Origin of the sequence: Terracoccus sp. 273MFTsu3.1, from assembly GCF_000383675.1 — a bacterium.
Classification (GTDB): domain Bacteria; phylum Actinomycetota; class Actinomycetes; order Actinomycetales; family Dermatophilaceae; genus Terrabacter.
The window spans coordinates 342,707-573,392 of sequence record NZ_KB911821.1 but is presented as its reverse complement, the minus strand read 5'-3'; the positions used below and the strand labels follow the sequence as shown (position 1 = coordinate 573,392).

At 72.1% G+C, this 230,686-nt stretch carries 207 protein-coding genes and 2 tRNA genes (2 of these 209 cut by a window edge); 133 read left to right on the top strand and 76 right to left on the bottom strand.

Going from position 1 to position 230,686, the window contains the following annotated elements:
* Both H283_RS26560 and H283_RS28080 read right to left on the bottom strand, forming a co-directional pair.
* On the bottom strand, positions 1-411 hold the beginning of the coding sequence (locus tag H283_RS26560) for a hypothetical protein (protein ID WP_156023054.1). The gene continues 528 nt to the left of window position 1, outside the view; the window shows 411 of its 939 coding nt (coding positions 1-411); it begins with the start codon at positions 409-411; its stop codon lies off the left edge, out of view.
* Between the two features lie 303 nt (positions 412-714).
* Entirely contained in the window at positions 715-876 is a 162-nt protein-coding gene (locus H283_RS28080; protein WP_020143053.1) for a DUF5679 domain-containing protein, read from the bottom strand.
* 189 nt (positions 877-1,065) lie between these two features.
* On the opposite strand from H283_RS28080, the gene H283_RS24445 reads away from it, so the two are divergent.
* Complete coding sequence (locus H283_RS24445; RefSeq protein ID WP_156023053.1) at positions 1,066-1,617, top strand: M48 family metallopeptidase; 552 nt, start codon at positions 1,066-1,068, stop codon at positions 1,615-1,617.
* Between the two features lie 73 nt (positions 1,618-1,690).
* Here the strand turns inward: H283_RS24445 and H283_RS0108285 are convergent, their stop codons facing one another.
* Entirely contained in the window at positions 1,691-2,194 is a 504-nt protein-coding gene (locus H283_RS0108285; protein WP_231372247.1) for an NUDIX hydrolase, read from the bottom strand.
* 122 nt (positions 2,195-2,316) lie between these two features.
* Positions 2,317-4,140, bottom strand: a complete 1,824-nt coding sequence (locus H283_RS24440) for a zinc-dependent metalloprotease (protein ID WP_020143050.1) — start codon at positions 4,138-4,140, stop codon at positions 2,317-2,319.
* Between the two features lie 160 nt (positions 4,141-4,300).
* Between H283_RS24440 and H283_RS0108275 the strand changes: the two genes are divergently transcribed.
* The gene (locus H283_RS0108275; protein WP_020143049.1) at positions 4,301-4,750 is read left to right on the top strand and encodes a molybdenum cofactor biosynthesis protein MoaE; all 450 of its coding nucleotides are present in this window, start codon (positions 4,301-4,303) and stop codon (positions 4,748-4,750) included.
* 14 nt (positions 4,751-4,764) lie between these two features.
* Positions 4,765-5,883, top strand: a complete 1,119-nt coding sequence (locus tag H283_RS0108270; protein WP_231372246.1) for a PDZ domain-containing protein — start codon at positions 4,765-4,767, stop codon at positions 5,881-5,883.
* Between the two features lie 29 nt (positions 5,884-5,912).
* Here the strand turns inward: H283_RS0108270 and H283_RS0108265 are convergent, their stop codons facing one another.
* On the bottom strand, positions 5,913-6,443 hold the full coding sequence (locus tag H283_RS0108265) for a PPA1309 family protein (RefSeq protein ID WP_020143047.1): 531 nt from the start codon (positions 6,441-6,443) through the stop codon (positions 5,913-5,915).
* 239 nt (positions 6,444-6,682) lie between these two features.
* On the opposite strand from H283_RS0108265, the gene H283_RS0108260 reads away from it, so the two are divergent.
* The 3 genes from H283_RS0108260 to H283_RS0108250 all read left to right on the top strand — a co-directional run bounded on the left by H283_RS0108260 (position 6,683) and on the right by H283_RS0108250 (position 10,577).
* Entirely contained in the window at positions 6,683-9,706 is a 3,024-nt protein-coding gene (locus H283_RS0108260) for a UPF0182 family protein (RefSeq protein ID WP_020143046.1), read from the top strand.
* A gap of 144 nt (positions 9,707-9,850) precedes the next feature.
* Positions 9,851-9,924: transfer RNA gene (locus H283_RS0108255), tRNA-Met, on the top strand.
* A gap of 146 nt (positions 9,925-10,070) precedes the next feature.
* Complete coding sequence (locus tag H283_RS0108250) at positions 10,071-10,577, top strand: hypothetical protein (protein WP_156023052.1); 507 nt, start codon at positions 10,071-10,073, stop codon at positions 10,575-10,577.
* Positions 10,578-10,632: 55 nt separating this feature from the next.
* On the opposite strand, the gene H283_RS0108245 is transcribed toward H283_RS0108250, so the two are convergent.
* A complete protein-coding gene (locus tag H283_RS0108245) occupies positions 10,633-11,193 on the bottom strand; it encodes a DUF1990 family protein (RefSeq protein WP_020143044.1) in 561 nt (186 codons plus the stop codon).
* 105 nt (positions 11,194-11,298) lie between these two features.
* Between H283_RS0108245 and H283_RS0108240 the strand changes: the two genes are divergently transcribed.
* From H283_RS0108240 to H283_RS0108230, 3 genes are all read left to right on the top strand, one after another.
* Positions 11,299-12,759, top strand: a complete 1,461-nt coding sequence (locus H283_RS0108240; protein WP_020143043.1) for a 3' terminal RNA ribose 2'-O-methyltransferase Hen1 — start codon at positions 11,299-11,301, stop codon at positions 12,757-12,759.
* Positions 12,756-15,332, top strand: a complete 2,577-nt coding sequence (locus tag H283_RS0108235; protein ID WP_020143042.1) for a polynucleotide kinase-phosphatase — start codon at positions 12,756-12,758, stop codon at positions 15,330-15,332. The genes H283_RS0108240 and H283_RS0108235 overlap by 4 nt, the downstream gene beginning before the upstream one ends.
* A 216-nt stretch (positions 15,333-15,548) precedes the next feature.
* A complete protein-coding gene (locus H283_RS0108230) occupies positions 15,549-16,448 on the top strand; it encodes an NADP-dependent oxidoreductase (protein WP_020143041.1) in 900 nt (299 codons plus the stop codon).
* Between the two features lie 18 nt (positions 16,449-16,466).
* Here the strand turns inward: H283_RS0108230 and H283_RS0108225 are convergent, their stop codons facing one another.
* The gene (locus H283_RS0108225) at positions 16,467-18,167 is read right to left on the bottom strand and encodes an aminotransferase class V-fold PLP-dependent enzyme (protein WP_020143040.1); all 1,701 of its coding nucleotides are present in this window, start codon (positions 18,165-18,167) and stop codon (positions 16,467-16,469) included.
* 126 nt (positions 18,168-18,293) lie between these two features.
* The gene (locus H283_RS0108220) at positions 18,294-18,815 is read right to left on the bottom strand and encodes a hypothetical protein (protein WP_028785424.1); all 522 of its coding nucleotides are present in this window, start codon (positions 18,813-18,815) and stop codon (positions 18,294-18,296) included.
* Between the two features lie 132 nt (positions 18,816-18,947).
* Here H283_RS0108220 and H283_RS0108215 point away from each other — a divergent pair, with 132 nt between their 5' ends.
* Together H283_RS0108215 and H283_RS0108210 are read left to right on the top strand one after the other, a co-directional pair.
* Entirely contained in the window at positions 18,948-20,282 is a 1,335-nt protein-coding gene (locus tag H283_RS0108215; RefSeq protein WP_020143039.1) for a pitrilysin family protein, read from the top strand.
* On the top strand, positions 20,279-21,664 hold the full coding sequence (locus H283_RS0108210) for a pitrilysin family protein (protein ID WP_020143038.1): 1,386 nt from the start codon (positions 20,279-20,281) through the stop codon (positions 21,662-21,664). Before H283_RS0108215 ends, H283_RS0108210 begins: the two co-directional genes overlap by 4 nt.
* Before the next feature lie 93 nt (positions 21,665-21,757).
* Here the strand turns inward: H283_RS0108210 and H283_RS0108205 are convergent, their stop codons facing one another.
* The 5 genes from H283_RS0108205 to H283_RS0108185 all read right to left on the bottom strand — a co-directional run bounded on the left by H283_RS0108205 (position 21,758) and on the right by H283_RS0108185 (position 26,285).
* A complete protein-coding gene (locus H283_RS0108205) occupies positions 21,758-22,354 on the bottom strand; it encodes a GNAT family N-acetyltransferase (RefSeq protein WP_020143037.1) in 597 nt (198 codons plus the stop codon).
* A 75-nt stretch (positions 22,355-22,429) separates the two neighbouring features.
* Positions 22,430-23,221 carry a histidinol-phosphatase gene (gene hisN, locus H283_RS0108200; RefSeq protein ID WP_020143036.1) on the bottom strand — a complete coding sequence of 264 codons (792 nt, stop codon included), beginning with the start codon at positions 23,219-23,221 and terminating at the stop codon, positions 22,430-22,432.
* A 64-nt stretch (positions 23,222-23,285) separates the two neighbouring features.
* Positions 23,286-24,332 carry a ribosome small subunit-dependent GTPase A gene (gene rsgA, locus H283_RS0108195; protein ID WP_020143035.1) on the bottom strand — a complete coding sequence of 349 codons (1,047 nt, stop codon included), beginning with the start codon at positions 24,330-24,332 and terminating at the stop codon, positions 23,286-23,288.
* A complete protein-coding gene (aroA, locus tag H283_RS0108190; protein ID WP_020143034.1) occupies positions 24,329-25,717 on the bottom strand; it encodes a 3-phosphoshikimate 1-carboxyvinyltransferase in 1,389 nt (462 codons plus the stop codon). The genes rsgA and aroA overlap by 4 nt, the downstream gene beginning before the upstream one ends.
* Before the next feature lie 37 nt (positions 25,718-25,754).
* Positions 25,755-26,285: a DoxX family membrane protein gene (locus H283_RS0108185; RefSeq protein ID WP_020143033.1), complete on the bottom strand. Its 531-nt coding sequence runs from the start codon at positions 26,283-26,285 to the stop codon at positions 25,755-25,757.
* Between the two features lie 192 nt (positions 26,286-26,477).
* On the opposite strand from H283_RS0108185, the gene H283_RS0108180 reads away from it, so the two are divergent.
* Genes H283_RS0108180 through rsrA form a run of 4 tightly spaced genes read left to right on the top strand, consistent with a single transcriptional unit; the run spans position 26,478 to position 29,150 of the window.
* Positions 26,478-27,320, top strand: coding sequence for an SOS response-associated peptidase (locus H283_RS0108180; RefSeq protein WP_020143032.1), 843 nt, complete (start codon positions 26,478-26,480; stop codon positions 27,318-27,320).
* Positions 27,317-27,958, top strand: coding sequence for an alpha/beta family hydrolase (locus H283_RS0108175; protein WP_020143031.1), 642 nt, complete (start codon positions 27,317-27,319; stop codon positions 27,956-27,958). Before H283_RS0108180 ends, H283_RS0108175 begins: the two co-directional genes overlap by 4 nt.
* 17 nt (positions 27,959-27,975) lie before the next feature.
* The gene (locus H283_RS0108170; protein ID WP_020143030.1) at positions 27,976-28,854 is read left to right on the top strand and encodes a sigma-70 family RNA polymerase sigma factor; all 879 of its coding nucleotides are present in this window, start codon (positions 27,976-27,978) and stop codon (positions 28,852-28,854) included.
* Positions 28,851-29,150, top strand: a complete 300-nt coding sequence (rsrA, locus tag H283_RS0108165) for a mycothiol system anti-sigma-R factor (protein ID WP_020143029.1) — start codon at positions 28,851-28,853, stop codon at positions 29,148-29,150. The genes H283_RS0108170 and rsrA overlap by 4 nt, the downstream gene beginning before the upstream one ends.
* Positions 29,151-29,238: 88 nt before the next feature.
* On the opposite strand, the gene H283_RS28675 is transcribed toward rsrA, so the two are convergent.
* Positions 29,239-29,313: a 50S ribosomal protein bL37 gene (locus H283_RS28675; RefSeq protein ID WP_369791897.1), complete on the bottom strand. Its 75-nt coding sequence runs from the start codon at positions 29,311-29,313 to the stop codon at positions 29,239-29,241.
* Positions 29,314-29,763: 450 nt separating this feature from the next.
* On the opposite strand from H283_RS28675, the gene H283_RS0108155 reads away from it, so the two are divergent.
* From H283_RS0108155 to H283_RS0108145, 3 genes are all read left to right on the top strand, one after another.
* Positions 29,764-31,074: an HD-GYP domain-containing protein gene (locus tag H283_RS0108155; RefSeq protein ID WP_020143027.1), complete on the top strand. Its 1,311-nt coding sequence runs from the start codon at positions 29,764-29,766 to the stop codon at positions 31,072-31,074.
* Positions 31,071-32,363: an HD-GYP domain-containing protein gene (locus H283_RS0108150; protein WP_156023050.1), complete on the top strand. Its 1,293-nt coding sequence runs from the start codon at positions 31,071-31,073 to the stop codon at positions 32,361-32,363. Before H283_RS0108155 ends, H283_RS0108150 begins: the two co-directional genes overlap by 4 nt.
* 173 nt (positions 32,364-32,536) lie before the next feature.
* Positions 32,537-33,709 (top strand): NADP-dependent malic enzyme, encoded by a 1,173-nt coding sequence (locus H283_RS0108145; protein ID WP_020143025.1) that lies wholly within the window; start codon positions 32,537-32,539, stop codon positions 33,707-33,709.
* Here the strand turns inward: H283_RS0108145 and H283_RS24435 are convergent.
* Genes H283_RS24435 through H283_RS0108130 form a run of 3 tightly spaced genes read right to left on the bottom strand, consistent with a single transcriptional unit; the run spans position 33,706 to position 35,802 of the window.
* Complete coding sequence (locus H283_RS24435; protein WP_369791896.1) at positions 33,706-34,329, bottom strand: energy-coupling factor transporter transmembrane protein EcfT; 624 nt, start codon at positions 34,327-34,329, stop codon at positions 33,706-33,708. The two genes, H283_RS0108145 and H283_RS24435, sit on opposite strands and share 4 nt — an antisense overlap.
* Before the next feature lie 41 nt (positions 34,330-34,370).
* On the bottom strand, positions 34,371-35,081 hold the full coding sequence (locus H283_RS0108135; protein ID WP_020143023.1) for an energy-coupling factor ABC transporter ATP-binding protein: 711 nt from the start codon (positions 35,079-35,081) through the stop codon (positions 34,371-34,373).
* A 7-nt stretch (positions 35,082-35,088) separates the two neighbouring features.
* Positions 35,089-35,802 (bottom strand): biotin transporter BioY, encoded by a 714-nt coding sequence (locus H283_RS0108130; RefSeq protein ID WP_020143022.1) that lies wholly within the window; start codon positions 35,800-35,802, stop codon positions 35,089-35,091.
* Positions 35,803-35,854: 52 nt separating this feature from the next.
* Here H283_RS0108130 and H283_RS0108125 point away from each other — a divergent pair, with 52 nt between their 5' ends.
* Entirely contained in the window at positions 35,855-36,826 is a 972-nt protein-coding gene (locus tag H283_RS0108125; protein ID WP_020143021.1) for a zinc-binding dehydrogenase, read from the top strand.
* 35 nt (positions 36,827-36,861) lie between these two features.
* On the opposite strand, the gene H283_RS0108120 is transcribed toward H283_RS0108125, so the two are convergent.
* Together H283_RS0108120 and cofD are read right to left on the bottom strand one after the other, a co-directional pair.
* Complete coding sequence (locus H283_RS0108120) at positions 36,862-37,920, bottom strand: coenzyme F420-0:L-glutamate ligase (RefSeq protein WP_020143020.1); 1,059 nt, start codon at positions 37,918-37,920, stop codon at positions 36,862-36,864.
* Positions 37,917-38,921, bottom strand: coding sequence for a 2-phospho-L-lactate transferase (cofD, locus tag H283_RS0108115; protein WP_020143019.1), 1,005 nt, complete (start codon positions 38,919-38,921; stop codon positions 37,917-37,919). The genes H283_RS0108120 and cofD overlap by 4 nt, the downstream gene beginning before the upstream one ends.
* Positions 38,922-39,165: 244 nt before the next feature.
* On the opposite strand from cofD, the gene H283_RS0108110 reads away from it, so the two are divergent.
* From H283_RS0108110 to H283_RS0108100, 3 genes are read left to right on the top strand one after another with little or no spacing between them, the layout of a single operon-like run.
* Complete coding sequence (locus H283_RS0108110; protein ID WP_020143018.1) at positions 39,166-39,432, top strand: WhiB family transcriptional regulator; 267 nt, start codon at positions 39,166-39,168, stop codon at positions 39,430-39,432.
* 37 nt (positions 39,433-39,469) lie between these two features.
* Entirely contained in the window at positions 39,470-42,739 is a 3,270-nt protein-coding gene (locus H283_RS0108105) for a glycosyltransferase family 2 protein (RefSeq protein ID WP_369791895.1), read from the top strand.
* The gene (locus tag H283_RS0108100) at positions 42,736-44,202 is read left to right on the top strand and encodes a DUF5719 family protein (RefSeq protein ID WP_020143016.1); all 1,467 of its coding nucleotides are present in this window, start codon (positions 42,736-42,738) and stop codon (positions 44,200-44,202) included. The genes H283_RS0108105 and H283_RS0108100 overlap by 4 nt, the downstream gene beginning before the upstream one ends.
* 31 nt (positions 44,203-44,233) lie before the next feature.
* Here H283_RS0108100 and H283_RS0108095 read toward each other — a convergent pair whose 3' ends face one another.
* Positions 44,234-44,569: a metallopeptidase family protein gene (locus H283_RS0108095; RefSeq protein WP_020143015.1), complete on the bottom strand. Its 336-nt coding sequence runs from the start codon at positions 44,567-44,569 to the stop codon at positions 44,234-44,236.
* A gap of 227 nt (positions 44,570-44,796) precedes the next feature.
* Here H283_RS0108095 and H283_RS0108090 point away from each other — a divergent pair, with 227 nt between their 5' ends.
* The 7 genes from H283_RS0108090 to ahcY all read left to right on the top strand — a co-directional run bounded on the left by H283_RS0108090 (position 44,797) and on the right by ahcY (position 52,187).
* Positions 44,797-45,189: a DUF3499 domain-containing protein gene (locus H283_RS0108090; protein ID WP_020143014.1), complete on the top strand. Its 393-nt coding sequence runs from the start codon at positions 44,797-44,799 to the stop codon at positions 45,187-45,189.
* 8 nt (positions 45,190-45,197) lie between these two features.
* Positions 45,198-46,688 (top strand): phosphomannomutase/phosphoglucomutase, encoded by a 1,491-nt coding sequence (locus H283_RS0108085; protein ID WP_020143013.1) that lies wholly within the window; start codon positions 45,198-45,200, stop codon positions 46,686-46,688.
* On the top strand, positions 46,685-46,939 hold the full coding sequence (locus H283_RS0108080) for a Trm112 family protein (RefSeq protein ID WP_020143012.1): 255 nt from the start codon (positions 46,685-46,687) through the stop codon (positions 46,937-46,939). The genes H283_RS0108085 and H283_RS0108080 overlap by 4 nt, the downstream gene beginning before the upstream one ends.
* Before the next feature lie 5 nt (positions 46,940-46,944).
* On the top strand, positions 46,945-48,093 hold the full coding sequence (locus H283_RS0108075) for an SIS domain-containing protein (RefSeq protein ID WP_020143011.1): 1,149 nt from the start codon (positions 46,945-46,947) through the stop codon (positions 48,091-48,093).
* Positions 48,094-48,187: 94 nt separating this feature from the next.
* Positions 48,188-49,579 carry a mycothione reductase gene (locus H283_RS0108070; protein WP_020143010.1) on the top strand — a complete coding sequence of 464 codons (1,392 nt, stop codon included), beginning with the start codon at positions 48,188-48,190 and terminating at the stop codon, positions 49,577-49,579.
* A 42-nt stretch (positions 49,580-49,621) separates the two neighbouring features.
* A complete protein-coding gene (locus tag H283_RS0108065; protein WP_020143009.1) occupies positions 49,622-50,563 on the top strand; it encodes a DUF808 domain-containing protein in 942 nt (313 codons plus the stop codon).
* A gap of 187 nt (positions 50,564-50,750) precedes the next feature.
* Positions 50,751-52,187: an adenosylhomocysteinase gene (ahcY, locus tag H283_RS0108060; RefSeq protein WP_020143008.1), complete on the top strand. Its 1,437-nt coding sequence runs from the start codon at positions 50,751-50,753 to the stop codon at positions 52,185-52,187.
* A gap of 106 nt (positions 52,188-52,293) precedes the next feature.
* On the opposite strand, the gene H283_RS0108055 is transcribed toward ahcY, so the two are convergent.
* Positions 52,294-53,832, bottom strand: coding sequence for a hypothetical protein (locus H283_RS0108055; protein ID WP_020143007.1), 1,539 nt, complete (start codon positions 53,830-53,832; stop codon positions 52,294-52,296).
* Between the two features lie 168 nt (positions 53,833-54,000).
* Between H283_RS0108055 and H283_RS24430 the strand changes: the two genes are divergently transcribed.
* The 9 genes from H283_RS24430 (at position 54,001) to secA (ending at position 66,108) form a co-directional block, all read left to right on the top strand.
* Complete coding sequence (locus H283_RS24430) at positions 54,001-54,546, top strand: hypothetical protein (protein WP_043648584.1); 546 nt, start codon at positions 54,001-54,003, stop codon at positions 54,544-54,546.
* Positions 54,547-54,777: 231 nt separating this feature from the next.
* On the top strand, positions 54,778-55,455 hold the full coding sequence (mtrA, locus tag H283_RS0108040; protein WP_020143004.1) for an MtrAB system response regulator MtrA: 678 nt from the start codon (positions 54,778-54,780) through the stop codon (positions 55,453-55,455).
* Between the two features lies 1 nt (position 55,456).
* Positions 55,457-57,211 carry an MtrAB system histidine kinase MtrB gene (gene mtrB / locus H283_RS28370; protein WP_156023048.1) on the top strand — a complete coding sequence of 585 codons (1,755 nt, stop codon included), beginning with the start codon at positions 55,457-55,459 and terminating at the stop codon, positions 57,209-57,211.
* Positions 57,208-59,001, top strand: coding sequence for a GerMN domain-containing protein (locus H283_RS0108030; RefSeq protein WP_020143002.1), 1,794 nt, complete (start codon positions 57,208-57,210; stop codon positions 58,999-59,001). Before mtrB ends, H283_RS0108030 begins: the two co-directional genes overlap by 4 nt.
* 223 nt (positions 59,002-59,224) lie before the next feature.
* Positions 59,225-60,001 carry a ComF family protein gene (locus tag H283_RS24425; RefSeq protein ID WP_020143001.1) on the top strand — a complete coding sequence of 259 codons (777 nt, stop codon included), beginning with the start codon at positions 59,225-59,227 and terminating at the stop codon, positions 59,999-60,001.
* A gap of 268 nt (positions 60,002-60,269) precedes the next feature.
* Positions 60,270-60,923, top strand: coding sequence for a ribosome hibernation-promoting factor, HPF/YfiA family (gene hpf, locus H283_RS0108020; RefSeq protein ID WP_020143000.1), 654 nt, complete (start codon positions 60,270-60,272; stop codon positions 60,921-60,923).
* Between the two features lie 135 nt (positions 60,924-61,058).
* Positions 61,059-61,742 carry a response regulator transcription factor gene (locus H283_RS0108015; RefSeq protein ID WP_020142999.1) on the top strand — a complete coding sequence of 228 codons (684 nt, stop codon included), beginning with the start codon at positions 61,059-61,061 and terminating at the stop codon, positions 61,740-61,742.
* Positions 61,743-61,820: 78 nt separating this feature from the next.
* Entirely contained in the window at positions 61,821-63,059 is a 1,239-nt protein-coding gene (locus H283_RS0108010) for a winged helix-turn-helix domain-containing protein (RefSeq protein ID WP_051103563.1), read from the top strand.
* Between the two features lie 202 nt (positions 63,060-63,261).
* Positions 63,262-66,108 carry a preprotein translocase subunit SecA gene (gene secA / locus H283_RS0108005; RefSeq protein WP_020142997.1) on the top strand — a complete coding sequence of 949 codons (2,847 nt, stop codon included), beginning with the start codon at positions 63,262-63,264 and terminating at the stop codon, positions 66,106-66,108.
* A 100-nt stretch (positions 66,109-66,208) separates the two neighbouring features.
* Here secA and H283_RS24420 read toward each other — a convergent pair whose 3' ends face one another.
* Positions 66,209-66,748 carry an Rv3235 family protein gene (locus tag H283_RS24420; protein WP_051103562.1) on the bottom strand — a complete coding sequence of 180 codons (540 nt, stop codon included), beginning with the start codon at positions 66,746-66,748 and terminating at the stop codon, positions 66,209-66,211.
* Positions 66,748-67,815 (bottom strand): LysM peptidoglycan-binding domain-containing protein, encoded by a 1,068-nt coding sequence (locus tag H283_RS0107995; RefSeq protein WP_020142996.1) that lies wholly within the window; start codon positions 67,813-67,815, stop codon positions 66,748-66,750. The genes H283_RS24420 and H283_RS0107995 overlap by 1 nt, the downstream gene beginning before the upstream one ends.
* A 140-nt stretch (positions 67,816-67,955) precedes the next feature.
* Here H283_RS0107995 and H283_RS0107990 point away from each other — a divergent pair, with 140 nt between their 5' ends.
* A complete protein-coding gene (locus tag H283_RS0107990; RefSeq protein WP_028785421.1) occupies positions 67,956-68,501 on the top strand; it encodes a hypothetical protein in 546 nt (181 codons plus the stop codon).
* 21 nt (positions 68,502-68,522) lie between these two features.
* Here the strand turns inward: H283_RS0107990 and H283_RS0107985 are convergent, their stop codons facing one another.
* On the bottom strand, positions 68,523-68,750 hold the full coding sequence (locus tag H283_RS0107985; protein WP_020142994.1) for a helix-turn-helix domain-containing protein: 228 nt from the start codon (positions 68,748-68,750) through the stop codon (positions 68,523-68,525).
* A 285-nt stretch (positions 68,751-69,035) separates the two neighbouring features.
* On the opposite strand from H283_RS0107985, the gene H283_RS0107980 reads away from it, so the two are divergent.
* Positions 69,036-69,698, top strand: coding sequence for a hypothetical protein (locus H283_RS0107980; protein WP_020142993.1), 663 nt, complete (start codon positions 69,036-69,038; stop codon positions 69,696-69,698).
* Positions 69,695-71,149 (top strand): hypothetical protein, encoded by a 1,455-nt coding sequence (locus H283_RS0107975; protein ID WP_020142992.1) that lies wholly within the window; start codon positions 69,695-69,697, stop codon positions 71,147-71,149. The genes H283_RS0107980 and H283_RS0107975 overlap by 4 nt, the downstream gene beginning before the upstream one ends.
* Before the next feature lie 14 nt (positions 71,150-71,163).
* On the opposite strand, the gene H283_RS0107970 is transcribed toward H283_RS0107975, so the two are convergent.
* The gene (locus H283_RS0107970; RefSeq protein WP_196805937.1) at positions 71,164-72,543 is read right to left on the bottom strand and encodes a hypothetical protein; all 1,380 of its coding nucleotides are present in this window, start codon (positions 72,541-72,543) and stop codon (positions 71,164-71,166) included.
* Between the two features lie 2 nt (positions 72,544-72,545).
* On the bottom strand, positions 72,546-72,932 hold the full coding sequence (locus tag H283_RS0107965) for a hypothetical protein (RefSeq protein ID WP_043648576.1): 387 nt from the start codon (positions 72,930-72,932) through the stop codon (positions 72,546-72,548).
* Positions 72,933-72,972: 40 nt separating this feature from the next.
* On the opposite strand from H283_RS0107965, the gene H283_RS0107960 reads away from it, so the two are divergent.
* From H283_RS0107960 to pruA, 8 genes are all read left to right on the top strand, one after another.
* A complete protein-coding gene (locus H283_RS0107960; RefSeq protein ID WP_020142989.1) occupies positions 72,973-74,394 on the top strand; it encodes a wax ester/triacylglycerol synthase family O-acyltransferase in 1,422 nt (473 codons plus the stop codon).
* Positions 74,394-74,834, top strand: a complete 441-nt coding sequence (locus H283_RS0107955) for a hypothetical protein (RefSeq protein WP_020142988.1) — start codon at positions 74,394-74,396, stop codon at positions 74,832-74,834. The genes H283_RS0107960 and H283_RS0107955 overlap by 1 nt, the downstream gene beginning before the upstream one ends.
* A 7-nt stretch (positions 74,835-74,841) precedes the next feature.
* Positions 74,842-76,179, top strand: coding sequence for a phosphotransferase (locus H283_RS27140; protein ID WP_020142987.1), 1,338 nt, complete (start codon positions 74,842-74,844; stop codon positions 76,177-76,179).
* Positions 76,180-76,218: 39 nt separating this feature from the next.
* Positions 76,219-76,821, top strand: coding sequence for a TetR/AcrR family transcriptional regulator (locus H283_RS0107940; protein WP_020142986.1), 603 nt, complete (start codon positions 76,219-76,221; stop codon positions 76,819-76,821).
* A 234-nt stretch (positions 76,822-77,055) separates the two neighbouring features.
* Positions 77,056-77,901, top strand: a complete 846-nt coding sequence (locus tag H283_RS24405) for an alpha/beta hydrolase (protein ID WP_020142985.1) — start codon at positions 77,056-77,058, stop codon at positions 77,899-77,901.
* Between the two features lie 60 nt (positions 77,902-77,961).
* Positions 77,962-78,675: an SGNH/GDSL hydrolase family protein gene (locus H283_RS0107930; RefSeq protein ID WP_020142984.1), complete on the top strand. Its 714-nt coding sequence runs from the start codon at positions 77,962-77,964 to the stop codon at positions 78,673-78,675.
* Positions 78,676-78,833: 158 nt separating this feature from the next.
* Positions 78,834-79,232: a DUF4870 domain-containing protein gene (locus H283_RS0107925; RefSeq protein ID WP_020142983.1), complete on the top strand. Its 399-nt coding sequence runs from the start codon at positions 78,834-78,836 to the stop codon at positions 79,230-79,232.
* 125 nt (positions 79,233-79,357) lie between these two features.
* Complete coding sequence (gene pruA, locus H283_RS0107920) at positions 79,358-80,986, top strand: L-glutamate gamma-semialdehyde dehydrogenase (protein ID WP_020142982.1); 1,629 nt, start codon at positions 79,358-79,360, stop codon at positions 80,984-80,986.
* A 67-nt stretch (positions 80,987-81,053) separates the two neighbouring features.
* Here the strand turns inward: pruA and H283_RS0107915 are convergent, their stop codons facing one another.
* The 3 genes from H283_RS0107915 to H283_RS0107905 all read right to left on the bottom strand — a co-directional run bounded on the left by H283_RS0107915 (position 81,054) and on the right by H283_RS0107905 (position 82,434).
* Positions 81,054-81,551 (bottom strand): DUF2505 domain-containing protein, encoded by a 498-nt coding sequence (locus tag H283_RS0107915; RefSeq protein WP_020142981.1) that lies wholly within the window; start codon positions 81,549-81,551, stop codon positions 81,054-81,056.
* 83 nt (positions 81,552-81,634) lie between these two features.
* Positions 81,635-82,126: a hypothetical protein gene (locus H283_RS0107910; RefSeq protein WP_020142980.1), complete on the bottom strand. Its 492-nt coding sequence runs from the start codon at positions 82,124-82,126 to the stop codon at positions 81,635-81,637.
* Positions 82,123-82,434 carry a hypothetical protein gene (locus tag H283_RS0107905; RefSeq protein ID WP_020142979.1) on the bottom strand — a complete coding sequence of 104 codons (312 nt, stop codon included), beginning with the start codon at positions 82,432-82,434 and terminating at the stop codon, positions 82,123-82,125. Before H283_RS0107905 ends, H283_RS0107910 begins: the two co-directional genes overlap by 4 nt.
* A 237-nt stretch (positions 82,435-82,671) precedes the next feature.
* On the opposite strand from H283_RS0107905, the gene H283_RS0107900 reads away from it, so the two are divergent.
* Together H283_RS0107900 and H283_RS0107895 are read left to right on the top strand one after the other, a co-directional pair.
* Entirely contained in the window at positions 82,672-87,846 is a 5,175-nt protein-coding gene (locus tag H283_RS0107900; RefSeq protein ID WP_020142978.1) for an NAD-glutamate dehydrogenase, read from the top strand.
* Positions 87,847-88,037: 191 nt separating this feature from the next.
* On the top strand, positions 88,038-89,525 hold the full coding sequence (locus H283_RS0107895; protein ID WP_020142977.1) for a sensor histidine kinase: 1,488 nt from the start codon (positions 88,038-88,040) through the stop codon (positions 89,523-89,525).
* 121 nt (positions 89,526-89,646) lie between these two features.
* Here H283_RS0107895 and H283_RS0107890 read toward each other — a convergent pair whose 3' ends face one another.
* Positions 89,647-89,895, bottom strand: coding sequence for a WhiB family transcriptional regulator (locus H283_RS0107890; RefSeq protein ID WP_020142976.1), 249 nt, complete (start codon positions 89,893-89,895; stop codon positions 89,647-89,649).
* A gap of 343 nt (positions 89,896-90,238) precedes the next feature.
* On the opposite strand from H283_RS0107890, the gene H283_RS0107885 reads away from it, so the two are divergent.
* Positions 90,239-90,667: a hypothetical protein gene (locus H283_RS0107885; RefSeq protein ID WP_156023047.1), complete on the top strand. Its 429-nt coding sequence runs from the start codon at positions 90,239-90,241 to the stop codon at positions 90,665-90,667.
* On the opposite strand, the gene H283_RS0107880 is transcribed toward H283_RS0107885, so the two are convergent.
* The 5 genes from H283_RS0107880 to H283_RS0107855 form a co-directional block, all read right to left on the bottom strand.
* Entirely contained in the window at positions 90,660-91,520 is an 861-nt protein-coding gene (locus H283_RS0107880) for a GDSL-type esterase/lipase family protein (RefSeq protein WP_020142974.1), read from the bottom strand. The two genes, H283_RS0107885 and H283_RS0107880, sit on opposite strands and share 8 nt — an antisense overlap.
* A gap of 3 nt (positions 91,521-91,523) precedes the next feature.
* Positions 91,524-91,700, bottom strand: a complete 177-nt coding sequence (locus tag H283_RS27605) for a DUF6104 family protein (protein WP_020142973.1) — start codon at positions 91,698-91,700, stop codon at positions 91,524-91,526.
* 186 nt (positions 91,701-91,886) lie between these two features.
* The gene (locus H283_RS0107870; RefSeq protein ID WP_020142972.1) at positions 91,887-95,810 is read right to left on the bottom strand and encodes a multifunctional oxoglutarate decarboxylase/oxoglutarate dehydrogenase thiamine pyrophosphate-binding subunit/dihydrolipoyllysine-residue succinyltransferase subunit; all 3,924 of its coding nucleotides are present in this window, start codon (positions 95,808-95,810) and stop codon (positions 91,887-91,889) included.
* 192 nt (positions 95,811-96,002) lie between these two features.
* Positions 96,003-96,806 carry an ABC transporter permease subunit gene (locus H283_RS0107860; RefSeq protein ID WP_020142970.1) on the bottom strand — a complete coding sequence of 268 codons (804 nt, stop codon included), beginning with the start codon at positions 96,804-96,806 and terminating at the stop codon, positions 96,003-96,005.
* Entirely contained in the window at positions 96,803-97,855 is a 1,053-nt protein-coding gene (locus tag H283_RS0107855; protein WP_156023046.1) for an ABC transporter ATP-binding protein, read from the bottom strand. The genes H283_RS0107860 and H283_RS0107855 overlap by 4 nt, the downstream gene beginning before the upstream one ends.
* Positions 97,856-98,102: 247 nt before the next feature.
* On the opposite strand from H283_RS0107855, the gene H283_RS0107850 reads away from it, so the two are divergent.
* Together H283_RS0107850 and H283_RS0107845 are read left to right on the top strand one after the other, a co-directional pair.
* Positions 98,103-99,509 (top strand): hemolysin family protein, encoded by a 1,407-nt coding sequence (locus H283_RS0107850; RefSeq protein WP_020142968.1) that lies wholly within the window; start codon positions 98,103-98,105, stop codon positions 99,507-99,509.
* Complete coding sequence (locus tag H283_RS0107845; RefSeq protein ID WP_020142967.1) at positions 99,506-100,543, top strand: hemolysin family protein; 1,038 nt, start codon at positions 99,506-99,508, stop codon at positions 100,541-100,543. Before H283_RS0107850 ends, H283_RS0107845 begins: the two co-directional genes overlap by 4 nt.
* 28 nt (positions 100,544-100,571) lie before the next feature.
* On the opposite strand, the gene H283_RS0107840 is transcribed toward H283_RS0107845, so the two are convergent.
* The 3 genes from H283_RS0107840 to H283_RS0107830 form a co-directional block, all read right to left on the bottom strand.
* Entirely contained in the window at positions 100,572-101,189 is a 618-nt protein-coding gene (locus H283_RS0107840; protein WP_020142966.1) for a hypothetical protein, read from the bottom strand.
* A gap of 87 nt (positions 101,190-101,276) precedes the next feature.
* Positions 101,277-102,002 carry a class I SAM-dependent methyltransferase gene (locus H283_RS24400; RefSeq protein ID WP_020142965.1) on the bottom strand — a complete coding sequence of 242 codons (726 nt, stop codon included), beginning with the start codon at positions 102,000-102,002 and terminating at the stop codon, positions 101,277-101,279.
* Positions 102,003-102,039: 37 nt separating this feature from the next.
* Complete coding sequence (locus H283_RS0107830; protein WP_051103561.1) at positions 102,040-102,867, bottom strand: class I SAM-dependent methyltransferase; 828 nt, start codon at positions 102,865-102,867, stop codon at positions 102,040-102,042.
* A 107-nt stretch (positions 102,868-102,974) separates the two neighbouring features.
* Here H283_RS0107830 and H283_RS0107825 point away from each other — a divergent pair.
* From H283_RS0107825 to H283_RS26550, 11 genes are all read left to right on the top strand, one after another.
* Positions 102,975-103,046: transfer RNA gene (locus tag H283_RS0107825), tRNA-Arg, on the top strand.
* Positions 103,047-103,226: 180 nt separating this feature from the next.
* Positions 103,227-104,021 (top strand): DALR anticodon-binding domain-containing protein, encoded by a 795-nt coding sequence (locus H283_RS0107820; protein WP_020142964.1) that lies wholly within the window; start codon positions 103,227-103,229, stop codon positions 104,019-104,021.
* 2 nt (positions 104,022-104,023) lie between these two features.
* Positions 104,024-105,442, top strand: coding sequence for a diaminopimelate decarboxylase (lysA, locus tag H283_RS0107815; protein ID WP_020142963.1), 1,419 nt, complete (start codon positions 104,024-104,026; stop codon positions 105,440-105,442).
* Positions 105,443-105,538: 96 nt separating this feature from the next.
* Positions 105,539-106,843 (top strand): homoserine dehydrogenase, encoded by a 1,305-nt coding sequence (locus H283_RS0107810; RefSeq protein ID WP_043648849.1) that lies wholly within the window; start codon positions 105,539-105,541, stop codon positions 106,841-106,843.
* The gene (thrC, locus tag H283_RS0107805) at positions 106,843-107,937 is read left to right on the top strand and encodes a threonine synthase (RefSeq protein WP_020142961.1); all 1,095 of its coding nucleotides are present in this window, start codon (positions 106,843-106,845) and stop codon (positions 107,935-107,937) included. The genes H283_RS0107810 and thrC overlap by 1 nt, the downstream gene beginning before the upstream one ends.
* Before the next feature lie 4 nt (positions 107,938-107,941).
* Complete coding sequence (locus H283_RS0107800; RefSeq protein ID WP_020142960.1) at positions 107,942-108,919, top strand: homoserine kinase; 978 nt, start codon at positions 107,942-107,944, stop codon at positions 108,917-108,919.
* A 281-nt stretch (positions 108,920-109,200) separates the two neighbouring features.
* Entirely contained in the window at positions 109,201-111,315 is a 2,115-nt protein-coding gene (gene rho, locus H283_RS0107795; protein ID WP_020142959.1) for a transcription termination factor Rho, read from the top strand.
* A gap of 117 nt (positions 111,316-111,432) precedes the next feature.
* The gene (locus H283_RS0107790) at positions 111,433-111,834 is read left to right on the top strand and encodes a response regulator transcription factor (protein WP_020142958.1); all 402 of its coding nucleotides are present in this window, start codon (positions 111,433-111,435) and stop codon (positions 111,832-111,834) included.
* 13 nt (positions 111,835-111,847) lie between these two features.
* Positions 111,848-112,906, top strand: coding sequence for a HEAT repeat domain-containing protein (locus H283_RS24395; RefSeq protein ID WP_020142957.1), 1,059 nt, complete (start codon positions 111,848-111,850; stop codon positions 112,904-112,906).
* The gene (locus H283_RS0107780) at positions 112,903-114,351 is read left to right on the top strand and encodes a glycosyltransferase (protein ID WP_020142956.1); all 1,449 of its coding nucleotides are present in this window, start codon (positions 112,903-112,905) and stop codon (positions 114,349-114,351) included. The genes H283_RS24395 and H283_RS0107780 overlap by 4 nt, the downstream gene beginning before the upstream one ends.
* Positions 114,348-116,504, top strand: coding sequence for a cell wall metabolism sensor histidine kinase WalK (locus H283_RS26550; RefSeq protein ID WP_020142955.1), 2,157 nt, complete (start codon positions 114,348-114,350; stop codon positions 116,502-116,504). Before H283_RS0107780 ends, H283_RS26550 begins: the two co-directional genes overlap by 4 nt.
* Before the next feature lie 62 nt (positions 116,505-116,566).
* Here H283_RS26550 and H283_RS0107770 read toward each other — a convergent pair whose 3' ends face one another.
* The gene (locus tag H283_RS0107770) at positions 116,567-117,544 is read right to left on the bottom strand and encodes a hypothetical protein (RefSeq protein ID WP_156023045.1); all 978 of its coding nucleotides are present in this window, start codon (positions 117,542-117,544) and stop codon (positions 116,567-116,569) included.
* Positions 117,545-117,788: 244 nt separating this feature from the next.
* On the opposite strand from H283_RS0107770, the gene rpmE reads away from it, so the two are divergent.
* The 17 genes from rpmE to H283_RS24385 all read left to right on the top strand — a co-directional run bounded on the left by rpmE (position 117,789) and on the right by H283_RS24385 (position 134,827).
* Positions 117,789-118,004: a 50S ribosomal protein L31 gene (gene rpmE / locus H283_RS0107765; RefSeq protein ID WP_020142953.1), complete on the top strand. Its 216-nt coding sequence runs from the start codon at positions 117,789-117,791 to the stop codon at positions 118,002-118,004.
* Between the two features lie 89 nt (positions 118,005-118,093).
* Complete coding sequence (prfA, locus tag H283_RS0107760) at positions 118,094-119,185, top strand: peptide chain release factor 1 (protein WP_020142952.1); 1,092 nt, start codon at positions 118,094-118,096, stop codon at positions 119,183-119,185.
* The gene (gene prmC, locus H283_RS0107755; protein WP_020142951.1) at positions 119,182-120,048 is read left to right on the top strand and encodes a peptide chain release factor N(5)-glutamine methyltransferase; all 867 of its coding nucleotides are present in this window, start codon (positions 119,182-119,184) and stop codon (positions 120,046-120,048) included. The genes prfA and prmC overlap by 4 nt, the downstream gene beginning before the upstream one ends.
* A 55-nt stretch (positions 120,049-120,103) precedes the next feature.
* Positions 120,104-121,075 carry an L-threonylcarbamoyladenylate synthase gene (locus H283_RS0107750; RefSeq protein ID WP_020142950.1) on the top strand — a complete coding sequence of 324 codons (972 nt, stop codon included), beginning with the start codon at positions 120,104-120,106 and terminating at the stop codon, positions 121,073-121,075.
* A gap of 48 nt (positions 121,076-121,123) precedes the next feature.
* Entirely contained in the window at positions 121,124-122,401 is a 1,278-nt protein-coding gene (gene glyA / locus H283_RS0107745) for a serine hydroxymethyltransferase (RefSeq protein WP_020142949.1), read from the top strand.
* A 44-nt stretch (positions 122,402-122,445) separates the two neighbouring features.
* Positions 122,446-123,543: a glycosyltransferase family 4 protein gene (locus tag H283_RS0107740; protein WP_020142948.1), complete on the top strand. Its 1,098-nt coding sequence runs from the start codon at positions 122,446-122,448 to the stop codon at positions 123,541-123,543.
* 144 nt (positions 123,544-123,687) lie between these two features.
* Entirely contained in the window at positions 123,688-124,197 is a 510-nt protein-coding gene (locus H283_RS0107735; protein WP_020142947.1) for a hypothetical protein, read from the top strand.
* A 14-nt stretch (positions 124,198-124,211) separates the two neighbouring features.
* Positions 124,212-124,514 carry an AtpZ/AtpI family protein gene (locus H283_RS0107730; RefSeq protein ID WP_196805936.1) on the top strand — a complete coding sequence of 101 codons (303 nt, stop codon included), beginning with the start codon at positions 124,212-124,214 and terminating at the stop codon, positions 124,512-124,514.
* A gap of 148 nt (positions 124,515-124,662) precedes the next feature.
* A complete protein-coding gene (gene atpB, locus H283_RS0107725) occupies positions 124,663-125,445 on the top strand; it encodes a F0F1 ATP synthase subunit A (protein ID WP_020142945.1) in 783 nt (260 codons plus the stop codon).
* A gap of 126 nt (positions 125,446-125,571) precedes the next feature.
* A complete protein-coding gene (gene atpE, locus H283_RS0107720) occupies positions 125,572-125,781 on the top strand; it encodes an ATP synthase F0 subunit C (protein WP_020142944.1) in 210 nt (69 codons plus the stop codon).
* A 56-nt stretch (positions 125,782-125,837) separates the two neighbouring features.
* Positions 125,838-126,440 carry a F0F1 ATP synthase subunit B gene (locus H283_RS0107715; protein ID WP_028785414.1) on the top strand — a complete coding sequence of 201 codons (603 nt, stop codon included), beginning with the start codon at positions 125,838-125,840 and terminating at the stop codon, positions 126,438-126,440.
* Entirely contained in the window at positions 126,440-127,252 is an 813-nt protein-coding gene (locus H283_RS0107710; protein WP_020142942.1) for a F0F1 ATP synthase subunit delta, read from the top strand. The genes H283_RS0107715 and H283_RS0107710 overlap by 1 nt, the downstream gene beginning before the upstream one ends.
* A 69-nt stretch (positions 127,253-127,321) precedes the next feature.
* Positions 127,322-128,953, top strand: a complete 1,632-nt coding sequence (gene atpA, locus H283_RS0107705; protein WP_020142941.1) for a F0F1 ATP synthase subunit alpha — start codon at positions 127,322-127,324, stop codon at positions 128,951-128,953.
* Positions 128,954-129,058: 105 nt separating this feature from the next.
* Positions 129,059-129,997: a F0F1 ATP synthase subunit gamma gene (locus H283_RS0107700; protein WP_020142940.1), complete on the top strand. Its 939-nt coding sequence runs from the start codon at positions 129,059-129,061 to the stop codon at positions 129,995-129,997.
* 27 nt (positions 129,998-130,024) lie between these two features.
* Positions 130,025-131,485 (top strand): F0F1 ATP synthase subunit beta, encoded by a 1,461-nt coding sequence (gene atpD, locus H283_RS0107695; RefSeq protein ID WP_020142939.1) that lies wholly within the window; start codon positions 130,025-130,027, stop codon positions 131,483-131,485.
* A gap of 68 nt (positions 131,486-131,553) precedes the next feature.
* Positions 131,554-133,278, top strand: a complete 1,725-nt coding sequence (locus H283_RS0107690; RefSeq protein ID WP_156023044.1) for a hypothetical protein — start codon at positions 131,554-131,556, stop codon at positions 133,276-133,278.
* Positions 133,279-133,447: 169 nt separating this feature from the next.
* Positions 133,448-134,827, top strand: a complete 1,380-nt coding sequence (locus H283_RS24385; RefSeq protein WP_020142938.1) for an NAD(P)/FAD-dependent oxidoreductase — start codon at positions 133,448-133,450, stop codon at positions 134,825-134,827.
* A gap of 118 nt (positions 134,828-134,945) precedes the next feature.
* Here H283_RS24385 and H283_RS0107680 read toward each other — a convergent pair whose 3' ends face one another.
* Positions 134,946-135,383, bottom strand: coding sequence for a hypothetical protein (locus H283_RS0107680; protein WP_156023043.1), 438 nt, complete (start codon positions 135,381-135,383; stop codon positions 134,946-134,948).
* A gap of 118 nt (positions 135,384-135,501) precedes the next feature.
* Here H283_RS0107680 and H283_RS0107675 point away from each other — a divergent pair, with 118 nt between their 5' ends.
* Positions 135,502-135,777 (top strand): F0F1 ATP synthase subunit epsilon, encoded by a 276-nt coding sequence (locus H283_RS0107675; RefSeq protein WP_028785412.1) that lies wholly within the window; start codon positions 135,502-135,504, stop codon positions 135,775-135,777.
* A gap of 38 nt (positions 135,778-135,815) precedes the next feature.
* Complete coding sequence (locus tag H283_RS0107670; protein ID WP_231372244.1) at positions 135,816-136,223, top strand: DUF2550 domain-containing protein; 408 nt, start codon at positions 135,816-135,818, stop codon at positions 136,221-136,223.
* A 119-nt stretch (positions 136,224-136,342) separates the two neighbouring features.
* Here the strand turns inward: H283_RS0107670 and H283_RS0107665 are convergent, their stop codons facing one another.
* Entirely contained in the window at positions 136,343-137,365 is a 1,023-nt protein-coding gene (locus H283_RS0107665) for a hypothetical protein (RefSeq protein ID WP_020142934.1), read from the bottom strand.
* A gap of 207 nt (positions 137,366-137,572) precedes the next feature.
* Complete coding sequence (locus tag H283_RS0107655; RefSeq protein WP_020142932.1) at positions 137,573-138,217, bottom strand: cob(I)yrinic acid a,c-diamide adenosyltransferase; 645 nt, start codon at positions 138,215-138,217, stop codon at positions 137,573-137,575.
* Positions 138,218-138,283: 66 nt separating this feature from the next.
* Here H283_RS0107655 and murA point away from each other — a divergent pair, with 66 nt between their 5' ends.
* The 5 genes from murA to H283_RS0107630 all read left to right on the top strand — a co-directional run bounded on the left by murA (position 138,284) and on the right by H283_RS0107630 (position 143,321).
* Positions 138,284-139,570, top strand: coding sequence for a UDP-N-acetylglucosamine 1-carboxyvinyltransferase (gene murA / locus H283_RS0107650; RefSeq protein WP_028785411.1), 1,287 nt, complete (start codon positions 138,284-138,286; stop codon positions 139,568-139,570).
* A 206-nt stretch (positions 139,571-139,776) separates the two neighbouring features.
* Positions 139,777-140,145: an STAS domain-containing protein gene (locus H283_RS24380; RefSeq protein WP_051103560.1), complete on the top strand. Its 369-nt coding sequence runs from the start codon at positions 139,777-139,779 to the stop codon at positions 140,143-140,145.
* A 103-nt stretch (positions 140,146-140,248) separates the two neighbouring features.
* Positions 140,249-142,267 carry a protein meaA gene (locus H283_RS0107640; protein ID WP_043648832.1) on the top strand — a complete coding sequence of 673 codons (2,019 nt, stop codon included), beginning with the start codon at positions 140,249-140,251 and terminating at the stop codon, positions 142,265-142,267.
* 20 nt (positions 142,268-142,287) lie between these two features.
* Positions 142,288-142,635, top strand: coding sequence for a hypothetical protein (locus tag H283_RS0107635; RefSeq protein ID WP_020142928.1), 348 nt, complete (start codon positions 142,288-142,290; stop codon positions 142,633-142,635).
* Positions 142,635-143,321: a DNA alkylation repair protein gene (locus H283_RS0107630; RefSeq protein WP_020142927.1), complete on the top strand. Its 687-nt coding sequence runs from the start codon at positions 142,635-142,637 to the stop codon at positions 143,319-143,321. Before H283_RS0107635 ends, H283_RS0107630 begins: the two co-directional genes overlap by 1 nt.
* Positions 143,322-143,384: 63 nt before the next feature.
* Here H283_RS0107630 and nucS read toward each other — a convergent pair whose 3' ends face one another.
* Complete coding sequence (gene nucS, locus H283_RS0107625; protein ID WP_020142926.1) at positions 143,385-144,080, bottom strand: endonuclease NucS; 696 nt, start codon at positions 144,078-144,080, stop codon at positions 143,385-143,387.
* An 84-nt stretch (positions 144,081-144,164) separates the two neighbouring features.
* On the opposite strand from nucS, the gene H283_RS0107620 reads away from it, so the two are divergent.
* Together H283_RS0107620 and H283_RS0107615 are read left to right on the top strand one after the other, a co-directional pair.
* The gene (locus H283_RS0107620; protein ID WP_028785410.1) at positions 144,165-145,943 is read left to right on the top strand and encodes a 3-hydroxyacyl-CoA dehydrogenase family protein; all 1,779 of its coding nucleotides are present in this window, start codon (positions 144,165-144,167) and stop codon (positions 145,941-145,943) included.
* 16 nt (positions 145,944-145,959) lie between these two features.
* Positions 145,960-146,268, top strand: coding sequence for a hypothetical protein (locus tag H283_RS0107615; RefSeq protein ID WP_020142924.1), 309 nt, complete (start codon positions 145,960-145,962; stop codon positions 146,266-146,268).
* A gap of 6 nt (positions 146,269-146,274) precedes the next feature.
* Here the strand turns inward: H283_RS0107615 and H283_RS0107610 are convergent, their stop codons facing one another.
* Positions 146,275-146,853, bottom strand: coding sequence for a TetR/AcrR family transcriptional regulator (locus H283_RS0107610; protein WP_020142923.1), 579 nt, complete (start codon positions 146,851-146,853; stop codon positions 146,275-146,277).
* 103 nt (positions 146,854-146,956) lie between these two features.
* On the opposite strand from H283_RS0107610, the gene H283_RS0107605 reads away from it, so the two are divergent.
* On the top strand, positions 146,957-147,844 hold the full coding sequence (locus tag H283_RS0107605; RefSeq protein ID WP_020142922.1) for an NAD(P)-dependent oxidoreductase: 888 nt from the start codon (positions 146,957-146,959) through the stop codon (positions 147,842-147,844).
* Positions 147,845-147,900: 56 nt separating this feature from the next.
* On the opposite strand, the gene H283_RS24375 is transcribed toward H283_RS0107605, so the two are convergent.
* On the bottom strand, positions 147,901-149,292 hold the full coding sequence (locus H283_RS24375; protein ID WP_028785408.1) for an AI-2E family transporter: 1,392 nt from the start codon (positions 149,290-149,292) through the stop codon (positions 147,901-147,903).
* 258 nt (positions 149,293-149,550) lie between these two features.
* On the opposite strand from H283_RS24375, the gene H283_RS0107595 reads away from it, so the two are divergent.
* Positions 149,551-149,982: an SRPBCC family protein gene (locus H283_RS0107595; RefSeq protein ID WP_020142920.1), complete on the top strand. Its 432-nt coding sequence runs from the start codon at positions 149,551-149,553 to the stop codon at positions 149,980-149,982.
* Positions 149,983-150,047: 65 nt separating this feature from the next.
* On the opposite strand, the gene ccrA is transcribed toward H283_RS0107595, so the two are convergent.
* Complete coding sequence (ccrA, locus tag H283_RS0107590; RefSeq protein ID WP_020142919.1) at positions 150,048-151,388, bottom strand: crotonyl-CoA carboxylase/reductase; 1,341 nt, start codon at positions 151,386-151,388, stop codon at positions 150,048-150,050.
* A 288-nt stretch (positions 151,389-151,676) separates the two neighbouring features.
* On the opposite strand from ccrA, the gene H283_RS0107585 reads away from it, so the two are divergent.
* Positions 151,677-152,321 (top strand): DUF998 domain-containing protein, encoded by a 645-nt coding sequence (locus H283_RS0107585; RefSeq protein ID WP_231372257.1) that lies wholly within the window; start codon positions 151,677-151,679, stop codon positions 152,319-152,321.
* Here H283_RS0107585 and H283_RS0107580 read toward each other — a convergent pair.
* Positions 152,249-153,064, bottom strand: coding sequence for a polysaccharide deacetylase family protein (locus tag H283_RS0107580; RefSeq protein WP_020142917.1), 816 nt, complete (start codon positions 153,062-153,064; stop codon positions 152,249-152,251). The genes H283_RS0107585 and H283_RS0107580 overlap by 73 nt on opposite strands.
* Positions 153,065-153,176: 112 nt before the next feature.
* Between H283_RS0107580 and H283_RS0107575 the strand changes: the two genes are divergently transcribed.
* A complete protein-coding gene (locus H283_RS0107575; RefSeq protein ID WP_156023041.1) occupies positions 153,177-154,439 on the top strand; it encodes a glycoside hydrolase family 15 in 1,263 nt (420 codons plus the stop codon).
* On the opposite strand, the gene mce is transcribed toward H283_RS0107575, so the two are convergent.
* Positions 154,419-154,862, bottom strand: a complete 444-nt coding sequence (gene mce / locus H283_RS0107570; protein ID WP_020142915.1) for a methylmalonyl-CoA epimerase — start codon at positions 154,860-154,862, stop codon at positions 154,419-154,421. The genes H283_RS0107575 and mce overlap by 21 nt on opposite strands.
* A 137-nt stretch (positions 154,863-154,999) precedes the next feature.
* On the opposite strand from mce, the gene H283_RS0107565 reads away from it, so the two are divergent.
* Together H283_RS0107565 and meaB are read left to right on the top strand one after the other, a co-directional pair.
* Positions 155,000-156,205, top strand: coding sequence for an acetyl-CoA C-acetyltransferase (locus H283_RS0107565; RefSeq protein WP_043648568.1), 1,206 nt, complete (start codon positions 155,000-155,002; stop codon positions 156,203-156,205).
* A 20-nt stretch (positions 156,206-156,225) separates the two neighbouring features.
* Complete coding sequence (gene meaB / locus H283_RS0107560) at positions 156,226-157,191, top strand: methylmalonyl Co-A mutase-associated GTPase MeaB (RefSeq protein ID WP_020142913.1); 966 nt, start codon at positions 156,226-156,228, stop codon at positions 157,189-157,191.
* A gap of 65 nt (positions 157,192-157,256) precedes the next feature.
* On the opposite strand, the gene H283_RS0107555 is transcribed toward meaB, so the two are convergent.
* Entirely contained in the window at positions 157,257-158,153 is an 897-nt protein-coding gene (locus H283_RS0107555; RefSeq protein ID WP_156023040.1) for a type IV toxin-antitoxin system AbiEi family antitoxin domain-containing protein, read from the bottom strand.
* 246 nt (positions 158,154-158,399) lie between these two features.
* On the opposite strand from H283_RS0107555, the gene H283_RS0107550 reads away from it, so the two are divergent.
* From H283_RS0107550 to H283_RS0107530, 5 genes are all read left to right on the top strand, one after another.
* Positions 158,400-159,407 carry a GNAT family N-acetyltransferase gene (locus H283_RS0107550; protein WP_020142911.1) on the top strand — a complete coding sequence of 336 codons (1,008 nt, stop codon included), beginning with the start codon at positions 158,400-158,402 and terminating at the stop codon, positions 159,405-159,407.
* A gap of 59 nt (positions 159,408-159,466) precedes the next feature.
* Positions 159,467-159,781 carry a thiamine-binding protein gene (locus H283_RS0107545; protein WP_020142910.1) on the top strand — a complete coding sequence of 105 codons (315 nt, stop codon included), beginning with the start codon at positions 159,467-159,469 and terminating at the stop codon, positions 159,779-159,781.
* Positions 159,782-159,813: 32 nt separating this feature from the next.
* Positions 159,814-160,278: a GNAT family N-acetyltransferase gene (locus tag H283_RS24370; RefSeq protein WP_020142909.1), complete on the top strand. Its 465-nt coding sequence runs from the start codon at positions 159,814-159,816 to the stop codon at positions 160,276-160,278.
* 221 nt (positions 160,279-160,499) lie between these two features.
* Positions 160,500-161,492, top strand: a complete 993-nt coding sequence (locus H283_RS0107535) for a hypothetical protein (RefSeq protein ID WP_043648566.1) — start codon at positions 160,500-160,502, stop codon at positions 161,490-161,492.
* Positions 161,493-161,506: 14 nt separating this feature from the next.
* On the top strand, positions 161,507-162,454 hold the full coding sequence (locus H283_RS0107530) for a tetratricopeptide repeat protein (RefSeq protein ID WP_020142907.1): 948 nt from the start codon (positions 161,507-161,509) through the stop codon (positions 162,452-162,454).
* 82 nt (positions 162,455-162,536) lie between these two features.
* Here the strand turns inward: H283_RS0107530 and H283_RS0107525 are convergent, their stop codons facing one another.
* Genes H283_RS0107525 through H283_RS0107500 form a run of 6 tightly spaced genes read right to left on the bottom strand, consistent with a single transcriptional unit; the run spans position 162,537 to position 172,096 of the window.
* The gene (locus H283_RS0107525; RefSeq protein WP_020142906.1) at positions 162,537-163,022 is read right to left on the bottom strand and encodes a hypothetical protein; all 486 of its coding nucleotides are present in this window, start codon (positions 163,020-163,022) and stop codon (positions 162,537-162,539) included.
* A complete protein-coding gene (pgm, locus tag H283_RS0107520) occupies positions 163,019-164,665 on the bottom strand; it encodes a phosphoglucomutase (alpha-D-glucose-1,6-bisphosphate-dependent) (protein WP_020142905.1) in 1,647 nt (548 codons plus the stop codon). The genes H283_RS0107525 and pgm overlap by 4 nt, the downstream gene beginning before the upstream one ends.
* Positions 164,662-166,944 (bottom strand): 1,4-alpha-glucan branching protein GlgB, encoded by a 2,283-nt coding sequence (glgB, locus tag H283_RS24365; protein WP_051103559.1) that lies wholly within the window; start codon positions 166,942-166,944, stop codon positions 164,662-164,664. The genes pgm and glgB overlap by 4 nt, the downstream gene beginning before the upstream one ends.
* Positions 166,941-168,368, bottom strand: a complete 1,428-nt coding sequence (locus H283_RS0107510) for an aminoglycoside phosphotransferase (RefSeq protein ID WP_028785407.1) — start codon at positions 168,366-168,368, stop codon at positions 166,941-166,943. The genes glgB and H283_RS0107510 overlap by 4 nt, the downstream gene beginning before the upstream one ends.
* Positions 168,368-170,074: a maltose alpha-D-glucosyltransferase gene (treS, locus tag H283_RS0107505; RefSeq protein WP_020142904.1), complete on the bottom strand. Its 1,707-nt coding sequence runs from the start codon at positions 170,072-170,074 to the stop codon at positions 168,368-168,370. Before treS ends, H283_RS0107510 begins: the two co-directional genes overlap by 1 nt.
* A gap of 3 nt (positions 170,075-170,077) precedes the next feature.
* Complete coding sequence (locus H283_RS0107500; protein WP_156023090.1) at positions 170,078-172,096, bottom strand: alpha-1,4-glucan--maltose-1-phosphate maltosyltransferase; 2,019 nt, start codon at positions 172,094-172,096, stop codon at positions 170,078-170,080.
* A 308-nt stretch (positions 172,097-172,404) separates the two neighbouring features.
* On the opposite strand from H283_RS0107500, the gene glgP reads away from it, so the two are divergent.
* Entirely contained in the window at positions 172,405-174,993 is a 2,589-nt protein-coding gene (glgP, locus tag H283_RS0107495; RefSeq protein WP_020142902.1) for an alpha-glucan family phosphorylase, read from the top strand.
* An 85-nt stretch (positions 174,994-175,078) separates the two neighbouring features.
* Here the strand turns inward: glgP and glgX are convergent, their stop codons facing one another.
* On the bottom strand, positions 175,079-177,220 hold the full coding sequence (gene glgX, locus H283_RS0107490) for a glycogen debranching protein GlgX (protein ID WP_020142901.1): 2,142 nt from the start codon (positions 177,218-177,220) through the stop codon (positions 175,079-175,081).
* A gap of 78 nt (positions 177,221-177,298) precedes the next feature.
* On the opposite strand from glgX, the gene H283_RS0107485 reads away from it, so the two are divergent.
* The 3 genes from H283_RS0107485 to H283_RS0107475 all read left to right on the top strand — a co-directional run bounded on the left by H283_RS0107485 (position 177,299) and on the right by H283_RS0107475 (position 179,023).
* A complete protein-coding gene (locus H283_RS0107485) occupies positions 177,299-177,805 on the top strand; it encodes a hypothetical protein (protein ID WP_020142900.1) in 507 nt (168 codons plus the stop codon).
* Positions 177,805-178,584, top strand: coding sequence for an enoyl-CoA hydratase/isomerase family protein (locus H283_RS0107480; RefSeq protein ID WP_020142899.1), 780 nt, complete (start codon positions 177,805-177,807; stop codon positions 178,582-178,584). The genes H283_RS0107485 and H283_RS0107480 overlap by 1 nt, the downstream gene beginning before the upstream one ends.
* A 91-nt stretch (positions 178,585-178,675) precedes the next feature.
* Complete coding sequence (locus H283_RS0107475; RefSeq protein ID WP_020142898.1) at positions 178,676-179,023, top strand: hypothetical protein; 348 nt, start codon at positions 178,676-178,678, stop codon at positions 179,021-179,023.
* A 236-nt stretch (positions 179,024-179,259) separates the two neighbouring features.
* Here H283_RS0107475 and H283_RS0107470 read toward each other — a convergent pair whose 3' ends face one another.
* Positions 179,260-180,057 (bottom strand): SDR family oxidoreductase, encoded by a 798-nt coding sequence (locus tag H283_RS0107470; RefSeq protein ID WP_020142897.1) that lies wholly within the window; start codon positions 180,055-180,057, stop codon positions 179,260-179,262.
* A gap of 245 nt (positions 180,058-180,302) precedes the next feature.
* Here H283_RS0107470 and H283_RS0107465 point away from each other — a divergent pair, with 245 nt between their 5' ends.
* Positions 180,303-181,085 (top strand): electron transfer flavoprotein subunit beta/FixA family protein, encoded by a 783-nt coding sequence (locus H283_RS0107465; protein WP_020142896.1) that lies wholly within the window; start codon positions 180,303-180,305, stop codon positions 181,083-181,085.
* Positions 181,086-181,126: 41 nt separating this feature from the next.
* Positions 181,127-182,083 carry an electron transfer flavoprotein subunit alpha/FixB family protein gene (locus tag H283_RS0107460; RefSeq protein ID WP_028785406.1) on the top strand — a complete coding sequence of 319 codons (957 nt, stop codon included), beginning with the start codon at positions 181,127-181,129 and terminating at the stop codon, positions 182,081-182,083.
* 97 nt (positions 182,084-182,180) lie between these two features.
* Here the strand turns inward: H283_RS0107460 and H283_RS0107455 are convergent, their stop codons facing one another.
* Positions 182,181-182,654, bottom strand: coding sequence for a hypothetical protein (locus H283_RS0107455; protein ID WP_020142894.1), 474 nt, complete (start codon positions 182,652-182,654; stop codon positions 182,181-182,183).
* A 74-nt stretch (positions 182,655-182,728) separates the two neighbouring features.
* Complete coding sequence (locus tag H283_RS0107450; protein WP_028785405.1) at positions 182,729-184,246, bottom strand: S8 family serine peptidase; 1,518 nt, start codon at positions 184,244-184,246, stop codon at positions 182,729-182,731.
* Positions 184,247-184,435: 189 nt separating this feature from the next.
* Between H283_RS0107450 and H283_RS0107445 the strand changes: the two genes are divergently transcribed.
* Positions 184,436-185,626: a cysteine desulfurase family protein gene (locus tag H283_RS0107445; protein WP_020142892.1), complete on the top strand. Its 1,191-nt coding sequence runs from the start codon at positions 184,436-184,438 to the stop codon at positions 185,624-185,626.
* Entirely contained in the window at positions 185,623-186,768 is a 1,146-nt protein-coding gene (gene mnmA, locus H283_RS0107440; RefSeq protein WP_020142891.1) for a tRNA 2-thiouridine(34) synthase MnmA, read from the top strand. The genes H283_RS0107445 and mnmA overlap by 4 nt, the downstream gene beginning before the upstream one ends.
* Here mnmA and H283_RS0107435 read toward each other — a convergent pair.
* A complete protein-coding gene (locus tag H283_RS0107435) occupies positions 186,743-187,630 on the bottom strand; it encodes a GNAT family N-acetyltransferase (protein WP_231372243.1) in 888 nt (295 codons plus the stop codon). The two genes, mnmA and H283_RS0107435, sit on opposite strands and share 26 nt — an antisense overlap.
* Positions 187,631-187,745: 115 nt before the next feature.
* Between H283_RS0107435 and H283_RS0107430 the strand changes: the two genes are divergently transcribed.
* Positions 187,746-188,396 (top strand): hypothetical protein, encoded by a 651-nt coding sequence (locus H283_RS0107430; RefSeq protein WP_156023039.1) that lies wholly within the window; start codon positions 187,746-187,748, stop codon positions 188,394-188,396.
* A 47-nt stretch (positions 188,397-188,443) separates the two neighbouring features.
* The gene (locus H283_RS0107425) at positions 188,444-189,424 is read left to right on the top strand and encodes a hypothetical protein (RefSeq protein WP_020142888.1); all 981 of its coding nucleotides are present in this window, start codon (positions 188,444-188,446) and stop codon (positions 189,422-189,424) included.
* An 87-nt stretch (positions 189,425-189,511) separates the two neighbouring features.
* Here the strand turns inward: H283_RS0107425 and H283_RS0107420 are convergent, their stop codons facing one another.
* Together H283_RS0107420 and H283_RS0107415 are read right to left on the bottom strand one after the other, a co-directional pair.
* Positions 189,512-190,744 carry an Ig-like domain-containing protein gene (locus H283_RS0107420; protein WP_231372242.1) on the bottom strand — a complete coding sequence of 411 codons (1,233 nt, stop codon included), beginning with the start codon at positions 190,742-190,744 and terminating at the stop codon, positions 189,512-189,514.
* Between the two features lie 158 nt (positions 190,745-190,902).
* A complete protein-coding gene (locus tag H283_RS0107415) occupies positions 190,903-192,414 on the bottom strand; it encodes a long-chain fatty acid--CoA ligase (protein WP_020142886.1) in 1,512 nt (503 codons plus the stop codon).
* A 128-nt stretch (positions 192,415-192,542) separates the two neighbouring features.
* Between H283_RS0107415 and ligA the strand changes: the two genes are divergently transcribed.
* The 6 genes from ligA (at position 192,543) to H283_RS0107385 (ending at position 199,933) form a co-directional block, all read left to right on the top strand.
* Entirely contained in the window at positions 192,543-194,687 is a 2,145-nt protein-coding gene (gene ligA, locus H283_RS0107410; protein ID WP_043648823.1) for an NAD-dependent DNA ligase LigA, read from the top strand.
* 268 nt (positions 194,688-194,955) lie between these two features.
* Positions 194,956-195,720: an ABC transporter ATP-binding protein gene (locus tag H283_RS0107405; protein ID WP_231372241.1), complete on the top strand. Its 765-nt coding sequence runs from the start codon at positions 194,956-194,958 to the stop codon at positions 195,718-195,720.
* Positions 195,713-196,504: an ABC transporter ATP-binding protein gene (locus H283_RS0107400; RefSeq protein ID WP_020142883.1), complete on the top strand. Its 792-nt coding sequence runs from the start codon at positions 195,713-195,715 to the stop codon at positions 196,502-196,504. Before H283_RS0107405 ends, H283_RS0107400 begins: the two co-directional genes overlap by 8 nt.
* Before the next feature lie 159 nt (positions 196,505-196,663).
* Complete coding sequence (locus tag H283_RS0107395) at positions 196,664-197,908, top strand: ABC transporter substrate-binding protein (protein WP_020142882.1); 1,245 nt, start codon at positions 196,664-196,666, stop codon at positions 197,906-197,908.
* Positions 197,909-198,047: 139 nt separating this feature from the next.
* On the top strand, positions 198,048-198,917 hold the full coding sequence (locus H283_RS0107390; RefSeq protein ID WP_020142881.1) for a branched-chain amino acid ABC transporter permease: 870 nt from the start codon (positions 198,048-198,050) through the stop codon (positions 198,915-198,917).
* Positions 198,914-199,933 carry a branched-chain amino acid ABC transporter permease gene (locus H283_RS0107385; RefSeq protein WP_020142880.1) on the top strand — a complete coding sequence of 340 codons (1,020 nt, stop codon included), beginning with the start codon at positions 198,914-198,916 and terminating at the stop codon, positions 199,931-199,933. Before H283_RS0107390 ends, H283_RS0107385 begins: the two co-directional genes overlap by 4 nt.
* A gap of 86 nt (positions 199,934-200,019) precedes the next feature.
* Here the strand turns inward: H283_RS0107385 and H283_RS28075 are convergent, their stop codons facing one another.
* Entirely contained in the window at positions 200,020-200,634 is a 615-nt protein-coding gene (locus H283_RS28075; RefSeq protein ID WP_020142879.1) for a hypothetical protein, read from the bottom strand.
* Between the two features lie 179 nt (positions 200,635-200,813).
* Between H283_RS28075 and gatC the strand changes: the two genes are divergently transcribed.
* The 3 genes from gatC to gatB all read left to right on the top strand — a co-directional run bounded on the left by gatC (position 200,814) and on the right by gatB (position 204,305).
* Positions 200,814-201,110: an Asp-tRNA(Asn)/Glu-tRNA(Gln) amidotransferase subunit GatC gene (gene gatC / locus H283_RS0107375; RefSeq protein WP_020142878.1), complete on the top strand. Its 297-nt coding sequence runs from the start codon at positions 200,814-200,816 to the stop codon at positions 201,108-201,110.
* Between the two features lie 119 nt (positions 201,111-201,229).
* A complete protein-coding gene (gene gatA, locus H283_RS0107370; RefSeq protein WP_043648815.1) occupies positions 201,230-202,756 on the top strand; it encodes an Asp-tRNA(Asn)/Glu-tRNA(Gln) amidotransferase subunit GatA in 1,527 nt (508 codons plus the stop codon).
* A gap of 1 nt (position 202,757) precedes the next feature.
* Positions 202,758-204,305, top strand: a complete 1,548-nt coding sequence (gatB, locus tag H283_RS0107365; RefSeq protein ID WP_028785400.1) for an Asp-tRNA(Asn)/Glu-tRNA(Gln) amidotransferase subunit GatB — start codon at positions 202,758-202,760, stop codon at positions 204,303-204,305.
* 108 nt (positions 204,306-204,413) lie between these two features.
* Here the strand turns inward: gatB and H283_RS0107360 are convergent, their stop codons facing one another.
* From H283_RS0107360 to H283_RS0107350, 3 genes are all read right to left on the bottom strand, one after another.
* Positions 204,414-205,097, bottom strand: a complete 684-nt coding sequence (locus H283_RS0107360; protein WP_020142875.1) for a DUF937 domain-containing protein — start codon at positions 205,095-205,097, stop codon at positions 204,414-204,416.
* A gap of 111 nt (positions 205,098-205,208) precedes the next feature.
* Positions 205,209-206,387, bottom strand: coding sequence for a sorbosone dehydrogenase family protein (locus H283_RS0107355; RefSeq protein ID WP_020142874.1), 1,179 nt, complete (start codon positions 206,385-206,387; stop codon positions 205,209-205,211).
* 40 nt (positions 206,388-206,427) lie between these two features.
* On the bottom strand, positions 206,428-207,090 hold the full coding sequence (locus tag H283_RS0107350; protein WP_020142873.1) for an MOSC domain-containing protein: 663 nt from the start codon (positions 207,088-207,090) through the stop codon (positions 206,428-206,430).
* Between the two features lie 101 nt (positions 207,091-207,191).
* On the opposite strand from H283_RS0107350, the gene H283_RS0107345 reads away from it, so the two are divergent.
* The 3 genes from H283_RS0107345 to H283_RS0107335 are packed head-to-tail and all read left to right on the top strand — an operon-like array spanning position 207,192 to position 209,559.
* Complete coding sequence (locus H283_RS0107345) at positions 207,192-208,148, top strand: 2-hydroxyacid dehydrogenase (protein WP_043648813.1); 957 nt, start codon at positions 207,192-207,194, stop codon at positions 208,146-208,148.
* A 14-nt stretch (positions 208,149-208,162) separates the two neighbouring features.
* Positions 208,163-209,245 carry a sialidase family protein gene (locus H283_RS0107340; protein WP_043648811.1) on the top strand — a complete coding sequence of 361 codons (1,083 nt, stop codon included), beginning with the start codon at positions 208,163-208,165 and terminating at the stop codon, positions 209,243-209,245.
* A gap of 17 nt (positions 209,246-209,262) precedes the next feature.
* Positions 209,263-209,559, top strand: coding sequence for a MoaD/ThiS family protein (locus H283_RS0107335; RefSeq protein ID WP_020142870.1), 297 nt, complete (start codon positions 209,263-209,265; stop codon positions 209,557-209,559).
* Here H283_RS0107335 and H283_RS0107330 read toward each other — a convergent pair.
* Positions 209,548-210,855, bottom strand: coding sequence for a sensor histidine kinase (locus tag H283_RS0107330; RefSeq protein WP_231372240.1), 1,308 nt, complete (start codon positions 210,853-210,855; stop codon positions 209,548-209,550). The two genes, H283_RS0107335 and H283_RS0107330, sit on opposite strands and share 12 nt — an antisense overlap.
* 67 nt (positions 210,856-210,922) lie before the next feature.
* Entirely contained in the window at positions 210,923-211,576 is a 654-nt protein-coding gene (locus H283_RS0107325; RefSeq protein ID WP_020142868.1) for a response regulator transcription factor, read from the bottom strand.
* 187 nt (positions 211,577-211,763) lie between these two features.
* Here H283_RS0107325 and H283_RS27600 point away from each other — a divergent pair, with 187 nt between their 5' ends.
* On the top strand, positions 211,764-212,813 hold the full coding sequence (locus H283_RS27600) for a BTAD domain-containing putative transcriptional regulator (RefSeq protein ID WP_196805934.1): 1,050 nt from the start codon (positions 211,764-211,766) through the stop codon (positions 212,811-212,813).
* On the opposite strand, the gene lepB is transcribed toward H283_RS27600, so the two are convergent.
* From lepB to H283_RS0107305, 3 genes are all read right to left on the bottom strand, one after another.
* Positions 212,791-213,303: a signal peptidase I gene (lepB, locus tag H283_RS24350; RefSeq protein WP_020142866.1), complete on the bottom strand. Its 513-nt coding sequence runs from the start codon at positions 213,301-213,303 to the stop codon at positions 212,791-212,793. The genes H283_RS27600 and lepB overlap by 23 nt on opposite strands.
* A gap of 137 nt (positions 213,304-213,440) precedes the next feature.
* Positions 213,441-214,055, bottom strand: a complete 615-nt coding sequence (locus H283_RS26545) for a hypothetical protein (protein ID WP_020142865.1) — start codon at positions 214,053-214,055, stop codon at positions 213,441-213,443.
* Positions 214,052-215,623, bottom strand: coding sequence for a multicopper oxidase family protein (locus H283_RS0107305; protein WP_020142864.1), 1,572 nt, complete (start codon positions 215,621-215,623; stop codon positions 214,052-214,054). The genes H283_RS26545 and H283_RS0107305 overlap by 4 nt, the downstream gene beginning before the upstream one ends.
* Positions 215,624-215,794: 171 nt before the next feature.
* On the opposite strand from H283_RS0107305, the gene H283_RS24340 reads away from it, so the two are divergent.
* Positions 215,795-217,930, top strand: a complete 2,136-nt coding sequence (locus H283_RS24340) for a PKD domain-containing protein (protein WP_020142863.1) — start codon at positions 215,795-215,797, stop codon at positions 217,928-217,930.
* Between the two features lie 120 nt (positions 217,931-218,050).
* On the opposite strand, the gene H283_RS0107295 is transcribed toward H283_RS24340, so the two are convergent.
* Positions 218,051-218,671: a TetR/AcrR family transcriptional regulator gene (locus H283_RS0107295; protein ID WP_020142862.1), complete on the bottom strand. Its 621-nt coding sequence runs from the start codon at positions 218,669-218,671 to the stop codon at positions 218,051-218,053.
* Positions 218,672-218,728: 57 nt separating this feature from the next.
* Between H283_RS0107295 and H283_RS26540 the strand changes: the two genes are divergently transcribed.
* The 4 genes from H283_RS26540 to ilvD all read left to right on the top strand — a co-directional run bounded on the left by H283_RS26540 (position 218,729) and on the right by ilvD (position 224,096).
* Positions 218,729-219,673: a hypothetical protein gene (locus H283_RS26540; protein WP_020142861.1), complete on the top strand. Its 945-nt coding sequence runs from the start codon at positions 218,729-218,731 to the stop codon at positions 219,671-219,673.
* Entirely contained in the window at positions 219,670-221,733 is a 2,064-nt protein-coding gene (locus H283_RS0107285) for a YhgE/Pip domain-containing protein (protein ID WP_020142860.1), read from the top strand. Before H283_RS26540 ends, H283_RS0107285 begins: the two co-directional genes overlap by 4 nt.
* A gap of 46 nt (positions 221,734-221,779) precedes the next feature.
* Positions 221,780-222,313 carry a histidine phosphatase family protein gene (locus tag H283_RS0107280; RefSeq protein WP_043648790.1) on the top strand — a complete coding sequence of 178 codons (534 nt, stop codon included), beginning with the start codon at positions 221,780-221,782 and terminating at the stop codon, positions 222,311-222,313.
* Between the two features lie 82 nt (positions 222,314-222,395).
* Positions 222,396-224,096 carry a dihydroxy-acid dehydratase gene (gene ilvD, locus H283_RS0107275; protein WP_020142858.1) on the top strand — a complete coding sequence of 567 codons (1,701 nt, stop codon included), beginning with the start codon at positions 222,396-222,398 and terminating at the stop codon, positions 224,094-224,096.
* A 96-nt stretch (positions 224,097-224,192) separates the two neighbouring features.
* On the opposite strand, the gene H283_RS26535 is transcribed toward ilvD, so the two are convergent.
* Positions 224,193-225,029, bottom strand: a complete 837-nt coding sequence (locus H283_RS26535; RefSeq protein ID WP_020142857.1) for a helix-turn-helix domain-containing protein — start codon at positions 225,027-225,029, stop codon at positions 224,193-224,195.
* Positions 225,030-225,156: 127 nt separating this feature from the next.
* On the opposite strand from H283_RS26535, the gene H283_RS0107265 reads away from it, so the two are divergent.
* Positions 225,157-225,975: a phytanoyl-CoA dioxygenase family protein gene (locus H283_RS0107265; RefSeq protein ID WP_020142856.1), complete on the top strand. Its 819-nt coding sequence runs from the start codon at positions 225,157-225,159 to the stop codon at positions 225,973-225,975.
* Positions 225,976-226,072: 97 nt separating this feature from the next.
* Here the strand turns inward: H283_RS0107265 and H283_RS0107260 are convergent, their stop codons facing one another.
* From H283_RS0107260 to H283_RS0107250, 3 genes are read right to left on the bottom strand one after another with little or no spacing between them, the layout of a single operon-like run.
* Positions 226,073-226,510 (bottom strand): SRPBCC family protein, encoded by a 438-nt coding sequence (locus tag H283_RS0107260; protein ID WP_020142855.1) that lies wholly within the window; start codon positions 226,508-226,510, stop codon positions 226,073-226,075.
* Positions 226,511-226,519: 9 nt separating this feature from the next.
* Positions 226,520-227,512 carry a GNAT family N-acetyltransferase gene (locus tag H283_RS0107255; protein WP_020142854.1) on the bottom strand — a complete coding sequence of 331 codons (993 nt, stop codon included), beginning with the start codon at positions 227,510-227,512 and terminating at the stop codon, positions 226,520-226,522.
* Positions 227,509-228,222 (bottom strand): GNAT family N-acetyltransferase, encoded by a 714-nt coding sequence (locus tag H283_RS0107250; RefSeq protein ID WP_020142853.1) that lies wholly within the window; start codon positions 228,220-228,222, stop codon positions 227,509-227,511. Before H283_RS0107250 ends, H283_RS0107255 begins: the two co-directional genes overlap by 4 nt.
* Positions 228,223-228,545: 323 nt before the next feature.
* Between H283_RS0107250 and H283_RS0107245 the strand changes: the two genes are divergently transcribed.
* Both H283_RS0107245 and ilvN read left to right on the top strand, forming a co-directional pair.
* Entirely contained in the window at positions 228,546-230,405 is a 1,860-nt protein-coding gene (locus tag H283_RS0107245; RefSeq protein WP_020142852.1) for an acetolactate synthase large subunit, read from the top strand.
* 2 nt (positions 230,406-230,407) lie between these two features.
* Positions 230,408-230,686, top strand: partial view of an acetolactate synthase small subunit gene (gene ilvN / locus H283_RS0107240; RefSeq protein WP_020142851.1) — the 5' portion only. The gene runs 234 nt beyond the window's last position; 279 of the gene's 513 nt are visible here — the first part of the coding sequence; its start codon is at positions 230,408-230,410; its stop codon lies beyond the right edge, outside the window.

Genomic DNA, 230,686 nt, shown 5'->3' with positions numbered 1-230,686 from the left:
GTCTGGTCGTGGGCGGAGCGGGGCGGCGACCGCTCGGTCGACCGCGGTCCGGCCGTGCACGACGGTGGCGCCGGTGTGCGCCACGGCCTCGGCGATGTCGGTGGCGACGTGGCCACAGCCGTCGACGACGACCCGCCCGCGGGCGCTGACGCGTGCTGTGGTCGCGGCTCCGGACAGCGACGTCCCCGCCGGGAGCCGGTCGGTGAGCACGCCGAGCTCGGCGACGAGCTCGAGCAGGGCACGCCATCGTGCAGGAGGGATTCCCGCGTCGGCCGCCACGCGCTCGGTCGAGAGGAGGGGGAGGGCGCCGTCGAGGCGGCCGAGCAGGTCGGCCTCGGTGTCGCTGACCCCCGTGACGACAGGACCGCCCGGGAGCACGCCGAACTGGACCTCCCCGCGTCGTCTCGTCATCGGACGCAGCCACACGGGCACGCGGGGGTGGGGTGGGACCTCAGCAGCGGACATCGGACCTCCAGACCCGGTGGCGCCACCAGCGTGCGCCACCCTCGGTCGTCAGGCTCGCAGCCGCCCGGGTGCGGCCGTGGTCGTCGTCCACAGCCCCGTCAGGCCGGGACCGAGGACCCCAGACCTCCGGTCGAGCCTGGGGAGGCGTGAGTCTGCCGGGGGCGGTTCGCGGTGGGTACGCGCGAGGGGGCGGGACCGTGTGGTCCCGCCCCCTCGATCTGCGGCGTCAGCGACGCCGCCGCGACCTGGTCAGGCCTTGCCCAGAATGCGGTTCAGGTTCGTGCCACAGACGGGGCACTGTCCCTTGGCCATGCGGCGACCGTTGTCAGAAACGACAACCTTGCCCTCGGCCTCGCGCTTCTCCTTGCACTTCACGCAGTAGAACTCGCCCTTGTAGGTCTCGTCAGCCATTGATGTCTCCTTGTAGATGGCACCCATCCGACGGGTGCCTCGACTCGTTCAACCCTAGAGCACGCTGAGCACGAAATCATGCTCATCCCCGCTTGGCGCGCCCGTCCGCGATGAGGTATGACGCGCGAGCGCGGCCGTGTCGGGGCCGTGCTCCGGACCGTTGTCCCCGCGCTGGCCTACCCTGCCCTCATGGCGACGGTGCGACGTGAGGTGGTGCACACGGTGGTCGACGGGGTGACCGTCGAGGTCCGCCGCAGCGCCAAGCGTCGCCGCACCGTGTCGGCCTACCGCCAGGAGGGTCGCCTCGTCGTCCTCGTCCCGGCGCGGATGAGCCGCGCCGAGGAGGGGGAGTGGGTGCGCACCATGGTGGCGCGGGTGGCCGCGTCCGAGCAGCGCCGCCAGCGCAGCGACGGCGACCTCGAGCAGCGCGCGCTCGCCCTGTCGCGCGACCACCTGGGCGGACGGGCCGTTCCCGCGAGCGTGCGCTGGGTCTCCAACCAGAACTCCCGCTGGGGGTCGTGCACTCCGGCCGAGGGCTCGATTCGCTTGTCCGACAAGCTCCGTGGCATGCCGAGCTGGGTCGTCGACTACGTCCTGCTCCACGAGCTGGCCCACCTGCTGCAGCCGGGGCACGGCGCGGAGTTCTGGGCCCTGCTGCAGGGCTACCCGCGTCTCGAGCGCGCCCGCGGCTACCTCCAGGGCGTCTCCGCTGCCGCCGGCCTCGGCCTCAGTGACGAGTGAACGCCACCCCGCGCTCCGCCTGACGGCAGACGGCCGACGTATGCCGTGACGTCCCGCGCGGCGGCCCCGTCGGTCAGCGCCGGTGCAGTCTCAGGCCGGCGTCCACGAGGGGGCGCAGGTCCTCTCGCGTCCCCTCCGGAAGGGCGTCCACCGGCCACCACCGGACGTCGATCGACTCGGTGCTGACGGCCGACTCGGTCGACCTCGGAGTACGCGCCGCGAAACGGATGTCGAGGTGCTCACGGCACGTGCCGAAATTCCCGGAAAGAATGTGTCGATCGAGCTGCGCGATCTCCGGAAAGGCCGTGATGTCCGCAATGCCCGACTCCTCACGCGCCTCACGAGTGGCCGCGTGCCACACCGTCGCGTCGCCCGGCTCGAAGTGTCCGCCGAACTGGAACCAGGCCAGGGCCCGGCGGTGCAGGGTCAGCAGCGCGGCGTCGCCGTCGTCGTCGAGCACGATGACGCTTCCCGTCAGGTGTGCCGGCGGTCCGGCCTTGCTCATCGCGTCCGGATGAGCGCGGAGGTGGTCGAGGAACTCCGTGCGCAGGCGCTCCTGCTGCTCGTCGGGTGCCACCCATGACTCCAGCCGAGCGAGGGCGTCGTCGTGCAGTCGGCGCCAGGCGACCCCGTCCGGCCCGGCAAGGGGCCCGAGGGACCCGTGCGGGCCCGCCTGCGCTGAAGGGCGGTGCGCCCCCGTCACCGCTGAGGGCCGGCGCCGGTGTCGCCGTCGCCGCCGGTGTCGCCGTCGTCGTCCCCGGCGGCCGTGCCGGTGCCGGTCCCAGTGCCGGTGTCGGTGCCGCGCTCGCGGTCGGCCTCCTCGAGGATGCCCTGAAGCACGGAGTCGAGGTCGGCGCCCAGGTTGTCACCGCCCTCGGGCAGCGCGCCCGTCGAGGAGGTGCCCGTGGCCCGCTCGACGTAGCCGATCGGGTCGTCGAGGTCGGCCGAGGTGGGGGCGAGGTCCGGGTGGGCCCAGCGGCCGTCACGCAGGGTCGCGCCGCCGGCGCTCTCGAGCGCAGCCCAGAGGTTCGCGGCGTCGCGCAGCCGGCGCGGGCGCAGCTCGAGCCCGACGAGCCCGGCGAACGTCTTCTGAGCCGCTCCGCCCACGCGTCGTCGGCGGATCGTCTCGGCCAGGGCCGCCGACAGCGGCAGGTGCCGGGCCGTCGTGCGGTCGGTCACGTGGTCGACCCAGCCCTCGGCCAGGGCGAGGAGCGTCTCGAGCCGGTCGAGCGCCGCGCGCTGGGCAGGGGTGGGCTGCGGCCGGAAGAGGTTGCCCTGCAGGGCGGTGCGCAGCGCCTCGGGGTCCGAGGGGTCGATCGTCGACAGAGCCGACTCGATGGCGTCGGTGTCGATCGTGATGTTGCGGGCGTAGTCGGAGACGGCCGAGAGCAGCTGCGGCCCGAGCCACGGCACCTCGGAGAAGAGGCGGACGCGGGCCGCCTCGCGCACCGCGAGGTAGAGACGGACCTGCGCGATGTCGATCTCGAGCGACTCGGCGAGCTCGGCGACGTTGCCGGGAAGCAGGGCGACGACGCCCGGCTCGGTGAGGGGGAGGCCGACCTCGGTGCCGGTCACGACCTCGGTGGCGAGCGTGCCGACGGCCTGGCCGAGCTGGGCCGAGAACATCTGGCGGCTGAGGTTGCCGAGCATCGGCGCCCACTGCTCGACCATCTGCCGCGGGTCGAAGCCCTCCGGCAGCCCCTCGGGCAGGGACTCGCCGAAGGCCTCCGGGCCGAGCTCGCCGACCTGCTTGCGCATGGCGTCGGACGTCGCGGCCGTGACGCCGTCGGAGACGGGCTCGATGAGCTCGAACCAGCGCGGCATCGTCGCCTCGACCCACTCGGCGCGGCTCAGGCCGGTCGCACGCCAGGCGGGGGAGGCCAGTGTCGTCTGCTCGTCGAGCCACAGGGTCGCCACGGCGACCGCGTCGGCGACCGCCCGTGCGGCGGCCTCGTCGTGCACGTCGTTGCCCTGCGCGGCCATCACGTGACGGCGGGCGACCTCGGTCGCCAGGTCGCGTGAGCCGGTCGGGGAGTCCTGGGCAGCCATGAAGGTGCCGAGCTGGGCACGCATCGCGGCCTGCGTGGCCGGGTCGCGGGGGTCGACGCCCATGCTCTTCATGGCCTCGGCGAGCTCGGGGTTGTCGGCGGCCTCGCCGAGCACCTTCTCGAGCATGGCCCCGAGGTCGGACGGGTCCATCCCGCCCAGGTCCGGCAGGCCGGGGAAGCCCTCACCGAAGCCGCCCCCGAAGCCGCTGCCGAAGCCGACCGGTCCGGCTCCTGAGCCGGGGGAGCCGCCGCCGGGGCGGTTCAGCGGCAGGCCGAAGGGGGACTCGCCGGGCGCCCGACCTGCGTCCGGTGGGCCGACCTGGTCGCCGGCGTCACCGGGCTGGTCGCCAGGCTGACCGGCGGTGTCGCCAGGCTGGCCGGCGGCGTCCTGCTGGCCCGCCTCGCCCTGGTCCTCGCCGGACACGTCGTCCTTGTCGCTGTGGTTGTCGTCACCGCGTCCACGGTCGTCGGCCATGCCTGCTCATCCCCACTCGAACGGATCTCGTGCCGGCCGTCTGGCCGTACACCAAGACAACCACGGATCGACCTCGTTGGTTCCCCGCCCCGGGCACGTGCACGGGCGCGGCCGCGGGCGCGGGACGCGGGGGCCCGCGCGGCGGCATACGATTGCGGGCGTGACGGTCACCCTTGCCGAGATCCGTGAGACACCTCTGTCGGTCGACGAGGTGCTCACGAGCGTCTCCTCGCCCAGGGCCGGCGGCGTCTGCCTCTTCGTCGGCACGGTGCGCGACCACGACGGGCCGGCGGGCGAAGTCGCCGTGGAGACCGCGGACAAGACGGTGGCCGCCCTCGACTACTCGGCGCACCCGCAGGCGGCCGAGGCGGCCCGTGCGCTCGCCGAGCGTCTCGCGGCCGACGGACGCTCCGTGCGCCTGGCCGTCGTCCACCGGGTGGGCCACCTCGAGGTCGGCGACGTCGCGGTGGTCGTCGGTGTCAGCGCCGAGCACCGCGGCGAGGCGTTCGACGTCTGCCGCGAGCTCATCGACGAGTTCAAGGCGACGATCCCGATCTGGAAGCACCAACGCTTCGCCGACGGCGCCGACGAGTGGGTCGGGCTGCCGTGAGGACGATCAAGCGCGTGCCGGAGCAGCCCACCGGTACCGACCTGCCGACCCGTGCCGAGGTGCTCGAGGCCGAGGACACCGGCAGGCTCACCCGCGGCAACAAGGCGGTCCTGGCGGCGTTCTTCGTCTTCCTCGTCCTGATGGTCGTCGGCTCGGTCGTCCACCTGCCGTATGCCGTCATGAGCCCCGGGCCGACGCAGGACACCCTCGGCACGTCCGGCGCCCAGAACAAGCCGATCATCGCGATCTCGGGTTTGCCCACCTATCCGACCGACGGAGCCCTGCGCTTCACGACGGTGCGCGTCGAGGGCGGGCCGGGCTACCCCGTCGACGCGTGGGACATCCTGCAGGCATGGGTCGACCCCGCCCGCGACGTCTTCCCGGTCGACGACGTCTTCGACCCGCAGGTCACCCAGGAGCAGGTGGCCGAGGAGAACGCCGTCCAGATGGAGGGCTCCCAGGAGGAGGCCACGGCCGTCGCGCTGCGCGCGATCGGCAAGGACGTGCCGACCCACGTCGCCATCGCCGGCATCACCGACTCGTCGAAGGCCAAGGGCCTGCTCAAGGTCGGCGACCGTCTCGACAGCATCGACGGCGAGCCCGTGACGACGACGCAGGCCCTGCGCGACACCCTCCAGAAGACGAAGCCCGGAGACAGCGTCTCCCTCGCGGTCACGCGCGCCGGCAAGGAGGTGACGGTCGACGTCCCGACCGTCGAGGGCCAGGGTGGCCGCACGGCCCTCGGGGTCCTGCTCGGGCTCGACCACGACTTCCCTGCCACGGTGACCATCGACGCCGGCGCCATCGGCGGTCCGTCCGCGGGACTGATGTTCTCCCTCGGCATCTACGACAAGCTGACGCCGGGCCCGCTGGCCGGGGGTCGCCAGATCGCCGGCACCGGCACGATCGACGACGAGGGCAAGGTCGGCCCCATCGGCGGCATCCGCCAGAAGCTCGCCGGTGCCAGGTCGGACGGCGCCGCCTACTTCCTCGCCCCGGCCGACAACTGCACCGAGGTGGTCGGGCACGTGCCCGACGGGCTCGAGGTCTTCAAGGTGGGCACGTTCGACGAGGCCCGCACCGCGGTCGAGGCCATCGCCAAGGGCCAGACGGGCTCGCTGCCCCGCTGCTGACGACGCAGGAGCGGGCCGCGCTCCGGCGGTCAGTCCTCGAAGGTCGCCTTGAGGGCCTCGACGAGACCCGGGGCGATGTCCTTGCCGGTCGCGACGGCGTCGTCCGAGTCGTGGTCGCGCTGGCGCAGCAGGCAGATCGAGGTGCCGTCGCGCAGGACCGCCACGACGAGCCGCACGTCCTTGCGGTCCGGGTGGGCCGCGAGGTGGTCGACGGCGTCGTCGTCCCGGGAAGGCAGCTCGCGCTCGGCCTCCGGCGGAACGACCATGCGCTCGATGGCGAAGGCGCAGCCGTCGACCTCGTCGGGCCAGGCGAGCCGGCCGAGCAGCGTCTCGAGCGAGCTCGTCGTGGGCAGACCCTCCTGCTCGATGGCGGTCAGGGCGCCGTCGGCGAGGTCGGAGGGTCCCATCTGGTCGCGCAGCTGCGGCTCGCGCTCGAGCAGGTCGGCCGTGCGCACGAGCGCGAAGAGCCGCGCGGGCTGGTCCCAGCCGGAGGCCGCGACGTGCCGCTCGGTGTCGAGGGCGGCGATGGCGAGTGGGTCGATGACGGGCTGCGCGTTCACGCCCCCATGCTGCCGTATGCCGTGGGGTGGCCGGCGCGGACCCGGCGCGGACCGGGCGCCGGGCTCGGGACGAGCCTGACGCGTACGCCGTCGACGCTCGGGGTCTCGTGCCGGTCACGTTGCGGTATCGCGCCGCGGGTGCCGCACGAGCGCGGGTTATGGTTGCCGCAGGCGGCCTCAGGAGGCTGCCCACGGGTCCGCCCGACCACCTGCCCGCCCCAGCACCCAAGGCACTCCACGTGAGCGACAGCAACTTCGGCCCCCCGCCGGGCAACTTCAACGACGACGACTCGGGCCCGCCCCGACGCCCCGACGCGGCCACGCTGCCGCCCACCCGACGCCCGCTCGTCACCTCTCTGGTCGTGGCGGCCGCGCTGCTCGTGGTCATCGCCATCGCGGCGCAGTTCTGGACCGAGGTGCTGTGGTACCAGTCGGTCGGCTTCGCGGGCGTCTTCAGCACCCAGATCGTCACCAAGCTCCTGCTCGGTCTCGTCGGTGGCCTGCTCACGGCGGCGATGGTGTGGTCGAGCATCCACTTCGCGTTCCGCAACCGCCCGATCTACGCCCCGTCGCCCGACACGCAGGCCATGGAGCACTACCGCCAGCTCGTCGAGCCGATGCGTCGCACCGCGACGATCGCGGCACCGCTCGCGGTCGGTCTCTTCGCCGGTCTGTCGGCAGCGACGCAGTGGGACACCTTCCTGCTGTGGCGCAACGGCAGCCCGTTCGGCACCACCGACCCCGAGTTCGGCCTCGACATCGGTTTCTTCGTCTTCGACCTGCCGTGGATCAACTTCGTCGTCGCGTTCCTGACGATGATCCTCGTCATCGGCTTCATCACGGCTGCGTTCACGCACTACCTCTACGGCGGCATCGTCGCCGGCAACAAGATGCGCTCGACCCAGGCCGCCCGCGTGCACCTGTCGGTCATCGCGGCCGCCCTCGTGCTCGTGCGCGCCGTCGCCTTCTGGGTCGACCGCTACAACCTCGCGACCGCGCAGTCGACGAAGATCACCGGCATCCAGTACACCGAGTCGCACGCGATCATCCCGACGAAGGGCATCCTCGCGCTCGCCGCCGTCATGTGCGCGATCATGTTCCTCACGACGATCTGGACGCGCTCGTGGCGCCTTCCACTCGTCGGCGTCGCGGTGCTCGCGGTCATCGTGGTCGCGGTCGGCGGCATCTACCCGGCCCTCGTGCAGTCGCTCAAGGTGCGCCCCTCGGAGAAGTCCCTCGAGGTCCCGTACATCCAGCGCAACATCAACGCCACACGGGCGGCCTACGGCTTCAGTGACATCAAGGTGGACTCCTACGACACGAAGACCGTCGCGGCGCCCGGTCAGCTGCGTGGCGACGCGGCCACGGTGCCGGGCATCCGCCTCATCGACCCCAACGTCGTCGGCCCGACGTTCAAGCAGCTCGAGGCGAGCAAGGGCTACTACCAGTTCGCCGACGTGCTCGACGTCGACCGCTACCAGATCGACGGGAAGTCCCAGGACACCGTCATCGCGGCCCGCGAGCTCGACCTCAGCGGCGTTCCCGACGGCCAGCGCAACTGGCTCAACGACCACACCGTCTACACCCACGGCTACGGCGTCGTCGCGGCCAAGGGCAACACCCGTGAGGCCGACGGTCGACCGACCTTCATCGAGTCCCAGATCGGCACCGAGGGAGCCCTCGGGAAGTACGAGCCGCGCATCTACTTCGGTGAGAACTCGCCGGAGTACTCCGTCGTCGGCGGCAACAAGCAGGAGTTCGACTACCCGGACCCGCAGGGCACCGGGCAGATCAACTACACGTACGCCGGAGCCGGTGGCGTGCAGCTCGACGCCCTCAGGCGGCTCGCGTATGCCGTGAAGTACCGCGAGATCAACTTCCTCCTCTCCGACGCGGTGACCAACGACTCGCGCGTCCTCGACCACCGCACGCCGCGTGAGCGCGTGCAGCGGGTCGCGCCGTGGCTGACGCTCGACGGCAACGCCTACCCCGCGGTCGTCGACGGTCGGGTCCAGTGGATCCTCGACGGCTACACGACGTCGGCGAACTACCCGTACTCCCAGACGACGACGCTCGACACGGCGACCGAGGACGCCGTGACGAGCACCCGCAACTCGGTGCGTGCCGTGCAGGCCGGCCAGGTCAACTACGTCCGCAACTCCGTCAAGGCGACGGTGGACGCCTACGACGGCACGGTGACGCTGTACCAGTGGGACGAGCAGGACCCGGTGCTCAAGGCGTGGATGTCGATCTTCCCGGGCACGGTCAAGCCGCTCAGCGACATCAACGGCTCGCTCATGGCGCACCTGCGCTACCCGGAGGACCTCTTCAAGGTGCAGCGCACGCTGTTGGAGAAGTACCACGACCAGGACGCCGCGTCGTTCTACGGCGGCCAGAACTTCTGGCGCGTGCCCGACGACCCGACGCAGCCGGCCGACAACCTGCTCCAGCCGCCGTACTACCTCTCGCTCGCGATGCCCGACCAGTCGAGCCCGGCGTTCTCGCTGACGTCGACGTTCATGCCGACCGGTGACCGCAACGTGCTCTCCGGCTTCCTCGCGGTGGACGGCGACGCGGGCACCCAGGACGGCAAGAAGTCGCCGGCTTACGGCAAGATGCGCCTGCTCGAGACGACCGGTGGGTCGGTCAACGGTCCGGGTCAGGTCTACAACGACATGCGGACCTCGACCGTCACCTCCAACGACGCGTCGCTCGGTCGCCAGCTGACCCTCGCGCAGTTCATCTCGACGACGTCGTCGACCGGGGCCAGCGTCATCTTCGGCAACCAGCTGACCCTCCCGGTCGGTGGGGGACTGCTCTACGTCCAGCCGATCTACGTGCAGGCCAGGTCGAGCGGCTCGGGCACCTACCCGCGTCTCTCGGCCGTCGCGGTCGCCTTCGGCGACAAGATCGCCTGGGCCGGGTCGCTCGATGCGGCTCTCAACGACCTCTTCGGTGGGTCGTCGGGCGCGCAGGCGGGTGACACCGGCACGGGCACGACTCCGACCCCGACGCCGACGCCGACGCCGGGCAGCACGGCCACGCCCACGCCGACGCCGTCGTCGACCGCGACGCCCGGGAGCCCGGACGCGGCGGCGCTGTCGAAGGCGCTCAAGGACGCCCAGGCGGCCTACGTCGAGGGCGAGGCTGCCCTCAAGCGGGGTGACTTCGCCGCCTACGGCCAGGCGCAGGCCAAGCTCAAGGAGGCGCTGACGCGCGCGGTCGAGGCCTCACCGCGGTCGGCGCCGACAGCGACACCCTGAGCGACCGAACTCGATCACGACCTGTGGCAGCACGCGAATCGCGTGCTGCCACAGGTCGTTCCGGTGTCGACGGCGCTTGATCCGTGCACGACGGGGCCTCGATTTGGTCCTGCGCGAGGTTTCGCGTAACGTTGCTCTTGCCGACGCGGGGTGGAGCAGCTCGGTAGCTCGCCGGGCTCATAACCCGGAGGTCGCAGGTTCAAATCCTGCCCCCGCTACTGATCGCGTCAGCGACACGAAGGGCCCCAGAGAGATCTGGGGCCCTTCGTCGTTCTCCGGACGGAGCCACTGGCGCAACGACCTGCCGTCGCGGGAGGCTGGGCCCGAGGCGCCGCGTCCGGTGGCGCCCGCCGAGGGGGGCACCGTGGTGGAGGAGACAGCCCGGGAACGGGCCACGCGACTCATCGCCCGGGGCAACCCGGCTGGACTGCTCTACGGCGCCATCATCACCGGCGCCGTCATGAGCGCGACCGCGAACCACGCACCGTCGACGGGGCGCGTCGTCGTCGCGGCGGTCTTCGTCCTCGTCGTCTACTGGCTCGCCGACGTCTACGTGCGCGCCTTCTCCGACCAGTTCATCCACGCCGGGTCGCCGTTGCCCCGGCGGATGGTCGCCGCGGTGCGCCACGAGTCCCGGGTGCTCCTCGGGGGTGTGCCCGCCTTCGTGGTCGTGCTCGTGGCGACCCTGCTCGGCGCCGACACCGCGCTCGCGGTGAACCTCGCCCTGTGGCTCACCGTCGTCGAGCTCGGTGCGGTGGGCTACCTGGGGGCGCGCGCCGTCGGTTCGAGCCCGGGCACGGCCGCCCGGGAGTCGCTCGCTGCAGCGCTCCTGGGCGTCGTCATGGTCGCGGCCAAGACGTTCCTGCACTGAGGGTCCGCCACAGGCTGCCGGCGCCCCTCCGCGGGCGCGCGGCGCGACGCGTGGTTCAGGACGCCCGGACCAGCGCTTCCAGGGACCTCAGGTAGCGACCTGCGACGAGCCGCTGGGCCCGGCGGCCGACGGGGCCGCTGAGGCGCGTCAGGGCGCCGTCCGGGCGCGAGAAGGCGCGCACCGTGAACGTGACGGCGCCGTCCTCCCCGAGCGACACGACGAACGACTCCTCGCCGGCCTCCGGGTGACCCGGCAGCGTGCCGTAGGCGAAGCCGCGGCGCCGCGGTCCCTCGACGACGTCGACGACGCGTACGGGTGCCCGGAGGGACAGCGGCCCCGGGCCGAGGCGCAGATCGGCGACGACGGCGGGCAGCACGACTGGGCTCGATGCGACCACGCGTACGCCGGCGCCGCGCTGGACGGCCCAGCCGAGCAGCGCCTCCGACGCACGGTCGAAGGCATCCGTGCCCTGGCCCACGACGGCGCGCCGTCGCAGGTGCCCGTAGCCGGCCGGGAGGGGCCCCTTGCGCAGGCTCGCGCCCACCTCGGCATAGGTCAGCGGCGCCAGCGCCAGCTCGGCAAGGCGGTCGCCCGCGAGAAGGAGGGGCCCGTTCATGCGCCCAGCATGCCCGATCACCGCGGTCCTGCGACGAGGACGGCTCATCCTCTGCAGACGCGCGCGTCGCCCGACCTCCCCTCTCGTGGCGTGCACAATGAGCGCGTGCTGCTGACCATCACGACGACGGCGACCCGGACCACGGTCGCGAGCGACCTGGGCTACCTGCTGCACAAGCACCCGGACCGCGTGCAGTCCTTCGAGCTGCCGGTCGGCACGGCCCACGTCTTCTACCCCGAGTCGGACGAGCAGCGGTGCACGGCAGCGTTGCTGCTCGAGGTCGACCCCGTCGGCATCGTCCGGGGCAAGCGCTTCGGCGGCGACGGCTTCGCCCTCGCGCAGTACGTCAACGACCGGCCGTATGCCGCGTCGTCGATGCTCGCGGTGGCGCTCGGCAAGGTGTGGGGCACGGCGCTCAAGGGCCGCTGCCCGGCCCGGCCCGACCTGGAGGGCGTCGCCCTGCCGCTCACGGTCACCGTGCCCGCGCTGCCCTGCTCGGGGGGCGTCGAGCTCGTCGAGCGACTCTTCGCACCGATCGGCTGGCAGGTCCGGGCCGACGCCGTCGCCCTCGACCCCGAGGTGCCGCGGTGGGGCGACTCGCGCTACGCCGACGTGACGCTGACGGGCACGCTGCCGCTCGCCGACGCCCTGAGCCACCTCTACGTCCTCCTGCCGGTGCTCGACGGCGCGAAGCACTACTGGGTCAGCACCGACGAGGTCGACAAGCTCGTCCGGAACGCGGGCGCCTGGCTCGCCAGCCACCCGGAGCGCGACCTCGTCACCCGCCGCTACCTCAAGCACCAGGGCGTGTTCGTCGCGGAGGCCACCGAGCGCCTCGACGCGCTCGACGACGTCGCCGCCGAGTCGCAGCAGCCCGAGCCCACCGTCGTAGGTGACGAGGTCGAGTCGGCGACCCCGCTCGTCCGGCTCCGGTCCGCCGCCGTCCTCGCCGCCCTGCGCGACACGGCCTCGCACCGCGTCGTCGACCTCGGCTGCGGCGAGGGCGCGCTGTTGCGCGAGCTGCTGGCCGATCCCGCGTTCACCGAGGTCGTCGGCGTCGACGTCGCCGCCGGTGCCCTCGAGCGTGCCGAGCGGCGTCTGGCGCTGGAGCGGATGCCCGACAGCGTCCGTGCTCGCCTGACCCTGCGCCAGTCGTCGGCCACCTACCGCGACCGCGCGCTCGAGGGCTTCGACGCCATCGTCCTCATGGAGGTGGTCGAGCACCTCGACCCCGACCGGCTGCCGGCCCTCGAGCGCAGCGTCTTCGGCCACGCGCGCCCGGCGTCGGTCGTCGTGACCACTCCGAACGCCGAGTTCAACGTGCGCTACGAGCGTCTCGCGGCCGGCGCGATGCGCCACCTCGACCACCGGTTCGAGTGGACCCGCACCGAGTTCGGGCAGTGGGCCACGGCCGTCGCCGAGACCCACGGGTATGCCGTCGAGCTGCGTCCCGTGGGCGAGAACGACCCGGAGCTCGGGTCACCGACCCAGCTCGCGCTCTTCCGACGCGTGGACCTCCGCCGGGACGGTCCCGCCCACGCGACGGCGGAAGGTGGTGCGGCATGACGACGATCGCGATCCCCGAGCTCGCCCTCGTCGCCCTCGTCGGTGCGTCCGGGTCGGGCAAGTCGACGTTCGCGGCCCAGCACTTCGGCCGCTTCGAGGTCATCTCGAGCGACCTCTGCCGCGGGCTCGTGTCCGACGACGAGAACGACCAGGCGGCCTCGAAGGACGCCTTCGACGTGCTCGCCTACATCGCCGGCAAGCGACTCGCCGCCGGACGGCTCACGGTCGTCGACGCGACCAACGTCTCGAAGGACGCGCGGCGCCAGCTCGTCGAGCTCGCCAAGGCGCACGACGTGCTGCCCGTCGCCGTCGTCCTCGACGTGCCGGTGTCCGTCGCCGTCGAGCGCAACCGTGAACGGCCCGACCGCGACTTCGGTGCCCATGTCGTCAAACGGCACCACGACCAGCTCCGCCGGTCACTGAAAGGCCTTGGGAGAGAGGGCTTCCGCAAGGTCCACGTCCTGAACGGCGTCGACGAGATCGCCTCGGTCGAGGTGATCCGCGAGCGACTGCTCAACGACCGGCGCGACGAGCACGGCCCGTTCGACGTCATCGGTGACGTGCACGGTTGCCGGGTCGAGCTGGAGCAGCTGCTCGACCGGCTCGGCTACGCGCTGGTCCGCGACGACGAGGGGCGAGCCGTCGACGCCGAGCACCCCGAGGGCCGTCGCGCCGTGTTCGTCGGCGACCTCGTCGACCGGGGTCCCGACACCCCGGGGGTGCTGCGCCTCGCCATGGGCATGACGGCGTCGGGGCACGCGCTCGCGGTCCCGGGCAACCACGAGCACAAGCTCGTCCGGGCGCTGGACGGCGCCCGGGTCCAGGTGAGCCACGGGCTCGAGACGACGCTCGCGCAGCTCGAGCAGGAGCCCGCCGAGTTCCGCGCGGCCGTGCGCGACTGGTGCTACGGCCTCGTGTCGCACCTCGTGCTCGACGACGGCCGGCTCGTCGTCGCCCACGCGGGGCTCAAGGAGGCCTACCACGGGCGCGCCTCCGGGCGGGTCCGGTCCTTCGCCCTCTACGGCGACACGACGGGGGAGACCGACGAGTTCGGGCTGCCCGTCCGCTACCCGTGGGCGCGCGACTACCGAGGCCGGGCCATGGTGCTCTACGGCCACACGCCGACACCCGACCCCGAGTGGGTCAACAACACGATGTGCCTCGACACCGGATGTGCCTTCGGAGGTCATCTCACCGCCCTGCGTTACCCGGAGAAGGAGGTCGTGCAGGTCGCCGCCGAGCAGGTCTGGTACGCGCCGTCCAAGCCCTTCCCGGTCGCCGGCGGGAGCACGGACGCAGCGGGCGACACCCGCGCCGGGCAGGCCCGTGGCGACGACGACCTCGACCTCACGGACGTCCTCGGGCGCCGTGTCGTCGAGACGGCCCACCACGGGCGGATCTCGATCCGCGGCGAGAACGCCGCCGGCGCGCTCGAGGTGATGAGCCGTTTCGCCGTGCACCCGCGCTGGCTCGGTTACCTCCCGCCGACCATGGCGCCGGTCGCGACGTCGCGCCGCCCCGACGTGCTCGAGCACCCTGACGAGGCCTTCGGCGCCTACGCCCAGGCCGGCGTCGGAGAGGTCGTGTGCGAGGAGAAACACATGGGCTCGCGGGCCGTCGTGCTCGTGTGCCGCGACGCCGCCACGGCCGCGCGGCGCTTCGGGGCCCCGGCGGGCGAGACCGGGGTCGTGCACACGCGTACGGGTCGGTCCTTCCTCGACGGCCCGCTCACGGAGTCCCTGCTCGGGCGGGTGCGCACGGCCGTCGGGGAGGCCGGCCTGTGGGACGAGCTCGGCACCGACTGGCTGCTGCTCGACGCAGAGCTGCTGCCGTGGTCGCTCAAGGCCGACGTGCTGCTGCGCGAGCAGTACGCCTCCGTCGGCGCTGCGGCCCGCGCCGCGTTGCCCGCCGCCGTCGACGTGCTCGAGCGGGCCGCCGGCCGCGGTCTCGACGTCGCCGACCTGCTCGGTCGCACCACGGCGCGGCGGGCCAACGCCGAGGCGTTCACGGCGGCATACCGCCGGTACTGCTGGGATGTCGACGGTCTCGACGGCGTGCAGCTCGCACCCTTCCAGCTGCTCGCGGGCGAGGGCAGCACGTGGCACGACCGCGGGCACCGGTGGCACCTCGAGCGCATCGACCGCCTCGTCGAGGCCGACGCGCAGACCTTCCGCACGACGCGCCGTCTCGTCGTCGACACCGGCGACCCGGCGTCGGTCGCGGCCGGGGTGCGGTGGTGGGAGGAGCTCACCGCCTCGGGTGGCGAGGGCATGGTGGTCAAGCCGGCCGCCGGCCTGCTGCGCACCCGGTCGGGTCTCGTGCAACCGGGCCTCAAGGTGCGCGGTCGGGAGTACCTCCGCATCATCTACGGGCCCGACTACACGCTGCCGCAGCACCTCGAGCGGCTCCGGGAGCGCAACCTCGGGCACAAGCGGTCCCTCGCCCTGCGCGAGTACGCGCTCGGGCTCGAGTCCCTGGAGCGACTGGCCCGGGGTGAGCCGCTGTGGCGCGTCCACGAGCCCGTCTTCGCCGTGCTCGCCCTCGAGTCGGAGCCGGTCGACCCCCGTCTCTGACGCATTCCCCTGCCCCGCCGGGCATGCCGGGGGTTCCGACGGACCCCCGGCATCGCCGTCCACGACTCGACGGGGTACGCCACGATGGCGCCGTGACGGCGGTGGTCGCTGGGCGGTCGCTCTGCCCAGGGACCGGACGCGACGGCATACGCGAGCGGTCCACGTCGTTGTCGTGGTGACGTCGCCCGCCGGGCGGCCCGGGCAGCAGGAGGCACCATGAAGGCCATCGTCATCGACCGGTTCGGCGGACCCGAGGAGCTGCACGAGGCGCAGCGGCCCGACCCTCAGCCGGCCCCCGGCCAGGTCCGGGTCCGGGTCGAGGCCGTCGGGGTCAACCCCGCCGACGGCAAGGCCCGCGGCGGCCTCATGGCCTCACCGGACACGGTGTTCCCGCTCGTGCTCGGTCTCGAGGCGGCTGGAGTCGTCGACGCGCTGGGGGACGGGGTCGCCGACGTCGCCGTGGGCGACCGCGTCGTCGGCTTCGCGGAGGGCGGCGCCTACGCCGAGCTCGCCGTGCTGAGCACGTATGCCGTCCTGCCCGACGCGCTCGACGCCACCGTCGCCGTGTCGCTGCCCGTCGCGGGCGAGACGTCCAGACGCGTCCTGCGCCTGCTCGGCGTGCAGCCTGGCGAGACCCTGCTCGTGCACGGTGCCAGTGGGGTCGTCGGCGAGGTCGCGACCCAGCTCGCCGTCGCGGGCGGTGCCACCGTCATCGGCACGGCCTCGGCCGCCAACCAGGAGCGTGTCGCCGCGCTCGGCGCCACGCCGACGACGTACGGCGACGGCTGGCTCGAGCGCGTGCGGGCCCTGGCGCCGAACGGGGTGGACGCCGTGTTCGACGCGAGCGGCGCCGGCGTGCTCGACGAGTCGGTCGAGCTGCTCGGCGGCTCCGACCGGCTCGTCACGATCGCCGACCCGGCCGCCTTCACCACGGGCATCACCTTCAGCGGCACGTCGGAGCGTTCGGCGCAGGAGCTCGCCGACCTCGTGGCCCAGCGGGCGTCCGGTGCCGTGACGACGACCATCTCGCGCGTGCTGCCGCTCGCCGAGGCGTCCGCGGCGCAGGCCCTGAGCGACAGCGGCCGCGCCGGCGGCAAGCTCGTGCTCGTCCCCTGACCTCGGGCGGCCGCCCGCTCAGCGCGAGACGCTGCTGACGGGCAGCTCGAACCACCTGAGGTGGTCGAAGTCGACGTTGACGTGCGCCTCGTCGCATCGCTGGGGGGTGGCGGCGGCGAGGACCGCACGCGCGTCGGCGAGGTGTCCCGCGAGCGCGTCCTCCCCGGCCCGCTCGAGCTGCGCGGGGTAGGTCAGGCGACCCTGCTCGAAGCTCACCTGGTGCAGCCGGAGCGGGGGCTCGACCGGGCCTTCCCGGTGGCGCCAGATCCCCGTCGCGGGCTCGAAGTCGTAGTCGCCGAGCAGGCGCCAACCGTCACGGGACACGAGGCGGACGGCCTCGATGACGTAGTCGGCGACGACGTCGGAGATGAAGTAGTTGAAGTTGACGCGCACCCAGCCCGGCTTGATGCCCTCGCAGCCGCGCCCGATCTCGCGCTCGAACTCGTGCGAGCGCTCGAGGTCGATGCCGAGGAGGTGGTGGCCGTAGGGCCCTGCGCACGAGCAGCCGCCGCGGGCCTGGATGCCGAAGAGGTCGTTGAGCACGGCGACGACGAAGTTGTGGTGGAGGTAGCGCTCGCCCTGGGCGTGGACGACGAACGACACGATCGACAGACGCTCGGCGTCGAGGTTGCCGAGGATCTCGATCGCCGGTTCGTCGCGCCAGGCAGCGACCGCGCGCTGGAGGAAGCGGTCCTCGCGGGCGCGGATGGTCTCCACGCCGACGGCCTCCTTGAGCTTGAAGACGAGCCCGGCGCGGATGGCCTCGATGATGGCGGGCGTGCCGCCCTCCTCCCGGTGCGCGGGGTCGGTGAGGTAGTCGTGGGCGTCGGGGTTGACGAAGGCGACGGTCCCGCCGCCGGGCACGTCGGGCACCCGGTTGGTCATGAGGTCGCGGCGCACGACGAGGACGCCCGGCGTGCTCGGGCCGCCGATGAACTTGTGCGGGCTGAGGAAGACGGCGTCCTTGTAGGCCGTCGGGTCGGCGACGCCCCGCCCACCCCGGCCGTACATCTCGATGTCGACGTACGGCGCGGCTGCGGCGTAGTCCCAGAACGCGAGCGCGCCGTGCTCGTGCAGGAGCGAGGAGATCGCGTCGGTGTCGGTGACGATGCCGGTGACGTTGCTCGCGGCCGAGAAGGAGCCGATGAGCAGCGGGCGGTCGGCGTGCTCGACGAGGCGCTCGCGGAGCACCTCGATGTCGACGTGCCCGTCGAGGTCCTGCGGGATGACGACGACGTCGGCGACGCACTCGCGCCACATCACCTCGTTGGAGTGGTGCTCGTAGGGGCCGATGAAGATGACGGGCCGTTGGTCGGCGGGCACGAGATCGCTGGCGTGCCAACGGTCCTCGAAGTTCGACGGGACGCGCAGGCCGAGGATGCCGACGAGCTTGTCGATGGCTCCGGTGCAGCCCGAGCCGGCGAAGACGACGACCGTCTCGTCGTCGCCACCCACGGCGTCGCGGATGGTGCGCCGGGCGTCCTCGCGCAGACGCGTCGTCTGCAGGCCGGTGCCCGAGCTCTCGGTGTGGGTGTTGGCGTAGCGGGGGAGCACCTCGTCGCGGATGAAGTCCTCGATGAAGGTCAGGCCGCGGCCCGAGGCGGTGTAGTCCGCGTACGTGACGCGGCGCGGGCCGTAGGGGCCGTGCATTACCTGGTCGTCACCGATGACGCTGGCGCGGATCGTGGTCAGCAGGTCGTTCTCCGGGGCTCCAGCCATGACCCGATCATACCGTGTGGTGATGCTAGAGGAAAACAGCATAACCAAGAGTTACCTGACGGATGGCATGACAGAGGGGCGCCCCGCCATGGCCGGGCGCCCCTCGTCGACGTGCTCGTGCGTCGCCTACTTCGGGTCGGCGACGCAGATGATCGTGCCGGCCCCACCGTCCGAGGTGGCGCTCGTGAAGGCGTTGCCGGCGTCGTGCTTCGCGCAGAGGGCCAGCGCCGACGTCTCGTCGGTGGGGGCGTTCTTCTCGATGAAGGTGACCGAGCCGAGCGACGTCGAGTCCCCGCAGTCGACCTTCTTGAAGTCGTCGGTCCCGACCGAGGCGATGCACTCGCCGGTCTTGATGCCGTGGGTGCCGTCGTCGGCGGTCAGCGCCCGGAAGAGGAAGAAGGCGAGGATCGCGAAGAGGAAGCCGCCGAAGCGCTTGAGCCCCGACAGGCGACGCGACGTGCCGCCCGTCTGAGCGTGAGCCGGCGGGGCCGGAGTCGGCTCGTCGGGAGCCGGCTGCGCGGAAGTCGGCTGCGCGGAGTCCGGCTGCGCGGGAGTCGGCTGCGCGGGAGCCGACGGGACCCCCGTCGACGGCGCCGGCTGGGCCACGGGCTCTGGCGAGGTGGCCTCGGGAACGGGGTGGTCGGTCATGGGGTGAGGGTGCTCCTGACGGAAGAGGGCGGCGGTGTGCCGAGTTCGGCCCCCGCATTCTGCACCTACTCGACGCCCTCGTGTGCGTTCACGACTCGTCACCCCCCGCGCTCCGTCGCATAGGGTCGAGCCGTGACAGCGATCTCCTACCCGCTCGCGGAGCACACGCTCGCCAACGGCCTGCGCGTCATCGTCAGCGAGGACCACACGGTGCCCAACGTCGCGGTGAACCTGTGGGTCGGCGTCGGCTCCCGCCACGAGACCCCCGGACGCACCGGCTTCGCCCACCTCTTCGAGCACCTGATGTTCCAGGGCAGCCGCAACGTCGCGTCGGGCGAGCACTTCTCGGCCCTCATGGACGAGGGCGCCCGGCTCAACGCCACGACGTGGTTCGACCGGACGAACTACTTCGAGACGGTGCCGACCGGGGCGCTCGAGCTCGCGCTGTGGCTCGAGGCAGACCGGCACGGCTACCTCCTCGACGCCGTGACGCAGGAGAACCTCGACAACCAGCGCGACGTCGTCAAGGAGGAGAAGCGCCAGCGCTACGACAACGTGCCCTACGGCTCGGCGCTCATCGACATCTACGCCACCGCGTTCCCCGAGGACCACCCCTACCACCATCCGACGATCGGCTCGATGGAAGACCTCGACGCCGCAACGCTCGAGGACGTCCACGCCTTCTTCCGCGCCCACTACGGGCCGAACAACACCGTCCTCACCCTCGTCGGCGACCTGACCCCGGAGGAGGGCTTCGCCGCTGCCGAGAAGTACTTCGGCGGCCTCCCGGCCATCGAGCTGCACCCGCGGGAGCGGCACGCGCAGCTGCCACCGCTCTCGGAGCCCGTCCGGCTGGATCGCGTCGGTGACGTCCCCAACGACCGGATCTACGTCTCCTTCCGGCTCCCCGTCGACACGACGCCCGACTACCTCGCCTGCCAGGTGGCCGTCGACGTCCTCGGTGGCCTGGCGAGCTCCCGGCTCGTGCGCCGTCTGGTTCGCACGGACGAGACCGCCGTGGCCGTGGGCGGTTGGACGATGGGTCTCGTCGACGGCGTCGGCCTCGGCACCATCACCGTCGACGTGTCCGCCGGCGCCGACGTCGAGCAGGTCGAGGCCGCGGTGTGCGAGGAGGTCCGCCGCTTCATCGCCGAGGGGCCGGATGCCGCCGAGCTCGAGTCGGTCATCGCCGACACCGAACGCTCGTGGCTGAGCGCGCTCGCGAGCATCGAGGAGCGCGCCGACCACATCAGCCACCACGCCCTGCTGACGGGCGACCCGGCATACGTCAACTCCTTCGTCGAGCGGATCCGCGCGGTGACCGCCGAGCAGACCCGCGCCGCTGCGGCGGCGTGGCTCGACCCCGCGTCGCGGGCGGTCGTGCGCTACCTCGCCGACACGAGCAAGGACGCCGACCAGCCCGACGACACCGACCGCACCGACAAGGACTCGGAGGAGGCCGCATGACCGCCGTTGCCCGCCCCGTCGTCGCGCCGCCCGAGCCGTGGGACTTCCCCGCGGGCAGCGCCCACGACCTGCCCAACGGCCTGCGCCTGCTCACCTACGACGTCCCCGGCCAGTACGTCGTCTCGGTACGCCTCGGGCTGCCCGTGTCGCTCCGGGACGAGCCGCTCGAGCGCGAGGGCGTCGCCTCGATCATGTCCCGCACCCTCGACGAGGGCACCGCGCAGCACACGGCCGAGGAGTTCGCCCGGCTGCTCGAGCGCAAGGGCGTCAGCTTCGGCGCGGGGATGGCCGACGCCGGTCTGTCCCTCGACCTCGATGTCGTCAAGGGCAACCTTGAGCCCGCCCTCGACCTGCTCCGGCAGATCCTCACCGAGCCGGCCTTCCCGCAGACCGAGGTCGCCCGACAGGTGCGCACGCGTCTCGCCGAGATCGAGCAGGAGCGCTCCGTCGCTGCGCACCGCGCCGGCCTCGAGTTCGTCCGCACGTTCTACGCCCCCGACGACCGCTCGTCGCGGCCCACGGGCGGCACGCGCGAGACCGTCGCGTCGATCACGCGAGACGACGTCGTGGCCTTCCACGCGGAGCACGTCGTCGCCGCCGGCGGCACGGTGGTCGTCGCCGGCGACCTCGACGGGCTCGACGTGCCCGCTCTCGTCGAGGCCGCCCTCGGCGGGTGGGCCCGCGGTCCCCGGGACCGGGAGCGCTACCTCCAGCACGCCGCCGCCCTCGCGCCCGACCGCGGTCGCATCGTCCTCGTGTCCCGTCCGGGCTCGGTGCAGACCGAGTTCGTCATCGGCGCGCCGGGACCCGACCGCTCCGTCGAGGGCGGGTGGGCGCCCTACCCGGTGCTCGGCTTCGTCCTGGGAGGCTCTCCGAACGCCCGCATCGACGCCGTCCTGCGCGAGGAGAAGGGCTACACCTACGGCATCCGGTCGAGCTTCCGCCCGCGACGTCGTGGTGGCGTGTTCCTCACGTCCGGCTCCGTGCGCGCAGACTCGACGGCCGAGTCGCTGAGGCTGCTCGTCGAGATCCTCGAGAGCGGACGGGACGGGTTCAGCGACAAGGAGATCCGCTCCGGTGTCGACTTCATCTCCAAGACCGCGCCCGGTCGCTACGCCACCGCTGACTCCATCGCGGACGAGGCGGTGGGCATGGCTCTGGACGGTCGCACGACGGCGTTCACGACCGACAACCTCCGCGACCTCGCCACCGTCGACCGCGGTCGGGTCGAGGCGGCCTACGCCCGCTTCGTCGAGGGCGCCGGCGTCGGGACGGGTGGACCCGGAGCGGGGTGGACGATCGTCATGGTCGGTGACGCTGCCCACCTGCCTGCCATCGAGGCACTCGGCCTCGGCGACGTCACGGTCGTCACCGACGCCTGAACGTCCTCGGTCGCTCTCCACCCCACCGAACGCCGCGTTCGGTCGTGAACTCACGGTCAGAGCAGTGAGTCCCTGACCGAACGCGGCGTTCGGTCAGGGAAGCGGCGGCAGGGGGCGCTCCATGACGTAGTCGTCCTCGTAGACGCCGCCGACGAGGAAGCGCTTGGTGCCGACCCGGTCGAAGCCGCTCTTGCCGTAGAACCGTTGGGCGCGCTCGTTCTGCTGGTTGACGCCCAGCCACACACCGGCTGCGCCGGAGTCGCGTGCCCAGTCCAGGGCCCGGCTCATGAGCAGGGCCGCGGCGCCCGTCCCATGGGCCTGGGGCAGGACGTAGATCTTGGACAGCTCGACGGTCGGGCGGAGGCGGATCGCGGCCCTGACGTCCTCGTCCTGCGGGTCGCCGGCGACGAGCATCGCGTAGCCCAGTGCGGTCCCGTCGCGTTCGGCGAGGAGGACGTGGCGACGGGCGTCGGTGAGGTAGTCGGTGAAGCGAGCAGGGGAGAGGACCTCCTCGACGAACGCGTCGACGCGGTCCACGGTCATCGACGGCGGACACGCGAGCACGAACGTCGCCGCAGCGACCTCGGCCAGCGCCGGCACGTCAGCCTCGCGGGCAGGGCGGACCGACGCGACGGGGACCGCCGGGGCGGGGACATCGGGGTCGGCGGGGTCGGCAGAGTCGGTGCTCATGCCGAAAGGCTATGCCGGACAGCGCAGCCCGCCCAGTTCGGCCTCAGGACGGAGAGCCCTCAGGACGCCGTGGCCTCACGCGGACGCGGTGCCGATGCGCGAGAGCACCTCGTCATGCAGCAGGCCGTTGGTCGCGAGCGCGTTGCCGCTCCAGCAGCCGTCCTTGCCGTCGAGTCCGGTGAACCGACCACCGGCCTCCTGCACGATCGCGACGAGGGCCGCCATGTCGTGGACGGCGAGCTCGGGCTCGGCCGCGATGTCGGCGGCACCCTCGGCCACGAGCATGTAGGACCAGAAGTCGCCGTAGGCCCGGGTGCGCCAGCAGTCGTCCATGAGGTCGAGGAAGTCGTCACGCCGTCCGCGCACCCGCCAGCTCGCAAGTGACGAGTACGACAGGGAGGCGTCGCCGAGCCGTCCGACCTGGGACACCGAGATGCGCTTGGCCGACGACAGGGAGCGGCCGCTCCAGGCGCCGGAGCCGGTCGCGGCCCACCAGCGTCGCTGCAGCGCGGGCGCGGCGACGAGTCCGAGCACCGGCACGTTGTCGACGACGAGGCCGATGAGCGTGGCCCAGACGGGCACGCCGCGGACGAAGTTCTTCGTCCCGTCGATCGGGTCGATGATCCACCGCCGCGGACCGTGCCCGGTCGTGTCGAACTCCTCGCCCTCGACGGCGTCACGCGGTCGGGTGCGCTTCAGCTGGTGCCGGACGAGCTCTTCTGCGGCTCGGTCGGCGTCGGTGACGGGCGTGAGGTCCGGCTTGCTCTCGACGACGAGGTCGGCGGCGCGGAAGCGTGCCATCGTCACCCTCTCGACGGCATCCGCGAGGACATGGGCCAGACGAAGGTCGTCGTCGTAGGAGGTCACCGGCTCAACCTAGCGGCATCGGTCCGGGCAGTGGCGCCGAGCCGGCGACGAAGGCCGCTGCGGCTCAGTGCTCCTCGGTCGTGCTCCGGCTGCTGAGCAGGCGACGCAGCGACTCGAGACGGGACGCGCCGGCGGGTCCGGCGTGGCCGTCGGCCACCCAGGCGTCGAGTGCGCACTCCTCCTCGTCGTGCGTGCAGCCGCGGGGGCAGTTGTCGGTGCCCTCGGCGAGGTCGGGGAAGTGGTCGATGATGTGATCGACGTCGATGTGGGCGAGTCCGAACGACCGGATGCCCGGCGTGTCGATGACCCAGCCGTCGTCGGAGCCGTCGGCGCCGTGCAGCCGCAGTGCCACCGCGTTCGTCGAGGTGTGGCGCCCACGGCCGGTCGTGTCGTTGACGACGCCGGTGGCGCGCAGGGCGCCGGGGACGAGGCCGTTGACGAGCGTGCTCTTGCCCACGCCGGAGTGACCGACGAGGACGGAGACCTTGCCGGAGAGCCTGGCGCGAAGGTCCTCGAGGCCGGAGAAGTCGCCGTCCTTCCACGACGTCACGACGTGCTCGACCTCGAGCGGCGTGTAGTGCGCGAGGAAGTCGCTCGGGTCGACGAGATCGGCCTTCGTCAGCGCGAGCAGCGGCTCTAGGTCCGCGTCGTAGGCCGCGACGAGGCAGCGGTCGACCATGCGCGGCCGCGGCTCGGGGTCGGCCAGGGCCGTCACGATGACGAGCTGGTCGGCGTTGGCCACGATGATCCGCTCGTAGGGGTCGGTGTCGTCGGCGGTGCGCCGCAGCACCGACCGCCGCTCCTCGATGCGCACGATCCGGGCCAGTGCGTCCGGACCACCTGCCAGGTCGCCGACGAGGGCGACGTCGTCACCGACGACGACCCGGGTGCGGCCGATCTCCCGGGCCTTCATGGCCGTGACGACGCGCTCGGGCTCCTTCTTGCCGAGCGAACCCTTGGGGATGAGGCACGTGTAGCGGCCACGGTCGACGCCGATGACCATGGCGACGACGGCGTCCGCGTGGGCGGGGCGCTCCTTCGTGCGGGGCCGGGACCCCTTGCGGCTGGGGCGGACCCGGATGTCTCCCTCGTCGAGGTCCCGCCAGCTCATCGAGAGAGCACCACGGGGCGCGAGCCGTCGAGCATGCCCTGCCACAGCCCGACGAAGTCGGGCAGCGTCTTGCGCGTCGTGTCGACGTCCTCGACGTGCACGCCGGGCACGCGCAGTCCGATGATCGCGCCCGCGGTGGCCATACGGTGGTCGTGGTAGGTGCGGAAACGCCCACCGTGCAAGGCCGCCGGCGAGATGCGCAGCCCGTCGTCGGTCTCGGTGACATGCGACCCGACCCGTCCGAGCTCTGCCGTGAGCGCCGCGAGACGGTCCGTCTCGTGGCCGCGGATGTGGGCCACCCCGCGGATCCACGTGGGTGTCGACGCGAGCGCTGCGAGCGCGGCCACGGTGGGGGTCAGCTCGGCGGCGTCGTGCAGGTCGATGTCGATGCCGACGAGCTCACCGCTGCCGACCACCGTGAGCCCCGAGCGGTCGAGGCGCACGTCGGCGCCCATGGTGTCGAGGATCTCGCGGAGGAGGTCGCCGGCCTGGGTCGTGTGCTGGGGCCACCCGGGCACCCGCACTGTCCCGCCGACGACGAGGGCCGCCGCGACGAAGGGCCCGGCGTTGGACAGGTCCGGCTCGACGGACACGTCGAGGGCGTTGATCTCGGACGGCTCGACACGCCACGTGTTCGGCTCGCTGTCGTCGACGATCGCGCCTGCGTCGCGCAGGGTCTCGACCGTCATGAGGATGTGCGGCTCGCTCGGCACCGGCTTGCCGTCGTGGTGCACGGTGACGCCCTCGTCGTAGCGTGCCCCGGCGAGGAGCAGAGCCGAGATGAACTGCGACGAGGCCGAGGCGTCCATCGTCACCGACCCGCCCGGCACCCGTCCGCGCCCGTGGACCGTGACCGGCAGGTGCCCGTCGTGGTCGTCGACGGTGACCCCGAGCGCGCGCAGCGCGTCGGTGACCGGCCCCATCGGGCGCACCCGTGCCTGGGGGTCGCCGTCGAGCCGCACCGGCCCGTCGGCGAGCGCCGCCACGGCGGGCAGGAAGCGCATCACGGTGCCGGCCAGGCCGCAGTCGACCGTCACGCCACCGCTCAGCGTCTCAGGGGGCGTCACCACCCAGTCGAGCACTCCGCCGACCGCACCGGCCCCACCGCCGCCGGACTCACCTTCCGGCGCGACGTCGTCGATGCGTACCCCCAGGGCGCGCAGCGCGTCGGCCATGAGCAGCGTGTCACGCGAGCGCAGCGGCGCCCGCAGCCTCGAACGGTCGCTCGCCAGTGCTGCGAGCACGAGGTAGCGGTTGGTCAGGGACTTGCTCCCCGGCAGGACGACCGTGGCATCGAGCGGTCCGGGCGCGAGCGGCGCCGCCCAGTCGGGCTCCTCGGTCAGGGTGGCGCCGTCGCCGGCGCCGTCGGTGGCGCCGTCCGTCACGGACAGGGGGTGGGGCGATGGATCAGCGGGACTCAACTCAGCTCACGACGTCCTGGGCTCGATGGGCGAGCAGGCGCGCCTCACGCTTGGCGGCCCGCTGGGCGTGACGGGCCTCGCGGCGCGTCGTCTTCGTGGCGTGCTGGGCGCGCCAGGCCAGGCCCGGCTTGCCCTCGGTGTCGACAGCGGCGAGGAGCAGGCCGCCGAGCAGGCCGACGTTCTTGAGGAAGAGGCTGCGGCTCTGCGCCTTGCGGGTGGGGTCGGTTTCCTCCCAGAAGGCGTGTTCGATCGCCGTCGTCGGCACGATCGAGGCGGCGAGCACCGTCGAGGCGAGCCGCGGCATCCGGCCGGTGGCGAGCAGGAGCCCTCCGCCGAGCAGGGCGGCGCCGTTGACCCGGACGAAGAGGTCGGGGTCCTTCGCGGCCACCTCGGCTCCCGGGACCTGGTCCGGCACCTTCTGGAGCAGGTGGGCGGCCTGGTCGGTGCGCGCAGCCGGGTGGCGGAGGGCCTCCACGCCGGCGGCGACGAAGACGGATGCGAGCAGCGGGCGGGCGAGACGACGGACGATCATGCGTTTCCTCCTCTGGCCGCGACCCGTTCGAACGCGTCATGACCATCGTGGACCTGTGGACACCTACGGTATCGACATACCCGCGCCGCAGGACGCGCTGCCCACGCCGACCTCCGGGGCCGTCGCCGGCCCGACCCGTCACGTGTGCCGTCGCGATCCCTGTCGTCGGCCACCCGGCATACGCTGTGGCGCATGTGCGGGAGGTATGCCGCGAGCGCGCGGCCCGACGAGCTCATCGAGGCCTTCGACGTCGAGGAGGACCACACCGACGAGCCCGCGCGCAGCGTGCTCAAGAACCCCCAGAGCCCGCCGGCGGGCGAACCCGACTGGAACATGGCCCCGTCCAAGCAGGCGCCGGTCGTGCTCACCCGGAGGCCCCGCAGCGCCGACGCAGACGAGGAGACCGTCCCCGCCCGGCAGCTCCGGATGCTCACGTGGGGGCTCGTGCCGGCGTGGTCCAAGGACGTCTCGACGGGTCTGCGCATGACGAACGCCCGCGCGGAGTCGGTGCTCGGCAAGGGTGCCTTCGCCAAGGCCGCCCTCTCTCGCCGCTGCCTCGTGCCGGCCGACGGGTGGTACGAGTGGCAGGTCTCGCCGACCGCGGTCGACGCCAAGGGCAAGCCACGCAAGCAGCCCTTCTTCATCCACCGCGCCGACGGCGCGCCCGTCGCCTTCGCCGGGCTCTACGAGTTCTGGCGCGACCGCGAGCTGCCCGAGGGCGACCCGGCGGCGTGGCTGACGACCTTCACGATCATCACGACCGCCGCCGACCCCGGCATGGACCGCATCCACGACCGCCAGCCGCTCGTCCTCGAGCCTGCCCAGTGGGAGCAGTGGCTCGACCCCGACGAGAAGGACCCGGCCTACGTCCAGAGCGTCCTCGACTTCGCCGAGCCCGGGCGCTTCGAGGCGCACCCGGTCAGCCGCGCGGTGGGCGCGACGCGCAACAACGGTCCGGCTCTCGTCGAACCCGTTCCCGAGTCCGAGCTCGAGGGTGTCGTCGACCCGATGACCGGCGAGGTGGTCGGCGCGTGAGCGCACCGGCCCGTGAGACGGTCCGCGAGATCGAGACGCCCGGCGGTCCCGGACGCGCCCACATCCAGCGACCCGCGCGGCCACGCGGCACCGTCGTCCTCGGCCACGGCGCCGGGGGAGGGCTCGGAGCGATCGACCTCGCGATCGCCCGCGAGGTGCTCGTCGGCGCGGGATGGGCCGTCGTGCTCGTCGAGCAGCCGTGGCTCGTGGCGGGTCGCAAGGTGGCCGGCCGCCCGCCCACGCTCGATGTCGCCTGGGTGCCGATCGTCGAGGCCCTCGTGACCGGCAGGGGCCGGCTGCCGCGACCCCTGGTCGTCGGCGGCCGCAGTGCGGGCGCGCGCGTGGCGTGCCGCACGGCCGGACCGCTCGAGGCCGATGCCGGCCTCCTGCTCAGCTTCCCCCTCCACCTGCCGGGCCAGCCGGAGAAGCTGCGCGCCGGCGAACTCGCGCTCGCACCCGCGCCGTCATGGGTCGTGCAGGGCACCCACGACACGTTCGGCACGCCGGACGAGGTGCGCCAGCACCTGCCGGTGGGCACGACCCTCATCGAGGTCCCCGGAGCCCACAGCTTCCCGAAAGGCTCGCGCAGCGCCCTCACCGAGGCGCTCGGCACGATCGCGGGAATGCTGCCCGGCTAGGTGTCGTTGCACCCAGCATGGTCACCTGCCCCACCCGTGAGCCCGAGAGCGTCGCGACCGTGCCGACCGAGCACGGTCTGCTGTCGCAGCCCACCGGTCTAGGCTGGGAGGCGATGGCAAAGGACAAGAAGACCGATCCGAGCGCCGCCCTGCGGCTGACGGACCCGAGCACCGACACGAGCGCGACGACCCGGGGGTCGGCGCCTGCACCGTCTGCCGACCCCGACGACCTCGCCCGCGCCGACGCGACCGTCGACGTCGCGAGCGAGAGCGAGCACGATCGTCGGGCGCGCTTCGAGCGCGAGGCGATGCCCCTGCTCGACCAGCTCTACAGCGCTGCTCTGCGCACGACGCGCAACCCGAGCGACGCCGAGGACCTCGTGCAGGAGACGTTCGCCAAGGCGTACGCCGCGTTCCACCAGTACAAGCCGGGCACCAACCTCAAGGCGTGGATGTACCGCATCCTCACCAACACGTACATCAACAGCTACCGCAAGAAGCAGCGCCAGCCCCTCGAGTCCGACTCGGCCGAGATCGAGGACTACCAGCTGGCGCGGGCCGAGTCGCACACGTCGGTCGGGCTCCGGTCCGCCGAGGCCGAGGCGCTCGACCACCTCCCCGACAGCGACGTCAAGCGCGCGCTGCAGGCGATCCCCGAGGAGTTCCGCCTGGCGGTCTACTTCGCCGACGTCGAGGGCTACGCCTACAAGGAGATCGCCGAGATCATGGACACGCCCATCGGCACCGTCATGAGCAGGCTGCACCGCGGACGCCGACAGCTGCGCGAGCTCCTCTCGGAGTACGCCGCCGACCGCGGTTTCGCTGCGGCCGGCACCTCCGACGGTGCCGCGATGGGCGCGGGGATCGCTGCTGGCACGGAAGGAAGCCGGTCATGAAGGACCACACGACGGGTGGACAGGGTGCGTCGGACAGCGCGACGACGCGCACCGACTGCTCCGAGGCCTTGCTGCGGGTCTACGAGTACCTCGACGGCGAGCTGGGGCCCGACGAGTGCGCCAAGATCCAGGCGCACCTCGACGAGTGCGGGCCGTGCCTCAAGGAGTACGACCTCGACACGACGCTCAAGTCCCTCATCAAGCGTTCGTGCGAGTGCGAGCAGGCCCCGGAGGCGCTGCGCCTGACGATCATGTCGCGCATCTCGATGACCGTGATCCAGGTCGACCGCGGCTGATCACCGGCCCAGGACGTCACGTCGGGTCCCCGGACACGACGAAGGCCCGCCCCGAGCTGCTCGGGTGCGGGCCTCTGACGTCTGCGGCTCAGGCGTTGGGCTTGCGGCCGTGGTTGGCGGCGTTGCCCTTGCGGGAGCGGCGCTTGCGGGCGCGCTTGCTCATCGTCGGCTCCTAATGGGTCGTACAGTGGTCTCGGGCCCCGGTGCGGGACACGAAGACCTGATTCTTCCACATTGCGCGCGAGTGGCCCAATTGGTCGCGGGGTTGCCCCGCAAACCTTAAAATCTTCGTATAGATCCGGCATGGATACGCCGGATCTGCTTCCGTGCGCCCGCGCGCGCACGGCATCCTGAGCATCGAGGGAAACCTCTGTTGTTCTGTGCTGCCGCAGCAACGCCCCTCCATGGCGCACGCATCCGGAACATCCATCTATGAAGGAGCCCCCCAATGTTCGCTGCCCTCCTGTCGGCACTCACGTCCAACGACCTCGCCACCCGCGCCATCATCTCCCTCGCCGGCGTCTGGGGCTGGGGCGGCTGAGCCGCTCCAGAGCCGCTGGACGGCACCGGGGTTCCCTGAAGACTCCGGTGCCGTCGCGCTACCGTGACTGATGTGAGTCAGGCAGCCACCGCAACCGTCCGGTCCCGGTGGCTGCCGGCCTATCTCGCGCTCGTCGTCGCGACCTCGATCGCCACCGGTGTGGTGTCGTGGCTCGTGCTGCCCCGACCCGAGCTCGGACCCCTTCTGCTGCTGTGCCTCATGGGTATCGTCAGCTTCCAGATCCGCGAACCCGACGTCGGACTGCGGATCAGCTTCTCGTTCCTGTCGATCATCCTCGTCGCCTCGGCCGCCATCGTCGGCGTCTTCGGCGCGTGGGTGGTCGGCTCGGTGTCGATGCTCATCGACCGACGTCAGCCGCGATGGACGGCGACGATGTTCAACGCCGCCATGTGCGGTCTGCTCGGCGCTGCCGCGGCCCTGACCTACCGGCTGCTCGGCGGCGCCGAGGGATCCGGCATGACCAACATGAGCACCGCCGAGCTCGGGCTGCACGTCGGACTGCCCCTGCTCGCGGCCGACGTGGTGGGCTGCCTCGTCAACGCCAGCCTCATCTCCGGCGTCCTGCACCTCGACCAGGGGATCCCCTTCGGCGTCCAGCTCCGCCGCGTCCTCAGCGGATCCGGTGTCGCCTACGTCGGCTACGGCATCATCGGCCTGCTGTTCGTCATCCTCTGGTTCCCCGCGGGCCTGGACGCGTTCAGCGCCCTCCTCGTCCTCGCCCCGCTCCTCGCGGCCCGCTGGGCCTTCATCCAGTACGGCGAGGAGCTTCGCTCGCACGAACGGACGATCGACACCCTCGTCACCGCCCTCGGCACCAAGGAGCCCGCAGCCGTGGACCGGAGCCGGCGCGCCGCCGTGCTCGCCGAGTGGATCGCCGAGGAGCTCGGCCTGCCACCGGGCCAGATCGGCACGGTGCGATATGCCGCGACGCTCCACGAGATCGGCCACCTCGGGGTCGCCACCCGACTGCTGCGCCGGTCTCCGTCCTCGCTGAGCCCCACCGAGCGCCGGGTCATCGACGGCCACTGCGTCGTGGGCGCCCGGATGATCGAGGGCATCGACTTCCTCGAGGACGCGAGATCCGGGATCCGTCACCAGCACGAGCGCTTCGACGGGACGGGCCGGCCCGACGGACGGGCCGGACACGACATCCCCATCGCCGCGCGCATCGTCGCCGTGACCACCGCCATCGACGACCTCGTGCGCGACCCCGACGCCGCACCCGTCGTGTCGGTCGCCGACGTCGCGCGCCGGCTGCGTGCCGACCCGGGACGTTTCGACCCCGACGTCGTGGCCGCCGCCGTCGTCGCCCTGGACAAGCACGGGTGGCCCGCGTCTGCACCAGCGGAGGTGGCCTCGTGAACGGCGCCCTGAGACGTGAGCCCGTGGCCGGGGTCTTCGGGGTCCTGTGCCTGCTCGCGTCGGCCATCGCCGCGATCCAGACCGGGGACGTCCCCTCGCTGAACGACTCGACCACGGTCTGGGTCGTCGCGGCCTTCGGCGTCACGATCGTGCTCGGTGAGTGGTTCCACATCTCGGCACCCGGCTTCCGAGGGGCGGCCCCCATCGCGATGGCAGCCGCCTTCGGGTTGGCCCTGACCACCGAGCTCCCCGGCGAGGTCCCCGTTCCGTACGGCGCCCCCTTCGCACTCACGGTGACGGCGACGGCGATGGCGCTCGGGACGACCGTGCGGGTCGCGGCCCGCCGCGACACGAGCCTCGTCGACACGGCCGGCCGGTTCGTGGCCATCGTTGTGGCCACGATCGTCTACCGCGTCGTGGTGCTCGGGCAGCAACCGGGCGAGCCCGCCCGGGAGACGGCGGTCGCTCCGTGGCAGCAGGCGGCCCTGCTGCTCGGGATCTGCCTGCTCGCCCTCGTCACGGATGCTCTCTTCACCTCCCTGCTCCGTGGGCTGTCGGCCGGGGCGAACGTGCGCCGGACGTTCATCGAGGAGTTCCGCTCGTCGTTCGCGCTGTCGATCGCGGTCGCGGTCACGGGCGTCCTCATCGCGCTCGCCGCCCCACCCCTCGGTATCGCCGCCCTGCCGCTCTTCCTCATCCCGCTCGTCCTGACGCTCTTCGCGTTCCGCCGCTACGTCAGCATCCGCGCCACCTACCTCCAGAGCATCAGGACGCTCTCGCGCCTCACCGACGCGGCGGGCTACACCCCGTCAGGGCACTCCGAACGCGTGGCAGCCCTGTCGGTCCAGGTGGGCCGTGAGCTGGGCCTGTCGGAGCGCGAGCTGCTCGACCTCGAGTACGCCGCGCTGCTCCACGACATCGGACAGGTGGCCCTCGTCGAGCCGATCCCCGGTGGCGCCACGGTCCTCGCGGCGCCGGCCGACCAACGTCGCATCGAGGCCGACACCGTCGCGATCGTCCGGGAGACCGGCGTCTTCGAGGGGGTCGCGCGGATCCTCGAGCACCAGACGACGCCCTACCGCCAGGTGCGCGAGCTCGGCGAGGAGATCCCCCTGACGAGCCGCATCGTCAAGGTCGTCAACGCCTACGAGGACCTCACGGCCGGGGCCCGCAGCGCTCGGGCGCGCGAGGCGGCCGTCGAACGCATCTACCTCGGCCTCGGCTACGAGTACGACCCGCGGGTCGTCGACGCCCTCCTGAAGTCCCTCGGCTCCTCGGCCCACGCCTGAGACAGGCGTCACACCGCGCCGGCGGCCCTTGGGTCGGTCCGTGTCGTCGTGCCATGATGGCACCTTCGGGCAACCCCCGTCGCGAGAACGAAACCTGCAGGCCAGACCCCCGGCGCTGTCCACCAGTGAGGGCGCCTGCCCTCTTCGTCTCCATGCGAACGAGGTGTTCCAGCATGAGTGCGTTGCCCACCAGCCAGCTCTTCGACCCCAGCGACCCGGTCTTCCGGGCCCACGTGGGCGGGAAGCTCGGGGTACACGCCACGTCGGAGCTGCGCGATGCTGCCGACCTCTCCCTCCTCTACACGCCGGGGGTCGCTCAGGTCTCCCTCGCCATCGCCGCCGACCCGACGCTGGCCGCCGTCTACACGAGCCGCCGCAACACCGTCGCCGTCGTCAGCGACGGCACCGCCGTCCTCGGGCTCGGCGACGTCGGACCGCTGGCGGCCATGCCCGTGATGGAGGGCAAGGCGGTGCTCTTCAAGCACTTCGCCGACGTCGACGCCGTCCCCGTGTGCATGGAGACCGGCACCGTCGACGAGATCGTCGACGCGGTGGCGCGGATCGCACCGACGTACGGCGGCATCAACCTCGAGGACATCTCGGCGCCGCGGTGCTTCGAGATCGAGCGTCGGCTCCAGGACCGTCTCGACATCCCGGTCTTCCACGACGACCAGCACGGCACGGCGATCGTGGCCCTGGCCGCCCTGCTCAACGCGGTCCGGGTCGTCGACAAGGACCTCGCCGACCTCACCGTCGTCGTCTCGGGCGCCGGCGCCGCCGGAGTGGCCGTGAGCCGCATCCTCGTGTCGGCCGGCGTGGGCGACGTCGTGGTCGTCGACTCCCGTGGCGTGCTCGGTCCCGACCGCCACGACCTCGCCACCCACAAGCGCGAGCTCCTCGACGTGACCAACCGGCGCGGGGTCACCGGCACCATCGGCGACGCGCTCTCCGGGGCCGACGTCCTCATCGGCGTCTCCGGGGGCACGGTCGCCGAGCGCGACCTCCTGCGGATGGCGCCGCGCGCGATCATCTTCGCCCTCGCCAACCCCGACCCCGAGGTGCACCCGGTCGTCGCCGCCCGCTTCGCCGAGGTGGTCGCGACCGGCCGCTCCGACTTCCCGAACCAGATCAACAACGTCCTCGCCTTCCCCGGCATCTTCCGTGGCGCGCTCGACTCCGGGGCCCGGCGGATCACCGAGGAGATGAAGCTGGCGGCGGCGTATGCCATCGCCGGGCTCGTCGACGCGCCGACGGCCGACCGGATCGTGCCGAGCGTGTTCGACGAGCGCGTGGCGCCGGCCGTGGCCGAGGCCGTCTCGGGCCGGGTGCTCGGGCGAGCGCGCTAGCGGGACGACCGTGGCGACGCTTCCGGTCCGTCCCGGCCGGGAGCGTCGTCGTCGGCCGGGTCGGTGAGACCTCTGGCCGCGAGGGCCTCACCCGTCGACCGTGCGAAGGCGACGACGTGCACGACGGTCGGCACCACGACGGCCCGAGGGTCGCGGTCGAGGCCTCGCGCGCGGGCCGACTCGCGAACGCTGGAGAACGACCCGGCCACCCAGGGCACCGAGCGCACGACGACGCCGAGGGTGAGCGCCACGACCTCGGGGTCGACGACGCGACGCAGCGGACGGGCCGCCCGCACGACGCCGTCGAGCAGGTCGGTGACCGGTGTCGTCGCCGTGAGTACGCCCGCCGCGACGAACGCGTTGACGATCCCGAGGACGACACGGACGGCATACGCGAGGTCGCGCGACCACCACTGGAAGGCCAGCAGGACGGCGAGGACGGGGATCAGCCCACGCATCGACCGCAGCAGACGGCGCGCCGGAAGGCGTGCTGCCAGGACGACCCCGACCAGGACGACGGTCGTGACGGCGAGCGGCCAGACCGACTGCGTGAACCACGGCATCGCCCCGACGGCGAGAACGCCGATCAGCTTGAGCCACAGCGGCATTCGATGCACCACGGACGTACCGGGGACGTGCGCCGTGAACAGGCCGGGATCGTTCACGGGGCGTCGGACAACGTGAGGTAGCGCTCCACGGCCGTTGCCGGCTCACCGTCGAAGACGATGCGCCCGTCGTCCACGACAAGGGTCCGGTCGGCGTGGAGGGCGAGGTCGAGGTCGTGGGTCGCGACGACGACGGACTGGGGGAGCGAGTCGAGCAGGGAGCGCAGCCGGAGGGTGTTGCGTCGGTCGAGGAGCGTCGTCGGCTCGTCGAGGACGAGCAGGTCCGGTTCCGTGGCGAGGACGACGGCGAGGGCCATGAGCTGGCGCTCACCGCCGGACAGGTCGTAGACGCTCTGGTCGGCGAGGTGCGCCATCCCGAAGCGCTCGAGCACCCGCTCGGCGGCCGCCCGACGGTCGGCGCGCGACCGGTGCAGCCGGCGCAGCGAGAGCTCGACGTCCTCGCGCCCCGTGGGCATGACGAGCTGGGAGATCGGGTCGGTGAAGGCGAACGCGACGCGGCGGCGCACGCGGGCCCCGTGACGCACCGTGTCGAGGGCGTCGACGGTGACGGTGCCCGACGTCGGGGCGACGAGGCCGTTGAGGAGGCGGAGCAAGGTCGACTTGCCCGACCCGTTGGCGCCGATGACCGTCACCCGGGACTCGGTCAGGACGAGGTCGACGGGCCCGAGGATGGTGCGCGCCCTCTGCCCGGGTGAGCCGTCGACGGGCACCGTCACCGTCACGGCCTCGAGGCGGACCTCCGTCACGGACGGGTCACGCGCGGGGGCGCCTCAGGCGCACGAGGACGTCCGGGAAGGCGCGGTGCACGGCGACGGCGGCGACGACCGCGACGACGTCCTTGACGAGGTCGCCCGGGAGGAAGGGCAGGTCGGCGCTGATCGCGGCCGACAGCGGCAGCCGGAGGTTGACCATGAGCCCGAGGACCCCGAGCGCGTGGACGACCGCGACGGTCGTCGCGAAGGAGGCGACCAGCAGCAGCGGCACCCAGAGCGACCGGTTGCTGCGTCGGACGACCACCCGAGCGGCGACCCCCACGACGAGCGCCGCGACGAGGAACGACACGAGATAGCCGGCCGTCGGACCGCTCAGCACCTGCAGGCCGGACTGACCCCGGCTGAAGACCGGCAGCCCGACGAAGCCGAGCAGCAGGTAGAGCGCGACGGCGAGGCCCCCGCGGAGCGGCCCGAGGACGAGACCGGTGAGCACGACGGCGAGGGTCTGCAGCGTGATCGGCACCCCGAACCCGCCGACGGGGATGCCCGGCACGACCGCGGCCGCGACGAGGAGCGCCGTGAAGACGGCGACGAGGGCGACCGACTGCGCGTCGACGCCGCGGGCCTGCGGACCGGCGCCGCGTTCGACAGACGTGGGGGCCGCCACGTTCGTGGACGTGCCCGACTCGGTGCGGTCCCGGGTCGCCGTCGTCGTCTGCTGGGGCTCGTGGCGCACGGGGGTGTTGTCGGTCACGGGCAGGACCCTACCGGGGCGCCGTCCGGCCTCCGGTCACTATGGTGCTGGAATGCTCGCTGCCTACGCCGCCGGTCAGTCCGCCTCCGACCCGCTCTCCGGTCTCGTCGTCGGGGACCGTCCCGACCCGGAGGCCCGACCGGGCTGGACCGTCGTGGACCTGCGCGCCGCCGCGCTCAACCACCACGACGTGTGGTCGTTGCGTGGCGTCGGCCTCGCGCCGGACCGGCTCCCGATGGTCCTCGGCTGCGACGGCGCAGGCGTCGACGCCGACGGAAACGAGGTCATCGTGCACGCCGTCGTCCCCTCGGAGGGCTGGCGCGGCGACGAGACCCTCGACCCGCGACGCACCCTCCTGTCGGAGCTGCACGACGGCACCCTGGCCGAGAAGGTCCTCGTCCCCGAGGGCAACGTCGTGCCGAAGCCGGCGTCGATGTCGTGGGAGACGGCCGCCTGCCTCTCGACGGCGTGGCTCACGGCCTACCGCATGCTCTTCACCAACTCCGGCGTGCAGCCGGGGGGCACGGTGCTCGTCCAGGGCGCCGGTGGTGGTGTCGCCACGGCACTGATCCAGCTCGGCTCGGCGGCCGGCTACCGGATGTGGGCCACGTCCCGCGACGAGGCCCGGGGTCAGCGGGCCCTCGAGATCGGCGCCGACCGCGTCTTCGGCTCGGGCGAGCGGCTGCCCGACCGTGTGGATGCCGTCATGGAGACCGTCGGTGCCGCGACGTGGTCGCACTCCGTCAACTCGCTCCGCCCCGGCGGGACGATCGTCATCTCCGGGGCCACCTCGGGCGACGCGCCGGCGAAGGCGGAGCTGACGAAGATCTTCTTCAAGCAGCTGCGCGTGGTCGGCTCGACGATGGGCACGCGTGAGGAGCTCGGTCAGCTGGCCCGCCTCGTCGAGCAGGCACGCATCGATCCGGTCGTCGACTCGGTCATGCCGCTCGCCCAGGCCCGTGACGGCTTCGCGCGGATGGTCGACGGCGACGTCTTCGGCAAGGTCGTCTTCACCGTCGGGTGACGTCTGCGGGCTCGTCCCGTCCTGACCCCGGCGGGTCAGGACCCGTGCGCGCCCGAGACGTGCACGACCGCGGACAGGCCGTCCGCCGACGGCGGGCCCGCCTCCCCGGTCAGCCACTCGCACCACAGCGCGGACCGCAGCCGGGCGACGAGCTGGCCGAGCTCGTAGGGGCTGTCGGCGCCGAGGGTGACCGAGAGCCGGCCGACGTCGGCGGTGCCGGACTCGACGCCGTGCAGGGCCGCCCTGACCGCCCGCGACACCGCGTCGAGGCGGGTGTCGGTGCCGGCGGGGGCGATGCCCACCGCAACCGCCTCCGGGCTGCCCGGCTCGATGCCCAGGGCCGCCCGCACGGCCTCGACCCGGCCGTAGCCGAACCAGTCCCCGGGGCCGGTGCGCACGAGGTCGCGTCCGCGGGGGTGGGACTCGAGGGGCTCGTCGACGAGGATCCCCGGCACCCCTCGCACCACGGCGGCGGGCACGGCCGACACCTTGCCCTTGGCCAGGTCTGCCGCGGCGGCGATCTCGTCGGCGACCGCGCGGGTCGTCACCTCGAGCGGCTTGCCGTCGGCGTCGCTGCCGCCGCGCAGGTCGTCGAGGACGCGCAGCCCGTGCGCGCCGAGGGCGAAGTCGACCTGTCCGACGCGCCAGGCACGTCCTGCGGTGTCGCTCAGGACCACACCGACCCGGACGCCGTGCCGTGCGACGAGGGCGTCATGGATCTGCTCGCAGATGCCGTCGGGGTCGTGGGGGAGCAGCAGCCATCCACCACGGGCCCCCGTGTTGGAGCCGTCGACACCTGCCGCCGCCATGATGGGCCCGGCCTTGGCGCGGACGATCCGCGTGACGCGGTCGCCCGTGGACCGCTCGGCCACGACGTACTCGGTCTCGCCGTGCACGACGCGGTCCTTGTCCGGGTCGTGCGTCACGAGGCCGAGGGCCTTGCTCGCGATCTTGCTCGAGACGACGACGACGTCGCCGTCGGCGAGCCGGACACCCGCGTGGTCGAGACCGACCTCGAGCACGTCGGCGAGGTCGTCTCCCTCACGCACCTCGGGTATGCCGGTGAGCGGGGTGATCGTGATCGGCGCGGTCACGCCCGCGCTCGCTCCGTGCGCAGCCGCAGACCGAGGTCGAGGGCCGCCCCGGCCATGTCGGCGGCCGCCTCGATCGAGCTCATGAGGAGCGGGCGGCGCAGGACCTCGAGACCGCGGCGTGCCGGCATGGGGTCGTCCTCGTCGACGAGCCAGCCGTCGAGGAAGTCGGCGTAGAGCCCGGCGACGCCGGCGCTCGACTCCTCGACCCCGATCGTGCGCAGGCACACGTCGGCGTGACCCCGCACCGGGCGTCCACCGACGAGGGGCGAGACCCCGACGACGGGCGCGCGGGTGCCGCGCAGCGCGTCACGCACACCCGGGACGCCGAGGATGATGCCGATCGACACGACGGGGTTGCTCGGCGGCAGGATGACGACGTCGGCCTCGCGGATCGCGTCGAGCACGCCGGGAGCCGGCGTGGCTCGGTCGAGGCCGGCCACGACGAACCGGTCGGCCGCGAGCTCGGCGCGGTGGCGCACCCACCACTCCTGGAAGTGGATCGCGCGCTGCTCACCGTCCTGCTCGACGACGACGTGCGTCTCGACGGGGGTGTCGGTCATAGGCAGGAGGCGTACGCCGAGCTCACCGAGCCCCCAGCGGGCGGAGAGCCGCTCGACGACGCCGCTGAGCGGCATACCCTGACCGAGCAGCTGCGAGCGGTAGACGTGGGTGCCGAAGTCCTTGTCTCCCAAGGTGAACCACTGTGGCTCGGCGCCGAGCGCAGCGAGCTCCTCGGCGAGGTGGTGCGACTCGTCGGCGCGGCCCCAGCCCTGTCCCTCGTGGATGCCGCCGCCCAGGGTGTAGAGCAGCGTGTCGATGTCGGGGCACACCCGCAGGCCGAAGAGCGTGATGTCGTCGCCGGTGTTGCCGATGACGGTCAGCTCGAGCGGATCGGGACGGTCGGGATCGGCGACCAGTGGGTAGGTCTGTCGGGCGTGGTGGAGCAGGCCCCGGAGGAACCGGGCGCCGCCGACTCCTCCGGCCAGGGCGGTGATGCGCATGCGCCGATCCTCTCAGCAGTGTGCCCACGTCACGTCGTGCGGGGTCGGCCCGGACATTTCGAACCTGCGAATATCACCAACGGGCTTGACGTGGGGCGTATGACACGCATGTAATTTCATTGTTGTATTCGGTCGGGGTTGGATCGCTGGGACTCTTGGACGTATTTGTCCGGAACCTCCGGAGAACGGTGCCGCTCGGTGCGACAGTGCTGACACAAAGTGCAGTCAGGGTCGAGGAGGGGTCATGCACGAGTTGATGGTGGTTTGGTCGGACACGGGCGAGCAGGAGGGTGAGCTCTCCTGGCAGGAGCGTTCGCTCTGCGCCCAGACCGACCCGGAGGCGTTCTTCCCTGAGAAGGGCGGCTCCACCCGCGAGGCCAAGAAGGTCTGCGTGGGATGCGAGGTGCGATCCGAGTGCCTCGAGTACGCCCTGTCCAATGACGAGAGATTCGGCATCTGGGGCGGACTGTCCGAGCGAGAGCGCCGCAAGCTGAAGAAGCGCGCGGTCTGATCGTGAGGTTCCAGCCCGGCACCTCGCTGGTGTCCGGGTGCAGGTAGCCGCTGTGCCCGACGAGCTCACCGAAGACCTGAGCACCCCCGCTGGCGCGGGGCGTGCGTCGTCCGTGTCGTTGTCCGCCCCTCCCTCCACCGGGCAGCGACCGAACGGAACGGTCGACGCGATCGTCGTCGTGCACAACGGAGCTGCGTGGCTGGCGCAGTGTCTCGACGGCCTGGCCGCCCAGACACTGCCGCCAGCGCGGCTCGTCATCGTCGACGTCGCGAGCAGCGACACGTCGAACGCCATCGCGCGCGCCCACTCCGGCGTGCGCCGGGCGATCCCGTCCGTGGAGATCGTGCGTCTCGACGGCCGCGTGCCGATCGGTCGCGCCATCGCCGCCGGGGTCGCGGCGCTCCCCGTCGGCGCCGACGCGTCCACGAGCTGGGTGTGGGTGCTCCACGACGACACCGTGCCGCGCGCCAACGCGCTCGCCCAGCTGCTCCAGGCCGGGCTCCGCTCGAAGTCCGTCGGGGTGGCCGGCCCGAAGATCGTCGCCTGGGACGACCCGCGACGACTCGTCGAGATGGGCATCCAGATCACCCGCACGGGCCGCCGTCTGGCCTCGCCCGCCCGCGGGGAGGCCGACCAGGGCCAGTACGACCACCGCGCGGACGTCCTCGCGGTGAGCACGAGCGGCATGCTGGTGCGACGCTCCGCCTACGACGACATCGGTGGCTTCGACCCCGCGTTCGTCGAGCACGGAGCCGATCTCGACTTCGGCTGGCGGGCCCAGCTCGCCGGCCACCGCGTCGTCGTCGTCCCGGGTGCGGTCGTGCGCGACGCGTCCGCCGGCATCGACGGTGAGCGACCGGGTGTCCCCAGGCCTCGTGAGCTCGAACGCCGTGGACGCCGGGCCGCCCGACAGGTCACGCTGGCCCGCTGCTCGCCGCTGGCCGCCCCGTTCCTCGCCGTCTGGATGGCGCTGTCCGCCCTCGTGTCGTCCGTGACGCTGCTCGTGGCCAAGCGCCCGAGGCAGGCCTGGCGCGAGCTGACCGACGTCAGCGCGCTGCTCCACCCGTTCGCGACCTTCGGCGCCCGCTGGCGCGGTCGCCGGACCAAGCGGTTGCGACGCGACCACCTCGGCACGCTCTTCGTCGCACCTGCCGTGGCCGCCCGCACCACCATCGACCACATCCAGGACGCCATCACACCCGAGCGCAGTCGCGCCCGGCGCGAGGCGGCCCTCACCACCGAGACCGGCCCGGTCGCCGACGACTCCGAGTCGCTCGACCACCTGCCGGCGTCGCTGCCGCGTCGCATCGTCTCCCACCCCGGGTTCCTCGCCGTCCTCGCGGTGCTCGTCGCGACGACGGCCGCCTGGCGCGACACCATCCGGGCCGGCGCGCTGTCACCCACGAACGCCGGTGTGGCCGGAGGCGAGCTGCGCCCCGTGTCGACCGACGCCTCCGGCCTCTGGCACGCGTTCCGCGACGCCTGGCACGGCGCGGGACTCGGCACCGGAGCCGAGTCCGGCCCCCACCTCGCCGTGCTCTCCGCCCTGACCTGGCTCGCCGAGCGGGTCCCCGGCGTCGCCGAGAGCCGCTCGAGCGCCGGCGTGACCATCGCCTGGCTGCTCTTCCTCGCGCCGGTGCTCGCCACGTGGTCGGCCTACCTCGCCGGACGTGTCGTCACGTCCTCACGGGTCGCCCGGGCGCTGGGTGCCCTGGCCTGGGGCACGGCCGGCGTCGCCGCGGCCGGCATCTCGCAGGGTCGGGTCGGCGTGGCCGTCGTCCACGTCCTGCTGCCCTTCGTCCTGGCCGGCTTCTGCCTCGCGGCCCGCCGCGACGGCACCTTCACCGCCTCGTTCGCCACGGCGCTCGCGACGGCGGTGGTCGGAGCCTTCGCCCCGCCGCTGCTCGCGCTCTCGGTCGTCGCGGCCCTGCTGCTCCTCGTCCTCGGTCCCGGCCTGCGCCGGGCCCGCGCTCTCGTGCTGCTCGTCGTGCCCACCGCGCTGCTCGGACCGTGGGTGGCGCAGTTCGTCCAGGACGCACGGCTGCTCCTCTCGGGCCCGGGCCTCGTCACGACCGCCGACGACCGCGGCCCGTCGGGAGTGCTCGCGCTCGTCCTCGGCGAGCCGGGGGCGACGAGCTGGGTCGTGTGGCTCGGCGCGCCGCTCGTCGTGCTCGGGGTCCTCGGGTTCGCGACGCGGGGACGCAGCCGCGCCGAGTCCCTCGGTCTGCTCGTCGGCGGACTCCTCGCGCTGATCGGGCTCGCCGCCGCCCTCGGGTCCGGGGCGGTGGTCCTCGGCTCGGCCGAGACCGGGGTCGGACAGTCCGCCACGGCACACCTGTGGGCGGGCCTCGGCGTACAGCTCTGGCTGGCCGGCCTGCTCGTCGGGGTGCTGGCGGGCAGCCGGCCCGTGCTCGAGTCACTGAGCCGTCCGGGCCGTCGCTGGGGGTTCGCGGCAGCCGTCGCAGCCGCGACGCTCGCCGTCGTCCCGGTCCTGGCCGGGGCCGCCGCCTGGGGCGTCCAGGGCATCGGTCGCACGCTCTCGGTGGGGCAGGCGACCCTCCCCGCCGTCGCGATCGAGCAGGGCAGCGGCCCGCTCGGCAACCGCCTGCTGCTCCTGCGCCCGTCCGACGACGTCGTGGACTTCGTCCTCGCCGGTCAGGAGCCGGGCGAGCTGCTGCGTGACCTCGACCGCACACCCGACGCCGACGACGCGCCGCTCGTCGACGCCGTCGCCAACCTCGTGGGCGGCCGCGGGGCCGACTCGCTCGACTCCACCGCCCTCGCGCGCCTCGGCGTCGGTTTCGTGCAGGTGCGGGCGACGGCCGACTCCGCCCTCGCCCGCCGCCTCGACTCCTCGGAGGGTCTGAGCCGTCTCGGCACGAGCGAGCGCGGCATCCTCTGGAAGGTGCAGCCGCTGCCGGTCGCCGATGGTGGGGTCTCTGCGACCGCCCCGTCGCGGGCCCGCCTCGTCGATGCCGACGGAGCGCTGCTGCGTGTCGTGCCCACGTCGGGACCGCACGCCGCGGTCGGCACGACGCTTCCCGCCGGGACCGCTGCGCGCTTCGTCGTCCTGGCCGAGCCCGCCGAGTGGTCGCAGCAGGCGCTCGTGACCTTCGACGGGCGAGAGCTCCGGCCGGTGGCCGGGGCCGCGCAGCCCACGTATGCCGTGCCACCCACCGCCGGAGAGCTCGAGATCGATCTCGCTGCAGCACAGCCGTGGTGGCGCCTCGGCCAGGGTCTGCTCCTCGGCTTCGTGGTGTTCATGGCCGTGCCCTTCGGCAACCGACGCTCGAGGAGGCGCACATGACGAACGTGTCCGGAATGGTCCGGGCGGGCGCCGTGGCGCTCGTCGCCGCGGGACTCGCGGTCGGGGCGACCCGGGTGAGCGGCTCCGTGCAGCTCGCGACCCCGGGCGAGCAGGCCGGCCTGCCCGAGTCCTCCACGGTCCTGCTCGACGAGTCCTCCCTCGTGTGCCCGGGCCAGCAGCGCCTCGGAGCCACGGGACTGAGGGACGTCGAGGGCACCGTCACCGTCGCAGCGGCCACTCCCGACCAGGGTGTCGTCGCGGGTGCGCCGACAGGCGGCTCCGGCACCGTGGCGCTGCTCGGAGGCTCGTCGTCCACCGGCCTCGCCCAGAGCTCGGAGCGGGCCGCGGAGGTCAGGGCCGGCATCGCGGCCCCCGACGTCGTCATCGCGAGGGCGCGGGGCGCGTTCGCCCCCGGGCTCGTGGCCACGCAGGTGTGGCGCCACAGCGGTGACGACGACCGCGGCCTGGCCGTGACCCCCTGCCAGCTGCCGTCGTCCGACGTCTGGCTCGTCGGCGGCGGCGGGGGCCCGTCGCGGACCGAGCGCGTCATCGTCAGCAACCCCGGCGCGAACGCCGTGTCCGTCTCTCTCGAGCTGCTGGGCCGAGGCGGACCCGTCGACGCCGCCGGAGCGCGCAGCATCTCCATCCCTCCGCTCTCGCGCGAGGTCGTCTCGCTCGACGCCCTCGCGCCCGACGAGGCCGGTCCGGTCGTCCACGTCACCGCCACGGGCGGCGTCGTGTCGGCCGTCCTCGACGAGCAGTGGATCCTCGGCGCCACCGGCCGCGGCATCGACGACTCCACCCGCGCTGCCTCACCGAGCACCGACCTCGTCGTGCCCGGTGTCGAGACCGGCGGCGGGGTCTGGCTACGGCTGGCCAACCCGGGCAGCACCGAGGCCCTGGCCCAGGTGCGACTGCTCACCGCCCAGGGGGCGGTCCAGCCCGAGGACCTCCGGGCCGTACGCGTGCCGGCGGGCTCGACGGTCGACCTGGCCATCCCGTCCAACCCGGCAGCGCTGGGTCTGGGTGTCCGGTCCGACCAGCCCCTCGTGGCGGCAGCCTGGACCGAACGCCGCGCGACGACCGGCGACCAGATGGGCGACTTCGCCTGGGCTCCCGCGACCCCGCCCCTTCGGGGCATCGCCGGAGTCCTGCTCCCCGGACTCGACGGCACCACGAAACGCCTTCTCCTGACAGCAGGTTCGGCTCCCGCGACGGCGCAGGTGCGCCTCGGCTCCGGTGCCGACGCCCAGGTGTCGACGGTCGACGTGCCGGCCGACTCGACCGTGGCCGTCGACGCCAAGGACGCGAAGGGCGTCTGGGTGGTGCCGACGAAGGGGACGCTGCGAGGCGCCGTCTCCGTGGCCGGGGTCGACGGGGGAGTGCCGTTCTTCTCGGTGGCCTCGCTCAGCGACGCGCCCGTGCGGGCCCTGTCGGTGCCGGTGCGTCAGGTGCGCAACTAGCCACGGCACCGCCCGGCCCGGTGGCGGAGGGTCACTCCCCGAAGCCGGGGTCGAGCTCCTCGGGCGCGACCCCGAGCAGCCCGGCGACCTGCTCCGTCACGATGTCGGCCACGAGGGCGGCCACGTCTCGACGGTCGGTGACGCGCGTCTCGACCGGCCGGCGGTAGACGACGATCCTCGCCGGACGTGCGCTCGTCGCCGGGTAGAGCCGGCCGAGCGGCACCTCGCGGTGGTCCCAGGGGGCTGGTCCTCGAGGCACGTCCTCGACGGCGAACTCCACTGCGGGAAAAGCACGCCCGCACGTCGCCTCGAGCCGGGCCGCGGCGTCGAGGACGAAGTCGTCGAACTCGTCGCGGCGCGAGGTCATGGCGGGGACCGGCGGCCAGGCCAGAGGTCCCCGGCGGCCACGTCCGTGCCGGTCACGCCGACGACGGCGCCCGGGCGTGCGGGGTGAGGCGGTGTCCACGTCTCCACTCTAGATCGACCGCCACCACACGCACGGACGCCACCCGGCGGCATACGCCCTCGGTGATCTCGTGCTCGGTCGGCGTGGTGATTCGTCCTCTTCGGGAGGGCGGACTAGAGTCCCGGATCGTGGGTCTGACACGTGGTTGCTCGAAGACGGGATGCGCCCGTCCTGCCGTCGCGACCCTGACGTACGCCTACGCCGACCGTGCCGTCGTCGTGGGGCCGCTCGCGACCTACGCCGAGCCGCACACGTACGACCTGTGCCTCGAGCACGCCGAGCGCATGACGGCTCCCCGTGGGTGGGAGGTCGTGCGCGTGGGCGGCGACTTCCCCGAGCCGGCCCTGGCCGCCGACGACCTCCTGGCCCTGGCCGACGCCGTGCGCGAGGCCGGCCGGCCGCGCACGAGCCGCCCCGGAGAGAACCGCACGACGTCACGGGGCCAGGCCACCGCGGAGGCCGAGTCCGGCGCCGTCGAGTCCGGCCGCCGCGGACACCTGCGCATCCTCAAGGACTCCTGACCACTAGGGTGTTCGGCGTGCCCCACCTCGCAGACTTCGTCAAGGCCTACGACGTACGTGGAATCGTGCCCGACCAGCTCTCGCCCGACGTGGCCCACGCCATCGGTGCCGCGTTCGCCGAGGTCGTCGCCGTCCCGGACGGGGCCAGCGGTGTCGTCATCGGCCACGACATGCGGCCGAGCTCGCCGGAGCTCTCCGCGGCCTTCGCCGCCGGTGTGACCTCTCGCGGTGTCGACGTGACCGTCATCGGGCTCTGCTCGACCGACGGGCTCTACTACGCCAGCGGCGCGCTCGACCTCCCGGGCGCCATGTTCACCGCGAGCCACAACCCGGCCCAGTACAACGGCATCAAGCTGTGCCGGTCGGCGGCGCGCCCCGTCGGCCAGGACTCCGGTCTCGCCGAGATCCGCGACCTCGCCCAGTGGCTGCTCGACGGCGGCACCGGTCTCGCGCACCCGGCCGGGGGCCCCGGCTCGGTGACGACGCGCGACCTGCTGGGCGACTACGCCGCCTTCCTGCGCGGCCTCGTCGACCTGTCCGGCTCGCGCCCGCTCAAGGTCGTCGTCGACGCCGGCAACGGCATGGGCGGCCACACCGTGCCGGCGGTGCTCGGCACGGGCGCCGGCCTGCCCGAGCTGCCCCTCGAGATCGTCCCGCTCTACTTCGAGCTCGACGGCACCTTCCCGAACCACGAGGCCAACCCGCTCGACCCGGCCAACCTCGTCGACCTGCAGGCCGCCGTGCGCGAGCACGGCGCCGACATCGGCCTGGCCTTCGACGGCGACGCGGACCGCTGCTTCGTCGTCGACGCCGACGGCGAGCCGGTCTCGCCCAGCGCCGTCACGGGGCTCGTCGCGGTCCGCGAGATCCTCCGCGCCCGCGAGGGTGGCGACACCGAGGTGTCCATCGTGCACAACGTCATCTCGAGCGCCGCGGTGCGCGAGATCGTCGTCGAGCACGACGCGACGCCCGTGCGCACCAGGGTCGGCCACTCGTTCATCAAGGCCGAGATGGCCCGCGCCGGAGCCGTCTTCGGCGGCGAGCACTCGGCCCACTACTACTTCCGCGACTTCTGGTACGCCGACACCGGCATGCTCGCCGCCATGCACGTGCTCGCCGCGCTCGGGGAGCAGGACGGCCCGCTGTCCGACCTCTGCGACGAGTACGAGCGCTACGTCGCGTCCGGTGAGATCAACTCGACGGTGACCGACCAGGCCGCCGTCGTCGAGCAGGTGCGGGCCTGGGCCCAGGTGCGCGGCTCCGGCACCGACGAGCTCGACGGACTCACCGTCACGAGCCCCGAGGGCGACGGCCCGATGTGGTGGTTCAACGTGCGCGCCTCCAACACCGAGCCGCTCCTGAGGCTCAACGTCGAGGCCGCCGACCGTGAGACGATGCAGGACGTGCGCGACGAGCTGCTCGCCCTCATCCGGTCGGGTGCCACCGCGGGCGACGAGACCGGCACGACCCCCGCCCAGGACGCAGGAGACGCTTCGTGAGCCAGAGCCAGCAGACGATCGAGCCGTGGCTGCGCGGCATCCTCCGGTGCCCGCAGTGCAAGGGCGAGCTCGTCGACGCCGTGCACGCCGCGGGTGAGCACGCCGACCCGAGCGCAACGGCCGAGACCGCCGCGACCACCGCGACCACCGCGACCGCCGAGCTGCGCTGCGACGCGTGCCACCTCGCCTACCCCGTCGAGGGCGGCGTCCCCGTCCTGCTCGTCGACCTCGCCCGCCGCACCGACGGCTGAGACCCGTGGGCGCCGTGTTCGACGAAGCCCGCCTCGACGACGAGGGCGCCCTGGCCTCTCTCGACTCCAGCGACACACTGCGCGCGCTCGCCGGCGCGGGCGCCCAGGTGCGGCGCACGGTCGCGGCCTCGGCCGAGGCCGGTCTCGACCGGCTCCGTGACGTCGAGCCCCGTGGGGTCGTCGTCGCGGCCGCGGGCGGGTCCGTCGCCGTGGCCGACCTCTTCGAGGCCGTCTCCCGCGGCGCGGCTGCCCTGCCGGTCCAGAGCTGCTCGTCGGGGTCGCTGCCCGGCTGGGTGGGGGCCCTCGACGTCGTCATCGCCGTGTCCCAGTCCGGCCGGGCGGCCGGCACGCTCGCCCTGGCCGCCGAGGCGGCGCGGCGCGGCGCGTTCCTCGTCACCGTCGGGGCGGCCGACTCGCCGCTGGCCGACGTCTGTGCCCGGGCCCACGGCGTGCACGTCCCCATCGCGGTCAGCGGGGCGTCCTCGCGGACGTCGGTGTGGGCCCAGGCCACTCCCGCGTTGCTCGCCGCCGACGCCATGGGCATCGCGTCCGTCAGCCACGAGACGCTCGCCGAGCTCGCCGACGTGCTCGACCGCACGGCCACCGACGCACGACCGTCGTCCGAGTCCTTCGTCAACCCCGCCAAGGTGCTCGCGACCGAGCTGGCCGAGTCGACGCCCATCGTCCTCGGCGAGGGACCCTTCGGCGACGTCACGGCCCGCCGGGCCGCCGCGATGTTCGGCCGCACGGGCCGTGTGCCCGTCGCGCACGGCGCCCTGCCGGACGCCGCGAGCCAGATCGTCGCGTGCTTCGACGGCCCCCTCGCGCCGGGCCAGTCCGGTGGCGGTGGTAGCGACGACATCTTCGCCGACCCGTTCCTCGACGGCCCGACGCGGCCGCCGCTGCGGCTCATCATGCTTCGTGACACCTCCCCGGGTGAGCGGCACGGTCTGGCCGACACCGTCGTGTCCGTGGCGGAGGACGCCGGCGTGCGCGTCTCGCTCGTCGACGCCCCCGCAGCCGACCCCCTGCTGCGCCTCGCGCACCACGTCGCGCTGACCGACTTCGCCGCGACCTACCTCGCGCTCGGCTTCGGCTTCGACCCCGCGAACTCGCCCCACGTGCGCCTGCTCCGCGGCGCGCGCGACACCTGACCGCCCGCCACCAAAGGGGCCGTATGCCGTGTGCCGACCGCGCGCAGACGGATGCCGTCCGGGGTCGGTCGGGTCTCCCACGTAGGCTGCCACGGTGACGGAGCACTACGACCTGGCCATCATCGGCAGCGGCTCGGGCAACTCGCTCGTGACCCCCGACTTCGACGACAAGCGCGTCGCGATCATCGAGGGCGGGACGTTCGGCGGCACCTGCCTCAACGTCGGCTGCATCCCGACGAAGATGTTCGTCTACGCCGCGGACCTCGCGCGCGACGTGCGCGAGGCCGGCCGCTACGGCGTCGACGCCACGCTCGACGGTGTGCGCTGGGCCGACGTCCGCGACCGCGTCTTCGGGCGCATCGACCCCATCTCGGACGGTGGCCGGCGCTACCGCGTCGAGGGTCCCAACACGACGGCCTACCTCGGGCACGCGCGCTTCACCGGTGACCGGAGGCTCACGGTCGACCTCGGCGACGGCCGCGAGGAGACGCTGACGGCCGACCAGGTGGTCGTGGCCGCCGGCGCCCACCCGCTCGTGCCCGACGTCGTCATCGAGTCGGGCGTGCCGTTCCACACCTCCGACACGATCATGCGCATCGACGCGCTGCCCGAGCGGCTCGCGATCATCGGGGGCGGTTTCATCGCGGCCGAGATGGCCCACGTCTTCGCCTCGTTCGGCGTGCACGTGACGGTCGTGGCGCGGTCGTCGCTGCTGCTGCGCCATCTCGACACCGACGTCGCGCAGCGTTTCACCGACCTGGCCCGCGAGCAGTGGGACGTGCGCACCGAGACGACGGTCACGGCCGTCGAGACCGGCGCCGGGGGAGCGGGCGTGCGCCTGCGCCTCGACGACGACACCGCCGTCGACGCGGACCTGCTGCTCGTCGCGACCGGCCGCGTGCCCAACAGCGGGGGCCTCGGCGTCGAGGCGGGGGGCCTGCGGCTGCTCGACGACGGACGCGTCGAGGTCGACTCGTACGGTCGGACGAGCGCCCCGGGTGTCTGGGCCCTCGGCGACATCAGCGCGCCGCACCAGCTCAAGCACCTGGCGAACGCCGAGGCCCGGACCGTCGCGCACAACCTCGTGCACCCCGACGACCTGCGCGTCCTGCCGCACGAGAACGTGCCGTCCGGCGTCTTCAGCCACCCGCAGATCGCCACGGTCGGCCTGACCGAGCAGGAGTGCGTCGAGCAGGGCCGCGCGCACACGGCGTACGTCCAGGCCTACGGCGACACGGCATACGGCTGGGCCATGGAGGACACGACGGGCATCTGCAAGCTCGTGGCCGACCCCACGACGGGTCTCCTCCTCGGAGCCCACCTCATGGGTCCCCAGGCGACCTCCCTCATCCAGCCGCTCGTGCAGGGGATGGCGTTCGGCACGACCGTCCACGACCTCGCCCGCGGGCAGTACTGGATCCACCCGGCTCTCGCGGAGGTCGTCGAGAACGCGCTGCTCGGGCTGAAGCTCGACGACCCGGCCTGAGCGCGTTCCCAGCGGGCTCCCAGACCACCCTAGGATGACGCCATGGCAGGCGGACTCGTAGCGCTCCTCGACGACATCGCGGCACTCGTGAAGCTCGCGGCGGCCTCCGTCGACGACGTGGGCGCCGCGGCGGCGAAGGCCAGCGTCAAGGCCACCGGCGTCGTCGTCGACGACACGGCCGTGACCCCCCGCTACGTGCAGGGCCTGGCACCCGAGCGTGAGCTGCCGATCATCAAGCGGATCGCGCTCGGCTCGCTGCGCAACAAGCTCCTCGTCATCCTGCCGGTCATCATGGTGCTGAGCCAGTTCCTGCCCTGGCTGCTGACGCCGATCCTCATGGTCGGCGGCGCCTACCTCGCCTACGAGGGCGCCGAGAAGGTCTGGGAGATCGTCTCGGGCCACGAGGAGGAGGAGGCCGAGGTCGGCGAGGTCGACGAGAAGGCCGTGGTCTCCGGCGCGATCCGCACCGACTTCATCCTGTCGGCCGAGATCATGGTCATCGCCCTCAACGAGGTCGACACCGAGCCGTTCGTCTCGCGCCTCATCATCCTCGTCATCGTGGCGCTGCTCATCACGGCGCTCGTCTACGGCGTCGTCGGCCTCATCGTCAAGATGGACGACGTCGGCCTGCACCTCGCCGGGCGCGAGTCGGGTGCCTCGCAGCGCATCGGCCGCGGCCTCGTCAAGGGCATGCCCAAGCTGCTCTCGGTGCTCTCGACCGTCGGCATCGCGGCGATGCTCTGGGTCGGTGGCCACATCCTGCTCGTCGGCGTCGACGAGCTCGGCTGGCAAACGCTCTACGACCTCGTCCACCACCTCGAGGAGGGGGTGTCCGGGGTGGCCGGCATCGGCGGCTTCCTCGCCTGGGTCGTCAACACGCTCGCCTCGGCCCTCATCGGCCTCGTCGTCGGCGCCCTCGTCGTCGCCGTCCTGCACGTCATCCCACGCCGCCGCAAGCACGACGAGCCCGCGCCCTCGCACTGACACGTCCCCGCGACGCAGCTGCACCCGCCGAGGCGGACGGCTGGGTCGGGCACCCTCGACACGTGATTCGAGGCCGAGGGGGCGCGCGGCTAGACTGGGCGACTGCCGGCGTGGGTGATGACCCGCCAGATGAGCCCAGAGGGGCGCGCCGGGTCTGCAGACCGACGATCAAAGGAAACGATCACTCATGTCCTTCGACTACAAGGTTGCCGACCTGAGCCTCGCCGAGGCCGGCCGACACCAGCTCCGACTCGCCGAGCACGAGATGCCCGGCCTCATGGCGATCCGCGAGGAGTACGCCGAGGCCCAGCCCCTCAAGGGTGCCCGCATCGCCGGCTCGCTCCACATGACCGTCCAGACGGCCGTGCTCATCGAGACGCTCACCGCGCTCGGCGCGGAGGTCCGCTGGGCCTCCTGCAACATCTACTCGACGCAGGACGAGGCCGCCGCGGCCGTCGTCGTGGGCCCGCAGGGCAGCGCGGACGACCTCCAGGGCGTCCCCGTCTTCGCCTGGAAGGGCGAGACGCTCCCCGAGTACTGGTGGTGCACCGACCAGATCCTCACGTGGCCCGGCGGTGAGGGTCCGAACATGATCCTCGACGACGGCGGCGACGCGACGATGCTCGTGCACAAGGGCCGCGAGTGGGAGAAGGCCGGCCAGGTGCCGCCCACCACCGAGGAGGACTCCGAGGAGTTCGGCGTCTTCAAGGAGCTGGTGCGCCAGACCCTGGCCACCGACCCGCAGAAGTGGACGACGGTCGCCGCCGGCATCAAGGGCGTCACCGAGGAGACCACCACCGGTGTCCACCGCCTCTACCAGCTGGCCGAGGCCGGCGAGCTGCTCTTCCCGGCCATCAACGTCAACGACGCGGTGACCAAGAGCAAGTTCGACAACACCTACGGCTGCCGCCACTCGCTCATCGACGGCCTCAACCGCGCCACCGACGTCCTCATCGGTGGCAAGGTCGCCGTCGTCGCCGGCTTCGGCGACGTGGGCAAGGGCTGCGCCGAGTCGCTCCGTGGCCAGGGCGCTCGCGTCATCGTCACCGAGATCGACCCGATCTGCGCCCTGCAGGCCGCCATGGAGGGCTTCCAGGTCGCCCGCCTCGAGGACGTCGTCGAGTCCGCCGACATCTTCATCACGACGACCGGCTGCTACGACGTCATCACGGCCGACCACATGACGAAGATGAAGAACAAGGCGATCGTGGCCAACATCGGCCACTTCGACAACGAGATCGACATGGCCGGCCTCGCTCGCGTCCCCGGCATCCAGAAGACCGAGATCAAGCCGCAGGTCCACGAGTGGACCTTCACCTCGGGCAGCTCGATCATCGTGCTCTCCGAGGGCCGCCTGATGAACCTCGGCAACGCCACGGGCCACCCGAGCTTCGTCATGAGCAACAGCTTCTCCAACCAGACGATCGCCCAGATCGAGCTCTTCACGAAGACCGGCGACTACGCCAAGCAGGTCTACACCCTGCCGAAGCACCTCGACGAGAAGGTCGCGCGCCTGCACCTCGACGCCCTCGGCGTCCGGCTCACCGAGCTGACCAAGGGCCAGGCCGAGTACCTCGGCGTCGACGTGGCCGGCCCGTACAAGCCGGAGCACTACCGCTACTGAGCCCCCCGGACCGCCCCGCACCGGGGCGGTACGTGACGGCGTACGGATGCCGCCCACCTCACGAGGTGGGCGGCATCCGTGTGTCCGGGGTGGGGACTACGGCCGGTCAGCGCGGAGCGCGGAGCAGGACGTACTCCGAGCCGCGCTGCACGACGGTCCACCGCGCCTGCTCCGTCAGAGCCTCGACGACCGGCTGCCCCTTCGTGAGCAGGGCGTACCTGCAGCCCGTCCGGCGCACGTAGGCCTGCCAGCCCGGGGCTGCTCGCTCGAAGTCGATGTGCTCCTTGACGTGCCCGGTCGCGTAGACCTCGACGCGCCCGTCGATGGTGGGTCGCACGTTCGGGTGGCGCCAGATGAGCCAGCCGCCGACCCCGTAGTCGTTGCACACGACGGTGCCCCGGGGCAGCGCGGACAGGGGCGGGTCGAGGTCGTTGGCGCCCCACGTCGGGACAGCGGCCCGGGTCGGCAGGACCAGGGCCGCGACGAGCAGCCCGAGCGCCGCGAGGCCGAGGGTCAGGCCGACCTCGCGCCGCGTCACCGGCTCGCGGTCCGGCGGGAGCAGGCCCTGGATCGTCGCCGCGGCGACCGGGGCGATGACGGCGGCGCCGACGGCGACGGTCCGGCTGTAGAGCAGGGCCAGCCCGATCGCCAGTCCGACGAGGAGGATGTCGGTCCACCGGGCGCGGTGCCGGGCGCGGGCCCAGACGAGGACGACGGCCCCGGCCAGGGCGAGGAAGGCGAGGAAACCGGGCTGCCGGAGCGACGGCGGCATCCACTCCTCGATGAACTGGGTCGTCTCGTTGACGGCGAAGGGCGACAGGAGCAGCTCGGGGCCCGTCGGCGTGATGGCCGCGGCCGCGAGGGAGGCCAACGGCACGAGCGCGAGGCGCAGCCACTGTCGGCGGGTCACGGCACGGTCGAGCGCGATCCCGAGCAGCGCGACGACCCCGATGACGACGCCGAAGAACCACATCCCGTGGCTGCAGGCCCAGACCCACGTGACGGGCACGAGCCACCAGCGCGGACGGGCGTCCGCGGCGGAGCGCAGCCAGGCCGCCGTGAAGGCCACGGCGAAGGCGAAGGAGAGCAGGTGCGGTCGCAGCGACAGGCTCTGGCTCATCGCCACGAGCGCGACGGACGTGACGGCGGCCGAGGCGAGGAGCGAGGCCCGCGGCCGGGTCGCGCGCCACAGGGTGAGGCCGATGGCGGCCCCGCCGAGGGGGAGCAGCCACGCCACACCCGGGAGCCCGAGGAACTGCTGGACGACGCTCATGAGCAGCTCGGGCAGCCACTCGTGCAGTCGCCACGGCTGCGTCGACATGGTGCTCCACGGGTCGGGCCCGTTGAACGTCCACGTCTCGCGGAGCCGGTCGCCGGCCGCGAGGTGCCAGAAGGTGTCCGGGTCGCCGATCGGACGGGCGATCTGGACGACGGCGACGAGGATGACGAGGCCGGGCAGCGCCTGGCGCACGCCGAGCGGCAGCGGGCCGCGTCGGCCTCGCGGTGTCGGGTCCGGCCCCCGGTCGACAGGTCCATCGAGCCGTCCGTCGACCGGCCCCTGGACCGGCCGGTCGACCGGTCGAACCGGGCCGGTGTCCGGGGCCAGCTCGGCGGCCGGGGTGGTGCCCCTCGTGTCGCTCGTCACCGGGCGATCATCCCCGCTCACCGGACGGGACGGGGGCTTTTGGGCGGATTGGCGCGCGCCGCCGCTGGTCGCGCGCACCGCTCCTGCCGAGCTCCTCGACGCTCTCCGACGGCCCTCCCGTGGGAGGATCGGGGGACTCACCGACCACCCGTCTGGCAGGGACCCTCCATGAAGAAGCTCCTGACCGGTGCGCTCGCACTGGCTCTCTCCGTCTCGCTCGCCTCCTGCTCGAAGTCCGTCGACCCGGGAGCGACACCGACCGCTCCGGCCGCCTCGACCTCGAGCGCGACGACGCCGTCCGACACGATGTCGTCGGGCACGACCGACGACACCGGCGCCACCGGCACGGCCACGACGAGCGCGACGGCCGGTCCCGTCGACCAGGCGACGCCCGAGGCCGCGATGACCTCGTGGCTCGGCGCCATGGTCGCCGGCGACGGCAACACCGTGTGTGCGCTCATGGCCACGGGAGGCAAGGCCATCTCGAGCATCCCGGGTGCCGCTGCGGCCTGCGGCAAGACCATCACGCCGATGCTCGACCAGATCAAGGAGCTCGGGGCGGCCTTCCAGGGACTGAAGATCAGCGGCGCCACCGTCAACGGCAACAACGCCACCTTCGAGAGCGTGACGACCGAGCCGGCGCTGGCTGCCGACGTCGTCTCGAGCTTCAAGGCCGTCAAGATCGGCGGCAAGTGGTACGTCACCCAGAGCTGACGGCCTGACGCCGCACCGCTCCACGAGGGGTCCCGACGCCGTCGGGGCCCCTCGCCACGTCCCGGCCCGTATGCCGCGTGGCCCGCTCACGGCGCCGTGCCCGCGGAGGGTGCGCGGACGGCATACGGCCCCCGTCACGACTCGGATGGGTCAGCAGGTCGTCAGGCGTGTGTGATGATTTGGTCAGGACGTACGGGGCGCGTGGTCCGCGGTCCCGGGAAGGAGTGTGTCGTGAAGGGTCGGGTACTGGTCGTCGACGACGACCTCGCACTCGCCGAGATGCTCGGGATCGTGCTGCGCAACGAGGGGCTCGAGGTCACGCACGTGGCCGACGGTTCCGAGGCGGTCGGTGCGTTCCGTGAGTCGCGGCCCGACCTCGTGCTGCTCGACGTCATGCTCCCGGGGCTCGACGGCATGGAGGTGTGCCGCCGCATCCGTGCCGAGAGCGGGGTGCCCATCGTCATGCTCACCGCGCGCACCGACACCGTCGACGTCGTCGTGGGCCTCGAGTCCGGTGCCGACGACTATGTCGTCAAGCCCTTCAAGCCGCAGGAGCTCATCGCCCGCGTCCGCGCCCGGCTGCGCCGCGGCGACGAGCCCGCGCCAGAGAAGCTGTCGATCGGCGATCTCGAGATCGACGTGGCCGGACACTCCGTCAAGCGCGACGGCGAGTCGCTGTCCCTGACCCCGCTCGAGTTCGACCTGCTCGTCGCACTGGCGCGCAAGCCCTGGCAGGTCTTCACCCGCGAGGTGCTCCTCGAGCAGGTGTGGGGCTACCGCCACGCGGGCGACACCCGCCTCGTCAACGTCCACGTCCAGCGACTGCGCTCCAAGATCGAGCACGACCCCGAGCGACCCGAGATCGTCGTGACCGTCCGTGGCGTCGGTTACAAGGCCGGCCCGTCCTGACATGACGGAGCGCGCGGCCCGGAGTGGACCCGCGGGGCTGGCCTCGCGGGCCGTTGCGGCGTTGCGCGGGGCCTGGCGCCGGCTGCTCCACCTCTGGCGGGCCTCCCTCGGCTTCCGCGTCGTCGTCGTGACGATGCTCCTCGGCATCCTCGTGCTCACCGCGGTGGGCACCTACCTCTACGGCTCGATCGCCCAGGGGCTCGTCGACAGCCGCCAGCGCATCGCGTCGGAGGACAGCCTGCGTGACGCCACCGACGCCCAGGGACAGTTCGACTCGACCGACCAGACTGACACGCAGGAGAAGCTGACCCAGTTCGCGACGACGCTCATCAACACCTACCGGCGCGACGCGGGCAACGAGACGCGCTACGTCGTGCTGACGCGCTTCGACGACAACACGTCACCGTTCATCGTCAGGACGGTCGAGAGCGGCAGCGTCGGCGTCCGGTTCATCCCGGACGAGCTGCGCCAGCAGGTCGCGGCCCAGCCAGACCGCCAGCACCTCCAGGTCGCGACCATCGAGGAGGGCAACGACAGCATCTCCGCCGTCATCGTCGGCCAGAAGGTCGTGCTCCCGGTGGCGGGCAACTACGGCCTCTACTTCATCTACCCGATGGACCGTGAGCGCGAGATCATCAGCTTCATCGGGCAGACCTTCCTCTTCGGCGGTGCCGCCCTCATCCTGCTCATCGGTGCCATCGCCTTCGTCGTGACGCGTCTCGTCGCCGACCCGGTGCGTCGCGCCGCCTCCGTCGCCGAGCGCTTCGCCGAGGGCAACCTCAACGAGCGCATGCAGGCCAAGGGCGAGGACGACCTCGCCCGACTCGGCACGTCCTTCAACGGGATGGCCGCCTCGATCCAGCAGCAGATCGCCCAGCTCGAGAACCTCTCGCGCGTGCAGCAGCGCTTCGTCTCGGACGTCTCGCACGAGCTGCGGACGCCGCTCACGACGATCCGCATGGCCGGTGACCTCATCCACGACTCCAGGCACGACTTCGAGCCCACGGTCGCCCGCTCGGCAGAGCTGCTCCGCGGCGAGCTCGACCGCTTCGAGTCGCTGCTCAGCGACCTGCTCGAGATCTCGCGGTTCGACGCCGGCGCAGCCGTGCTCGAGGTCGAGGCGAGCGACCTGCGTGCCTGCGTCGAGCGGGCCGTCGACGCGCACCGCACCCTCGCCGCCCGCAAGGGGACCCAGCTCGTCGTCAACGCGCCCTCGAGCGCCGTCGTCGCCGACATGGACTCGCGCCGGATCGAGCGCATCCTGCGCAACCTCGTGTCCAACGCCATCGAGCACGGGGAGGGCAAGCCCGTCGAGGTGACGATCGGGTCCAACGACTCCGCCGTCGCCGTGACGGTGCGCGACCACGGCGTCGGGCTCCGGCCTGGCGAGGCAGCGCTCGTCTTCACCCGTTTCTGGCGTGCGGACCCCGCCCGGGCCCGCACGACGGGTGGCACCGGCCTCGGCCTCGCCATCGCGCTCGAGGACGCCCGGCTGCACGCCGGCCGTCTCGAGGCCTGGGGAGCACGAGGAGAGGGGTCGTGCTTCCGACTCACCCTGCCGCGCCAGGCCGACGCGACCATCACGAGCTCGCCCCTGCCGCTCAGCCCGCTCGCGGCGGAGGCCGCCAGGGCCCGCGCGGCCGGAGGAGACGACTCGACGGAACCCGGGAGCGGCGACGGGTCCTCGGACGCCGGCGGCCCCGCCGATGACGACACGCTGCGTCTGCGACGCATCGTCGTGGAGCGCGCACCGTGAGAGCCCGCGGTCTCGCGGCGCTGCTGCTCGCAGCCTCCACCGCCCTCGCGGCGTGCGGCGGCCTCCCCAGCACCGGTCCGGTCGTCGAGGGGCGCGCGCTGGGCGAGGTGCTCAACGAGCCGGTCCGCGTCGTGGCCGTCGGTCCGTTCGACGGTGCGAGCCAGGAGGCCGTCGTCCGGGGGTTCCTCCGGGCGGGCGAGGACACCGACGAGACCCATGCCACGGGTCAGGCGTTCCTCACGCCGCAGTCGGTCGACCTCTGGCGGTGGTCGAGCGAGGACGTCGTCGTCTACGACGGTGACCTGACGGTGCGCCGTCTCGGCGACGACACCGTCGAGGTGAGCGCCGACGCCCTGGCCCGGCTCACGCCGGACGGACGATACGTGGAGCAGCCGCCGGGCACCCGCGAGAAGGTCACCTTCGGGCTGACCAAGGTCGGCGGCGAGTGGCGCGTCGAGCTGCCCAAGTCCGGCTTCGGCCTGTGGCTCGACAACGACCAGTTCAACCGCGTCTACGTCAACCGGGTCGTCCACTACGTGACGCGCACCGGGCGCGACCTCGTGCCCGACTCCAGGTGGTTCCCGATCGGGTCCCGACTGGCCACGACCCTGGCGCGCGCCCAGCTGAGCGCCGTGCCCAGCCACCTCGCGGGTGCGGTCTCCACAGGGGTCCCCGCGGGCACCCGTCTGGCCGTCAACGCCGTCCCGGTGACGAACGGCAGGGCCCAGGTCAACCTCAGCAGCGAGGCGCTGTCGGCCGACCCGGCCGGTCGCGCCGCGATGTGGGCCCAGCTGAGCAAGACGCTGAGCCAGATCGCGTCGGTGAGCTCGGTGTCGCTCGCCGTCGACAGCACCCAGCTCGAGCTGCCCGGCGGTGTGACCACGGTGTCGTCCGCGGCCGAGCTCGGCTACGACGTCGTCCCCAAGACCTTCCTCGACACGGCGCAGCTGCGCACGGGCGATGCCCTGAGGCGCTTCGACCCGCGCTACGTTCCCGACACCCAGGACGCGAAGCGGCCCGACCTCAAGCCCAAGGACGGCGACATCGCGCGCATCCCCGACACGTGGCGCAGCCTGGCGCTCTCCGTCGACAGCAAGCAGGTGGCGGCGGTGTCGGCCAACGGGCGCGACCTGTCGATCTGGCGTGCGACCGAGCAGCCGAGGACGGTGGCCTCCTTCGCGACGTCGCTCATCCGACCGGTCTACGACGCCGACGGCTACCTGTGGATCGCCGGCAGCGACGAGCAGGGCGACGACCGCGTGTTCGTGCTCGACTCCGTCTCGAGCGACCCCGACTCAGCCCCGAAGCCGATCAGCACGCCGTGGCTGGGGGACCGCCGCGTCAAGGCCATCGCCGTCGCCGCGGACGCGACCCGCGTGCTCATCGTCACCACCGACCGGTCGGGAGGCGACGAGCAGCTCGGTCTCAGCGGCATCGTCCGCGCGACGAACGGTGAGCCGCAGGCGCTCGCGCAACCGCTGCGCCAGGCCCAGTCGCTGACCCGGATCCAGGACGTCACCTGGCTCGACCCGGTCGGCTACGCCGTCCTCGGGCAGGAGCGCAAGGGTGATCCGATGCGCGCGTGGCTCGCGACGATCGGCGCCGGTGTCGACGGCACGCGGACGGGCGCAGCGCGGCTCGGCGCCGTCCCCGGAGCCGTGACCATCACGACCGTCGGCGGTCCGCGCGGCATCATCATCGTCACGAGCGACAACCGGGTGCTCGCCAGGGCCGGCTCCAACTGGCCCCTCATCGAGCGCGGCAGCGACGTCCTCGTCCCCGGCGGCTGAGCGCCGCGCGGGCCGTCCACACCCCGGCACGCCCGACGGCACTCGTCCCCAGTGACGGCCGCGGGTCTGGACCCTCGCACCCGCCGTGAGGTGGGCTGGATGCGTGCGAAGACGTCGCGGGTCAGGGCTGGCGGGCCCTCCGCACCGCGACGGGGGCGCGGGGCGAAGGATCGGGGACCTCGGGCGAGCGATCGGTGCCGTCCTCTCGGACGGCGTGGCCAGGGTGCGCGACAGCGACCTCGTCGACCTCGTCCTGCCGCGGGAGTGCGGCGGGTGCCTCCGTCCGGGTGCCGTCTGGTGTGCTCGGTGCAGACGTGCCCTCGAGGGCCTGGCCTTCGGGGCACCCCCCGCGCGTGACGCCGGTGGTCACCCGGCGCGTCCGCGCGGGGCGCAGGGCGACGCGCGCGTGCACGGCGGCGGACCCTGGGTCGTGCCGCATCCCGTCCCGGACGGCATGCCGCCCGTGCACGCCTGGGGCGTCTACGCCGACCCGCTCCGCGCGGCCGTGTCCGCGTGGAAGGACGCCGGCCGGCGCGACCTCGAGGCCGTCCTCGTGCCCCTCCTCGCCGGGTCGCTCGACGCAGCGCTGGCCGGCGTCGGTTGGGACGCCGGGGTCGTGCTCGTCGTCCCGGCTCCCTCCTCGCGACGCGCCGTCCGTGAGCGGGGCGACACGCCGATGACGGGCCTGTGCGAGGCAGCGGTCGCACAGCTCGTCGGGCGACCCGGGCCGGCGCTCCGGGTGGCCCCTGCCCTGCGTCATGTGCGGCGGGTGGAGGACCAGTCCGGACTGGGGACGGTCGAACGCCGCGGCAACCTCGCTGGGGCCCTCTCAGTGATCCCCTTGTGGCACAACGTGATCCGGGGCCGACGATGCCTGCTCGTCGATGACGTGGTGACCACGGGGGCCACCTTCGCCGAGGCCGCCCGGGCGCTGCGGGCTGCCGGTGCCGAGTCCGTCGTGGGGGCCTCGCTGGCAGCCACCCAGCGGACCCGCGGTTGACGCGTGGCGGCCGGCGAGGCGCCGGCGGGCGCCGTGCGTGTGATGGTGCAGGGGGATGTCCGGCACGCCTTCCAGTGGGCGCGCGGCCCCAGTAGTGTCGAGTCATGGACCCCCGTCCCACGGGGAACGGCCTGCCGGCCGACCTCGGGGACGTGATCGACAGGAAGGGGTGGTGCCGCGTCGACCGCGGGCCCGTCCTAGGTGACCAGAGGCCCGGAAACACTCTCACTGCCCGCACGAAGAAGACGTGCGCGATCAAGGAGGAACCGTGGAGATCGTCGTCACTGGACGCCACGTCCAGATCCCCGACCGATTCCGTGAGCAGCTCGACGAGCGACTGGCCAAGGTGCCCGCGCTCGCGCCCAAGGTGCACCGCATCGACGTCGTCGTCACCCACGAGCGGGTCGCCCGTGGGTCCGAGAAGGTCGAGATCACGTGCCACGCCAAGGGTCCCGTGATCCGGGCGGAGGCTTGTCTCGACGACAAGTACGCCGCTCTCGACGCGGCCGTGGACAAGCTCATGGACCGCCTGAGGCGGGTGCACGACAAGCGCAAGGTCAGTCGCGGACGACGCATCCCCGAATCGGTCGCGCAGGCGACCGCCCGTATCGACGCCTCGGCGAACGGCGCGGCCCCCGACGACTCCGCAGCCGGCGACGCCGGTGACGGTCGCGTCGACGACCTCGAGCGTTTCGGTGCGCTCGGCAACTCACCCATCGAGGTCCGCGAGAAGATCCACACGGCCGCGCCCATGTCGCTCGAGGACGCCGTCAACCAGATGGAGCTCGTCGGACACGACTTCTTCCTCTTCCACGACGCAGACACCGACCGTCCGAGCGTGGTCTACCGGCGCCGCGGCTGGAGCTACGGGGTGCTGCACCTCGAGACCGACGCGGACGCCGCCGTCGCCGCCACGGGCTGATCCCCTGCTCCCCGGACGTCGACGGCGTCGGGGCGTCCCCGTGCCGGGGGCGCCCCGACGGGCGTCCGGGCCCCGCCGCGCCGACGCGGGCGCTCCATCGGGCGTCGTGTCCGTGGTCTGGGCCAAGATGGAGCGGTGAACCCACCCCCCGACGTCATCCGTGTCCTCATCGTCGACGACCACGCCCTCTACCGTCGGGGTCTGCAGACCGTCCTGTCGACGGAGGACGGCATCGAGGTCGTCGGTGAGGCGGCCGACGGGATCGAGGCGGTCGACCAGGCCGAGGAGATCCTCCCCGACGTCATCGTCATGGACGTCGGCATGCCCAAGCGTGGGGGCATCGACGCGTGCCGGGTCATCAAGCAGCGGGTGCCCTCGGCGCGCATCCTCATGCTGACGAGCTCCGACGACGAGGCCAACCTCTTCGAGGCCGTCCGAGCCGGAGCCAACGGCTACCTCCTCAAGGACGTGCCTCCCGAGGAGGTGGCAGCCGGCATCCGCAGCGTCTTCCAAGGCCAGTCGCTCCTCTCGCCCCTCATGGCGTCCAAGCTGCTCGAGGAGTTCAAGGCGATCAGCCAGAAGGACGTGCCGCCCGCCCCGACGCCGGGGCTGGAGCTGCCGCGGCTGACGCACCGCGAGCTCGAGATCCTCCGCAGCGTCGCCAAGGGCAAGCTCAACCGTGAGATCGGCGCCGAGCTGTTCATCTCCGAGAACACCGTGCGCAACCACATCCGCAACATCCTCGACAAGCTGCAGATGCACTCGCGCATGGAGGCGGCGATGTATGCCGTCCGCCAGCGGCTCATCGACCCCGACTGACGCCGACCGGCCGCGAGCACACGACCACCACGACCGACCACCACGCCGACCGGGCCGAGTCGCCCAGGAGCACCGTCCATGACCGTTGCCACGCGCCGGATGACGCGGGCGCAGGCGCGCCGCACCGCCATCGCCGCCCAGGGCTTCCTCGATCCCCGCCCCGAGCCCTTCAGCGCGACGATGCGCCACGTCCAGCGCGTCGTCGACCGGGTCGGGGTCGTCCAGATCGACAGCGTCAACGTGCTCGCCCGGAGCCAGTACCTCCCGTTCTTCTCCCGGCTGGGGCCCTACGACCCGGGGCTGCTCGACCGGGCCCGCGACCGCGCCCCGAGACGTCTCGTCGAGTACTGGGCCCACGAGGCGAGCCTCGTCCCGCCCTCGACGTGGCCGCTGCTCGACTTCCGCATGCGCGCGGCCGCCGAGAAGGCCTGGGGCGGCATGCGGCGCATCCTCGAGGAGCGCCCTGACTACGTCGACCTCGTGCGGGCCGAGGTCGAGGCCCGCGGCCCGATGACGGCGCGGGAGGTCGAGGTGGCCCTCGCGCACGACCAGCCCCGGCGCACCGACCACTGGGGCTGGAACTGGTCCGACGTCAAGCAGGCCCTCGAGTACCTCTTCTGGGCCGGACAGATCAGCTCGGCGGGGCGCACCTCCCAGTTCGAGCGACGCTACGCCGCGCTCGCGACCACCGGGCCGCCGCCGCTGCGTGAGAGCTGGATCGACCGTCCCGGCCCGGATGCCGACCCCGACCGCTACCTCGATCTCGTCCGCATCGCCGCCCGGGCCCACGGTGTCGGCACCGAGCTGTGCCTGGCCGACTACTTCCGGATCAGGCGCGAGGACGCCCGCCCGGCCATCGCCCGCCTCGTCGCCGACGGCGAGCTCGTCCCGGTCACCGTGCCGGGCTGGAAGCCGGCCTGGCTGCACGCCGAGGCCCGGCTGCCCCGACGCGTCCACGCCGAAGCCCTCCTCAGCCCCTTCGACTCGCTCGTCTGGCAGCGTGAGCGCATCCACGCCCTCTGGGACTTCCACTACCGCATCGAGATCTACACACCCGCCGAGAAGCGCGTCCACGGCTACTACGTCCTGCCCTTCCTCCACGGAGACGCCCTCGTGGCGCGGTGCGACCTCAAGGCCGACCGCGTCGCCGGCGTGCTGCGCTGCCACCGCGTCACCTGGGAGCCCGGGGCGCCCGCCGAGGCGCGCCCGGCCCTGCTCGCCAACCTCGAGTCGATGGCCGCCTGGCTCGGGCTCGGTCGCGTCGACCTGCCGACCGACCGGTCCGTCGACCCGACGGGCGCGGCCGCGGGCGGTTGAGCGCGTCCCGGCCACCCGGCATACGCCCTCGGGCAGCGGCGCGGACGGGGCCGCCCACGGCGCCGGAACCGGGCCGCGCGCCGATGCGTTGGTCGTTGTGTCCGGAAGGCGGCTAGCCTAGGCGGGTCCCGTGACCCATCACGGGCGATGGAGCCCGCCCACCGGGCGAGTCCACACGTTCAGTCGGGAGTGAGATCACCAGATGGCCGTCATCGAGAAGCTGCTTCGCGCCGGCGAAGGCCGGACCCTGAAGAAGCTCCAGGGCATCGCCAAGCAGGTCAACGCCCTCGAGGCCGACTTCGAGAAGCTCACCGACGAGGAGCTGCGCGACGAGACCAAGGGTTTCCGTGAGCGCCTCGACAAGGGCGAGACCCTCGACATGCTGCTGCCGGAGGCGTTCGCGGCCGTCCGCGAGGCGAGCAAGCGCACCCTCGGCAAGCGGCACTTCGACGTCCAGGTCATGGGCGGCGCCGCGCTGCACATGGGCAACGTCGCCGAGATGAAGACCGGTGAGGGCAAGACCCTCGTCGCGACGCTCCCCAGCTACCTCAACGCCCTGTCGGGCAAGGGCGTCCACGTCATCACCGTCAACGACTTCCTCGCCGAGTACCAGTCCGAGCTCATGGGTCGCGTCCACCGCGCCCTCGGCATGGAGACCGGCTGCATCCTTAGCCAGATGACGCCCGAGCAGCGGCGCGCCGAGTACGCCAAGGACATCACGTACGGCACGAACAACGAGTTCGGCTTCGACTACCTCCGCGACAACATGGCGTGGGACCCCGCCGAGCTCGTCCAGCGCGGCCACAACTTCTGCATCGTCGACGAGGTCGACTCGATCCTCATCGACGAGGCCCGCACGCCGCTCATCATCTCCGGCCCGGCCGACCTCGCGACGAAGTGGTACGTCGAGTTCGCCCGCATCGCGGCCCGCCTCAACCGTGGCGAGGACGGACGCGGCGACTACGAGGTCGACGAGAAGAAGCGCACCGTCGGCGTGCTCGAGTCCGGCATCGCGCGCGTCGAGGACCTCCTCGGCATCGACAACCTCTACGACACGGTCAACACGCCGCTCATCGGCTACCTCAACAACTCCATCAAGGCCAAGGAGCTGTTCAAGAAGGACAAGGACTACGTCGTCATGAACGGCGAGATCCTCATCGTCGACGAGCACACGGGACGCATGCTCCCGGGCCGCCGCTACAACGAGGGCATGCACCAGGCCATCGAGGCGAAGGAGGGCGTCGAGATCAAGAACGAGAACCAGACGCTCGCCACGATCACCCTGCAGAACTACTTCCGCATGTACGGCAAGCTCTCGGGCATGACGGGTACGGCCCAGACCGAGGCCGCCGAGCTCAACTCGATCTACAAGCTCGGCGTCATCCCGATCCCGACGAACCGCCCGATGATCCGCAAGGACCAGGCCGACCTCGTCTACCGCACGGAGGTCGCCAAGTACGACGCCGTCGTCGACGACATCGCCGAGAAGTACGCCGTCGGTCAGCCCGTGCTCGTCGGCACCGTGTCGGTCGAGAAGAGCGAGTACCTCTCGCAGCAGCTGAAGAAGCGCGGCATCAAGCACGAGGTCCTCAACGCCAAGCAGCACGAGCGAGAGGCCGCCATCGTCGCCGAAGCCGGCCGCAAGGGCGCTGTCACCGTCGCGACGAACATGGCCGGTCGAGGCACCGACATCATGCTCGGCGGCAACTCCGAGTTCCGGGCCGTCGCCGAGCTGAAGCGCCGCGGGCTCGACCCGCACGAGACGCCGGAGGAGTACGAAGCCGCCTGGGACGAGGCGCTCGCCACCGCCGAGCGCGAGGTCGCGGCCGAGCACGAGGAGGTCACCGAGCTCGGCGGCCTCTACGTCCTCGGCACCGAGCGCCACGAGTCGCGCCGCATCGACAACCAGCTGCGTGGCCGTTCCGGTCGCCAGGGCGACCCGGGCGAGTCGCGCTTCTACCTCTCGCTCAACGACGACCTCATGCGCCTGTTCAACGCGGGTCTCGTCGACCGCTTCATGCAGACCGCCGGCATGGAGGACAACGTGCCGATCGAGTCCAAGATGGTGACGAACTCGATCCAGAAGGCCCAGGGCTCGGTCGAGGCGCAGAACTACGAGATCCGCAAGAACGTCCTCAAGTACGACGACGTCATGAACCGCCAGCGCCAGGTCATCTACGACGAGCGCCGCGCGGTGCTGGAGGGTGAGGACCTCCACGAGCAGCTGCGCCTCTTCGTCAACGACGTCGTCGGCTCGTACGTCGACGCCGCCACCGCCGAGGGCTTCGCGGCCGACTGGGACCTCGAGAAGCTCTGGGACGCGATGCGTCAGGTCTACCCCGTCTCGGTCACCATCGAGGCGGTCGAGGACATGGCGGGCGGTCGCCAGGCCATCACCGCCGACCTGCTCCGCGAGCAGCTGATGTCCGACGCCCACCACGCGTACGACCAGCGGGAGGAGACGCTCGGCTCGGAGACGATGCGCGAGGTCGAGCGCCGGGTCGTCCTGTCGGTCCTGGACCGCAAGTGGCGCGAGCACCTCTACGAGATGGACTACCTCCAGGAGGGCATCGGCCTGCGGGCCATGGCCCAGCGCGACCCGCTCATCGAGTACCAGCGCGAGGGTTTCCAGCTCTTCGAGGCGATGATGGAGGCCATCAAGGAGGAGTCGGTGAGCCACCTCTTCTCCGTCGAGGTGCAGCTGCCCGAGGCGGCCGCCGCTCCCGTCGGCGCAGCGCCGATGTCGGTCGGGGACCTCGTCGGCGGCCTCGCCGCCGCCGCCGCCCACGTGGCCGACGACGCGACCGGTGCCGCCGCCCGCAACGGCGAGACGGACGAGGAGGCTGAGGCCGCCGCCGCGGGACGTCGCCCGTTCGGCTCCGGCGTGCGGGTCTCCGGCGTCGACCTCGACCCCGAGTCGCAGCGCCCGGCTGCCCTGCACTACACCGCCCCCGGTGAGGACGGCCGCGCCGTCGAGACCGGCGGCCAGCAGACGGTCGAGCGCAAGGCCGACCGTCGCGGCAAGAAGGTCAAGCGCAAGCGCCGCTGACGCAGCGTGGACGACGGCCCGGGCCCCTGAGGGAGCCCGGGCCGTCTGCACGCCCACCCGGGTCGTGTGACGCGTGCGCGGCCGCCGACGTCGCGGGCGGTCAGCCGATGGTGAGCGCCGTGACGAGCCACCGTCCGTCGAGGCCCTCGAGCCGCAGGGCCAGGGCCCGGACCCGCCCATGGGACACGACGACCGCGCAGGCCTCGACGATGCCGTCGGCGGGCTCGCACACGCGCACCCGACGCACGACCGCCGAGCGGCGCGGGCCGGGAGTGCGACGCCGGCCGGCGACCATGGCCTGCCGGGCGATGACCGAGTAGATCGTCGGCGCGGTGTGCCGGATGAGCTGCGGAGCGGGGCGCTGGCCAGAGACGACCTCGACGATGGCCTGCGCGAGGCGCGCCACGAGCGGTCCCGGCTCCGGGAGCAGGCTCGTGCGGGTCGGCTGCCGGCCGAAGTCCTCGTCGTCGCGCGCGCCGAAGAAGTCGAGGGCGAGGGCGTCCTGGGCGTAGGGCGGCTCCCCGTGCCAGGCCTCGTCGGCGCTGATGATGCGAGGCGCCGTCTGGGGGATGCGCCGGACGGTGAAGCCGTCCCGGGCGGACCTGCCGGCCGGGCCGCGTGCGGTGCTCGCTCGCGTCATCACCGCGCTCCCTGCTCTGCGGGGGCGCCGTCGCCGGTGCGGACGTCGGTGCCGGACAGTCGCGGCACGGCTGCGCGGGCCTCGCTGGTGTCCGGCGCTGACGAGGCGCTCGAGGGTGGACGCAGCTGCACTCCCGGGATGATCAGGTCGGGGTCGTCACCCACGACCTCGCGGTTGGCGGCATACCACCTCGGCCACTCGCGGGAGATCTGTGCGTCGGAGGCGTCCGGACCGAGATGTCGGGCGGCGATCGTCCACAGCGAGTCGCCACGGCGCACGGTGACGAGGTCGTGCGCCGAAGCGGCGGGACGCGGGGTCGGCGCCATGAGCTGTGACCGGTCCGCCTGGAGCACCGGGACGGGCTGGGTCGGGAGGTAGCCGGGTCCGTCGGGCGGCCTCGGGGGCGCAGGTGCGTCGCTGCCCTGCCGGGTGCGTGGGGTGGGGGAATAGCCCGGATCGTTGGACAGCCGGGGGAGGTCGGGGACGCCGGCGAGCAGCGAGTCGGACGACCGTGACGGGACGGTGGACGCGGTGGACCCGGCGCTCGGCGTGTAGCCGGGCGTCAGGTCCGGTGCGGCGATCGGGTCGGTGAGCGACGTCTGAGCTCCGGGGCCGTGTGCCGTCGGAGCGGCACCGGCGCCCGAGACGGGCGGCGGGGGCAGGGCGATCGAGCCGACCGAGGCGCCGAGCACGAGGGTCAGCACCTTGCGCACCGTGGTCGGGGTGACCCGGTCGGCGACCTCTCGGGCCACCCGTCCTGCTGCGCCCGGGAGCAGGGAGGCAACGGCGAACAGGCACCCGAGAGCCAGCCACGCCGCGAGCACGACGCCCGTCCAGGCGAGAGCGAGCAGGAGGACGTCGTCCGGCCGGCCCGGGTCGACCGTGCGACTGCCGCGCTGTGCCACGGTCACGAGGGTCAGGAGGGTCATGACGGCGACGGCCAGCCCGACGGCGCCGGCCCCGACCTCACGCAGGAGCGGGGCGTTCGGGCCGGGCCGGCGCCGCTGGGCGGGGTGGGGCCCGCCCGCGTGGTCGAGCTCCTGGCCTTGTCGAGCCTCGGTGCGCACTTCCGGTCCGTGACGTGTTGCCGACCGCATTCCCCTGTTCATGTCTTCATTGAATGCAGTTTGCTTGCGTTTGGTCAAGTATGATGTTGGTCAAGAATCGTCGGGTGGCTCGCGCCGCCGGGGCAGGGGAGGGTGTGCGCATGCGCTGGGACCGGCTCTTCGACGACCTCGAGGCGCAGCTCGCGCTGGGCGACGTGCGCGAGCTCGAGGCCGAGGTCGCCGACCGCACGCGGCGCGAGCGCGCGCTGCTCGACGCGCACACCCGGCTGCTCGCGAACGTCGGTGCGACGCACGTCGGGCTGCGGGTGCGCCACGGCGTGCTCACGGGTCGGCTCGTCGACGTGGGGCCCGACTGGGCACTCCTCGAGATCGCACCGGGACGTCCCGTCCTCGTGGCTCTCCCGGCGGTCCGCGGGGTGGCGGGGCTGTTGCCGGGGGCTCGGACGCCCTCGGTCGTGGCCCGGCGGTTCGGCCTGGGGGCGGCCCTCCGGGCGGTGAGCCGCGACCGCGCGGTCGTCGAGGTCGTGGACGTCGACGGGCACGCCTCCACGGGGACCATCGACGTCGTGGGATCCGATCACCTCGAGATCGCCGAGCACGCGGCCGACGAGGCCCGTCGATCGGCCAACGTCACCGGGCGGTCGCTCGTGCCCTTCTGGTCGCTCGGCTCGGTCCGCCGGCTCTGAGGAGCCGGGACCGGGCTGGCGTCACTCCTCGGCGGAGCCCCCGAACGGGTGCGCCTGCACGAACGACTTCGTCTCGGCGTACATCCGCTGGATGTAGCCCTCGAGCTCGGTGGCCTCGACGCGCCACTGGCCCCGTCCGCCGATCTTGATGGCCGGCAGCTCTCCGGAGCGCACGAGGGCGTACGCCTGGGCGGAGGAGATGTTGAGGATCTCCGACACCTCGGCGAGCTGCAGGAACCGCTGGGCCACGTTGACTCCTCCTCTGGGCACCGTCTGTCGACGGCCTCGACCACACCCGTACCCCCCGCGGCGCGTCCGGACACGGCCGGTGCCTCCCGACTGCGGCACGGGCTCGCGGGTCGAGGGCAGGGAACGACCCCATCCTAGGGATCCGGGCCGTCGTCATTCGCCGGTCGTCCCCAGCCGTGCATCCTGACGGGCGGTCTGCGCCCGCCTGATGCAAGATGTTGCCGCGTCCGCCCGGTGTCGTGCGGCGGGCCGCAGCCATCGCCGAGCGGACCACAGGGGGCCCACATGACCGAGCTGGCCAGTCCCAGCGCCAAGCGCCTGCAACGACCGTCCTGGCGCGACAGCCGACTCGTCGTCGGTGTGCTGCTCGTCGTCGTCGCCGCGACGCTGGGGGCCAAGGCCGTCGCCAGCGCCGACGACCGCGTGCCGGTGTGGGTCGCGGCGAGCAACCTCGTGACCGGCGACGAGGTCGAGGAGGCCTCCTTCGTGCGCGCCGACGTGCGACTCGCGGATGGGATGAACGCCTACCTCACCGCCGACGCCCCGCCGCCGACCGGCTCGTTCATGGTGCGTGACGTGCGCGCTGGTGAGCTGGTGCCCGTGTCCGCCGTCGGCGACGCTGATGCCGTCGCCGTCCAGCGGGTCACGGTCCGCGCCGACGCGATGTCGACGACGGGACTGGCCCGGGGGAGCCGCGTCGACGTCTTCGTCACGCCCAAGGCCGCGTCCACGAGCGACGCGGCCACCACCCCGACGAAGAAGGTGCTCGAGTCCGCGGCCGTGGCCGCGGTGATGACGAGCAGCGGAGGCTTCGGCTCGGGCTCGATGACGTCGGTGCAGATCTACGTGCCGGCCGACAAGGTCCAGCCGCTCGTCGAAGCCGTGGACGGCGAGGCGAAGCTGACCCTCGTCCCCTCCGTCGGGGCGGTCTCCGGCGGCGGCGCATGACCGAGGTCCTGACCGCCCTCAGCCACCAGTGGGAGTCGTCGGTCGCGACGACGCTCGAGGGTCTGCGCGACGTGACCGTGACGCGGCGGTGTGCCGACGTGTCCGAGCTGCTGTCGGTCGCCGACGCGGGTCTCGGCGACACCGCCGTCGTCTCCTCCGACCTGCGGGGCCTCGACCTCATGGTGGTGAATCGCCTGCGCGCCAACCGGATCCGCGTGATCGGGGTGCACCCAGCCGACGACGAGACCGCCGAGCGACGTCTGCGCCAGCTGACGGTCACGGTGACTCTCCCGGTCGACGCGGGGACCGACCGGTGGGAGCTTTCGCTGCAGGAGGGCGCGGGCGCGGCCGACGACCTCGAGGCGGCTCTGAGTGGCGAGGACGGCGTCGGCGCCGGCCAGCACGCCGCACCCGACCACCCGCAGGGCCCGACCGACGGCGCGGGGTGGCGTCCTGCAGGCTCCGACGGCGTCACCGCGGGCCGTGAGCGCGTCGGCTCGCTCGATGCCGGCGACCCGTCCGGGGACGACACGGCCGTGGGGCGAGGGACCGGTTCGCGGCGTGGCCCCGAGCGTGCGCCCGTCATCGCGGTCTGGGGGCCGACCGGCGCGCCCGGTCGCACGACCGTCGCGACGACCTTGGCCGCAGAGGTCGCCGGCCGTGGCGTCGAGGTGCTGCTCGTCGACGCCGACACCTACGGGGGCTGCGTTGCCCAGACCCTGGGGCTGCTCGACGAGGCGCCGGGCGTCGCGGCGGCCTGTCGTGCTGCCGACCAGGGCCTGCTCGACCTGCCCGCGCTCTCGCGCATCGCCCCAATGGTCGTCCCTGGACTCCGCGTGCTGACCGGCCTGCCCAAGGCGGAGCGGTGGCCCGAGGTGCGCGCCGCGGCGCTCGAGCGGGTCCTCGAGCTGAGCCGGTCGCTCGTGCAGGTCGTCGTCGTCGACTGCGGCTTCTGCCTCGAGGACGACGAGGAGCTCAGCTACGACACGGTGGCCCCGCGACGCAACGAGGCCACGCTGACCTCCTTGGCCGCCTCCGACCTCGTCGTCGCGGTGGGCGGCGCCGACCCGGTCGCGCTCCAGCGTTTCGTCCGGGGCCTCCAGGAGCTCGGCACGGTGCCGTCCGGCGAGCCCGTGCCCGTCGTCAACCGGGTGCGCAGCGGCGCGGTCGGCTCCCGTCCCCAGTCCCGCATCGCCGACTCGCTCCTGCGGTTCGCCGGGCTCGCGTCCGTGCGGTTCGTGCCCGACGACACCGCGGCCGTCGACTCGGCCCTGCTCGCCGGGCGTTCGGTCGTCGAGCACGTGCCGGACTCGCCCGTCCGTCATGCCGTGGCCGACCTCGCGACCGGGCTGCTGCCGTGGACGGTGACGCCGACCGAGCGTGGCGAGCGGAGCGAGCGGGCCCGCCGCCGGGGTCGTGGGCGCCGGTCGTCGAGTGCCGTCCGAGCCTGAGGCAACGCGCCGGGTCAGGGTGCGAAGAGGATCGTCAGGCCTCCGAGCGTGTAGAAGACCATGACCACCATGAGCGGGACCTGACCGAGGACGGCCGAGCGACGGTCGAGGACCGTGATCGCCCGCTCGTGGGCGGCGAGGACGCCGAGCAGGTGCCCGACGACGATGCTCACGGCCTGGATCGTCGCTACGAGCGTCGGCTGGATGAGCAGGTCGTTCGGGGTGAGGTCCGCGGTCCCGAGCAGGTCGGCGCCCGTGCCCAGCGGGTCGGTGAGCAGACGCCACGCGTACTGCCCCTGATAGACCCAGAGCGACCAGTAGTGCGCGATGACGTAGCCGCCGGCGATGGGGATCAGCGACGGGGCGATGTCGCTGACGAAGGAGAACGAGCGGGAGAAGGGCTCGCGGGCGAGCCTCATCGACACGACCGAGGCCAGCCAGATCGTCACGGCCACGAAGCCGAAGAAGGCGAGGAGGGTGGCCGTCCTGAGCAGTGCCGACGGCACGGGGGAGGACTGCACGAAGGTCGCCCACGAGAGGTTGGCCGAGAAGCCGTCGTATGCCGTCCCGCCGAGCATGACGGCGACCGTGGGCACGAGGCCCCGCTGGCCGCGCAGGCCGTTGACGCCGTGCAGGGGGGTGCGCAGCACCCAGCGACCGTCGCGGCGCCGACCGAGCGGCGAGAGCAGGCCGAGCAGCCGTGACCACGCCTCGAAGGGGTCCGCGTGGTCGAACCACGTGCGACCGAAGACCGCCGCGCCGAGCAGCGACACGGCGACGAAGCCGGCGACGAGCACGCGCAGGAAGCCCAGCGACGTGTTGTCCTCGGCGACGAGCTCGACCCACGTGAAGGTCCCGAGCCCGAGGGCCGCGGGCCACAGTCCCCAGCGGTAGGGCAGGGCCGCCAGGTCGGGTGAGACACGGGCGAGGCGGAGCAGCCCGGCGTGCAGCGCGCGGAGTGGGTTGATGACGCGCCACACCGGGCCGAGGAGCATCGAGGAGAAGGCGAGCCCCACCCACAGCCACACGTAGACGACGTGGGGCACGGGGTTGCGGGCCGAGTCGGGCCCGAGCACGAGCGCCGCGAGGGTCCACACCGTGACGATCCACGTGAGGACCCGGGCCACGACACGCAGCCAGCGCGAGTCGAGGAGGGCGGTGACCGGCGCGGGCAGCAGCACCCCGTCGGTGTCGCGCAGCCGCGGCTCGCGCCACAGCGTGCCGATGGCCACGAACGAGATGACGAGCGCCGCCACCGCCGCGATGACGAGGGCCGTGAACGGCAGGGGAAGGTCTCCCCGGCTACCGACGCCGTGGGCGGGGACGACAGCCGGGGCGACCTGATGAAGGGCTGGTGGGAGGGCGGAGGCGAGTGCGGCCGAGGGGGACGCCACGGTCAGCGGACGGCGACCGTGAGCAGGGTCAGGGCCGGCTCGTGGGTCTCGACCTCGTAGAGGCCGGCCTCGGTGCCGGTGAGACGCAGGGTCGTCGGGGTGCCGGCCTTGAGCGTCGCCTCGACGTCGAAGCCGTGGGCGTGCAGCTCGTCGTCGTGGTCGCTCGTCACGACGAGCTCGAGCGTCGAGCCGATCGGCAGGTCGACCTGCGCCGGGGCAGGCGTCACGGTCGTCCCGGTCACGGTCACCTCGAGGCGCTTGACGCTGCCCGTCGAGACGACGCCGGTGCCTCCGCTCGGCCCGGGATCGGGGGTGCCGGACGAGCAGGCGGCGGCGCCGACGAGCGCGAGGGCGCACACGGCATACGGGAGGGCGCGAAACGTACGCATGGCCACGATCCTAGGCAAGAGCGTCTGGCAGAGTGTGAGCATGTCTGACCGCCTGACCTCGCTCGACGCGTCGTTCCTCTACCTCGAGGAGTCCACCACGTCGATGCACGTCGGGTCGGTCATGGTCTTCCAGCCTCCTCGCGACGGCTTCGACTACGACCAGCTCGTCCGCATCATCGAGAGCCGGATCGGGGCGATCCCGCGCTTCCGGCAGAAGGTCCGCGACGTCCCGGGCCGGATCGGCAACCCCGTCTGGGTCGACGACGAGGCCTTCGACATGGGCTACCACGTGCGCCGCGCGGGCCTGCCGCGGCCGGGAAGCGACCGGCAGCTGCAGGACTTCGTGGCCCGGGTCCAGCCGCGCAAGCTCGACCGCACCCGCCCGTTGTGGGAGGTCTACCTCGTGGAGGGCCTGCACGACGGACGGTTCGCGATCGTCACGAAGACCCACCACGCGCTCATCGACGGCGTCAATGCCCTCGACATCGCCCACGTCATCGTCGACGCCGTCAAGGGCGAGGGCCAGGACGACGTCGTCGCGCCGTGGGAGCCGAGCCGGTCGCCGTCGTCGGTCGAGCTCGTCACGGGCGCTGTCATCGACGCGGTACGCCGTCCGACGCAGGTCGTCGACCTCGTCCGCGGCGGCCTCAACGACGCCCTCAACGTCGGCCTGCGTGCGGTCGAGTCGGCCGGCCAGGTCCTCTCGACGGTCGCGCGCACCGCCGCGCGCCCCGCGCCCGACTCGCCCCTCAACGCCGAGATCGGCTCGGCCCGCCGGTGGGTCATGATCGCGACCGATCTCGAGGACTACCGCCTCGTGCGCAAGCGGCTGGCCCGCGGCGCGTACGCCGAGGACGTGACGATCAACGACGTCGTGCTCGCGACGATCGCGGGCGGCTTCCGGGCGTGGCTGCTCGGACGCGGCGAGGCCGTCAGCCCCCACACGTCGGTGCGTGCCATGGTGCCGGTCAGCATCTACGGCGACGACCCGGCGGGGATGTACGCCAACCAGGTCATGGCGTGCGTCGTCAACCTCCCGGTCGGCGAGCCCGGGGCCTCGATGCGCCTGCACCAGATCGCGTTCGCGATGCGTCAGCAGATGGAGGGTGGCCAGGCGGTCGGGGCGACGTCGCTCGCCAACCTCGCCGGTTTCGCCCCGCCGACCCTGCACGCCCTCGGGGCGCGCCTCGGCTCCGCGATGTCGCGCCGCCTCTACAACGTCATGATCACCAACGTGCCCGGGCCACAGACGCCGCTCTACGCCGGAGAGGCCGAGATGCTCTCGACCTACCCGGTGACGCCCCTCGCCAAGGGCCAGGCCCTCTCGATCGGCATCACGTCCTACAACGGAGGGGTCTACTTCGGTCTCAACGCCGACCGCGATGCGATGCCCGACGTCGACGTGCTCGGCCAGTCCATCGTCGAGTCGCTCGCCGAGCTGACGAGCGGGAGGGAGTCCTGATGCCGGTCGTGCGCGTCTACGTGCCGCTCGGACGGGCGGCCCTCGAGGAGCTCGCCACCGCAGGCTCGCTCGCTGCCGGGCCGGGCACCCCACGGACGGCGTATGCCGTGACGTCGGGTCTCGAGCAGGCCGCGCCGGGTCTCGACGTCGAGGACCTCGAGTACGCCGCCTTCAGCGACGCCGTGGAAGCGGCGGCCGGTCTGCGGTCCGTGCGCTCCGACCGTCGAGTCGTCGCCTCCGCGGACGCGGATGCCGCGTGGGTCTCACCGCGTGACGGTGCGCCCGTGTCGAAGGTCGTGCTCACGGCACCGGTGCCGCTCTCGCGGGTCGCGTCCTTCCACGTCGACGACGAGGTGACCGGCGACGTCGACGAGGAGGCCGACGAGCTGCTCTGGTACGACGTCACCGAGCTCGACGACGTGCGTTCCTTCTTCGGCTGAGCCCCACATGGCCGACGACGAGGTGGTCGCGCTCTACGACGAGGCCGGTCGGGTGTCGGGATCGTCCCCGCGCTCGGTCATGCGCGCCCGCAACCTGCGACACGCGGCGTCGTCGATCGTCGTGCGCGACCCGCTCGGCCGCGTCTACCTCCACCGCCGCACGACGACGAAGGACGTCTACCCGGGTCTGCTCGACCTCGCGGCCGGAGGGGTCGTCCTGGCGGGTGAGGATCCCGCGGTCGGCGCGGTGCGGGAGGTCGAGGAGGAGCTCGGTGTCTCCGGGGTCCCGCTCGAGCCCCTGGGCGTGGCGGACTACGCCGACGAGCACACGCGCTACCGGGCCTTCCGCTTCGTCGTGACGTGGGACGGCCCGATCCGGTGGCAGCCCGAGGAGGTGTCGTGGGGCGAGTGGGTCACGGTCGAGGAGCTCGTGCGCCGGTTCGACGACGAGTCCGACAGCATCGTGCCGGACAGCGTGGCCGTCTGGTCGTCCCTCGTGCGCGGATGGCATGCCGACCGGGTCCCGCTCCCACAGGGGTGGGACAGCGTGGCGACGCTCGTGGAGCAGCGCTGGGTCGACCGCAGCGCGCGCCGGCCCGAGGTCGAGACGGCCCTGCTCGCCGAGGCGGTCCTGCTTCCGGCGATCGCGGACGGGCTCCCGGTGGAGGTGCCCCGCCCGGTCGTGCTCGACCGTGCGCCGCTGCGGCTGCGGCACGTCCTCGTGGCGGGCGGGCCCGTCCACCCGGCGCGCCTGACCTCGGCGGACGGCGAGGTCTTCGCCGCCTTCCTCGACGCCCTGCACGCCACGCCGCTTCCCCTCGCGGCCGATGCGGGCTGCCCGTCGGCAGCCGACGACCACGTGGAGCGAGCCGCCCGGGTGGAGCGGTTCCGGCACGTCGTGCTGCCCCTCCTGCCGCCCGAGCACCGCTCGACCGCGGAGGCGCTGCTCGAGCGGGTGGCGACGGTGGGTGAGCAGGCCCTGTGCCACGGGGACCTCGTGAGCGAGCACGTCCTCGCGCGAGACGGGCGGCTGTCCGGGGTCATCGACTGGGGCGACGCACGGGTCACCGACCCGGCTCTCGACCTCGCGTGGGCGCTCAACGCGACATCGGCCGCCTTCGCGGACGCCGTGGCCGGGGCCGCCGACGTCGACGACGCCGCCCGGGCGCGTGCCCGGGACTGGTGGGCGCTCGCACCGTGGTTCGCGGCGCTCCGACGCGCCGCGCACCCGGCGACGGAGGGTCACGACGACCCCTCCCGGGCGCTCCGGCGCGACCTCGACCTCGTGGTGACGCGACTGGAGTGGGGGCGCGACGCCCGGGGCCCGGCTGCGCCAATGCCCTGACCCCTTGTCCTGACCGAACGGTCGTGCTTTTATTAGGCCATGGGCAAGGGTGAGAGCACGAGGACGGCGATTCTCGACGAGGCGACCGAGCTCGCGTCGCTCGTCGGGCTCGGTGGGCTGACCATCGGCACGCTGGCCGCGGCGACGAAGCTGAGCAAGAGCGGGCTCTACGCCCACTTCGCCTCCAAGGAGGCGCTGCAGGTGCAGGTTCTGCAGCACGCCCGTGACATGTTCACCGACGTCGTCATGCGCCCGACCGTGGCCGCCCCTCGGGGCGAGCCTCGCGTGCGCGAGTTCTTCGACCGCTGGATCGCGTGGCAGTCCACGGGGTTCGACGGCGGCTGCATCTTCGTCGACGCGGCGAGCGAGTTCGACGACCAGGAGGGGCCCGTCCGTGACGAGCTCGTGCGCGCCGAGCGCGACAAGCTCGAGTCGGTGAGCCTCATCGTCGGCACGGCCGTGGCCGAGGGGCACTTCCGTGACGACGTCGACCCCGAGCAGTTCGCCTACGAGCTCGAGGGCATCGTGCTCGCGCACCACCATGCGCGTCGGCTGATGCGCGACGGTCGGGCCGAGGAGCGCGCGCGCCGGGCCTTCGACCGTCTCGTCGACGACTGCCGGGCCGTCGCCCGCTCGGCCTGACCCTCAGTCTCACACCCGGTCCGGTGCGGACCACACGTCCCGACCCACCACCCCGAAGGAACAGTCATGGCACTCTCATCTCCGCAGAAAAGCACGAACGATCGGTCGATTCATCGTCTCGCCACTCACGTCGCCTTCCGGATCTCGGAGGCACTGGCACCTCACGTCGGAGCGCGGGTCGCCGAACGGCTCTGGTTCCGCCTGCCCCCGGCCCGACCCTCGGTCGCCACGCCCGTGAGGGCGACGCCGATCCGGGAGCTGCTCGGCTCGGCCTTCGAGGTCGCGCTGCGCGGCCGATCCGTGCGGGGCTGGGTCTGGGGCGAGGGCCCGGTCGTCTACCTCGTGCACGGCTGGGGCGGGTCGCTCGAGCAGCTGACCCCGCTCGTGGCGCCCCTGCTGGACCGTGGCCTGCAGGTCGTCGCCTTCGACGGGCTCGGTCACGGCCGTTCGGACCCGGGCGTCCACGGCTCCGGCTCGTCCGACGCGGTCGAGCTCGGTCGTTCGCTCGACGCCGTCGCCGCGCGCTTCGGCCCGGCCCGGGCCGTCGTCGCACACTCGATGGGCGCCCTGTCCGCGCTGCTGGCGATCCGTGACGGCTGGGTGGCAGCCGAGCGGCTCGTCCTCATCGCCCCGCCGAGCGGCATACCCGACCTGCTCGTCCGCGTTCGGGGCGAGCTGGGGCTGGGCGCGCGGACGACGCGCCGGCTCGTCGAGCGCGTCCGCCTGCGCACCGGCTACGCGCCCGACGATCTCGACCTCGTGACGATCGCGACCTCGCTCGAGCGGCGCGATCGACCCGAGCTGCTCGTCGTCCACGACCTGCTCGACCGCGAGGTGCCGCACGAGCCCTCGGCGCGCCTCGTGCATTCCTGGCCGGGGGCCGAGCTGCTCTCGACCGCCGGGCTCGGGCATCGCCGGGTGCTCGCGGACGCCGCGGTCGGGGGCGCCGTCGCCCGCTTCGTCGACCGCCTCCCGCTCGAGGCCAGCCTGCACGGCGACGACCGTCCCCAGCCGTGGCCGGACCTCGTCGCCGCCGACCGTTCGGCAACGGGCGCGGGGGCCCGCGCCGGGGCCGCCTGACCGTCCCACGTGCTGGTCCGGGGGAGTCGCGGGCGCGTCATCCCTTGTTACGTTGCGCGGATGGACTTCACCGCTGACGAGTACGCCCGCCGCGATGCCGACCGCCTCCGCGAGATCCTGGCCGGACCACCCGTGACGTGGGTCTTCCTCGGCGACAGCATCACGCAGGGTGTCGTGCACACGCACGGCCACCGCAGCTACGTCGAGCACTTCGCCGAGCGCGTCCGCGGTGAGCTCGGCCGCCGTGGGGACGCCGTCATCAACTCCGGCGTGTCGGGGGCCACGACCGAAGACCTTCTGCCCGAGTTCCACTGGCGGGCAGGGCGATTCGCGCCCGACGTGGTCTTCGTGATGTTCGGCACCAACGACATCCTGGCGGGGGAGGACGGCGTGCGCGGCTTCCGCTACCGCCTGGACCAGATCGTCCAGCGCTCGCGCGACGTCGGAGCGACGGTCGTGCTCCAGACGCCCCCGCCGGTGCTCGAGGACGGCGGCCGCGGGCCTCGCCTCATCGCGCTCTACGCCGAGGCGGTGCGTGAGGTCGCGCGCGACCTCGGGGTGCTCGTCGTCGACCATGCCGCCGCTTGGGAGGCGGCCGCTGCCGAGGCCGGACGGGACGTCGCGCCCGACGGATGGCTCGACGACACCTTCCACCCCGGCGCTCGCGGCCACCACGAGCTCACCCTCACCCTCCTGTCGGCCATCGGCGTCGCCGACCCCACGAGCGAGGTCTGCTCCCTCGTCGTCGACGACGCCGTGGGCGCGACCGCCTGACGGCGCCGCCTGAGGCGGCCGACGCCCGCACCGCGTCGGACCCCGGCGCGACCGCTGCACCACCCCGACGCCGGCCGCCGGCGGTCAGGGGCGGCTCAGGGTCGGGTCAGGGCGCTCCCCGGCAGCGCCGAGGCCCCGGGTCGCGCGACGATGGGGTCATGACACAACCGATCCCGAACCCGTCCGGCCAGTCCCTGACCCCGAGCAGCGACGAGCGCACGTGGGCCGTCCTCGGCCACCTCGCCGCCATCGTCGCCGCCGTCATCTCCGTCGGCTGGCTCAGCTTCGTCGGCCCGCTGCTCATCTGGGCCGTCTACAAGGACCGCAGCGCCTTCGTCCGCAAGGCTGCCGCCGACTCCTTCAACTTCAACCTCGCCGTCTGGGCCGCGATCATCGCCGGCTGGATCATGCTCTTCACCGTGATCCTCATCCCGGTCGCGATCATCGTGTGGATCGTCGCCGTCGTGGCCGCGCTGTGGTTCCACATCAGGGCGGCGATGGCGGCCGGCCGCGGAGAGAGCTTCCGCTACCCGTGGAGCATCCCCGTCCTGCACTGAGCCCTCCGGCAGGGCTGACGGGCACGGTGGCCGGCATGGAACGATGGGGTGGCTCCGCCCACGAGGCGGACCACCCCACTCGCCTGCAACCGGGCGAGACCCCGTGCCAACCGCAGGAGAACTTGATGGACGCCGTGACCCACGTGCCCGCACCGGCCAACGAGCCGGTGCTCGACTACGCGCCGGGCTCGCCCGAGCGAGCCGCGCTCGAGGTCGCTCTCGCCGAGCTGGGGTCGACCCAGACCGAGCTGCCCCACACGATCAACGGCGAGCGCGTCACCGGCACCGGTCGCAAGATCGCCGTCCGCCAGCCGCACGCCCACCGCAAGGTCCTAGGCGCGCTGCGCAACGCCACCGTCAAGGAGGGCCAGGCCGCCGTCGACGCCGCCAAGGCCGCCGCCCCGATGTGGCGCGAGCTGTCCTTCGACGACCGTGCCGCCATCCTGCTCAAGGCCGCCGAGCTGCTCTCCGGCCCGTGGCGCGCCCGGCTCAACGCGGCGACGATGCTCGGCCAGAGCAAGACCGCCTACCAGGCCGAGATCGACGCCGCGTGCGAGCTCATCGACTTCTGGCGCATCAACGTCCACTTCGCCCGCCAGATCCTCGAGCAGCAGCCGCCGCTCAACGCCAAGGGCATCTGGAACCGCTCCGACTACCGGTCGCTCGAGGGCTTCGTCTACGCCGTCACGCCGTTCAACTTCACCGCGATCGCCGGCAACCTGCCGACCGCCCCGGCCCTCATGGGCAACACCGTCGTGTGGAAGCCGAGCCCGACCCAGCAGCTCGCGGCGCAGCTGACGATGGAGCTGCTCGAGGAGGCCGGCATGCCCCCGGGCGTCATCAACATGGTGACGGGCGACGGCATCAACGTCAGCAAGGCGGCCCTGCGCGACGAGGACCTCGCGGGCATCCACTTCACCGGCTCCACGCCGACGTTCAAGCACCTGTGGCACGAGGTCGGCACGAACCTCAACCGCTATCGCACCTACCCGCGCCTCGTCGGCGAGACCGGCGGCAAGGACTTCATCCTCGCCCACCCGAGTGCCGACCCGGCCGTCCTGCGCACCGCGATGATCCGTGGCGCCTTCGAGTTCCAGGGCCAGAAGTGCTCGGCCGCCTCGCGCGCCTACGTCCCCGCCTCGGTGTGGAGGCAGATCAAGGGCGATCTCGTCGACATCACCAACGGCCTGACCCAGGGTGACGTCACCGACCTGTCCAACTTCATGGGTGCCGTCATCGACGACCGCGCGTTCGCCAAGCACAAGGACGCCATCGACCGGGCCCACGCGACCCGGGGCATCGACGTCGTGGCCGGCGGCACCTACGACGACTCCGTCGGCTACTTCGTGCGCCCGACGGTGCTCGAGATCAAGGACGCCACCGACGAGTCCTTCCGCACCGAGTACTTCGGCCCGATCCTGTCGGTCCACGTCTTCCCCGACGCGCAGTACGACGCGGTGCTCGACCAGATGGAGCGCTTCGCGCCCTTCGGGCTGACCGGCTCGATCATCGCCCAGGACCGCCGCGCCATCGCCGACGCCACGAAGCGCCTGCGCTTCGCCGCCGGCAACTTCTACGTCAACGACAAGCCCACCGGCGCCGTCGTCGGCCAGCAGCCGTTCGGCGGGGGCCGCGCGTCCGGCACCAACGACAAGGCAGGCGCCGCGCAGAACCTGCTGCGCTGGACGAGCGTCCGCTCGATCAAGGAGACGTTCGTCCCCCCGACGAACCACACCTACCCGCACATGGGCTGACCCGCCCGAGGACGTATACCGCTGGGCCCGTCTCCGTCAGGAGGCGGGCCCAGCGTCGTGCAGGCGGTCAGGCGCGCTCGGACAGCCAGGCGTTGCCGGTGCGCTGCTCGCTGCGGATCGCGTCGATGACGGCAGGCGCGGCGGCCTTCTCGACCTTGCCACCGAAGAGCGGGATCGAGGCCTTGAGGTCGCCGTCGATGCTGATCTGGGTGCCGCCGCCGGCCGGGGCCAGCCGCACGCTCGACCGCATCGCGACGGGAGCCCCGGCCACCTCGACCGTGAGGGTGCCGGTGCGCGTGCCGTCACCGGCGGCCCCACCCCACTCGTAGGTCTCCGTCACCGAGAGGGTCGGGCCGACGATCGACTTCGCGAAGTCGGGGAGGTCGTCGGCGGGCAGGTCGCGCTTCGTCACGACGCGGGCGCCGTCGCCCGCCGGGCTGACCGCGGCCTCGTGCCGCTGGGCGTGGGCCTCGACGCACTTGCGCTCCTGGAAGGCCGCGTCGGTGACCATGGCGTAGACGGTCTCGGGCGGGGCGGCATACGTGATCGTCTCGGAGATCTTCATGGCCGACACGCTATTGCACCGTCCACCACACCCCGAGGACGTATGCCGTGAGGCCGGGTCGCGGGCCCGGCACCGGGTGGCGCTCAGGTGCCCGAACGGGCGCGGTCGGACAAGGTCGCGAGTGTCGTGCCGGAGGTCTCGAGCTCGCGGCGGAGCCGGGCCAGCTCGCGCGAACGCGCCGCCGTCACGCGGTTGAGCAGCTCCTGGAGCCGCTCGCGCTCGGCGAGGCGCTCGCCCGGCTCGACGCGGCTCGGGCCCGAGCACTCGACGACAATCCGACCGTCGATCGTCAGGTCGCAGCGCGTCAGGGCCGGCTCGAGGGCGCGGACGCGGGCCGCCGACTCGACGGCGGTCGTGGTCCAGGACTGGAGCAGACCGCCGACCCGGTCGAGCTCGGTCGCGACGCGGGTCACGAGGTCGCGCTCGTGGCCTGTCGGGTCGGGCGCCCCGGTGCGCCCCGCCCGCCGCGCGGCCGTGTCGAGGTCGACGACGAGGTCGGCGAGCCGGTGGGCCTGGGTGCGCAGGGCACCGCCGAGCGCCGACGTCGAGCCGGGGTCACCGGGGGAGAGGCTCATCGGGTGTCACCCGCCTGCGGGGCAGGGCGGGCGTCGCGCGGCAGGTGCTCGTCGACGCCGGCGGGTGCCCGCCCGGGGCCGGCGCCGAGGTCGAGCAGCCGCTCCTCGAGCGCCTCCGACAGGGCCCGGAGGGTGTCGGCCGCCTGCTCGACCCACGTGTCGAGCGCGCGCTGCGTGGGCAGGTCGCCGAGGTCGGGAAGGTGCGTCAGCACGTCGTCGGAGAGCGTCCGCGTCGTCGACCGGCCGGCGGCGAGGGCTCGGAGCGTCGCGGGGTCCGCAGCACCCGCCACCCGGCTCCCCTCGGTCATGGCACCACTCTAGGGACTGCGCGTCCAGGCGCCCCGGAGTTCTCCACCGCCTGTCCCGTCCATCACTCGCGTCACAGTCGCGCCGTGTCCGGCGGGGGTGGTTCGGGCCTGGACGCCGACGGGGATAGGCTCACATGGTGAGATGGGCGGCACAACGACGTGCCGCCGTACGGGCCACACGGTGAGGAATCCGACGACCGCATGTCAGCGTCACTCGAACAGACTCGAATCGACGTCATGAAGGCCGCTGCCGCGGCCGTGGCGCCTCCCCCTCGACGGGGTCGAGGCCGATCCGGCGGCACCGCGTCCCGCGACCTCGAGGAGTTCCTCCTCGCGTACTACCGCCTCGTCGCGACCGAGGACCTGCTCGCGCGCCCGGCTCGCGAGCTCGCGACCATCGCCAGCGAGCACCGCGCCTTCGCCCAGGAGCGCCCGGTCGGCACGTTCAACGTGCGCGCCTTCAACCCGACCGCCGACGACGAGGGCTGGTCCACGGGACACTCGGTCGTGCAGATCGTCGTCGACGACATGCCGTTCCTCGTCGACTCCGTCGTGGCCGCGCTCGGCGGTTTCGACCGCGGTGTCCACCTCATCGTGCACCCGCAGATGACCGTCTCGCGCACCATCACCGGTGAGCTCAAGTCGGTGATCACCGACGGCTCGACGACCGTGCAGTCCAGCTCCCTCGGGCTCGTGCGCGAGTCGTGGATGCACCTCGAGATCGACCGCCTGCCGGCCGACGCCCTGCCCGACGTCGAGGCCCGGCTGCGGCACGTCCTCGAGAACGTCCGTGACTCCGTCGAGGACTGGCCCAAGATGCGCGCCCACGCGCTGACCCTCGCGAGCGAGCTCCGCTCGGCGACGCCACCCGGCACCGACCCGCACCAGGCGCGCGAGGCGAGCCGCTTCCTCGAGTGGCTCGCCCACAACAACTTCACCTTCCTCGGCTACCGCGAGTACTCCCTCTCGCACGAGAACGGCAAGGACGTCTCGCGCCAGGTGCCCGGCACGGGTCTCGGGCTGCTGCGCTACGACCGGCCTTCTGCCGGAAAGGGACTCGTGCTGACGCCGGCCGCCAGCCGCGCCGCTCGCGACTCCACCATCCTCATCATCACCAAGGCCAACTCACGCGCGACGGTCCACCGCGACGTCTACCTCGACTACATCTCGGTCAAGCGCTTCGACGCCCGCGGCGAGTGCGTCGGCGAGCAGCGCTTCCTCGGCCTCTACGCCTCGGCCGCCTACAACGACACGATCCACGACATCCCGCTCATCGACGTGCGGGCGCAGGAGGTGCTGCGCCTCACCGGGCTCAGCGCCGACAGCCACTCCGGCAAGGACATCCTCCAGATCCTCGAGACCTACCCGCGCGACGAGCTCTTCCAGACGAGCTCCGCACAGCTGGCCGAGATCGCGACGAGCGTCCTGCACCTGCAGGAGCGCCGCAAGACCAAGCTCTTCCTGCGGCGCGACGAGTTCGGCCGTTTCGTCTCGTGCCTCGTCTACCTCCCGCGCGACCGCTACAACACGACGGTCCGCCTGCGCATCGAGGCGATCCTGCTCGAGGCCTTCGGCGGCGAGAACATCGACAACACGACGCGGGTCAGCGAGTCGACGCTCGCGCGCCTCCACTTCGTCGTACGCATGCCGGCAGGCACCGACATCCCCGACATCGACGAGGCGGAGCTCGAGAAGCGCGTCATCGACGCGACCCGCACCTGGGACGAGGACCTCTCCGAGGCGCTCGGTCAGGCCCGCGGTCTCGAGGGCGCGGCCCGCACGATGGCGGCGTACGCCAAGGCCCTGCCCGAGGCGTACAAGGAGGACTTCGACGTCGAGACGGCGGTCGAGGACCTCGACCGCATCGACGCGCTCGGCGACGGTGACCGCACGACCGGCCTGCACCTCTACGACGACCCGGCGTCCGACGACCCGCGCGAGCGGCGCTTCAAGCTCTACCGCCGCGCCGACCTGTCGCTGACGCAGGTGCTGCCCCTCTTCACCCACCTCGGCGTCGAGGTGACCGACGAGCGCCCCTACGAGGTGCCCGGACCCGACGGCCGCACGCTGCACATCTTCGACTTCGGCCTGTGCGCCGACGCCCGCACGTGGGGGTCCGGCGACGCTGCGCTCTCGGCCGACGTCCGCGAGCGCTTCGAGGAGGCCTTCCGGGCCGTCTGGGACGGCCGGGCCGAGTCCGACGGCTTCAACGCACTCGTGCTCGCCGCGGGTCTCACCTGGCGTCAGGTCGTCATCCTGCGCACCGTGGCGAAGTACCTCCGCCAGACCGGCTCGACCTTCTCGCAGGACTACGTCGAGTCGGCGCTCGCCGCCAACACCGGGATCGCCCGCAGCCTCGTCGAGCTCTTCGAGGCGCGCTTCGATCCCGACGCCTTCCCCGAGACCGAGGCCGGCCACGACAAGCGGGCGGCGCGGCAGAAGCAGGTCGTCACGCGCATCAAGGAGGCGCTCGACGACGTCGCGAGCCTCGACCACGACCGCATCGTGCGTGCCCTGCTGGGGGTCATCCAGGCCAGCCTGCGCACGAACTTCTACCAGCCCGACGAGAACGGCCGCGACAAGTCGTACGTCTCGCTCAAGCTCAACCCCAAGAAGGTCCCCGACCTGCCGGCCCCGCGGCCGATGTTCGAGATCTGGGTCTACAGCCCCCGGGTCGAGGGCGTGCACCTGCGCTTCGGCAAGGTCGCGCGCGGCGGGCTGCGCTGGTCCGACCGGCGCGAGGACTTCCGCACCGAGGTCCTCGGGCTCGTCAAGGCGCAGATGGTCAAGAACGCCGTCATCGTGCCGACCGGCAGCAAGGGTGGCTTCTACGCCAAGCAGCTGCCCGACCCCGCCGTCGACCGCGCCGCGTGGATGGACGAGGGCATCGCGTCCTACAAGCTCTTCATCTCCGGGCTGCTCGACCTCACCGACAATCTCGTCTCGGGTGCCGCCGTGCCGCCGCACCGGGTCGTGCGCCACGACGAGGACGACACCTACCTCGTCGTCGCCGCCGACAAGGGCACCGCCAAGTTCTCCGACATCGCCAACGGCATCTCCGCCGACTACGGCTTCTGGCTCGACGACGCCTTCGCGTCGGGCGGCTCTGCCGGCTACGACCACAAGGGCATGGGCATCACGGCGCGCGGCGCGTGGGAGTCGGTCAAGCGCCACTTCCGCGAGCTCGGCGTCGACACCCAGACCCAGGAGTTCACCGTCGTCGGCGTCGGCGACATGAGCGGCGACGTCTTCGGCAACGGGATGCTGCTCTCGGAGCACATCCGGCTTCTCGCGGCCTTCGACCACCGGCACATCTTCGTCGACCCCGACCCGGACGCAGCGACGTCGTATGCCGAGCGCCGGCGGATGTTCGACCTGCCCGGCTCGTCGTGGGCCGACTACGACGAGAAGCTCATCAGCAAGGGCGGCGGCATCTTCCCGCGTTCGGCCAAGTCCGTGCCGGTGAGCCCGCAGATGGTCGCGGCACTGGGTCTGCGCTCCGGCACGAAGTCGATGACGCCTGCCGACCTCATGAAGGCGATCCTCCTCGCGCCGGTCGACCTGCTGTGGAACGGCGGCATCGGCACCTACGTCAAGGCGGCGGCCGAGACCAACTCCGAGATCGGTGACCGGGCCAACGACGCCATCCGTGTCAACGGCAGCGACCTTCGCTGCAAGGTCGTCGGCGAGGGCGGCAACCTCGGGGCGAGCCAGCTCGGGCGCATCGAGGCCGCGCTGGCGGGTGTCCGGATCAACACCGACGCCATCGACAACAGTGCCGGTGTCGACACCTCCGACCACGAGGTCAACATCAAGATCCTGCTCACCGAGCTGACCCGCTCCGGCGAGCTGACGACCAAGCGTCGCAACACGCTCCTCGCCTCGATGACCGACGAGGTCGCCGAGCAGGTGCTGCGCGACAACTACGAGCAGAACGTCCTGCTCGGCAACGCGCGCGCACAGCAGCACGCGATGCTCGGCGTGCACGAGCGCCTCATCCAGTTCCTCGAGGCGAACGGCGACCTCGACCGATCGCTCGAGTTCCTCCCGAGCGACGCCGAGATCGCGCGCCGCCAGAAGGACGGACTGGGCCTCGCATCGCCGGAGTTCTCGGTGCTCGTCGCCTACGCGAAGCTCTACCTCAAGAACCAGCTCATCACGACGTCGCTGCCCGACGACCCGTGGTTCGAGTCGACCCTCGCCGAGTACTTCCCGAAGCCGTTGCGCGGCAAGCACGCCGACGAGATCGCCGCGCACCCGCTGCGCCGCGAGATCATCACCAACGCGGTGGCGAACTCGATGGTCAACCGGGGCGGCATCACCTTCGCCTACCGGGCGGGGGAAGAGACCGGGGCCACGCCGGAGCAGGTCGCCCGCGCGTACGTCGTCTGCCGTGAGGTGTTCGACCTCGCCGGTTTCGTGCGGCGCGTCGAGGCCACCGACAACGTCGTGAGCACGGCGGCACAGACCGCGCTCTACCTCGAGTTCCGTCGACTCATCGACCGCTCGGTGCGCTGGTTCCTCACCTCGCGTCCCGCGACGCTCGACATCGCGGCCGAGGTGGCGCGCTTCCGCCCCGGCATCGAGGCCTTCTCCGGCCGCATCGCCGAGCTGCTCCAGGGCAGTGAGCGCACCCGCCTGCAGCGGCGGGCCCGCGAGCTCGAGGGCAAGGGCGTGCCCGAGGAGCTCGCGCTCGTCGCGGCGTCGCTGCTCGACCTCTACTCGCTGCTCGACTGCATCGAGATCGCCGAGGACACGGGCGAGAAGCTCGACGACGTCGTCGGGGTCTACTTCCTGACCTCCGAGACGTTCTCCATCGACGCGATGCTGACGCGGGTCACGATGCTGCCGCGCGACGACCGCTGGGACGCCATGGCCCGCGGCGCGCTGCGCGACGACCTCTACGCCGTCCTCGAGAGCCTGACCCGGTCGGTGCTCGAGGTGAGCAACCCGCGTCACGACGCCGCGGCCCGACTCGCCGAGTGGTCCGAGCTCAACGCCGACGCGCTCGGTCGGGCCCGGGCCGCCCTCGGCGGGATCGAGCGGATGAGCCACGCCGGCATCGCCGCCCTCTCGGTCGCCCTGCGCACGCTGCGCACCGTGACGAAGCCGGCGTCGTCCGGCCAGCCCGCTCCGGTGGGGGCCGAGGCGCCATCGGGTGCGGCTCCGGCGAAGAAGGCGTCCGCCACCAAGGGGACCGCCACGAAGGCACCTGCGAAGAAGGCGCCCGCCGCGAAGAAGGCGCCCAGCGCGGCCTCGAAGTCCGAGGTCAAGCAGCCCGCCACCAAGACGGCGGACGCGAAGACCGCGGCCTCGAAGAAGGCCCCGGCCACGAAGACCGCCACAAAGACCGCGACGAAGCAGGCGGCCCGTGCCGCTGCGGCCCGAGTCGCCGCCGAGTCCCGCAGCTGACGCCCCCCTTCGTCGAGTGAGCGCTTGACCACACACGAGTGAGCGCGTCGTCCCACCTGTCACGAGGCAGGAGGGACGGGGCGCTCACTCGAGTGGGACGGGGCGCTCACTCGAGTGGGACGGGGCGCTCACTCGAGGGGGTGCGTGAGGCCACCGGACGCGTGGCTGCCGTGGCTCACTAGGCTCGGGACGTGGCAACCCTGAGCGAGCTCCTGCGCGGGCGGACGAACCTGCCCGACCACGACGTCGAGTGGCTGCAGCTGCTCGTCGGCGACTGGCAGCTCGTCGCGGACCTCTCGTTCGCCGACCTCGTGCTCTGGGTCCGCTCGATCAGCGACCGTTGGGAGGCCGTGGCCCACGTGCGCCCGACGACGGGCCAGCTCGTCTTCGTCGACGACCAGGTGGGCCGCATCGCCGATCCCGGCCGCACCCGCGACCTGCTCGACGAGGCCGCGGCCGAGCAGCGCATCCTGCGCGTGCGCCAGGTCGTCGTCCCGCACGAGCACGGCGCCGACCAGTCGGTGCGCGAGGAGTACATCCCCGTCGTCCGGGGTGGCCACGTCGTCGCCGTCCTGACCCGTCACACGAACCTCTGGACGACCCGCACGCCGAGCCGCCTCGAGCTGACCTACCTCGCCACGGCCGACGCCCTGTGCCGGATGGTCACCGGGGGAGAGTTCCCGCACAGCGGTGCGCCGACGGGCCTGCGGCGCGGCGCACCCCGGGTCGGCGACGGCGTCATCCGACTCGACGTCGACGGCATCGTCACCTACGCGAGCCCGAATGCCGTGTCCGCCCTGCACCGGCTCGGGCACCTCGGCGAGGTGGTCGGGGCGAGCCTGGCCCAGATCGTCACCGACAACGTCCGCGAGTCCTATCCCGTCGACGAGGGGCTGCCGCTCGTCGTGACGGGACGTCAGCCCTGGCGCACCGAGGTCGTGGCAGGTGGCACGACCGTCTCGATGCGGGCGATCCCTCTCACCGAGGCTGGGCAGCGGTTCGGTGCCATCGTGCTCATGCGCGACGTCGGCGAGCTGCGCCGCCGCGAGCGCGAGCTCATGACGAAGGACGCGACGATCCGCGAGATCCACCACCGCGTCAAGAACAACCTCCAGTCCGTGGCCGCGCTGCTCCGCCTCCAGTCGCGCCGGCTCCCGGACGGCGAGGCCAAGATCGCGCTCGCCGAGGCCGAGCGCCGGGTCGGGACCATCGCCATGGTGCACGACCAGCTGAGCCAGGGCTTCGACGAGACGGTCGAGTTCGACACCATCGCCCAACGCGGGCTCAACGCCGTCGTCGAGGTCTCGGCGAACGGTGCGCCGGTCCACACCGTCACGGAGGGGTCCTTCGGGCGCCTGCGCGCCGAGGACGCGACGTCGCTCGCCATGATCATGAGCGAGCTCGTGCAGAACGCCATCGAGCACGGCCTCGGCGACGCCGGGGGAGAGGTGCGCATCTTCATCGACCGTCAGGCCGACGAGCGCGGCCAGCAGATGGTCGTCGTCTCGGTCGAGGACGACGGCAAGGGGATCGACCCGGCACGCCGGCCCGGCTCGGGTCTCGGGACCCAGATCGTCCAGTCGCTCGTCAGCGACCTCCAGGGCCGCATCACGTGGGAGCCCGTGGTGCCGCACGGCACCCGTGCCCGGTTCACCGCGAGCCTGCGCCCCATCACCTGAGGGGCTCTTCACCTTCAGGGCCAGGGGCACCCCCGGTCGTCAACGGACGGCATGCACGGGCAGCCAAAAGCCCGGCGACCTGACAGGGTCACCGGGCTCGACGACGATGGTCGTGCGCGGCTCAGCCGGCGCGGCGGGCCCGCGCGTTGCGGCGCTTCAGGGCGCGGCGCTCGTCCTCGGAGAGGCCGCCCCAGACGCCGGCATCCTGGCCGGTCTCGAGGGCCCACTTGAGGCAGGTGTCCATGACCGGACAGGTCCGGCACACAGCCTTCGCCTCCTCGATCTGCAGGATGGCCGGGCCGGTGTTCCCGATGGGGAAGAACAGCTCCGGATCGGCCTCCAGGCAGGCAGCGCGGTCGCGCCAATCCATGTGGATCGTGCTCCTTCATGTATCTCGGTTCGCACCGACGCCGGGTATCGGTCGCGGTGCATGTGCTCGGGGCGCCAGCGTCGTTGTCGGAGCCAAGTCATGGTGTCGTCATGCGGGGGATGACCCCCTGACCAACGGAAACGCGCACGAAGTTGTTCCGTACGCGTTGAGGGCCATGATCCAGTGTGACCAGCAACCATGTCCGTGTTCAACGCCTGGGCGCGGATCACACCAAGGATTGAGTCTATCGGCAGACGGCTCCCAGTTCCAGACCTCCGGCCCGTCCGTGGGGCCCGGGACCCGCCCGGACGGTCCGGATCCGCCGGATCGCTAGTCTGTCGAGGTGACCGAATCGACCACTCCGAGCCGCGAGGTGCGCGGATCCCACCGCGCCGCAGGGCTGCTCACGCTCCTCGAGGCGCTCACCGTCCTCGGCTTCGCCGGCTTCTACGTCTACGAGATGGTGACGGGCGCCACAGACGACGTCACGCGGGCGGCGACCTCGGGAGCACTCATCCTCGTCTTCGGGCTGGGGCTGCTCGCGCTCGCGCGGGGCTGGGCCCGCGCCGCCGACTGGCCGCGCACGCCCACGGTGCTCTGGAACGCCCTCCTGTTGCCGGTCGCGTGGTCGCTCCACGAGTCGGACCGAACTCCGGTGGCCCTGGCCGTCGGGCTCGTCGCGCTGGCGAGCATCGTGGCCGCCGTGTCGGCTCCCGGGCGCCGGGCCGACGGCAGCCCGGACGGCGAGCGCGACACGGACGTCGTCAGCTGAGCGAGAGCCAGTCGTTCCACCCGTTGTGGAGCACGAGCCAGGCGATGAGGCCGTAGCCGGCCTGCCCGGGGTGGGCACGGTCGGGGCTGGCTGCGAGGTCGGCCATCCACTGGTCGTGCGTCGCGAGCGGGCGGTAGCAGTCGACGTAGGTGATGCCGCGACGTGAGCACACGTCGGCCTGGGCCTCGGCGAGCGCCTCGATCTTGCGGTTCATCTCGTCGTCGAGCGTCGGGGTCAGGCCGACGACGAAGACGCCGATGCCGGCGTTGGTCGCCTCGTCGAGAACGTTGGCGAGGTTGAGCCTCGAGCGGGCCATCGTCATGCCCGACAGCACGTCGTTGGTGCCCACGTTGAGCACGAGACGGCGCTCTGCGCGGCCCTTCCAGCGCGGGTGGCACTCGGCGCCCCAACGGGTGACGACGTCGCCCGAGGTGTTGCCGCGGACGCCGAGGTTGTAGGCCGTCAGGTCGAGGTCGGGGTGCTGTGTGCGGGCCACGACACGTCCGACCCAGCCCAGACCCTTGGGGTCGCCGTAGCCGGCCGTCATCGAGGCGCCGACGAACACCATGCCGACGTCGCGGATGCCCTCGGCGACGGTGAACTCGGCGCTCGGGGCGTAGTAGGGGTCCTCCGTCGGGGCCACGTCGGCCGGGGGCTGCTGGGACGCCGCGGGTGCGGCAGGCGAGCTGGAGGCAGCGGGCTCGGAGGTGGAGGCGGGAGCCGACGCGGCGGCATACCGCCCCGGGGCGTCGGTCGTGAACTGCGTGTGAGACGAGGGGTAGGCCGGGCCCACGCCGTAGGGCTCCCTCGGTGCCTCGCCGTGCGTCTGGGCCCTGTCGCTGCGGTCGCTCACTGCTCAGTCCTCGTCGTCGTCCAGCCGGGCGAGCCATGTCGCGAGTCGCTCGACCGGCACCTCGAACTCGGGGTTGAGGTCGACGAACGTGCGCAGCTGCTCGGCGAGCCACTCGATGGTGACCTCGTCCTCGCCGCGGCGCGCCGCGAGCTCCTCGATGCCCCTGTCGGTGAAGTACACGTGGGGAGGTTATCGCGTGCGGGGGTGGGGCTGGCGGAGGCGGGCCGAGGACCGGGCACATCGGCCCACGTGCCAGGGGACCGGGCCCGCTTGCGTATGCCGTCACGTCGGTGACGCAGCGAGGGACCCCGCCGTCGTGGCGGGGTCCCTCGGGTGCTCGGGTGTGCCCGGGCCGGCGGGTGCGGCTCAGCGCCCGAACGCGCGCTCCATGAGCTCGGCCTGCTCGGCCGCGTGCTTCTTCGACGAGCCGGTGGCCGGGGAGGCCGCGGCCTTGCGGGCCACGACGCGCCACGGACGGGTCTCGCCGAGGTCGCAGAGGTCCTCGTGCAGCCACTGCGCCATGAGCGGCCACGCACCCTGGTTGCGCGGTTCGTCCTGCACCCACACGAGTTCGGCGCCGGGGTACTTCGAGGCGGCGTCGATCATCTCCTTCTCGGGGATGGGGTAGAGCTGCTCGACGCGGATGACGGCCGTCGAGGTGTCGCCGCGCTTCTCGCGCTCGGCGTCGAGCTCGTGGACGATCTTGCCGCTGGCGAAGAGCACCCGCGTGACGTCCTTCGTGACGCCCTCGTGGTCGGCCAGCACCGGCTGGAAGCCACCCTGCGTGAAGGCCTCGACCGAGCTGGCCGCCGCCTTGCTGCGCAGCATCGACTTCGGGGTGAAGACGACGAGCGGCGTGCGCGGGCGGGCGTAGGCCTGTCGACGCAGGAGGTGGAAGTAGCTCGCAGCGGTCGAGGGGTAGGCGACCGTCATGTTGTTCTCGGCGCAGAGCTGGAGGTAGCGCTCGATGCGCGCCGAGCTGTGGTCGGGACCCTGGCCCTCGTAGCCGTGCGGCAGGAGCAGCACGACCGAGCTGCGCTGACCCCACTTCTGCTCGGAGCTGGAGATGAACTCGTCGACGATCGTCTGCGCGCCGTTGCCGAAGTCGCCGAACTGCGCCTCCCACAGCACGAGCGCGTCGGGGCGCTCGACGGAGTAGCCGTACTCGAAGCCCATCGCGGCGTACTCGGACAGCAGCGAGTCGTAGACCCAGAAGCGGGCCTGGCCCTCGCCGAGGTAGAGCAGCGGGGTCCACTCCTCCGCGTTGTTCTTGTCGATGAGCACCGCGTGGCGCTGCACGAACGTGCCGCGGCGGCTGTCCTGACCGGCGAGCCGGATCGGGGTGCCCTCCTTGAGGAGCGTGCCGAAGGCGAGCAGCTCGGCCATCGGCCAGTCGATGCCACCCTCGTGGACCATCTGGGCGCGCTTGTCCATGAGCTGCTTGAGCTTCGGGTGGATCGTGAAGCCCTCGGGCGGGCTCGCGAAGGTCTCCCCGATGTGGACGAGCTCGCTCGCCTCGACTCCGGTCTCGGTCGCGGAGCGCACCGGCGCCTCGTCGTCCTGGACCTGCGCCGTGGGGCGCTCGAGGCCGGCGTTGTCGGGGGCGTCGGAGTCGCGGTCGGTCGGCGGGGCCGGGGTGGCGGCCTGGGCCTTCTTCGCCTCGCGGGTCTCGACGAAGACGCGCTCGAGCTGCTGCTGGTAGTCGCGCAACGCGGCCTCGGCGTCCTCGACGCTGATGTCGCCGCGACCGATGAGCGACTCCGTGTAGAGCTTGCGGACCGAGCGCTTGGCCTCGATGAGGTTGTACATCAGCGGCTGGGTCATCGACGGGTCGTCGCCCTCGTTGTGACCGCGGCGGCGGTAGCACACCATGTCGATGACGACGTCCTTGTTGAACTCCTGGCGGAACTCGTAGGCCAGCTCGGCCACGCGCACGCAGGCCTCGGGGTCGTCGCCGTTCACGTGGAAGATCGGTGCCTGGATCATGCGGGCGACGTCGGTCGAGTAGACCGACGAGCGCGAGCTGCTCGGCGAGGTCGTGAACCCGACCTGGTTGTTGATGACGACGTGGATCGTGCCGCCCGTGCGGTAGCCGCGCAGCTGCGAGAGGTTGAGCGTCTCGGCCACGACGCCCTGGCCGGCGAACGCGGCGTCGCCGTGCATGAGCACGGGCAGCACGGTGAACGACTCGCCGGCGAGGTTGAGCCGGTCCTGCTTGGCCCGGACGATGCCCTCGAGCACGGGGTTGACGGCCTCGAGGTGGCTCGGGTTGGCGGCGAGGTAGACCTTGGTCTTGCTGCCGTCCTCGGAGACGAACTCGCCCTCGGTACCGAGGTGGTACTTCACGTCGCCCGAGCCCTGGACCGACTTGGGGTCCTGGGTGCCCTCGAACTCGCGGAAGATCTGGCCGTAGGACTTGCCGGCGATGTTGGCCAGCACGTTGAGACGGCCACGGTGCGGCATGCCGATGCAGACCTCGTCGAGGTTCTCGCTCGCGGCCCGGCACAGGATGCGGTCGAGGAGCGCGATGACGGACTCGCCGCCCTCGAGCGAGAAGCGCTTCTGCCCGACGAACTTCGTCTGGAGGAACGTCTCGAAGGCCTCGGCGGCGTTGAGGCGGCGCATGATCCGCATCTGCTCGTCGCGGTTGGCCTTCTCGTAGGGCCGCTCGACCTTGTTCTGGATCCACTTGCGCTGCTCGGGGTCCTGGATGTGCATGTACTCGATGCCGACGGTGCGGCAGTACGAGTCACGCAGGATGCCGAGGATCTTGCGGAGCTTGAGGAACGGGTAGCCGCCGAAGCCGCCGGTCGCGAAGGTGCGGTCGAGGTCCCAGAGGCTCAGGCCGTGCGTCGTGACGTCGAGGTCGTGGTGGCGGCGCTGCTTGTACTCGAGCGGGTCGGTGTCGGCCATGAGGTGGCCGCGCACGCGGTAGGCGTGGATGAGCTCCTGGACGCGGGCGACCTTGTTGATGTCGTCGTCGTGCGAGGAGTCGACGTCCTGGATCCAGCGGATCGGCTCGTAGGGGATGCGCAGCGACTCGAAGATCTCGTCGTAGAACTGGTTGTCGCCGAGGAGCAGCTGATGCATGATCCGCAGGTAGTCGCCGGACTGCGCGCCCTGGATGATGCGGTGGTCGTACGTCGAGGTGAGCGTGAGGATCTTGCTCACGGCGTTGCGGTTGAGGGTCTCGGTGCTCGCGCCCTGCCACTCGGCGGGGTAGTCGAGGGCGCCGACGCCGATGATGGCGCCCTGGCCCTTCATGAGGCGCGGGACCGAGTGCACCGTGCCGATGCCGCCCGGGTTGGTCAACGAGATCGTCGTGCCCTGGAAGTCCTCGACGGTCAGCTTGTTGGCGCGGGCCTTGCGGACGATGTCCTCGTAGGCGGTCCAGAAGTGGACGAAGTCCATCTCCTCGGCCGACTTGATCGAGGGCACGACGAGCGTGCGGCTGCCGTCGTCCTTCTGGAGGTCGATGGCCAGGCCGAAGTTGACGTGGGCCGGCACGACGAGGGCGGGCTTGCCGTCCTTCTCGGTGAAGCCGTTGTTCATCTCGGGCATGAGCGCCAGAGCCTTGACCATGGCGTAGCCGATGATGTGGGTGAAGCTCACCTTGCCGCCGCGCGAGCGGGCGAGGTGGTTGTTGATGACGACACGGTTGTCGATGAGCAGCTTGGCCGGGACGGCGCGCACGCTCGTCGCGGTCGGGACGGTGAGCGAGACCTCCATGTTGGCCACGACGCGGGAGGACGCGCCGCGCAGCGGGGTCACCCGGTCGTCGTTGACCGGGCCGGTGCCCTTGACCGCGGGGATGTCGCGCGGCTTGGGGGTCTCGGCGGCGGGCTCGTCCTTGGGTGCCGCCTTGGGCTCGGTCTTGGGCTCGGTCCTGGGCTCGGCCTTCGGGGCGGCCTTCGCCGCCGGTGCGGCGGGGGCCTGGGCAGGCGGCGCGGGCGCCACCTTCGGCCGGGTCGCCGCAGGCGGCGTGGGGGCGGGGCTCTGCGCAGCGGTCGACGGGGCCTTCGCGGGGGCACCGTTGGCCGACCCGTTGGTGGACCCGGTGGCCGAGCCGCCGGTCGGCGTGTGCGTCGTCTGCTGCTTGGTCGCGGTCGCCGTGCGGCCCGGGGCCGCGCTCGTGTCGGCCTCACCCGGCCGGTAGTCCTCGAAGAACCCCCACCAGGCCTTGTCGACCGACGTCTTGTCGGTCAGGAACTGCTGGTAGAGCTCGTCGACGAGCCATTCGTTCGGCCCGAATGCTGCAATCGGGTCACCGGACGTGGACTGATCGGACACGGCGAATGCGCCTCTTTCGTTTGGCTCGGGTGCGTCTTTGCCTATACAGGGGTCAAGCCTAGACCCGAATGCTCCGATACCGGACGGGGGCTCGGATGTCGAGCCCGACCATCGACGAGGCGTTCCTCACGTCCGCAGGGCTGGCCCTCGGCGGCACCGTCGGGTATCGCCGGTGCCCGCTGGAAGCCCGCGTCAGCTGATGTCGGCGCGCAGCGTCCGCCACGTGCCGAGACCGGCCAGCACGGCGGCATACGCCATGAGCACGAGGGCCCCCGCCCACCAGGAGAGCTGGGAGACCGGTTGGCCGTCGAAGCCGCTGCTCGTCGACTCGAGCATCGCGCTCGTGGCGCGGCTCGGCAGGTAGGGGGAGATGCTCTTGCCCCAGTCGGTCAGGGCGAGCACGAGCCCCAGCACCGGTTCGACGATCCACGCCACGGCGACGGAGATGAGCAGCGCGGCGACCTGGTTGGGGATGAGGATGCCGGCGCCGAGACCGATGAGGGCCCAGAGGCCGAGCACGAGGAGGGAGAGCGCGAGGGTGCGCCAGATCGCCGGGTCGGCGAAGGGGGCGACACCCTTGGACGTCAGCACGAGGGTGCCCGCGCCGACGGCGCCCGCGAGGGACAGCAGGCCGTAGAGGACGCCGATCGCAAGCAGCGAGATGACCTTGGCCGCCATGACGCGACCGCGCCGCGGGATGGCCAGGAAGGTCGCGGTGATGGTCTGGTGGCGGTACTCCGAACCGATGGTGAGCACGCCGATCGACAACGTCAGGAGGTAGCCGACCTGCAGGCCCCCCGTGAAGACCGCCTTGGCGATGGCGACGTCGGTGGTGGGAGCCGCCGCAGCCTGCGGCCCGCGCAGGGCGTCGCTCGTGAACACGAAGGCGAAGAGGACGGCGAAGGCGGCGCCGCTGACGAACACGGCGATGGCCATGCCCCACCAGAGACGGGTCGTGAAGAGCTTGCGGAGCTCGGCCCGCACCGCAGCGGTCATCGCGCGTCTCCTTCGCGGTCCGCCGGACCTGCCACCGGAGCGGGCTCGGCGAGCAGGGCGGGGTCGATCGGGGGCCCGCTCGGTGGCGGGAGGTCGACGGGCACGCTGCCCTCTGACGGCGCGTCGAGCCCCAGGTTGCGGTTGCGGTGCTCGTCGCTCTCGGTGAGGTTGAAGAAGAGCTCCTCGAGGTGGGTCTGCTCGCTGCGCAGCTCGTGGATCGCGACGTCGCTGGCGTGGGCCACGTCCCCGACGACGGCGAGGTCCTCGGTGGTGACGCGCAGACCCCGCCCGCTCGGCGTGACCGTGAGGCCGCGACCGCGCAGCGCCTCGGACAGTCGGTCGGGGTCGGACGTGCGGACGTATGCCGTCGGCTCGCCGCGCAGCTCGGCGACCGTGCCCTGGGCGACCCGCTTCCCGTTGGCGATGATGACGACGTCGTCGACGGTCTGCTCGACCTCGGAGAGCATGTGGCTCGAGATGAGCAGCGTGCGACCCTCGTCGGCGAGGTGCCGCAGGAAGCCGCGCAGCCAACGGATGCCCTCGGGGTCGAGGCCGTTGGCCGGCTCGTCGAGGATGATGACGCGCGGGTCGCCGAGCAGGGCGCCGGCGAGCCCGAGACGCTGACGCATGCCCATGGAGTAGCCGCCGGCGCGCTTGCGGGCAGCGGCCGGGATGCCCACGAGCTCGAGCAGCTCGTCGACGCGGGAGTCCGGGACACCGGCGACCGCCGCCTGCACGCGCAGGTGGTTGCGCCCCGTGCGACCGGGGTGGAAGTTCGTCGCCTCGAGGGCGGAGCCGACGACGGTGAGCGGGTTGGGGATCTCGGCGTAGCGGTGGCCGTCGATCGTCGCCGTGCCGTCGGTGGCCCGGACGAGCCCGAGCAGCATGCGCAGGGTCGTCGTCTTGCCGCTGCCGTTGGGTCCGAGGAAGCCGGTCACGCGTCCGGGCTCGACATCGAAGTCGAGGTGGTCGACGGCGGTGAAGGAGCCGAACCGCTTCGTCAGCCCGCGCACCTCGATGCGCCCGGTGAACTCCGGTCGTCCGTGCACCACCGTGCTCCCTCCGTCGGCCCACGCGGGCGCCACGGCCCCCGCCGTGATGCGCCCAACTCAACCACACCGCATACCCCGTCCACACGGAGGTCGGGGCGAGCGGTCCGCGCCGCCGCGGGCCGGTGCGCCTCCCTATAGTTGTGCGCACCATGACCTCCCCCCGCGACCAGGGTCCGGCCACCCCCGCCACCAGCCAGGTCACCCCTCCCGTCACCGCACGCACCCCCGGACGGGTGGCCCGGCCGTGACCGAGTGGCTCCTCGTCCTCGGCGCCGTGCTGCTCACGGCCGGCACCGCGCTCTTCGTCGCGGCCGAGTTCTCGCTCGTGGCCCTCGACCGGCCCACGGTCCAGCGGGCCATCGACGAGGGTGACTCGCGGGCCCGTGTCGTGCTCCAGTCGCTCAAGCAGCTCTCGACCCAGCTGTCGGCGGCCCAGGTCGGCATCACGATCACCACCCTCGTCGTCGGCTACCTCGCGCAGCCCTCGATCGGGGTCCTCGTCGCCGGCCCTCTCGAGGCCCTCGGTCTCGGCGCCGGAGCGGTGGAGGCCGTCTCGAGCGCCCTCGCCCTCCTGCTGGCCACGATCTTCTCGATGGTCTTCGGTGAGCTGCTGCCGCAGTTCCTCGGCATCTCCGCGCCGCTCGCGACGGCCAAGGTCGTGGCGCTGCCCGTGCGCGTCTTCGCCGTCATCGCCAAGCCGCTCATCATCGTGCTCAACGGATCGGCCAACGCGTTCCTCCGCGCGCTCGGGATCGAGCCGCAGGAGGAGCTGTCGGGCGCGCGCACGCCGCAGGAGCTCGCGAGCCTCGTGCAGCGCTCCGCCGAGGCCGGCACCCTCGACGTCACGACCGCGCGGATGCTGACACGCTCGCTCGGTTTCGGCGAGCGCACGGCCGACGACGTCATGACGCCGCGCGTGCGGTGCACCGGCATCCACCGTGAGGAGTCCGCCGACGACGTGCTGCGACTCTCGCGGCGCACCGGGCACTCGCGCTTCCCGGTTCTCGGCGAGGACTGGGACGACATCGACGGGGTCGTCCACGTCAAGAAGGCGATGGCCGTGCCGCACGAGCGGCGCAAGGACGTGCCCGTCTCGGCCCTGATGTCCGACCGCCTCGTCGTCCCCGAGACGATCCGGCTCGACCCACTCCTGCGCGAGCTGCGCGAGGGCGGCTTCCAGATGGCCGTCGTCGTCGACGAGTACGGCGGCACCTCGGGCATCGTCACGCTCGAGGACGTCGTCGAGGAGATCGTCGGCGAGGTCTCCGACGAGCACGACCGCAGCCGGCAGGGTGGCCGCGAGCTCATCGACGGGTCGTGGACCGTGCCCGGTCTGTGGCGCCCGGACGAGGTGCGCGACGCCTTCGACGCAGAGGTCCCTGACGGGTCGACCTACGAGACGATGGGCGGCTTCGTCATGACGAGCCTCGGCCGGGTGCCCGTGGTCGGTGACGTCGTCCGGCTGCCCGGCTGGCGCATCAACGTCGTCGGGATGGAGGGGCGCCGCGTCGACCGCCTGCGCTTCGTGCCCGACCCGGAGTCACTGCCCCCGGGCGACGGCGAGGACGGGCGTGACGCGTCCGCGGCGTCCGGCCACCCGGACCGGGCCGGTCGTATGCCGTCAGCGCGCGAGACGGGGGATGGATCGTGAGCGGCGCCTGGGTCTACCTCGTCTCGGTCCTCCTCCTGCTCGGCAACGCCTTCTTCGTCGGCGCCGAGTTCGCCGCCATGGCCGTGCGACGATCCACGCTCGAGCCGCTGGCCGACGCGGGCAGCAAGCGCGCCCAGTCGTGCCTGCTCGCGCTCGAGCGGCTCGGGTCGATGCTCGCGACCGCCCAGCTCGGCATCACCGTGTGCTCGGTCGGCCTCGGTGCGCTGGCCGAGGCGGCGCTGCACCACCTGCTCGAGCCGATCTTCCACGGCTGGGGCCTCTCCGACGCCTGGGCGAGCGGCGTGGCCCTCGCGCTCGCGCTGCTCATCGTGTCCTACCTCCACGTCGTCGTGGGCGAGATGATCCCGAAGAACCTCGCCATCGCGGGGCCCGACCGGGCCGCCCTCGTCCTCGTGCCGGCGCTCTTCTTCATCGCCAGCGCGCTGCGCCCGATCATCCACGCCATGGAGGCGATCGCGAAGGCGCTGGTCCGCCTCTTCGGCGTCGAGCCCAAGGACGAGATCACGTCGGCCTTCACCGTCGAGGAGGTGGCGCACATCGTCGGGGAGTCCCGCCGGGAGGGCCTCATCGAGGAGGAGCGGCACGGGCTGGTCGCCAAGACGCTCGAGTTCTCGGACAAGCGCGCCCGGGAGGTGGCGGTCGACGTGCGGTCGCTGACGACCGTCGAGCTGGGCGCGACGCCCGCCGACATCGAGCGGCTCGTCGCCAAGCAGGGCTTCTCGCGCTACCCGGTCCGCGACGCCGCGGGCGAGATCGCCGGCTACCTCCACCTCAAGGACATCCTCTACGCCGACGACGAGCGTCACGAGCAGCCGATCCCGCCCAAGCGCGTCCGCCGCCTGGCCACCGTGCGCGAGGACGACGACATCGAGGACGTGCTCGCCACGATGCAGCTGACGGGCGCGCACCTCGCACGCGTCATCGACGACGACGCCGCGGTGACGGGCGTCGTCTTCCTCGAGGACGTCCTCGAGGAGCTCGTCGGCGAGGTCACCGACACGACCCAGCGCTGACCAGCCGTCGGGGTCGTGCCCATCGCGGTCAGCCGGGCTGCCGCTCGAGCCACTCGAGGTATGCCGTCCCGCGCGGTGAGAGCTCGTAGCCGACGTCGTGGCTGATCGTGAGCCCGAGGGCCTTGAGCTTGCGGATGTCGACCTTCATCGGGAGCAGCTCGACGCCGCGCAGGGCCGCCAGCTCCTTCGAGACGACGTGCGGGTTGTCGCGGATCCACTCGAGGATCTCGCGGGTCCACGGACCGCTCGGCCGCGCGTCGAGCCGTCGGAGTCGAGTCGCGATGTCGCTCAGCGAGTCGTCGTCGGGCAGGCTCTCGCGCAAGGCGATCCGCGGGTCCTCGCCGGCCCAGCTGAGCCGGATGCGGTAGACGGTGTCACCTCCCTTGCCGCCTCGAGGTGAGGGCTTGCGCTCCCTCGGGGCGAGGAACCGCTGCAGGGTGGCGAGGTCCTTGACGCCGGCCGTGCGCGCGTCCCGCTCGGTGAGCTTCTCCGGGTCCCGCACCCGGCTGACGGCGTCGAAGCGGACGAGGCCGGCCGGGGTGAGCTGCAGGCCGCCGACCCTGACCCTCGGGGCGTCCCACCGGCGGAAGGCCTGCGTCACCGTGCCGGCACGGATGGCCTCGGCGACGGGCTTGGAGATGAGCACGACCTCATCGTGGCACGGGCCGGACGGCTGTGGCGCGCCCGCACGGACCCACGCATACGTCTTCGCGCGACGTTCTTCGGGCGGTGGTCAGGACCGGGCGGCCTTGCGGATGAACGCGATTCCGGGGTGCACGTGCACCTCTGCCACGTCTGTGCCGACGAGGGTGTGAGGCCGCGGTCCCCAGTCGGGGTGGTCGACGTAGATCGGGTCGTCGACCTGGCAGTCGCTGACGAGCGCCCCGAGCAGACCGACGGCCGTCGTGGAGTCGGCCGGGATCATGCCGCGAAAGTCCGGCCAGTAGCTCGTCGAGAGGTCCTCGAGGACGTACCAGCCTCCCGGGGCCAGCGCGGGGAAGAGCGCCTGGAAGCTCGCCCACTGGTGCTCGCCGACGTGCGAACCGTCGTCGACGACGACGTCGAGCCGACCGCCCAGGGCTTCGACGACGCCCGCGAGGTCCTCGCCCGACGACTGGTCGGCCTGGAAGAACTTCACGCGAGGGCCGAGCTCGACCACCTTGTGCGAGATGTCGACCCCGGCGACGACCGAGCGCGGGAAGTAGTCGCGCCACAGCTTGAGCGAGCCCCCGGGCACCGGCGACTCGTAGTTGCCCACGCCGATCTCGACCACGACGTTGCGTCGCATCCGGATCGGTCCGACGTAGCGGGCGTAGAGGGGCAGGTAGCCGTGCGACGTCTTGTCGGTGCCGCCGTAGCACCGCGCGGCCCAGTACGGCTGGTTGACGGCGCCGAGGGCGAGGCCGACGGCGCGGTGCCGCGCGGCGTCCCGGGCGAGGCGGCGGATCGTGGGCTGCATCGACGCAGTCTGGCCGACCCGGACGCCGGGCGGGGCGCTATCGACGGACGGCCGTCACGCACGCCATCGGGACGGTGAGCTCGAGCGCACCCTGCTCGGCCGCGACGGCGTCGAGCCGGGCCGCGACGAGCGCGAGGACACGGTCGGCATCCGGCGCGGGGACGACGGACCGCCAGCCCGGCACGAAGCCGAGACGGACGAACCAGTGGCCGAGCAGTGCACGCCCGTCGGCGAAGCGCATCCGGAAGGCGTCGGTCGCGACGTCGACGACCTCCAGACCGGCACCCGTCAGCTGGTCGGTGACCGAGGCGACCGTCGCGCGGTGCTGCTCCTGCGCGTCGAGGGCGGGCCGGTGCTCGTCGAGACCGAGCTCGGACAGCGCGGTGCGGTAGGCGGCGTACACCTGCTCCATGTGACCGACGAGGTTCGTCGTCGTCACGAGCCGGCCGCCGGGGCGCAGCAAGAGCGCGCACTCCCGGAGCACGGCCGGTGGGTCGTCGAGGTTGTTGATGCCGAGGTTGGAGACGACGAGGTCGACGGACGCGTCCGCCAGCGGGAGGTGCTCGGCGGGGGCCACGACGAGGTCGACGTTCGTCAGCCCGAGGAAGGCCACCTTCGCGGCGAGGCGGTCCATGGCCGCCGCCCACGGGTCGACGGCCGTCACGCGCGACTCGGGCCCGCACCGCTGCGCGAGCTCGACGGTGACGAAGCCGGTGCCCGCGCCGACGTCGACGACGACCTGGCCCCGGCGCAGCGGGACCCGGTCGAGCAGCATGAGCCCGAACGGCGCCGACCAGAGCGGCAGCTCGTCGTAGTGGGCAGCCACCTCGGGGGCGCCCCAGTCGATGTCGTCGTGCCTCGTCACCCGGTCATCGTCGTAGCGGCGGGGCGTCCGGGCGCCCGACGCGGGGGTGCATTCCGCGTCCACCGCCGTCTGCTGCTAATCTCACCGGGCGCACGAAAGTGCGTGCCGCCCCCGTAGCTCAGGGGATAGAGCACCGCCCTCCGGAGGCGGGAGCGCAGGTTCGAATCCTGCCGGGGGCACACTTCAGGGCCCAGCCGTGGACCGACGCGATGCGGGGTCCACGACTGGGCCCTTCCGTGTGCCCGGCAGCCTCGTGGAGGTGTCCTCCGAGGAACGAGGAGTGCTGCCGGGGTGCCCGGGCGTCGCGGGTCGCCCCGGGCGCCCGAGGGCGCGCCGGTCGGGCTCGTAGACTCGGCCGCATGACGCCGGAGCAGCTGCGCGCCCTCCTCGAGGAGGTCGCCGCGCAGGCGGCCCGGACCGGGGAGCTGCCCGACGAGGCGCAGGCGGGCCCACCCGCCGGCCCGCTCTTCCGTCCCACGGACACCCGCGTCGCCGGCGTCGTCGCCGACTGGGTCACGCCGGTCGCCCAGCGGTGGGCCCCGCAGATCGACCTCGAGCCCCGCGACCTGGCGCGCGTGCTCGCCGTGGGACTGACGCGCCAGAAGCCGGTCGCGGCCGTGGAGGTGGCGCCCAGCGGCCTCATCGCCCTCACCCTGGAGGACTCCGCGCGCTCGGCGATCGTCCCTCTCGTCATCGAGGACCAGGACCACTACGCCCTGGCCGCGGGTGAGGGTCGGCGCGACCTCGTCGAGACGCCCGGTTCCCGGGCCGTCGACGACCCCGTCCGCTGCGCCCAGCTCGCGCACGCCCGGCTGTGCCGCATCATCCGCAACGCGGAGGCCGCGGGGGTCGACCGGCGTCCGTCGAGCCGGCTCGGCGAGCTGACCCACGTGGCCGAACGCCACCTGCTCGTGGCCCTCGCGGACCTTCCGCAACGCCTCGCGACCCACGTCGGCGACGAGGCCCAGCAACGTCGGGCCGTGACCGACCTCGCGGCGCTCGCCGACGCCTGGGACCATCCGGTGCGACCGACGGTCGTCGGGGCGCACCCGCAGTCCGTCCACGGGGCTCGGCTGCTCCTCGCCGACGCCGTCCGCATCGTCTTGCGCAATGGACTCGCCCGCCTGGGCGCGGCAGCCCCCGAGAGGATGTAGTCATGCGCGCACACGAAGCAGGAGCGCTGCACGCTGAGGGCTATCGCGGCCCCGCGTGGCTCCAGACCCCCGTCGACGTCAACGCCCTCGTCCCGTCCCTCTGGGCGACCTCGGTCGGTCGGGGCGCCGATGGCGTCCTCACGGTCGGAGGCGTGAGCGTCACCGAGCTGGCGCGTGAGTTCGGCACCCCGGCATACATCATCGACGAGGACGACTTCCGTTCGCGCGCAAGGGACTTCAAGAGAACGTATGCCGAGGTGTTCGACGGGTTGTCCGGCGGCGCTGACGTGTTCTACGCCGGTAAGGCCTTCCTCTGCACCGAGGTGGCGCGGTGGATCCACGACGAGGGCCTGCACCTGGACGTCTGCACCGGCGGCGAGCTGGCGGTGGCCAAGCGGGCCGGCGTGCCCGGCGACCGGATCGGCCTGCACGGCAACAACAAGAGCGTCGGCGAGATCCGAGACGCCCTCGAGTACGGCGTGAGCCGCATCGTCATCGACTCCTTCGACGAGATCGAGCGCGTCGCCGCGGTCGCCACTGAGCTCGGCGTCGTCGCACCGGTCCTCATCCGCGTCACGGTCGGGGTCGAGGCGCACACGCACGAGTTCATCGCGACGGCCCACGAGGACCAGAAGTTCGGGCTGTCGCTGTCCGGCGGACACGCCTTCGAGGCCGCGCGCCGCATCCTCGACCGGCCCGAGTCGCTGCGCCTCCTCGGTCTGCACAGCCACATCGGCTCGCAGATCTTCGACACCGCCGGCTTCGAGGTGTCGGCCAGACGCATCGTCGGGCTGCACACCCGCATCGCGCGCGAGCTCGGCGTCGAGCTGCCGGAGCTCGACCTCGGCGGGGGCTTCGGCATCGCCTACACGACCGAGCACGACCCGCTGCCGCCCAAGAACCTCGCCGCCGGCATGGCCGAGATCATCGAGCGCGAGTGCCGTGCCGAGGAGGTGGCCGTGCCACGCATCTCGGTCGAGCCGGGACGCGCCATCGCAGGCCCGACGACGTTCACGCTCTACGAGGTCGGCACGGTCAAGCCGGTCGACCTCGACGGGGGAGCGGAGCGCGTCTACGTCTCCGTCGACGGCGGCATGAGCGACAACGTCCGCACCGCGCTCTACGACGCCAACTACTCGTGCACGCTCGCGAGCCGGGCCTCGACGGCTCCTCCCGTGCTCGCCCGCGTCGTCGGCAGGCACTGCGAGAGCGGCGACATCGTCGTCAAGGACGAGTTCCTCCCCGCCGACATCGGCGCGGGTGACCTCATCGCCGTCCCCGGCACCGGCGCCTACTGCCGCTCGCTGTCGAGCCAGTACAACCACACGCCGCGCCCGCCCGTCGTCGCGGTCCGCGACGGGGTCGCCCGCGTCATCGTGCGGCGCGAGACCATCGACGACCTGCTCGCCCTCGACGTCTGATGGATCTGCAGATCCTGCGCCACGGATGTCCGGATCGCGAAACAATGACCGTCCAGCACCCGGACAGGCGGCAGGATTCGCACCGTGGACAGCGCCGTGAGTGACACCCAGCCGTTGCGCGTCGCCCTGCTCGGGGCCGGCGTCGTGGGCGGAGCCGTCGCGCGCCTGCTCACCGAGCACGCGGACGACATGGCCGCACGGGTCGGCGCCCCGCTCGAGATCGTCGGCATCGCCGTGCGCCGCGCGGGCCGGGACCGCGGCGCCCTCGGGGTCGACCCCGCCCTCGTCACGACCGACGCCGAGGAGCTCGTGACCCGGGCCGACGTCGTCGTCGAGGTCATCGGCGGCATCGAGCCGGCTCGCTCGCTCATCCTGCGCGCGATGGAGCACGGCGCCTCGGTCGTCACGGCCAACAAGGCCCTCCTCGCCGAGGACGGTCCCGCCCTCTACGACGCCGCGGCCCGCCACGGTGTCGACCTCTACTACGAGGCCGCCGTCGCCGGGGCGATCCCGCTGCTGCGCCCGCTGCGCGAGTCGCTCGCCGGTGACGAGGTGCGCAAGGTGCTCGGCATCGTCAACGGCACGACGAACTACGTCCTCGACAAGATGGACACGACCGGGGCCGGCTTCGCCGACGCCGTCGAGCAGGCCCAGGCCCTCGGCTACGCCGAGGCCGACCCGACCGCCGACGTCGAGGGTTTCGACGCCGCCGCCAAGGCCGCCATCCTCGCCTCACTCGCCTTCCACACCCGGGTCTCGGGCACGGACGTCTACCGCGAGGGCATCACCGAGGTCTCGGCGGCCGACGTCGCTGCGGCGCGCGAGATGGACTCCGTCGTCAAGCTCCTCGCGATCTGCGAGCACACCGACAAGGGCGTCAGCGTCCGCGTGCACCCGGCGATGATCCCGCGCTCGCACCCGCTGGCCGGCGTCCGCGAGGCGTTCAACGCCGTCTTCGTCGAGGCCGACGCCGCCGGTGAGCTGATGTTCTACGGCAAGGGCGCCGGCGGCGACCCGACGGCCTCGGCGGTCCTCGGTGACCTCGTCGCCGTCGCTCGCCACCGCGTCGGGGGTGGCCTCGGGCCGGGGGAGTCGAGCTATGCCGACCTGCCCGTCCTGACCATGGGCGATGCCCAGACGAGGTACCACATCAGCCTCGACGTCGAGGACCGGTCAGGTGTCCTCGCCCAGGTCGCGGCCGCCTTCGCCGACCACGACGTGTCGATCGAGACGGTGCGCCAGCAGCTCGTCCCCGCCGGCGACGGCGAGGCGGCCCGGGCCAACCTCATCATCGTCACGCACACCGCGAGCGACGCCGCGCTCTCGTCCACGGTCGAGCGACTGCGCACGCTCGACGTCGTCCGTGGTGTCAACTCCGTCATGCGCGTGGAAGGTTCGTGATGGCCCACCAGTGGCGCGGAGTGATCCGCGAGTACGCCGACCGCCTTCCCATGCTCGAGGGTGCGCCCGTCGTCACGCTCCACGAGGGTGGCACGCCACTCATCCACGCCGAGAAGCTCTCCGAGCGCGTCGGCGCCGAGGTCCACCTGAAGTACGAGGGACTCAACCCCACCGGCTCGTTCAAGGACCGCGGCATGACGACGGCGATCAGTGTCGCCGCGCGCAAGGGCGCCAAGGCCGTCATCTGTGCGAGCACGGGCAACACGAGCGCGTCGGCCGCCGCCTATGCGACGAAGGCCGGCATGACGTGCGGTGTCCTCGTGCCCGACGGCAAGATCGCGATGGGCAAGCTGAGCCAGGCGATCGCCCACGGGGCCACGTTGCTGCAGGTCGACGGCAACTTCGACGACTGCCTGACCCTGGCGCGCAAGCTCGCCGAGGCCTACCCGGTCGAGCTCGTCAACTCGGTCAACCCCGCACGCATCGAGGGGCAGAAGACCGCGAGCTTCGAGGTCGTCGACGCGCTCGGCGACGCCCCCGACATCCACTGCCTCCCGGTCGGCAACGCCGGCAACATCACGGCGTACTGGCGTGGCTACCGCGAGTACCTCGCCCAGCCGGTCACCGACGCGCCCGCGGGACCGGCCACGCACCTGCCGAGGATGTGGGGCTTCCAGGCTGCCGGTGCCGCGCCGATCGTCCTCGGCCACCCGGTCGACCACCCCGAGACGATCGCGACGGCGATCCGCATCGGCAACCCCGCGTCGTGGGAGCAGGCCGTGGCCGCCCGCGACGAGTCAGGGGGCCGCATCGAGGCCGTCACCGACGAGCAGATCCTCGACGCCCATCGCTACCTCTCGTCGCAGGAGGGGGTCTTCGTCGAGCCCGGCTCGGCCGCGTCGGTCGCGGGCCTGCTGGCGAGCCACGCCGCGGGGCTCGTGCCCTCCGGGGCGCGCATCGTGTGCACGGTGACCGGCCACGGGCTCAAGGACCCCCAGTGGGCGCTGCGCACCGCCGACGGGAGCGACGTCGTGCCGACCCGCGTCTCGGTCGACGCCTTCTCGGCGGCCCAGGCCCTCGGTCTCGAGGGCTGACGGCGTGAACCGGGTGCCCGCGGGCCGCTCCGTCAGCGTGCGGGTGCCCGCGAGCAGCGCCAACCTCGGTCCCGGCTTCGACTCCATCGGCCTGGCCCTCGGTCTCTGGGACGACTACGTCGTCACGACCTCCGAGCGAGCCGGTCTCGCCATCGAGGTCACCGGCGAGGGCGCGGCCGACGTGCCCACCGACGGGCGTCACCTCGTGCACGCCACCATCCAGCACACGTGGCGGGCCCTCGGGGCCGAGCCGCCCTCGGGCCTGCACATCGTGGCCACCAACGGTGTCCCGCACAGCCGCGGGCTGGGTTCGTCGGCGACCGCCATCGTCGCGGGCGTCGTTGCCGCACAGGCGCTTTCGTGGGGCCTCGACGGGACCGGGTATGCCGCGTGGCCGGCTCCCGGTGCCACCGTGCCCGTCGACCTCGGGCTGGCGACGCACCTGTCGAGCGAGCTCGAGGGGCACCCCGACAACGCGTCCGCGAGCGTGCACGGCGGCCTCACGGTGAGCTGGATGCCGGACGGCAGTGGCCTCGACCGCGGCGAACGCACCGTCACCGCCCGTCTCGACCCGCACCCGGACGTCGAGGTCGTCGTCTTCGTCCCCGAGACGCAGCTCGCGACGCGGACGGCGCGCGCCGTGCTGCCGGCCACGGTCCCGCTCGCGGCGGCTGCCGCCGGTGCCGGACGCGCCGCCCTGCTCGTGCACGCGCTGACGGCCGACCCCTCGCACCTGCACGCGGCGACCCGTGACTGGCTCCACCAGGAGGCCCGGCGCCCCTCCTATCCGGCCACGATGGAGCTCGTCGACCTCCTCCGCTCTCAGGGGCACGCGGCCGTCGTGTCCGGGGCCGGTCCGAGCGTCCTCGTCCTCACGACGACCGAGGCCGCCGGCGGCGTGCAGGCCGGACCCCTCGCCGCCCGGTGGGAGCGGCTCACGCCCGGGGTGCCGGCAGGGGGCGCCACGGTCCACGCTCGCTGAGGCGCGGGAGCCGCGACACCCGTGTCCTTCCTCACCCGTGCGAGGGTCCCTGGGTGGTATCCTGAGCCCGCACCACTCGCCGCGACATCGCAGGCCGGTGCATCACCCCCACACTGAGGCGAAATCCTTTGCCTCTGGGCGCGTTCTGCGCCGAAGTGGATCTCAGACGGCCAGGTCACCTGGTCCAAGTCCGGCCCGCTGGAATGTCCCGGGCCGCAAACGAGGGGGAAGGATCCTTCGTGTCAGAAACAACCACCCGTCCGCTCTCTGGCCTGTCGGCCATGAAGCTGGACGAGCTCAAGGGCGTCGCGTCGTCGATGGGCATCACCGGCACGACGAAGATGCGCAAGAGCGACCTCGTCGAGGCGATCAAGGCGCGCCAGTCGGGCGGCTCGACCGCTCCGGCCGCCTCGACGCCCTCGTCGGCGTCCACGGCATCGACGACCTCCGACGCCGAGGCACCCACCGAGGCCGCCCCGGCCCGGGCGTCGCGCCGGGTCAGCCGCCCGGCGGGCTCCGCCACGACGGCCGAGGCGTCCACCGAGGCGTCCACCCCGTCGTCCACCGAGTCGGCCGGCCAGGCGCCCGTCGAGGATCGCGGGCAGAGCCGTGACGAGGTCCCGGCCGGGGACCGGGCCCCGCGTGCCGAGCGAGGTGCCCGCGGCTCCCGTGAGAACCGGGCGGCGCGTGCCGACGCCCAGGACTCCACGTCGTCCGAGCGCACCGACGCCGGCGACCAGCAGGTGTCCGACGGCGAGGACCACGAGGGTCGTCAGCGTGACCGGGGTCGCGGACAGCAGTCCGACCGCGGTCAGCAGGGCGACCGTCAGCAGTCCGGCCGTGGGGACCGCGCGGACCGTCAGCAGGGCGACCGTCCGCAGGGCGACCGCCAGCAGTCGCGCCAGCAGGATCGTCAGCAGGGCGACCGTCAGCACGACCGCGGCCAGCAGTCCGACCGCCAGCAGTCGCGTCAGCAGGACCGCCAGGACCGTCAGCAGGCGGACCGTCAGCAGGGCGACCGCCAGGACCGTCAGCAGTCCGACCGTCAACAGGACCGTCAGGAGCGCCAGCAGGGCGACGTCAACGACCAGAACCGTGGTCAGCAGTCGCCGTACGACGACGAGGGTGGCAGCCGTCGCAGCCGCAACCGCCAGCGCAGCCGGGACCGCAAGCGCGGCCGCGGCCGTGAGGGTGGGCAGGACTGGAACGACGCCGACCTGCAGGTCGGCGACGACGACGTGCTCGTCCCCGTCGGCGGCATCCTCGACGTCCTCGACAACTACGCCTTCGTCCGCACGTCCGGCTACCTCGCCGGTCCGAACGACGTATACGTGCCGCTCGGCATGGTCAAGAAGAACGGTCTGCGCAAGGGCGACGCGGTCACCGGCGCCGTCAAGGCGCTGCGCGAGGGCGAGCAGCCCTCGGGCAACGTCGGACGCCAGAAGTTCAACGCGCTCGTCCGCCTCGACACGGTCAACGGCCAGACGCCGGAGGAGGCCGCCAAGCGCGTCGACTTCGGCAAGCTGACGCCGCTCTACCCGCAGCAGCGCCTGCGCCTCGAGACCGAGCCCAACGTGCTGACGACGCGGATCATCGACCTCGTCGCACCGATCGGCAAGGGCCAGCGCGGCCTCATCGTCGCCCCGGCCAAGGCCGGCAAGACGATGATCATGCAGACCCTCGCCAACGCGATCACGACGAACAACCCGGAGTGCCACCTCATGGTCGTCCTCGTCGACGAGCGTCCCGAGGAGGTCACCGACATGCAGCGCGCCGTCAAGGGCGAGGTCATCTCCTCGACCTTCGACCGGCCGGCCGAGGACCACACGACGGTCGCCGAGCTCGCCATCGAGCGGGCCAAGCGCCTCGTCGAGCTCGGGCACGACGTCGTCGTGCTCCTCGACTCGATCACCAAGCTGGGCCGCGCCTACAACCTCGCCGCGCCGGCGAGCGGCCGGATCCTCTCCGGTGGTGTCGACTCGGCTGCGCTCTACCCGCCGAAGAAGTTCTTCGGCGCCGCGCGCAACATCGAGAACGGCGGCTCGCTCACCATCCTCGCGACCGCCCTCGTCGAGACCGGCTCGAAGATGGACGAGGTGATCTTCGAGGAGTTCAAGGGCACCGGCAACATGGAGCTGCGCCTGAGCCGCGACCTGGCCAACCGCCGGATCTTCCCGGCCGTCGACATCAACAGCTCGGGCACGCGCCGCGAGGAGATCCTCCTCGCGAGCGAGGAGCTGAAGATCATGTGGAAGCTGCGCAGGGTCCTCGGCGGCCTCGACGCGCAGCAGGCCATCGAGCTGCTCATCGACCGCCTCAAGAAGACGCGGACGAACTACGAGTTCCTCACCCAGGTCCAGCAGACGAGCGGCTCCAAGCTCGACGACGAGTCCTGAGAGACACCGCAGGGGGACGGCGCCACATCGGCGCCGTCCCCTTTCGGCGTTTCATGGGCTATTCGGGTCAAATGTTCCTAAAATGGACGCACCACCCCGAACCCACCATGGAGAACCATGTCTGCGCCTGCCGGCGACCCTGATGCCAGCCCCGTCCGCGTCCTCGTGGCCGATGACGACGCAGACATCCGAGACCTCGTCGAGTTCAAGCTGACCCAGGCGGGGTATGCCGTCGAGGCCGTTCCCGACGGCATCAGCGCCTGGGAGGCGTTCGCGGCCAACCCACCGCAGCTGGCGGTGCTCGACGTCATGATGCCCGGACTGTCCGGCATCGACGTCCTCCGCAAGATCCGCGAGAGCGAGTTCTCCACGGTCCCGGTGCTGCTGCTGAGCGCCAAGTCGCGCGACTCCGACGTCGACACCGGTTTCGCGGTCGGCGCCGACGACTACGTCATCAAGCCGTTCAGCCCGCGCGAGCTGCTCCATCGCGTCAACGGCATGCTCGCCCGGGCCCGATGAAGGGCGGGGCGTCGTGATCATCGGTGCGGCGCTGCTCGTCGGTGCCACGGTCGTCATCCTCGGCGCGTGCGTCCTGCTCATCCTCGCCGTCGTCGCCGTCCGAGCGCGACGGCACAGCCGCACCCAGCGCGACGAGATGCTGCTCTCCCCGCTCCGGCCACCCCTGATCACGGTGGCCTCGGGCGAGGACGACGACGGCGCGGCCGCCGAGCAGCTGACGTGGGCGACCGGCGTCTCGCGCACCGTCCTCGACCGCAACATCGTCGAGATGCTGACGAAGATCCGCGGTGTCCCCGCCGAGCAGCTCGTCCACGTCCTCGAGGTCCACGGCGCCGTCGACGCGGCGGTCGTGGAGATGTCGAGCCGTTCCACCGTGAAGCGCGCCAGGGCGGCCCAGCTGCTGGGTCTGGCCCGCGCGGGGCACACGGTCCCATTGCTTGTCGAGGCCCTCGGCGACGAGGCCGTCGAGGTGCGCAACAGCGCCGCCTACGCGCTCGGGCTCATCGGCGACCCCGCGGCCGCCGGGCCGGTGCTCGCCGCGATCGGGGCGCCCGAGCGCGGGCTGCCGGCAGCGACGGCGGCCGAGGCCCTGCAGTCGATGGGTGTCGGCATCTCCGAGGTGCTGCGCGACGGGATGGCCGACCCCAACGCGCGCACCCGCATGGTCGCCGCCCACCTCAGCGGCGAGCGCAGCTTCACCCGCGGGCTCCCTGAGCTGCGCGCACTCCTCGACGCCGACCCCGACCTCACGGTCCGCGAGACGAGCGCAACGGCCATCGGCCGCCTCGGCCGCAGCGAGGACGTCGGCATCCTCGTGCGACACACGGTCCCCTCCGAGCCGCTGGCCCTGCGCCGAGCCTGCGTCATCGCCCTGGACGACCTCGGTGAGGCGGAGGCGATCCCCGCACTCGCCGTCCTGCTCGACGACTCGGACCCCCGCCTCGCCGAGCTCGCCGCGACGGCCCTGCTGTCGATGGGTCCCGACGGCCGCGACGCCCTGGCGGGCCACGAGAACGACCCTGCCGTGCGCTCCGCACGCCTGCTCGCCGGCCTGCAGAAGGCGTCTGCATGAGCTGGGACGGCTTCGTCGAGGGGCTGCGGTCCTTCGTCCTGTGGAGCATGGACGTCACCGCGGTGCCGATCATCGTCTACTTCATCCTCATCAACACCTCGCTGCTCGTGCTCATCGTGCTGGCCTACCTCGAGTTCCGCGCCCAGCAGCGTCGTCGGTCGACGGCGGTCTCGTGGCAGGGAGCGGGCCTGGCCCCCGGGGTGTCGTTGCTCGTCCCGGCCTACAACGAGGAGGCCGGCATCGTCATGGCGGTCAAGTCGTTCCTCACGCTGCGCTACCCGCGGCACGAGGTCGTCGTCGTCGACGACGGCAGCAGCGACCAGACCTTCGCCCGCCTCGAGGAGGCCTTCGACCTCGTCCAGGTCCCGCGCGAGCTGCCGCACGAGGTCCCGATCCGGGCCAAGGTGCTCGGCATCTTCGTCCCCCGCGACGGCCGCACCCGCCTCGTCGTGGTCCGCAAGGAGAACTCCGGCCGCTCGGAGGCGATCAACGTCGCGATCAACGCCGCGAGCGAGCCGCTCGTCGCGATGATCGACGGGGACTCCATCCTCGAGCCCGACGGCCTGCTCCACGTCACACGTCCTTTCGCCGACGACCCCACGCGCATGGTCGCGACGGGCGGCGCCATCCGCCCGGTCAACGGCAGCCGGGTCGTGTCGGGCCGCATCGTGCGCGTCGAGATGCCGCAGACGTGGATCCCGCGGATCCAGCTCGTCGAGTACCTCCGGGCCTTCCTCCTCGGTCGCACCGGGTGGTCCCGCCTGGGCAGCCTCATCCTCATCAGCGGGGCCTTCGGTCTCTTCCGGCGCGACGTCGTCGTCGAGGTCGGCGGTCTCGACCCGAACAGCATCGGCGAGGACTTCGAGCTCGTCATGCGCATCCACAAGCGGCTGCGCGACGAGGGCCGCGAGTACTCCATCGAGTTCGTGCCCGAGCCGGTCTCCTGGACCGAGGTCCCGGTCACCGCCAAGGTGCTGCGCAACCAGCGTCGCCGGTGGCACCGCGGTCTCTGGGAGACGCTCTGGGCCTACCGCTCGATGCTCTTCCGCCCGAAGTACGGCCGCATCGGCTGGCTCGCGCTGCCCTACTACTGGCTCTTCGAGCTGTTCGCACCGCTGCTCGAGCTATTCGGGATCATCATCGTGCCGCTCGCACTGGCGCTCGGCATCGTCAACGTGCCCTTCGCCATCCTCTTCCTCGTGCTCGCCTACGGGTATGCCGTGCTCGTCACCCTGTCCGCGATGGTCGTCGACGAGTGGGCCTTCCACAAGCACGACCGGTGGCGCGCCATCTGGCAGACCATCGCCGCCTCGATCCTCGAGAACATCGGCTACCGCCAGGCCACCGTGTGGTGGCGCCTCGAGGGGTGGTGGTCGAGCCTGCGCGGGAAGAAGCACGTCTGGGGAGTCATGACCCGCACGGGCTTCGACGAGGACCCGGCGTGACGGGCGGGCTGCCCGTCGTCTCGAGGCGCTCGGTCGGCAGCCAGATCCGGCTGCTCATCGGCATCCTCGTCGTCCTCGTGCCGATCGGTGCCATCATCTCGGTGGCCACGATCCACTCGCAGGGAGCCTCGGTGCGCGCCCTGACGCTCGCGCTCGGGCCGGCCCGCGAGGCCAACAGTGCGGTGCTGCTCGACATGACCCGCGCGGAGGGGGCCTGGCGCGAGAGGGTCGTCGGCGCCCCGGCCCCGCTCGACCCGCTCTCGCTGCGCCCCCGGGTCGAGCAGGAGCTGGCCGACATCGAGGCCGGCACGCAGCACCAGGAGCTCGCAGCGGAGGATCGGGCCAGGTTCGCACCGCTCGTCGCTGCGCAGCGCACCGCCGTCGAGGGCTGGTTCACGGCCGCCGAGGCCTCGCTCGAGAACGCCCCCAGCGGTCCTCCGACGCAGGCTCCGACGGGGCCTCCCCCCACCACCCCCGCGCCGGGGAGCACCGGCACCGCACCGACCACGCCCGAGGCGCAGCAGCGCACCCGGGTCGAGACGGCATACGCCGTCTTCCAGCGCGCCAACGGCACGCTCGAGGAGGCCATCCGCTCCCAGCGCGACACGGCCCGCGTCGAGTCGCGCGAGGCGACCGGCATCACGTCGGGCGTCATCATCGCCGTCGCGGCCGTCGTCGTCCTCGTGCTCATCGCGGCGGGCTTCGGCATGGACCGCGCGGTCGGCCTCCCGCTCGCCCGTCTGCGTGAGGTCGTGCGCCGGCAGGCCGAGGAGGACGTCATCGCGATGGCCAACCAGGAGGAGGGCGCGCTCGAGGTCCGCATGCTCGCGCGCGACTTCAACGACCTGACGCGCGCCAACGCCCGCCTCGTCGACCAGCAGGCCGCGGTGCTCGAGATGCAGGAGCTCGTGCTCGACGTCGGCCGGGGCGCGCGATCGGCCGTCGACGTCCACGAGGCGCTGCAGCGGGTCACCACCAAGCTCGGTGCGGGTCTGGGCGCCGACCGCGTGCTCCTCTACACGCTCGGGGACGACGGGCAGACGATCGAGGACCGCCTCCAGTGGCACACCGACGACCTGCCCGACCTGCCGCCGCTGCCGCGCTCGCTCGCCCAGCAGGTGGGTGCCGTCAACGACGAGCTGCGCCGCGACGTGGGCTTCTTCGACCTCGGCGACCTGCTGGCCCACCAGGCCTACGACGACGAGCGCGCCCGTGCCTTCCACCGCGCCACCGGGGCCCGGTCCCTGCTCATGCTCCCGGTCGGGACGGGCGGCCGGGGCCTCGGCATCCTCTCGGTGATGATGGTGAGCGCCCCGCGCCGCTGGCACCGCCACGAGATCCAGGCCGCGCAGCAGTGCGCGGCCATCGCCGCCCAGTCGATCGTCGCGCTGCGCCTGTCGCAGATGCAGGACGAGCAGGTGCGACGCCTCACCGAGCTCGACCGCCAGAAGACCGACTTCATGGCGACCGTCAGCCACGAGCTGCGCACCCCGCTGACCTCGATCAGCGGCTATCTCGAGCTGCTCGTCGACGGCGACTTCGGCGACGTCTCCGACGGCCAGCACGTCGCCCTCGACATCATCGGACGCAACGCGACCCGGCTGCGCGGGCTCATCGAGGACCTCCTCGTCCTCAACAAGATCGAGATCAGCGGCCTGCAGGCCGTGTCCGAGGAGGTCCCCGTCCGTGACCTCCTGCGCACGGTCACCGAGACGATGGAGCCGGTGGCCGCCGCGGGGGGAGTGCAGCTGGTCTGCACCGACGTGCCCGACGACCTCGTCGTCCGGGTCGACCGAGGTCAGGTCGAGCGAGCGCTGATCAACCTCGGCTCCAACGCCGTGAAGTTCACCCCCGAGGGTGGCCAGGTGCTGCTCACGGCCGAGCGCTCCGGTGACTCCACGATCATCTCCGTCCACGACACCGGCATCGGCATCCCCGCCTCCGACCTCGCGCGCCTGTCCGAGCGCTTCTTCCGCGCCGGCAACGCCACGGCCGCAGCCATCCCCGGCACGGGTCTCGGGCTCGCGATCGTCCGCGCCATCGTCGAGGGCCACGGTGGTGAGCTCGTCATCGCGTCCGTCGAGGGGGAGGGCACGACGATGCAGGTGGTGCTCCCCGTCGCCCAGCCGGCGAAGGTCCCGGCCAGGCGCTGACGTCCGGGTGCGACGGCAACCGGGAGCCGCACCGGGAGCCGCACCGGGAGCCGCGGGCATCCTCAGAAGCAGCCGCCCCGGGGGCGGTCCCGCAGCCGCTGCGTGACGGTCCATCCGGTCACCGGGTCGCGGAGCACGTCCCCGGCCGGCGTCGTCGGCCGCGACCTCGTCCCGGTGCTCGTCACCCGAGGCGAACGGGGCTCGCCGGTGCGCGCGTCGAGCGACCAGCGCTCGGTGACCCAGAGCGGCTCGCCGGTGACGGCCGCCGTCGTGCGTGGATACCAGACCTCGACGGCGACGTCACGGCCCGCGAGGCGCACGCTGACGTCCGCCGGAGCGTCGGGTCGCGTCGGCAGCACACGCCACGTCACCGATCGGGCCGCGAGGTCGACCCCGAGGACCGAGCCGTCCGAGCCCGGGACGACGACGTGGGTGTCGTCGGCCGCCACGAGGCGCTGCCCGGACCGGGCACCGACCGGCAGTGCCACGTCGACCGGTTCCCACGAGCCCGAGTCCGGCGACCATGCGACGAGCGTCTGCCGGCGGACGCCGACGACGGCGGTGGTCGTCACGACGGTCGACGCGCGGTAGGCACGGTCGGCGTCGCCGTCCACCGGCGACTCCTGCCACGACCAGCCGCCCGGGCCGCCGTCGAGCCGCTCGGCGGCGAGGATGGCGTCACCCTCGGCAGGCGCCCCCACGGCATACCCCTGCACGACGCCCATGACCTCGCCCAGGCCCGTCGGCGTCGAGACGGAGCCGGACGTGAGCTCGACGACGTGGGTGGCGTGGCAGCCGACGATGACGACGTGGCTGTTGCTGACGACCACGGGCTCACTGAGCAGGTCGGGCACCGTCGTCGTCCAGCGCACGGCCCCGGACGGGTCGGCGCCGGTGACCCGCCCGGCCTCCGCCGGGGACACCTCGGGGCAGTCGTCGAACGAGCAGCCCGTGCCGGAGCACGCCGCGGTCGCGAGCAGCACGGCGACCGCCCCGGCCACCGCGGCGCGGCGCCGACCCACCCTGCCCCTGACACCCATGCGCGCATCCTCGTCCTCGACCGGTCCCGTCGTGGTGGAAGACACCCGAACGACCCCGGTTCGATGCACGTCCGGTACGCCTCGTCGCAGCGGCCGGTGGGGGAATGCCGCGACCCTCCCGTGCGTTTGGGAGGAGGTGCGCCTTTCTGGCACACTCTTCCTTTGGACCGGTTCACGGGAGAGCAGCTCCCCAAGCGTGAGCAGCGATGACACCGACCCGGCCGACTAACTCTAGGAGACTACGTTGAAGAAGGACCTTCACCCCGAGTACGTCGAGACCACGGTGACCTGCACCTGTGGCAGCACGTTCGTCACGCGCAGCACCGAGACCTCCGGCAAGATCGCTGCCGACGTCTGCTCGCAGTGTCACCCGTTCTACACGGGCAAGCAGAAGATCCTCGACACCGGTGGCCGCGTGGCCCGGTTCGAGGCCCGTTACGGCAAGAAGGCCGCCAAGTAGGTCTCCCGCACGCCGGCTCCCACGACTTCGGTCGTCGGGGGCCGGCGTTCGCTTTACCCCGACCCGTCCCCTGAGCCGAAGGGCCTGCCGTGCTCGATTCCGTCCAGTCGATCCTCGACGAGTACGCCGAGCTCGAGCTGCAGCTCGCCGACCCGGCCGTGCACGGTGACCAGGACCTCGTGCGCACCCTCAACAAGCGGTATGCCGCCCTGGCGCCGACCGTCGCCGCCGCCCGCGAGTGGACGGCGGCCGGTGACGACCTCGCGGCCGCACGTGAGCTCGCTGCCGACGACGCGTCGTTCGCCGAGGAGGTGCCCTCGCTCGAGGCCCGCCTCGCCACGGCGGAGGAGCACCTGCGGCGGATGCTCGTGCCCCGCGACCCCGACGACGACCGCGACGTCATCCTCGAGGTCAAGGCGGGGGAGGGCGGCGACGAGTCAGCCCTCTTCGCGGGCGACCTGCTGCGGATGTACCTCCGTTACTCCGAGCAGCGTGGCTGGCGCACCGCCGTCGAGGACGCGACCGAGAGCGACCTCGGTGGGTACAAGGACGTCCGGGTCTCGGTGCGCGCCAGGAGCGCTCCCGGGCTGGGCGAGGGGCCCTGGGCCCGCCTCAAGTACGAAGGCGGCGTCCACCGTGTCCAGCGCGTGCCCGTGACCGAGAGCCAGGGGCGCATCCACACCTCGGCGGCCGGCGTCCTCGTCATGCCGGAGGCCGAGGAGGTCGAGGTGACGATCGACCCCAACGACCTGCGCATCGACGTCTACCGCAGCAGCGGGCCCGGCGGCCAGAGCGTCAACACGACCGACTCGGCGGTGCGCATCACCCACCTGCCCTCGGGGCTCGTCGTGTCGTGCCAGAACGAGAAGTCGCAGCTGCAGAACAAGGAGGCCGCGATGCGCGTGCTCCGGGCGCGGCTGCACCAGATGGCCAAGGACGAGGCCGACGCGGAGGCGAGCGCCGCCCGCCGGTCGCAGGTGCGCACCGTCGACCGGTCGGAGCGCATCCGGACCTACAACTTCCCCGAGAACCGCATCTCCGACCACCGCACCGGCTACAAGTCCTACAACCTCGACGCGGTGCTCGACGGCGACCTCGACCCCGTCGTGCAGTCGGCGCTCGACGCCGACGAGGCCGCCAAGCTCGCCGCGCTCGCCGACGGTGACGGGCCGCGCGCGTGACGGACCTGCGCGACGGTGTCCGGGCCGCCGCCGCACGGCTCCGCGAGGCGGGGGTGGCCTCCGCCGACGTCGACGCCGTCGAGCTCGCGGCCCACGTGCTCGAGGTCGACGCCTCCGAGGTGCGCCGCCTCATGGTGCTCGGCGGTCGCACGCTCCCGGTGTCGTATGCCGTCCTCGTCGACGAGCGGGCCCGCCGGGTCCCGCTGCAGCACCTGACGGGCCGCGCCCACTTCCGCCGCCTGACCCTGTCGGTGGGCCCCGGCGTCTTCGTGCCGCGGCCCGAGACCGAGGTCCTCGTCGACCTGGCGCTCGTCGAGGTCGACCGGCTGTCGGCAGCCGGCGCCGGGGCCGCGAGGGTCGTCGACCTCTGCTCGGGCTCCGGCGCCATCGCCCTGTCCGTCAAGGCGGAGCGGCCGGACGCCGACGTGCGCGGCCTCGAGCTGTCGCCCGACGCCTGCGCCTGGGCGCTGGCCAACCGCGACCGCCTGGGCCTCGACGTGCGCCTCGAGCGGGGCGACGCGACGCGGCCCTGCTTCGAGGACTGGTCGGGTGCCGTCGACGTCGTGACGGTCAACCCGCCGTACATCCCCGTCGGTGCCGTCCCCGTCGACCCCGAGGTGCGTGACCACGACCCCGACGTCGCGCTCTACGGCGGCAGCGAGGACGGGCTCGCGATCCCGCTCGCCGTGGCCCGGACCGCCGCGCGGCTGCTCCGGCCCGGCGGTCTCGTCCTCGTCGAGCACGCCGACTCGCAGGGCCGGAGCCTGCCGCGCCGCCTCGGGGCGACGGGGGAGTGGGCCGACGTCACCGACCACGAGGACCTGTCCGGCCGCCCGCGGGTGACGGCGGCGCGCCGAGCGTGACCCGCGGGTCGGCCCGGCGCCCGGCGGCTCGACCGCACCCCAGTAGGCTCTGCCCGTGAGCGAGCGCTACGACTGCACCGACCCCGAGGGGCGTGCCGAGGGCATCCCGGCCGCGGCCTCGGCCGTCCGACGCGGCGAGATCGTCGTCCTGCCGACCGACACGGTCTACGGCATCGGCTGCGACGCCTTCGACGCGACCGCCGTCGCCTCCGTCCTCGCCGCGAAGGGTCGCGGCCGCGACATGCCGCCGCCGGTCCTCATCCCGACCGCGCGCACGGCCCAGGGTCTCGCGACGCAGGTGCCCGACTACGCCCAGCGGCTCATGGAGAAGTTCTGGCCCGGACCGCTGACGCTCGTGCTCAAGGCGCAGACGTCGCTGCACTGGGACCTCGGCGAGACCAACGGGACCGTGGCCCTGCGCGTGCCCGCCCACGAGCTCACGCTCGAGCTGCTCGGTGACATCGGTCCCATGGCGGTCACGAGCGCCAACACGACCGGCGACCCCGCCGCCCGCACGGTCGACGAGGCGGTCGGGATGCTCGGCGAGTCCGTCGGGGTCTACCTCGACGGTGGCCCGGCCGGCGAGGGGCTGGCGTCGACCATCGTCGACTGCACCGGCGAGACCCCGGTGACCCTGCGTCTCGGTGCCGTGAGCCAGGCGGAGCTCGACGCGGCCCTCGTGCCCGAGCCCGTCCTCGAGGCGCCCGAGCCCGACGCCGAGCCGGCCGCCGAGGCCGACGCGACGCCCGCGGAGGACCCCGCGACCGAGCCGGACCCCGCGGAGGACACCGCGACCGAGGCGGAGCCCGCGACCGAGGCGGACCCCGCGACCGAGCCGGAGCCCGCGACCGAGCCGGGCCCGGAGGCCGACGTCGAGCCGCGAGCCGAGGCGCCCGCCGAGGACTCCGCGGCCGCCGGAGACGTGCCCGTGGAGGGCACGTCGGACGAGGCTGCCGAGACGCTCGGCGAGTGGCACGACGTGTCCACGACCGAGCGGCCGTCCGACGGTGCCAGCACGACGCAATAGAGTTGGCTCGCGCTCGCGCCCCACTCCCGACCCACCCGGAGAACTCCCATGGCTGACGACACGTTCTACGGCTCCGACTTCGGTGCCCTGCAGTCCTTCGACCCCGACATCGCGGGGGTGCTCCTGTCCGAGCTCGACCGCATCCGCGGCGGACTGCAGCTCATCGCGAGCGAGAACATCAGCTCGCCCGCGGTCCTGACGGCCCTCGGGTCGACGTTGTCGAACAAGTACGCCGAGGGCTACCCCGGCCGTCGCTACTACGGCGGCTGCTCCGAGGTCGACAAGGCCGAGACGATCGCGATCGAGCGCGCCAAGGCCCTCTTCGGCGCCGACCACGCCAACGTCCAGGCACACTCCGGCGCGAGCGCCAACCAGGCCGTCTACGGCGCCTTCATGGCACCTGGCGACACGATCCTCGCGATGGCGCTGCCGATGGGCGGCCACCTGACGCACGGCACCAAGGTCTCCTTCTCCGGCAAGTGGTTCAACGCCGTGCACTACGGGGTCGACCAGCAGACCGAGGACATCGACTACGACCAGGTCGAGGCGCTCGCCCGTGAGCACCGCCCCAAGGTCATCTGTGCGGGCGGCTCGGCCATCCCGCGGCTCATCGACTTCGAGCGCTTCCGGGCCATCGCCGACGAGGTCGGCGCGATCCTCTGGGTCGACGCCGCCCACTTCATCGGCCTCGTGGCGGGCAAGGCCATCCCTTCACCCGTGCCGTACGCCGACGTCGTCACGTTCACGACGCACAAGGTGCTGCGCGGCCCGCGCTCCGGCGCCCTCGTCTGCAAGGCCGAGCACGCGGCCGCCATGGACAAGGCGATCTTCCCGATGATGCAGGGCGGCCCGCAGATGCACACCATCGCGGCCAAGGCGGTCAACTTCAAGGAGGCCGCGACGCCCGAGTACGCCCAGTACGCCAAGGACGTCATCGCCAACAGCCAGCAGCTCGCGGCCAGCCTGCTCGAGCTCGGCATCCGACCGACGACGGGCGGCACCGACACCCACCTGGCGCTGCTCGACCTGCAGGGCGTCGGCGTCACCGGCAAGGAGGCCGAGGAGCGGGCCGACGCGGCCGGGATCGTGCTGAACAAGAACGCCATCCCCTTCGACCCGCAGAAGCCCAACATCGCCTCGGGCATCCGCGTCGGCACGCCGTCGGTCACGACCCAGGGCATGGGCCTGGAGGAGATGAAGCAGATCGCCTCGCTCATCCACCGAGCCGTCACCGAGGGTGACGCCGACCCCGACCACGCGGTGAGCAAGGACGTCCGTGCGCAGGTCACCGACCTCGTGACGCGCTTCCCGGCATACCCTCGCTGAGTCAGTCCCCCCGCCAGCGTCGGCGCCCGAGCGAAGGTCGGTAGGTGCACGAGTACGTCCTCGTCCTCATCGTGGCCGCTGCGGTCACGTACCTCGCCACACCCTTCGTCCGGAGCCTCGCCGTCGCGACCGGGGCGTTCACGGCCGTTCGCGAGCGCGACGTCCACAAGACCCCGATCCCCCGGCTCGGGGGAGTCGGGATCTACATCGGCTTCGTGGCGGCGGCACTCGTGGCCAGGGCGCTGCCCTACCTCGGGACGCTCTTCTCGACGAAACAGATCTTCGGCGTCGTCGCCGCAGCCGGCATCGTGTGCCTGCTCGGTGCGTTCGACGACATCCGTGAGCTCGACTGGCTGACCAAGCTGGCGGGACAGATGCTCGCGGCGGGCCTCATGGCCTACACCGGGGTGCAGCTGCTGTCGCTGCCGATCTTCGGCACGACCATCCTGCCGACCCCGGTCCTCGTGCTCTTCACGGTGCTCGTCGTCATCGCGTCGACGAACGCCGTCAACTTCATCGACGGGCTCGACGGGCTCGCCGCGGGGGTCGTCTGCATCGCGGCGTTCGCCTTCTTCGTCTACAGCTACATGGTGTCGCGGTCCTTCGTGCCGGCCAACGTGTTCTCGACCGCGACCTTCATCTCGGCCGCTCTCGTCGGGTGCTGTGCCGGCTTCCTGCCGCACAACTTCCACCCGGCCCGGCTCTTCATGGGCGACTCGGGAGCGCTGACGCTCGGCCTGCTGCTGTCGGCGGCGACGATCACTCTGACCGGCAACGTCGACCCGGCGGAGGTCAGCGCCAACGACGTGTCGGCCGCCTTCCTGCCGATCCTCGTCCCGCTCGCGGTCCTGCTGCTGCCGCTGCTCGACATGCTGCTCGCCGTGGTCCGGCGCACCCGTGCCGGCCAGCGACCGTGGCACCCCGACGCGATGCACCTGCACCACCGCATGCTGCGCATCGGTCACGGCCACCGCCGTGCCGTGCTCATCCTCTACCTGTGGGCCGCCATCGTGGCCCTGGGTTCGGTGTCCTTCGTCATCTGGGACGGACCCCGTCCGCTCGCGGTCGTCGGGGCGGCCGCCGCGATGGGGGTCGTGCTGACCGTCTGGCTTCCTCGGTGGAGGCCCTCGGAGCGCTTGTGATAGCATTCACAAGCACCTGAGGGGAGTCTGGGAAGACCGCCACAGGAGCCCGGAAGTCCTTTCCACACAAGCGATCCGAGCCTGATCCGGATCAGTCCGAACCCCGCCCGCACTACGCCTCACGACGCACCCAGGCAGGTTTACTTGAGCGCCACACCGGCACGCGACGCATCACAGTCAGATGCCTTCGCGCAGCTCCTCCGGGGCTCCCTGCTGCCGACGGCCGTGGCCGGGCTCGTCTGCGTGGTAGTCGGCCTCTTCTCGAGCCCCAAGGCCGCATGGTCGGCCGCGCTCGGCGCCGCCATCGTCCTCTTCTTCTTCAGCCTGACGCTGCTCGTCATGAAGCGCACGGCCGACCTGCCACCCACGACGACGATGATGATCGTCATGGTGACCTACACCTTCAAGGTGCTGGTGCTCGGTGTCGTCATGTTCGCGCTGCGCGACGTCACGTGGGCCTCGGGCTTCGCGATCGGCCTGTCGATCACGGTGTGCGCCGTCGTGTGGCTCTTCTTCGAGATGCGCGCCTACAAGCGCCTGCGCATCTTCGCGTACGACCCCGACGGGGCGGCCTCGCTCGACGCGACGCCCGACTCGGCGTCCGACGCCTCGCCCGACCCGGCACCCCACCGGGAGCCGCGTGATGAGCCGTGACACGGGAGGTCGACATGACCACACCACCGACGCCGGAGCCCGGCGACCAGAGCGAGCCCACGGTGCCGAGCGAGCCCAGCGAGCCCGTCGAGCCCTCTGCGGAGGACAAGGCCGAGGAGCTGCGCCGGTTCAACACCCGCGAGCAGGACTCCGCCTGGCGTGCCGTCGCGTACATGCTCACGGGTCCGCTCATCTACGGCGGTCTCGGTGCCCTGGCCGACCACTGGCTGGGCACGACCTGGCTCGTCGGGGTCGGGATCGTGGGTGGAATGGCCCTGTCGCTCTACCTGATCTGGTTCCGATACGGTACCCATTGAGCCCGACGGCCTCCGTGCCGCACGTCAGCGCGTCGCCCGCCGGCCCGCCGACCTGGAGCCCCACCGGGAGCCCGCTCCCGCGCACCGACTCTCCACCCCTGACGCAGGTCGTCAGCCGAAGTGCCCAGAACCTACAAAGGAGTAACCCGTGAGCATCGTGGCCGCCGCCCCGACGGACTACACCGCCCCCGGCGTCGAGGAGTTCTGGCAGCCCCTCTTCGGGACCGACGGCCCCTGGGCGGTCACGCGGCCCATCCTCCTCATGGTCGTCGCGACCGGCCTCGTCGTCTGGTGGCTGCTCGCCACGACGAAGAAGAAGGCGCTCGTGCCGGGCCGTGGCCAGATGGGCACCGAGGCCGTCTACGGCCTGGTCCGCAACGGCATCGCCCGCGACCTCATCGGCAGCAAGGAGTTCATGCGGTTCGTGCCGCTGCTCTTCGCGCTCTTCACGACGATCCTCGTCAACAACTTCTTCGGCGTCATCCCGCCGTTCAGCTACCCGACCTTCAGCCGCATCGGCTTCCCGATCGCCCTGTCGCTCATCGTCTGGGTCGTCTTCCACGTCGTGGGCATGCGCAAGCACGGGTTCATCGGCTACTGGAAGTCGCTCGTGCCCGCGGGTCTGCCGAAGGCGATGATCCCCGCGATCTTCTTCCTCGAGCTGATCACCGACCTCTTCACGCGACCGGTCACCCTCGCCCTGCGACTCTTCGGCAACATGTTCGCCGGCCACATCCTCATCGTCCTGTTCATCACCGGTGGCTGGTACATGCTCAACTCCGGCGGTGTCCTCGTCGTCGCCGGTGGCGTCACGTGGATCTTCGCCTTCGTGATGACGCTCTTCGAGCTGCTGGTCGAGTTCCTCCAGGCCTACGTCTTCACCCTGCTGGCCGCCCTCTACATCGGCGGCGCGGTCGCCGACGAGCACTGAGGCCGCCGTCTCCCTGCGCCTCCGGCGCCCCACGAACTGCACCACCGCACGAGCACCACACACCAGCTTCGCCCCCGCCCGTCTGGTAACCGCCAGCCGGACAAGACAAGAAGGAATGGAATAAACATGACTGGCAACATCGCCATCCTCGGTTACGGCCTCTCCGCCATCGGCCCCGGTATCGGTGTCGGTCTGATCTTCGCCGCCTACATCAACGGCGTCGCCCGTCAGCCCGAGGCTCGCGGCATGCTGCAGCCGATCGCCTTCCTGGGCATGGCCATCACCGAGGCGCTCGCCATCTTCGGTATCGCGCTCGCGTTCGTCTTCAAGGGCTGACGCCCCTTTCCGGGGCAGCCCGAAGCACCGATCGTCTTTCTCTCTAGGAGAACCTCATGCAAGCAGTGACCGTGACCGCCGAGGGCGGCGAGGGCGGCTTCTGGGCCACCGCGGCACCGATCATCCCGCACCCGCTCGAGTTCTTCTTCGGCCTGGCGTGCTTCGCGATCCTCTACGTCGTCGTGAAGCAGAAGGTCGTGCCGCGCCTCGAGCAGATCTACGCCGAGCGCACTGCTGCGATCGAGGGCGGGATGAACAAGGCCGAGGAGGCCCAGGCGCAGGCCCAGGCCGCGCTCGAGCAGTACCAGGCCCAGCTCGTCGAGGCCCGCTCCGAGGCCGCCCGCATCCGCGAGGACGCGAAGGCCCAGGGCGCGCAGATCATCGCCGAGATGCGCGAGCACGCGGCGTCCGAGGCTTCTCGGATCACCGAGACGGCGCACAAGCAGATCGAGGCCGAGCGCCAGCAGGCGGTCGTCTCGCTCCGTGGTGACGTCGGCCGCATCTCGACCGACCTCGCGAGCCGCATCGTCGGGGAGTCCCTCCACGAGGAGACCCGTCAGAAGGGCATCGTCGAGCGCTTCCTCGCCGAGCTCGAGTCGGGCGACGTCGTGCGCGAGAAGGTCGGCGGCGCCGCCGGCAGCCAGGGCGGGGACGCCTGATGCAGGGACCCTCACGCGCAGCAGCGGCGGCGAGCCGCGAGGCTCTCACCGGCGTCCTCGCTGCCGGTGCCGACCGTTCGCGGTTGGCCGAGGAGCTCTTCGCGGCCGTCGGGATCATCGACGGCAGCGCGACCCTGCGTCGCGCCGTGGCCGACCCGTCCCGCGAGGGCGTCGACAAGGCCCAGCTCGCCGAGCGGCTCTTCGCGGGCAAGGTCAGCGCCGAGACGCTGGTCGTGCTCAAGGGTGCCTTCGGCCAGCGCTGGAGCTCCGAGCGTGACCTGACCGACACGGTCGAGTCGTATGCCGTCGAGGCCGTCATCGCCGAGGCGGAGGCCCAGGGCCGCGCCGACCGCGTCGAGGACGAGCTGTTCCGCTTCGAGCGCATCGTGGCGGCCGACGCCCCGCTGCGCTCGGCACTGGCCGACGTGCAGGCTCCGGCCGACAAGCGGGCCGACCTCGTGTCCTCGCTCCTGCGCGAGAAGGTCTCCCCGGAAACCCTCGTGCTGGCTCGTCAGGCCGTGGTCGCCCCGCGCGGCCTGCGCTTCGACCGGGTCCTCGAGAAGTACCTCGAGACGGCCTCGCGCCGCCGCGAGCAGCAGACGGCCACCGTCACCTCGGCCGTCCCGCTCACCGACGACGACCGTGCCCGCCTCGCCGCGGGCCTGGCTGCCATCTACGGCGGCACGGTCCACGTCAACACCGTCGTGGACCCCCGGGTCATGGGCGGGGTCAAGGTCGAGATCGGTGACGAGCTCATCGACGGAACCGTCATCCGCAAGCTCGACGCGGCCCGCCGGGCCATGGGTGCCTGAAGCACCCACCACCAGCTGTGATCAACCACCGGCCCGCCCTGCGGGTCGAAACCGAGGAGAAGATCTGACATGACGGAGCTTTCGATCCGTCCGGAGGAGATCCGGGACGCTCTGGACTCGTTCGTCCAGTCCTACGAGCCCGGCGCGGCCTCCCGCGAAGAGGTCGGCCGCGTCACCGACGCCGGTGACGGCATCGCTCACGTCGAGGGTCTGCCCTCGGCCATGACCAACGAGCTGCTCCAGTTCGAGGACGGCACGCTCGGCCTCGCGCTGAACCTCGACGTCCACGAGATCGGCGTCGTCGTCCTCGGTGACTTCGCCGGCATCGAGGAGGGCCAGACCGTCAAGCGCACGGGCGAGGTCCTCTCGGTCCCGGTCGGTGACGACTTCCTCGGCCGTGTCGTCGACCCGCTCGGCAACCCGATCGACGGCCTCGGCGACATCAAGACCGAGGAGCGTCGCGCCCTCGAGCTGCAGGCGCCCAACGTCGTCCAGCGCAAGTCGGTCCACGAGCCGCTCCAGACCGGCATCAAGTCGATCGACGCGATGACGCCGATCGGCCGTGGCCAGCGCCAGCTCATCATCGGCGACCGCCAGACCGGCAAGACGACGGTCGCGATCGACACGATCATCAACCAGAAGCGCAACTGGGAGTCGGGCGACCCCGACGCCCAGGTCCGCTGCATCTACGTCGCCATCGGCCAGAAGGGCTCGACCATCGCGTCGGTCCGCGGCACGCTCGAAGAGGCCGGCGCGCTGGAGTACACCACGATCGTCGCGGCTCCCGCGTCCGACTCGGCGGGCTTCAAGTACCTCGCGCCCTACACCGGCTCGGCCATCGGCCAGCACTGGATGTACCAGGGCAAGCACGTCCTCATCGTCTTCGATGACCTGAGCAAGCAGGCCGAGGCCTACCGCGCCGTGTCGCTGCTGCTGCGCCGTCCGCCGGGCCGCGAGGCCTACCCGGGTGACGTCTTCTACCTGCACAGCCGGCTCCTCGAGCGTTGCGCCAAGCTCTCCGACGACCTCGGCCACGGCTCGATGACGGGTCTGCCCATCATCGAGACCAAGGCGGGCGACGTCTCGGCGTACATCCCGACCAACGTCATCTCGATCACGGACGGCCAGATCTACCTCCAGGCCGACCTGTTCAACGCCAACGTGCGTCCGGCCATCGACGTGGGTGTCTCGGTCTCCCGAGTCGGCGGTGCCGCGCAGATCAAGGCGATGAAGTCCGTCGCCGGTCGACTCAAGCTCGACCTCGCGCAGTTCCGTGCCATGGAGGCGTTCGCGATGTTCGCGTCCGACCTCGACCCCGCCTCGCGAGCCCAGCTCGCCCGTGGTGCGCGCCTCGTCGAGCTGCTCAAGCAGCCGCAGAGCTCGCCGTACCCCGTCGAGGAGCAGGTCGTCTCGATCTGGACCGGTACGACCGGCAGGCTCGACGACGTCGCGGTCGAGGACGTCCGCACCTTCGAGACCGAGCTGCTCGAGACGCTGCGTCGCGACGGCAAGATCCTCCAGACGATCCGCGAGACCCTCAAGCTCGACGAGGACACCGAGACGGCCCTCGCCAAGGTCGTCGACGAGGTCAAGTTCACCTTCCGGGGCACCGGCAAGGACGGCCTCGAGGCCGGCAACGAGGAGTTCGACGAGATCGCCGACGACCAGATCACCCAGGCGAAGATCGTCAAGCAGAAGTGACCACCTTCCGTGTGCCGCCCGGCCAGCCGGGCGGCACACGGAAGCGGGCGTGAGCCCACCCTGCAGGCAACCACAGACTTTTAGAGACCAAGAGAGGCGGAGCACATGGGAGCGCAGATGCGGATCTACCGCCAGCGCATCAAGTCCGTCAACTCCATCAAGAAGATCACCAACGCGATGGAGCTGATCGCGGCCGCACGCGTCGTCAAGGCCCGCCAGCGGGCCACCGAGGCGATGCCGTACACGACCGCGCTGACGCGTGCCGTGTCCGCGGTGGCGACCAACACGAACGAGGACCACCCGTTGACGACGGCGAAGGAGACCGCGAAGCGGGCCGGCGTCGTCATCATCACGGCGGACCGCGGACTTGCCGGTGCCTACTCCGTCGCGGCGATCAAGGAGAGCGCGGAGCTCATCTCCAAACTGACCGCCGAGGGCAAGGAGGTCGTGCCCTACCTCGTCGGTCGCAAGGCCGTGAGCTACTTCAAGTTCCGCAAGCGCGACTACGCCGCCGAGTGGACCGGCTTCTCCGACGCCCCGACGTTCGAGAACGCCAAGGAGATCGCCGACCGCATCACGGCCGACTTCCTCAAGCCCACGGAGGAGGGCGGCCACGACGAGATCCACGTCGTGTTCACCCGCTTCCGCTCCATGGTCCGCCAGGACCCGTTCGTGCTGCGCCTGCTGCCTCTCGAAGTCGTCGAGGCCGACGAGGCGGGCGACGACGAGAGCCTGGACCTCAGCGTCAACCGCTACGAGGAGGGCCAGATCCCGCCGGAGTACTCCTTCGAGCCGAGCGCGTCCGAGGTCCTCGACCTGCTGCTGCCGAAGTACGTCCGCAACCGCATCTTCACCGCGCTGCTCAGCTCGGCGGCCTCCGAGCTCGCCGCCCGCCAGCGGGCGATGAAGTCGGCCACCGACAACGCGACGGAGCTGATCAAGACCTATCAGCGCCTCGCCAACCAGGCCCGTCAGGCCGGCATCACCCAAGAGATCAGCGAAATCGTGGGCGGCGCCAACGCCCTCGCCGACGCCAAGAAGTAACGCCCACAGGTAAGGAAGCAGACCACCATGACTGCAACTGTCAGCGACACCACGTGGACGGCCCCGCCCGCGGGCGGCGTCGGACGCATCTCCCGCATCATCGGCCCGGTCGTGGACGTGGAGTTCCCCGTCGACGCCATGCCGGAGCAGTACAACCTGCTCACGACCGAGGTCACCCTCGCCGGCGAGACGAAGAACCTCAACCTCGAGGTCGCCCAGCACATCGGCGACAACATGGTCCGTGCGATCTCGCTGCAGCCGACCGACGGTCTCGTGCGCGGCTCGGCCGTGCAGGACACCGGCGGCCCGATCACCGTCCCCGTCGGTGACGTGACCCTCGGCCACGTGTTCAACACGACCGGCGAGTGCATGAACCTCGCCGAGGGCGAGAAGCTCGAGGTCAAGGAGCGGTGGGGCATCCACCGCAAGGCTCCCGCCTTCGACCAGCTCGAGTCCAAGACCACGATGTTCGAGACGGGCATCAAGGTCATCGACCTGATGACTCCGTACGTCCAGGGTGGCAAGATCGGCCTCTTCGGTGGTGCCGGCGTCGGCAAGACGGTGCTCATCCAGGAGATGATCGCCCGTGTCGCCCGTGACCACGGTGGTGTGTCGGTGTTCGCCGGTGTCGGTGAGCGCACCCGTGAGGGCAACGACCTCATGGTCGAGATGGAGGAGGCGGGCGTCCTCGGACAGACCGCCCTCGTCTTCGGTCAGATGGACGAGCCGCCGGGCACGCGTCTGCGCGTCGCCCTGTCGGCACTGACGATGGCGGAGTACTTCCGCGACGTCCAGAAGCAGGACGTGCTCCTCTTCATCGACAACATCTTCCGCTTCACGCAGGCCGGCTCGGAGGTCTCGACCCTCCTCGGTCGCATGCCGTCCGCCGTGGGCTACCAGCCCACCCTGGCCGACGAGATGGGCACCCTGCAGGAGCGCATCACGTCCACGCGTGGTCACTCGATCACCTCGATGCAGGCGATCTACGTGCCGGCCGACGACTACACCGACCCGGCTCCGGCCACGACCTTCGCGCACCTCGACGCGACGACCGAGCTCTCGCGTGACATCGCGTCGATGGGTATCTACCCGGCTGTCGACCCGCTGTCCTCGACCTCGCGAATCCTCGACCCGCGCTACGTGGCGGCCGACCACTACAACACGGCCGTGCGCATCCGGTCGATCCTGCAGCGCAACAAGGAGCTTCAGGACATCATCGCGATCCTCGGTATCGACGAGCTCTCCGAAGAGGACAAGATCCTCGTCAACCGCGCCCGTCGCATCCAGCGCTTCCTGTCGCAGAACACCTACGTCGCCAAGCAGTTCACCGGCATCGAGGGTTCGACCGTGCCGCTGTCCGACACGATCGAGGCGTTCACGAAGATCGCCGACGGCGAGTACGACCACGTCGCCGAGCAGGCCTTCTTCATGTGTGGTGGCCTCGACGACGTCGAACGCCAGTGGGCGGAGATCCAGAAGAACCTCTGATCTGGATGGATCGATTCACCCGACGACGGGGAGGTGCCCTCTGGGCCCTCCCCGTTCGTCGTGTGTGGGTGCCGTGCTTCGCGGTCGCCGTCGCGGCCGTCGCGATCGCCCGCGCCCGCTACGGGGTGGACCTCAGCGACAGCTCGCACGCCGTGGAGCTGGCGCTCCGGCTCGCCCAGGGTGACGTCCCGTTCCGGGACGAGATGAACGTCCAGGCGCTCGGTGCCTGGCCCGCGGTCCCGTTCGTCTGGACGTGGGAGCACGCCGTCGGGCTGGACGGCCTCGTGCTCGCCTCGCGGGTGTGGTTCGTGCTCGTGTGCGCCGGCGTCGGTGCCGTGTGCTGGCGCGCGGTCGCGCCCGCTCTCGGTCGGGGCACGAGCGCGTGCGCGCTGGCCGTGGCGCTGCTGCCGGCGGCATACAACCAGCAGGTCGTGTCCTACAACACGACGCCGGCGCTGATGTACCTCCTCGCCGTGTGCTGCGGGCTCGGCGCCACCGTCCGCTGCGTCCGCTGCGCGCGCCCGTATGCCGTGTCGGCGGGGGCGGCGACCGCCCTCGGGGCGGTGAGCCACCCGGTGACCGCGCCCGCTGCTGCAGCGCTCCTCGTCGTGCTCGGTCTGCTGCTGTGGCGCCTCGACGTGACGACGTCGAGGTCGGGCGCCACGCCCGGCGAACGGCGTCCCGGTGTGCTCGGCCTCGTCTCGGCCCGGCCCGGGGTGCTGGCGGTCGCCGCCGGTGCGCTCGTCGTCGGGGCCGTCGTCGGGTTCCTCGCGCTCGTGGTCTGGGGCCCGGCCGACATCTCGGCGACCGTGGCCTTCACCGACGCCTACCAGGCCACGCGCCCGAGCCGCTGGGACCGGCTCGGGCGGTGGACCGACCAGGTCGGGACCGCCCTCGCGAGCCCCTGGGTCCTGCTCGCGGTGCCGCTCGCGGTGCTCGCCGCGGTTCCCGCTGCGCGACGCCTGAGGGTGCCGCTCCTGCTCCTCGCCGTCGGCGCGGTCACGGTCCAGGCTCTCCAGAGCGGGGTGGTCTCGACGACCTACACCGTGCTGTCGTGGCTCACCCCGCTGCTCGGCACCGTCCTCGTCGTCGTCCTGCTGCCCGTCCTCCTCGTCGTCGCGGTTCGGGCCCGGGGTCCCGTGGCGCGCCTGGCCGTCCTCGGCCTGACACCGACGCTCGTCGGCATGCCCTTCCTCGCCGCCTTCACCTCGTCCGGCCCGGTGTGGGGAGCGACGGGGGCGGTGCTGGCGCCGGGACTGCTCGCCGTGACCGTCGCCGCCCTCGTGCACGTCGGCACGCGTCCGGCGAAGGTGGCGGTGGCCGGTCTCCTGCTCGCCTCCCTCGGGACGGTCCACGCGCTCAACAGCTTCCGCGACGGACCACCCACCGCCCTCGTGACGGACGCACCGGGAGGTGCCTTCGCCGGGCTCCGGACCACCGAGCAGCACCGCGCCGAGCTCGAGGCGGACCAGCAGGCCGTGCAGGCGTGTGCGCGACCCGGCGACGGGGCGCTCGACTACATCCACCCCGCGGCCTTCCTCTACGCCGACCTCCGCTTCGACACCCCCATCGTCTGGATGGACTTCTTCGGCACGACGAGCCAGGACGTGCTCGACTGGGTGCAGCGCTCGGGACGCGTGCCCGACTGCGTGGTGGCGGCCCGGGACTTCTGGCCGGGATACGGCCACCACCGCTACATCGACGACGCCGACCCGCTGCGTGACTGGGTCGTCGCCCACTACCGCGTCGTGTCGCAGACCTCGCAGATCGTCGTCCTGAGGCGGGTCGGATGAGCCCCGCGACGACGTGCGCCGAGTGTGACGAGAACCGCAGCGCCTGGACGCCCTCGGCGTCGCCCACGGGGCATGCGGGTACGACTCATGGTGTTGACACAGATGCACCCGTCAGCGCCGACGAGCCCATCACCTCGCACCAGGACACAGCTCAAGGACAAGGAGAAACGTGAGCACGCCCACCCAGCAGGCCCCGCGCCACCGGGTCGTGGTCATCGGATCGGGTTTCGGCGGTCTGTTCAGCACGCAGAAGCTGAAGCGCGCCGACGTCGACGTGACCCTCATCGCCCGCACGACGCACCACCTCTTCCAGCCGTTGCTCTACCAGGTGGCCACCGGGATCCTCTCCGAGGGCGAGATCGCGCCCTCGACGCGCGAGGTGCTGCACCGTCAGGACAACGCGAAGGTGCTGCTCGGTGAGGTCGAGACGATCGACCTCGAGGCGCGCACCGTGACCCACACCGCGGTCGGCCGGGAGACGGTCACCCCGTACGACTCGCTCATCGTCGCCGCGGGCGCCGGCCAGTCGTGGTTCGGCAACGACCAGTTCGCCCGGCACGCCCCCGGCATGAAGTCCATCGACGACGCCCTCGAGCTGCGCGGCCGCATCTTCGGCTCGTTCGAGCTGGCCGAGCTCGCCACGACGCAGGCCGAGGTCGACCGCCTCATGACGTTCGTCGTCGTCGGTGCGGGTCCGACCGGTGTCGAGATGGCGGGGCAGATCTCCGAGCTCGCGCGACGCACGCTCAAGCGCGACTTCCGTCGGATCGACCCGACGAAGGCCCGGGTCGTCCTGCTCGACGCAGCGCCCGCGGTGCTCGGCTCCTTCGGCGAGAAGCTCGGCGACCGCGCCGTCAAGCGCCTGTCCGAGATGGGCGTCGAGGTGCGCCTCGGCGCCAAGGTCGTCGACGTCGACGCGACGGGGATCGAGGTCGAGCACGGCGACGGCAGCCGCGAGCGCATCGAGTCGGTGTGCAAGGTGTGGGCCGCAGGCGTCAGCGCGTCGCCGCTCGGTCGCCAGCTCGCCGACCAGTCCGGTGCCCACCTCGACCGGGCCGGCCGCGTCGAGGTCCGCGGCGACCTCACGCTCCCGGGCCACCCCGAGGTCTTCGTCGTCGGCGACATGATGGCGCTCGACGGGCTGCCGGGCGTCGCCCAGGTCGCCATCCAGGGCGGTCGCTACGCCGCGGAGCAGATCGAGCGACGCCTCGACGGCAAGGAGCCCAATGGACCGTTCGAGTACTTCGACAAGGGCTCGATGGCCACGATCTCGCGCTTCTCGGCCGTCGCGTCGGTCGGCAAGGCGCAGTTCAGCGGGTTCTTCGCGTGGATCCTGTGGCTGGCGGTGCACCTCGTCTACATCATCGGCTTCAAGCACCGCATCACGACGCTGCTGCACTGGGCCGTCACCTTCATCGGACGCGGCCGGTCCGAGCGTGTCGTCACCGAGCAGCAGGTGTTCGCCCGGCAGGCCATCGCCGACCTGGGCGAGGAGTTCAGTCCCGAGCTGCCGCGCGTCGCGACGGACCGCGCGCACGACGAGTCCTGACCGGCCCGCCTGCGACCCGGACCCACGACCGGGCCGGCTCCTCGAGGGGAGCCGGCCCGGCAGCATACGTGGTCGGCGTCGTGCCCGCGGTCGCGCGCGGTGGAGACGTCAGGACACGTCAGGGGACGAGACGCTCCACCGCGGCGCCGAGGCGGGGGAGCGCGGCGACGACATGGCCCTTGGCCTTGCCGCGCAGCGAGCCGTAGACCTTGGCGGCCGAGCCGTGCGAGGTTGCGGCGGCCTTCGCGTCGGTCACCGCGAGGAGGGCGTCCGCCGCGGCGTCGGGCTGGGCCGCGAGGTGCGCCCCGAACGACGTGTCACCCTTGGTGGCCCAGAAGGGGTCGAGGGCGCTCGCGAACTGGGGCAGCAGACGGTCGGTGGCGCTCGTGACGAAGTTGCCACCGAGCTTCTTGGCGGCGGCGTAGCCGGCCTTGACGGCGGCTCCGCCCAGCCCGGACTTGTCGGCCACCTCGGCGTCGATGACGTCGGTCAGGGTCTCGACGGCCACCGGGCGGCGGGTCGGCTCGAGAAGGGCGTCGGACACGGCAGTGCTCATGGATGGGACTCCTGTGGAGGATGGGGAATCGGCGCGAGCGGCCTGCGCCACCTCGCGTACGGAGCATCCTCGCAGAGGCACTAAACTGCAGAGCACACCCCCACGATCCGGAGGAAACGTGAGTTCGCTCAAGGTTGAGATGGTTGCCGCCGACCGGAAGGTCTGGGAGGGCGAGGCCAAGTTCGTACGCGCCCGGTCCATCTCGGGCGAGCTGGGCATCCTGCCCGGCCACACCCCGTTGCTCGGTGTCCTCGTCGAGGGCGAGGTCTCCATCGAGTCCCTCGAGGGCGAGCGTCGCACGGTGACGGTCGACGGCGGGTTCCTCTCGGTCGACTCCGACGTCGTGACCATCGTCGCCGAGCACGTCGACGCCTCGTCGCTGCAGACGAGCTGAGGTCGCGCGTGCCGTCCGTTCTCGTCTCTACCGAGATCGTGATCGGCACGCTCCTGGTGGTCGCGGTGGTCGTCCTCGCGACGACCTACCTGCGCCGGCGCTACATCGCCAAGGGCCTGCCCCTGACCCTCTGCGGCATGCGCCGCACGGAGTCCGACCGCTGGCGCCTGGGTCTCATCAGGTTCGGTGACAACGCCCTCGAGTGGTATGCCCTCGGGGGCGTCTCCGTGCGCCCCAAGCACCGCTGGCTGCGCCAGCGCCTGCTGCTCGACGCCCCGGAGCCGCTGAGCGGCAGCGACTCGATCCCGCTGCTGCCCGACGCGAGCCGGGTGCCGTGCAGCGACGGCGACCGGGACTTCGAGCTGGCCCTGCAGGGTCCCGCCTACACCGCGCTGCGCTCGTGGCAGGAAGCCGCACCCCCCGGCTACAACGTCAACGTCGCCTGACGCCGGACCGACCCGGACGAGGGCCGCTGCTCGGGCGCTCCTCGCCGCCGTTTGGCCGCTCGGTCGTCAGGCGCGAGATCGTGCGCCCGCTGCGACCCAGCGATACCAGCTGCACGATCTCACGCACGACCAGGCGCAGGACCGTCGTGCTCCCTCTGCATCGGCACCGTTCGGCCGGTCGACCACGGGTCGTGCGGGGTCGCCACCACGTTCGCTCGCACGCCGGACGCCCGCGCCTCGAGGTAGGCCGCCTCGATCCGATCAAGGACCCACCGTGGTCGCGCAGCGATCGAGTGCGGCGTCACGCCGACGACCACGACCCGAGCCGTCTGCAGATCCGTGTCGTGCTCGACCGTCGACTCCCACGCCAGGCTGTCGGCGTGCCACTGGCGGCTGTGCACCATGACGGCGAGGGCCACGTCGTCGATCCACGCATCGGGTGTCGTGAGGCGGCGCCCCCTCTGGTCGCGCACCTCGGGGTTGGCCCACACCGGAGGCAGGACCGTGGACGAGGAGAGCAGGCGCAGCAGGTCGGCCTCGGGCACGGACCACGCACCGGACGCTGCGAGCTCCAGACCCTCGTGCAGGCGTCGGGAGCCCACCTGCCCACGAGCGAGCGTCCAGTGCGCGAGGTCGCTCAGCCGTGCCTTGCGCGACTGGGCCGCGGCGACGAGCACGCCTCGGGCCTGCTCGGTCGACGGTGCGGCAGCCGCGGCGTCGACGGCCGCACGCGCGGGACACGAGAGACGGAGCGGGCCACGTCGGTGAACGGGCTCGTCGAGAAGGGTCGTGTTGCGGACGAGGACCCAGGCGTGAGCGCGGGAGCGCTGTGGCGCCGGGACGAGGACGTGGATCGGGTTGCTCACGCAGAGCCCGGCGATGCCGTGCACCGCTGCGGCGGTCGGGCCCGCGAGCCAGCTCCTCGGTCCAGCGAAGAGCAGGGCGGCCACCAGCCGCTGCTGGTCTGAGGGAACCCCGTTGGACAGCAGGACGACGCCCCGCAGGAGCAGTCGCCACTCGCGCCCGAGCCGCGTGCGCAGCTGAGCGGGCGTCAGGCCGCCCTCGAGCAGCTGTCGGCGAGTCAGGACACCGTGCTGGTGCAGCGCGAGCTCGTGCAGCGCGGTGGGGAGTCTGGGGTCCACCCGAGCAGCGTGCGCTCCGCCGCTGCGTCAGTCGCGCCTCGGCAGGACGGTGTGGACGGTGCGCGTCCGGCGTCGGGGGGTGTGGACGACGTCATGGTCGGGCGCGAGGTCGCGCACCTGCTGCGTCCAGACGACACCGGTCGCACGATCTCGCGCGCGACGAGGTGCCGAGCAGGAGGCACCCGCGGCCGTATGCCGTGGGGCGGGTCAGTGCTTCTTCGTGCGCTCGGGCTTCTCGACGCGGCCGCCACCGGGCTGCCACAGCACGTCGCCGCCGATCGGCTTGTTGGCGATCCGGGCGAGGATGAAGAGCAGGTCCGAGAGGCGGTTGAGGTACTTCGCCGTCAGGACGTTGACGCCGCCGACGCCCCTCGCGTCGGTGCCCTCGGGGGCCGGTTCGGTGCCGTGCTGGTCGGCGGCCGCCCACGCGGAACGCTCGGCGCGACGCACGATGGTCGTCGCGAGGTGCAGGTGCGCCGACCCGGCCGTGCCTCCGGGGAGGATGAACGACCGGAGCTTCTCGACCTGCTCGAGGTAGTGGTCGCAGTCCGCCTCGAGGTCGTCGATCCACGGCTGCTCGACGCGCAGGGGCGGGTAGTCGTAGGAGTGCCGCAGGGGCGTCGACAGGTCGGCGCCGACGTCGAAGAGCTCGTTCTGCACGCGCTGGAGGGTGGTCCTGACCTCGTCGGGCAGGTCGCCGCACGCGACGGCGATGCCGATGGCCGCGTTGGCCTCGTTGGAGTCGGCGTAGGCGTGCAGCCGGGCGTCGTTCTTGCTGACCCGCGAGAAGTCGCCGAGGCTCGTCGTCCCGTCGTCGCCGGTGCGCGTGTAGATCCGCGTCAGGTTGACCATGGGGCCACTCTCTCACCCGTCGTGGAGGCGCCGTCCGTCGGTCGGTGCCCCGATAGGGTTCGGTGGGTGAGAGAGCGATTCCGTGTCGTCGGTGGTGCCCACCTCGTGGGCGAGGTCGCCGTCGTCGGCGCCAAGAACAGCGCCCTGAAGCTGATGGCCGTGGCCCTGCTGGCCGTGGGCCGCACGACGCTGACGAACGTGCCGGCGATCGCCGACGTGACGATCATGGCCGAGCTGCTGCGCCGGCTCGGGGTGGGTGTCGACTACGACGCGGCCGCGGGCGTCGTCGTCCTCGACGTGCCCGAGCGCATCGGTCACCGGGCCGACTACGAGCTCGTCCGGGCGCTGCGCGCCTCCATCTCGGTGCTGGGCCCGCTCGTGGCCCGCGTCGGCGAGGCCGACGTCGCCGTCCCGGGTGGGGACGCGATCGGCTCGCGCGGCCTCGACCTGCACGCGGCCGGTCTCGAGGCCCTCGGCGCCGAGGTGCACGTGACGCACGGCTACCTCGTCGCCACGGCGCCCAACGGCCTGCGCGGCGCCGACATCCGGCTCGACTTCCCGAGCGTCGGGGCCACCGAGAACATCCTCACGGCGGCGGTCCTGGCCCGCGGCACGACGACGATCGACAACGTCGCCAAGGAGCCGGAGATCATCGACATCGCCGAGATGCTCGTGTCGATGGGCGCCCGCCTCGAGGGCGCCGGCACGTCGCGCATCACCGTCCACGGCGTCGAGGCCCTCGCCCCGACCGAGCACGCCGTCGTCTCCGACCGGATCGCGGCCGGCACGTGGGCCTTCGCCGCTGCCACCACACGGGGCGACATCGAGGTCGTCGGTGGGGTCGCCGAGCACCTCAGGGCGCCGCTGGGCGCGCTCGAGGAGGCGGGGTGCCACGTCGAGGTCACGCCGCGCGGGTTCAGGGTGTCGGCGGTCGACCGGCGTCCGCGCGCCTTCGACGTCGCGACGCTGCCCTACCCGGGCTTCCCGACCGACCTGCAGCCCTTCGCGCTGTCGTACAACGCCGTGGCAGACGGCTCCGCCATGGTCACGGAGAACCTCTTCGAGGCCCGCTTCCGCACGGTCCAGGAGCTCGCCCGTCTCGGCGCCGACGCGCAGATCGACGGGCACCACGTCATGACGCACGGCGTCCCGATGCTGTCCGGCGCCCCCGTCGAGAGCAGCGACATCCGCTCGGGCGCCGCCCTCGTCATCGCCGGCCTCGTGGCCGAGGGGGACACCCTCGTCAGCGGTGTCCACCACATCGACCGGGGCTACCCGCGGTTCGAGCAGGCGCTCCGCGCACTCGGCGCCGACGTGTCGCGCGAGCCCGACGACGAGCCTCCGTTCGAGTAGTCGAAGCCCCGAGACCCGCCGCGCCGGTTCCGCGGCTGCGGGGCGGATCGTCCCTTTTGTCAGGAGCGTTCAGTACCGGCACGGAGGCCGACGGAGTTCTTCGCTCGATGTTCGTATTTTCTTGACCACTTCTTGACTCCTAGGGGCAACGTTTTGGCTGGCTGAGGCGTCATCATGGTGACGGCACAGCGTTGAGAGGGGTCTACATGACGCTGAACACCCACCGCAGGGGTCCGGTCAGAGTGCTCGACGCACCCGACGGCCACGATGTCATCATCGAGGGGCGTCTCGACGTCCACACGGTGCCCGACATCCGCGACGCGATCCACGCGGTCATCAACCAGGGTCCGGGCGAGCTGCGCCTGCATCTCGGCGACGCCGAGATCGGCGACGCGACGGGCCTCGGCGTCATCGTCCACCTCCACCGGCGGGCCACCCGTGCCGAGCGCCGGCTGCTGCTCGTCGACGCGAGCGATCGCACGACGCGTCTGCTGCGCGGCTGCCGCCTCGAGCGCATCCTCGCCCCGCGCCACCCGGCTCCGGCGAGCCTGACTGTGGCGCCTCTCACCGCCTGAGCGCCTCCCCACGGCTGCACCCCGCCGCTACCGTCGAGCCATGTCTTCGACGGAGAGCACGCCGCGTCCGGCCGCCCGGGTGACGCCCGACCGGCCGTGGGTCATGCGCACGTATGCCGGCCACTCGAGTGCCGCTGCGAGCAACGCGCTCTACCGCCGCAACCTCTCCAAGGGGCAGACGGGTCTCTCCGTCGCCTTCGACCTGCCGACCCAGACGGGCTACGACCCGGACCACGTCCTCGCGCGCGGCGAGGTGGGCAAGGTCGGGGTCCCGATCAGCCACATCGGCGACATGTCAGCCCTCTTCGACGCCATCCCGCTGCGCGAGATGAACACCTCGATGACGATCAACGCGACGGCGATGTGGATGCTCGCGCTCTACCAGGTCGCCGCCGAGCGCCAGGCCGAGGCTGCGGGCGAGGACCCCGCCGCCTGGGTGCACGACCTCGCCGGCACGACCCAGAACGACATCATCAAGGAGTACCTCTCGCGGGGGACCTACGTCTTCCCGCCCGCCCCGTCGCTCCGCCTCATCACCGACATGGTCACCTACACGGTGCGCGAGATCCCGAAGTGGAACCCCATCAACATCTGCAGCTACCACCTGCAGGAGGCGGGGGCGACCCCCGTGCAGGAGATCGCCTACGCCATGTCGACGGCGGTCGCCGTGCTCGACGCCGTGCGCGACTCGGGGCAGGTGCCGCCCGAGGAGCTCGCCAGCGTCGTCGCCCGGATCTCCTTCTTCGTCAACGCCGGCGTGCGGTTCGTCGAGGAGATGTGCAAGATGCGCGCCTTCGTGCAGCTGTGGGACGAGCTGACCCGGGAGCGCTACGGCGTGACCGACGCGAAGGCCCGCCGCTTCCGCTACGGCGTCCAGGTCAACAGCCTGGGCCTCACCGAGGCCCAGCCCGAGAACAACGTCCAGCGCATCGTCCTCGAGATGCTCGCCGTGACGCTCTCCAAGGACGCCAGGGCCCGCGCCATCCAGCTGCCGGCGTGGAACGAGGCGCTCGGCCTGCCGCGCCCGTGGGACCAGCAGTGGAGCCTGCGCATGCAGCAGGTGCTCGCCTACGAGTCCGACCTGCTCGAGCACGACGACCTCTTCACCGGGTCGGTCGTCGTCGAGGCCAAGGTCGCCGAGCTCGTGGCCGGGGCGAAGGCGGAGATGGCCCGGGTCGAGGAGATGGGCGGCGCCGTCGCCGCCGTCGAGTCCGGCTACATGAAGTCCGCGCTCGTCGCCTCCCACGCCGAGCGTCGCCGCCGCATCGAGACGGGCGAGGCCGTCATCGTCGGCCTCAACCGATTCGAGACCACCGAGCCCAACCCGCTCACGGCCGACCTCGACACCGCGATCCAGACCGTCGACGCCGACGTCGAGCGCCACGCCTCCGAGGCCGTGCGCGCGTGGCGCGAGGCGCGTGACGCCGACCCCGAGCGCCGGGCGCGTGCGGCGGCGGCTCTCGAGCGTCTGCGCGCCGACGCGGCGACCGACGTCAACCTCATGGCGGCCTCGCTCGAGTGCGCCCGTGCCGAGGTGACGACGGGGGAGTGGGCCGCCGCCCTGCGCGAGCAGTTCGGCGAGTACCGCGCCCCCACGGGGGTCTCCGGCTCGGTGGGCGTCGGCTCGAGCGAGCCCGGCGACGCCCTGTCCCAGGTCCGTCGGCTCGTCGCGCGCACCGGCGAGGAGCTCGGCGAGAAGCTGCGCATCCTCGTCGGCAAGCCCGGCCTCGACGGCCACAGCAACGGCGCCGAGCAGGTGGCCGTGCGCGCCCGCGACGCCGGCTTCGAGGTGGTCTACCAGGGCATCCGGCTGACGCCCGAGCAGATCGTCGCGGCCGCCGTCGCCGAGGACGTCCACCTCGTCGGGCTCTCGATCCTCAGCGGCTCGCACATGGAGCTCGTGCCCGAGGTCCTCCGGGGCCTGCGCGAGGCCGGTGCCGGGGACGTGCCGGTCATCGTGGGAGGCATCATCCCCGAGTCCGATGCCGCAGCGCTGCGGACCGCCGGCGTCGCCATGGTCTTCACGCCGAAGGACTTCGGCCTCAACGACATCATGGGCGAGATGGTGGGTGTGATCCGCGCCGCACGGGGTCTTGCGCCCCTCGAGTCCGCGCCCGTCTGAGCAGGCGTAGCGTCGCAGGTATGAGCGACCTGCAGTGCGCCGCGCGCGTCATCGTCGTCAACCCTCCGGGGCTGTCCGACGTCGCGTGGCTGGCGTCCGCGATCCATCTCGAGAAGGTCCAGGCGGTGTATGCCGCCGACGACGTCCCCGACACCGGCCCGGTCGAGTCGCTGGCCGACGACCTCGGCGTCCCCTCACACCTCGGGCACGGCGACCTCCACGACGGGTCGTCCGGCCTCGAGGAGCTCGTCGACCGGCACCGCGGCGAGACCGTCGTCGTCGTGCGCGGAGGGGACGCGCCCGACCCGGTCCTGCTGCTCGTCGACGCCGACGGCGTCACGGCCCAGCCGATCGAGGGCCTGTCCTGATGGCGTCGGCGACCGCCGGGGCCGTGGTCGCCGAGCTCGGGGCCGAGGCCTCGCCGGAGGCGCTCGCTTCCGTGCGCAAGCGACTCGCCCCCGACGAGGAGGCTCTCGGCGTGCGGATGGGAACGCTCTTCGCCATCGCCAAGAGACACACCGCGCTCCCGCTCAGCGAGGTGCAGCAGCTGCTCGCCCACCCGGCCTACGAGCCCCGGCTCGCTGCCCTATGCATCCTCGACTTCAAGGCGCGGCGCAAGCGGATCGACGGTCACGGGCGCGGCACCCTCGCCCGGACCTACCTCGGCCACCACGACCGGATCACGACGTGGGACATGGTCGACCGGGCTGCGCCGCGCGTCATCGGCCTGTGGCTCGTCGGCCGTGACAAGCAGATCCTGCGCGACCTCGCGCTCTCGCCCGAGCCACTGCGCCGGCGCACCGCCATGACGGCGCCGCTCGGCTTCCTCGACACCGACGACGTGGAGGTGGGCTGGGAGCTCGCAGCCCAGCTCGCGACCGACCGGGATCCGTTGGTGCACAAGCCCGTCGGGATCTTCGCCAAGCACGCCGGCGAGCGTGACCGAGACCGGTTGGTGGCCTTCCTGGAGGAGCACGTCGAGGGGATGGCGCGCCCCGCCGTCCGGCTCGCCGTCGCGAAGCTTCCGCCGGAGCTGCGCTCACGCTGGGTGTGACCACCATCGCGCCGCCGCGCGCTCCCGCACCCGGGCGGCCGCACGGCATACGCCCTCGGGTGGTCAGAAGAGGCGGGACTCCGCGTCGTCGATGCCCTTGAGGGCGTCGTAGTCGAGCACGACGCACCGGATGCCGCGGTCCTCGGCGAGCGTGCGTGCCTGCGGCTTGATCTGCTGGGCGGCGAAGACCCCGGTGACGGGCGCGAGGTGCGGGTCGCGGTTCATCAGCTCGAGGTAGCGGGTCAGCTGCTCGACGCCGTCGATCTCTCCGCGGCGCTTGATCTCCACGGCGACGCTCGTGCCGGCCGAGTCCTTCGCGAGGATGTCGACCGGACCGATGGCCGTCATGTACTCACGGCGCACGAGCGACCAGCCGTGGCCGAGGGTGTGGATGTGCTCGGCGAGCAGCTTCTGCAGGTGCGCCTCGACGCCGTCCTTGACGAGGCCCGGGTCGACGCCGAGCTCGTGGTCCGAGTCGTGGAGGACCTCGTGCAGCAGGACGGTGAGGCGGTCCTCGCTCTTGGCGTGCTGGACCCGCCACACCGCGACGACACCCTCGGCGGCCTGGACCTCGTCGGGCTCGACCTCGGCCATCGTGCAGGGCGGCGACATCCAGTTGAGCGGCTTGTAGGAGCCGCCGTCGCTGTGGACGAGCACCGAGCCGTCCGCCTTGACGACGAGCAGACGGGTCGCGAGCGGGAGGTGGGCGGTGAGGCGACCGTCGTAGTCGACGCTGCACCGGGCTATGACGAGACGCACCGGTCCACCCTAGAGGAGGGTGCGTGGGCAGCGTCACGCCCCGGGCGGGTGTGGGTGGCGCACACCCTCTGCGAGACTCCACCCATGGCTCGTGAGTTCACCAAGGTTGGCGTCATCGGACTCGGCACCATGGGTGCCGGCATCGTCGAGGTCTTCGCGCGCAACGGCATCGACGTCGTCGCGGTGGAGGTTACCGACGAGGCGGTCGAGAAGGGCAAGGGCGTCCTGCAGCACTCGACCGACCGGGCCGTGTCGCGCGGCAAGCTCGCGGCCGAGGACCAGGCCGCGCTGCACGCCCGGGTCCTCTTCACGAGCGACATGGCCGACCTCAAGGAGTGCCAGCTCGTCGTCGAGGCCGTGCCCGAGCACCTCGACCTCAAGAAGGACATCTTCGCCAAGCTCGACGCGATCGTCTCCGACGACGCGATCCTCGCGACGAACACGAGCTCGCTGCCCGTCACCGAGATCGCCGTCGCGACGATCAACCCCAAGCGCGTCGTCGGCATGCACTTCTTCAACCCGGCCCCGGTGCTCCAGTTCGTCGAGGTCATCAAGACCGTCATCACGAGCGACGAGATCTTCGAGGACGTCAAGGCGCTCGCCGAGCGCCTCGGCAAGAAGCCGGTCATCGTCGGCGACAAGGCCGGCTTCATCGCCAACGCGCTGCTCTTCGGCTACCTCAACCACGCCGTCGCGATGTACGAGAGCAAGTACGCCACCCGCGAGGACATCGACGCCGCGATGAAGCTCGGCTGCGGCTACCCCATGGGCCCGCTGGCCCTCATGGACCTCATCGGCCTCGACACCGCATACGAGATCCTCGACACGATGTACAAGCAGGGCCGTGACCGCCTGCACGCGCCGAGCCCGATCATCAAGCAGATGGTCAGCGCGGGGCTCAAGGGCCGCAAGAGCGGTCGTGGCTTCTACACGTATGCCGCACCGGGCAGCTCGGCGGTCGTCGACGACGCGCTGACGCCGGCCGCGGTCGCGGACTCGACGGCGGGCACGCGCCCGATCCGGACGGTCGGCGTCGTCGGCTCCGGCACGATGGCCACGGGGATGGTCGAGGTCTTCGCCAAGGCCGGCCTCGACGTGACGTTCGTGGCCCGCAGCGACGCCAAGGTGGAGGCTGTCCGCGCCGCGCTCGCCAAGAGCCTCGAGAAGGCCGTCCAGCGCGGCAAGGCCACCGAGGAGGAGCGCGACGAGGCCCTCGCCCACGTGCGCGGCACGACCCGCCTCGAGGACCTCGCCCAGGTCGACCTCGTCGTCGAGGCCGTCGTCGAGGACCTCACCGTCAAGCGCGCGCTCTTCGAGAACCTCGACGAGATCTGCCGTCCGGGAGCCATCCTCGCGACGACGACGAGCTCCCTGCCCGTCGTCGAGTGCGCGGCCGCCACGAAGCGTCCCCAGGACGTCGTCGGCATGCACTTCTTCAACCCGGCCCAGGTGATGAAGCTCGTCGAGGTCGTGCACACCGTCTCGACCGCCGACGACGTCATCGCGACCGTGCAGGCCCTCTGCGCGACGGTCGGCAAGCACGCCGTGACGTGCGGGGACCGCGCCGGCTTCATCGTCAACGCCCTGCTCTTCCCCTACCTCAACGACGCCGTGAAGATGCTCGAGGCCAACTACTCGACGGCCGACGACATCGACACGGCCATGAAGACGGGCTGCGGCCTGCCGATGGGACCCTTCGAGCTGCTCGACGTCGTCGGTCTCGACGTGTCGCTCGCCATCGAGCGCGAGCTCTACCTCGAGTTCCGTGAGCGCGGCTACGCGCCGGCGCCGCTGCTCGAGCACCTCGTCACGGCCGGCTACCTCGGCCGCAAGACGGGGCGTGGCTTCCGCACCTACGCCTGACACCTACGCTGGAGCCATGCCCTCGCGTCGTCGTCCCAGCAAGCACGCGCGCGAGCACGTGCCGCTCGACGTGACGCGGATCCAGGGCGGCTCCACCCGTGAGGAGTCGTATGCCGGCACGCGCTGGACCGTGCGCTCGGTGAGCGGCGCGTCCGCCACGCGTGACTACCTGTGCCCGGGCTGCCAGCAGGACATCCCCCCGGGCGTCCCGCACGTCGTCGTGTGGCCGGCCGAGGGCGTGGGCGGGCTCGGGGACCGGCGGCACTGGCACACGGGCTGCTGGCAGAAGCGCGACGCCCGTCCGAGCGGCAACTCCTACCGCTGACCCACGTCACGCGTCGAGGACGGGCGCGAGCTCGCGGGCCACGAGGCGCAGGGGAGCGGTGTCACGCTGCGCCCGGGCCAGCACGATGGCTCCTTCGAGGGCGCACAGCATGAGGGTCGAGAGGGCCTGGGCCCGTCGCGGGCCACGGCCCATCGCGACGAGGGCCTCGGTGATGGGGCGTTGCCAGGTCTGCAGGGCCGCGCTCGCCGCCTGTCGCACGGCGTCGTTGGTGTCCGCGCAGTCGACGACCGCGGCGGCGACCGGGCAGCCTCGTTCGAAGTCACGTGACGCGAGGTCGGTCGCCCAGTCGTCGGTGATCGCGTCGAAGAGGCGGGACGCGCTCGGCCGCCTCATCCGGGCCAGGTGCTCGTCGACACGTTCGGCGGCCCAGGTTCCGGCCCACTCGAGAGCCTCACCGACGAGCTGGTCCTTGCCACCCGGGAAGTAGTGCTGGAGGGAGCCGCGCGGTGCAGCCGCGGCGGACACGACCTCTCGCAGCCCCGTGCCCGCGACTCCGGTTCGCCGCAGGTGCTGGGCGGCCTCGTAGACGATGCGCTCGCGGGGGCCGTGCGTGCTGGCTGACATGGCGCCTTCCCGGTGCTCGACGAGAGCCTCGACTATGACACCTGTCATGACCGAACCGCTACTATGACGGGTGTCATAAACGCGAGTGGACTCGGAGGATGCCATGGAGATGCGAGTCGGGTTCATCGGTCTCGGCATCATGGGCCGACCCATGGCCGGCAACCTACGGCGCGCGGGTGTCCCTCTCTCCGTGTGGAACCGGTCGCCCCGAGCTGCGGCTGACCTGGCGACGCTCGGCGCCGTCGAGCGTCCCACGCCGTCAGCGGTCTTCGAGGCGAGTGACGTCGTGATGCTCATGCTCGCCCACGAGGCAGCGGTCGACGAGGTGCTGCAGCGGGGGAGCGAGGCGTTCGCACGGATGGTGTCGGGGCGCACGCTCGTGCACCTCGGCACGACCTCGCCGGGATTCTCGGCCGCGCTCGGTCGGGACGTCGAGGCGGCCGGAGGCGACTATGTCGAGGCGCCCGTCTCGGGGTCGCGCATCCCGGCAGAGCGGGCGGAGCTCGTGGCTCTCGCCGGCGGGCGACCGGAGGTCGTCGACCGGGTGGAACCGTTGCTCGCGCCCATGTGCCGCGAGGTCGTCCGGTGCGGCGACGTGCCAGCGGGGACGGGGACCAAGCTCGCCGTCAACCTCTACCTGTGCACGATGGTCGCCGGGCTCGCGGAGGCCGTCCACCTCGCGGATCGCCTCGACCTCGACCTCGAGGTCCTCCGGCGTGCCCTCGACTCCGGTCCGATGGCGAGCGCGGTGTCTGCCGTCAAGCTCGCCAAGCTCGTGGCCCGTGACTTCGAGGCCCAGGCGGCGGTGCGTGACGTCCACACCAACACCCGGCTCATCGCCGAGGCGGCCCGGGCCGTCGGGGCGCACAGCCCGGTGCTCGAGGCGACCCGGGAGCTCTTCCGCGAGACCGAGGCCGCCGGGCTGGGGGCGCTCGACATGGCGGCCGTCGTGACGGCGTTGGAGCGGCGGGACGCTGGCCGCACGGGGTAGGGAGGTTCCCATCGGGTCCCCGGCTCACGGCATACGCCCTCGCGGAGCGAGCCCGGCTAGTGCCGGCGCTGGCGAGGGACGAGCACCTCCTCGTAGAGCAGCAGCGCTCCGGCGGCGAACGGGATCGCGAGGAGCGCGCCGAGGATGCCGAGCAGCGCTCCACCGGCGAGCGCGGCGACGACCGTCACGGCGCCCGGGACCGCCACGGTGCGCTGCATGATGCGCGGCATGACGGCGTAGTTCTCGATCTGCTGGTAGACGATGAAGTAGATGATGACGATGAGCGCCTTCTTGGGCTCGTCGAAGAAGGCGACGATGGCGACGACGGTCGCCCCGAGCGTCGCGCCGATCATCGGGATGAGCCCGAGGAAGCCGACGAGCACGGCCAGCACGGCGGCGAACTGGAGCCCGATGAGGCTCATCATGATCCAGGCGAAGAACGCGTTGATCGCGGCGACGGCGACCTGACCGATGGCATACGACCCGACCCGGCGCATCACCTCCTCGGCGAGCGAGACGGTGCGCGGGCGCCGGCTGGCCGGGACGAGGGCGTAGGCCGCCTGCTTCACCGCCGGGAGGGAGGCGAGGAAGTAGAGGGTGAGGACGAGGACGGTCAACACGCTGAAGACGCCGGTCGCGATGACCTTGCCCGCGTCGAGGACACCACCGAAGACCACGGCCCACAGGTTGCCGTCGGCGACGCGCTTGTTGACCTCCTCCTGGATGCGCTGGACGAGCTGGTAGCGGTGGTCGACGTCCTGCACCCACGGGTTCGCGAGGAGGTTGTCGAAGAGCCGGGGGGCGTTCGTGGCGAGCTCGCTGGCCTGGTCTGCCACCGGCGGGATCACGACCCAGCCGACGAGCGCGAAGACGGCGAGCACGCCGAGGAAGACGATGGTGACGGCCCACCCCCGGCGCAGGTTGCGCCGGGCCAGCGCCTCGACGAGCGGGTTGAGCGCGAGCGTCAGGAAGAACGAGATGACGAGCAGCGTGATGACGGTGCCGAGCCGGCCGACCGCCTGCACGACGCCATACGCCGTGAGCACGCCCACGGCACCGACGAAGCCGATGTAGAAGGGCGACTGCCGGTTGAACGGGGTGCCGCTCTGACCGAAGTCGCGCCGGCCGCCCTTGCCCCGCTTGCCGCTGCCGGTCCCCGACGGGCCGTGGTCGGCAGCGCCGGGCCCGTGGGACCCGGCCGTGGGGCCGGAGGCGTCGGTCGGGGCACCGGAGGGCGGGCTGCCGGCGGTGCCGTCCGACGACCCGACCCCGAGCGGGAGCGTGGTCGTGAGGAGGTCAGGCTCGGGTGGCGCGTCAGGTGACGCCGGGGGCTCGCCGTACGCGGCTCGCGACGCACGTTCGTCGAAGCCCAGGTCGCGGGCCCGGAACTCGTCCATCCGGGCGCGCTGGGCGCGGCGGTACCGCGTCCAGCGTCCCCAGATGCTCACGTCCGCGAGCCTACGTCAGGCGCCCTCCGGGGCGCCGGTTGCCCGTGGTGTGTCAGCCCGGGCCCCGTCGCGGAGCGGGGCTGGGGTGTCGGGCCCTCGGTGCGGAGCGGGACTGGGGTCCCGGGCCGCGGTGCGGGACCGCGGTGCCGGGCCGCGGCCCGCGCGGGACGGCATACGGGTACGGGACAGGTGAACGAGAACACGACGGCACCCGCCGCGGCGGGGTCGCTCACACACCCGACCAGCCCGAGGAGCACCATGCCCAGCGTGACCCGCAGCTTCACCGTCCACCCCGCGCCCGCAGTCGTCATCGACTACCTCAAGGACTTCGCGAACGCCGAGGAGTGGGATCCCGGCACCGAGTCGTGCACGCGGGTGGGCGACGGCCCGGTCGCGGTCGGCGCGCGGTGGCACAACGTCTCGAAGATCGCCGGCGTGACGACCGAGCTCGACTACGAGCTGACCGAGCTCAGCGACTCGCGGATCGTCCTCGTCGGCCGCAACGACAGCGCGACGTCGACCGACACGATCACCGTCCTGCCCGCCGGTGAGGGCAGCGAGATCACCTACCACGCGGACCTCGACATGCACGGGCTCGCCAACCTCGCCGCGCCTGCGATGAAGGTCGTCTTCGAGAAGCTCGCGAACGACACCGAGGAGCAGCTGACCCGGGTGCTCGAGTCCCGCTGACGCGACCGACGAGGGCCGGCCCACCCTCACGGTGGGCCGGCCCTCGTGCGAAGGTTGCCGGACGGCTACTGGTCGGCGAAGCGGTTGATCGCCGACTCGAAGCCGGCGCGCTTCTCGGGGTCGGTGACGCCGAGGCCCGGCTCGGGGGAGAGCGTCAGCACGCCGACCTTGCCCTGGTGGGCGTTCCGGTGGACGTCGAGTGCCGCCTGGCCCACCTCGTCGAGCGTGTACGTCTTGCTCAGCGTCGGGTGGATGAGTCCTCGGTTGACGAGCTCGTTGGCCTCCCACGCCTCGCGGTAGTTGGCGAAGTGCGAGCTGACGATGCGCTTGAGGTTCATCCAGAGGTAGCGGTTGTCGTACTCGTGCATGTAGCCCGACGTCGACGCGCAGGTGACGATGGTGCCGCCCTTGCGCGCCACGTAGACGCTCGCGCCGAACGTCTCGCGGCCCGGGTGCTCGAAGACGATGTCGACGTCGTAGCCGCCGGTCAGCTCGCGGATCTTCTTGCCGAGCCGCTGCCACTCGCGCGGGTTCTGCTCGGTGCCCTCGTCGTTCCAGAAGCGGTAGTCCTCGGCGTTGCGGTCGATGATGAGCTCGGCGCCCATGGCGCGGCAGATCTCGGCCTTCTCGGGCGAGGAGACCACACAGATCGGGGTCGCGCCGCCGGCGAGGGCCATCTGCGTGGCGTAGGAGCCGAGGCCGCCCGACGCGCCCCAGATGAGCACGCGGTCGCCGAGCTTCATGGCGGCGCCGTTCTTGGAGACGAGCTGGCGGTAGGCGGTGCTGTTGACGAGCCCCGGGGAGGCGGCCTCCTCCCACGTCAGGTGGCCGGGCTTGGGCATCAGCTGGTTGGCCTTGACGATCGCGAGCTCGGCGAGTCCGCCGAAGTTCGTCTCGAAGCCCCAGATGCGCTGCTGCGGGTCGAGCATCGTGTCGTTGTGGCCCTCGGCGTCCTCGAGCTCGACCGAGAGGCAGTGCGCGACGACCTCGGTGCCGGGCTTCCACTTCGTCACGCCCGGTCCGGTGCGCAGGATGACACCGGACAGGTCGGACCCGACGACGTGGTACGGCAGGTCGTGGCGCTTGGAGAACTCCGACATGCGGCCGTAGCGCTCGAGGAAGCCGAAGGTCGAGACGGGCTCGAAGATCGAGGTCCACACGGTGTTGTAGTTGATCGCGCTGGCCATGACGGCGACGAGCGCCTCACCCGGTGCGAGCTCTGGCACGGGTACCTCGTCGATGTGCAGCGACTTGCGCGGGTCCTTGTCGCGCGTGGCGAGTCCCTCGAACATGCCGACCTCGTCCTTGTGGACGGTCGCCCCGCGGTACGTGGCGGGGATCTCGATGTTCGCGTAGGTCTCCTGGGTGCGGTCGCCGGAGAGGATGGCGTCGCGGATGGCCTGCATTGAAGGTCCTTACGTCGCAGCGTCATTGGTGGGTCGAGACAGAGTCGATCCAGTGCGGTGTGTCCCCGAACGTAGCGAGACGTGACCCGCGGGTAGCCGCTTCTGAGACGGCCACCACAGGTGACCTGGGTCACGACCCCGTCTCTCGTGCTTCGGGCGCGTCGACGGACCGCAACGAGGTCGTATGCCGTGTCGTCGCCGAGCGTGGGTGACGGCGCCACGGGCGCGTGGTGGCGGTCCGTCGCTCTGGGGCGGGGGCCCGCGGGATACGGTCGGCGCGTGCGACGGATGACAGCGGGTCTCGGCTGCTGGCTCGTCCAGCCGGTCTACCTGCTCGTCGAGCTCCTCGTCGCGGCCGCCGCCTCGGCGGCCTACAGCCTGCGCGACGACACGATCAGCGCGCTCGGGATGCTGACGTGTGCACCCGGCCACGCGGGGGCGACGGTCGACGTCTGCTCCTCGGGCCATGTCGCGCTCGACGTCGCGTTCGTCGTCTTCGGCCTCCTGCGGGCAGCGGGCGCCGTGCTGCTGCGACCGCGTCTCGGCACCGACGGATGGGTGCTCGCCGCCGTCTGCCTGTGGGTCGTGTCCGCGCTCTTCGCCGCCGCCGTCGGCCTCGTGCCCGTCGACCAGCACCCTGGGTGGCACGCGGTCGTGGCGCTTCCGGTCTTCCTCCTCCAGCCGCTCGCCGTCCTCACCACGGCAGAGGCGCTGCGGAGGTCACGCGTCGTCTCACGGGGCGTCGCCGTGTCGGGCCTCGTGCTCGGCGGTCTCATGGTGGCCGCGGCCGCCGCGTTCGGGCTGCGTCTCGGGGACCCGACGTGGGTCGGTGCCCTCGAGCGCCTCGCGCTGTGGCCGACCTATCCGTGGCTGGCCGTGGTCGCCTGGGCGCTGCTCGTCGCCAGGAGGTCCGAGACGGTCGCGAAGGTGTAGCCGTCCCCGCGGAGCCTGCGGATGATCGCGACGAGCCGGTCGATGGTGATGAGCCGGTCGTCCGAGCCCGTGTCGTGGGCGAGGATGATCGAGCCGGGACGCACCTGCGACGCGATGTCGTCGACGATGCCGTCCGGATGGCTTGCCACGAGGTCCTCGCGTGCCTGGGCAGACCACAGGACCGTCGTGAGGTCCGACTCGGCGGCCGAGAGGAGTGACGCCCCGCCGACGTGTCCGTAGGGCGGCCGGAAGAGGGTCGGTGCCACGCCGTACGTCTCCGCCATGAGCCGGGTCGTCCTCATGATCTCGTCCCTGCACCGGGACCAGTCGAGTCGACCGAGGTCGGGGTGCTCGAAGGTGTGGTTCGCGAGCTCGTGCCGACCGATGCTGTCGCGGTGCAGGGCGCCGTGGTCGCGCACGTTGCGCCCGAGGCAGAAGAACGTGGCAGGCACGTCCTCCGCCCCGAGCGCGGCCAGCACCCGTGGGGTCCAGTCCGGGTGCGGACCGTCGTCGAAGGTCAGCGCGACGCGGCGCTCAGGGCCCGCGCCTGCCCAGACGACCGACGTGGCTGCCGCAGAGGGGGTGGACCGGTCGGGACGGACGGCGCTGACCGGGCTGCCGTAGAAGGGCAGCGGGGTGTTCTCGTCGAGCCGCTCCACGAGTCGCACCGCTCCGACGGCCCCGGCCGCTCCGACGGCTGCGCCGGCCGCCGCGGTCAGGGCCTGACGGCGTGTGACCTCCATGTCAGCCGATGCTACGGGCAGCCCGCCACGATCCTCGGGCGAGTCGGCACCACGCGTGCCACACTGGCGGCCGGTCGGCGGGGAGGTCGACCGCGGGTGGAGGGAGGTGGACGTGCGGCGTGCCGTGGTGGGCGCACTGGCTGCGGTCGTGGTGGCCGGTGCCGGACTCGTCCCGCTCCTCGTCGCGGACGATCCGCTCCCGGTCCTGCGCAACGACGCGGGCTGGCGCGCGACCTCCGTCCTGGCATCGTCCTCGCTCGGCGACCGGCTCGTGGAGCCGCTCGCCGAAGCCCTCTGGCTCGTCGACGGCACGGTCCCGGCCGCCGGGGCGCGCAGACAGGTCGCGGCCCAGGCCCTGCAGGACCTGCACGCGCTGACCCGGCCGAACGGGGCCGTCGCTGCCGGCCCCGACGCCCCGTGGGCGTACGCGTGGCCGCGGGACTCCGCCTTCGTCGCCGTGGCCTACGCCGAGACCGGGCACGTGGCCGATGCCGAGCGCGTCCTGGGCTTCCTCGCACGCGTCCAGCGGCCCGAGGGCGGCTTCGAGGCGCGCTACCGGCTCGACGGGACCGGTCCGCCGGACGACCGTCCTCGACAGAGCGACGGCGCGGGATGGGTGCTCTGGTCCCTCGAGCAGGTCAGGACGGCCAGCCCCGGTCGGGTCCTGCCGGTTGGGCTGCGCGGGCTGCGCGACCGGGCCTTCCGTTTCGTCCTGGCGCAGACGGCGACGGGCACGCGGCTGCCCGAGGTGTCGCCCGACTACTGGGAGGTGCCGGAGCGGCGAGTCACCCTCGGGACGGCGGCCCCGCTCGCTGCCGGCCTCGAGGCGGCTGCCGGGACCCTCGCGGCCGAGGGCGACGCCGGCCGGGAGCAGCTGGCCAGGCGGGCGGCTCGGGGGCTGCGGTCCCTGATCCGGGCGGAGTTCGGCCCGGGCTACGAGCGCCACGGGCGGTCCGGAGGGCTCGACGCGGGCGTCACCATGCTCATGCCACCTTTCGCCGCCGCGGGCGACGTGGGCGACGTGGCCGCGGAGCGTGCCTGGGAGCACTACCCCGTGCTCGCCCTGCGCGCCGCGGGCGGCCTCGCCCCGGGTGTCGACTGGAAGGGCGACGGCGTCTCGTGGACGCCCGAGACCGCGATGGTCGCCTACACCGCCGCGGCCTCCGGCCACGCCCTCGTCGCCGAGCGCTGGCTGACGTGGCTCGACGCGCACTGCACGTCGTGGGGGAGCCTGCCGGAGAAGGTCCTGCCGGACGGGAGCCCTGCCGGACCGGCACCCCTCGCCTGGACGGCCGCGCTCGTCGTCCTCACCGAGGCCGAGCTGGCGACGCAGCGTTCGGGTGTGGCCGGGGCCTCAGTGCCCGGCGTGGCCTGACGGCTCGACGAGCTCGACGAGGACGCCGCCGGCGTCCTTGGGGTGGATGAAGTTGACGCGGCTGTCGCTCGTGCCGCGCTTCGGGGTGTCGTAGAGCAGCCGGAGCCCGCGCTCGCGGAGGGTCGCGCACACGGCGTCGATGTCGGTGACCCGGTAGGCGAGCTGCTGGATGCCCGGCCCGCTGCGGTCGAGGAACTTCGCGATCGTCGACTCGGGGGAGAGGGGCGCGAGCAGCTGGATGCACGAGCCCGAGTCGCCGACGCCCATCATCGCCTCACGGACTCCCTGCTCCGTGTTCGTCTCCTCGTGGAGCATCCGCATCCCGTACGTCCCCTCGTAGAACGCGATGGCCGCGTCGAGGTCGGGGACAGCGATGCCGACGTGGTCGATGTGGGTGAAGAGGGGGTCGGGAGTCGCGCTCATGGTCCCAACGTAGGGCGGCGTGACGGCATACGGCTGCCGTATGCCGTGTGCGCTTGGTCATGCTCGTCAGGGGCCCCGCGGAGGCGCGACTAGAGTTGACGGCGACATCCCCAATGACGTCGGAAGAGGCTTCACCCATGACTGCTGACCGTCCCACCTCCGTGATCGTCGCGGGCGCCCGCACCCCCATGGGTCGGCTGCTCGGCTCGCTCAAGGACTTCTCCGGGTCCGACCTCGGTGGCGTCGCCATCAAGGGCGCTCTCGAGAAGGCGGGCGTCGCCCCGGAGCAGGTCGACTACGTCATCATGGGCCAGGTGCTGCAGGCCGGTGCCGGCCAGATCCCCGCCCGCCAGGCCGCGCACGCCGCCGGCATCCCGATGACCGTCCCGGCCCTGACCATCAACAAGGTCTGTCTCTCGGGCATCAACGCCATCGCCATGGCCGACCAGCTCATCCGCGCCGGCGAGTGCGACGTCGTCGTCGCCGGAGGCCAGGAGTCGATGACCAACGCGCCGCACCTCATGACGAAGTCGCGCGAGGGCTACAAGTACGGCGACGTCACGATGCGCGACCACATGGCCTTCGACGGCCTCTGGGACGCCTTCACCGACCAGGCGATGGGCCTGCTGACCGAGCAGGCCAACACGGGCGAGCAGGCCTTCACGCGCGAGGAGCAGGACGAGTTCTCGGCGCGCAGTCACCAGCTCGCCGCCAAGGCGTGGAAGGACGGCCTCTTCGACGACGAGGTCGTCCCGGTGAGCATCCCGCAGCGCAAGGGCGACCCGGTCGTCTTCAAGACCGACGAGGGCATCCGCGCCGACACGACGACCGCGTCGCTCGGCGGTCTCCGCCCGGCGTTCAGCAAGGACGGCACGATCACGGCCGGCTCGGCGTCGCAGATCTCCGACGGTGCCGCAGCGGTCGTCGTCATGAGCAAGGCGAAGGCCGAGGAGCTCGGTCTCACGTGGCTCGCCGAGATCGGCGCGCACGGCATGGTGGCCGGGCCCGACTCGACCCTCCAGCAGCAGCCCGCTCGCGCCATCGCGCGTGCCTGCGAGAAGGAGGGCATCACGCCCGCGGACCTCGACCTCGTCGAGATCAACGAGGCCTTCGCGGCCGTCGGCCTCGCGTCGGCCAAGGAGCTCGGCATCGACGTCGACAAGGTCAACGTCAACGGCGGCGCCATCGCCCTCGGCCACCCGATCGGCATGTCCGGTGCCCGCATCGCCCTGCACCTCGCGCTCGAGCTGAAGCGTCGCGGCGGCGGAGTCGGCGCGGCTGCCCTCTGCGGTGGCGGCGGTCAGGGTGACGCCCTCATCGTCCGCGTGCCCGCGACCGCCTGATCGCCCGGGTCCTGCACCGCGTGGCGCGCCGATCCGTCGACGTCCCCGCCCTGGTCGAGTCGGCCAGGGCGGGTTCGCCGCGCGCCGTCGCACGCCTCATCTCCCTCGTCGAGGACGGGCACGAGTCCCTCCGCGAGGTGATGGCGGCGCTCGCGCCGCATGCCGGCAACGCGTGGGTCATCGGTCTCACCGGCTCGCCTGGCGTCGGCAAGTCGACGACGACGACGGCGCTCGTCGGCGCCTTCCGCGAACGCGGCCTGCGGGTCGGCGTGCTCGCGGTCGACCCGAGCTCGCCGTTCTCTGGCGGGGCGCTCCTCGGCGACCGCGTCCGCATGCAGGACCACGCCCTCGACCCCGAGGTCTACATCCGTTCGATGGCCTCGCGCGGCCACCTCGGCGGACTGTCGTTCACGACGCCGCAGGCCATCCGGGTGCTCGACGCGGCCGGGTGCGACGTGGTGCTCGTCGAGACCGTCGGGGTGGGTCAGTCCGAGGTCGAGATCGCCGGGCTCGCCGACACGTCGGTCGTGCTGCTCGCGCCCGGCATGGGCGACGGCATCCAGGCGGCCAAGGCCGGCATCCTTGAGATCGGCGACGTCTTCGTCGTCAACAAGGCAGACCGCGACGGCGCCGACGCGACGGTCCGCGACCTGCGCCACATGATCTCGCTCGGCGACCGCACCGAGCCCGGGCTGTGGCGGCCCCCGGTCGTGAAGACCGTTGCGGCACAGAAGGTCGGCATCGACGAGGTCATGGAGGCGCTCGACAAGCACCGGGCGTTCGTCGAGGAGAACGGGGAGCTGGCACGGCGCCGCGAACGTCGCGTCGCCGACGAGATCGAGACGATCGCGTTGACGACGCTGCGCGCCCGGCTCGGGCACGTCGGTGGTCACGAGGGTGTCGCCGCGCTGGCGCGTGACGTCATCGCCGGGCGCACCGACCCGTATGCCGCCGCCGACCGTCTCGTCGAGCAGCTCGGCCCCTGAGCGGCGGGCGCGGGCCCGGTGTTCACCGCGACACATGAAGCCGGGTCGGACGGTGTAGCCCGTGCTCAGGACCTGAGAGCTGCGTGGAGCTGCTGTGTCGCGCGGGCCTTCGCCTCGGCGCGGAGGAGCACGGAGGCGACCCACCCCTGACGCCGCATCACCTGCTCGTAGGTGAACCGGTAGACGTCCCAGTCGGCCAGTGTCAGCTCGTCGTATCGCCAGCAGTCGACGACGAGCTGTTCTCTGCCGGTGTGGAACTCGTGGCTGTCCGCCTCGACGACGATTCCCAGGGCCACGTCGACGAGATCCGGGGTGACCCGCTCACCGCCGGCCACGGCGATGCCGACCTGGGGGCGGAGGTCGAGGCCCGGTACGTCGAGCGCGATGGCACGCAGCACGGACTCGAAGGGGTTGGCCGCCTTGCCCGACGCGTGTGCGAGAACGCGCAGCACGCGCGGTCGTCCGGGGCCGCGGACCTGCCGCGCCGCAGTCGCGAGGTCGCCGGCCGCCACCCGACGGGACCGAAGCGCCGAGTCGGCGATGGCGAGAGCCTCGTCGAAGGGGAGATGACGGGCGCAGTCCACCACGGTGCGAACCGGTGACGTGACGCCCGCGGCCGCGTCCCGAGGGTCGATGAGGGAGGACCAGATCCGCGCCCGCGGCCGGATCTCGGCCGCGATCTTGCGCCCACGGGGCACGGTGATCTCCGGCGTCGGCGGCACCGTCTTGACCTTCCAGCCGTGCGCGAGCGCTGCGGAGCGGTGCGAGACGACGGCACTCAGCTCGTGCGCGACAGCCGTGGCCGCGTCGACGTCGCGAAGCAGGTATCGCCCCGGGCGCGGGCGCAGGACACGCCCCTCCGCCACCGCTCGCCGGAGCCGCCCCTTCGAGACGAAGGAGCGCAGCTCGGCGCGCGTCGCGACGCCACCGAGTCGCCACAGCGCGTCCACCACCAGATCCACGACGCCAGCCTGCCGACCGGTAGAGGAGCATCGAGCGCGCTGTCCACAGGGCCTCGGAACACACGAAGTGCGCGTCGTCGGTCAGGCTCGTGCGTGCGGAGAGCACGCGATCGTGCTTGCTGTGTCGAGGGGGCCGCTCGCGGGGCGCGCGGGGACGCGTGGGGAGCAGGCGGCATACGGACGCGGGGAACGGACGGCGGACGTAAATGGATGGCGCCGTGGACGCCGCGGTGTCACCGTCGAGGGATGGACATCATCCCGCTCGACCATGACGACGACGTCATGCTCAAGGAGCTCTTCGGCGTGGCCACGCGCAGCGAGTCCGTCTCGCGCGTCCAGCCGATCCAGCGCACCGAGGGCGAGTTCCTCAAGATGGTGCGCTTCTCGTTCCCCGGCGAGCGCGAGGAGAGCGCGGTCGCGGTCGTCGACGGCTCACCCGTCGGCTGGGCGCGCGTCTTCTTCCCCGAGCGCGACAACCTGGACAAGTGCTGGTCGCACCTCGAGGTCGACCCGCAGCACCGCCGGCAGGGCGTGGGGACCGCCCTCGTCGACTGGATGGAGCAGCAGGCCCGGGCAGCGGGCCGGGAGATGCTCCTGACCGAGGTCTTCGTGCCGGTGGGCGACCGCGAGTCGCACGCGGACCGCGAGTTCGCCCTTCGCCGTGGCTTCACGGTGTCGAGCGTCGAGATCGTGCGCTCGCTCCCGCTCCCGGTCGCGGCCGAGGTCATGGCCGAGCACGAGCGTCGTGCCGCGGAGGCGATGGGCGACCTCTACGAGCTCACCGTCCACGTCGACGGCGTGCCGGCCGAGCTGCGGCAGGGCGTCTGCGACGCATCGAACCGCCTCATCCTCGACGCCCCCACGGGGGACGTCGAGTTCGAGCCCGAGTCGATGACCGTCGACGACTACGAGACGCTGCTGCAGCACCTGCGCGACACCGGTCGCACGATGGTCACGGCGGTCGCCGTGCACCGCGAGTCCGGCGTCGTCGCGGCCTACACAGACCTCTCCATCCCGTCCGGGGACCCGCACGTCGTCTTCCAGTGGGGCACCCTCGTGCTGCCCGAGCACCGCGGTCACCGGCTCGGCATGGCCGTCAAGGTCGCGAACCTCAAGGAGCTGGCCCGCCTTGCGCCAGAACGGCGTTCGGTCCAGACGATGAACGACGAGCAGAACCCGTGGATGGTCCAGATCAACAAGGACCTGGGCTTCGCCATCATCGAGGAAGCGCTGACGATGAAGAGGGCCTTCTAGGCCGAGCGGCGCGGTGGGGTGCTCGCGCGACGACGGCGGAGGCGGCATACGGTGAGGTCATGCTGATCGCCTTCTCCGTCGCTCCCACCGTCGCGGCCGACGACACGGGGTCCGTGTCCGACGCCGTCGCCCGAGCCATTCGCGTCGTGCGCGACTCCGGTCTGCCGCACCGCACCGACGCGATGTTCACGACGATCGAAGGGGAGTGGGACGAGTGCATGGCTGTCGTGAAGCAGTGCTGCGACGTGCTGGCGGAGACCTCGCCACGTGTCGGGCTCGTGCTCAAGGCCGACATCCGTCCCGGCTGGACGGGCGAGCTCGACGGCAAGCTCGAGCGGCTCGAGGATGCGCTCGGCCGTCAGCAGGGTGACTGAGCAGGACTGGCGCCTCAGGCCGCTCGAGCCCGATGACTGCGACGAGCTCGGCCGCGTGCACATGGCCGTGGCGCGACGCGTACGCAGACCTCATGCCGGCCGACTACCTCGCTGGGCTGAGTGACGAGCGCTGCGCGGACCGCTGGCGTGAGCGGGTCGCCCTGCCGGCGGACGCTCCGGAGCGCACCCTCGTGGTCGTGGACCCGGGCGGCCGGCTCGCGGGCTTCGGCAGTGCCGGCCCGAGCCGTGACGAGGACGCACCCACCGACTCGGAGCTGTATGCCGTCAACCTCGCCCCGCACGCCCGTGGCACAGGCGTCGCCGACCGGCTCGTCGACGAGCTCCTCGGTGACCGCGAGGCCACCCTGTGGGTCATCGAGGGCAACGCGAGGGCTCGGGCCTTCTACACGCGGCGTGGCTTCGTCGACGAGGGCAGACGCGAGGTGCACGCACCGACCGGCACCCCGGAGATCCGGATGGTCCGCCGTCTCGCCTGACGCGCGCAGGACAATCTGCGCATAACGGGCATGCGGTGTTGCTGCCGAGCGTGACCTGTCTGACATTGGCTCGTGTTGCTGCACGAACTGCGTCAGGAGTGTCCGGAAATGTCCTCGGCGAGCCGTTCCCGCGGATTGGGGATGCGGCATGGTCCGTGCGTATCGTGGGTCGCGGCCGAACGTGCTCGGCCGATCCCCTTGCGTCACCGAAAGGCTTTTCCATGCCCCGCACCGCGACTCGTCGACGTGCTCTTGCCGCCGCGCTCGCCTGCGCTGCCATGCTCTCCGCCTGCACCGGCAACTCCGACGACGGCACCGCCGGCACCGGCGTCTCGGCGACTCCTGTGGTCGCGGCCGACGCGGCTGACACGACCGCCGCCTCGGCCGTCGGTGCCGCAGCGACGGCCTCGCTCGACGCCTCGGCCGCCGGTGCGGCTGCTCGCAGCAAGGCCTTCGTCGGCGCTGCGCTCCAGTCGGCGAACGCGTACGCCAAGACGCTGCCCGGGCGCACCGCCGCGGAGAAGGCCGACGCCGAGCTCGCCACGACCGGCGTCAAGGTGCTCGCGCTGTCCCGCGCCGGCGACGCCCCCGCGCAGATCCTCGCCCAGACGACGCTGAAGAAGACCGGTGCGGCCGTCCTCGTGCTGCTCGTCGGTGGCCAGTCCGGTGCGCCGTTCAAGGCGGCCGCGGTCACGCCGATGCTGCCGGACGCCAAGCTCGACGCCCTCGACCCGACGAGCGACGGCTCTGCCGCCATCGCCGACGGCAAGGGCCTGAGCGCCAAGCCCGACGACGTCGTCAAGGCGTTCGCCGCCTCGGTGAAGTACCCCGACCCGACGGCGACCAAGGTGCTGGCCGACGACCCGCTCTCGGAGCAGCTGCGCCAGTCGGCGCGCGCGCAGTCGCAGGCCCTCAACAACCAGGGTGCCTTCACCCAGGAGCACGAGCCCAAGGGCGTCATCGGCGGCCTGCGCCTCAAGGACGGCAACGGCGCCATCGTCTTCGCCCACCTCGTGCGCAGCGACGCCATCGCCATGCGGACGCCCGTCAAGCTCACCCCGGCCAAGGACCTGACGCTCCTGACCGGCATCAAGCAGATCACGACCGAGGCGAACCTCACCTCCAACGAGATCGTCGCCATCGTCATCCCTGCGTCCGGACAGGCGCGCATCGTCGCCGCTTCGGACCAGCTCGTCGCCGGCTCGGGTCGGTGAGGCAGGATTGATCTATGAGTCACCAGCCATTCACCGCAGCAGCACTTCGCGGTGCCGTCGACCTGTCATCGCTCAAGCGTCCGGCCCAGCCGGCTGGCCCCGCATCCGCAGGGGCCTCCACCTCCGCGGACGGTGCTGGCCTCGTCATCGAGGGCACTGACGCCTCGATCCGTGACGTCATCGCGGCGTCCGACCGGCACCCCGTCGTCATGGTGCTGTGGTCGCCGCGGCTGCAGGAGTCGGCCGACTTCGTCACGACCTTGGGCTCGGTGGCCCGCCGCTACGCGGGTCGCTTCCAGCTCGTCACCGTCGACGTCGACGCGAACCCCACGATCCTGCAGGCCTTCCAGGTCCAGGCCGTGCCGGTGAGCTTCGCCTTCGTGCAGAGCCAACCCGTGCCGCTGTTCGAGGGCGTGCAGCCCGAGGCCCAGGTCACGGCCGTCATCGACCAGGTGCTCCAGCTCGCGGCCCAGCACGGGGTCACCGGCACCGTCACCGTCGGGGACGACGTCGAGGCATCGGCCGACGAGGCCGAGCAGGAGCAGCCGCTGCCGCCGCTGCACCAGAAGGCCTTCGACGCCATCGAGGCGGGTGACCTCGACGGAGCCGCCTCGGCCTACCGTGAGGCCCTCGTCCAGAGCCCTGCCGACACCGACGCCAAGCTCGGCCTCGCCCAGGTCGGGCTGCTGCAGCGCACCCAGGGCGCCGACCTCCAGGCCGCCCGTGCCGCTGCGGCCGCCGCACCGACCGACGTCGACGCGCAGATCCTCGTCGCCGACCTCGACCTGCTCGGGGGACACGTCGAGGACGCCTTCATGAGGCTCATCGACACGGTGCGCGTCACGGCGGACGCCGACCGCAACAAGGCACGCGAGCACCTCGTCGAGCTCTTCGAGGTCATCGGCGTCACCGACGAGCGCGTCGCGAAGGCACGCAAGTCGCTCATGAGCGCCCTCTTCTGAGGGCCCGACACGAAGCGGGCCGTCCTCCACGTCGGAGGGTGGCCCGCTGTGCTGTGTGGGTGCGGTCGCGTGCCGTCGGGTGTCAGGTGGCCGACGTGGCGACGAGCGCGTCGGCCAGCCGGCTGACGACGTCGGCGGCCGTGGCCCCGACCGGGTCCGTGCCGTCGACCCACAGGCCCCAGTGCGGCGTGGCAGGGTCGGCGCCGTCACGGACGACGACCACGTGGACGGGCTCGGGCTCGACGAGGTCGAGGAAGTCCTCGAGCCGGTCCCCGAGCGCGTCCTCGGCGACGACCGCGTCGAGCCCCTCGAGCTGGTAGGTCTCGGCGACGGCCAGGGCCGCCGACCAGCGCAGCAGCCGCCTCCGCAGCTGCTCCGACGTCGGCGGCTCGTCCCACCCGGGGACGGCGCCGCTCGTGACCGCTGCCTCGAGTGCCGCGCCGTCGACGACGACCGCCCCGTGGAGACGAGCAGCCACGGCCGATGCGAGGGCGGCCCGGGCCTGGGGCCGGGCCGCCGTCACGAGGACCAGCCGGCCCCGCGGACCGGACTCGTCGAGCTCGCTCATCCGCCGAGGGCCGCCGACACGACGTCCTTGGCCTCGGCCTGGACGCGGGCGAGGTGCTCGGCGCCCTGGAAGGACTCGGCGTAGATCTTGTAGACGTCCTCGGTGCCCGACGGGCGTGCGGCGAACCACGCGCTCTCGGTCGTCACCTTGAGGCCACCGATCTTGGCGCCGTTGCCCGGGGCCTCGGTCAGCTTGCCGGTGATCGGCTCTCCCGCCAGGGTCTCGGCCGTCACGTCGCTGGGGGAGAGGGCGCCGAGCTTGGCCTTCTCCTCACGCGACGCCGCTGCGTCGATGCGGGCGTATGCCGGGTCGCCGTGTCGCGCTGTCAGCTCGGCGTAGTGCTGGCTGGGAGTCCTGCCGGTCGCCGCGAGGATCTCGGACGCGAGGAGGGCGAGCAGGATGCCGTCCTTGTCGGTCGACCACACCGTGCCGTCCTGGCGCAGGAAGCTCGCTCCGGCGGACTCCTCCCCGCCGAACCCGACCGACCCGTCGAGCAGCCCGGGCACGAACCACTTGAAGCCCACGGGGACCTCGAGGAGCGTGCGTCCGAGGTCGGAGGCGACGCGGTCGATCATCGACGAGGACACGAGGGTCTTGCCGATGGCGGTGGTCTCGGGCCACCCCGGACGGGCGCCGCCGTAGAGGTACTGGATGGCGACGGCGAGGTAGTGGTTGGGGTTCATGAGGCCGGCGTCGGGCGTGACGATGCCGTGCCGATCGGCGTCGGCGTCGTTGCCCGTCGAGATGTCGTAGGCGTCCTTGGCGTGGATGAGCGAGGCCATGGCGGACGGGGAGCTGCAGTCCATCCGGATCTTGCCGTCCCAGTCGAGGGTCATGAAGGCCCACTGCGGGTCGACGCGCGGGTTGACGACGGTGAGGTCGAGCCCGTGACGCTCGCCGATCTCGCCCCAGTACGCGACGGACGCGCCGCCGAGCGGGTCGGCTCCGATGCGTATGCCGGCCTCGCGGACCCGGGCGAGGTCGACGACGTTCGGCAGGTCGTCGACGTAGGTGCCCATGAAGTCGTAGGAGCCGGCCTCGCTGCGCGCTCTCTCGAAGGCGACGCGGCGGACCTCGCGCAGCCCCCCGCGGATGAGGGCGTTGGCGCGCTCGGCGATGACCGAGGTCGCGTCGGTGTCGGCCGGTCCGCCGTGCGGCGGGTTGTACTTGAAACCGCCGTCGGCCGGGGGGTTGTGGGACGGCGTGACGACGATGCCGTCGGCCAGTCCGGTGGCCCCGGAGCCCTTCCCGCGGTTGGCGCGGAGGATGGCGTGGGACACGGCCGGGGTCGGCGTGAACCCGTCGCGGTCGTCGACGAGCACCTGCACGCCGTTGGCGACGAGCACCTCGAGCGCCGAGCGCCAGGCCGGCTCGGACAGGGCATGCGTGTCGCGGCCGATGAAGAGCGGCCCGTCGAAGCCCTGCGAGACGCGGTAGTCGACGATGGCCTGCGTCGCGGCGAGGATGTGGTCCTCGTTGAACGCCGTGCGCAGGCTCGACCCGCGATGGCCAGACGTGCCGAACGCGACCTGCTGGTCGGGGTCGTCGACGTCGGGGTGCCGGTCGTAGTACGCCCCCACGAGGGCGTCGACGTCGACGAGGTCCTCGGCCTGGGCGGGCTGACCGGCGCGCGGGTGGGTCATGAGGGGTCTCCGTTCGGGGTCGGGTCGGCGTCGCTGCTCGCGAGGGTCCCGGCCACGACGGTCGGGACGGAGGGCTCGTCGACGGGGACGAGCCAGACGGTCGACAGGCGCGGGACGGTGAGGTCGGCGGCATACGGCTGCTGGTGCCAGGACTCCTCGCGCGCCTCGACGACGATGCCGGTGCTGCTCGGGGCGTCCGGGTGGTAGCCGGCCGTGTCGAGGACGACCGTCCACCGGCCGCCGCGCGGAAGACCGATGCGGTAGGACTGCTGCGTCTCGCCGCTGAAGTTCATGACGCACGCCACGACGGGGGCGTCGGTCGCCCGGTCGCCCTTGCCGAAGCGCAGCCACGAGAACGTGTTGTGGGCTGCGTCGTCGGCCTCGAGCCACTCGAAGCCCGAGCGGTCGGCGTCGAGCTCCCACAGCGCCCGGTTGCCGCGGTAGATGCCGTTGAGGTCCTTGACGAGGTTGTGGACGCGGTAGTGCAGCGGCTGCTCGAGCAGCCACCAGTCCAGGCTGCGGCCCTCGGACCACTCGGACTCCTGGCCGAACTCGCAGCCCATGAAGAGCAGCTGCTTGCCGGGGTGGCACCAGAGGTAGGCGAGGAAGGCGCGGAGGGTCGCGACCTGCTCCTCGCGGGAGCCGCGCGACTTGCGCAGCAGCGAGCCCTTGCCGTGGACGACCTCGTCGTGGCTGATCGGCAGCACGAAGTTCTCGTCGAAGGCGTACATGAGCGAGAACGTCAGCTTGCCGTGGTGGTAGCTGCGGTAGATCGGCTCCTCGCCGAGGTACTTCAGCGAGTCGTTCATCCAGCCCATGTTCCACTTGAAGCCGAAACCGAGGCCGCCCTCGTTGGTCGGCTTCGTGACGCCCGGCCACGTCGTCGACTCCTCGGCGATCGTGACGATCCCGCCGACGCGCTTGTACGCGGTGCCGTTCGTCTCCTTGAGCAGTTCGACGGCCTCGAGGTTCTCGCGCCCGCCGTCCTTGTTGGGCACCCAGGCCCCGGCGTCGCGGGCGTAGTCGAGGTAGAGCATCGAGGCGACGCCGTCGACGCGCAGGCCGTCGAGGTGGAACTCCTCGAGCCAGTAGATGGCGTTGGCGACGAGGAAGTTGCGCACCTCGGGCCGGCCGTAGTCGAAGATGTTGGAGCCCCACTCGGGGTGCCAGCCCTTGCGGGGGTCCGGGTGCTCGTAGAGCGGCAGGCCGTCGAAGCGAGCCAGGGCCCACTCGTCGGTGGCGAAGTGGCCGGGCACCCAGTCGAGCAGGACCCCGATGCCGGCCCGGTGCAGCTCGTCGACGAGGAAGCGGAAGTCGTCGGGGCGGCCCCAGCGGGAGCTCGGGGCGTAGTAGCCGGTCACGTGGTAGCCCCACGACGGGACGTACGGGTGCTCCATGACGGGCAGGAACTCGACGTGCGTGAAGCCGAGGTCGCGCACGTAGTTGACGAGGTGCTCGGCGAGACCGCGGTAGCCGAGCTCCTGGCGCCACGAGCCGAGGTGGACCTCGTAGATGCTCATCGGACCCTCGTGGGCGTTGCTCGTGCGGCGGCGTTCCATCCAGTCGTCGTCGCGCCAGTCGTAGTGGGTCTCGGTGACGATGGCCGCCTGCTTGGGCGCGACCTCCGTCATCCGCGCCATCGGGTCGCTCTTGAGCCGGACGAGCTCGTCGGGTCCGCGCACGGCGAACTGGTAGTTCATCCCCTCCTGGGCGCCGGGCAGGAAGAGCTCCCAGATGCCGCTCTCGCCGAGTGCCCGCATCGGGTGCGAGCGGCGGTCCCAGTCGTTGAAGTCGCCGATGACGTGGACGGCCCGTGCGCGGGGCGCCCACACCGCGAAGGACACCCCCCAGACGTCGCCGAGCGGTCCGGGGTAGTGGCGCACGTGCGCGCCGAGCACGGTCCACAGCTGCTCGTGGCGCCCCTCGTTGATGAGGTGGCGGTCGATCTCCCCGAGGGTCGGGGCGAAGCGGTAGGGGTCGTCCTGCTCGTGCTCCACGCCGTCGCCGTACTCGACGAGGAGGCGGTAGTCGTGGGTCGTGCCGAAGTCCGGCGAGGTCATCGACCAGATGCCGTCGCGGACGTGCTGCAGCTCGACCCGCTCGCCCGAGTCGATCCGGGCGCCGACCCGGGTCGCGAAGGGGCGGTATGCCGTGATCGTCAGGCCGCCGGGGCCGACGTGGTGGCCGAGCAGGTCGTGCGGCTGGCCGTTGCGGCCCTGGAGGAAGGCCGTGATGGCGGCGTCGTCGAGGGAGGGACCGTGGGCGGTCTCGGTGGTCATGGCGTGCCTTCCTCGGTGGTGAGTCGCTCGACGGCGCCGAGCGGGATCGGCAGCCACGAGGGCCGGTTGCGGGCCTCGTAGACAACCTCGTAGAGCGCCTTGTCGAGCTCGAGCGCGCGAGTCAGTGCCTGCGCGTCGGCGTCGGGCGCCCCTGCGACGGAGGCGTACCCGTCGAGGAAGGCGGCCCGGCAGGCTGCCGCCCAGGCGGTCGCGTCCACCGGCGACTCGGCCAGCGCCACGGAGCCCGCGGCGTAGTCGAAGGAGCGCAGCATCCCGGCGACGTCGCGCGCCGTGAGATCGGGGAGTACGCGTTCGGCGAGCGGGCGCAGCGGCTCGCCCTCGAAGTCGAGGGCCACCCACCCGCGCTCGGGCACGTCGAGCACCTGGCCGAGGTGGTAGTCGCCGTGGATCCGCTGCAGCGACGGCCAGTGCACGTCGCGCACGGACGCGACGACCCGCTCGACGGCGGCCGAGCGCGAGGCGAGGTCGGGCACGAGGGCCACGGCGGCGGCATACCGCTGGCGCATCGACGCGACGACGGCCTCTCGCGCCTCGGGCGTCACCTCGTGGGTGCCGAGGGCGTGCGCGAGCGCGGTGTGGATCTGGGCCGTGACGACGCCGAGGTCACGGGCACGGTCGGTGAAGTCCGTGCCCGACGCGGCGGCCACGAGGGCGACCCGCCACGCGTCCTCGACCCCGGGGATGAACTCCTGCGCGAAGGCGAGGTGGCCGTGCATGGGGGCGGCGTCGGACGGGCCGTCCCAGGAACCGGAGAGGTGGCCGATGGCCATCGGGACGCGGTCCGAGCCCTCCTGGGTCAGCGCGGACTGGACGACGACGTCGGGGTTCTCGCCGTCCTGGAGGGTGCGGAAGACCTTGACGATGACCGGCTCGGCCGGGCCGCCGTGGGGAGTGGTCATGCGGCAGATCACCGACGTGTTGGACTGCTCGCCCCTGAGCACGGTCGACGACGACACCGACCCGTCGGCGTGGCCGGTCGAGGAGCCCGTGGCGAGCGCGTTGCTGCCGACCGAGGCCTGCGCCTCGTCGGAGACGCCGCCGCCGAGGATCGTCGCCATGAGCTGGCTGACGTAGACCGGGTCGTGCGGTCCGTCGTAGACCCACCGCGTGCCGAGGACGCTGTGCTCCATCGTGCCGAGCAGCGCGTGTTCGGCGCCCTCCAGAGGGGCCGAGCGGTAGGTGAGGGGGACCTGGTAGACGACGGCCGGGGCCACGGCCTCGTCGGCGAGGAGCAGCGTCTCGCAGCCCACCTCGCCCTCGGGGTCCTCGAAGCGGAACCCGCCGACGCGGCGCAGCTGCGGCACGTGGCCCTTGCCGTGGTACCACCGCTGGTGCGGCATCCACTCGGTGACCATCTCGGTCTTGGTCGGCACGATCGTCGCGCCCTTGTGCACGATGGCCATCAGCCGCGGTCCTCCCCGCCCCGCAGGCGGAGCCAGAAGAAGTCGCGCGAGCCGAGCGTCAGGGTGACGCGGCCGTCGCCCGCCACCCACGGGAAGCCGCTGCCGCCGAAGAGGTCGATGAGCTCACGTCCGGCGAGCTCCTCCGGGAGCTGGATCGTCGCCGCCTGGGGACGGCTCGAGAGGTTGTTGACGCAGAGCACGGCCTCGCCGGGCTCGTTGCCGTCGGCCTCCATCGTGCGCGTGAAGGCGAGGATGGCCTCGTTGTCGGCCTCGACGATCGTGAAGTCGCCGAGCCCGAAGACGGGGTGGCGCCCGCGGATCTGGAGCATGCCGCGCACCCAGTGCAGGAGCGAGGCCGAGGAGGCCATCTGCGCCTCGACGTTGATGTTGTTGTAGTGGTAGACGAGGCTGCTGATGACGGGCAGGTAGAGCTTGCCCGGGTCGACGCTCGAGAAGCCGGCGTTGCGGTCGGGGGTCCACTGCATCGGCGTGCGCACCGCGTCGCGGTCGGTGAGCCAGATGTTGTCGCCCATGCCGATCTCGTCGCCGTAGTAGAGGCACGGCGACCCCGGCAGCGAGAGGATGAGCGCGTGGATGAGCTCGATCTCGGGCCGTGAGTTGTCGAGGAGGGGAGCGAGGCGGCGGCGGATCCCGACGTTCGCACGCATGCGCGGGTCGGGGGCGTACCAGCCGTACATCGCGGCGCGCTCCTCGGGCGTGACCATCTCGAGCGTCAGCTCGTCGTGGTTGCGCAGGAACGTGCCCCACTGGGTGCCCGACGGGATGGCCGGCGTGTCCGCCAGCACGTCGATGATCGGGGCGGCGGTCTCCTCGCGGAGCGAGTAGTAGAGCCGGGGCATGACCGGGAAGTGGAAGCACATCTGGCACTCCGGCGCCTCCTCGGTGCCGAAGTAGTCGACGACCTCGGCGGGCGGCTGGTTCGCCTCCGCGAGCAGGATCCGGCCGGGGTACTCGGCATCGACCATGGCGCGCAGCTTGGCGAGGAACTCGTGCGTCCTCGGGAGGTTCTCGCAGTTGGTGCCCTCCTCCTCGAAGAGGTAGGGGACCGCGTCGAGGCGGAAGCCGTCGATGCCGAGGTCCATCCAGAAGCGCACGATGTCGAACATCGCCTCCTGCACGGCCTCGTTCTCGAAGTTGAGGTCGGGCTGGTGGCTGAAGAAGCGGTGCCAGAAGAACTGCCGGCGGACCGGGTCGAAGGTCCAGTTCGACACCTCGGTGTCGACGAAGATGATGCGCGCGTCGTCGTAGCCGTCGTCGGTGTCGGACCAGACGTAGAAGTCGCCGTAGGGGCCGTCGGGCTCGGCACGGCTCGCCTGGAACCACGGGTGCTGGTCGCTCGTGTGGTTCATGACGAAGTCGGTGACGATGCGGATGCCGCGGGCATGGGCCTGCGAGACGAGCTCGGTGAACTCCGGCAGCGTGCCGAACTCGGGCAGGACCGCCTTGTAGTCGGCGATGTCGTAGCCACCGTCGCGCAGCGGTGACGCGTAGAAGGGCGGCAGCCAGAGGCAGTCGACCCCGAGCCACTGGAGGTAGTCGAGCCGGTTGATGAGACCGGTGAAGTCACCGGCGCCGGAGCCCTTCGAGTCGGCGAAGGCGCGGACGAGCACCTCGTAGAAGACCGCCTTCTTGAACCACTGCGGGTCGTGCTTGAGGCCGGGCTGGGACAGGTTGAGGCCCTGCATGCGTCAGTGGCTCCTCACGTGGATGATGTGGACGGGTTCGGAGTCGGGGCCGAGCCGGACGAAGTTGTCCTGGCGCCACTCCCACGTCTGGTTGGTGATGTGGTCGTGTGCGTCGAACGTCGACCACGTGGCCATACCCAGTGCCTCCATGTCGAGGTGCACCCACGTCTCACGCGTGGCGTGCGGGTCGAGGTTGGCGATGACGAGGACGGTGTCGCGCTCACCCGTGGCCCGGTCGACGACACGGGACTTGCTGAAGACCATGACGTTCTCGTCGTCGGCGGCGTGGAAGCGCAGGTTGCGCAGCCAGTGCAGCGCGGGGTGCCAGCCGCGGATGTCGTTGAGCCGCTTGAGGTACCAGGCGAGCGATCGGCTCTCGAGGGGGCCGCCCGGCTCGTAGAGATACCACTGGCGGTCCTTGTACTCGTACTTCTCGTTGTCGATCTGCTCCTCGGCGCCGGGGCGGGCGACGTGCTCCATGAGCTCGTAGCCGGCGTAGATGCCGTAGGTCGGCGACATGGTGGCCGCGACGGCCGCGCGGAGCTTCCACGCGGTCGGTCCGCCGTACTGCATGTAGGGGGTGAGGATGTCGTGCGTCGTCGGCCAGAACGCGGGTCGCATGTACGCCGACCCGGTGTCCTCCCCGGCGAGCTCGGTGCCGTACTCCTCGAGCTCCCACTTCGCGTTGCGCCACGCGTAGTAGGTGTAGCTCTGCTGGAAGCCGGCCTTGGCGAGGTGGTGCATCATCGCCGGCTTCGTGAAGGCCTCGGACAGCCAGATGGTGTCGGGGTGGTCCTGCGCGACATCGGCGATGAGCCACTGCCAGAAGGCGACCGGCTTGGTGTGGGGGTTGTCGACGCGGAAGATGCGGACCCCGTGGTCGAGCCACACCTGGATGACCCGGCGTACCTCGGCGTAGGACCCGGCCGGGTCGTTGTCGAAGTTGAGCGGGTAGATGTCCTGGTACTTCTTCGGCGGGTTCTCGGCGTAGGCGATGGTGCCGTCGGCCCGCGTCGTGAAGAGGTCCGGGTGGGTCTGGACCCACGGGTGGTCGGGGGAGGCCTGCAGCGCGATGTCGAGGGCGACCTCCATGCCGAGCCGTCGCGTCTCGGCGACGAAGTGGTCGAAGTCCTCGAACGTGCCGAGGTCGGGATGGATCGCGTCGTGCCCACCGTCGGGCGAACCGATGGCATAAGGGGATCCGGGGTCGCCGGGCTGGGCCGTGAGCGAGTTGTTGCGACCCTTGCGGGCCGTCGTGCCGATCGGGTGGATCGGCGTCAGGTAGACGACGTCGAAGCCCATGTCGGCGATGGCGGGTAGCCGCTCGGCCGCGGACCGGAAGGTCCCCGAGACCCACTCGCCCGTCTTCTCGTCGCGGTGGGCGCCCTCGGACCGGGGGAAGATCTCGTACCAGGCGCCGTAGAGCGCGCGCTCGCGCTCGACGAGCAGGGAGTACGCCGGTGATGCCGACACGAACTCCCGCAGCGGCACGAGGGCCGCCAGGCCGGTGATCTCCGGTGACGTGGCCGCGCCGAAGCGGTGCGCGGCAGGGGCCCGGTTGTCGCCCAGGGCGACGACGCCCTTGTCGATCTCGGAGGCGTCGACGCCGAGGCCTCGGACGGCCGCGGCGAACCGCTCGAGCACGCGGACGCCCTCGGCGCACATGAGGTCCTCGTCGACGCCGGCGGCGATCTTGATGCCGGCGTCGTGCACCCACGTCGCGTAGGGGTCGGACCAGCCCTCGACGCGGTAGGTCCACCAGCCCTCGCGGTCGGCCACGACGGTGGCAGCCCACTCGGACAGGCCGGGGTTGACGCTGTGCATGGCGAAGTAGTGGTCGGTGCCGTCGGGGTCGGTGAGCACGGCGGTCGCGTTGACCGCGTCGTGGCCCTCGCGGAAGACCTTGGCCCGGACGGTGAACTCCTCGCCGACGACCGACTTCGCCGGGCGGGTCCCGCCGTCGACGAGCGGACGGACGTCGCTCACGGGGATGCGTCCCATCGGAAGCGCGTCACCCGGCATACCCTCGACGGTCGGCGGGGCGCTCACGGGGTGGTCGGGGGCGAGGTGGACGGCTCCTGCCTCGGTGTCGTCGACGAACGCGGTGTCTGCGGTCGGGGTGGCATCGTCGCGTCGTGGAGCTGGGGGAGCGGCGCTGCGCACGCGGTTCGGCTTGCTGGAACGGGGCTTCTTCGCTGAGCCAGTCACGTGATCGACCGTATCGAAGTTGCAGCGTTTGGCCCATGACGCGCCGAGGCCCCGTCCGATGGGTGAAACCTCGCTGCAAGGGTTGCAAGAAGCCGTCATCGCGACCCCTATGCTGTCCCCTTGTGAAGGCCATCCGTCGCTTCAGCGTCCGTACCGTCCTGCCGAGCCGCATCGAGGGACTCGGCGTCCTCGCGAGCAACCTGCGCTGGTCCTGGCACCCGCCGACCCGCGACCTGTTCGAGAGCATCAGCGCCCGCAAGTGGGCCCAGGCCGGTGAGGACCCCGTCAAGCTCCTCTCCCGCCTGTCCTCCGACGAGCTGGCCGCGCTGGCCGCCGACGACGAGTTCGTCGGCAGCGTCGTGGCCGCCAACGAGGACCTGCACCACTACCTCTCCGACGAGCGCTGGTACCAGTCGTGGAGCCGCGAGCAGGAGGCCGCCGGCAAGGCCGCCCCGGCCGCCATCGCGTACTTCAGCCCGGAGTTCGGCATCACGTCCGTGCTGCCGCAGTACTCCGGCGGCCTCGGCATCCTCGCCGGTGACCACCTCAAGACCGCGTCGGACCTCGGCGTGCCGATCGTCGGCGTCGGCCTCTTCTACAAGACCGGCTACTTCAAGCAGTCGCTCAACCGCGACGGGTGGCAGGTCGAGACCTACCCCGTCCTCGACCCCGACGGCCTCCCGCTGTCGCTGCTGCGCGAGGAGGACGGCACGCCCGCCGTCGTCACCGTGAGCCTGCCCGCGGGCCGCCAGCTGCACGCCCACGTCTGGAAGGCGCAGGTCGGCCGCGTGCCCCTGCTGCTCCTCGACTCCGACGTGCCCGGCAACGACGAGCAGACCCGCAAGGTCACCGAGTCGCTGTACGGCGGTGGCGGCGACACCCGCCTCGAGCAGGAGCTGCTCCTCGGCATCGGTGGCGTGCGCGCCCTGCGTCTGTGGTCCCGACTGTCCGGCGACCCGACGCCGGAGGTCTACCACACCAACGAGGGCCACGCCGGCTTCCTCGGCGTCGAGCGCATCACCGAGCTGGTCCGCGACCACGGCCTGACCTTCGACGAGGCTCTCGAGGCCGTGCGCGCCGCGACGGTCTTCACGACCCACACGCCCGTGCCCGCTGGCATCGACCGCTTCGACGCCGCGAAGATCAACCTCTTCTTCGGCGGCGCCAACGCCATCCCCGGAGTGCCGGTCGAGCGCCTGCTCGCCCTCGGCGCCGAGGACTACGAGGGCGGCCAGCCGGGCATCTTCAACATGGCCGTCATGGGCCTGCGTCTCGCGCAGCGCGCCAACGGTGTGTCCCAGCTCCACGGCGTCGTGAGCCGCGAGATGTTCGACGGCCTGTGGCCGGGCTTCGACGACGTCGAGGTCCCGATCTCCAGCATCACCAACGGTGTCCACGCCCCGACGTGGGTCGACCGGGCCGTCTACGACGTCGCCCGCAAGCACCTCGGCACGACCGACATCTCCGGCGAGAACGCCTGGGAGCGCATCGACGAGGTGCCCGCCGACGCCGTGTGGTCGACCAAGCGCGTCATGCGCGAGAAGCTCGTCGCCGACGCCCGACGTCGCGTCAAGGCCTCGTGGCAGAAGCGTGGCGCGAGCGACGCCGAGCTCGGCTGGGTCGAGGACATCCTCGACCCCGACGTGCTGACGATCGGCTTCGCCCGGCGCGTGCCGACCTACAAGCGCCTCACCCTGATGCTGCGCGACCCCGAGCGGCTCAAGCGCCTCCTGCTCCACCCGGAGCGTCCGGTGCAGCTCGTCATCGCCGGCAAGTCGCACCCGGCCGACGAGACGGGCAAGCGCCTCATCCAGGAGATGGTCCGCTTCGCGGACGACCCCGAGGTGCGTCACCGGATCGTGTTCCTGCCCAACTACGACATCGCGATGGCCCAGCACCTCTACCCGGGCTGCGACGTCTGGCTCAACAACCCGCTGCGCCCGTTCGAGGCGTGCGGCACGTCGGGCATGAAGGCGGCTCTCAACGGCGGCCTCAACCTCTCGATCCTCGACGGCTGGTGGGACGAGTGGTTCGACGGTCGCAACGGCTGGGCGATCCCGACCGCCGACGGCGTCGAGGACGCCGACCGGCGTGACGACATCGAGGCCTCGGCGCTCTACGACCTCATCGAGAACGACGTCGCCGCGAAGTTCTACGACCGGGACGCCGCGGGGCTGCCGCAGGGGTGGATCGCCATGATGACCCACACCCTCAAGACGCTCGGCCCGAAGGTGCTCGCGAGCCGCATGGTGCAGGACTACACGGAGCAGCTCTACAGCCCCGCGGCCGGAGCCGGTCGCTCGGTGTCCGGGTCGGAGTTCGCCGGTGCCAAGGACCTCGCCGCCTACAAGACGAAGATCCGCACCGCCTGGACCAAGGTCAAGGTCGAGCACGTCGAGCCCTCGGGCCTGTCGGACTCGCCGCAGATCGGCGACGTCCTCGACCTGCGCGCCTACGTCGCCCTCGACGGGCTCACCCCCGACGACGTCGAGGTGCAGCTCGTCCACGGGCACGTCAACGACGTCGACGAGCTGTGGGGCATGGAGGTCGCCCCGCTCGCCCTCGTCGAGTCCTACGCCGACGGCCGGCACCAGTTCGCCGGCTCGCAGCCGCTGCGCCGCACCGGGTCGTTCGGCTACAGCGTCCGCGTCGTCCCGAAGCACCCCGGGCTCGCCGGCCCGGCCGAGCTGGGACTCGCGCGCAACGCCTGAGGCTCGTTGACCGAGAGCCCGGACCCCTCGTGGGGTCCGGGCTCTCGTCGTCAGAGGGCGTATGCCGTGTGGCGGGGTCTCGACCTCAGCCGGCGGTCGAGCGCCAGACACGCATCGAGGCCGCACCCATCATGACGGGGACGCCGGCGGCGATGGCGTCCGACGGGGGAGCGGGCCGCTCCTCGGCGCTGTCCCAGAGCAGCTCGTAGGCCGTGGCTCCCGGTGCCGTCGGCAGGGTGACCTCGACCGGGTGCGCCGACCCGTTGACGGCGATGAGCACCGACCGCTGGGAGAGGCGCGCCCCGTCGTAGAGGCCCTGCAGGACGTGGGCTGCAGGGCCGTCCCAGCGGTCGCCCATGGGGTGTCCGTCGGCCGCGAACCAGGCGAGGTCGGTCGAGCCGTCGGCATGGATCTGCCTGCCGGAGAAGAACGCCCGTTGCCGGAGCACGGGGTGTTCGTGCCGCAGTCGGACGAGGTGCCGCGTCGTGTCGAGGAGGTCGTCCTGCCAGGGCTCGAGGTCCCACGACATCCAGCTGATCTCGTTGTCCTGGGAGTAGGGGTTGTTGTTGCCGCGTTGGCTGCGGCCCACCTCGTCACCGGCGTTGAGCATCGGCACGCCGGTCGACAGCAGGAGCGTGCCGAGCAGGTTGCGGATCGAGCGGCGCCGCGCCGTCGTGACGGCGGGGTCGTCGGTGCGACCCTCGACCCCGTGGTTCCACGACCGGTTGTCGTTGGAGCCGTCGGCGCCGCTGTGGCCGTTGGCGCCGTTGTGCTTCGTGTCGTAGGTCGTGAGGTCGGCGAGCGTGAAGCCGTCGTGGGCCGTCACGAAGTTGACGGAGGCGATGGCGCCGCGGTCGTGGCGGTCGAAGAGGTCCTGCGACCCGGCCAGGCGGGTCGCCAGCTCGCGGACTCCGTGGCCCACACCCCCCGAGGCGGAGGCCGCGAGGTCGCGCAGCCAGAAGGTGCGCGTCGCGTCGCGGTAGCGGTCGTTCCACTCCGAGAACGGAGGCGGGAACTGGCCCGTGCGCCATCCGTGGATGCCGAGGTCCCACGGCTCGGCCACGAGCTTGGCGCGGGACAGGACGGGGTCGGTGCGCAGGGCCACGAGGAACGGGTGGTCGCGGTCGTAGCCGTCGTCCTTGCCGCGACCGAGGGCGACGGCGAGGTCGAAGCGGAAGCCGTCGACGTGGCACTCCTGCACCCAGTACCGGAGGGAGTCGAGGACCATCCTGGCGACGACGGGGTGCGTCAGGTCGAGGGTGTTGCCGCACCCGGTGACGTCGATGTCGCGGCCCCGGCCGTCGACGCGGTAGTACGCCCGCTGGTCGAGCCCGCGCCACGAGAGCGTCATCCCCTCGCGGGCGTTCTCGGCCGTGTGGTTGTAGACGACGTCGAGGAGGACCTCGATGCCGGCCGCGTGGAGGTCCTTGACCATCGTCTTGAACTCGTCGAGGGCGCCCTGTGGGTCCGCCGTCGACGCGTAGGCGGCGTGCGGGGAGAAGAACCCGAGCGTGTTGTAGCCCCAGTGGTTCGTCAGCCCGCGCAGCACGAGGTCGGGCTCGTGCGTGAAGGTGTGCACGGGCAGGAGCTCGACGGCGGTGACACCCAGCCCGAGCAGGTGGTCGACGAACGCGGGGTGGGCGAGGCCGGCATACGTCCCCCTGAGCTCCTCGGGGACGCCCGGGTGCAGCCGGGTGGCGTTCTTGACGTGGACCTCGTAGATGAGCGACTCGGTGAGTGAACGCCGGGGGAACTCGTCTGCGCCCCAGTCGAACTCGTCCTCGACGATGACGCAGCGGGGCATGTGCGGCGCCGAGTCGCGGTCGTCCCGCACCCAGAGGTCACCGCGCAGGTCCGGGCCGACGCGGTGGGCGTAGACGGCCGGGTCGAGCCGGACCCCGCCCTCGACGGCCCGGGCGTAGGGGTCGAGGAGCAGCTTGGCGGGGTTGTGCAGCAGGGACCGGTCCGGGTCCCAGTCGCCGTCGACGCGGAAGCCGTAGCGCTGCCCGGCCCCGACCCCGGGCACGGTGTCGAACCACGTGCCGTGCGCCCGGTGGCGCAGCGGCACCCGGCGCTCGGTCTCGGAGCCGTCGGCGGCGGTGTCGAAGAGGCAGACCTCGACGGCCCGGGCATGGCCGGCGTAGACGGAGAACTGGGCTCCTTCGGCGGTGAGCCGGACCCCGTGCTCGGGAGGCAGGTCTGGCGTCGCGGGAGGGGGCGGGCACATGTGTCCGAGCGTAGGGGGTGGCCGATCGCACCCCCGGGCCGGATCGACCTCGTCGCGCAGGCTCGTTACGGTTGGCGCATGACCGATCCGACTTCGCTGCCCAACTTCATGCCGAGCGCGCCCGACGCCGGCCCCAACGGAGCCCCCGTCAGTGACGCGCCCGTGCGCGACCGCATCCTCGACGTGCTCAAGGGCCTCGGCATCGAGGCCAGCATCGACGGTGACGGCGACCTCGAGTTCGCCATCGTCGACGACCAGGGCACGAGCACGACGCTCTTCGCCCGCATCGCCGAGGGTGACCTCGCCCTCGTCCGTTTCTTCGGCCAGTGGCAGCTGGCCGAGCCCGTCTCGTCCGACCGCAACGAGCGCCTCGCCCGCTGCAACGACCTGACGATGCAGCTCAACATCGTCAAGCTCTCGCTCGTCCAGGAGAGCCTCGTCGTCTCGGCCGAGCACGTCGTGACCCCCAACGCCGACCTCGACATCCTCGTGCCGCTGTCGGTCAACCACATCCTCCAGAGCGTCGGCTTCTTCTTCCAGTCCTGGCTGCCGATGGACGACGCGCCCGCTCCCGGCGACGCCTGATGGGCGAGTTCGTCCGGCTCGAGGTCGAGGACGGCGTCGGCACGATCCGTCTCGACCGGCCGAAGATGAACGCCCTCAACGTCCAGGTCCAGGAGGAGATCCGCGAGGCCGCCGCCGAGGCGACCGCGCGCACCGACGTCAAGGCCGTCATCGTCTACGGCGGTGAGCGGGTCTTCGCCGCGGGCGCGGACATCAAGGAGATGCAGACGATGTCGTACACCGACATGGTCGAGCGCTCCGGTCCGCTCATGAGCTCGATCAGCGCCGTGGCGCGCATCCCCAAGCCGGTCATCGCCGCGATCACCGGTTATGCGCTCGGCGGCGGCTGCGAGCTGGCGCTCGCGTGCGACTTCCGTGTCGTCGCCGACGACGCCAAGCTCGGCCAGCCCGAGATCCTGCTCGGCATCATCCCCGGGGCCGGCGGCACGCAGCGCCTCTCGCGTCTCGTCGGAGCCTCGCGCGCCAAGGAGATCATCTTCAGCGGCCGCTTCGTCGACGCCCAGGAGGCGCTCGCCATCGGCCTCGCCGACAAGGTCGTGCCGGCCGCCGACGTCTACACCGCCTCCCGGGAGTGGGCGTCGACCTTCGTCGGCGCAGCGTCGTATGCCGTCCGCGCCGCCAAGGAGGCCATCGACCGTGGTCTCGAGGTCGACCTCGAGACCGGGCTCGAGATCGAGCGCCTGCTGTTCGCCTCGCTCTTCGCGACGAAGGACCGGGAGATCGGCATGTCCTCGTTCGTCGAGCACGGACCCGGCAAGGCGCAGTTCGAGGGTCGATGACCCTCACCCGTGCACCGCTCGAGGCGGACCCGCGGCACCCGTGCCGGTGGGTCCGCCTCGGGCGTCCGCGGGAGCTCGGCAGGACCCTGCCGTGACCGCCGAGCCGGGCCGCGGGCCCCTCGACGTCCTCGTCGTCTACGTCCCGGTCGGTGACACCGACGCGGTGCTCCAGGCGCTCTTCGCCGCCGGGGCCGGGACGGTCGGCGACTACCGCGAGTGCGCCTTCGTCACCCGTGGCACGGGACAGTTCCGACCGGTCGCCGGCGCGGCGCCGACGATCGGCACGGTCGGCGACCTCGAGAGGGTCCCCGAGAACCGCGTCGAGCTCGTCCTCGACCGGGCGCTCCGGGCCGACGTCGTCGCCGCGCTCCGGGCCGCGCACCCCTACGAGGAGCCGGCCTTCCACGTCCTCGAGACCGCCGACGTCGACCCCGCCTGACGGGTTCGGGGGCCGCGGCGCCCAAGGGGTGCCTGATCCGGTCGTGGGCCCGACGGTTCGGGGGCCGTGGCGCGCAAGTGGGGCGTGATCGGGTCGTGGGCCCGACGGTTCGGGGGCCGCGGCGCGCAAGGCGGCCTGAACGGGTCGTAGGCCGACGTTTTGGGGGCCGCGGCGCCCCGGCGAGTGCGATTCCGTATGCCGTCCGGCGGCGTCCGTGCGCCGCGGCCGGGTGCGCCTCAGGAGGTCTTGAAGCCGCCGTTGCTGAGCAGGAGCTGGCCGTTGATCCAACCGCCCTGCTCCGAGAGCAGGAAGCGCACAAGGTCGGCCGTGTCGCGGGGTGTGCCGAGCCGGCCCGCCGGGGTGTCGGCGGCGCCGAGCGCCCGGATCCGGTCGTCCATCCAGCCCGTGTCGATCGGGCCGGGGTTGATGACGTTGGCACGCACCCCGCGGGCGGCCAGCTCGATCGCCGCCGCGATGACGATGCGGTCCAGGGCCCCCTTGCTCGAGCCGTAGGGCAGGTTGTGCGCCGTGTGGTCGCTCGTCAGGGCCACGACGTGCGCGGCCGCGGGTCCACCCGGCGCCTGCTCGGGGAGCCGCCCGGCGAAGGCGCGGATGAGGAGCCACGTCGCACGGGCGTTGACGGCGTAGTGCCGCTCCCAGCTCTCGAGCGAGGTCGTGAGGATCCCGCTGTCGACCGACTCGCAGTGCGACATGACGAGGCCGGTCACGGGTCCGAGCCGCTCCGTCGCCGCGGCAACGAGGGCCTCGGGGACAGCGGGGTCCGCGAGGTCGCCGGGCAGGATCTCGACGCGGCTACCCAGGGCCCGGCACTCGTCGGCGACGGCCGCCGGGTCGTCGGCGCCTCGCTCGTAGCCGAGTCGCTCGTCGTAGGGCTGCCAGTGGCCGAGGGCGAGGTCCCAGCCGTCCGCTGCGAGCCCGACGGCGAGCTCGGAGCCGATCGAACGACGCCTGCCGACCCCGGTGACGAGGGCGACCCGGTGGCGCGTGGACGGGGCGGCGGAGGCGGAGGACATGGCGCCCATCCTCCGCAGGCCCGGCAACCCTCGACAACCGGTTTTGCCTCGTCCGAGCCCACCCGACAGGCACGCCCGTGCGCGCGGACGAGACGGGCGGCATACGCACGGGGTCTGGTGGTGAGCGTCACGCCAGAGGCGTGCGGGCTGAGCGGGCGCTCAGTGAGAGGATGGACGGCAGTGCCGGAGCGACCTCCGGCAGTTCCATGAGCACCACCACCAGCAACGGAAGAGGACGTTCACCCATGAACATCGTCGTCTGTGTCAAGTACGTGCCGGACGCCCAGGCCGAGCGCACGTTCAACGCATCTGACAACACGACCGACCGCGAGAACGTCGACGGCCTGCTGTCGGAGCTCGACGAGTACGCGGTCGAGGAGGCCCTCAAGATCGTCGAGGCCGGCGAGGGTGAGGTCACCGTCCTGACGGTGGGCCCCGACGCCGCCGCCGACGCCATCAAGAAGGCCCTGCAGATGGGCGCCGACAAGGGTGTGCACGTCAACGACGCCGCCATCCACGGCTCCGACGCCATCGCGACCTCCCTCGTCCTCGCCGAGGCCATCAAGAAGATCGGGGACGTCGACCTCGTCGTCACCGGCATGGCCTCGACCGACGGCACCATGGGTGTCGTGCCCGCGATGCTCGCCGAGCGACTCGGCCTGCCGGCCGTGACGTTCGCGTCCGAGCTGAGCGTCGAGGGCACCACGGCCACGATCCGCCGTGACGGTGACGCCTCCACCCAGACGATCACGGCCACGCTGCCGGCCCTCGTGTCGGTCACCGACCAGATCAACGAGCCGCGCTACCCCTCCTTCAAGGGGATCATGGCCGCAAAGAAGAAGCCCGTCGAGCAGTGGAGCCTCGCCGACCTCGGCGTGGACGCCACGCAGGTCGGCCTCGACGCCGCCTGGACGAAGGTCGAGTCCTTCGCCGCGCGCCCGCCGCGCTCGCAGGGCGAGATCGTCGCCGACGAGGGCGACGGCGGCAGCAAGCTCGCCGCCTTCCTCACCGAGCGCAAGTTCGTCTGACCTGCCCCTGACCTTCCCAGCCAGCAAAGGAGATCCGCACCATGGCTGAAGTACTCGTGCTCGTCGACCACGTCGAGGGCAAGGTCCGCAAGACCACGTCCGAGCTGCTGACGATCGCCCGCCGCCTCGGTGAGCCGTCCGCCGTCTTCGTCGGCTCCGGATTCGACGCCGCCAAGGAGACCCTCGCCCGCTTCGGCGCCGAGAAGATCTACCGCGTCGAGTCGCCCGAGGTGCTCGAGCACCTCGTCGTCCCGCAGGCCGAGCTGCTCGCCCAGCTCGTCTCCTCGGCGTCCCCGGCCGCGGTCCTCGTGCCGTCCTCGCCGGAGGGCAAGGAGATCGCCGCACGCCTCGCCGTCAAGACCGAGTCGGGCCTCATCACCGACGCCGTCGACGTCCAGGCCGCCGACGGTGGCGTCGCGACGACGCAGTCGGTCTTCGCCGGCTCCTACACCGTGTCGGCCACGGTCACGAAGGGCACGCCCATCGTCGCCGTCAAGCCCAACTCGGCCACCCCCGAGGAGGTCGCCGGTGCGGCCGCCGACGAGGTCGTCGACTTCACCCCGTCCGACGCCGCCAAGGGCGCGAAGATCACCGAGTCCAAGCCGAAGCAGGCCACCGGGCGCCCCGAGCTGACCGAGGCCGCCATCGTGGTCTCCGGTGGCCGCGGCACCGGCGGTGACTTCTCCAAGGTCGAGGAGTTCGCCGACTCGCTCGGTGCTGCTGTCGGTGCCTCGCGTGCCGCGGTCGACGCCGGGTGGTACCCCCACACCTCGCAGGTCGGCCAGACCGGCAAGCAGGTGAGCCCGCAGCTCTACGTCGCGTGCGGCATCTCCGGTGCCATCCAGCACCGCGCCGGCATGCAGACGTCCAAGACGATCGTGGCCGTCAACAAGGACAACGAGGCCCCGATCTTCGAGCTCGTCGACTTCGGCGTCGTGGGTGACCTCTTCACCGTCCTCCCGCAGGCGACCGAGGCGATCACGGCCGCCAAGGACTGACCGCCCCGTCGGGCCGGTGCCCGGCGCCGCACGACAGCGACCCCCGACCAGCACGGTCGGGGGTCGCTGTCGTGCGAGCACGTCGACCGGCCGGCTCTCAGGCAGCCTCGGAGTCGAGGTCGACCCGCGACGACAGCCGGATCCAGCTCTCGAGCCGCTGCCGGTTGAAGGCGTATGCCGCACGTCCCGTCCCGAGGGTCCACCACGCGCCGCGCAGCGCCTCCGACGGCAGGCGCACGGGACGACCCTGGCCGCGGCGCCACTCGAGGCGCCCGCTCGACGACACGCGGCGGACGTCGCGACGGTCGATCGTCGTCGTCGCGAGCGTGTTGTGCACGCGCAGGCTCTTCGTCCCGAGGTCGATGCGGGCCGACCACGCGCGCCAGCCGAGCGCCAGCGCGAGGGCCAGGCACACGGCATACGTGATCGTCGCGGGCAGGGACGGGACGAGCCGTACGAGCAGTCGGGCCACGAAGTAGCCGATGACGGGACAGGCCAGGGCCGCGACGGCCCGGTGGGCGGCGGGAGCACGCAGCCGGCTGCCGCCGGTGCCCTCGTGCCTGCCACCCATGGGGCCGATCATAGGCAGACCGGCCCCACAGGTGGGGTGGACGGGTCGCGCAGGTGGTGCTGCTGCGCCCGGCGTCAGGGACGGATCGCGGTGGCCGCCGCGACGACGTCGACGAGGCCGTGACCCTTGTCGAACGACGTCGTGCCGTTGCCGGCCGGGTCGCTGACGTAGGCGGCTCCGTCGGCGTACTTCCAGGCCGTCGCCTTGATGACGGCCTCGACCTGGGCCGGCGTCGCGCTCGGGTTGGCCTGGAAGAGCTGGGCCACGATGCCCGAGATGTGCGGCGTCGCCATCGAGGTGCCGCTGATCGTGTTGTAGTCGCCGTTGTCGCGCGGGTCGCCGCCCGTCGTGCAGATCGGCAGGTAGATGCGGCACGACGACGTGATGCCCTCACCCGGGGCCGAGATGTCGGGGTAGCTCGCGAACTGCCCCGAGCGGCCGCGCGAGCTGAAGTCGCTGACCGTGCCGTTGCGGGTGCCCGTGTCCTGGTCGTTGTACGACGCGACGGAGATGATGCCGCCCGTCGGGTCCTGGCCGGGAGGGTTGGAGAGGTTCGCGGAGCCGTCTCCGCCGTCGTTGCCGTTGGCCCAGACCGAGACGACGCCCTCGCTGACGAGCGCACGCTGGAGCTTGACCGTCGCCGAGTTCGGGTCGAACTCGCCGCCGCCCGTCGGCCCGTAGGAGTTGCTCGTGACCTTGATCGGCGGGCACGTGCTGGCCGGGACGCCCGCTCCGCAGGGCGCGGCGTGGTGCTCGAGGACCCAGTTGAGCGCCGAGTCGGCGCCGACGATGAGCAGCACGGCCCCGGTGCTCAGGCTGACGATGCTCGCACCGGGTGCGGCCCCGTGCATCCTCGTGCCGTCGGACAGGGTGACGTCGCGCCCGGCGACGATGCCGGAGACGTGCATGCCGTGGCCGCCCGCAGCGAGCAGGTCGGTGTTGAGGCTGCCGGCGTCGACGGGCTGGCAGGGGAGCAGCTCGAGTGGGTCGCACACCATCTTGAGGTTCTTCACGACGGCCGAGGTGCCGTCGGCGTTCTGGAGGAACGGGTGCGTCGGGTCGACGCCGGAGTCGATGACGGCCACGCTCACACCGGAACCGTCGAGGGCCTTGCCGTTCGCCCCCGTGAGGGTCGCCCTGGCCTCGGAGCCGCGGGTGGCCGTGTTGGACGTCGACAGGAACATGTCGATGGGCTGGTTGCCCTCGACGTACGTGACGCCGGGGACGGAGCGCACGGCGTCGATCTGCACGGGGAGCCCGGCCGCGACGACGACACCGATCTTGTCGTAGGTGTCGCGGACCGTGAGCCCGGACGCGGTGGCGGCACGGCGCGCGGCCCCGATGTCCGTCGCGTGGACGAGCACGGTCGTCGGCGTGACGGCCGACAGGGTCGACCAGTGCTGTGCGAGCCACGTCGACAACGGTGCGCGGGCCTGGCCGGTGCCCAGCACGCCGGCAGCGGCGCCGGACGGCGCGGACTGCGGACCGGACGAGGCCGGCGAGGCGGCGGCGACGGTGGCCGAGGTCAGGGCGGTGGCTGCTGCCACGGTGACCGCTCCGAGACGGAGGCGGCGTGAGGCGGTCAATCGCATGAGATCCCTCTCTGCTGGGCCACCCCACGTCAGTGGAGGGTGGCGACGTGACTGACCAACGAGGGGGCGCGGTGTGAGGTTACGCACGGGTAGCCGGCGGGCCGGCACATGCCGTCGCCCACGGGGGTGGGTGGACGCGTCGCCCTGAGCCCGTCCGGCCGGGGTGTCAAGGAGTCCTAGAATCGGTGGGTGACTGCCTATCTCGACCATGCGGCGACCACGCCGATGCTCCCCGCCGCCCTCGCGGCGATGACGGAGCAGCTGGCGGTCGTGGGCAACGCCTCGTCCCTGCACCGCACGGGTCGCGCCGCTCGCCGGGCCGTCGAGGAGTCGCGCGAGCGGATCGCCCGCTGCCTCGGTGCGCGACCCTCCGAGATCGTCTTCACCTCGGGCGGCACGGAGTCGGACAACCTCGCCGTCAAGGGCACCTACTGGGCTCGCCGAGACCGCGACCCTGCTCGCGTCCGGCTCCTCGTCGGCGCGACGGAGCACCACGCCGTGCTCGACTGCGTCGACTTCCTCGTCGCGCACGAGGGCGCCAAGGTCACCTGGCTCGAGTGCACCCCAGACGGGGTCGTCGAGCCCGCGACCGTGCGCGCCGCCATCGAGTCCGACCCCGACTCGGTCGCCCTCGTCTCGGTGATGTGGGCCAACAACGAGGTCGGGGCCGTCCAGGACGTCCGTGCCATCGCCGACGTGGCGCACGAGTTCGGGGTGCCGTTCCACACCGACGCCGTGCAGGCGGCCGGGCACGTGGCCGTCGACTTCGAGGCGAGCGGCGCCGACCTCATGTCGGTGACCGCGCACAAGCTCGGCGGCCCCATCGGCGTCGGCGCCCTCGTGCTGCGTCGTGACGCGAGGCTCGTCCCGCTGACGCACGGTGGCGGACAGGAGCGGCAGGTGCGCTCCGGCACCCTCGACACCCCGGCCATCGTCGGCTTCGCCACCGCGCTCACCGAGGCCACGGCCTCGATCGAGGCCGAGTCGGCCCGGCTCGTCGCCCTGCGCGACGACCTCATCGAGCGCGCCATGGCGATCTCCCCTGACATCCGGCCGTCCGGTGTCTGGCACCGTGGCGACGGCGTGAGCCGGCTCCCCGGCAACGTGCACCTGCTCGTGCCCGGGTGTGACGGTGACTCCCTGCTCTACCTGCTCGACGCTGCCGGTGTCTCCTGCTCGACGGGGTCGGCGTGCCAGGCCGGCGTGCCGCAGCCCAGCCACGTGCTGCTCGCGATGGGGGTCGCCGAGAGCGACGCCCGGGGCGCCCTGCGCCTGACGCTCGGGCACACCTCGACCCAGGCCGACGTCGACACGTTCGTCGACGCGCTGCCCGCTGCCATCGAGCGCGCGCGCCGTGCGCGGGAGGCGACCGCGTCGTGAGGGTCGTGGCGGCGATGAGCGGTGGCGTCGACTCGGCGGTCGCCGCCGCCCGCATGCTCGACGCCGGCCACGAGGTCGTCGGCGTCCACCTCGCCCTGAGCCAGAGCGCAGCGACGCTGCGCGAGTCGGCGCGCGGCTGCTGCACCATCGAGGACGCCGGCGACGCGCGCCGGGTGGCCGACGTGCTCGGGATCCCCTTCTACGTCTGGGACATGGCGGCCCGCTTCAAGCGCGACGTCGTCGACGACTTCCGCGCCGAGTACGCCGCCGGGCGCACGCCCAACCCGTGCCTGCGCTGCAACGAGAAGATCAAGTTCGCCGCGCTGCTCGACAAGGCCCTGGCCCTCGGCTTCGACGCGGTGGCGACGGGCCACTACGCCCAGGTCGTCGAGGCCGAGGACGCTCACGGGGGAGTGCGGCGCGAGCTGCACCGCGCCGTCGACATGGCCAAGGACCAGAGCTACGTCCTCGGGGTGCTCGACGCCGACCAGCTGGCCCACTCGTTCTTCCCGCTCGGTGACACGACCAAGCCGCGCATCCGCGAGGAGGCGGCCGAGCGGGGCTTCTTCATCGCCAGGAAGCCCGACAGCCACGACATCTGCTTCATCGCCGACGGCGACACCCGAGGGTGGCTCACCCGCGAGCTCGGGGAAGCCCCCGGGGACATCGTCGACACGTCCGGCGAGGTCGTCGGCCGGCACGCCGGGGCCTTCGCCTACACGGTCGGGCAGCGCCGCGGGCTCGCGCTCTCCCGGCCCGCCGCCGACGGCGAGCCGCGCTACGTCGTCGAGGTCCGCCCCGAGACCAACCAGGTGGTCGTCGGCGCCGCCGACCTGCTCGGCGTCAACGCGATCACCGGCGACCATGCCCGCTGGTGCGGCCCGGCGCCCGAGGGCGTCGTGCACGTCGGCGCGCAGGTGCGCGCCCACGGCGAGGAGTATGCCGCGACGGCCTGGGCCGACGGCGACCGCGTCGAGGTGCGGCTCGAGGGCCGCGTCCGCGGCGTCGCGCCGGGACAGTCCGTCGTGCTCTACGAGGGGACGCGGGTCGTCGGCTCGGCCACGATCTCCGCGTCCCGACTCGAGCGAGCCCCCGTCGGGTCGCCGGGAGACGACCTCAGTCCAGCGACCGGGTCCACGTGACGGTGCGGGCGCGCGGCCGGAAGCCCAGGGCGCGGTAGAGACGCTGCGGACCCGGATAGTCGTCGTCGCCGCGCGGGCTCACCTGTGCGACAGACGCGCCCACCTCGGCCGCCCGGTGCAGAGCTGCGAGCGTCACGGCGCCCGCGAGTCCGCGACCACGGTGCTCGGGCACACACCCCACCGGCTCGACGAGACCCGCAGCGTGGGCAGGGTCGAGCCACACGAGGGCCGAGGCCACCATGGTGTCGTCGGCGTCGACGGCGACCCAGTCGAGGTCGTGGCGGTAGGGCCAGGCAGCCATGAGCTGCTCGTAGGCCCGCTCGTCGACCTTCGACGGACCGACGTCGGACCACGAGGCGGCGTGGACGGCGGCGCGGGTGCGGGCCTCGTGCCGCTCGACGTGGCGGAAGGTGTAGCCCGGGACGTCGGGCACCGGCGGTAGGTCGGCGAGGTCGAGCACGTGGTGCGTGAAGAAGGGCTCGTCGGTGCGCGGTTCGAATCCTGCTGCGGCGAGGGCCTGCTCGGCGACGTCTCCCTCCATGACGAGGGCCGCCTGAGTCCGCGCGTCGCTGACCTCCTCGAACCAGTCGACGACCGCTTCGGCGACGTCGGGCCGCGCCGGGTCGACCTGGAGCTCGAGCCAGTCGGGTGCCTCGGCCCAACCGAAGCCGACCACCTCGCCGCCGTCGGTCCAGAAAGCGATGGCCTCGCCGTCGTCGAGGCCCATCGGGTCGACCGGCCGGTAGTAGCGGCTCCACGCGAGCTGACCGGGGTGAAAGCGCGAATCGGGTGTCCAGAGCCGCGAGGCGTGGCCTTGCATCGCTCGCAGGTCGGCGGGTCCCGAGAAGTCATGGCGGCGCACCGGCACCACGCTACTGCCGCGGCCACTCGCCGACCGGTACCGCTGCTTGCTGCCCCTCACGCACTCGGATCCCGAACCGGACCCGCAGGCGGCGGAAGCGTCGCACACTGTCCCCATGGAGCGCAGACGGGGGAGCGTTGCGGGGGTGTGGGTGCGGACCGGCGTCGTCATGGGCGCTGTGCTCGCGGTGTCGGCGTGCGGCCACCCCTCCGGCCCGGGTGCCGCGGCCCTGACAAGCGTCCCGGTGACGACCTCGTGTCTGGACGTCGACGGGCACGGCCGGCCGGTCTGGGCCGGAGGGCCTCCGGGGACCGGGGCCGCCGGCGTCGCCAACGCGCTCCAGGAGGTCGGCAACGCCTACCCGCACGAGGTGGCGGGCGTGGCGCTGTGCAGCGACGGGTCCGGCGCCGACATCTACCTCACCGCCGAGCGGGGCGCGGCCCGGGCGAAGGCGGTCGAGCTCGCTGGGCGGCACCCCGGCACCGTCCACCTCGTCGAGGTGCCGTACTCGCTCGCCGACCAGCTCTCGGCGATGGACGCCATCAGGCCGCTCATGGACGCGGAGCCGAGAATCACCGGCCTCGGGCCCGAACCCTGGACCGGGGGCCTCGTGATCCGGGTCGTGCCCGTCTCGGGGACCTTCGAGGACATCGCGGCGCAGCGCGGCCCGGACGTGGCAGACGTTCGCGCCCGCATCGTCGCGGCGATCGGACCCGGGCTGCCGGTGCGCTTCGAGCGGGGCGACGGCTCGGGGGTCCTGCTCTAGCCCCCTCGCCGTCCCGGAGCCGCGCCGCGTGCGCCTAGGCTGGCGCGGTGACTCTCGCTACCGGCATCGGCTCCTGGCCCGGCACCTCGGTGCGCGACGCGGTGCGGCAGGTGCGCGAGATCCTGGACGGCCACGTGCCCTACCTCCCGGAGCTTCCCGCGCGGGGGCCGGGCGCCGACATGGTGGGCCGCACGGCGGGCCTGCTCGTCGAGCTGCCCGTCGACCTCCAGCCCGTCGGCTGGCGGCTCGTCGACCGTCCCGGACGTGACGCGTCGCGCACGGCGGCGATGCTCCGCGAGGACCTCGACGAGCTCGCCGAGGCCTTCGACGGGCACACCGGGGCGCTCAAGCTCCAGGTCGTCGGGCCGTGGACCCTGGCTGCCAACGTCTGGCTCTCGCGCGGCGAGCGCGTCATCGTCGACGACGGCGCCAGCCGTGACCTCGTCGAGTCGCTCGCCGAGGGCGTACGCCTCCACGTCGCTGCGGTGCGCAGCCTCGTCCCCGGGGCGCAGGTCGTGCTCCAGGTGGACGAGCCCAGCCTGCCCACCGTGCTCGCGGGCCGGCTGCCGACCTCGTCGGGCTTCGGCCGTCTGCCGAGCCTCGACCCCCAGGTGGCCGCGGCCGGCCTGATGACGGTGCTCCGCGCACACGACGGCGAGACGGTCGTGCACTGCTGTGCGGCCAACCCGCCGCTGCCACTCCTGCGTGCCACCGCGCCGACCACGCTGTCGCTCGACACCTCCCTGCTGCGCCCCCGCGAGTGGGAGGGCGTCGCCGTCGCGGTCGAGGACGGCATACGCCTCCATGCCGGCGCCGTGCCCACCGACGGGAGCCGGACGCGACCGCAGGACCTGGCTGCCGACCTCGTCGGGGCGTGGACGCGGACCGGCCTGCCGCTCCGGTCGCTCGCGGACGTCGTCGTGACGCCCGCCTGTGGCCTCGCCACGGGGTCACCGGAGGTCGCGAGGGCCGTGCAGCGAGCAGCCGTGGAGACCGCCCGCGAGCTCGAGGAGCGCAGCGCCGGCTGACGGTCGCCGACGGGCTCCCAGCCCCGAACAGCAGGGCCGGCCACCCCTAAGGGTGGCCGGCCCTGCTCGGTGAGCTCGGTGGTCAGCTCAGAGCGCGGAGCCCGCGCTCCACCTGGCCCAGCTGAGGTTCCAGTCCGAGTAGCCGTTGCCCATCGTCATCGGACGGTTGGTTCCCGTCGTCTCGACGACGTCGCCGATCCGCATCTGACCGAAGAGCCACTGGCCGTTGGCATCGCTCATGCCCGTGCAGCCGTGGCTGACGTTGCGCTTGCCCTGGTCGGCGACCGACCACGGCGCCGTGTGGAGGAACTCACCGGAGTTCGTGACACGCATGGCGTACTTCACCGGGGTGTCGGCGTAGTAGTTCGGGTCGTCCTTCTTCAGGCCGATGGTCTCGGCACGCATCGTGATGTTGGTCTGCTTGTCCATGATGACCTTGACACCCGAGCGGGTGACGAAGCCCGGACGACCACCGGTGACGGGGATGCGCTTGACCCACTTGCCGTCGATGAAGACGTCCAGCTGGTCCGTCTTGAGGTTGACCTTGGCCACGACGGCGCGGCCGATCGTGAAGTCCGACGTGCGGCTCATCTGGCCGTAACGGTTGCCGCCGGCGGGCACGCCGTTGAGGTTGGCCTCGACGTGCACCTTGGTGCCGGCCTTCCAGTACGTCTTGGGACGCCAGTGCGCCTCGCGCGAGCTGAGCCAGTACCAGGACCCGGCCTGGGCGGGGGTCGAGGTCACCTTCATGTGCTTCTCGAAGCTCGCCTTGTCGACGACCGGGAGGTCGAAGCGGACGACGACCGGCATGCCGATGCCGACGGTGCCTCCGTCACGCGGGGAGACGGCGACGTAGACCTGGTCGTCGAGCGTGAGGTTCGCGGTGCGGAACGTCTGCGTCGACTCGGTGGTCTTTCCGTCGGAGTCCTCGGCCGTGAGGTCGAGGGTGTACTTGACGCCGGGCTCGAGCAGGTCGGACGCGGTCCACGTGCCGCCCTCGAGGGTGCCGTCGACCGGGACGCGGTTGCCCTTCTTGCTCTTGTACGAGAGCGAGGCCTTCTTGAGCGTGCCCTTCTCGGCCGAGGCGGTGACCCGCGTGTCGACGGAGACGTCCTCGGACTCGTCGCCCGGGGTCGTCTTGAAGACCACCGGGTCGGTGGTCGGCGTGGGTGCCGCCGACGTCGTGCCACCAGCGGTCGCCGACGAGGAGCCCGCGGGCTTGCCGTTCTCGGCCGTGGCAGTTGCATTGCAGGCCGTGACGCCGAGCATGGCCAGGACGGCCATCCCCGAGACTGCGGCGGAACGGATGCTCAACTTCACGCGTGAATACCCTTCGCAGACGTGACGCCGGGCGTCCCAGGGCGGGACGGGGTGCGGCACGTCGATAGTGACCCTGCTCCAGTGTCACCGATGCCGCGCAATACGCCAAAACGTACGGCGAGTCCAAACCCCTGCGTGTCGCAGGGTTTGGCGGCGCGTCAGGACGTCGTCCGCGGACGCACCTCGCGGCGCAGGATCTTGCCGGTGGGGCCCTTCGGCAGCTCGTCGAGCGACCAGATGCGGCGGGGGTACTTGTAGGCCGCCAGGCGCTCCTTGACGTAGCCCTGGACGTCCTCGAGCGTCGCCGTCGAGCCGGGGCGCAGCACGACGGCGGCACCGACCTCCTCGCCCATGAGGTCGTCGGGGACGCCCACCACCGCGGCCTCGAGCACGTCGGGATGCGTGTAGAGCACCTCCTCGACCTCGCGCGGGTAGACGTTCAGGCCGCCGCGGATGATCATGTCCTTCTTGCGGTCCACGATCGTGTAGTAGCCCTCGTCGTCGACGGTCGCGAGGTCGCCCGAGCGGAACCACCCGTCGGGGATGGCCTCCTTCGTGGCCTCGGGCCGGTTCCAGTAGCCCTTCATGATGTTCTCGCCGCGGATCGCGATCTCGCCGATCTCGCCCGCCGGGGTGTCGTTGCCCTCGAGGTCGACGAGCTTCATCTCGCAGCCCGGGATGGCGCGGCCGATGGTGCCCGGCTTCGTGGGCTTGTCGGGCATGTTGAACGAGGCGACGGGGGAGGTCTCGGACAGGCCGTAGCCCTCGAGGATCTGGCAGTGGAACTTCTCCTCGAAGGCCTTCATGACCGCCTCGGGCATCGCCGAGCCTCCCGAGGCGCACGTGCGCAGGCTGCTCGTGTCGGCCTCGTCGGCGTTCGGGTGGTTGAGGATCGCGGCATACATCGTCGGGACGCCCTGGAAGATCGTGACGTGGTCGCGGCCGAGGACCTCGATGGCCTTGGCCGGGTCGAACCGGGGGATGAGCGATAGGGTCGCGCCGCGCTGGACCGACGTGTTGAGCCCGCACGTGAGGCCGAAGACGTGGAAGAGGGGCAGGCAGCCCATGATGACGTCGTCCTCGGTGATCTCCATGATGTCGGTGGCCGAGCGCTCGGCGTTGCGGTGGAGGTTGAAGTGCGTCAGCTCGGCGCCCTTGGGCTTGCCGGTGGTGCCGCTCGTGTAGAGGATCACGGCGGTGTCGTCGTCGGCGCGCTCGACCGGCTCGAGCACCGGAGGGCCCGCCGTCTCGGACGCGTCGAACTGGCCGTCGGCCGGCCCCATCGGGCCGCACACGACGAGGCGGGTCCCGGTCTCGGCCGCCGCCTTCCCGGCCTCGTCGGCGAAGTCCGGCCACACGAAGCTGAAGCGGGCCCCGCTGTCCTCGTAGAAGTACTGGATCTCGCCGGACTTGAGCAGCGGGTTCATCGGCACGACGACGCCGCCCGCGAGCAGGGTGCCGTAGAAGGCGACGGGGTAGGCCGGCACGTTGGGGAGGATGAGCGAGACCCGGTCGCCGGGCTCGAGTCCCGCCGCGCGCAGCTGGCCGGCCACGGCCGCCGCCGCGCGGTGCAGCGCCGACCACGACAGCTCGACCTGGTCGAGCTTGATGCCCACCTTGTCGGGGACGCGTGCCGCGGTGGCGGTGAGGTTGGCGGCGAGGTTGGTCATCTCTGCTCCTTCGCAGGGGGCGGGCTCCGGCCCATTGTCACTGCTGGGTCGCCCGGTGAACAGACCCGCCGCCACGTGAGGAGTGTCATCGGGCGGTGACCGTCGGAACCGGCTGGCAGGATGAGCGGGTGAGCGAGAGCAGCGGCCCCACGCCCGTCACCGACGACGTCCCGACCGAGGTCCACCAGGAGTGGGCCGAGCTCGCCGAGCAGGCCGCCGCGGCGCAGTTCGCCTACCACGTCAAGGACGCGCCGACGATCAGCGACGGCGAGTACGACGCGCTGATCCGGCGGCTCAACGCCATCGAGGACGAGCACCCGTCCCTGCGCACCCCCGAGAGCCCGACCCAGAACGTCGGGGGCGCGTCGTTCGCGACCGGCTTCGAGACGGTCGACCACGTCGAGCGGATGCTGAGCCTCGACAACGCCTTCTCCTTCGAGGAGCTGCAGACGTGGGCCGAGCGCGTCGAGCGCGAGGTCGGGGCGGGCGCCCACTTCCTCACCGAGCTGAAGATCGACGGCCTCGCCATCAACCTGCTCTACGAGCAGGGCCGCCTCGTGCGCGCCCTGACCCGCGGCGACGGCCGCACGGGCGAGGACGTCACCAACAACGTCCGGACCATCGAGGGCATCCCCGAGCGGCTCGCGGGCGACGACGTTCCCGACCTCGTCGAGATCCGCGGGGAGGTGTTCTTCCCGACGGCGGCGTTCGCCGACCTCAACGCGAGCCTCGTCGAGGCGGGCAAGGCGCCCTTCGCCAACCCCCGCAACGCCGCGGCGGGCTCGCTGCGCCAGAAGGACCCCAAGGTCACCGCCACCCGCCCGCTGCGGATGCTCGTCCACGGCATCGGGGCGCGCCGGGGCTTCGACATCGAGCGACAGAGCGAGGGGTATGCCGCCCTCCGCGGCTGGGGGCTGCCGACCTCCGACGAGGTGCGCGTGCTCGACGACATCGCCGCCGTCCAGGAGTTCGTCACCTACCACGGCGAGCACCGCCACGACCGCTCGCACGAGATCGACGGGATCGTCGTCAAGGTCGACGAGGTGCCCCTGCAGCGCCAGCTCGGTGCCACCTCCCGTGCGCCCCGGTGGGCCATCGCCTTCAAGTACCCGCCCGAGGAGGTCAACACCAAGCTGCTCGACATCCGGGTCAACGTCGGGCGCACCGGTCGGGTCACCCCCTACGGCGTCATGGAGCCCGTCGTCGTCGCCGGGTCCACGGTCGAGAACGCGACGCTGCACAACGCGTACGAGGTCGAGCGCAAGGGCGTGCTCATCGGCGACACCGTCGTGCTGCGCAAGGCGGGCGACGTCATCCCCGAGATCGTCGGTCCCGTCGTCGACCTGCGCGACGGCACCGAGCGCGCGTTCGTCATGCCGACGGACTGCCCGGCCTGCGGCACCCCGCTCGCCCCCGAGAAGGAGGGCGACAAGGACATCCGCTGTCCCAACACCCGCTCGTGCCCGAGCCAGCTGCGCGAGCGGGTCTTCGCGCTCGCCGCCCGCGGCGGGCTCGACATCGAGGCGCTGGGCTGGGAGGGCTCCATCGCGCTGCTCGAGTCAGGGATCATCACGGACGAGGGTGACCTCTTCGCGCCGTCCGCCGACAGCCCCCACGCGGGGGAGTACGGCATCACCCGCGAGAAGCTCGCGCGGGTCCCGCTCTACACGAGGGCCGCCAAGAAGACCGACCCCGACGAGACCGTCGTCGGCGGGCGCGTGCTCTCGGCCGGTGGCGACAAGCTGCTCGCCGAGCTCGAGAAGGCCAAGAGCCAGCCGCTGTGGCGGGTGGTCGTGGCCCTCTCGATCCGGCACGTCGGACCCACGGCGGCCCGGGCGCTGGCGACCCACTTCGGCTCGATGGAGGCGATCCGATCGGCGACGACCGAGGAGCTCGCCCAGGCCGAGGGTGTGGGCGGGGTCATCGCCGAAGCCGTCACCGCGTGGTTCGAGGTCGACTGGCACCAGGAGATCGTGCGCAAGTGGGCCGACGCCGGCGTCCGGATGGCCGACGAGGTCGACGAGTCCGTCGAGCGCACGCTCGAGGGCAAGACCGTCGTCGTCACCGGCTCGCTCGAGGGCTTCTCCCGTGACGAGACGAAGGAGGCCATCATCAGCCGAGGCGGCAAGGCCTCCGGCTCGGTGTCGAAGAAGACCGACTTCGTCGTCATCGGCGCCAACGCCGGGTCCAAGGCGGCCAAGGCCGAGGAGCTGGGTCTGACGATCCTCGACGAGGACGGCTTCCGCCGCCTGCTCGAGACGGGTGCGCCCTGACTGACCCGCGCAGCACGACCCCGTCGGGGCTGCTCGCACTCCGTCGAGCCGGCGTGAGCGCGCCCGCCCCCGCGGGGTCCGGCGGCCGGCTCGCATGTGTCGCGAGCCCACAGAACCGCGTCAGGTGTGTGGGTCCCCACCGTCCTTTCGGCGTGCAGCCCTCCTAGGCTTTGCCGAAGTTTCCCGGACTTTCCGGAGTCGTCGCCAGCCAGTCACACCGACCGGCTCGGCCCGACACCACGCTCACCCGAGCGCGACGCACGAGGAGGTGCAGGTCTTGACGGGTACCCCGTTGCTCGAGACCAGGGCCCTGACCAAGGAGTTCCGTGGTTTCCGGGCCGTCTCGGAGGTCGACCTCACGGTCGCCCGCGGCACCGTCCACGCGCTCGTCGGACCCAACGGTGCGGGCAAGACCACGCTCTTCAACCTCCTCACCGGCTTCCTGGCCCCGACGTCCGGCGCCGTGCTCTTCGACGGTCAGGACATCACCGGCAAGGCGCCGGAGCAGATCGCGCCGCTCGGCATCGCGCGCTCCTTCCAGATCACGAGCCTCTTCGAGGCGATGACCCTGCGCGAGCACCTCGAGCTGGCCCTGGCCAGCCCGACCGGCATGGGCAAGCAGTGGTGGCGCTCGGTCACCCGCATGGCCACGTTCAAGGACCGCGCCATGGAGCTGCTCGAGCAGGTCGGCCTCGCCGACCGCGCCGGGGCACCGGCGTCGTCGCTGGCCTACGGCCAGAAGCGCGCGCTCGAGCTTGCGATCGCCATGGCCCTCGACCCCAAGCTGCTGCTCCTCGACGAGCCGACCGCCGGCATGGGGATCGAGGACGTCGACCGCACCATCGCCCTCGTCAAGCAGCTCGCCGAGGGGCGCACCGTCGTCTTCGTCGACCACAACATGCACGTCGTCGGATCGCTCGCGGACCGCGTCACCGTGCTCCAGTCGGGGCAGGTGCTCGCGGAGGGACCCTACGAGCAGGTGCGCGCCGACGAGCGGGTCATCACGGCATACCTCGGAGCAGCCCATGAGTGACGACACGACCGCCACGACGACGACGGAGCAGCCGGCGCCCGACCGCGCCGGTGCGCCTGAGCCCGCGAGCCCCCGGCGCGGCGCCGCACGGATGCTCGAGGTGTCCGGGCTCTCCGCCTGGTACGGCGAGGCCCGCGTCCTCACCGACGTCAGCATCGACGTGGCCCCCGGTGAGGTCGTCACCCTCGTCGGGCGCAACGGGGCCGGCAAGACGACTCTGCTGCGCTCGGTCATGGGGCTGCACCGGCAGATCGAGGGCTCGATCACGCTCGACGGGTCCGACCTCGCCAAGCGGTCGGCCGACGCCCGCGCCCGGGCCGGCATCGGCTGGGTCCCGGACGACCGCGGCATCTACGCCAGCCTCACCGTCGCCGAGAACCTCCTGCTGCCGCCGGTCGTCCACGCGGACGCCTGGTCCCTCGAGCGGGTCTACGAATTCTTCCCCGTGCTCCACGAGCGCCGTGACTTCCCGGGCACGAAGCTGTCGGGCGGCGAGCAGCAGATGCTCGCGATGGCCCGCGTGCTGCGGATGGGCTCGCGGCTCCTGCTGCTCGACGAGCCGAGCGAGGGCCTGGCCCCGGTCATCGTCCAGCGCATCGGCGAGATCATCCGCGAGATCAAGGGCCAGGGCGTCGGCGTCCTCCTCGTCGAGCAGAACGTCGCGTTCGCCTCGACGGTCGCGGACCGGCACTACCTGCTCGCCCAGGGCAAGGTCGTCGAGCACCTCGGCAACGACGACTTCAGGGCCCGCGAGGGAGAGCTGCTCACCTACCTCGGGATGTAGCCCCCGCCCACGTCCCGGCCGCAGCACCCGCCGGGCGCACCACGACCACGCCACGACCACGACACGACCACGCCACGACCACGACGCCCTTGCGTCATCCCGTCACACCGCCCCACCCCGTCAGCACCGTCACATCTCGTCACAACCCCAGGAGGGGACATGCGTAGCAGGACAGTCCAGGGCACCGTCGCCATCGCCGCGACCGCGTCGCTCGCGCTCGCCGCGTGCGGAGGGGCCGGCGGCCCCCAGTCCGGCGGCTCGAGCAAGCTGACCGACGACAAGGTCGTCATCGGCCTGCTCAACGACCAGTCGGGCGTCTACAAGGACCTGTCCGGTCCCAACAGCAAGGTCGCCATCGAGATGGCGATCGCGGACTACAAGGCGAAGTACGGCGACAAGGCCGTCGCCAAGGACATCGAGGTCGTCACGGCCGACCACCAGAACAAGGCCGACATCGCCAACTCCAAGGCGCAGGAGATGTACGACCGCCAGAAGGCCGACATCATCCTCGACGTGCCCAACTCGGCCGCGGCCCTCGCCGTCGCCACGCAGGCCAAGAACAAGAAGAAGCTCTACATCAACATCGGTGCGGGCACGACGGCCCTGACCGGCGCGAGCTGCAACAAGTACACCTTCCACTGGGCCTACAACACCGCCGTCCTCGCGCGCGGCACGGCCGGCACCATCACCAAGGAGGGCGGGACGAGCTGGAACATCGTCTACCCCGACTACGCCTTCGGCCAGGACATGAACAAGTCGTTCAGCGCCGAGGTCACCAAGAACGGCGGCACCGTCGGACAGTCGATCGCGTCGCCCTTCCCGAGCGACAACTTCGCCACCTTCATCACCAAGGCCGGCGAGGGCAGCCCGAAGGTCATCGGCTCGATGCACGCCGGCGGCGACCTCATCAACTTCGTCAAGCAGTTCAACCAGAGCTCGCTCAAGGGCAAGGTGCAGCTCGCGGTCGGCCTGATGTTCATCACCGACATCCACTCGCTCGGTGTCGACCAGTTCGCCGGCACGCAGTTCACCGACGCGTGGTACTGGAACTTCGACGCGCAGAACAAGAAGTGGGCCGACCAGTTCAAGGAGAAGACGAACACCCGTCCGTCCTTCGCCCACGCCGCGAACTACTCCGCCGCGATGAACTACCTCGAGGCCGTCCAGGAGGCCGGCACCGACGACGCCGACACGATCGTGGGCAAGCTCGAGGGCAAGAAGATCAACGACGTCTTCCTGCGCAACGGCGAGATCCGCAAGGCCGACCACGCCGTCATCCACGACGTCTACCTCGCCAAGGTCAAGAGCTCCGCTCCGGAGGAGTGGGACTACGAGGACATCGAGAAGACGATCCCGGCCGCCGAGGCCTACGGCGCGGCCAACCCCGCCTGCTCGATGAGCTGATCCCAGGGGCCTGAGCCGGCGCCCTGCGTCGGTATGCCGTCCGGTGGCGTCCACGAGGACGCGCCGGACGGCATACGGCACCACGCGGCTGTCGAGGCAGCCGCACCCAGCCCGATCGACCGCGAACCGAGCGAGAGACATGAGCGAATTCATCCAGTACACCCTCCAGGGGCTCGCCGCCGGCGGCTTCTACGCGCTCTCCGCGCTGGGCCTCGCCGTCATCTTCGGCGTCCTCGGGGTCGTCAACTTCTCCCACGGCGCCTGCTACATGCTCGGCGCCGTCCTGTCAGCCGTCCTGCTCGCCGAGCTGAACGTCGGTTTCTGGGCGGCGCTCATCATCGTCCCCGTCCTCATGTTCGGGTTCGGCGTGCTCATGGAGCGCCTGCTCGTGCGCTGGCTGCTCGAGCTCGACCCGCTCTACAACTTCCTGCTGACGTTCGGCCTCACGCTCGTGATCGTCGAGGCGGTCAAGCAGCGCTACGGCGTCTCCGGTCTGCCCTACCAGGTGCCGGCCGGGCTCGGCGGCCAGGTCTCGGTCGGATCGGTCAACCTCTCCGTCTACGCGATCTTCGCCTGTCTCTTCTCGGTCGTCGTGTGCGTCGCCGTCGGGCTGCTGCTGACGAAGACGCGCATCGGCATGATCGTGCGCGCCGCGACCGAGGCGCCCGACCGCACGCGAGCCCTCGGCATCAACGTGGGGCTGTGGGTCACCCCCGTCTTCGGCTTCGGCATCGCGCTCGCGGGCCTCGCCGGTGTGCTCGCCGCGCCGACCCGCGCCATCACCGCCGAGATGGGCAGCAACTTCATCATCATCCTCTTCGCCGTCGTCGTCATCGGCGGCCTCGGATCCATCCTCGGGGCGGTGGTCGCAGGCTTCCTCGTCGGACTCGTCGAGGCCTACGGCATCGCCTACGCCCCCACGTACGCCCAGATCGTCATCTTCGTGCTGATGGCGCTCGTCGTTCTCGTCCGGCCCTCGGGGCTCTTCGGACGGGAGGAGGTCGCATGAGCGAGCAGATGACCGCCAAGGTCGACGTCGACCTGGCCCAGCCCTCGATCCTCTCGCGGCGCAACCCGCTGCGCTACGTCATGCTCCTGGCCGGCCTCGCCGTGCTCGTGATGCTGCCGTACTGGATCTACCCGCCGGTCGCGATGGACATCCTGTGCTGGGGCCTCTTCGCGATCAGCGTCGACCTGCTCCTCGGCTTCACGGGCCTGCTCAGCTTCGGCCACGCCGCGTTCTGGGGCGGCTCGGCGTACTGCACCGGCCTCATCGCCACCCACTGGGGCGTGCCGTTCCCGGTCGCCGTCATCGGCGGCGCCGTCTTCGCGATGCTCATCGCCTGGCCCATCGGCTACCTCTCGGTGCGGCGGACCGGCATCTACTTCGCCATGGTCACCCTGGCCTTCGCGCAGATGCTCTACTTCATCGCCAACCAGGCGCGTGACCTGACGGGCGGCGAGAACGGCCTCCAGGGCATCCCGCGCAACTTCTTCGGCATCGAGCTCGTCGAGACCGACCCGTTCTACTTCTACTACGTCGGCGCCGCGATGATCCTCGTCGGCATCCTCGTCGCGTGGCGCGTCGTCAACTCGCCCTTCGGCCGGGTGCTGACGGCCGTCCGCGACAACCCGGCCAGGGCGCGCGCCCTCGGCTACGACGTCGAGCGCTACAAGATCACGGTGTTCATCATCTCGGCCGGCCTGGCCGGCCTCGCCGGTGGCGTCTTCGCGGTCAGCCACCAGTTCGCGTCGCTGCAGGAGCTGATGTGGACGACATCGGGCAAGGTCGTGCTCATCACGGTCCTCGGCGGCATCGGCACGCTCTGGGGCGGCCTCGTCGGCGCCGGCGTCGTCGTGACGCTCGAGGACTACCTCGCGAGCTCCGGCTTCGAGGGCATCGGCCTCATCACCGGCACGATCTTCGTCGTCATCGTCCTGCTCTTCCGCCACGGCATCTGGGGCACGGCGCGCAACGTCCTGCGCCGCTACGTCCTCGACCGCCGCACGCGCTCCCGCGACTGACCCCGACCCCGGGCCTCCCGCCGTTCGATGTGTGCGCGTCCGCTGGACGGCGACGCGAACACATCGAACGCGGGATGGAGAGGGGGTCAGGGGGTGAGGATGCGGCGGGCGACGCGGCCGACGACGAGCCACGCAACGGCGCCGAGACCCCAGTTGGTGATGGTGTTCTTGACGACGGCGCCGTCCCCGGTGAACTGCTTGATGCCGGCGGTGCGGCTGAAGACGCCCAGGTCGGCCCAGTCGGCGGCGCGCATGACGGCCGCCACGAGGGCGTTGTTCGTGTTGGCGTCCAGCAGCACGAGGACGGCTCCGAGCAGGAGCGCGGTGGCGGCGAGCAGGCAGGCGAACCACACGATCTCGCCGAGCAGGGTGCGCACGCGCCGGATGCCGGCCCCGGTGAGGGTCGCCGCCCGGCGGGCGCCGGCCCGGACGTCGGGGGTCCGGCGCGCCCGTGGGGCGACCTCGGCCATCTCGGCCTTGGCGGAGGCCCGGTCGGACGGCGCGTCGGTCGTCGTACCGGTCGTCCCGGTCGTCGTCTCGGTCGTCGTCTCGGCGGACGGCTCGGTCGTCGTCGGGGTGGGGGCTGGACCGGCCGAGGCGGTCGGGGCCGGGTCGGCCGCTTCGGTCGCGTGGGCGGGAGCCGCCGGCTCGTCCTGCGTGGGCGCGGTCGTCGTGGTCGTCGGGCTGGCCGGGCTCGTCATCGAGGGTTCTCCTTGGGTGGTTCGTGGATCCGCCGTGGTCAACGAGCGAGACCGGCGCCAGGACACGCCCGACCCCCGACGACTTCCGGGGCACGGAGCACGAGAGGCGCGCGCGGGTGTCGGTGCGGGGCTCCGGACCGTGGTCCGGGCCCGAGGGGCTGCCCCATAGACTGGCCCGCATGTCATCCCTGTCCCGCGACGACGTAGCCCACCTGGCCGGCCTCGCCCGGATCGAGCTCTCGGACGCCGAGCTCGACCGCATGGTGGGTGAGCTCGGAGTCATCCTCGAGTCCGTCGCCAAGGTCCAGCAGGCCCCGACCGACGGCGTCGCCCCGATGTCGCACCCGATGCCGCTGACCAACGTGACCCGCCCCGACGTCGTGCGCCCCAGCCTCGGCGCGGAGGCCGTGCTGGCCGGGGCGCCCGAGTCCGAGCAGCAGCGCTTCTCGGTGCCGCGCATCCTCGACGAGGACTGAGCAACCACGCAAGCCTGCGTATGCCGCCCCTGCCGAGCACCCGGCATACGCCCCGCCCGTGACGGGCACCACGAAAACTCCTGTCGCAGCTACGAACCGAAGGCACTGACGTGACCGACCTGCCAACTGACCTGACGAGGGCCACCGCCGCCGACCTGGCCGGCGCGCTCGCGAGCGGGGCCATCAGCTCCGTCGAGGTGACCCAGGCGCACCTCGACCGGATCGCCGCCGTCGATGGCCAGGTGCACTCCTACCTCCACGTCGACGAGGCCGGGGCGCTCGCCCAGGCGCGGGCGATCGACGACCGGCGTCAGGCCGGCGAGACCCTCGGCGCGCTCGCCGGGGTGCCGATCGCCGTCAAGGACGTCATGACGACGAAGGGGCTGCCGACGACGTGCGGCAGCAGGATCCTCGAGGGGTGGATCCCGCCCTACGACGCGACCGTCGTGTCGAAGCTGCGCGAGGCCGGCCTGCCGATCCTCGGCAAGACGAACATGGACGAGTTCGCCATGGGCTCCTCGACGGAGCACTCGGCCTACGGGCCGTCGCACAACCCGTGGGACCTCGCCCGCATCCCCGGTGGCTCTGGCGGTGGCTCGAGCTCGGTGCTCGCCTCCTTCCAGGCGCCGCTCGCGACCGGCACCGACACCGGCGGCTCGATCCGCCAGCCGGCCGCCGTGACGGCGACCGTCGGCACCAAGCCGACCTACGGCGGCGTCTCGCGCTACGGCCTCGTGGCGCTCGCCAGCTCGCTCGACCAGGCCGGCCCGTGCGGTCGCACGGTCCTCGACACCGCCCTGCTCCACGCCGTCATGGGTGGCCACGACCCGATGGACTCGACGTCCATCGACGCGCCGGTCCCGCCCGTCGTCGAGGCCGCTCGCGCCGCCAGCGTCAAGGGCATGCGCATCGGCGTCGTCAAGGAGCTCGGCGGCGAGGGCTACCAGCCCGGCGTGCGCGCCCGCTTCGACGAGTCCGTCGCGCTGCTCGAGGAGCTCGGCGCCGAGGTCGTCGAGGTGAGCTGCCCCAACTTCGAGTACGCCCTCGCGGCCTACTACCTCATCCTCCCGAGCGAGGCCTCGAGCAACCTCGCCAAGTTCGACGCGATGCGCTACGGCATGCGCGTGCTGCCCGAGGGTGTCGACGCGCCGAGCGCCGAACAGGTCATGGCCGCGACGCGGGACGCGGGCTTCGGGCCCGAGGTCAAGCGCCGCATCATCCTCGGCACCTACGCCCTCAGCTCCGGCTACTACGACGCCTACTACGGCTCGGCGCAGAAGGTCCGCGCGCTCATCGCGCAGGACTTCGACAACGCGTACGCCCAGGTCGACGTGCTCGTCAGCCCGACCGCGCCGACGACGGCGTTCAAGCTCGGCGACAAGCTCGAGGACCCGATGGCGATGTACCTCAACGACATCGCCACCATCCCGGCCAACCTCGCGGGCGTCCCCGGCATGTCGATCCCGTCCGGCCTCGCCGACGAGGACGGCCTGCCCGCGGGCATCCAGATGCTCGCGCCGGCCACCAAGGACGATCGTCTCTACTCCGTCGGTGCCGCCCTCGAGGCTGCGCTCGTCGACCGCTGGGGCGGTCCGATCCTCGACCGCGCGCCCGTGCTGGGCGCCGCTGCTGCGAAGGGAGCCTGACATGACCACCGTCGCGACCGATGCCGTCATGGACTACGACGAGGCCATGACGAAGTTCGACCCGGTCATGGGTCTCGAGGTCCACGTCGAGCTGCACACGGCCACGAAGATGTTCTGCGGCTGCCCGACCGAGTTCGGCGCCGAGCCCAACTCCCAGGTCTGCCCGGTCTGCCTCGGCCTGCCCGGCGCACTGCCCGTCGTCAACGAGAAGGCCGTCGAGTCGGCCATCCGCATCGGTCTGGCGCTCAACTGCGAGATCGCCGAGTGGTGCCGCTTCGCCCGGAAGAACTACTTCTACCCGGACATGCCGAAGAACTTCCAGACGTCGCAGTACGACGAGCCGATCGCCTTCGAGGGCCACCTCGACGTCGAGCTCGAGGACGGCAGCGTCTACCGCGTCGAGATCGAGCGCGCGCACATGGAGGAGGACACCGGCAAGTCGCTGCACATCGGGGGCGCGACCGGTCGCATCCACGGCGCCGACCACTCGCTCGTCGACTACAACCGCGCCGGCATCCCGCTCATCGAGATCGTCACCAAGCCCATGGTCGGGGCGGGGGAGCGCGCGCCCGAGGTCGCCAAGGCCTACGTCTCCGCGCTTCGTGAGCTGCTGCGCGCCCTCGACGTCAGCGACGTCAAGATGGAGCAGGGCTCGATGCGCTGCGACGCCAACGTGTCGCTGCGTCCGCGCGTCGGTGACCCGCTCGACCAGGCCCAGCTCGCGGTGCCGCTCGGCACGCGCACCGAGACCAAGAACGTCAACTCGCTTCGCTCCGTCGAGCGTGCGGTGCGCTACGAGATCTCGCGGCACGCGGCGATCCTCGACGGTGGGGGCTCGATCCTCCAGGAGACCCGGCACTGGCACGAGGACACCGGCATCACGACCTCGGGTCGCGTCAAGTCCGACGCCGAGGACTACCGCTACTTCCCCGAGCCGGACCTCGTGCCGGTCGCGCCGACGCGTGAGACCGTCGAGACGCTGCGGGGCACGCTCCCCGAGCCTCCCGGACTCCGCCGCAAGCGGCTCCAGTCCGACTGGGGCTACAGCGATCTCGAGATGCGCGACGTCGTCAACGCCGGAGCGGTCGAGCTCATCGAGGAGACCGTCGCCGCCGGCGCGAGCGCCGGCGCCGCGAAGAAGTGGTGGCTCGGTGAGCCGTCACGGCGAGCCAACGCCGAGGGTCAGGACATCGTCACGTACGCCGCCGGGTTGGGTCTGACGCCGGCGCACATCGCCGAGCTCGACGGGCTCGTCGCAGCCGGGCGCCTCAACGACTCGATGGCGCGGCAGGTGCTCGACGGGGTGCTCGCCGGTGAGGGCACGCCGACGGCGGTGGCCGACGCCCGTGGTCTCGAGCTCGTCCAGGACGACGGCGCCCTCGAGGCCGCCGTCGACAAGGTCATCGAGGCCAACCCCGACCTCGCGGCCAAGATCCGCGACGGCAAGGTGGCGGCCGCGGGCGCGCTCATCGGTCAGGTCATGAAGGAGATGAAGGGCCAGGCCGACGCGGGCAAGGCTCGCGAGCTCATCCTCGCCAAGCTCCAGTAGCCCCGCTCCACCCGTCGAGAGGCCACGTTCCGGCCGGCCCAGAGGTCCGTGACCTCGGGAGCCCCCGGAGCGTGGCCTCTCGCACGTGACGAGGATGTCGGCCGAGGGTCAGCGCCTGCCGCCACCGAGGAGGCCTCCGAGCAGGCCTCCGAGGATGTCACCGGCGCCGCCGCTGCCACCGGACGAGCCGGCGCCGCCACCGAGCACCTGGCCGAGGATGTCCTGGAGCGGGTTCGAGCCGCCGGACGCGGCGCCCGTCGACGTCGCGCTGCCCGGAGCCTGGACGGGCCCGCTGTCGGCGCCCACGCCGCCGGGGAAGAGCGGACCACCGTCCGTCGACCCGCTGCCCGCCGTGGTGGTCGTGCCGGTCGAGCCCGCCCCGCCGCCGAGCATGCCGCCCAGGCCGCCCTGGCCCAGCTTGTTGGCGAGCCACGACATGACGATCGGGGCGAGGATCGGCAGCAGCTTCTGCACGAGGCTGCCGGACGACCCGCCGAGGCCGCCGAGCTGGCTGACGACCTGGTCGGTGCTGCCGCCGAAGATGTTGCCGACGATGGCCTTCCCGTCCTGCTCGTCGACGTCGTCGAGGCCGTTGATCGTGCCCTGGTGGTCCGAGAGCGCCGTGAGCAGCGAGTCGGCGCCGGCCGGGTCGGAGGCATTGGCCTGGAGCCCGCCGAGCAGCGCGGGCAGGGCGCTCTCCGCCGCCTGGCGGACCTCGTCACTCCCGACCCCGAGCTGGCCCGCCAGCTGGTCGATCGGTACCTGGTCGAGGATCTCGTCGTACGAACCCATGGGTGCCCCTCCTGCTCGTGGGTGGCGCCGGTGCCGACCCCTGATCGTCAGGCTAGTCAGGTCCGGGCGCCGGCGGCGGGCCCGCGCGCTGCGAGGCGAGCTGCGAGAGGGTCAGCCGGCTCCGACCGCGGACAGGGGCAGCGAGATGAGCCGGTCGGCGCCGTCGTTGTTGCTCGTCGTGATCCACACGCGGCGGCCGACGAAGTGGATGTCGCGGATGCGGCCGTAGGTGCCTTGGAGGTGGCGGGTCGGTGTGCCGGCGGAGCCGTCGGCGTTGACCGGCACCCGCCACACCGACTGCCCGCGCAGGGCTGCCATGTAGACGGCGCCGTCGGGGCCGACGGCGATGCCGCTCGGCGACATCTCGGAGGTCGGCCACTCGGCGACGGGGTCGACGTAGTCGGGGTTGTCGGCCCGGCCCTCGACCTCGGGCCAGCCGTAGTTCTTGCCGGGCTCGACGAGGTTGAGCTCGTCGAACGTGTTCTGTCCGAACTCGCTGGCCCAGAGGCGTTTCCGACTGTCCCAGGCCAGCCCCTGGACGTTTCGGTGTCCGTAGGACCAGATAGGGGAGCCACCGAAAGGGTTGCCCGGGGCCGGGTCGCCGTCCGGGGTGATGCGCAGGATCTTCCCTCCGAGCGAGTCGAGGTTCTGCGAGAGCGAGGTGTCGCCCGCCTCACCCGTGCCGACGTAGAGGTAGCCGTCGGGCCCGAAGGCGATGCGGCCCCCGTTGTGGTTCCGGCCACGCGGGATGCCGGAGAAGATGACGACGGGTTCACCGATCGTGCCGTCGCGCCACGGCACGGCGGCGATGCGGTTGTCGCTCTCGGTCGAGTAGTACGCGTAGAAGACGGGGTCGGCGTCGAAGTCCTCGGGCACGGCGAGCCCCAGGAGTCCGCCCTCGCCCTCCGTGCGGGTGATCGGCAGCTTCCCGGCGACCGTAGGCCTGCCCCCGGAGCCGGGCTTGGGCACGTGGTGGATGAGCCCGGTGTTGCGCTCGCTCACGAGGGCGCTGCTGTCGGGCAGCACGGCCACCGACCAGGCGATGTCGAGGCCGCCCATCAGGGTCACAGGTCCGGCCGGCTGGGCTGCGGGTGGACGCGCCGGGGTCGTGGGGGCCGCCGACGCCGAGGTGCTCCCCGTCTCGGTGGTGGCGCTCGAGGTCGCCGAGGCGGTCGTGCCGGCACCCGTGGCAGGCGCGGACGGTTCAGCCGTCGAGCACGCGGCCGTGACCAGGGCGACGACGACGCCGCCCACGAGCGCGCGGCCGGTCGGTCGGGAGGTGTGCGGCATACCTCATTGTGTCCCACGTGGCGTCTGGGACTGCGGTGTCTCAGCCGCCGCGTCGTTCGAGCGTCTCGACGAGCCCGTCGCGCACCTCGGGGTGGACGACGTCGGCGTCGACGACCCGTCGGGCGGCGGCGAGGTCACCGGTGAGGGCGCGGAAGAGCACGAGCAGGTCGATGTCGTGGTCGGGCCGTTCGATCTGGATGGTCGCGCCGGCGTGCACGGCGCCGGCGGTCACGACCGAGAGGTAGGCGCCGGTGCGCCCGGCCTCCGTGAAGCGGCGCACCCAGCGGGGCTCACCCAGGTGCGCGGCGAAGGTGCTGCACGGGATGCGCGGCACCTCGACCCGGAGCACGACCTCCCCGATGCGCCACTGCTCGCCGACGAGCGCGTGTGTCGTGTCCACGCCGAGCGTCGTGATGTTCTCGCCGAATCCCCCTGAGGGGATGGCACGCCCGATCTGCTGCTCCCAGAACTCCTGGTCCTCGCGCGGGTAGGCGTAGACCGCCTGGAGCGCGCCGCCGTGGTGCTTCGGGTTGCCGATCTCGTCCCCGACGACGCCGCTGCCGAGGCCGCCGTGCTTGGGGCCGGGGTCGCGCACCTCGAACGACGCGACGGACCGCTTGTCGATCGCGGTGGGTCGGCCGCCGCCCGCGGGGGCGGTGCGTCGGCCCGAGCCGAGGGCGAGGACGTGGGGGTGGTTCGTCACCCGGGGAGCCTAGCGGCGTGGCGCCGGACGGGTCCGGGCCTCCCCGACCTGTTCCCGGTCACCTCCCGGGCGCTCCGCCCGTCCTGACTAGCGTGGGCCTCATGGCCGCCCAACCCGTCGTCGTGTCCGTCCCCGACCCCGAGTTCGCCGACGCGCTCGCCGACCTCGACGGCGTCGACACGGTCGTGTGGGACATGGAGGGGTCGCACCCACGCGGTCCCGAGATCCGCTATGCCGTCATGCCGTACATGACGAGCCTCGACCTCGCCGACGTCACCCGCGGGCTCGATGCCCTCGAGGTCGTGCAGCTGCAGAGCGCCGGCTACGAGCGGTTCGTGGCCCGGCTCCCCGACGGTGTGACCCTGTGCAACGCCGCGGGGGTGCACGACGCGTCGACGGCGGAGCTCGCGCTGACCCTGACCCTGGCGTCGATCCGTGACATCCCGGAGTTCGTCGGCTCCCAGCGGCACGGGCGCTGGGAACCGCTGCGCCTCCGCTCGTCGCTGGCAGACCGGCGGGTGCTCGTCGTCGGCTACGGCCGGATCGGCGGGGCGATCGCGCGGCGCCTCGCCCCCTTCGAGGTCACGCTGACGGCAGTGGCTTCCCGGGCGCGCGCCGGCGACGACCTCGTGTCGCACGTGCACGGCATCGACGAGCTGCCCGACCTCCTGCCCGACCACGAGGTCGTCGTCGTCATCGTCCCGTTGACGGACGCCACGCGCGGACTGTTCGACGCGGCGCTGCTCGGCCGTATGCGCGACGGCGCCCTTCTCGTCAACGTGGCCCGGGGGCTGGTCGTCGACACCGACGCCCTCATGGCCGAGTGCGCCTCCGGCCGGCTGCGGGCGGCGCTCGACGTGACCGACCCCGAGCCGCTGCCGCAGGAGCACCCGCTGTGGACGACGCCGGGGGTCCTCGTCACGCCGCACGTCGGGGGAGCGACGGACGCGATGCGGCCGCGCGCCATCGCCCTCGTGCGCCGACAGGTCGAGGCGCTGCTCGCTGGCGACCCGGTCGACAACGCCGTCGCCGGACCCTTGTCTGCCCCTCGGCCATAGTGGACACTGTCAACATGACCGAGACCATCGTCGCCATCGGCACGCGCAAGGGGCTCTGGATCGCCCGCAGCGCCGACCGGCAGGACTGGACCCTCGAGGGTCCGCACTTCCTCATGAGCGAGGTCGCCTCCGTGGCCGTCGACACCCGCCAGGGGCGCTCGACCGTCCTGGCGGGCGTCAAGTCGTGGCACTGGGGACCCACGGTCCAGGCCTCCACCGACGGTGGCCGCACGTGGACCGAGAGCGCCGAGCGGGCGCTGGCCTTCCCGGCCGACACCGACACCGCGCTCGAGCGCGTCTGGCAGCTGACGCCCGACCCCAACGACGCCGACGTCGTGTGGGCGGGGGTCGAGCCGCACGCCCTCTTCAAGAGCACCGACCGCGGGGAGCACTACGAGCTCGTCCGCGGCCTGTGGGACCACCCGCACCGCCCGACCTGGGAGCCCGGTTTCGGCGGTGGGGCGGTGCACACGATCGTGCCCGAGCCCGGCCATCCCGAGTCGGTGCTCGTCGCGATGAGCGCGGGCGGCGTCTACCGCTCGGGCGACGGTGGGCAGACGTGGGCTCCGAGCAACCCCGGCATCCGGGCCGGCTTCATGCCCGACAACGAGTACCCGGAGTACGGCCAGTGCGTGCACAAGGTGGCTCGAGGCCAGGGCGAGGGGGAGCTCTTCGCCCAGAACCACAACGGTGTCTACCGCTCGCACGACAACGGCGCGACGTGGGACTCCATCGCCGAGGGGCTGCCCACGGACTTCGGCTTCACGGTGCTCGCGCACCCGCGCCGTCCCGGTGTCGTCTGGGTGGTGCCCGTGGCCGACTCCGGTGAGCGCATCCCGCCGGACGCCCAGCTCCAGGTCCAGCGGTCCGACGACGCCGGCGCGACGTGGCGCCAGCAGGCGAGCGGGCTGCCCGACCACAGCTACACGTGCGTCCTGCGCGACGCCGCCTCGCTCGACGCGGCCGACCCCGTCGGCATCTACATCGGCACGCGCAACGGCGACGTCTTCGCGTCCGCCGACGAGGGTGAGACCTTCCAGCGCATCGCGACCCAGCTGCCCGACGTGCTCGTCGTGCGCGCCGCCCAGCTCGCCTGACACGCAAGGGATTCCGTATGCCGTCCGCCCCCGTCCGCGTCATCCTCCCCGGCATGCTCCGCGACCTCGTCGGCGGTGTCGCCGAGATCGAGGTCGAGTCGCCGTCCGAGTCGCAGACCGTGGCCGAACTCCTCGACCGGGCGTTCTCCGGTCATCGCATCCTCGACGGGAAGGTGCGTGACGAGCGCGGGCAGATCCGTCGGCACGTCAAGGTCTTCGTCAACGGCGAGGACGCCACGCGCGGCGAGGGCATCGGCGCACCGGTCCCGGCCGGAGCCCGCGTCCACATCATCAACGCCGTCTCAGGAGGCTGACGGCACCCCGGACGTCGGCCCGAGCACGGCGAAGTCGGCCCGCAGCACCGCCCCGCCCGGGGGCTCGTGGCGCAGGGTCAGGTCACCACCCACCGACCGCAGGGTGTCTCGCAGCAGCCGGAGCCCGAGGTGCCCACGGTTCGATCCGGACGGAGGCTCGTCGATCGTGGCCGACGGGCCCACGCCGTCGTCGCGCACCTCGACGACAACGCGCTCGCCCCGGAGGGCGGCCGAGACCGCCACGGTCGACGCGTCCGCGTGCTTGTCGACGTTGCGCAGCCCTTCGCGCACGACCCGGAAGGTGAGCTGGGCGACGGCCAGCGAGTCGTCGAGCCGGGGGTCGACCGAGACGTCGACGTCGGTCCCGTGCCGGCGCTGCCGGTCTGCCAGCTCCTCGACCGCGGCCACGAGGCCCCCGCTGCGCAGGTCCGCCGGGTAGACGTCGGTGAGCAGCTCGCGTGCCCCTGCGGCGCTGCGTGCGAGGTCGGCCGTGGCCTGCTCGAGCAGGCGCCGCTCCGCGGTCGCCTCCTCCGGCAGGGCGGCCGCGACGGTCGGCAACGCGTACCCGAGCCCCACGATGTCCTGCACGAGTCCGTCGTGGAGGTCCTGCGAGAGGCGGCGTCGCTCGAGGTCCGAGGCCGACAGTGCGTGGGCCATCATCTCCTCCCGCTCGGCGAGGCCGCGGTCGACGCGGCGGGCGAGGGACAGGGCGAGCGGGAGCAGGGCGAGGGCGAGCAGCAGGAGCGAGACGAGGCCCAGCGCGGTGAACTGCCAGCGGATGTCGGCGACGTCGTGCTGGATGCGCTCGGTGGGCCAGTAGGCCTCGAAGACGAGGGGATGGCCGTCGGTGGCGCGGAAGCCGACGTAGACCTCGATGAGCTCCTCGTGGGACTGCTCGGCGGCGTTCTCGGGCTTGTCGAGGTCGGACACCTCGGCGGTCGCTCCGGTGCCCCCGAAGAGGGCCGCGACGTCGGGGTCGAGGTCGTACGTCCTGCCGGTCATGCCGGCCTCGTCGGTCCACAGCACGAGCCCGTCCGCGGTCCAGATCTTCATGTGGGCGATGGAGCCGTCGGCCATCCGTGCCCGCATGAGGCGCTCGAGGGGTGCCATCGCCTCCGGCCGACCGGCCCGCACCCCCTCGTCGACGAGGGGTGCCACGACCGAGTTGGCGAACGCCACGCTGCGCACGTCGGCCTCATGGAGGGAGAGGGACTCGGCCAGGGGCTTGGACAGCAGCAGCGTGCCCGAGGCGACGACGAGCAGCACCGCCACGCTCCAGACCACGAACCGGGTCACGGCGCTGCGCACGACGGTCGACCGGCCGGGCGGGGGCGACCCTCGGCTCGCCCTGCCGGAGGCAAGGTCAGATCTCATCGTCGAGCCGGATCAGCTTGCGCCGCAGAGCGATCATGACGGCCTCGAGCTGGCTGTGCGCGTCGAGCTTGACGAGGATGTTCTTGATGTAGCCGCGGCAGGTGAGCACCGAGATGCCGAGGGTGCGGGCGATGGCCGTGGGGTCCCGCCCCTGGGCGAGCAGGGCCAGGACCTGCTGCTCTCGAGCGGTCAGCAGCTCCGGGGTGCCCGGTCTGCGGGGCCCGTTGCCGACGAGCGTCCGCAGCAGCACCGGGTGCACGGCGAAGGTCTCGCGACTGGCCTCGCGCACCGCCTGGATCAGCTCCCCGAGCGGGCCTCCCTTGGGCAGCAGGGCGGAGGCTCCCGCCTCGGCGGCGCGGGCCAGCAACGCGTGGGTCACGTGCGCGGTGAGCACGACCACGCGCACCTGCGGGTGGTCGTCGGTGACGCGGCGGGTCAGCTCGATGCCGTCACCGTCGTCGAGGTGCACGTCCATGACGATCGCGTCGGGCAGCGCACGGTCGATGATCGCGAGCGCGTCGACCACCCCGCCCGCGGTGCCGACGCTCTCCATGTCCGGTTGCGCGGACACGGCGAGCGACAGGGCGTCGGCGACCGTTCGGTGGTCGTCGACGACCAGGACACGCATCAGCTGGGACGACATCGAGCCCCCTCGTCGTCAGGACGGTGCGCTCCCCGGCGCACCGCTCCGCGAACCAGTATCACGGCTGGAGGCCCCGCGTGCGGGGAAACGGCCCTCGAAAAGTGGGGGTCTGGACACCCGCCGCTGGGTGGTCCGGCGTCGTCCGGCCGCGCCCACCATGGGAGGAGTTCTGCAAGGGGGGATCGTGATGAACGGAACTGCTGTGCTGCGCGTACGCCTGTGTGGGGGACTCGTCGTGGGAGACGGGGACCTCACCCTCGGCCCGCGCGACGTCGGGGGAGCCAAGGCGCGTCAGGTGCTCATGGCCCTGCTGTTCGAGGCCGGTGCGGGTGTCTCGAAGGGACGCCTCATCGAGTACCTCTGGGGTGGAAGACCGCCCGCCGGTGCACTCGGCACGCTGGAGGCGTACGTCAGTGTGCTCCGGAAGCGGCTCGCGACGGTGTTCCCCGGCGCGACGCCGCTCGTCACCGTCCCGGGCGGCTACCGCTGGGACGTGGACGGGGCGCCCGTCGACGTCGTCGAGTTCACCCGGCTCGTCGCCGCCGCACGTGCGGTCGACACGTCCGGCACAGATGCGCTCGACGCGTATGCCGCAGCCCTCGCCCTCGTCGAGCGTCCTCTGGCGCCGGTGGACGGCGACCTGCCCTGGCTCGAGGAGCACGTCTCCGGTCACCACTCCCGGGTGCTCCGCGTCCTCACCGACGCCGCGCGGCTGGCGCTGGACGAGGGCGACCCGTCCCGCGCCGAGGCCTGGGCCCGGGACGCGATCGAGCGCGACCTGCTCGTCGAGGCGGCCTGGCAGGTGCTGCTCGAGTCGCTGGAGCGCCAGGGACGCCAGGCCGAGGCGATGAGGGAGTACGAGACCTGCCGCTCGGTCTTCGCCGAGGAGCTGGGCTGCGACCCGGGACCGGGACTGCGCACGGTCTTCACGCGTCTGCTCGCGGCGACGTCGTCGGACGACGACGGGCTGCGCGACCTCGTCGACGCCGTCGTGCGCCTGCACGTGCGGCTGCTCGCCCACGGGGCGACCGGTCACGGGGCGGGCCGGCTGCCCGTCACGCCCGAGGCCGGCGGTCGTGGGGCCCGGGGCGTCGCGCGGCCCGAGGCGCTCGCCTCCCTCGAGGAGGACTGCCGGCGCCTCCGGTCGCTGCTCCGCGCCGCGAGCGAGGTGGTGCCGGCGGCGGCCCTTCCGGGTGGGCGGCCGGCCGACGGCGTCAGGAGAGCGGCCACGGCGTGACGACGCGTCCGTCGAGCTCGTCGAGGAGCGCCGGCCCGAGGGCCCGGGAGTCCACCGACCGGGCGCGGTCGTCGCCCATGAGGAAGACGGCGCCTGCAGGCACGGCGACGGGGCCGAACCAGACGCCGTCCATCGACTCCTCGTCGACCCACGGCTCGGTCACCGGGACGCCGTCGACGACGAGCCTCCCGTCCTCGAGGCCGACGACGTCGCCGCCGACCGCGACGACGCGCTTGACCCACGACGTGCCGGTGGGCACCTGGGCGGCGCCGGCGTTCGTCGTGGCGGCCGCCCGATCGGCCCACCCGGGGCCGACGACGACCACGTCGCCGCGAGACACGGTCCCGGCCCACGGCGTGCGGAGCAGGACCACGTGGTCGCCCGGCGACAGCGTCGGGCTCATCGAGTCGGACGAGACACGGATCGGCTCGACCACCCAGTGGGAGCCGACGGCGAGACCGACGGCGAGCACGGCGAGCGTCCGACCCACGCGGCGCGAGCCGCGTGGGAGGCCACGACGACGACCTGGCGGTGGCGACGGCACCTCGGGCGTCGTGGGGGCAGTCACGGTCCCGGTTGCCGACGCGCCCTCTCTCAGCGGCCGTCCCGACGAGGACATCGGCCGGCTCACGTGAACCGGACCGCGGCCCAGGCGACCCAGCCACAGACGCCGACCGCGAGCAGCAGGTTGGTGACGGACCGGCGCTGGGCCACGGCCATCAGGCCGACGAGGAGGGCCAGGGCCGCGAACTCGGCGGTGACGCAGACGGCATCGAGCAGTCCCACGGGCTCGACGGTCGAGCCGCCCTCGGACCCCGGGATGACCGGCATCCCGTTGCCGTGGCCGCCCGGCACGAGCAGGGGGCCGTGGTGACCGCCACCGGACACGGCCGCACCGTCGCTGTGGAAGGGCAGTCCCACGGTGCGGGACACGACGTAGAGGGCGATGAGGCCGGCCGTCGAGAGCACCGCAGCGGGAAGGACCCGCTTCGCGGTGCCGCGCCACAGGGCCTGGCCCAACCACAGCTGGGCGGTGGCGACGACGGCGAAGAAGACGCCGGCCGGTGCCCACTCGTCGACGTGCTCCGGTGTCACGACCACGTGCACGAGCCCGGCCACCCCGAGGAGTGCGCCGGCCGTGCGGGCCTCGACCGACGGCGTACGCCAGCGGTGTGCCCGCAGCGGCTCGCCCTCGTCGTCGACCGCGGCTGCGGGAAGGCCCTCGCGGGCCGTCGCGGTCACAGCTCACCGTCCTCGGGCAGCGACCTGCACGGATCGCTCATCGGGTCGGTCGACTCCCCGGCCACGACCTCGAACTGGCTCATCATGTCGTGGTCCTCGTGGACGAGGTTGTGGCAGTGGATCATGTACTTCCCCCGCCCCTCGAAGCGCATGACGACGCGCACCGTCTCGTTCTCGCCGACGTAGACGACGTCCTTGGGCCCGAGCTCGTGGGCCATCGGCGCGACGCCGTTGCGGTCGAGCACGCGGAAGTCCACGAGGTGGATGTGGACCGGGTGGAACCAGCCGCCCGACGAGTTGCGGATCTCCCACACCTCGACGTCCCCCTCCGCCGGGTTCGCCTCGACGAGTGCGAACCGGCTGCGCACGACGTCGTCCCACGTGTGGCCGTTGATCGTCCACTGACTGTTCTTGCGCACGAGGTCGAGCCGCCTGGTGCGCACGGCGTCACCGGCCGTCAGTGCCATGACCGGGTTGGTCGGGTTGAGCTGGTCGGGAACGGCGTTGTCGGCCGGGTCGAAGTCGTCGCCGACGACGTCGAAGGCCATGACCTTGTTCGTGTTGTCGTAGTCGATGTTGTTCTTCGGGCTCGAGTTGCCGAGCACGACCCGCCGGCCCACGGGGTAGCGGCTGAAGTCGACGACGACCTCGTAGCGCTCGGCCATGCCCTGCCGGAAGCTCTTGACCCGCTGGGGTTCCGGCATCAGGCCCCCGTCCGTCGCGATGACGACGAACGGGTCCCCGGAGTCGAGCGACCACCGGTAGGACCGTGAGATCGAGGCGTTGAGCAGCCGGAAGCGGTAGCGGCGCCGCTTGACCTTCATGACCGGCCACGGCACCCCGTTGACGAGGACGACGTCGCCGAACATGCCGGACTCGTCGTGGTTGTCGAAGTAGAGCTGCCCGTCCGTCGCGAACATCGCGTCGCTGACGATCAACGGGACGTCGAACTCGCCGTGGGGGATCGGCAACGACTGCTCCAGCGGGTCCGTGAGGTGGTACTGCGCGGCCAGGCCCATGAGGACGTTCTCCGCCGTGTGGTGCAGACCGTGGTCGTGGTACCAGAGCGTCCGGGCCGTCGGGGTGTTCGGGTAGACGTAGTCCTTGTACTGACCCGGGTTCGTGATGTCGCTGGCGTACCCGTCGTACTCCGGGGCCGACGGCGATCCGTGCAGGTGTACCGAGGTCCACGGCGTGTAGCGCAGGAGCGGGTGCGTCGCCGGCAGGTTGTTGACCTGGCGCATGACGGTGCGGCGGCCCTGCGCGACCTTGACCGTCGGCCCGGGCACGCTGCCGTTGTAGCCCCACAGCGGCGTCTTGAGGCCCGGGACCACGTCGGCCATGATCGGCTTCATGTAGACCTTGTAGTAGTCGGTCGTGCTGTCGACCCGGCTGGGCTGGAGCACGGGCGGCACCCGGAAGGGCAGGGTGAACGGCTTCGGCAGCCGGCTGCTCGCGAGCCGGCTCTGCGTGCTCGTGCCCGCCCGGACGGTGCGCTCCAGCGGCAGGGCCAGGGCGGCGCCACCCACGACGCCCAGCTTCAACAGGTCACGACGCGACAGTGACATGGTTCCTCCTCGATCGACTCCGACGGTCTCTAGGACAGCGGGACGACCTTGGGATCTCCTTGTGGGTCAGGTGCGCCGGCGCCCAAGGTTTCCGCAAGGCCGCGCGCGCAGCCTGACGGGAACGCCCGTACCGGGCGCCCGTCACCGGACCTACGCGTGAGAAGGCAAGTCATGAGACGTCCAACCGCAGCGGCGCTCGCCGCAGTCATCGGCCTCCCGGTCGTCATCGGTGTCAGCGCATCCGCCGCCGTCGTCGGCGGTACCCCCGGGCCGGGCCTCGCGGCCGTCGGGCCCGTGAGCGCGACCAACGGCTACCCCACCTGGTACAAGGACAAGAACGGGCTGCGGCTCGAGCTGTGCGTCGCCGCCGCCGACCCCCTGTGCCCCGCTCGAGGCGACCTGCCAGACGAGACGGCGCCCGTCGCCTTTCCTGACAACTACCCGGACGAGGCGTTCTACTCGCTGACCGGCGCCCAGGTCGACACGGCGAGCGCCGGCGTCGCGCGCCTCGACATGGCCCTCGAAGGAGCGTTCTCCGCAGGGCCGGTCGTCGACGGCGAGCAGGTCGTCTTCGCGCGGACGCGGATCAAGATGACGAACGTCCGCAACGGCACCGACTACACGTTCACGACCCCCGTGGGGACCAAGACCCTCAAGGCCAACCGCGACGGGTTGATCTTCGACACCGAGGACATCGGCATCGGTGCGCCGGGCGACTTCTCCGGAGCCCTGGGCGGCCGCATCGGGCCGTTCCTGACGTGGGACACGTTCGGCACGCGGACGGACCCCGCGCTCAAGGGCGACACCTACGTCGGCGATGGCATCACCGACCACCGGATCAAGGGCAGCCCGTACGGCACGAACGTCTTCCGGATCCAGGGGCCGGCCGTCAACCCGTCCGCGACGACCGACGCGTGCCCGACCGTGGCCGGGCCGGTCACCGACTGCATCGAGACGGACCTCTTCACCGTCCAGGGGAAGGTGGCGACGACCTCCGGCGTGTCGGCCGACGCCGCGACCTACGCCCGCTCGTCCGGCGGTGCCTCGCTCGTCGACGTCTTCGCCTCGTCGGAGCCCGGGGAGCTGCAGGCCATCGAGGTCGGCGACGCCTCGAGCGTCGTCGGCTTCGCCGCCACGGCCCTGACCGGGGGCGACGGGCGGTACTTCGCCCGGGTCGCCGCCGACGGGCTGCCGACCCGCGTCCAGGTCTCGAACGTCGGCGACGTGCCGCCCTCGCGCAAGACCGTCGCCGTCGTCGACCGGGTGTCCGGCACCGCCGTCTTCGATGCGGGCCGGCACGTGCTGTCGGTCGGAGCCAGCTCGAGCGACACGTTCGCCGACCCGACTCTCACGGCCGTCGGCCTCGGTGACCTCGTGGGCGGCACGCTCGTCGTCGACCCGCTCGCGGCGCCACCCGTCACGGTCACGGTCACCTCTGCCGCCGGTGGCGCCGTCACGATCCCGGTGACGGTGACCGGCCCCGCCACGGACCCGATCCCGGTCAGGGCCCAGGCCGGACCCGACCAGACGGTCCAGCCGGGACAGGTCGTCACGCTCGACGGGTCCTCGTCCCGCGGCACGATCCTGTCGTATGCGTGGGAGAGCCCCGAAGGCATATCCCTGACCTCGCCGAACAGCGCCGTGGCGTCCTTCACGGCCCCTGACGCTCCGGGCGACTACGAGCTCGCCCTCACCGTGACCGGACCCGGGGGTACGAGCGACCGGGCCACGGTCACCGTCACGGTCACGCCGCCGGTGACGGTCGTCGTCGCGAGCGCCGGGTCCGACCAGACGGTGCGGCGAGGGACCGTCGTGACCCTCGACGGTGGGGCGTCGCAGGGAGCCGCGACCTATGCCTGGGCGCAGGTGGCCGGCCCCACGAGGCCCGCGGTGACGCTCTCCGGCGCCGCCTCCGCCCGACCGACGTTCACCTTCCCGCTCTTCCACGCCTCGGACGGCAACGCGGGTCCGCTGACGTTCCGGCTCACGGTGCGCGACGCCACGGGGGCCCTCTCGTCGACGGACGACGTGGTGGTGACGCCCACCTCCGACACCGTGGTCGTGACGACGGCGCGCTTCAAGGGCCAGTGGCGCATCGACGGCACGAGCAGCGTCGTGGCGGGACAGCGGGTGACGGCGCACCTGGGTGGGGTGAGCGGGACGGTCATCGGATCAGCGGTCGTCGACGCTGCCGGTGGGTTCTCGATCCGGCCCGCCACCGGACCCGTCGCGACCCAGGGTGCCACGGTCGTCGTCGAGTCGGAGCTGGGCGGTGTCTCCTCCCCGTTCACCGTGCGGCTGAACTGACTCCTCCCCGGGGTGGGCGCAGATACCCCCGGCCGTCCACCCCCGCGGTGGCCCCCTCCCCACGGAGGGGGCCACCGTCGTTCGTGCCGGCTCGGGCCGACCGCCTCGGTCCGGCGGTGGTCAGCGACCGACGCCGAGGAGGACGGGCAGGACGGTGCGCTCGAGCCCTCCGACCGCGAGGGAGCGCGGTTCGACGAGCCGCTGGGTCATCGAACCCTGGGCAAGGGCGATCGCGGCGCGGACAAAGAGGTCGGTGGGGATGGGCAGGGTGAGCCCCTGTCGCGACACGGCCTCGTCGACGACGGACACCAGCTCGTCGCGGACCCGACGCTGCTGAGCAGCCCAGGTGCGTCGCGCGTCGGGGTCACGGATGGCGTGGAGGGTGAACTCGGTCGTGAGGACGAGCCAGCGCTCTCGGCTGTCGTCGGCGAGCGCCGCGAAGACGTCGCGGAGCACCTCGTCGGCGCTCGCGTGCTCGCGTTTGCTCGCGCGGCGGATCCGGTCGACGAGCGCCTCCGAGTGGCGTCGGGAGAGCTCGACGACGAGGTCGTCCTTGGAGCTGAAGTTGGAGTAGAAGGCGCCTCGCGTGAAGCCGGCGCGCTCGCAGATGTCCTCGACCGTGGCGCCGTGGAACCCGCGCTCGGCGAAGACCTCGCTCGCGGCCTCGAGGACGCGGTCGCGCGTGGCCTGGCGACGCGCGCTGATGCGTGGAGCGGTGGACGGTGCTGTGGCGGACGGCATACGGCAAGGATACAACCTCGAATTGAATACAACCTCGTATCGGAGCATACTCGAGGGGTGACCACTTCCAGCTCAGCACGACCCACGGACCCCGACCGACGCACGGTCGTCGTCGACGACGTCAGCGTCGCCGGAACGCACGAGCCGTTCGTCGAGCACGTGAGCTTCGAGGCGCCGGCAGGTGTCGTCACCTTCGTCCCGACCGACCCGGGCATCCCCCAGGTCGCACTCGCCCTCGCGATCGGAGGCAGGGTCTCCCTGCTGCGCGGACGGGTCAGCATCGGCGGGGTCGCGGAGCGAGCAGAGCTGCAGCTGCGCACCCGGCTCGTCGACGTCGCCGACGTGACGGCCCCCGAGGACTCCTTGACGGTGCGGGCCGTCGTGCAGGAGGAGCTCGCGCTCGCCGAGCATCCCGCCTCCCGCTCGGCCGTCGCCACGTTCCTGGCCGACCACGACGTCGCCGACCGCTCCGACGTGCCCTGGGAGCAGCTGCCCGCCGGCGTGCGCACGAGCCTGCTGCTCGAGCTCGGAGCCCTCCACCCCCACGTACGCGTCCTCGTCCTCGCCGGTGCCGAGCGACACGGCGGGGACCACGCCGTCTGGCTCCAGACCTGCCACCGGCTCGCCCTGGAGGGCTTCGCCGTCATCGTCCTGACGACAGCTGCCCTCGTGTCCACGCTGCCGCCCCCCGTCGAGGTCGAGATGGAAACCGAGGCCGAGGCCGCGCCGCGGCCGGAGCTCGCGTCCAGGCAGCCCGATCCCGACCCAGAGCTCGCGCCAGAACCCGAGCCAGAACCGGCAACCGAGACGGCGCCCGACCCGGCGACCGAGCCCGAGGCCGAGGCCGAGCCGGCGTCCCCGACCGAGCCCGAGGCCGAGGCCGAGCCGGCGTCCCCGACCGAGCCCGAGACCGGCACTGAGCCGTCGACCGAGACCGAGCCGGCGACGACGCCCGACCCGCAGGCCGTCACCACAACCACCCCGAAGGAGCCCTCGGCATGAACCCCGTCCGCCTCGCGGTCGCCGAGCTGCGCCGCCTCACGAGCTCGCGACTGGCCCGGCTCGCCCTCGCTGCCCTCGTGCTCATCCCCACGCTCTACGGCGGTCTCTACCTCTACGCCAACCACGACCCGTACGGCGGCTTCCCCCAGGTGCCTGCGGCCGTCGTGAGCGACGACACCGGCACCACCCTCAGCACGGGGGAGAAGCTGCAGGTCGGCGGGCAGGTCGCCGACCAGCTCGTCGACTCGAAGTCCTTCGACTGGCACCGGGTCTCGCACGAGGAGGCGATGCGCGGGGTCGACGACGGGACCTACGCCTTCGCCGTCATCCTCCCTCGGACCTTCTCGGCCGACCTGGCGTCGACCGCCGAGTTCCGGCCGCGGCAGGCCACGGTCGTGCTCGAGACGAACGACGCCAACAACTACATGACCTCGACCATCGGCAACCAGGTCATCAAGCAGGTGACGTCATCGGTCGCGAGCGAGGTGAGCCGGACCGCGGCCAGCAAGCTGCTCCTCGGCTTCAGCGACGTCCACGACCAGCTCGTCAAGGCCGCCGACGGCTCAGAGCAGCTGCGGGCCGGGGCCGTCAAGGCCGACGACGGCGCCAAGAAGCTCGCGAGCGGGGCCCGCACCCTCGCGACCGGCCTCGAGGACCTCGCCTCTGGGGCCAGGCGTCTCGACACCGGCGTGGGCCAGGCGGCCTCCGGTGCCGACAGCCTCGAGGCGGGCGCCGGCCAACTCGCCTCCGGGCTCGCCACGCTGCAGTCCCGCACCGCCAACCTGCCGGCCCAGACGGACCGTCTCGCCGACGGCGCCGAGCAGGTCGCCGCGGGCAACCGGACCATCGCCTCCTACGGCAGCAAGGCCGCGACCGCGTCGACCCAGCTCAAGAGCCGGGTCGCCGCCGACCGGTCGAGCTTCCTGTCGGCCCTGCGCGCCCAGGGCCTCACCGACGCCCAGGTCGCCGTCGTCGAGTCGCGGCTCGACGTCATCGACGGCTATGTCGACACAGCTGACAGCACGATCCAGTCGGCCTCGGGCAGCCTGACCAGACTCTCCAAGGGCGCCGACCAGGTCGCGACCGGCGCCCGGACGCTCGCCTCGGCCACGCCGGCCCTGACGAGTGGCATCGCCGCGGCCCACTCCGGCGCCGTCCAGGTCCGCGAGGGTGCGAGCACGCTCGCGACCGGTCTCGACCAGCTCAAGACCGGGTCGAGCGCGCTCGCGTCCGGCGCGACGAAAGCCTCCACCGGTGCCGACCAGCTCTCGTCGGGCGCGACCTCCCTCGCCTCGGGGCTCGACTCGCTCGTCAAGGGCGCCACGGACCTGCACGCCGGTCTCGTCAAGGGCCGTGACGCCGTGCCCGACCCTTCCGACGCCCAGCGCAAGGCGATGGCGCAGACGATCGGCAACCCCGTCGGCGTCTCGTCCGACTCCCTGTCGTCGGCGGGCTCCTACGGCGCCGGGCTCGCGCCGTTCTTCATGAGCCTCGCGCTCTGGATCGGCGCCTACGTCCTCTTCCTCTTCGTCCGGCCCCTGTCGACGCGTGCCCTCGCGACGAGCCAGCGATCGGTCCGCACGGCCGTCGGCGGCTGGCTCGCACCGGCGCTCGTCGGTGTGCTCCAGGCCGCGGCACTCGTGCTCGTCGTCGGCAGGGGCGTCGACATCCGGATCGCCCATCCGGTGCTCGCCTTCCTCTTCCTCGTCTTCGTGTCCATGACGTTCGTCGCGATCCTGCACGCCCTCGCCGCACGGCTCGGGGCCGTCGGGAAGTTCCTCGGCCTCGTCCTCATGGTCGTCCAGCTCGTCAGCGCAGGCGGCACGTTCCCCTGGCAGACGTTGCCCGCGCCGCTCCAGGCCATCCACCACGTCGTACCGATGACGTACGCGATCGACGGGCTCCGCCGGCTCATGTACGGCGCCGACCTCGGTCCGGTGCCGGGCAGCATCGCGGTGCTCACGGCATACCTCGTCGGTGCCCTCGCCGTGTCGACGGTCGCCGCCCGGCGCTCGAGGATGTGGACGGCGTCGCGGATCAAGCCCGAGCTGAGCCTCTGAGCGATCCGGGCTGACAACGCGGCCGGTCCGGAGCATGCTCGGAGTCATGAGCAGCGCCTCGAGAGAGAAGACCCTCATCCTCATGCGTCACGCCAAGGCCGAGGAAGGAGCCGGCAAGGTCGACCACGACCGCGAGCTCGCGGCCCGAGGTCGCCGGGACGCCAAGGCGGCGGGCAAGTGGCTCCATGCCGAAGGCCTCGTGCCCGACCTGGTCATCTGCTCGACCGCGCAGCGCACGCGGCAGACGTGGGAGGAGGCGTGCCGAGGCGGCGCGCACACGGAGTTCGTCGAGTTCCGTCGCAGCGTCTACCTCGGCGGCTCCGAGCAGACGCTCGAGACCGTGCGCGAGGACGCCGGTGACACCTCGACCGTCCTCGTCGTCGGCCACAACCCGACGATGGCGCAGCTGACGAGTCTGCTCACCGACGGCGAGGGCTCGCGCGAGGCGCACGAGGCCCTCGGGGAGGGCTTCGTCACGAGCGGTCTCGCGGTCCTGCGCTACGCGGGGGACTGGGCCGACCTCGACCTCGGCACGTGCGAGCTGGCGCGGTTCCACGTCAGCCGTGGCCACGAGGACTGAGGGGCGCCCCGGCCCGGCCACGCACGGGCTCAGGCTGTGAGATGCGGTGTCCACCCAGCGGACACGGTTCTATGCTGCTCGCATGACGCAGACGCCTGACATCAAGCCCCGCAGCCGCGACGTCACCGACGGTCTCGAGAAGACCGCCGCGCGGGGGATGCTCCGGGCTGTAGGCCTCGGTGACGACGACTGGGTCAAGCCGCAGATCGGCGTCGCGAGCTCGTGGAACGAGATCACGCCCTGCAACCTCTCGCTCGACCGGCTGGCCAAGGCGGTCAAGGACGGCGTGCACGCCGGTGGTGGCTACCCGCTCGAGTTCGGCACGATCTCGGTCTCCGACGGCATCTCGATGGGCCACGAGGGCATGCACTTCAGCCTCGTCTCCCGCGAGATCATCGCCGACTCCGTCGAGACGGTCATGAACGCCGAGCGCCTCGACGGGTCAGTGCTGCTCGCCGGCTGCGACAAGTCGCTGCCGGGCATGCTCATGGCTGCCGCGCGCCTCGACCTCGCGTCGGTCTTCCTCTACGCCGGCACGATCCTGCCCGGCATCGCCAAGCTCTCCGACGGCACCGAGAAGGAGGTCACGATCATCGACGCCTTCGAGGCGGTCGGGGCGTGCAACGCCGGGAAGATGTCGCTCGAGGACGTCGACGCCATCGAGCGGGCGATCTGCCCGGGCGAGGGCGCCTGCGGCGGCTTCTACACCGCCAACACGATGGCTGCCGTGGCCGAGGCCATCGGCATGTCGATCCCCGGCTCGGCGGCGCCGCCCGCGACCGACCGCCGGCGCGACATGTACGCCCGCAAGTCGGGGGAGGCGGTCGTCGAGCTGCTCCGCAAGGGCATCACCGCACGCGACATCATGACGAAGCCGGCCTTCGAGAACGCCATCGCCGTCGTCATGGCCTTCGGGGGCTCGACGAACGCCGTGCTCCATCTGCTGGCGATCGCCCACGAGGCCGAGGTCGACCTGACGATCGAGGACTTCCGGCGCATCGGTGCGAAGGTGCCGCACCTGGCCGACGTCAAGCCGTTCGGCAGCTTCGTCATGAAGGACATCGACCACATCGGCGGCATCCCCGTCGTCATGAAGACCCTCCTCGAGGCCGGACTGCTCGACGGCGACTGCCTCACCGTGACGGGCCGCACGATGGCCGAGAACCTCGACGCCATCAACCCGCCGCACATCGACGGCCGTGTCATCCGCGAGATGGCGACGCCGATCCACAAGACCGGTGGCCTGACGATCCTCACCGGGTCGCTCGCGCCCGAGGGTGCCGTCGTGAAGTCGGCGGGCTTCGACGAGTCCGTCTTCGAGGGCACTGCCCGCGTCTTCGACGGCGAGCGCGCTGCGATGGACGCCGTCGAGCAGGGCTCGCTCGAGAAGAACGACGTCGTCGTCATTCGCTACGAGGGCCCCAAGGGTGGTCCCGGGATGCGCGAGATGCTCGCCGTCACCGGCGCCATCAAGGGCGCCGGCCTCGGCAAGGACGTCCTCCTGCTCACGGACGGTCGCTTCTCCGGCGGCACGACCGGACTCTGCGTCGGCCACATCGCCCCCGAGGCCGTCGACGACGGGCCCATCGCCTTCGTCCACGACGGCGACACGATCCGCCTCGACGTCGCGAACGGCACGCTGGACGTGCTCGTCGACGACGACGAGATGGAGCGTCGCCGCGCGGCCGGCGTCACGCACCCCGAGCCGAAGTACACCCGCGGCGTGCTCGCGAAGTACCGCAAGCTCGTCGGCAGCGCCAGCCGAGGCGCCGTCTGCGGCTGACCCTCGCTCGGGTCGAGGTGACGGCGACGCCCGGGTGGGTGCGCCGTCACCTCGCCCCTCGGTGGGGCGGCCGATGGCGTATGCCGGGTGGCCGGGTCAGTGTCCGGCGTCGCGGAAGGCGCGGGGCGTCACCCCGGTGTGCTCGCGGAACCGGCGGATGAGGTGTCGCTCGTCGCTGAAACCGGTTGCCGCAGCGATGTCCCGGACGCCGAGCCCGGTGTGGACGAGCAGGTCGGTCGCGGCCTCGAGCCGGCGTGCGGCGCGGTGGGCGTAGGGGCTCGTGCCGGTCTCCGACCGGAACCGGCGGCGCCACGTCCCGTAGGCCATCCCGACCTCCTCGGCCACGGACGGCAGGTCCAGCGGCTCGTCGAGGTCGCGGTCGAGCAGCTCGAGGGAGCGATCGAGCCAGTCGCTGCTCGCCGGGGCGCGAGGACCTCTGCCCGCACCTCCGGTCGCGATCGCCTCGAGCAGGGCCGTGAGCAGGTCGAGGGCCTCGGCGTCTCGTCCGGCAACGGACGTCGGACGGGTTCGCTCGCCGAAGGCCGCGAACCGGCGGCGCCACCGGGCGACCACCAGAGCGTGCACGAGGGGGTGGTCGGGCGTGAGCGCCCCACGTCGCCGAGCCAGCTCGAACGCGACCCCGTCGAAGACCACGAAGAGCTCGTCCCAGCCGGCGCGGTCGGCGCCGTACCAGTGCGGGTGCCCGGGGTGCACGACGACGAGGGAGCCGGGGCCCAGGGGCTCGTCGTGGGTCGCGTCCCGGTAGCGGCCCGTGCCCGCGGTGACGAAGGTCAGGCCCCACGTCGGGTGACGCCGCGTCGTGCCCACGGGTAGCCCGCTGCCGCCCGTGATGCGTCCGGCCACGAGCACCTCCCCGAGCCGGCCGGACGGCACGCGTCGAGCGCCGTCGCCGTGCGCTGCCCCCTCGTCCATGAGGTCATCGAACCAGATCGTTCCCCTGTGACCATGATGTTCCGGGTCTGGCCCGAGGTGGACTGGTGTTCTTGGACCTGCGACGACCGCTCGGGTCGTTCACGATCCACGGAGGACGAGCCGCAACATGCCCACCGACCTGCTGCCCGCGCTGACCACGGCATACCCCGTCTCCGATGATGCCGTCGCGGCGTACCGCGCGAACGGCCACGTTCGGCTGACGCAGGTGGCCACCTACGAGGAGGCCGCGGCCTACCGCGTGCCGGTGGCGGCGGCCGTCGAGCGCCTCAGCACCGAGACCCGGCCGCTCGCCGAGCGCGACAGCTACGGCATGGCGTTCCTCCAAGTGATGAACCTCTGGCGGCACGACGAGGACGTGGCGCGTTTCGTCATGGCATCCCGCTTCGCCGGCGTGGCAGCCCGCCTGCTCGGCGTCCCGAAGGTGCGGCTCTACCACGACCAGGCCCTCTTCAAGGAGCCCGGCGGGGGCTACACGCCCTGGCACCAGGACGCGATGTACTGGCCGCTGGACGGCTCGCGGTGCCTGACCATGTGGATGCCGCTCGTCGACATCACGCCCGCCCACGGCGGGCTCGCCTTCGCCTCCGGCAGCCACGTCGACGGGCCGCTCAGCGACATCGGCATCTCCGACGCGTCGGAGGACCACTTCGACCGGCTGCTCACGGAGCGCCGCCTCGTCGTCGACGAACCCGTCGCGATGCGTGCCGGCGACGCGTCCTTCCACTCGGGCTGGACGGTGCACAAGGCCCTCGGCAACTCCTCGGACCGGATGCGGGAGGTCATGACCGTCATCTGGTTCGCCGACGGACTGTCGGTGCTCGAACCGGCCAACTCGTCGCAGGCCAACGACCTCGCCTCGTGGCTGCCCGGGCTCGCACCGGGCGACGTCGCGGCCTCGGACGCGAACCCCGTGCTCACGTCGTGACCCCGCAACACACCGAGAAGGTCACGACGCACCGGCTTCCGATCCCGGTGCGTCGGGACCTTCTCGGTGCGTTGCGCCAGCGCGGGGCGTCGGGGAGCTAGGGGTTCTCGCCGGGCGTCGGCGCCTCGGCGCGCGCCTTGAGACCCGCGGCCTCCATCGCGAGGTAGCGGTCGGTGAGCGAGCGGTAGCCGCGCCCGACGACCGCGCCGAGCCAGCCGGACTGGGTGATCGAGAGCGTCGCCCGGCACGTGCCGGGGCCCGTCGCCTCGACGCCGTGGCGTCCGGTCGTCAGCGTCCCGGGCCCGCCCGCCTCCCACGTGAAGTCGTGCCCCTCGGTGAGTCCGGTGACGGTCCAGACCGTCGTCGGGATCCGCGGCTGGTCGATGCGGGCCCGCGCCCCGACCCGCAGCCCGTCGTCCAGCAGCGTCACCGACCGCACCGACGCGGTCCACTCGGGCCAGCGCTCGACGTCGCGCATCACGGCCCACACGCGGGCGACCGGGGCGTCGATGTCGATGCTCGTGTGCTGCTCCACGGCGTCTCCTCAGGCTGGTGCGGCCCCCGGTTCCGGTGTCACGTCGGCCGCCCAGTGGCGCCACACCGACGTGACCTGCATGCCGACCTTCTCATAGAGGCCGAGGGCGCCGGTGCGGGAATCGGTCGACAGCTCGGACCGCTCGCCACCGTGCGCACGGGCGACCTCGAACGCGTCGACGAGCAGCGCCCTGGCCAGACCCTTGCCGCGCTCGTCGCGGCGCACCGCGAGCTTGTCGACGTAGGCGCAGCCGCTCGACACGACGACGAAGGCCATCCCGACGACGGTGTCGGAGGCGTCGACCATGAGCCGAAGCTGCCACGGCTCGTAGCCGGGGCGTCGGGAGACGGTGGCCGTCCACTCCTCGAAGGTCGAGCGTTCGCGTTCGGACCACTCGAGGAAGGCGTCCTCGTTGACCGTCCACGTCGCGCGGAGGTCGTCCTCGTCGCGCGGCTCGCGGACGGCATACCCCTCCGGGACGGGCTGCGGCTCGATCGCCTGCCCGGCCGGCAGCTCGAGCACCCACGACGTCCAGAGGGTGCGGTAGCCGAGGGCCGAGAGGAGGCGCTCGCCCGCCGAGTCGCCGGGCACCGGCTGGCCGACGACGGTGCCCCCGTCACGCGCGCCGACGGCTCGGGTCCAGCGCGACAGAGCAGTCCCGAGGCCCAGCCCCCGGTGGGTCGGTGCGACGGCCGCGTCGGCCCAGCGCCCCTTGTAGACCTCTGCGTACGCGACGAGCCGGTCGCCGTCGAGCACGCCGACCGACTGCGTGGCGAGGTCGAAGGCGGGGCGCTGCCAGTCGCCGACGATGTCAGCCTCCTCGATGAGGACCTCGCCGACGTCGTGCAGCTCGCACGCGGCCATGAGCGCGGTGACGGCCGCCGCGTCGTCCTGCGCCAGCGGGCGGGTCGTCAGGGTGCTGACGGTCTCGGGAAGGTGCAGCGGCACGGCTTGGTGCGTGCCGGTCCGCGGCGTCAGGTCGCCCGACGTCTCGGTGGTCATGGGGTCTCCTCGGTGGAGTCGGGTGATCGGTCGGGGGATCGGTCGGGGGAGTCCTCGGTGTCGAGGCCGATCGAGCGGCGGAAGGCCGGCAGGCCCTCGACGGTCACGGGATGGTCCCCGCGCACGAGGTCCTCGGGCAGCAGCACGAGCTGCTGGTTGACGGCCAGCTCGCCCTCGCGGCGGCGCAGCCGCTTCTGGCCGCCGAGCCGGTAGCCCACCTTGCGGCTCACGGCGAGCGACGCCGCGTTGTCCGTGAAGGCGCCCGACGTGACCTCCTCGGCGTCGAGGTGGTCGAAGGCGAAGGCGCAGATCGCGCGACGCATCATCGTGCCGATGCCCTTGCCCTGGTGGGCCAGACCCAGCCACGAGCCGGTCTCGCCCGTTCGGGTCACGAGGTAGTCGCGCGTCGAGATCCCCTGCGTCCCGACGAGCGTGCCCTCGTGCCAGACGCCGAGGTTCAGCTCCCAGCTCTCCGGGGAGAAGTCGGCCCGGCAGCGCCACTGGTACTGAGCCATCCGACGGCGGAGCGTGTCCGGGTCGGTGTCGGTCCAGGGGTGGTAGAAGGGCATCCGGTCGGCGGGGTGGATGCCCTCGGCCGCGAGGTCGGCGAGCGTCCCGAGGTCGTCGTCGCCCAGACCGCGCAGCTCGACCGGTCCGGCGACGACCCGCAGGCCGAGGGCGGGCAGGAGGTCGGCCACGGTGCTCGTCATGCCGGCCAGTGTCCCGAGCCGGTCGCGCCGACGACAACCGACTTTCGCGCCCGGGCCCTCGGCTGGGGGCACGGGCCTCGTGGTGACAGTGGGTGAGATCACGAGGTCACATGTTGAGACGCGTGAGATGGTCGATTGACACCGCTGGGGCTTGGTAGGACGGTTGTCACGTGGCCCGACTCCTCGTACTTCCCTAGCGCGCCGACCAGCTCGAACGGTCAGCGCGCTCCCTTCCGTCCCACCGCGGGACCGGAGGGTTTTTTTGTGGCTGGAGTCAGCCCGAACCGGCATCACCATGCAGTGCTCGAGACAAGGAAGAGATCGTGAGCGACACGACGAAGCAGGCGCCCTCGCCCGCCGACGTGGCCTCCCTGGCCCGTCCCCGACCCGCGGCGGAGGCCAAGCCCGTCGGGCCCGTCACGCCGGCCCGTGAGGTCACCGGGGCGCAGGCGCTCGTACTCTCCCTCGAGGCCATCGGCTGCGACACGGTCTTCGGGATCCCCGGCGGCGCGATCCTGCCCGCCTACGACCCGATGCTCGACTCCAAGAAGGTCCGTCACATCCTCGTGCGCCACGAGCAGGGTGCCGGCCACGCGGCCGAGGGGTACGCGTCGGCGACCGGCAGGGTCGGCGTCTGCATGGCGACCTCGGGGCCCGGCGCGACGAACCTCGTGACGCCGCTCGCCGACGCGCACATGGACTCCGTGCCCGTCGTCGCCATCACCGGTCAGGTCGCGAGCGGCGCCATCGGCACGGACGCCTTCCAGGAGGCCGACATCCGCGGCATCACGATGCCGATCACGAAGCACAACTACCTCGTGACCGACCCGGCGAAGATCCCGCAGGCGATCGCCGAGGCGTTCCACGTCGCGAGCACGGGCCGCCCCGGCCCGGTCCTCGTCGACATCAGCAAGGACGCGCTCCAGGCGACGACGACCTTCAGCTGGCCGCCGCAGATCGACCTGCCCGGCTACCGTCCCGTGCTCCGTCCGCACGGCAAGCAGATCCGTGAGGCGTCGCGCCTCATGGCGGCGGCCAAGCGGCCCGTCCTCTACGTCGGCGGCGGCGTCGTGCGCGCCCGCGCCAGCGACGCCTTGCGCCGGCTCGTCGAGCTGACCGGCATCCCCGTCGTGACGACCCTCATGGCGCGTGGCACGGTGCCCGACAGCGAGCCGCTCAACCTCGGCATGCCCGGCATGCACGGCACGGTCGCCGCGGTGACGGGCCTGCAGAAGTCCGACCTGCTCATCGCGCTCGGTGCCCGTTTCGACGACCGCGTCACCGGCCAGCTCTCGACGTTCGCCCCGCACGCCAAGGTGATCCACGCCGACATCGACCCCGCCGAGATCTCCAAGAACCGCATCGCCGACGTGCCGATCGTCGGGGACGTGGGCGAGGTCATCAAGGACCTCATCGAGCAGATCACGCTCGACCGAGCGACGGCGGACGACGACACCGATGCCTGGGACTACGCCGACTGGCGCGATCGGGTCGCCGACTGGAAGCGGACGTTCCCGCTCGGCTGGACCGACAGTGAGGACGGCACGCTCTCGCCGCAGTACGTCATCGAGCGGATCGGTGCACTCACCGGACCGGAGGCGACCTACGTGGCAGGTGTCGGCCAGCACCAGATGTGGGCCGCGCAGTTTGTCAAGTACGAACGCCCGAACGCGTGGATCAACTCCGGTGGCCTCGGCACGATGGGCTTCTCGGTCCCGGCGGCCATGGGCGCCAAGGTCGCCGAGCCCGAGCGCACGGTCTGGGCCATCGACGGCGACGGCTGCTTCCAGATGACGAACCAGGAGCTCGCCACCTGCGTCATCAACAACATCCCGATCAAGGTCGCGATCATCAACAACAGCTCGCTCGGCATGGTCCGGCAGTGGCAGACCCTCTTCTACAACGAGCGCTACTCCAACACCGACCTGCAGCCGATGAGCCAGCGCGTGCCCGACTTCGTCAAGCTCGCCGACGCGTACGGCTGCCTCGGCCTGCGGGCCGAGACGCCCGAGGAGGTCGACGCCGTCATCAAGCAGGCGCTCGAGACCAACGACCGCCCGGTCGTCATCGACTTCATCGTGCACCGGGACGCCATGGTGTGGCCGATGGTGCCGGCCGGTGTCAGCAACGACATGATCCAGGCGGCGCGCCACGAGGCGCCGGTCTGGGAGCGGGAGGACTGAGCATGAGCAAGCACACACTGTCGGTCCTCGTCGAGGACAAGCCCGGCGTCCTGACCCGCGTCGCCGCGCTCTTCTCCCGACGCGGCTTCAACATCAACTCCCTCGCGGTCGGTCCGACCGAGCTGCGCGACATCTCGCGCATCACGGTCGTCGTCGAGGTCGAGGGCGCGGCCCTCGAGCAGGTGACGAAGCAGCTCAACAAGCTCATCGAGGTGCTCAAGGTCGTCGAGCTCGACCCGCACGCCTCGGTGCAGCGCGAGATCCTGCTCGTCAAGGTCCGC

Coding starts and splice junctions, on each gene's coding strand:
- H283_RS28080 (WP_020143053.1), bottom strand. CDS start 876: ATGGCTGACGAGACCTACAAGGGCGAGTTCTACTGCGTGAAGTGCAAG.
- H283_RS24445 (WP_156023053.1), top strand. CDS start 1,066: ATGGCGACGGTGCGACGTGAGGTGGTGCACACGGTGGTCGACGGGGTG.
- H283_RS24440 (WP_020143050.1), bottom strand. CDS start 4,140: ATGGCCGACGACCGTGGACGCGGTGACGACAACCACAGCGACAAGGAC.
- H283_RS0108245 (WP_020143044.1), bottom strand. CDS start 11,193: ATGAACGGGCCCCTCCTTCTCGCGGGCGACCGCCTTGCCGAGCTGGCG.
- H283_RS0108235 (WP_020143042.1), top strand. CDS start 12,756: ATGACGACGATCGCGATCCCCGAGCTCGCCCTCGTCGCCCTCGTCGGT.
- H283_RS0108230 (WP_020143041.1), top strand. CDS start 15,549: ATGAAGGCCATCGTCATCGACCGGTTCGGCGGACCCGAGGAGCTGCAC.
- H283_RS0108225 (WP_020143040.1), bottom strand. CDS start 18,167: ATGGCTGGAGCCCCGGAGAACGACCTGCTGACCACGATCCGCGCCAGC.
- H283_RS0108220 (WP_028785424.1), bottom strand. CDS start 18,815: ATGACCGACCACCCCGTTCCCGAGGCCACCTCGCCAGAGCCCGTGGCC.
- H283_RS0108210 (WP_020143038.1), top strand. CDS start 20,279: ATGACCGCCGTTGCCCGCCCCGTCGTCGCGCCGCCCGAGCCGTGGGAC.
- H283_RS0108205 (WP_020143037.1), bottom strand. CDS start 22,354: ATGAGCACCGACTCTGCCGACCCCGCCGACCCCGATGTCCCCGCCCCG.
- rsgA (WP_020143035.1), bottom strand. CDS start 24,332: ATGAGCTGGCGGGACCTCGACGAGGGAGACATCCGGGTCCGCCCCAGC.
- H283_RS0108185 (WP_020143033.1), bottom strand. CDS start 26,285: ATGATCGTCCGTCGTCTCGCCCGCCCGCTGCTCGCATCCGTCTTCGTC.
- H283_RS0108180 (WP_020143032.1), top strand. CDS start 26,478: ATGTGCGGGAGGTATGCCGCGAGCGCGCGGCCCGACGAGCTCATCGAG.
- H283_RS0108170 (WP_020143030.1), top strand. CDS start 27,976: ATGGTCACCTGCCCCACCCGTGAGCCCGAGAGCGTCGCGACCGTGCCG.
- rsrA (WP_020143029.1), top strand. CDS start 28,851: ATGAAGGACCACACGACGGGTGGACAGGGTGCGTCGGACAGCGCGACG.
- H283_RS0108145 (WP_020143025.1), top strand. CDS start 32,537: ATGAGTGCGTTGCCCACCAGCCAGCTCTTCGACCCCAGCGACCCGGTC.
- H283_RS0108125 (WP_020143021.1), top strand. CDS start 35,855: ATGCTCGCTGCCTACGCCGCCGGTCAGTCCGCCTCCGACCCGCTCTCC.
- cofD (WP_020143019.1), bottom strand. CDS start 38,921: ATGCGCATCACCGCCCTGGCCGGAGGAGTCGGCGGCGCCCGGTTCCTC.
- H283_RS0108110 (WP_020143018.1), top strand. CDS start 39,166: ATGCACGAGTTGATGGTGGTTTGGTCGGACACGGGCGAGCAGGAGGGT.
- H283_RS0108100 (WP_020143016.1), top strand. CDS start 42,736: ATGACGAACGTGTCCGGAATGGTCCGGGCGGGCGCCGTGGCGCTCGTC.
- H283_RS0108095 (WP_020143015.1), bottom strand. CDS start 44,569: ATGACCTCGCGCCGCGACGAGTTCGACGACTTCGTCCTCGACGCCGCG.
- H283_RS0108065 (WP_020143009.1), top strand. CDS start 49,622: ATGGCAGGCGGACTCGTAGCGCTCCTCGACGACATCGCGGCACTCGTG.
- ahcY (WP_020143008.1), top strand. CDS start 50,751: ATGTCCTTCGACTACAAGGTTGCCGACCTGAGCCTCGCCGAGGCCGGC.
- H283_RS24430 (WP_043648584.1), top strand. CDS start 54,001: ATGAAGAAGCTCCTGACCGGTGCGCTCGCACTGGCTCTCTCCGTCTCG.
- mtrB (WP_156023048.1), top strand. CDS start 55,457: ATGACGGAGCGCGCGGCCCGGAGTGGACCCGCGGGGCTGGCCTCGCGG.
- H283_RS0108010 (WP_051103563.1), top strand. CDS start 61,821: ATGACCGTTGCCACGCGCCGGATGACGCGGGCGCAGGCGCGCCGCACC.
- secA (WP_020142997.1), top strand. CDS start 63,262: ATGGCCGTCATCGAGAAGCTGCTTCGCGCCGGCGAAGGCCGGACCCTG.
- H283_RS24420 (WP_051103562.1), bottom strand. CDS start 66,748: ATGACGCGAGCGAGCACCGCACGCGGCCCGGCCGGCAGGTCCGCCCGG.
- H283_RS0107990 (WP_028785421.1), top strand. CDS start 67,956: ATGCGCTGGGACCGGCTCTTCGACGACCTCGAGGCGCAGCTCGCGCTG.
- H283_RS0107980 (WP_020142993.1), top strand. CDS start 69,036: ATGACCGAGCTGGCCAGTCCCAGCGCCAAGCGCCTGCAACGACCGTCC.
- H283_RS0107975 (WP_020142992.1), top strand. CDS start 69,695: ATGACCGAGGTCCTGACCGCCCTCAGCCACCAGTGGGAGTCGTCGGTC.
- H283_RS0107965 (WP_043648576.1), bottom strand. CDS start 72,932: ATGCGTACGTTTCGCGCCCTCCCGTATGCCGTGTGCGCCCTCGCGCTC.
- H283_RS0107960 (WP_020142989.1), top strand. CDS start 72,973: ATGTCTGACCGCCTGACCTCGCTCGACGCGTCGTTCCTCTACCTCGAG.
- H283_RS0107955 (WP_020142988.1), top strand. CDS start 74,394: ATGCCGGTCGTGCGCGTCTACGTGCCGCTCGGACGGGCGGCCCTCGAG.
- H283_RS27140 (WP_020142987.1), top strand. CDS start 74,842: ATGGCCGACGACGAGGTGGTCGCGCTCTACGACGAGGCCGGTCGGGTG.
- H283_RS0107940 (WP_020142986.1), top strand. CDS start 76,219: ATGGGCAAGGGTGAGAGCACGAGGACGGCGATTCTCGACGAGGCGACC.
- H283_RS0107930 (WP_020142984.1), top strand. CDS start 77,962: ATGGACTTCACCGCTGACGAGTACGCCCGCCGCGATGCCGACCGCCTC.
- H283_RS0107925 (WP_020142983.1), top strand. CDS start 78,834: ATGACACAACCGATCCCGAACCCGTCCGGCCAGTCCCTGACCCCGAGC.
- pruA (WP_020142982.1), top strand. CDS start 79,358: ATGGACGCCGTGACCCACGTGCCCGCACCGGCCAACGAGCCGGTGCTC.
- H283_RS0107915 (WP_020142981.1), bottom strand. CDS start 81,551: ATGAAGATCTCCGAGACGATCACGTATGCCGCCCCGCCCGAGACCGTC.
- H283_RS0107910 (WP_020142980.1), bottom strand. CDS start 82,126: ATGAGCCTCTCCCCCGGTGACCCCGGCTCGACGTCGGCGCTCGGCGGT.
- H283_RS0107905 (WP_020142979.1), bottom strand. CDS start 82,434: ATGACCGAGGGGAGCCGGGTGGCGGGTGCTGCGGACCCCGCGACGCTC.
- H283_RS0107900 (WP_020142978.1), top strand. CDS start 82,672: ATGAAGGCCGCTGCCGCGGCCGTGGCGCCTCCCCCTCGACGGGGTCGA.
- H283_RS0107890 (WP_020142976.1), bottom strand. CDS start 89,895: ATGGATTGGCGCGACCGCGCTGCCTGCCTGGAGGCCGATCCGGAGCTG.
- H283_RS0107860 (WP_020142970.1), bottom strand. CDS start 96,806: ATGACCGCTGCGGTGCGGGCCGAGCTCCGCAAGCTCTTCACGACCCGT.
- H283_RS24400 (WP_020142965.1), bottom strand. CDS start 102,002: ATGCAGCCCACGATCCGCCGCCTCGCCCGGGACGCCGCGCGGCACCGC.
- H283_RS0107820 (WP_020142964.1), top strand. CDS start 103,227: ATGACGCCGGAGCAGCTGCGCGCCCTCCTCGAGGAGGTCGCCGCGCAG.
- lysA (WP_020142963.1), top strand. CDS start 104,024: ATGCGCGCACACGAAGCAGGAGCGCTGCACGCTGAGGGCTATCGCGGC.
- thrC (WP_020142961.1), top strand. CDS start 106,843: ATGGCCCACCAGTGGCGCGGAGTGATCCGCGAGTACGCCGACCGCCTT.
- rho (WP_020142959.1), top strand. CDS start 109,201: ATGAAGCTGGACGAGCTCAAGGGCGTCGCGTCGTCGATGGGCATCACC.
- H283_RS0107790 (WP_020142958.1), top strand. CDS start 111,433: ATGTCTGCGCCTGCCGGCGACCCTGATGCCAGCCCCGTCCGCGTCCTC.
- H283_RS0107780 (WP_020142956.1), top strand. CDS start 112,903: ATGAGCTGGGACGGCTTCGTCGAGGGGCTGCGGTCCTTCGTCCTGTGG.
- H283_RS0107770 (WP_156023045.1), bottom strand. CDS start 117,544: ATGGGTGTCAGGGGCAGGGTGGGTCGGCGCCGCGCCGCGGTGGCCGGG.
- glyA (WP_020142949.1), top strand. CDS start 121,124: ATGGCTGACGACACGTTCTACGGCTCCGACTTCGGTGCCCTGCAGTCC.
- H283_RS0107730 (WP_196805936.1), top strand. CDS start 124,212: ATGACCACACCACCGACGCCGGAGCCCGGCGACCAGAGCGAGCCCACG.
- atpE (WP_020142944.1), top strand. CDS start 125,572: ATGACTGGCAACATCGCCATCCTCGGTTACGGCCTCTCCGCCATCGGC.
- H283_RS0107715 (WP_028785414.1), top strand. CDS start 125,838: ATGCAAGCAGTGACCGTGACCGCCGAGGGCGGCGAGGGCGGCTTCTGG.
- H283_RS0107710 (WP_020142942.1), top strand. CDS start 126,440: ATGCAGGGACCCTCACGCGCAGCAGCGGCGGCGAGCCGCGAGGCTCTC.
- atpA (WP_020142941.1), top strand. CDS start 127,322: ATGACGGAGCTTTCGATCCGTCCGGAGGAGATCCGGGACGCTCTGGAC.
- H283_RS0107700 (WP_020142940.1), top strand. CDS start 129,059: ATGGGAGCGCAGATGCGGATCTACCGCCAGCGCATCAAGTCCGTCAAC.
- atpD (WP_020142939.1), top strand. CDS start 130,025: ATGACTGCAACTGTCAGCGACACCACGTGGACGGCCCCGCCCGCGGGC.
- H283_RS0107680 (WP_156023043.1), bottom strand. CDS start 135,383: ATGAGCACTGCCGTGTCCGACGCCCTTCTCGAGCCGACCCGCCGCCCG.
- H283_RS0107655 (WP_020142932.1), bottom strand. CDS start 138,217: ATGGTCAACCTGACGCGGATCTACACGCGCACCGGCGACGACGGGACG.
- H283_RS24380 (WP_051103560.1), top strand. CDS start 139,777: ATGACGCTGAACACCCACCGCAGGGGTCCGGTCAGAGTGCTCGACGCA.
- H283_RS0107640 (WP_043648832.1), top strand. CDS start 140,249: ATGCGCACGTATGCCGGCCACTCGAGTGCCGCTGCGAGCAACGCGCTC.
- H283_RS0107635 (WP_020142928.1), top strand. CDS start 142,288: ATGAGCGACCTGCAGTGCGCCGCGCGCGTCATCGTCGTCAACCCTCCG.
- H283_RS0107630 (WP_020142927.1), top strand. CDS start 142,635: ATGGCGTCGGCGACCGCCGGGGCCGTGGTCGCCGAGCTCGGGGCCGAG.
- H283_RS0107620 (WP_028785410.1), top strand. CDS start 144,165: ATGGCTCGTGAGTTCACCAAGGTTGGCGTCATCGGACTCGGCACCATG.
- H283_RS0107615 (WP_020142924.1), top strand. CDS start 145,960: ATGCCCTCGCGTCGTCGTCCCAGCAAGCACGCGCGCGAGCACGTGCCG.
- H283_RS0107610 (WP_020142923.1), bottom strand. CDS start 146,853: ATGTCAGCCAGCACGCACGGCCCCCGCGAGCGCATCGTCTACGAGGCC.
- H283_RS0107605 (WP_020142922.1), top strand. CDS start 146,957: ATGGAGATGCGAGTCGGGTTCATCGGTCTCGGCATCATGGGCCGACCC.
- H283_RS0107595 (WP_020142920.1), top strand. CDS start 149,551: ATGCCCAGCGTGACCCGCAGCTTCACCGTCCACCCCGCGCCCGCAGTC.
- ccrA (WP_020142919.1), bottom strand. CDS start 151,388: ATGCAGGCCATCCGCGACGCCATCCTCTCCGGCGACCGCACCCAGGAG.
- H283_RS0107585 (WP_231372257.1), top strand. CDS start 151,677: ATGACAGCGGGTCTCGGCTGCTGGCTCGTCCAGCCGGTCTACCTGCTC.
- H283_RS0107580 (WP_020142917.1), bottom strand. CDS start 153,064: ATGGAGGTCACACGCCGTCAGGCCCTGACCGCGGCGGCCGGCGCAGCC.
- mce (WP_020142915.1), bottom strand. CDS start 154,862: ATGAGCGCGACTCCCGACCCCCTCTTCACCCACATCGACCACGTCGGC.
- H283_RS0107565 (WP_043648568.1), top strand. CDS start 155,000: ATGACTGCTGACCGTCCCACCTCCGTGATCGTCGCGGGCGCCCGCACC.
- H283_RS0107550 (WP_020142911.1), top strand. CDS start 158,400: ATGGACATCATCCCGCTCGACCATGACGACGACGTCATGCTCAAGGAG.
- H283_RS0107545 (WP_020142910.1), top strand. CDS start 159,467: ATGCTGATCGCCTTCTCCGTCGCTCCCACCGTCGCGGCCGACGACACG.
- H283_RS24370 (WP_020142909.1), top strand. CDS start 159,814: ATGACTGCGACGAGCTCGGCCGCGTGCACATGGCCGTGGCGCGACGCG.
- H283_RS0107535 (WP_043648566.1), top strand. CDS start 160,500: ATGCCCCGCACCGCGACTCGTCGACGTGCTCTTGCCGCCGCGCTCGCC.
- H283_RS0107530 (WP_020142907.1), top strand. CDS start 161,507: ATGAGTCACCAGCCATTCACCGCAGCAGCACTTCGCGGTGCCGTCGAC.
- H283_RS0107525 (WP_020142906.1), bottom strand. CDS start 163,022: ATGAGCGAGCTCGACGAGTCCGGTCCGCGGGGCCGGCTGGTCCTCGTG.
- pgm (WP_020142905.1), bottom strand. CDS start 164,665: ATGACCCACCCGCGCGCCGGTCAGCCCGCCCAGGCCGAGGACCTCGTC.
- glgB (WP_051103559.1), bottom strand. CDS start 166,944: ATGACCACCGAGACCGCCCACGGTCCCTCCCTCGACGACGCCGCCATC.
- H283_RS0107510 (WP_028785407.1), bottom strand. CDS start 168,368: ATGGCCATCGTGCACAAGGGCGCGACGATCGTGCCGACCAAGACCGAG.
- treS (WP_020142904.1), bottom strand. CDS start 170,074: ATGCAGGGCCTCAACCTGTCCCAGCCCGGCCTCAAGCACGACCCGCAG.
- H283_RS0107500 (WP_156023090.1), bottom strand. CDS start 172,096: ATGCCGGGTGACGCGCTTCCGATGGGACGCATCCCCGTGAGCGACGTC.
- glgX (WP_020142901.1), bottom strand. CDS start 177,220: ATGTGCCCGCCCCCTCCCGCGACGCCAGACCTGCCTCCCGAGCACGGG.
- H283_RS0107485 (WP_020142900.1), top strand. CDS start 177,299: ATGACCGATCCGACTTCGCTGCCCAACTTCATGCCGAGCGCGCCCGAC.
- H283_RS0107480 (WP_020142899.1), top strand. CDS start 177,805: ATGGGCGAGTTCGTCCGGCTCGAGGTCGAGGACGGCGTCGGCACGATC.
- H283_RS0107470 (WP_020142897.1), bottom strand. CDS start 180,057: ATGTCCTCCGCCTCCGCCGCCCCGTCCACGCGCCACCGGGTCGCCCTC.
- H283_RS0107465 (WP_020142896.1), top strand. CDS start 180,303: ATGAACATCGTCGTCTGTGTCAAGTACGTGCCGGACGCCCAGGCCGAG.
- H283_RS0107460 (WP_028785406.1), top strand. CDS start 181,127: ATGGCTGAAGTACTCGTGCTCGTCGACCACGTCGAGGGCAAGGTCCGC.
- H283_RS0107455 (WP_020142894.1), bottom strand. CDS start 182,654: ATGGGTGGCAGGCACGAGGGCACCGGCGGCAGCCGGCTGCGTGCTCCC.
- H283_RS0107450 (WP_028785405.1), bottom strand. CDS start 184,246: ATGCGATTGACCGCCTCACGCCGCCTCCGTCTCGGAGCGGTCACCGTG.
- H283_RS0107430 (WP_156023039.1), top strand. CDS start 187,746: ATGGAGCGCAGACGGGGGAGCGTTGCGGGGGTGTGGGTGCGGACCGGC.
- H283_RS0107415 (WP_020142886.1), bottom strand. CDS start 192,414: ATGACCAACCTCGCCGCCAACCTCACCGCCACCGCGGCACGCGTCCCC.
- H283_RS0107400 (WP_020142883.1), top strand. CDS start 195,713: ATGAGTGACGACACGACCGCCACGACGACGACGGAGCAGCCGGCGCCC.
- H283_RS0107395 (WP_020142882.1), top strand. CDS start 196,664: ATGCGTAGCAGGACAGTCCAGGGCACCGTCGCCATCGCCGCGACCGCG.
- H283_RS0107390 (WP_020142881.1), top strand. CDS start 198,048: ATGAGCGAATTCATCCAGTACACCCTCCAGGGGCTCGCCGCCGGCGGC.
- H283_RS0107385 (WP_020142880.1), top strand. CDS start 198,914: ATGAGCGAGCAGATGACCGCCAAGGTCGACGTCGACCTGGCCCAGCCC.
- H283_RS28075 (WP_020142879.1), bottom strand. CDS start 200,634: ATGACGAGCCCGGCCAGCCCGACGACCACGACGACCGCGCCCACGCAG.
- gatC (WP_020142878.1), top strand. CDS start 200,814: ATGTCATCCCTGTCCCGCGACGACGTAGCCCACCTGGCCGGCCTCGCC.
- gatB (WP_028785400.1), top strand. CDS start 202,758: ATGACCACCGTCGCGACCGATGCCGTCATGGACTACGACGAGGCCATG.
- H283_RS0107360 (WP_020142875.1), bottom strand. CDS start 205,097: ATGGGTTCGTACGACGAGATCCTCGACCAGGTACCGATCGACCAGCTG.
- H283_RS0107355 (WP_020142874.1), bottom strand. CDS start 206,387: ATGCCGCACACCTCCCGACCGACCGGCCGCGCGCTCGTGGGCGGCGTC.
- H283_RS0107345 (WP_043648813.1), top strand. CDS start 207,192: ATGGCCGCCCAACCCGTCGTCGTGTCCGTCCCCGACCCCGAGTTCGCC.
- H283_RS0107340 (WP_043648811.1), top strand. CDS start 208,163: ATGACCGAGACCATCGTCGCCATCGGCACGCGCAAGGGGCTCTGGATC.
- H283_RS0107335 (WP_020142870.1), top strand. CDS start 209,263: ATGCCGTCCGCCCCCGTCCGCGTCATCCTCCCCGGCATGCTCCGCGAC.
- H283_RS0107325 (WP_020142868.1), bottom strand. CDS start 211,576: ATGTCGTCCCAGCTGATGCGTGTCCTGGTCGTCGACGACCACCGAACG.
- H283_RS27600 (WP_196805934.1), top strand. CDS start 211,764: ATGAACGGAACTGCTGTGCTGCGCGTACGCCTGTGTGGGGGACTCGTC.
- H283_RS0107305 (WP_020142864.1), bottom strand. CDS start 215,623: ATGTCACTGTCGCGTCGTGACCTGTTGAAGCTGGGCGTCGTGGGTGGC.
- H283_RS24340 (WP_020142863.1), top strand. CDS start 215,795: ATGAGACGTCCAACCGCAGCGGCGCTCGCCGCAGTCATCGGCCTCCCG.
- H283_RS0107295 (WP_020142862.1), bottom strand. CDS start 218,671: ATGCCGTCCGCCACAGCACCGTCCACCGCTCCACGCATCAGCGCGCGT.
- H283_RS0107285 (WP_020142860.1), top strand. CDS start 219,670: ATGAACCCCGTCCGCCTCGCGGTCGCCGAGCTGCGCCGCCTCACGAGC.
- H283_RS0107280 (WP_043648790.1), top strand. CDS start 221,780: ATGAGCAGCGCCTCGAGAGAGAAGACCCTCATCCTCATGCGTCACGCC.
- ilvD (WP_020142858.1), top strand. CDS start 222,396: ATGACGCAGACGCCTGACATCAAGCCCCGCAGCCGCGACGTCACCGAC.
- H283_RS26535 (WP_020142857.1), bottom strand. CDS start 225,029: ATGGACGAGGGGGCAGCGCACGGCGACGGCGCTCGACGCGTGCCGTCC.
- H283_RS0107265 (WP_020142856.1), top strand. CDS start 225,157: ATGCCCACCGACCTGCTGCCCGCGCTGACCACGGCATACCCCGTCTCC.
- H283_RS0107255 (WP_020142854.1), bottom strand. CDS start 227,512: ATGACCACCGAGACGTCGGGCGACCTGACGCCGCGGACCGGCACGCAC.
- H283_RS0107250 (WP_020142853.1), bottom strand. CDS start 228,222: ATGACGAGCACCGTGGCCGACCTCCTGCCCGCCCTCGGCCTGCGGGTC.